This is a genomic window from Flavobacterium collinsii (genome assembly GCF_902804485.1).
Lineage (GTDB): Bacteria > Bacteroidota > Bacteroidia > Flavobacteriales > Flavobacteriaceae > Flavobacterium > Flavobacterium collinsii.
In genome coordinates, this window is the sequence record NZ_CADCST010000054.1 from 1 (window position 1) to 165,291 (window position 165,291).

Here is a 165,291-nt window from a genome sequence, read left to right on the forward strand (position 1 = left end):
AGCCTATGTTGTAATCTCTCTGACTGCGTCGCTCTTTTTTAAATTCTGGATTATTCATAAATAAGTCAATTTTATGTCAACTTATTTCAGGACGAGACATTTAAAAACAAAAAAGCTGCATTCAAAATGCAGCTTTTTATATCTAAACCAGAAATAGAATCTCCTAATTCGTTTTCATTGGAGGTAAATCGAATGCGATTGACTCGTGTTCAAAATTATTACGGTGTCCGCCATCACAAAAAGGCTTATTTGCCGATAATCCACAACGGCAAAGACCCAATGCCGATCTTCCTTGTAGTCCGTAAACAGCTCCTTCAGAATCCATGATTTCGAAATCACCTTCTATTTTTATTGATCCATTTTTATTGATGATCAGTTTTGTCTTGCTCATAACTTGTCTTTGTTTTTTTTCAGCACAAAGGTTGCGAAATATATTTTGAAGATTTTAAACGATACGCTAGTTTAAACTGGTTCTATTTTATGGGTTATTGCACAAAGTTACTCGAAGGTTTTCGCAGAGATTCGCTAAGATTTTTTTTTTTGGATTGGGATAATCTCTCGAAGACGCAAAAACGCAAAGTTTAATTTATAGCTGATGATAAATGGTACTGTTGTCCTTTCGAGGAACGAGAAATCTTCGCAAGAAACTCCACAACAGTGCGCGCTCAACATGTGAGAATTTCTCGTTCCTCGAAATGACATAAAATGAGAAAAAAAAACTTTGCGACTCTGCGTCTTTGCGTAAAATAAAAATCTGCATCTATCAGCTTAAATCTATAAAATCTGCGTGAAATGAATTTATAAAAAAAACTTTGCGCCTCTGCGCCTTTGCGAGATTAAAATTTCACATTCCAACAAACAAAACTTCGCGAATCTCTGCGCTTTTTCTCTGCGAAACTCCGCGCAATAACAAAATCTCAATTCTATTGCTTATTTTTGCACTCAATAAAATTGAGTTATGATACAAAATCCAAAGAGATATACTATCACGGCAGCCTTACCTTACACCAACGGACCTATACATATTGGGCATTTGGCGGGGGTTTATGTGCCTGCAGATATATATTCGAGATATTTACGTTTGCAAGGAAAAGATGTTGCGTTCATTTGCGGAAGCGATGAACATGGTGTTGCAATTTCAATGAAAGCCAAAAAAGAAGGAGTTACGCCACAACAAGTTATTGATAAATACGACGGAGTAATCCGTAAATCATTCGCTGATTTCGGAATTTCGTTTGACAATTATTCCAGAACTTCGGCTAAAATTCACCATGATACGGCTTCGGAATTCTTTAGAACCTTGTATGATAAAGGCGATTTTATTGAAGAAATAACCGAACAATTGTACGATGCCAAAGCCAATCAGTTTTTGGCAGATCGTTTTGTGGTTGGAACCTGCCCGAAATGTGGTAATGAAGAAGCTTACGGAGATCAGTGCGAAAAATGCGGATCGACTTTAAATGCAACCGATTTAATTAACCCAAAATCGACAATTACCGGAGAAACTCCAATTTTAAAATCAACGAAACACTGGTTCTTACCGCTTGACCGATATACCGATTTCTTAACCGAATGGATTTTGGTTGGACATAAAAACGACTGGAAACCGAATGTTTACGGACAAGTAAAATCATGGGTTGACGGTGGACTTGAGCCTCGTGCGGTAACGCGTGACCTTGACTGGGGAATTGATGTTCCGGTTGAAGGTGCGGAAGGAAAAAAACTATACGTTTGGTTTGATGCTCCTATCGGATATATCTCTTCTACTAAAGAATGGGCTGCCCGTGAAGGAAAAGACTGGGAACCTTACTGGAAAGACGAAGACACCAAACTGGTTCATTTTATTGGGAAAGACAATATTGTTTTTCACTGTATCATTTTCCCGGCGATGCTTAAAGCCGAAGGAAGCTATATTTTACCGGACAACGTTCCTGCAAATGAGTTTTTGAATTTGGAAGGAAACAAACTTTCGACTTCTAAAAACTGGGCGGTTTGGTTGCACGAATATTTAGAAGAATTTCCGGAGAAACAAGACGTCTTGCGTTATGCATTAACGTCAAACGCACCAGAAACTAAAGACAATGATTTTACCTGGAAAGATTTCCAGGCAAGAAATAACAATGAACTAGTAGCGATTTTTGGAAACTTCATCAATCGTGTGGTCGTTTTAACCAATAAATATTACGACGGATTTATTCCGAAACCGAATGATTTCAACGAAGTTGATGAAGCGGCTTTAGCAGAATTAAAAGCCTACCCGGCTGTTATTTCAAGTTCGGTAGAGCGTTACAGATTCCGTGAAGCTTTAGGCGAATTGATGAATGTGGCTCGTTTAGGAAATAAATATTTAGCCGACGAAGAGCCTTGGAAAGTAATGAAAGACAATCCGGAGCGTGTAAAAACTCAAATGTATGTAGCGCTTCAAATTGCTGCTGCGTTGAGCATTTTGGCAGAACCATTCTTACCTTTTACTGCTGCAAAATTATCCAGAATCCTGAAAAACGAAGGCAAACTAAAATGGAATGATGTTGCTGAAAATTCAGAATTGATTCCGGAAGGCCACCAAATAGGTGAAGCCGAGTTACTTTTTGCAAAAATAGAAGACGAAGAAATTCAAAAACAAATAGACAAATTGGAAGCTACAAAAACCGCTAACCTTGCCGAAAGCAAGCAACCTGAACCACAAAAAGAACTCATTCAATTCGAAGATTTCGCTAAAATGGATATCCGTGTTGGAACTATTTTGGAAGCAGAAAAAATGCCAAAAGCCAACAAACTTTTGGTACTGAAAGTAGATACAGGAATTGACGTTCGTACAATCGTTTCAGGAATTGCAGAAAGCTTTTCTCCGGAAGAAATCATCGGAAAACGTGTTTCGGTTTTAGCCAACTTAGCGCCAAGAGCACTACGCGGTGTAGAAAGCCAAGGAATGATCCTGATGACTACAAATGCCGAAGGAAAACTGGTTTTCATCAATCCGGATGCTGATGCTCCAAATGGTGAAACGGTAAACTAATTATTTTAATTAGAAAATGTGGCAATTTGATAATGCGATAATTTTCTAAATTTATAAACCCGACAGCTTTTAGAACCTGTCGGGTTTGCTATAAAAAACGGTAAACTAAAATTCCCTGGATACTATTTGTACGTAATTTAATACGTTTTAACAGTTTCAATTGGCTTTTATTTGTAAGTTTGTCTTGCAAAAATACTTCAGAAGTAATTCTGAACTTTATTAAAAGTTAACAATAAGCGAACCCTCGCCATGATGGCCCTATGGAAACTCGGGAAATCTATCCTTCTGGGGTATTTTTGCACATCTAAAGCGGGGGTTTCGTGCGTTTAATATTTTCGATATGCAAAGAGAAAATCAAAAACCAACAGAAAAAGATGTAATGACATCTGTGGCACAATTTCTTTCCTTCCTTTGGATGGAAGGAGAATTTAGAGAACAACCAGAACAATTGTCCGAAATTTTCGAGGCCATTCTGGTAACTGAGACTGGCGACGATCAGGATCTGCGAACAAAAATGATGAACTGCATCAAAACCAGTAAGATGTTAGCGAAAGCGCTTGAACCATTTTCTGACCTGCAAATTAAAGAAGCTTGCAGTAAAATTTTGAATGCTTAACACTCTCTTAAACGCGTGAAATTGGTAATCGATTCACGCGTTTCTTTTTTGATGTATTATTTGAGAAAAAAGTAAGATCTTAGCAAAAAATAACTCCTTGATCATGCTAAAAAAAATACTTTTGACATTCCTGCTTTTAAATAGTTTACCTTCTTTTTCTCAAGATATTGTAAAAGAATTTGATTTAAAATTAGAAGAAAAAAGAGATTTTTTTCAGGTAGTCAATGAAGATAAAAAAGAAGTGATTCTGTTTTTAAATGATAAGGAAAAAACTAACGCTCTAAGATTTGATGAAAAATTCAATATTATAGATTCTTTAACTATTGTAAGACCAGAAAAAAAATACGAGAGCATTATTGGTTATAGTCAAAAGGATAATAATTGTTTTGTTTTCTGGGCATCGAAAGACAGAAAAGAAATTAGTTCACAATATATCAATTTTACAACTGGAAAAACTGAAAATAAGGAAATTGCTTTAGAACTAAAAAAGGAAAAAATAGTTCAAGAACTTACTATCAACAACAAGTTTTACCTTATTACAATAATAAAAAACACAAGTACTTTAAAATTTTATATATCTGACGATAATGGAAATCTAAACGAAAAAACCGTAGACTTGTCGCATTTAGAATTCAAGAACATATTTGATCATCCCGAGAATTTATATACTGTTCTAACGGATGAATCTTCAGAACCTTGCTTTCAAACTATAGCCAATGACAGTCCTCCGTCATTAGCATTAAGCTCTAAAAGATACAAAATTTACACCTATAATCCAGAGGAGATTATCTTCACTATTGATAATACTACACATGCTACACAAGTTTTAAGAATTAATCTTCAGGATTTTACACCAAATCTTATATCTATTAAGCAACAAAAAATAACTAAAGGCGAATATGGTGCAATAACATTTAGATCAAATTCTTTTTTGATTGACAACAAAATTCTTCAAATAAAAACCAATGCTTTTGTTTTGTTTTTTACAATTAGTGATTTAAATGGTAACATTCTTAAAGAATATAAAGTCTTGCATGATCAGGAAATTGATTTTAAAAATTCTGATTTCCTCCAGCAAAAGAACAGCTTTTTTTGGCGAAAGAACGATATTTTTTCCAGCACAAAACCTATTAAAAATTCAGAACAATTTCTTAGAAGAATTAAAGACGCGCCTAGTGTATCGTGCTATAATTTGAATGGAATTTATTATACCGCTATTGGAAGTTCAGAAGATATAACTCAAGGTTCTGTTGGAATATCAATGAATCAAAATTTAATGAGTACGGGCGGAATGGGAATGAATGGAACTACAATGATACCTTTTAATTCAGGAAGAAGTTATACCGTAACGAATTTAATTTCCTATAAAAACAAAGCCGTAGTTTATACGAATTGTATATTTGATTCTACTTTTAATCATCTTGATCGTGAGATGAAAATCTCCGCTTTTGACAAAGCTAGAATTTTCCTAGAAGAGAACGAAGAAATTAAAAAAACGGTATCAATATTTTCTAAAACTCTATACAAAGATTTAATACTTTTTAAGTTCAAAAATAGTTTATATCTAGGAAGTTATAATAAAAACAATAAAAAATACCAGATTTTTAGTTTCTCTGAATAATTATAGACACATATTTGGTCCAATTAAAATCTGAGCTTTCAAATCAACAATTTGAATAGCAAACTAAAATAATATGAAAATCACCAAACCAAGACTAGCCCTGATCTGTGGAATACTTTGTATTTCGATTTTTCCAATATTGGTTAAACTGAAACTGGCGCCGGGACTAATTTCGGCTTTTTACAGAATGTTTTTTGCTGTGATTTTGCTTTTGCCCTATGTAATAATCACCAAAAGTTTTAAACTTCCAAAAACGAAGCCTTTGCTTCTGGCGGTACTTTGCGGTGTTTTATTCTCTTCAGATGTTGCCGTTTGGAATATTGCTATTCAGGATTCGAGTGCTACGCAGGCTTCTTTACTGACCAATTTATCACCGCTTTGGGTTGGAATTGGTTCTTTTTTCTTTCTTAAAATACGACCAGCCACCAATTTCTGGATCGGAACCGTGGTTTCCCTATTCGGAATGATCACTTTGGTAGGCTTTAGCTTTTTTATGGATTTAAATTTTGATCAGGCCTTTTTGTTTGCCGTTTTATCGGGTATTCTTTATTCGATTTATCTTTTGGTAAGCAAAAAAGCACTTTCAGAAATCGATGTTTTATCTTTTATGACTATCAGCTTACTGGCATCGAGTATTTATTTAGGAATTCTATGTTATGCCCTGGATCAGCCTTTTACCGGTTTCTCTGATACGGGTTGGTTTGTATTGGTACTTCAGGCTGTAATTTGCCAATTGTGTGCATGGCTTTCTATCAGTTACGCCACGCAACACATGCGCGCTACAAGGGTTTCGTTAAGTTTATTAAGTCAGGCCGTAATTACTTCGATATTAGCTTGGTTGTTTTTGGAAGAACAAATAACTTTACAAATGGTTTTCGGCGGAATCATTTTACTCTTCGGAATTAGAATTACGTTCTATGATAAGACGATTTCATTAAAAAAACTTTTCTGAGTCATTGGCTCGCGGATGACGCTGATTTTACAGATTTTCGCAGATTATTTATTCATCTGAATCATTAAATTCGTGAATTCGTAATAAAAAGGTTTCACGCAGATTTAGCAGATCCGGCAGATTATTTTAGAAGCTTTGAGATCATTCTAATCTGTGGCAAGAAAATTCGTGAATTCGTGGCTAAAAAATATTCTCGCAGATTTAGCAGATCTGGCAGATTTTTTTTAAATCTTTGAAATCATTCTAATCTGTGGCAATAAAATTCGTGAATTCGTGGCAAAAAAACCTGAAACAAAAAAACCTGAAACAAAAACATTATGTTACATAAAAACAAAATACCCAACTTAAAAGTAATCGCATTTGATGCCGATGACACTTTATTTGTAAACGAACCTTACTTTCAGGAAACAGAACATAAATTCTGTGCTTTGATGGAAGATTACCTTTCTCATCAGGGGATTTCGCAGGAATTGTTCAAAATCGAAATCGAGAATTTATCTTTATACGGTTACGGAATCAAAGGTTATATTTTATCGATGATTGAAGCAGCCATAAACATTTCGAACAAAACCATTCCGATTGAGGTTATCGAAAAAATCATCCAATACGGAAAAGAATTACTCGAAAAACCTATCGAACTGCTGGACGGAGTCGAAGAAACGCTAAAAACGCTGCACGGAAAATACAAATTGGTTGTGGCTACCAAAGGTGATCTGAAAGACCAGCACAGCAAGTTACACCGTTCGGGATTGGGACATTATTTTCATCATATCGAAGTAATGTCAGACAAACAGGAAATTGATTACACAAAATTACTAGGACGTTTAGACATTCAGGCAGATGAATTTCTGATGATCGGAAACTCACTAAAATCGGATGTTTTACCTGTTTTAGGAATTGGCGGTTATGCGGTACACATTCCGTTTCACACTACTTGGGAGCACGAAAAAATCAATCACAAAATAGAGCATGCGCATTTTAGTTCTTTCGAAAAAATCACTGAAATCCTTCAGAACTTACTGTAATGAAAACACTTTTAGACTTAGAAAACTGGAATAGAAAAGAGCATTTTGCACATTTCATTCAAATGGAAGAACCCTTTTTTGGCGCCACCGTCGAAATTGATTGCACCCAAGCCTATGAAACTGCAAAAAGTCTCCAGTCCTCCTTTTTCATTTATTATTTGCACAAGACACTCGCTGCTGTAAATGCAATTGAGAATTTTAAATACCGTATTTCCGGAGATCAGATCTACGTTAACGATCGCATCGATGCCTCGGCCACTATTGGGCGTGAAGACGGCACTTTTGGATTCTCTTTTATAGAATACAATTCTGATTTTAAAGTTTTCCAGAAAACAGCTTTAGAAGAAATCGAACGCATTCAAAACACCACAGGTCTTTTTACAAGATCCTTTGAAAATGATAATTTAATTCACTTCTCGGCTATTCCGTGGTTGAATTTCACTTCACTTTCACATGCCCGTAGTTTCACCTTTCCGGACAGTTGTCCAAAGATTTCTTTCGGAAAAATGATAACTTCCCCAACCGGAAAAAGAACCATCGCAATGTCTGTTCACGTACATCATGCCTTAATGGACGGATTGCACATGGGACAGTTTGTTGATTATTTTCAGGAACTAATGAACCAATAACTCCAAAATAAAGGTTTAAATTTGGAATGATTTTTGTCGATAAAAGCACATGAAAAAACTACTCCTTTTCTTGTTACTAACCTATCAGTCAGCGCTGTTGAGTCAAACCATTTTGGCTTCGTATCCGTTAGATTTAAAAAGGTACGATCAGAACAATAACATCTTGAATGTCGAAAACAAGACAACAAATGATGTATTTGTTTTTGTTACAAACACTCAGAATCTTACCATTTTAAGATACAATAGTGCTTTGTTTCTAAAAGATGAATTTACTTTATCGCGCACCAATCTTGAAAACAGATCCATCATTGGCTATAGTTTCAGTGAAGACGGGAATCCAAGTCTTTATTGGGCTTCCGAAGATTCTTCGGATATTTTGGTTGTTAAGTATTATTTAGAAACCAAAACATATAAGATTTTAAAATTTCAATATCCTTCTTCGAGTGAATACATCGTTGCCAAATTCCAAAGCAATAACCAATTCTATCTGCTTTCCAAAGATGTTTCACAAAATACTTTGACGGCTTACGTTTTTAAAAATGGAATGGTAGAAGAACGCATATTTGACTTCTCTACTTTTACTTTTCAAAATAGAAAAACCCAGCCCTTGTCTTTTAGCCAGATTATTAGAGAAAATCCAATTATAAAAATCGATCCCGACGACTATACTCCTTTAGACAAAGCTTCTAAAAAAAGCAAAATCTATATCGAGAACAATCATTTTATCCTGGCATTTGACCATAATCCAAAAGAAACACAGCTTTTTGATTTGAATTTGGACAATCAGGATGTTATTGAAAAGAAAATTACACAGTCTGAAACTAAGACGCCTAGAAAAATAAGTAATTCTTTCTATTATGAAAAGAAACTTTATCAAATCAATGCCAACGAAGATGAACTATTGCTTGACATTAAGAATTACGATTCGGGAGAACTTATAAAAAACATCCGAATAACAAAAGAAGACACTATTCGTTTTAAAACGTCTCCTTTGTTTGTTCAGCAAGGCGGTGAACGTAAGCCTCGGGAGTTAAAAAACACCAAGAGATTTCTACAGCATTTGTCTGCTTTAGAAATCGGTTTATCCGTTTATGAAAACGGAACAAGCACTTCTATGACTCTGGGAGGAACACCACGCGTTGGCGGCGCTTATTATACCGTGATGAATGATACTTTTACGTGGGACTATCTGCCGGTTGTAAACGACGAAACCGTATTTTTTGAAACTGCTTTAGACCAAAAATCTGAGTTCACTAGTAAAGATCCGGCACCAATGGCACTTGACAATTTGTATTATTATTTAAATACAAATAAAAAAGCAACCTTAGGAAATGTTTTGAAGTTTAGCGACTATTACATTTTAGGCTATTACGATACTGCCTCAAAACAATACACGATGCGTAAATTTACCGATGGATTTCCGGACGATCAGATGCAAAACCCAATCATAGACAAAGCTACTTTCTCGAAACCCTTTTCTTTTGAAAAACCTTAAATTAATTGAGAATTAATCCAAATGTCTGATGTTTTCGGGTTTGCAAAAAAGGGAATGGATTATTTTTTCTAACTTTACATAAAAGACACATATTATGTTATCAAAAAATATTGAAACAGCTTTAAACAAGCAAATCCGCATAGAGGCAGAATCTTCGCAAACCTACCTTTCTATGGCTTGTTGGGCTGAAGTACATGGACTTGAAGGAATTGCTCAATTTATGTACACACAGTCAGACGAAGAGCGCGCACACATGCTAAAATTAATAAAGTATGTAAACGAACGCGGAGGTCACGCGCAGATTACCGATCTAAAAGCGCCTAAAACATCTTATTCTACGTTTAAAGAAATGTTTGAAACTCTTTACAACCATGAGATTTTTGTTTCAGAATCTATCAACGAATTGGTACACATTACTTTTTTAGAAAAAGATTATGCAACACATAATTTCTTACAATGGTACGTATCTGAACAAATCGAAGAGGAAGCTACAGCTAAATCGATCTTGGATAAAATTAACTTAATTGGAGATGACAAAGGCGGACTTTACTTGTTCGACCGTGATATTCAACAATTAACGGTTACAAGCTCGATCGCTATCAACCCAAAATAAAAAAAGTTAAAGTTTATTTAGAATATATAAAAATAACATTTTTCTCTTATATTTGTCTCTGTTTTTATAATACAGAGGAAAATTGAGCAAGAAAGAAAAAGACAAGGACAAAAAAAAGGATAAGAAGAAAAAGAAGAATAAAGCTATCCTTGAGAACATTAAGAAGTTGGAAAACTGTAAATCTTCTTGTTGTGAAAAATACAAAAAAAGCGAAAAGAAACGTTGCTCACGTTGTCCTATGTTTGATTTATTCAAAAAAACTGCTTAACGATTATATACAAACCCACCATTTGGTGGGTTTTTTAATTTTGGGAATATTGCTCTGAAAGAGCTTTAGCAATAGAATGGTGCGCAGCACTATGAGTAACGATAACGAATATCGGTTACGCCCTGAAAGGGCAGAAGCTTATGCACAAAAGTTGGATTTATATCATTTTGAATTATACTTTATAAAAGAGCGGTTGATTCTTTATTGAAACTTATAATGTATAGTTTGCTTTTGCCCTTTCAGGGCAATTCTGCACCTTAACCTAATTCATAGTGCTGCGCAAGATGCTGTTGCTTTTAGGGCTTTCAGCCCTTTTTTTCCCAACTTTTGAGATTGATCCCAAAACAATAGAACACGCATGAAACGAATTCGCATCATCTGTATTACAATGCGGAAGAAAATCTTAACTTTTACTATTGACTCGCACATTCCTTAAATCTTTATGTAACTTTGTTGATATCCGTTTTTACTACTACGGTTAAAACGAATTTCCCTATTTTTAATATAGATCCTCAAAAAAGACGCGGCATTACTTATGGAAAACCAAATTACGATACCCAAATCCAGTCTGGATTTTCTGACTCAGGTTAAAGAAAACAATAACAAACCCTGGTTTGATTTACATAAGCCAAAGTACCTAATCGAATTAAATCATATTGAAACCTTTGCAGGGGTTTTGCTTCAGGAGCTTTCTAAAACAGATGTTCTTGAAACGACTTCAGGCAAAAAAAGTGTGTACCGAATCTATCGCGACATTCGCTTTTCTAAAGACAAAACTCCTTTTAAAACCTTTTGGGGAGGCAGTTACACCAGAGCAACAAAAGAAAGACGTGGTGGTTATTATTATCATCTCGAAAAGGGAAACAGTTTTCTTGCCGGTGGTTTCTGGGGACCAAACGCTGCAGATCTAAAACGCATCAGAGCCGAATTTGATCACGACCCTCAAACCATGCAGAAAATAGTGCAGTCAGAATCTTTTGTCAGCAATTTTGGTACTTTGCAGGGAGAACAGCTCAAAACAGCCCCCAAAGGATATGATATAAACCATGAAGCTATTGACTTACTTCGTTACAAACAGTTTCTCGTTATCAAACGTTTTACCGACGAAGAGGTATTAAGCCCTCATTTTCTTGAACAAGCTCTCGAAACGTTCAAAAACATGAGACCCTTTTTTGATTATATGAGTGAAATCTTAACAACAGATATTAATGGTGCTTCTATTTTATAAAACACAAACCGGACAGGTTTTTAAAACTTGTCCGGTTTAGATTACTCCCGATCAATACTATTTACTTCAACAGTAAAATTTCAGTGACAACCACTTCGGTAATAAACTTTTTTTCTCCGTTTTTATCGTCATAACTTCTGTGAGTTAGTTTGCCTTCAACCGCCACTTCTTTTCCTTTCACTACAAACTTTTCGATAATTTCAGCCGTTTTGCCCCAGGCCGTAACGCGATGCCATTCGGTTTGCTCGACTTTCTCCCCCTTGTCATTTGTGTACTTTTCGTTGGTAGCGATACTCAAATACGCTAGTTTTCTTCCATTTTCTAATGTTTTAATTTCCGGATCATTTCCTACGTGTCCAATTAACTGTACTCTGTTTTTAAGTGCAACAAATCATATAACATACTGTTTTACTACAGTTTAATTAATTAAATAAACACATGGTCGCTAATTAAGTCGCTAAATTAAAAATAATCCAAAAAAAATCGCCAATTGGCGATTTTCCTACAACCAAACCCTATCCAGTTGTATAGGGTTGTAACGCTTTCTATTCGTTACGTTTTGTTTGCCAGCTTTCATGGGTTTAATCAATCCAGCTTTCTCGTATTTTCGGAATGTTGTACTACCTATTTTCAGGTACTCAATAGCCTCAATACGGGTTAATAGATTAGTTACCATTAACAGCGTTGTATTACCGTACTCTATCCTAACAATGCCAGTACCAGCCTTAACCTTGTATGACCCTCCACAAAACCCTTAGGCATGTTAAAGTCATAGCCGTTTAGTATATTGATACAAAGGTACAAATAATAACCAAAATATACAAATTGAAACTATTCAGTTGAGGTATTTAAGAGAGAGTGATTGACCTATCGAAGGAAAGCAGTAGTAGGCTAGTGTTAACCGTGTTTTACACTTGCACCCCCAGGAGTAAATACGGGTACGACCTGTACGTCAAAGGATACTTATTCGTTGCATAAGGTCAATGATTTTGTACCTTTCGTGTGCTATTTGCTCGCTAATTTGGTCGGGTCTTGGTGGTCGCACATCTGCCATGGTTTTACTTATGCTTAATCTATCCACACTACGAGAACTCATAGGAGCATGAAATGTTTTTATTTTGGTATCATCTACCCTTTTTTGATGAGCTAAAGAGTTCTTTACAAATGTTAGCATATTAATCTCATCGTATAGCTTCTTTTTATCGTTATAGTTCTCATCATTTTTAGGATTATCATAAAATGATACTACCTTTTGAGCTTGTCCTTTTGTTATAAATTCTTTACCGTAGTACCCTAACATTTCGTTTAATCCTGTGTTTTGATTCGTGGTCTTTTTGCTTTCTCTTTCTATTATTTTTTTTATTGATTGCAATAGGGTAGAAGTAAGTTTAAACATAACTTGTTCCATAAAAATATTTTTTATTCTGTGTTCATGCACCACATCGTAGGGAGCATGTTATATATTCCATCTGTAAATAGTGGACTCAATTTTTATACGTGTAAGCTATACAAATATAGTGGCTACTAAGCCCCTACTTTTATATGATTCAAAGCCCTCTTGTATAGTCTTTCAACCGTCCCAACTTTGAACTCACACCCTTGTGCAGTCTTGTAACCATCTGCATTTAATTCTTTGGCTATTGCATCGTAAGTGTAGCCTTTTTCATTTCGTAACCTAACCACAATTTTTGTGGCTTTTTGGTTAATCTTTTCAAACTTAATTTTGTTAGCTTCTCTTCCTTTCTGTTGCGCTTCATGTGTGAAATTTTCGGGTTTACCTAGCACCACACCTTTTGTTTTTAAGTAGCCTAAAGCCTTTTTTGTATTAATGCTTACTTTTTCCGCATAGTCCTGATTCATTAACGACATAAATCCTATAGTTAGTTTATTTGCGTTTGGACAATCCAAAGCCAAAAATTCCACATTGCTATCTGCTAAAGCCATTGTAAAACTTGCTGAACGACTCAAACGGTCTAGCCTTGTGATTAGAAGCGTTGCCTTTATTTTTTTACAATGTGCTAATGCTTTTAACAATTCCATTCTTTGATTATTTCTACCGCTCTCTATTTCGCTATAATGAGCTATTATACTATCACTATCGCTAAGCCACTTATAGGCGGATTGTGTTTGTTCATTGATTGATATATTCTGAGTTCCAGTAGAGCATCTAGTGTATAGTACAAATTCCATATCCTTATCGTTTGTTTTGACAAATGTATGAAAAAAAAACAATTTCACACCATGTGAACGTTCGTTTATATGGTGTGAAATTTATTTTATTTTAACTCTTGCCTAATATGACTAACAAATCCGTTTAGCTTACCATCATTTTTCACTAGTATTTTTTTAATTTGTCTTTCGGCATCCTCTCCACCTTTAAAGATTAAATCTATCAATTCTTTTTTAGTTAGTACCATGATTGAATCACGACCCGTTACCGATTCCGACAACCGAATAGCTTTATCTACTCGGTTATTTTTCGGCTCGTAATTCTCTTTAATAATTTCTTTTACTCTGTCGCTATCGGTGTCTAACCCTGTGCGTTGCTTGAAGCCATGCTTCCATGTTGATTGTTCCATTTTAAATGTATTTAGTTGGATAGATTATTGGCTGTCCTTTTTCATTATGCGTTATGTTTTTTCTTTTCCATTCTAACGTCTTATCTCTCATTTCCTGTTCCCATTTTACTCGCTCGGCTGTTTTATTCTTTGCGTCATTTTCAACGTCTTCAATCATGTATTCTAATTCCTGTCTATGGCGTTGTAGTTCGGCATAGTCTGTAATCCATTGTGGCAATTCTTTTTCCATTTTATTTTTTTACTTTAGTGTTTTTATGTTATTTTATATAAGTTCCCGTGTACCCTGATAGCTTTAGTGAGTAAGCTAATCCACCCATTCCAATGTCTTGTAAATAAGGACTTATGGCAACCGTATGAATGTCATGTATTCTATAGTTATCAATTTGCTCTTGCAAAATCTGAGTGATTTCTTGCTTTTGGATAGGGCTATATTTTGCGTTCGTTACTGCGTGTATGTGATAGTTAATATCATAATCTTTTTCACTTGCGTAAGGTTTGTCTTTATGATAGTTTGTATTGGTCTCTATACCGTATATAAAAAACGTTGGGTCGTGTTCTGCGGTGTAGTTAGTTTGGTAATAATCGAAAACATCTCTTACTATGTCTTTAACCTTAATTAAACTCGTTATTTGCCTTGGTGCAATCGTTAGGAACGTGCGTAGCTCTTTTTCTTTTATGAGATTTCTAAGCACTACCTCATCGACTCTTTTAAATCCGTCAAACTCAACAAAGTGCTTAGCGTATTTTCGTTCCGTAATCTCTTTGATTAATGAGGTATCGATGAGCCACTTTTGACCCGTAAATATCATCTTATTTGTTTGCTCGTAAATTGGCTTAAGCCTTGCTAAATTACTTTCTAATTTTCTTTTTGAGATATGATACTTTTGGCTTATCTCATCTAATGTCAACATCATGTTTTTTCATGTTTAGTCTTTATGTTATTATGGTGTATAGCACTTATTTGATATATCAATCTGAATAGCGAGAGACAATCTCGCTTTAAATCACATAAGTGACTGTACATACAATAAATACGAAGATTTTTAAAAAAGGAAAGGCTAAACGTAAAAAAAATTTGCGGAGTGAGACCACTTTAAACAGCAAAGCCCCGAAAAGACTAATAAACTGGGCTTTGTGACATGAAAAAAAATTTACGCTCGACATCCAAATCAAGTAATAATGAAAGAATAATACTACTTTCTATTGGTATAGGTCTATTAGGGTGTCAACGTAGCTTAATAGTAGCTGGGTGCGTGTGCATTTTAACGCATCCGTTACCCTCTTTAATTTCTCCTTTTTCTCCTTAGAGATACGCATGTTTATGACATGATTTTTATCGTTAGTGTGTTTCATTTTAGTATTGTTGTTTTCTCCTAAATTATTATAATAATAAATATAACGTATGTATGAAATAAATCAATACCTTTGTAAAAAATAATTTTAAAACTTCAATTATGGATACGATAGAAAAAACTGAAAAAGTTTTTGCCGTTGCTGTTAAAATTACAAGTGAAGAGAATGCTACTACCATAGCTAGACTTAAAAAGAATAATCTTTATCAAGTACTCAATTCTTTAAACGATGAAGCATTAATAAAGTTAGCCAATGCCATCCAAAAATTACAAGATGGTAGAGTAGAGAATGAGAAAAAAAGTCTCATACAAAAACTAAAAGCTATCGGTGTAAGCGAAGAGGAAATAAAAAAGCTTTATAAATAAAATATAAAAAGGGTATCGTTAATTGATACCCTTTTATATTTTAAATGACTGTCTAACTGATATATCAAAATTTATATAATTCGTTATGCTCAATATGCTTATTTACTGAATTAAAAAAACGTATTGCTCTCATTATATCAGTACTTTTTTTGTAAGCATCCGTTGTGCCAAATTCTTTGCTATCTGGGTGTGTAACTAACTTAGATATTGAGGTATCAACACCCAATTCAAAAAGATTTGTCACGAACCCCTTTCTAGTTGCATGTGAGCTTACAATTTTAGCAACGCTTAAATCTGTTATAACTAAACCGTCTTTATAATAGTGCTTGGAAACTGGAACACCATAAGTAATGCCAGCCTCTACATATAAATCTTTTATTTGCTTATTAATTGTAGCGTTATTAACGCTAAAATTTAATACTCCACCATGACGAACAAGTATTTCTTTTGCTGGTGCAAATAATGGTGTAAAACAACTAGTGTTTGTCTTTGACTGTATAGTATGTACGTAGTCGAATCTTATGTTATTCTTGGCATAGGTTTTTATAGGTTCTCCTATCAATTCAAGTACTGACTGCATTCGCATACCAGTTAATGAACTAAACACAATATAATCCTTTGCTTTTTGCAATCTATCACTTGTCGGTTGGTGTCGATAAATCGTTAGCAAATCACTATTATTAACATCATATTGCCTACTAGATTTTTGCGTTTTAAGTATTAGTCTCTTATTATTTTCGTAAGATAAACTAACACTTATTCCTTCCTTTACAGCATCATAACATACTTGTCTTAGTTCATGTTGGTAGTTGATTATTGTATTTGTAGCTATACCATGTACATTGGTGACTTTTTTCTTTTCTCCCTCTTCCAATTCTACGATAATAGTACCCCTAACAATGGCATCCATTACATCCCAAAAATCCCAATACAATTCCTTTAAATTATTGAACGTTATACTTGTCAGTCGTGCCTTATCATAGTTCCTTACGGCTACAAACAAACTATGCAGGTTCTCGATAGTATTTTCTTTTTTTGCATCGGGCATACCAGTACCAATAATGCTATTATAGTACTCTAATCGCTTAGCTATATAACTAGCCAAAGTTACGTCCTCTACTACCCCATTTTTACGCTCCGTTATAAGTTCCAAACGCTCTTTAAATTGGTTCTTGGTAGGTCTTATTCCAGCATTCCTAAAATGCTTAATAGTGGCATTTATGCTTGCGTCAAAGTCCTCAATAGCCTTAGACAGGTCTCCAGTAAATCGTTTATTCCTTTCGATGGTTGTAGGATTATAGATAAAATTTGTTTTGCCTCGCTTGGTCTGTGGTGTTCCGAAGTGTTCGGGCATTACGTAAGTGTTGAGGCTATACTGGAATTTTGAGTATTTGGTCACTCCGTCTGTCTTTGTAACAAACTTATTGCTCACTTCTGCATAAACTAGCTCCATTAGTTTACGTTGCTCCATTGTTTTCGTACTGGCTTTTAAGAAGTACCTAGTTTTCATCCTTTTTCTGGTTTGGAGCAAATATACGTTTTTAAAATAATAGTCGCTAAAAAGGTCGCTAAAATACGTTACATAACGATACATTTCGGCACTAATTGAAACAAAGTGTTTTATTGGGTGTCTCTGTAATGTCCATGTTTAGTGGAGATTTGTTTATTTTTCAACCATTGACAAATTATACAACTGCACTATGTTTTTCAATGCATTCATGGCGTATAATATTTAAATGTTAGTATAAATGAATTCGTTCATCAAATTCAACAAGGCAAAGATGCGATCAACCTCAGCAATTATCCGGTTAACAACTATTTACTTTCGGTTGTAACTATTTGTAAGCGTTTGTAAGTGGAAATTATTTTGTATATTTGAGAGAAACCTTACGATATGCAGACAAAAATCAATAAAGTCGAATTGCGGAATTTGGAATTCGATGACTATAAGCAGCTAAAAGATTCTATGGTAGAATCATATCCCGAAATGGCAGATTCTTACTGGAAAGAGGACGATATTAAAAGACTACTTTCTATTTTTCCCGAAGGACAGCTCGTTATACTGGCAGATGGAAAAGTCGTAGGATCGGCATTATCGTTAATTGTTGACGAAAAACTAATTGACAAAAGACACAACTACAGACAGGCAACAGGAAACCATACTTTTTCTACCCATAATAAAAATGCTGAGATTCTGTATGGAATTGATGTTTTTATTCACCCCAATTACAGGGGTTTGCGTTTAGGCCGACGTTTGTATGACGCGCGAAAAGAACTTTGCGAGCAGTTAAATCTAAAAGCTATTGTTTTTGCCGGCAGGATTCCAAACTATGCCCAGCATTCTAAAAAGCTCACTCCAAAAAATTATATCGACAAAGTAAAACACAAAGAATTACACGATCCGGTACTTTCTTTTCAGTTAAGCAATGATTTTCACGTACTTCGAATTATGAAAAACTACCTCGAAGGTGACGAAGAATCAAAAGAATTTGCGGTTCTTTTAGAATGGAACAATGTGTATTACGATGAAAGTCCAAAACTAATCAACCTCGAAAAAAGTGTCATTCGTCTGGGACTGATTCAATGGCAAATGCGTCCGCTCAACAATATAGAAGAGTTTTTTGAGCAAGCAGAATTTTTTATTGACGTAGTTTCAGGTTACGGAAGTGATTTTGCACTGTTTCCTGAACTTTTTATAGCGCCTTTGATGGCTGATTACAATCATTTATCCGAAGCCGAAGCCATTCGCGAACTGGCCCGATATTCTGACCCTATCAGAAAGCGTTTTCAGGAATTCGCCATCTCATACAACATCAATATCATTACCGGAAGTATGCCTTATTTAGACAATGGCAATCTGTACAATGTTGGTTTTCTATGCAAGAGAGACGGAACTTCGGAAATCTATACTAAAATCCACGTAACACCAAATGAAGTACAGCATTGGGGAATGAAAGGCGGTTCTCAATTTAAGACCTTTGACACCGATTGCGGGAAAATCGGTATTCTGATTTGCTACGACGTCGAGTTTCCGGAACTTTCAAGAATTATGGCTAACGAAGGAATGAATATTTTATTTGTTCCGTTTTTGACCGATACTCAAAATGCATACACCAGAGTAAAACATTGCTCGCAGGCTCGTGCCATCGAAAACGAATGTTATGTAGCAATTGCCGGTTGTGTGGGTAACCTGCCTAAAGTAAATAATATGGACATTCAATATGCTCAAGCATCTGTTTTTACCCCTTCTGATTTTGCTTTTCCAAGCAACGGAATCAAAGCCGAAGCAACACCAAATACAGAAATGACACTTATTGTTGATGTCGATCTGAACCTGTTAAAACAACTTCACGAACATGGAAGTGTACGCACGTTGAAAGACCGAAGAACAGATTTGTACGAAGTTAAAAAGATAGATTCATGAAAACATGCCTTGAATGCTCTGAAAAAATTGTAGGCAGGGAAGACAAAAAGTTCTGCTCCGATAGCTGTCGAAATGCCTACAACAATAAAATAAACAAAGACAGTACAAATTTCATGCGTAATGTGAACAATAAATTACGGAAAAATTACCGAATTTTGAGCGAACTAAACACTGAAGGCAAATCTAAAGCAACGAGAGATAAAATGATAAACAAAGGTTTTGATTTCGATTTCTTTACCAATATCTTGCAGACCAAAACAGGAAATACCTACTATTTTCTGTATGACCAGGGATATCGCTCTTTGGACAATGATTATTTTATGCTTGTTAAGAAAGAAATATAGTACGTATTTACCATGAAAAAAAACCAGACCTCAATTCTAGCCGTAATTTGCATTCTTGCCATTCTTGGCATTATATACGCCACAATGATGCCGCAGTTAATTTCTAAAGGAGACGAAGCCCTTGCCGAATTTTCGACGGACAGAGCTTTAAATCAAGTTAAGATTATTGCTCAAAAACCGCATTATGTAGGTTCACTCAATCACGAATTGGTGGCCAATTATCTTAAACTTGAACTCAATCGAATTGGATTGGAAACCAGTGTTCAGGAAGGCTTTACGTTAAATGACAAAGGGCTTCTGGTAAAATCAAAAAATATTCTTGCTCGTATAAAAGGCACCAACAATACAAAAGCACTTTTACTGCTCTCCCATTACGACAGCGCGCCGCATTCTTTTTCAAAAGGCGCAAGTGACGACGCTTCCGGTGTTGCTACTATTTTGGAGGGAATCCGTGCTTTTTTATATGCCAAGCAACCCCATAAAAATGATATTATCATTCTTTTTTCTGATGCTGAAGAATTAGGTTTAAACGGCGCGGCACTTTTTGTAAACAGCCATCCATGGGCAAAAGACGTAGGTTTAGTTCTTAATTTTGAAGCCAGAGGGTCGTCTGGGCCGAGTTATATGCTAATGGAAACCAACAAAGGAAATGAAGCCCTTGTAAAAGAATTTTCGAATGCAAAAACTACTTATCCTGTTTCTAATTCGCTAATGTACAGCATCTACAAAATGCTTCCAAACGATACTGATTTGACGGTTTTCAGAGAACAAGGAAACATTCAGGGATTCAACTTTGCTTTTATCGATGGTCATTTCAATTACCACACACAACAAGATGATGTGCAACACCTAAGTAAAACCACCTTGGCACATCAGGGAACTTATCTGATGCCTTTGTTAAAATACTTTTCCAATGCCGATTTAAATGCTACAACTTCAACAGAAGATAATGTTTACTTCAGCGCTCCGTTCTCTTTCATCAGTTATCCTTTTTCATGGGTACTGCCCATGACGATTATTGCGTTGGGATTACTGATTCTTTTCATTTTTATTGGAAAAGCCAAACGTGTCATCACTTTCAGAGAAATATTCAAAGGATTTGTTCCGTTGTTGGGATCTATCGTTATAGCGGGTCTGGTAACCTTTTTGGGATGGAAAATTGTTTTGCAAATCTATCCGCAATATTCTGATCTTCTAAATGGGTTCACGTACAATGGTCATGCCTATATTGGTGCCTTTGTGACGCTAAGTATTGCCATTTCATTTGCCTTTTACCACCATTTCTCGGAAGCTAAAATCACCATGAACCATTTTGTAGCACCGTTGCTACTCTGGATCATTATTAATGCATTTATAGCAAACAGCCTAACCGGAGCAGGTTTTCTGATTATCCCAGTATACTTCGGTATTCTCTTATTCGGAGTTTTTGTTCTTACCCAGCATTATAGTTTGGGACTCAACCTCTTGTTTAGTATTCCGGCATTTGTTATCATAGCACCATTTATTGTGATGTTTCCAATTGGTCTTGGATTAAAAATCCTTTTTGGAAGTGCTATACTTACCGTGTTACTTTTCAGTCTGGTATTACCCATATTTGGTCCGTTTGCTAAAAAAGGAATCTGGACGATGTTCTTCTTTGCTGTTTCAATTGGCTTTTTTGTGTATGCAGGATATCACTCAGATTATGAACCCGGAAAAGCAAAATCAAACAGTTTATTATACGTTTATAATGCCAATACTAATTCGGCCACATGGGCAACTTACGATGTCAATTTAGACGATTGGACCAAGTCTTATTTAGGGCAAACAAATCAAAAAGCCGTTGGTTTAAACACATTACCAATAGCCAGTAAATACAATTCAGGTTTTACCTATAGTGCAATTGCTCCTGTTGTAGCTGTTCCAAATCCAACAATTGCATTCTTAAAAGACAGCGTGGTTGGTAATAACAGATATTTAAAAGTAAAAATCACTCCAAACAGAAAGGTAAATCGTTACGATATTTATGCCAATCCAAAAATGACTTTTTTCAATTTCAAAGCCAATGGTGTTGCAACTTCGGGACAAAAAGGAAATCGTCTGGAGCGTGATGGCATGAAAATATTATGCTACTATGTTGTAGGTAATGAGCCTCTTGTGATGGAATTTTACATCAACAAATCATCCGTTCTTGACATGGACTTGATTGAAAGTTCGTTTGATCTAATGACAAATCCACTGCTTAAGGTAAAACCGAGAAGCGACTGGATGATGCCAACACCTTTCGTCTTAAATGATGCTGTACTTATTCAGCAAAAAATAAAAAGATATACGGCACCGGCAACTGTTCCTGCCCCTGCAACAATAGTGAAAGACAGCACTGCTATAAAAAAGGACAGCTTAAAACCTCTTGCAAAGCCAATCGTTAAACCACAATAAAACTACTTATTATGGCAACAAATATTTCTACAATTCTGCTAAATGCTTCACTAGAAAAAGTCTGGAATACCTTGACTCAGCCTGAACTGGTCAAACAATGGCAATACGGCAGCGATTTAATTACTGATTGGAAAATTGGTAACGAAATCAGATTTAGAAATGAATGGGAAGGGCAGGTTTTTGAGCAATGGGGAACGGTTCTGGAAGTTATTCCGAATCAGAAAATCAAATATTCTTTATTCTTTCCAAGGCCGGAACTAGAAGATAAACCAGAGAATTACTTCATCATGAGCTACATTCTCTCTGAAGAAAATCATAAAATAAAACTCGAAATTGTTCAGGAAGATAATCGTCCCGGAGCGGCTCAGGAAAAACCTCAGGACGAACAAAATCCAATTTTACAAGGATTAAAAACTTTAATCGAATCATAAAAATAATAAAGGCAAACTTTCTGTAAAGTTTGCCTTTATTATTTAACAGGTGTATTCCATTTTCAAACCTTTTTTTATACCGTTTCTTCCCTCAGTAGCATAACCATCAAATTCTACTTCAAAATGGCCGTAAAATGTAAAGACACAAAGAAAAAGATTCCAGGAAATTCTAATTTTAATTCTTTGTCGAGATGAAACTCTGTACCTTAGCGACTTTAAACGAAACATGGAACAAATCAGTATTTTAGGATGTGGCTGGCTGGGATTGCCTCTCGCGGAAAAGCTAATTGAAAAAGGACATTCGGTAAAAGGATCAACGACTTCTGAAAGTAAACTTCCTATTTTAGAAGCATCAGGAATAAAGGCTTTCCTCGTTGCGATTGAAAGTGAGAGTATTTCAAACAGTATAACTAATTTCTTAGCAGAAAGTGAAATTCTGATTATTGATATTCCACCCAAATTAAGAGAGAAAAACCTCAATCTTACGACTTCATCTGGATTAACATTTGTTCGAAAAATTGAAAACTTAATCCCATTTATAGAACAATCAACCGTAAAAAAGGTACTCTTTGTAAGTTCAACTGCAGTTTACGGAAATGACAACGGAACGATCACAGAAGAGACTTTCCCAAATCCGGAAACCGAAAGCGGCAAACAATTACTTCTGGCAGAAGCTTTACTACAGAAAAACCAAAACTTTACAACCACAATACTGCGTTTTGGCGGTTTGATTGGAGAAGATCGTCATCCGGTAAAATTTCTCGCCGGAAAAGAAAATCTTGAGAATCCGGATGCTCCCGTAAATCTAATTCATCAAAACGACTGTATCAAAATCATTGAAGAGATCATAAATCAGTCAAAATGGAAAGAGGTTTTTAATGCTGTTGCGCCTTTTCACCCTACAAGACAAGAATATTACAGTCAGAAAGCGAGAGAGCAAAATCTTGTTGTACCCAAATTCAGTACACAACAATCAAACATTAAAAAAGTAATTTCAGGCAAAAAAATCGAAACTTATTTAAATTATCATTTTGAACTAGACCTTTATTAACCCATAATAAATTACTTGGTTTAAAAACAAAATTCTTATTTTCACTTCGCAAAATAACTTCTTTCATGGTAATACGTTTCAGGTTTATATTCACTTTCAGTATCTTATTACTTTCATTATCTCAATGTTTTAGTCAAACGGATTCTACAACTACCTATCAGCAGGAACAAACCGAAAAAATAAAACAATTCCATGCGGATATTTTAATTAAGGAAAACGGAAATCTCATTGTAACTGAAACAATTAAAGTCTATGCTGCAGGCTTACAAATAGATCATGGCATTTTTAGAGAATTGCCGTTGACAAATAGTTCGTCAAAAGTTCCATTCAATAATTTTTATACGATTTTGAATGTAACCAAAAATGGAAGAATTGAACCATATCACACTAAATCTAATCTACAAAATTTTAAAATTTACATTGGTACTAAAGATTCGTTTCTTCCAAAAGGAGTTTACACTTATCAATTAACTTATGAAGTTGAATCTCAAATTCATTCCTATTCTGATTTTGATGAAGTTTATTGGAATGTCACTGGTAACTATTGGGTTTTCGACATTGATAATGTTACCGCAAGAGTAATTCTGCCAAAAGGGGCAAATGCAATTCAGACACATTGTTACACAGGAATTTTAGGCTCTAAAGCAAATAATTGCAATGCTAAAATTGTTGGAAATTCGGTTTATTTTACTTCTAAAAATTTAAAAGCCGAGGAAGGATTTACTGTTGCAGTGGGGTTCCCAAAAGGAATTGTGCATCAACCATTTTTCTTGGCTCACTTTAAAATGGAAGAATTTTTATCTGTCGAAAAACTAGCTATTGCATTATTAGCAATCTTTGTCTGCTTTGGATTCTACTTTTACTCCTGGAAAAAGTATGGAGAAGATCCTTTACCTGCGAATGAAAATAATGAGTTCGAAGATCTAAAGAAACACTATTCTCCTTCCTCTATAAAATATTTAAAAGAAAGATATACAAATACAAAAACGCTCTTAGTTTCTATTTTTAGCCTCTCTATTAAAGGCGCAATCGAGATCAACGGCAACGGAAAACAAAATTGGGCGGATGGATTTGAATACTTTTTGAAAAAAGGGACAAAAACAAATCATCTGGCTCCCGAAGAAAATGCTGTTTTAGAATCTTTATTTAAAGAAAACAATACTCTTGCCATAAATTCTAAAGTCTATAAAATCTTTAAAGAAGCCCAATCAGAACTTCAAAAATCTCTTGAAATTCGATACAATACTAAAGATTATTTTCGAGCCAATGTAAAACAAATTCTACTTGGTTTCTCTCTTACAATTGCGGTCCTTTTAGGCTATTGTTACATTGCAAAAGGAACAATATTTGGAGAAGCAATATTTGGTTTTATATTTTTAATACTTACGGTATTGTTAATAAAAGTTATTGTCAAATCATTTATAAGAGGTGACTTTGTGATTGCGTTGCCGTGTTTGTTTGTATTGATTTTCCCAATGCTTGCAACTTATACGCTTCTTATTGCAAATACTGCGGATAAAAGTTATTCGGCGTTAAATGCATTGGTATTACTGGTCATCATTTCCGGATTTACAATTTATTTAAATTTAATTAGAGCTTACACCAAATTGGGAATTAAAACCAAATCTCAAATTGAAAAATTCAAGCAGCAGTTACTAAAATATCCTGTAGAACAAAATGCCGATACTATACGTATTTATGAAGAAAATCTTCCCTATGCTTTTGCTTTAGATATTGATAAAGAGTGGAACCTAAAATTTACAGATGCATTAAAAGAATTAAATTACACCAGTAACTGGATAACAACCAGCGATGGATCTTCGGGCTTTTCTTACCGAACATTGGTTCATTTTAGTAAAACTTATACCACCTCATCGTCATCAAGCAGTGGAAGTTCTGGTGGTGGAAGCTCTGGTGGAGGTGGTGGAGGCGGTGGCGGAGGCGGCTGGTAAAACGCACAAAACTTAAATTTACCTCTATATCTTTTATCGTTCAAACCAAAAACTTTACGAACTTTGCGTAAGCCCTTACCCTTTTACGGTTAAAAACTATGGAAACAGCATATATCAACTCACCATTAGGAATCACCAAAATCGTTGGAGATGATGATGGTATTGCTGTAATCTCAGTTTCAGATGTCGGAACAAATGAGGTTTCTCCAACTATTCCCGACGTTTTACAAGCTGCTGTTTTACAGCTTCAGGAGTATTTTGAGGGTAGAAGAACCGATTTCGATTTAAAACTAAATCCTAAAGGAACTGACTTCCAGCAAAAAGTATGGAAATCACTGTTGGAAATTCCATTCGGAAAAACCGTCAGCTACATGGATCAAACCAAGAAACTGGGTGATGTAAAAGCGATTCGTGCTGTTGCATCCGCAAATGGCAAAAATCCGTTGTGGATTGTGGTTCCCTGTCACCGTGTTATTGGCACCAATGGTTCTTTAACAGGTTATGCAGGTGGTTTGTCACGCAAGAAATGGCTACTTGAACATGAAAATCCTAGCACACAGCAAAGTTTGTTTTAATCGCTTTTTGATAAACTTAAATAGACGTTACTTTATTTTGGTACGTCGTATTTAAACAAAAATGGATCACAAAAAAACGACATCACAACTTTTAAAACATAAGCTATTTCTTATTTTTAAAATCATTTATGTATTTTTATAAATCTAAATGTCTAAAAAGCTAAGACGTCACAATAATGATTGAAAAAATAAATCTTAACAATATCCTTTTCCTCGATATCGAAACCGTACCCGAAGAGGAAAATTTTAATTTGCTTGACGCAGAAATGCAATCCCTTTGGGACCATAAGACTCAATACCAACGCAAAGAAGAGTTTACTCCCGAAGAGTTTTATGAACGTGCGGGAATCTGGGCTGAATTTGGCAAGATTGTCTGTATTTCGGTTGGTTATTTTACCATCAAAGGAGATATCAGAAATTTTAGAGTAACTTCTTTCTTTGGAGATGAAAAAAAAATCCTTCGTGATTTCAATAATCTGATCAACAATCATTTCAATAAACCGCAACACCTATTATGCGGACACAATGCTAAAGAATTTGACATTCCGTTTATTGCGCGACGTATGATTATCAACCAGATTGCAATTCCGGATAAACTCAATTTATTTGGAAAAAAACCTTGGGAAATACCACATTTAGATACTTTAGAATTATGGAAATTTGGGGACTATAAGCACTTTACTTCTTTAAAACTACTAACTAAAATCCTGGGAATTCCTTCTCCAAAAGGCGATATCGACGGCAGTCAGGTCGCACATGTTTTTTATATAGAGAAAGACATCGACCGCATTGTAACCTATTGTGAAAAAGACACCATTGCTGTAGCTCAAATTTTCCTGCGTTTGCGTCGGGAAGATCTCTTAATTGATGATGAAATTATTCATGTGTAATTCTGCTTTAAATGACGTATTCAAAAATAGCACAACTCCGACTTATTTCTCAAAAACTTCATAAGACGGTTGACAGCTCACCAAAAGAAATTGTAAAGCACTTAGGCGCAATGCAGGCTCAGGACTATGCGATGGCAAAATGGGCAGTTGGCTCCCGTTGCGATGCTTCAGAAAAAGAAATCGAAGAAGCCGTTAATTCAGCACAAATTATCCGAACTCATATCTTACGACCAACCTGGCACTTTGTTGCTGCCGATGATATTTACTGGATGCTGGACGTTTCCGGACCACAAGTTAAACGTATTGTAGCTTCCTACGTTAAAAAATTGGGCTACGACGTCAAAAAATTGGATCAGATTAATGCCGCTATCGAAAAAATACTGGCAGGAAACAATCATCTTACACGTGAAGAAATCATGCAGGAACTTAATATCACCAAGACTTCCGGCCATGATCATTTATCCGGCCCTATTATGATGTATGCTGAGCTTGATAGTTTAGTCTGTAACGGAAAAATGAAAGGAAAACAACAGACCTATGCCTTACTCGAAGAAAGAGTTCCAAAACCACAAACCAAACTAACAGCAGAAGAAGGTTTGGCGAAACTAGCGCTTCATTACTTTGAAAGCCATGGCCCCGCTACCTTACTTGATTTTTCCTGGTGGTCGGGTTTCTCTCCTACGAGCTGCAAAAAAACCATTAATGCAATTGAATTGCAATTAAACTCCATAACCGTTGACAATCAGATCTATTGGTTTAAAAATGACTTCGCTACTGAAGATAACTTCCGCGAAAGCGTACATTTTTTACCGGCATTTGATGAAATTTTAATTTCGTACAAAACCCGTGAAGCTTCCATTCTACCCGAACATCAGTCGAAAGCTTTTACGAACAATGGCATTTTCAAACCCATAATTATGGAAAACAGTAAAGTTATCGGGACTTGGAAACGTACCATTAAAAAAGAGCACACCAAAATAGAAACCCAGTTTTTTAATGAAACTGAAGATCACAAAAAAGCAGTGTTGTTTGAAGGTATAAAATCTTTTGAAAATTATTTGGGAACCAAAATTCTAATCGAATAATTCCAATTTTCACAAAACCGATTCTGTTTCTATCAAATACTTATCGTTTCCTCTTTAAAATCTTTGCGCGTTTTATGGTTAAATAATTACATTTACAAAAAAATATAATTATGGTATTGAGCAGATTTTGGTTAGCTATTTTTGTGTCTTCAATTTTATTTGTGGTAGTGAGCTTGTTTACTGGAAACAGTTACACTCTCGATTTTATTTTGAACGGACAAAAGGACGATCCAATTCTGGTATCTGAAAAATATCTGGAACAAATTCCGGCTTTTGTAAGAGACAGCATCGATTTAAAAGAAGATAAAACTATGATTGTAAACAAGGACTTAACAAATCCTGATACCACTTATGTTTACAAAAACAAAACCGTAAAAATTTACAGCGGTGTACAAAAATCAGACGGTTTGTTACCAACCTGCAAAAGTACCCTGATCGACATCATCATTCCATTAATTGCCTACCTGGCCTTTTTCTGTGGGTTAATGGAGCTTTTAATTATTTCGGGAGCTTCCGAAAAACTAGCCAGATTCCTAAGTCCGATGTTTACCAAAGTATTCCCTACCGTTCCCAAGAATCATCCTTCGATATCGTACATGACCTTAAACTTTGCCGCTAACTTTCTTGGTTTAGATTCGGCCGCCACTCCATTTGGACTGAAAGCAATGGAGAGTTTACAAGAGCTGAATGTCGAAAAAGACAAAGCAAGTGATGCCCAAATTATGTTTATGTGTCTGCATGCTTCGGGATTAACCCTAATTCCAACCTCAATTATAGGATATCGTGCCGCAGCAAATGCAGCTAATCCGGCAGATGTTATGCTTCCTTGTATCATCACTTCGTTGATCGGAACCATTGCAGCATTCCTAATTGTTGGAATCAGACAAAAAATAAACTTCAAAAGCGCTTCATTAGTACTCGCCTTAATGGCCATTATTGCCGCCATTATAGGACTATTGTTCTACGTGAATCATTTAGATTTAATCGGAAAAAACTATTTCACTTCGAATCTTTCGGGATTGATGCTAGTTGGTATTATTGGTATCACATTGATTTTCTCCTTCATTCATGAGAAAAAATTTACTGCACAAGACACTACAATGTTTGATACTTTCGTCGTTGGCGCAAACAATGGTCTGAAAACCGGAGTTAAAATTTTCCCTTACGTTCTTGGAATGTTGGTTGCCATCTCTCTTTTTAGAAATAGCGGACTGTTTGAAATTATTAGTAACGGAATCGGTTTTATCTTTAGCAGCATTGGAGTAAGTTCTGAAATCATAAATGCATTGCCAGTTGCATTACTTAGACCTTTCAGTTCAGGAGGCTCCAGAGGTTTTTTACTGGATTCGATGAGCACCTTCGGAGCAGATTCACTAACAGGTCGTTTAAGCAGTATTTTCCAATGTAGTGCCGAAACTACATTTTACGTGATTGCCGTTTACTTTGGATCGGTAAACATTAAAAACACCCGATATGCGCTTACGACAATGTTATTGGTTGATTTTATTTGTGTGATTGCCGCGATTTTTGTAGCCAGCTGGTTTTTTTAATATGACCACAATTGCATAATTCATAAAAAAAGAAAATTTTCAATGATTTCAGAAGATTTCATTTCACTCATTATTATGCTCCTTTTAAGTTTTATTTTTCATTACTTTCAAAAGATTTGTGAGCGCGATTATACCAAAGCAAAGGAAGATTTCTATCTTTTGATAAAAGAGAATAAAAAGTATTCTGAATGGGATTACAACTATAAAAAATCCAAAATGGATATCGATAACACGAGAAAATGGGTGTTGTTTTTGTTCAAATTGCTTTCTTTTATGGTCTCAATTCACGGTCTAACAATGCTATTAATTAATTCATAATTTTTCAAAGTTTCTTAGCCATGAAGCCACAATACCTTTTTCTTTTATCGCTTTTAATCGCCTGTCAAAAACCAAAACCCGTTTCTCAGATTCAAACGGACAAAACAAATTCAGAAAAAAAATCTGCTCTCCTTGTTTCTAAAGAAAACTTCTTAAAAACGGATACCCTTTTGGTTTATACCGATGGTGAAACTTCAAAAGATCATTATATACTAGCGCATCTATTAGATCGAAAAATGGATAAAGACAGTACTGTCACGGGAAAATACCAACTTGATTTTTATTCTAATAAAACCAAAACTGCCGATACAAAACTTAGTATTAAAGGAATTGACGAAGGATCAGAATGGAGTGTTATTTACGGACTGGGTCAGGAAAGCATCCAAAATTCTCCTTTTATACAAATTCGTTTTGGATATCCAGCTTGTGGTTATACGCAAAACAACTATTTGTATTACTTAAAAAACAACAGGTTACAATTGGTTCATGAATGGTACAGCATGTCTGACAGTGGCTGGGGCGGATCGGTTGAATTCGTAGATCCTTCTCCAAAAACGGAGCCGGATTCCTTATACTGCAGAACAGTTTTCTTTGAACCCGATGACAATGATGAGAATATGGGAACCGTTAAATACTGCGATTCACTGGTTTTTCGTTTCATTGGAAATCAATGGAAAAAGCAGCGGCTTAGCAAAGAAGGCCAAACCTATCTTGAGAAAAAAATGAGTTTTGATGATTTCCACAATCAAAAGTAAAGGAGTAAAAACAAGCCTTATTCAAATTCTTTCTTAGGTAAATAATTTCTAACTTTGTAAAAAACAAAGCAATGATTGATTTTATATACCAGGACCCTTATCCTATTTTAAAGGATGATACACAATACCGCAAAATCACCTCTGATTTTGTAAAAGTAGAGCAATTTGGACAACGTGAAGTTTTAACCGTTGACCCAAAAGGATTAGAATTATTGGCTGAAGAAGCCCTTACAGATGTTTCGTTCATGTTGCGAACCACACATTTGCAAAAACTAAGAAACATTCTTGACGATCCCGAAGCGACAGATAATGATCGTTTTGTAGCTTACAATTTGTTACAAAATGCATCGGTTGCTGCCGAAGGTCAGTTACCAAGCTGTCAGGATACCGGAACGGCTATCGTAATGGCTAAAAAAGGAGAAAGTATTTTTACAGGTGTTGATGATGCTGAATGGTTAAGCAGAGGGATTTTCAATACTTACCAAAAACGCAACCTGCGTTATTCTCAAATAGTACCGATTTCGATGTTTGAAGAAAAAAATTCAGGTTCGAATCTTCCGGCACAAATTGACATTTATGCTAAAAAAGGAACTTCATATGAGTTTTTATTTATGGCAAAAGGCGGTGGATCTGCTAATAAAACCTATTTATACCAACAAACAAAATCTTTACTGAATGATAAATCCATGGATGCTTTCATTCGCGCAAAAATTAAAGATTTAGGAACATCGGCTTGTCCTCCATATCACCTGGCTTTAGTAATTGGAGGAACTTCTGCGGAAGCGAATCTAAGTGCTGTTAAAAAAGCATCTGCCGGTTATTACGATAATCTGCCTACTTCCGGTAATATGGCCGGTCAGGCATTCCGTGATTTAGAATGGGAACAGCGTGTTCAGAAAATCTGTCAGGAGAGTGCTATTGGTGCTCAGTTTGGTGGAAAATATTTCACACATGATGTTCGTGTAATTCGTTTGCCTCGTCACGCTGCTTCCTGTCCGGTTGGATTGGGGGTTTCTTGTTCAGCAGACAGAAATATTAAAGGAAAAATAACAAAAGACGGAATTTTCGTAGAGCAATTAGAAGTAAACCCGAAACAATTTTTACCGGAAACCGCTCCACACTTAGAAGCGCCTGTTGAAATTGACCTGGATATGCCAATGGCTGATATTTTAGCTAAGTTGACACAATATCCAATTAAAACACGTTTAAAACTAAACGGAACTGTGATTGTAGCACGCGATATTGCACACGCAAAAATCATGGAATTACTGGAAGCCGGTAAACCAATGCCGGAATACTTTAAAAATCATCCGGTTTATTATGCCGGACCTGCAAAAACTCCGGAAGGAATGGCCTCAGGAAGTTTTGGACCAACAACTGCAGGACGTATGGACGTTTATGTAGATGAATTTCAAAAACATGGAGGCAGCATGATTATGTTAGCCAAAGGAAACCGCACCAAACAAGTGACAGATGCCTGTCAAAAATATGGCGGATTCTATTTGGGATCTATTGGTGGTCCTGCCGCTATTTTAGCACAGGATAACATTTTAAAAGTTGAAGTAGTCGATTTTGAAGAATTAGGAATGGAAGCGGTTCGTAAAATCACCGTTAAAGATTTCCCGGCTTTTATTATTACTGATGATAAAGGAAATGACTTTTTTGAAAATCTTTAGACTAAGATTCTAAGGTACTTAGGTTCTAAGTTTTCTTAAGCAATAAAAAAAACCGCCCAAAGGCGGTTTTTTTTATTGCTTAGCATTAGCACCTCTGAACCTTAGAACCTCTTAATCCAAATCTTCACTTTCAAAAGCAATGAAATGTGACAAGTATCCCTTTAAATTAAAAACAGGTCTTGCATTAATTTTACACTTATAGGTACGACCGTCTTTTCTATAATTTTCTATCGTTTTTTCAAAAGGAATTTGCTTTTGGATAGCCTCTTTAATTTCTTCAAGAACAACTTTAGAGGTACCGGGTCCCTGAAACATCTTGGGCGTTTTACCCAAAACTTCTTCTTCCTTGTAACCTGTCATTCTTCTAATTCCGTTTGAAGCAAAAATGATCTTCAGGTCTAAATCGGTAACGACAACAACTTCTTTCTTAATTCGTTCTTCGATTTCCAAATTATTAGTATTCCAGGTAAACTGACTCGAAATTTTATTAACTTTCTTTACATCTGCAAGAATAGCCTTTAATTCTTTCAAATGTTCACAATGAAAATCCCACGCCATAATAGGGACTGAATTACGATGAGAAACTTCTTTTGATTTATTAGTTTTCATTGCGAATGATTCAATATTAATGTACTCTTCCTCTCAAAGGTAGAGAGAAAATTCCTCACAAAATAACAAATTGTATAATTTAATTATTCTTTAATGTAATTAAAAGGAAAATTTAAGCTGGACAACTACAGCCTTCTTTTCTTCGGTATTTAAATTGTTCAGCGAAATACCCAATAATCGAACCGAATCTTTCATTCGTTCCTGATACAAAAGCTCCTCAACTGTCTCTAAAATCAAACTTTTATCCGAAATGAAGTATGGCAGTGTTTTACTTCTGGTTTGTTGCGTAAAATCGCTGTATTTGATTTTAAGCGTTACAGTCTTCCCGGATATATTATATTTTTTTAATCGCTTCTCTAAAGATGTCGCAATCTTTTCGAGTTGTTCCAACATAAAAATTTCGGACGATAAATTAACATCAAAGGTGTGCTCCGCAGCAACCGATTTAGTCACACGATACGCTTTTACCTCACTGTTATGAATTCCCCGAACCACATTGTAATAAAAGGTTCCCGATTTTCCAAAATGTTTCTCCAGAAACTCAACCTCTTTACTTTTAAGATCTGCTCCCGTAAAAATACCCAGTTGATACATTTTCTCGGTCGTCACTTTTCCAACACCATAGAATTTCCGGATAGGCAGTTCTTCCAAAAAACTTAAAACCTCATCGGGATTAACCGTTTTTTGTCCGTTTGGTTTGTTGACATCTGATGCAATCTTAGCGACAAATTTATTCACCGAAATTCCTGCCGAAGCTGTGAGTCCAACCTCATTCAAAATCCGCAGTCTGATTTCCTGTGCAAGCAGACTTGCACTTGGATTACCTTTTTTATTTTGCGTTACATCAAGGTAAGCTTCATCAAGAGAGAGAGGCTCAACCAGATCGGTATAATCATGAAATATTTTATGAATTTTACTTGAAATCTCTTTGTAACGGTCAAAACGAGGACGGACAAAGATAATTTCCGGACAATACTTTTTGGCCAAAACTCCGCTTATCGCACTTCGCACACCAAATTTTCTGGCTTCATAACTTGCCGCCGAAACGACACCTCTATTCTCTGATCCACCAACAGCGACGGGTTTTCCGCGTAAAGCCGGATTATCCATCTGCTCTACCGAAGCATAAAACGCATCCATGTCGATATGAATGATTTTTCGATATGTAGTGGTTTCGGACATGCTACAAATTTAAATAGGAAAGAGACACAAAGAGTCGAAAATAATCATAAAAAAACGCCCGAATAACTTCTAAAGTTCATCTCACTTTTCACTTTTCACATCTCTTCAAGTGATCCTCCGCTATATGACAGTTCTAGCTATCCTCTTTACAAATGATCTCCATTAAAGATTCTTAAGTTAATGGTCTCAAACGAATCATTTTCTTTATTTTTGTGATTCTACATTAAAGAATTAAAATGCGAACATTTGTTATAGGCGACATACACGGCGGTTTACTCGCACTTGAACAGGTGATGAAAAGAGCCCAAGTTACCACACAAGATACTCTTATATTTTTAGGCGATTATGTTGACGGATGGAGCCAATCTCCTCAAGTAATTGAATATTTAATGGACTTAAAGAGCAAACAAAACTGTGTTTGCATTAGAGGAAATCACGACGAACTACTTTTATCCTGGTTTAAAAACAAAACCGAAGATGTTGACGAAACCTTATGGTTCAAACACGGTGGAGAAGCAACTGTTCTGGCCTACGAAAAATTGAGCCCGGAAAAGAAGCAGCTCCACATTGCTTTTCTGGAATCGTTGGAAGATTATTACCTTGACGATCAAAACAGATTGTTTGTTCACGCAGGTTTCACCAATCTAAACGGAGTAAAACATGAGTTTTTTCCAAAATTATTCTATTGGGACAGAACACTTTGGGAAATGGCGCTGTCCTTAGATCCTAATTTAAAAAGCGATCACGCACTTTATCCTAAACGTTTTACGTTGTATAAGGAAATCTATATTGGGCATACTCCGGTTACCCGAATTGGAGAAACCATACCGGTTCAAAAAGCAAACGTCTGGAACGTCGATACCGGTGCTGCTTTTAAAGGTCCACTGACTATTTTGAATGTTGATACCAAAGAATTCTGGCAAAGCGAACCCTTAAACGAATTGTATTCTTCTGAAAAAGGCAGGAATTAATCCCTAAAAAAGCTATTTTTGCACTTTAAAAATAATTAAAATTTATATTTATGAAAAAGGTAATTACACTTTTGTTTTTAGTATCATTTGGATTCACGCAAGCACAACAGGCTTTTAAAGGAAAAGGAGATATTAGAGTAAATGTTGGTGCTAACATACAAGATGGTGGTTCCGGAATTCAGGGTTCAGTAGATTTTGGTCTTGGAGAAAACTTCTCTTTTGGCTTTGTAGCAAATTATTTATTAGGAGTAGATAACTTTAATGGTTTCTATCACAACAATCCAACTCCATATACCGATTTAAAACCGGATTTTAGCGACCGTTTTGATGCTAAAGCCAGAATTAATGCTAATTTGAGCAGTGTTATCGGTGTTGACCAATTGGATATTTACCCAGGTTTAAGTTTAGGACTTCATAACTTTGGTGGTCATGTTGGCGGTCGTTATTTCTTTACTGACGGATTTGGTGTTTTCACCGAAATTGGATTTCCTATCGCAAAATACGGAAGCAATAATGATGTATTTGATCATTTAAACAATCAGGTAACTTTTAGTTTAGGAGCTTCATTCAACTTGCAATAAGCCCTGAATATATTGAGTTCCAGATTTTACAGAAAGCTTACAGCTGATTACTATTTCTTATGAAATTCCCGGACAGCAAAATTTATAAAGTTAAAAACCGCCTAAGTTGGCGGTTTTTTTATTTGATCCTTATTTACTTAGCAGAATATTCCAATTTTCGCCGCTATAGACTTTATACTTTTCTGAGAAATTTCCTTGATTGACCGCCAATGAAAAATTTAAAAGACTATTAAAATAACAAACATCTGCGCCAATTGCAGCTTCCCCAAATGTATTTACTAACCTAAGTTTTCCTTCATATACTTTTTTAGCTCCATTAAAAACCTGAACCTTCACCATGTCTCCTGCTTTCAGATCTAAATTCGAGGCTGTTTTTTTATCGATATTCGTCCATACATTTCCATATTGAATATCTAAAACCGGAATACCTCCTTTGATGATTCCTTTTTCAAAAATTGATTTCTGGTAATCAATTTTAACAACTTCGTTGGGTAATTTAGGCCCTACTTCTTCAAAAGTAATGGTTTTAGAAGCTAAGCGTGCTCCCGTAAAAGCATACACATCACGACCATGAAACGTATAAGATTCGTTTGAATTCTGACGACGGTTTTTTTCCTCATCGATTTCACGAATTTCCTCAATCCCTAATTGTTCTGCAATTAAAGTCAGTGTTCCATTATCCGGAGTCACAAAGTAATGTCCCGACTTTGTCAACAAAACCACAGAATGTCTTGCGGTTCCTACTCCCGGATCACAAACAGATACGAATACGGTTCCTGTGGGATAATATTGTGCGGTTTGCGACAAGCGATAAGCGGCCTCCCAAATATTATATGCCGGAATTTCGTGGGTTAGATCAAATATTTTTAAATCTGTCGAAACTCCCATTGCCACACCTTTCATGGCAGATACGGCTCCGTCTTTCAATCCAAAATCTGATTGAAAAACTAATACATTATTCTGTGAAAAGCTCTTAAAAGCAATCACACACAAAAGAAGCAATACGCGTAATTTCATTTTTATCTTTTTAGATTATTGGATAAACAAACTTACGAAAACCAGTTTAAGCATAACATTCAGAAATTACACTTAGAACATCCATAAAAAAGCCCCGCAAAATTGCGGGGCTCTCAACCTTAAAATTACAATTTTTTATTTCTTAGCGAATTTCTTAACGATTCGTTTATTTCCGTTATTTAATTCGATTATGTAAAGTCCCGTTTTCAAAGTTCTTACATCAATTGGATTCGCAGAAAGCTCCCCAGCGCTAACTTGCTGCCCCAATGTATTTGTAATTCTAAACGTATATCCTGTATTGTCTGTTAGTGAAACATTTAATTCGTCGACAACCGGGTTTGGATACAATGCAAATCTTGAAGTTTCGTTAGTTTCAAGTAATCCGGCAGCAATTTCCTGATTTACAATAGCTCCTGAAGCAGTGATATTGATCGAATAATCTTCTACCTGTCCATAAGAAAACGTTTCACAAGAAGTTGGTATTCCGTTGTATTTCATAGAAACTCTCAGTCTTGTCGTTCCAAGTGTTGCCGTAGCAGGAATTGTAATGGTTCCCGTTGCTGTAGTTCCTGTAGATGTTGCTTTGGTCCAAACTGTTTCACCTGCATCTGCAAAATCACCATCCTGATTGTAATCGATAAAAACAGCATATCCTTCACTGTAAACAGTAGAAGTCCAAGTTGGAGTGATTGTTATGGTATAAGCTGTTCCTCTCGAAGCATTTGTAGAAATAGCAGTATAGTTTTCATATCCTGTTGTTCCTGTTGAAGTGTTATTGATTGTTCCGAATACCACTTTACCAATTCTCTCGTCTGCAGTACTATTCCCCTGGGAAGCACAATACGATACAGTTGCTGCGGTAGTCGTAACATTTACAACATTACTTGCCGCTGAAACATTTCCTGCTGCATCTTTGGCTTTTACACTAAAGCTATATGCAGTAAGTGCTGTTAAACCAGTAACGGTATAACTTGTTGTAGTAGAAGAACCTTTCAGCGTTGCTCCCTGGTAAATATCATATCCTGTAACGGCAACATTATCTGTTGAAGCGGTCCAGGTCAAGTTAGTTGTTGAACCCGTTGTACCGGAAGCCGCAAGACTTGTTGGAGCTGTTGGCGCAACAGTATCTGTAGAGCCTGTATAAGCAGCGCCAATTCCTACTGCATAAAATGCATTAGTTGTAGCGATAACTTCTGCCGAACCAGCACCATACAAATCAATCGCTGATTGTATCCCTGAAGTTCTTGCATTGGCGTAAGTCGAATTTGCGGTCAAATACACACTTTCTAAACGATATGCAATTTTTGCCGCTTTATCAATTGTGATACCTGTTACATTATAGGCGCTTCCAATATCATTTGTCCCTGTTTTACCAACAGACAAAATATAAAACCAGTGATTCAACACCCCTGAATTGGTATGAACACCGCAATAATCATTACTGCTTGTTGGTGTACAATTTGGATTAATCCAATACGTTCCGCCATAAGTGTCCGGCTGACCTTCAGAGTTTGGATCACTCATAGAGCGCAAAGCAAGGTGCCCTGATCTTCTTTCGATATCTTCACCAATTAACCAGATCGATTTTGTTGGCGCAGCTGCATTCTCAATACAAGCTCCCCAAATATCTGAAAACGCTTCATTCATCGCTCCGGATTCTTTTTGATAAGCTAAGTTTGCCGTATACGTACAAACGGCATGTCCTATTTCGTGTCCTGCAACATCAATTGCTGTTAAGATATCAAAATAAGTTCCGCTACCGTCCCCGTAAGTCATTACGCTACCGTTCCAATAGGCATTGTCATAGGCATTGCTGTAATGCACATAGCTTTTTATGATGGCACCCGCGTTATCATAGCTATTTCTGCCGTGAACTGTTGACCAGTAATCATATGTTTTTTCAGCTCCCCAATGTGCATCCAATGCACCATTGTCTTTATTGGTATTGTTAAACTCGGCAGCTGTCCAGTTGTTATCAACGTCTGTAAAATTTACAGCAGCAGTATAACTGGTTCCTTTTTTCATGTTGTAAGTGTTTATTCCTAAACCTCTTGTTGCATCGGCAAGTATATAAGATGCCCCGCTTAAAGTGGTTTGTATCACCTGTGTTCCGCTATAACGTGTCGCTGCATTTGCGGCAACAAAAGCTTTTTTGGCGTTAGCCTCTTCATTTTGACTGATTGCTTTTGCTTTAGCGGCTTTTACTTTACTCCCGTGGCTGTATTCGCCAAGATGTTTTATGGTAGCATTAAAAAACAAGACTTTTCCGGTTTCAGCATCGATGTAAAGATCACCACGGCTTACCGGATTGGTGGCATAAATATCAAATTTATAGGCCAATCTCACTTTATCTGATTTTCGGTTTTCACCCTGATCTTCCATTGCCGGCAATAAAACCAACTCGCCTTTTGGCTTTTCATAGTTCATTGCTGCAGCATCTGCCGGGGTCTCCCATAAATATTGCTTTGCTCCTGTGTAGGCAATCGCTCTATCAAAAGCAGCTTTACTGGATAATTTTGGGGTTGTTTTTACATTTTCAAGAGCATAAAATTCTCCGTTCATCGAAACTAATTTTCCGTCTTTTGAATGTAAGGTGTAGTTGGCAAATTCAACTTTAACACCTTGTTCGTACAACTGGAACTTTTCGTGTGTAAAACCCTCTCTGTCAGACTCTACTCTAACTTTCGAAAAAGACTGATTGTCTTTTAGCCCCAATTGCTCTCTAAAAACAGTATTGTAATCTGTTCCCTTGTACGTAGATTTATCACTAAAAGTGATTAAGCTAGGTTGTCCATTTTCCGATACACTTTTCTGACTTACCCGTTTGTCTGTATTTTGGGCAAATCCCGATACTGAAAATGTAAGAATAACAACGGCTGACGCCATAATTCCTGGTAATTTTTTGTTCATAATAATGTGGTATTTAGTTTGGTTAAATGATTACAAATAAAATATTAAACGTAAGTAAATACTTTATTTTAAGATAAAAGTATTTTATTTAAGTTAAATAATCGATGAAATTTGCCTTTAATCGATCAAATGCAACACTTTTTACCTTAAATTCACTTTTATTTAACAAACTGTGATTATTTCACAAAAAATAGCCGTAAAAAATAATTATTCTATTGATTTGTAATACATTACATAACAAAAGTCAGAAAATACAAGGCTTTGCGCAAAAAACAAACCTCCTGCTCCATTCTTAAATTATTCCTACAAAAAAGGCTAGCCCTTTTAAAAGCTAGCCTTCATGCGATTTTATCTTAATTACAGAATTATCTTATATCCATCTCCGGAATTTCTCCTTCAATGATCAGATCAGCTTCCGTTGATGCAATGATATGTTCGACAGAAACACCTGGCGCTCTTTCTAAGAGCTTAAAACCATTTTTGGTTACTTCCAGAACTGCAAGCTCGGTTACTACTTTTTTAACGCAGCCTACGCCTGTTAAAGGCAAAGTACATTTTTTTAGAATCTTCGACTCCCCCGCTTTGTTTACATGCATCATGGCAACGATGATGTTTTCGGCAGAAGCAACCAGATCCATTGCACCACCCATTCCTTTCACCATTTTTCCGGGAATTTTCCAATTTGCGATATCTCCATTTTCAGAAACCTCCATCGCGCCCAAAATAGTCAAATCTACTTTTTGGCTTCGGATCATTCCAAAACTAAAAGCCGAATCAAAGAAACTGGCTCCTGGAAGTGTTGTAATGGTTTGTTTTCCGGCATTGATGATATCAGCGTCTTCTTCTCCGGCAAAGGGAAATGGCCCCATTCCAAGGACACCGTTTTCACTTTGAAATTCCACTGCAATATCTTCTCTCACATAATTTGCAACAAGAGTTGGAATCCCAATTCCAAGGTTCACAAAATACCTGTCTTTTACTTCTTTTGCAATACGTCTTGCAATATCTTCTTTTGTTAACATATTTTTGAATGTGTCAATTACTAAATTAGTTAATGTGAAAATTAGATAATGTTATTCTTTACGCAATCCAATAATTATCTAATTGTCTCATTATCTCAATTATCTATTTTTTATTTATAAAATAATCCCAGGTTACTTTTGCAATGTCTGCAATAACTTTTTCTGTATTTTCCTGAGATTCTGTAATGTTCGTTAAATAAACCGATAGAACAAAATGCTTCCCATTCGGAAGTTTAACAATCCCTACATCGTTCATTGCAACCCGTAAATTAGCATCGTTGGTCCCGGACATTCCGGTTCTGTGTGCCAACTCCGCATTTTCAGGCAATCCTGCTTTCATCCATGTAAGCCCTCTCGAAGTTTCGACCATGATCTGATACAAATACTTTGTTGTGGCTTCCTTTAGAATTTCACCTTTAAAGAATTTTTCAAGTAATACCGTTGTTCCCCATGGGGTTGTAGTATTCAGATAAAGATTCTCCCAAGTTTTCATTTGCTCCTCATTAACTTTAACAACAAAATCTTTAATCCCCTGCTTGTTTATGAATTTTTGTACTGTCTTTGTTCCACCCAATAAATCAATCAGAATGTCACATCCGTTATTATCGCTATGCGAAACCGTATACCGCAACAATTTATCCAGCGTTAAACTCCTGTTTCCATCGGGAAAATCTTCCCTCATCGGACTCCAGCTATCCGGGTGTAAATCTTCTTTTTTAATGAAAATTTCCTGCGTTAATGACAGCTTCCCTTCATCCACTTTGTTTAAAACAGCCAAAGCAATATGAAATTTAAACACACTCATCATAGGAACCTTTAGGTTTCCATTAATACTCAAAGTGTCTTTATCTTCAATACTTTTGATAGCAATTCCCACTGTAGCATGCTTATCTGCAACAATCTGGCGTAATTTCTCGCGCAACTCAGTTGTCGTCTGTGCAAAAGCCTGAAACGACAAGAAAGAGAACAGAAGGATACAAAAAGCTTTGGTCATTTTTTTGAATGTGTCAATTTGGAAATGTGTCAATTTGGAAATCAGATAATTAGACAATATCAAACTTTGCGTAGTCGAAAGTAATTATCTCATTTTCTAATTATCTCAATTATCTACTTCTAACAGTGCGTTGCTCGATTCTCTTTTCAAATTTTTCTCCCTGAAAGATGCGCTGTACCATAATTCCCGGAATGTGGATCTGGTTTGGATCTAATGTTCCAACCGGAACTAATTCTTCGACTTCGGCAATGGTTATTTTACCCGCTCCTGCCATACATGCATTAAAATTTCTCGCTGTTCCTTTAAAAATCAGATTTCCGGCTTCGTCACCTTTCCAGGCTTTTACAATGGCAAACTCTGCTTTAAAAGCCTGCTCCATGATGTGCATTTTTCCATTAAATTCACGAACTTCTTTACCTTCGGCAACTTCAGTTCCGTAACCTGCCGGTGTAAAGAAAGCTGGGATTCCGGCTTGTGCGGCACGACAGCGCTCGGCTAAAGTTCCCTGTGGCGTCAATTCAACTTCCAATTCTCCTGAAAGCATCTGACGCTCAAACTCAGCGTTTTCTCCCACATAAGAAGAGATCATCTTTTTAACTTGCTTTTTTTGCAAAAGTAATCCCAAACCAAAATCATCAACTCCCGCATTATTAGAAATACAGGTTAAATCTGAAATTGAGGTATTTACCAGGGCTGCAATTGTATTCTCAGGAATTCCGCATAAACCGAAACCGCCAAACATAATGGTCATTCCGCTTTCAATTCCTTTGATAGCATCGTGAACGTTATTTACTTTTTTTGTAATCATAACAAACTGTCTTTATTACTGTATATTTTTGATAAAAATAAGATTTTTAGATTAAATTATAACGATTTCGTAAAAAATAAAATGATTGATTTTACCAACTAAAAACAACCTTCTGTTTCACACAAAAATCTAAGACTATATTATTAATCTCTCTCACCACCGGATGTCTTTGACGTCAATTACATTCTATGAACAGAAAAATCCTTTTGTATTCTTCCTGGTTTAGAAGAACACAAAAGGATTTATTATTTTAAAAAGAACCAAAGTTACAATTCGAATTCGTCTGTATTTTGTTCTGTTTGTGTAGTGTCTTTTACTACTGCAGGTCGACTATAGCAATCTACTTTTATAGAAAGATTGGCCGGACGTTCAAATTCTGATTTGGAAATCTGAAGCCCTTCGTCTGCATAACAAAGTTTCATAAAGTAACCCCATATTGGCAGTGCTGCTGTTGCCCCCTGTCCGTAAGTCAAACTTTTGAAACGTGCCGAACGATCTTCACAACCTACCCAAACTCCGGTTACAAGGTTCGGAACCATTCCCATAAACCAACCATCAGACTGATTTTGAGTTGTTCCTGTTTTACCTGCAATTGGATTTTTGAACATGTATGGATATCCTGTCCAACGGTTATCACCACTTCCACCTCCCTGTGTACGCAAACGTGCACCTGAACCGGTTTCAGTAACTCCCTCCAATAATTTGATTACTGCAAAGGCAATATCTTTATTTAAAACGTCATGTGATTCCGGAATTGGCTCATAGATCACCTCTCCGCTTTTGTTTTCAATACGGCTTAAAAATTGTGGTTTTACATATACTCCCTGATTAGCGAATGTACTATACGCAGCAACCATATCTTCTACTGTAATATCTACAGCACCAAGTGCGATAGATGGCTGAGCAGGGATTTCAGTTTTAACCCCTAACTTATGTGTTAGTTCTACTACAGCTTCAGGGCCTGTTCTGTCAATCAATTTAGCAGATACTGTATTGATCGAATTGGCCAGACCTTGTTTCAAGGTTACCATTCCGCGGTATCTGTTATCAGAGTTTCTCGGTTCCCAGTCAGCGGTAACATTATGACGCCCTTTGTGAATCATAAAAGGTCCGTCAAGAATAGAATCACATGGAGACATATTCAATTGCTCAATAGCCGTTGCATAAACAAAAGGTTTAAAGGTAGATCCTACCTGTCTCGCTCCCTGTCCAACGTGATCGTACTGGAAATATTTATAATTAATTCCACCCACCCATGCTTTAATGTTTCCGGTTTGAGGCTCCATCGCCATTAAACCAGATTGCAGGAAGTGTTTGAAGTAACGAATAGAATCAAGTGGTGTCATCACGGTATCACGTTCTCCTTTCCAGGTAAACACACGCATTTTTGTTTTTACTTTAAATGAAGCAATAATGTCCTCTTCGCTTTTATCCATCTCTTTCATGAGCGCCCAGCGTGTTGAATTTTTCATCGCCTGCATCATGATTCGATCTGTTTCTGCTTGTGTAATGTTTACAAACGGCGCATTTTTATTGGTTTTCATTTCAATAAAAAATTGCTGTTGCAGATTTTTCATGTGTTCAGAAACAGCTTCCTCAGCATGTAGCTGCATTCTTGAATCGATGGTGGTATAAATTTTCAAACCGTCTTTGTAGATATCATAATCCGAACCGTCCGGTTTTTTATTCTCTGCAACCCATTTTTTCATGTAATCACGAAGGTATTCTCTGAAATAAGTAGCAGTTCCTTCACGGTGACTTTCCAATTTAAATTTTAAAGCAATTGGAAGAGCTTGTAATCTCAATTTCTCCGCAGTTGTAATCATTTTTGCTTTTTCCATTTGAGAAAGCACTACGTTACGACGATTTTTCACACCTTCCGGATTACGAACCGGATTGTATAATCCTGAGTTTTTGAACATTCCGACTAAAATAGCAGATTCGTCCATCGTTAAATCTTTTGGATCTTTTGAGAAATAGGTTTGCGCTGCCGAACTTACTCCAACAGAGTAATTTCCGAAGTCATACACATTACAATACATTGCCAAAATTTCATTTTTGGTATATTGTCGTTCCAGACGAATGGCGATAATCCACTCTTTTATTTTTTGTACAATTCTAAACGGAAGAAATTTAGACCCCTCTCCATGAAATAACTGCTTGGCCAGCTGCTGTGTTAATGTACTCGCTCCACCATTAGTTCCTAAACTAAAAACGGCTCTTAAAGTTCCACGTCCGTCAATTCCTGAATGCTCATAAAAACGAGCATCTTCGGTGGCAACCAAAGCTTCTACAAGACTTTTTGGCAAATCTGAGTATTTAAGCTGAGATCTATTGGTTTTGAAATATTTACCAATAACCACTCCGTCAGACGAAATGATTTCGGTAGCTAAATTGGAATCCGGATTTTCCAGATCTTCAAAAGAAGGCATTGAACCAAATAAGCCCCATGAGGCAAATAAAAAGAAGGCAAGAACTCCTAATAAACTATAGGCAAAAATTCTCCAGAACTTCTTTTTGTAGTAATTAATATCTTTAACGCTATTGGATTGATTGTTTTTCTTAGCAGCCATAACTATTTTTCTAATCTTTTTGTTCTATTCTAAAACCAACGTCTGTAATACCTTCTAAAGCCTGAACACCAGGGATTTTACCTGATTCTCTCACGGCCTGTTTGATATGTACTTTGTATTTTCCTTTAAACTTTACGTCTTCTTTGTAAAACAGTTTACTTTCTTTAATATCAGTAAAACCATTTCCTAACAAGGTACCGTCCGGATTTGCCATTTGGTACTCTAAAGTATCTACTTTGGTGAAACCGCTTGGTGTTTCAATAGCCACAATCAGAAACAAATTATTGAACGGATAGTTGTTATTGTCTCTCAAATTTACAAACAAATTGTATTTTTTGGTAGAATCTAAAACCGGCAAATCGAATGTTACAATGCTGTCTTTGTGCCACGCACTTCCAACAGATTTGTATTCATCAAATACTCTTTTTTTATCGCAGGAAAAAAGTAGTATTGCTGCCAAAAGAAGAATCCCGCTACTTTTTATTCTCATTTTTAGTAATAATTATAGGTTTTCTTGGCTCAGCTGGTTTCTTATCATTCGAATTATTGGGTTTGTTCGATTGATTTTGCTTGTTTTGTGGTTTATTCGATTTATTCGGATTACCACCAGCCGGCTTGTTTGTGTTGTTATTTGCTTGATGCGGCTTGTTTGGAGCAGCCACAACTGCATTTTCAGTATTTGGTTTGCGTTTACGACTTGGCTTTTTCTTTCTTTTTGGCTGATCGAAACGGGTTAGACTCTCCTGCCCCATTGCGTTATTAAAGTCTTTTTCAGGTTCTGAAGTCACTTCAATAGCAAAATCTTCCAATGAAGACACTTTGTTTTTTTGTTTGTTCTCGGCAATAATTTCTTTTACCTGATCGATTTTTAAAACATGCCAGTTTGCGAAATTATTGGTGTAAGCAAACCACATTAACCCTTTAAAAATATCTTGTTTCTGGCAAATAGCATCTCCTTTTTCAGTCACTAATTTAGTGTCGTAATCCGGGAAATCTTTCAGCGCATCCATATACGTATCTAACTCATAATTCAAACAACACTTTAATTTCCCGCATTGTCCTGCCAGCTTCTGAGGATTCAGTGAAAGCTGTTGGTAACGTGCCGCTGATGTATTTACACTTCTAAAATCAGTTAGCCAGGTTGAACAACAAAGTTCACGTCCGCAAGAACCAATTCCACCCAAACGAGCAGCTTCCTGACGGAAACCTACTTGTTTCATCTCGACTCTGGTGCTAAATTCTTTAGCAAAATCTTTAATCAGAAGTCTAAAATCGACCCTGTCATTAGCCGTGTAATAAAATGTAGCTTTTGATCCGTCTCCCTGAAACTCAATATCCGAAATTTTCATTTCCAGCTTATGCTGAATCGCCAATTCACGGGCACGAACTTTCATTGGTTCTTCACGGTCACGCGCTACAGACCAGATATCAATATCTTTTTGAGAAGCTTTTCTGTAAATTTTAGGAACTTCATTACTCTCAGGATTTACTCCTTTTTTCTTCATTTGAATTTTTACCAATTCGCCTGTCAAAGTCACAATTCCAATATCATGTCCCGGTGAAGCAACAGTTGCTACTATGTCACCAATACTTAAAGTTAATTTTTCTGAATTTCTAAAAAATTCTTTACGCCCGTTTTTAAAACGAACCTCAACACAATCAAAAATCGCCTCTCCATTGGACGGACTCATGTTTGCGAGCCAGTCAAAAACCGTCAATTTATTGCAGCTATCGGTGCCGCAAGTCCCATTATTTTTACAACCTTTTGGTGCACCACCATCTGAGGTTGAACAACTTGTACATGCCATAATTATATATGTAGTGTCGCAAAAACGCGACTTAAGTTCATAAACGTTTGATCGGTAAAGATAGTATTTTTTTTTAGTTTGCTTTTTAACGATTAAAACTAAAGGGATGTTAAATGAACAAATGTCTCGTTTTTAATAAAAAAGACTTTTTTTAACCCTATAAATTCACCCTATCTAATTCTCTTTCTATTTTTTCAAAAGACATTTCCTTACAATTCTATTCCATAACAACCAAATCGTTCTTTTTCCTACAAAAAAATATTAATACCTTCGTCAAAAATTTATTCGGTAAAAAAGATTAAAAGACAAAAAAACTTCAAAAGTAAAATCATTTAACTTTCAAACTAAAAAAATGTCTAATGATTCAGCTGCTAACAAACATAGAGGTAAAAAAGAATACAGCTCTCATCTATAAATTCCTTCTTACCCTTGACAAGGAAAAGTATTCCCAATGGCATCCAGCGCATAAGGACTTTGAAGTAATTAAAAGAACAGAACAAGAACTGGGAAGTATTCTTTATTTCAAAGAAATTGTTGAAGGAACAACAGTAAAGTATAAATGGCGTATAACAGAAGTAACCGAAAATAAGCTGGTAAAAATGAAAGCCCTCTACTTCTACCCTGTCTATCTTACAATAGCTTTAGAAAACATCTCTGAAAACAAAACTATCGTTCATCACTATTTAGATATTGGTTATCGCGTTAAATTTTTAAGCTTAATTCCTGATTGGGTTGTTGGTCATACTTTATTTTCAACTAAAAAAAGAAAATCACAACAGCAACATGCTATTGAAGAATATACAAATCTGGAAAACTTGTTAGATTGATATCTCTTATGTGTTAAGTGAGAAACACATTTAATCCTAATTTAAAAACCCTATTTTGTGTATTACACAAAATAGGGTTTTACTATAATAAAAAAATAATGGCCTAAGTCTCCTTAACCGTTATAATTTTCACCGGACAAACCTTAGCCGCCAATTCACAACTTTCTGCAATCGTATGATTTGGAGATTTTAAAGTAAAAAATCCTTTTGCATTTACGGAATGAATCAAAACTGATTTTCCGTCTTTCTTTGACATCTGAAAATGGATAGGATCCATCTCAACACAATAATTACAGCCAATGCACTTATCTCTTTGTAAAGTAACAATCACCATTATGCCTCAACGATTTTATATAGTTTATCAGACATTCTGATTCTGAATGGCAATTTAAAAGTACAATCATCCCCTTTTGTTGCTTTTTCGGCTTCAAGATCATTTACAAACATTTCGTCAATAATCATTTCCTGCGCACCCGTACTTGGTCCCGTTACCAGAATTTTATCTCCTATTTTAATATCGTAAGCCTCAATTTTGAATTGCCCTACATTGGCTTTCGGAAAATAGTGTGTCCCTTTTCCAACATAAACCTTCTTTTGTGTTGCTGCAGATCCCGGAATATCGCTCCATTCTCCCAATTCCTGACCCAGATAATACCCTGACCAAAATCCGCGATTGTAAACGGTTTCTAATGTCTGCATCCAAACTGCTATTTTTTCTTTTGAAAAAGTACCATCATAATACGCATCAATAGCTTCGCGATACGTTTTAATCACAGTTGCCACATACTCTGGCGCACGGCCCCGGCCTTCAATTTTTAAAACCTGAATTCCCGAATCGATAACCTGATCTAAGAAATCAATCGTACATAAATCTTTAGGCGACATCATGTATTCGTTATCCAATTCGATTTCAAAACCAGTTTCCTGATCGATAACAGTATATTTTTTTCTGCAGTTTTGTTTGCAGGCCCCACGATTAGCAGACGAGTTATGCGAATGCAAACTCAGATAACATTTACCGGAAACCGCCATGCACAAAGCACCATGGCCGAAAATTTCGATTTCGACCAAATTTCCGTTTGGACCTTTTATCTGCTCCTTCTCAATCTGAGCCGTAATATTCTTTACCTGGCGTAGGCTCAATTCACGGCTTAAAACCATTGTATCTGCGAATAAACTATAAAACTTTATGGTTTCGATGTTGGTTATATTCAACTGTGTCGAAATATGAATTTCCATTCCAATTGATCGGGCCATTGCAATTACAGCCTGATCAGAAGCAATCACCGCAGTAATATTGGCCTCTTTTGCCTTATTCAGTAATGTTTTAACAACTGATAAATCATGATCGTAAATAATTGTATTTAATGTAAGGTAACTTCGAACGTTTTTAGATTCACATCGGTTCGCAATTTCTCTTAAATCTTCAATCGTAAAATTCACCGTTGAACGTGCACGCATATTAAGCTGTTCAACACCAAAATAGACAGAATCACAACCATTATCTAAAGCAGCCTGAAGCGAATCAAAATCTCCGGCAGGAGACATGAGTTCGATTTTATTTGTAATAGTCATTTTTGATTTTATTATTCCAATGATATGTTTTCCGAATCTACTCGTCTAACAATTGGCAAAAATAATGTGGGTATAGATTAGATTTCTATGATTTTTATCATAGTCTATATTTTAAAAATTATTTATAAACCGTTGCGCAATCTTTATCAAAAATAGTCCACGGTTTCAACCGTGGGAAACGTTTTTGATTCAATCTTGTAAAACATATATGCGCTATGGATACTCGCTGCGTTCCTGCGGTTGAAACCGCAGGCTATGTTTTTCTATATGGATGTTTTTCAAATATAACCCGTGGTTTCAACCACGGGAAACGTAGCGATGAACATCTTCAACAACAGCGAAAGACTAAAACTTGTAAAACAGACGATCGTTGTGGATACTCGTTGTGTTCCTCCGGTTGAAACCGCAGGCTATGTTTTCTTTCAATGATTTTTAAATATAGCCCGTGGTTGAAACCACGGGGAACGTATTGATAAGAATCATTGATCCCCCAATCCATGCAATTTTACAAAATCATCGAATTCATCTTGTCCGTTTTTCTTAAGATGATGTTGCTTTTGATTTTTAATATAATTATAAACTGCATCTAACTGGGATTCGCTAACAGAGAAAGCCGCAAAGCCAGTTTGCCACGCAAATTTTTCAAGGATAAATTCTCCTCTATTCATAAAATGAGAAGAACTTCCTTTAATTTGCTTTACAATATCTGAAACAGTTTTTTGTGGATTTTGTAAAAATAAGACATGCACATGATCTGGCATTCCATTGATGATTCTAACTGGACACCCGAGTTCAATCAGCTCTTGCCAAATGAAATCATACAATGTTTTCTGAATAGAAAAATCAAATTAGTTCCTGTCGATTCTTGGTTGCCCAAATTGCATGAACCCATAATTTGGTAAAAGATTGTGACATAATGTAAATTAGCTTAAAATTTCGCTAATTTACAATTTTATACAATTTATCTGACAAACGAATACGGAAAGGTACCTCAAAAGTAACCTTATCACCAATTTTAGCCGTTGAAGTTTCGGCTCCGTCAACGATCAGTTTTTCTAAAACCATTTCCTGATTACCAGTCGTTGGCCCCGAAATTAAAATTTTATCACCGGCATTTAGCTCTTGGTTTTCAATCGTAAACTGTGCCACTTGTGCTTTTACATAATAATGCTCTGCTTTTCCAAGAAGTACTTTTTTTACTTTTACTTTCTGACGAATATCAACAGGTTTTTCTGCTGCAGCCAAAGCCGTATTGGGTAAATCACCTGAATGTTTGAATTTCAAATTTTCCGATTTTCCTTTTCTGAAAACTTTGTTTCCAACTTGTTTTCCGGTTCTCAATCGAACCTGATCTACCAAAGGCATGTGGATAATTTCTAAACATTCTGTAGAACAACAGTTTTCCATTGCCGTTTTACATTCATCACACTGAATAAATAATAAATGACAGCCATCATTCTCGCAATTGGTGTGATTGTCACAAGGCTTTCCGCATTGGTGACATTGCGAAATGATATCTTCTGTAATTCTTTCACCTAAACGATTATCAAATACAAAGTTTTTTCCGATGAATTTGCTTTCCAGGCCTTCTTCCTCAATTTGTTTGGCGTAATTGATGATACCACCTTCTAATTGAAAAACATTTTTGAAACCCTGATGTTTGAAATATGCACTTGCTTTCTCACATCGGATTCCTCCGGTACAATACATGACAAGGTTTTTATCTTCTTTATGATTTTGAAGCTGTTCATTGATGATAGGTAAACTCTCTCTAAAAGTTTCAACATCAGGAGTAATAGCATTTTTAAAGTGCCCTACTTCACTTTCGTAGTGATTTCTAAAATCGACTACAATCGTATTTGGATCCTCTAAAATCTCGTTGAACTCTTTGGCTTTTAAATGAACCCCTATATCGGTTACATCAAAAGTTTCGTCGTTTAGACCATCAGCGACAATTTTATGACGAACTTTAATCGTTAATTTTAAAAAGGAATGATCGTCATGTTCTACAGCTTCATTCAATCGTATGCCTTTCATAAAGTCGTAGACATTCAAAGTTTCTCTAAAAGCCTCCAAATTTTCGGCAGGAATACTCATTTGAGCATTAATACCTTCGTTAGCAACATAGATTCGGCCTAAAGCATCAAGCTTGTTCCAGGCAATAAATAAATCGTCGCGAAATTTTTTGGGATCTTCAATTTTGGCATACGCATAGAAAGACAACGTTAGTCGTTGTTTACCGGCATCATCGATTAAGATAGCTCTTTCTTCTGCGCTCAAAGTGTTATACAGTTGCATGCTATAAACAGTTTTAAGTTAAGAATTATGTGTGATTTTTAAAATCTGCTGCAAAAATAAGATTTATTTTCAGATTAAAAATGCTATTAACATTTCATCTCATTTTTCCTGGTGAAAAAAAAGTCCCAAATTTATAGAAGATTGCAATTTATAATTTATCCTAAAACAGCTTTAAAAGGATATTACAATAAATACATCCGTAATAAAAATGAAAGGCTCTTTTTCTACATTTTTGCTAAAAAAATGTTAACTTAGCTTTGGACTTAATTGGTTTCTAGTTAGTTGAATATTAATACATCTTAATATAAATTAAAAATGAACAAAATTTACCCTTCAGCAATCCTACTCCTTTTCTTTCTTTCAGCCTGTAAAAAAGAAACTCCTCCAGCGCCCAAACCACTTGAAATTTCAGTTCTTACTGTTTTAAATCAGGATGTAAACGTAGAATCTGAATATACGGGACAAACTTACGGTCAGTCCGATATTCAAATAAATCCGCGTGTTGATGGCATTATTATAAGTTTAAATTTTAAAGAAGGGGGCTTTGTTACCAAAGGACAACTGCTGTATACCATAGATCCACTACCCTATAAAGCAAAAAGAGACCAAGCCGAAGGAACACTGGCAGAATCACAGGCACGTTTGGCAAAGACCAAAGCAGACTTAGATATGATCGCCCCCCTAGCCAAGATAAATGCCGTTAGTCAGAGAGAATTAATTTCGGCTAAATCAGCATACAATGCTTCTCAGGCTCAAATTAAAGCATCACAGGCCTCCTTAGAAAATTCGAAAATTGAACTGGGTTATTGCCGAATTGAAGCACCCATTTCAGGTTTAATCGGAATATCAAAAGTAAGAGTTGGTGATTATGTGAGACCTGGCGCGGCGTCTGTTCTGAATACAATCTCTGATTTGGGTGATGTAAGAGTTCGATTTACAATGAGTGAACAGGAATTTCTACGTCTATTCAGAGAATTCAACAAACCCAATTCTCCTTTAAAAGGTTCTGGCGCAACAGTTTCGCTAAAGTTATCTGACGGTTCTGTTTATCCCGAAACCGGTAAAGTCAGCTTTGCCGACAGACAGATTGATCCTTCTACCGGAGCTATAACATTTGAAGCTGCATTCGCAAATCCGGACAAATTGTTACGCCCGGGACAATATGTAAAAATTGCACTACTTACTGACGTTCGTAAAGATGCGATCGTTATTCCGCAACGTGCTGTTATTGAAGTACAGGGTATTTTTCAGGTTTATGTATTAGGAAAAGACAATAAGGTTAATATGCAAATTGTAAAACCCGGTCCAGCTGTAAAAGATGGTTACGTTATTGAAGATGGCTTAAAACCCGGAGACAAAATAGCCATGGGAGGTACTTCATTATTAAAAAATGGAAGTGTTATTACGCCAAAAGTAATTCAATGGCAATTGGGTCAGACTGAAACTGCAGCAACTAAATAACTTTTACACCTTGTATTATGGGAGAATTTTTCGTTCGAAGACCAATCGTTGCTATTGTAATCAGTATTATTATTGTGATACTTGGATTATTGGCATTACAAAAAACGCCTATTTCACAATACCCGGACATCAACCCGCCTGTTGTTAAAATCAATACCAGTTTTACAGGTGCCAATGCGCTAAATGTCGAACAGGCCGTTGCTACGCCCATTGAACAAAAAGTAAATGGTGTAGAAAATATGCTGTACATGAAATCTACCAATACCTCTGACGGTGCTTGTACTATTGAAGTAACTTTTGATGTGGGAACCAATTTGGATAATGCTAACATGCTTACTCAAAACAGGCAAAATCAATCCTCCCCATTTATGCCCCAAAGTGTAAAACAGCAAGGTGTAGTAGTAAAAAAGTCCTTATCATTTCCGATGATGCTATTTACAGTCACGTCAAACAATCCAAAATATGATGCTAAGTTTTTAAACAATTATGCCAGTATCAATATCGTAGATCAATTGGCCCGTATAAAGGGTGTTGGTGAGGTTTCTCTTTTTGGAGGAAGTGACTATTCGATGCGTATTTGGTTAAAGGCCGATGTCATGAGCAAACTGGGTGTTACTGTTGATGATGTAAAAAATGCTTTAAACGCCCAAAACATGATTAGTCCCGGAGGGAAGTTTGGAGCTGAACCCGCACCACCGAGTACCGAATTTACTTATGGTGTTACACTTCAGGATCGTTTAGTAACCGAAAAGCAATTTGGAGAAATCGTTGTGCGAAGTAAAAAAGATGGCGCACAGGTTTTACTAAATGACATTTCCAGAATTGAGTTAGGAACCGAAAATTACAGTTCGTCTGCACGTCGCAACAGTTCTCCAAGTGCCGTAATGGCTGTTTACCAAATGCCCGGTAGTAATGCGCTTGAAGTGGCAAAACTAGCCAAAAATGCTATGAAAGAGCTGTCTCAAAAATTCCCAAAAGACATTGAATATCAGGAATCACTGGATACAACCCTTGCTATTACTGCCGGAGTTGAAGATATTGTCCATACGCTCTTTGAAGCGGTTATTCTGGTTATTCTGGTTGTGTTTATTTTTCTACAAAACTGGCGCGCCACATTAATCCCTTTAATAACCGTTCCGGTTTCATTAATTGGAACAATTGCCGTTTTCCCGTTATTAGGATTTTCAATAAACACACTTTCGCTCTTAGGATTAGTGTTAGCTATTGGTATCGTAGTCGATGATGCCATAGTTGTGGTAGAAGCTGTAATTCATCATATCGAGAAAGGCAAAAGCCCCCGGGAAGCCACGATTCAGGCGATGCGCGAAGTATCCGGTCCTGTAATTGCCATTGCCCTAATCTTGATTGCCGTTTTTGTACCTGTTGCAATGACTCCGGGAATTACAGGTCGTTTTTATCAGCAGTTCGCCATAACTATTGCGGTATCAGTTGCATTCTCTGCCTTTAGTGCGTTATCTTTAAGTCCGGCCTTATGCGCCATGTTGCTAAAACCGACAAAACCAATCGAAGAGCAAACCGGGTGGTTAGCCAAATTTTTCGCGGGATTTAATCGGATTTTCGAAAAGGTTACCGGAAAATACATTAAAGGAGCCACTTTCTTTGCCAAAAAATCAATGCGAATTGTTGTATTACTAGCCGTTATTCTTGCTGCTGTTGTATTATTAGGCAAAAAAATTCCATTAGGATTTATACCTGAAGAAGATCAGGGCTATGTATTAGTCAATATGTCTTTACCGCCTGCCTCTTCCTTACAGCGTACAGATGAAGTATCCCGAAAAGTAGACCGCTTTTTAAAAGAAGAAAAATCCATATTGTCCTATACGACCATAAATGGTTTTAGTATGCTTACCAATTCGTACCAGTCTAATAGTGCATTTGTCTTTATCTCCTTAAAACCTTGGGAAGACAGAGATGAAACCTCTAAACAATTTGTAGACCGTTTAAACAAAAAATTTGCAACTGAAATTACTACAGCTTCTGTATTTGGATTTGGCCCTCCTGCAATTCAAGGTCTGGGTGCCTCTGCAGGTTTTAGTTTAATGTTACAGGACAGAGGCGGAAATACACCACAATATTTGGCAGAGCAAACTCAGGCTTTTATAGCTGCAGCTCAGAAGCGTCCTGAAATAAAACGAATTTACACCACCTTTAATGCGGGGTCTCCACAAATAAAACTCGATATCGATAACGACAAAGCCATGAAACTGGGCGTACCCGTCTCGAAAGTTACAGAGGCATTAGGTGCTTTTCTAGGAGGAAGTTATGTGAATGACTTTAACCGTTTTGGACGTCAATATAAAGTTTTCATACAAGGTGAAGCCGTTAACAGAGTAAAACCCGAAGACTTAAATCTAATTTATATAAAAAACAATGATGGCGACATGCTTCCAATATCCACCTTGGTAACCGCAACAAAAGTTATGGGTCCGGATTTTACCAATCGTTTAAACCTTTTCAGGTCGGCCGAAATTGGGGGAAGCCCCAGCGATGGTTACAGTAGTGCTCAGGCTCTGGAAGCTTTAGAAGAAGTCGCAAAACAAACGCTGCCTGCGGATATGGGTTACGATTACATCAACCTTTCCTATCAGGAAAAACATTCACCAGGTGGAAGTTCCGTGTTTATAATGGCATTGGTGTTTGTGTTTTTAATTCTGGCCGCACAGTACGAAAGTTGGAAATTACCCTTTAGTGTTTTATTGGGTGCGCCGTTCGCTGTTTTTGGAGCCTTTTTGGGACTGCTTCTCGCCAGAATAGGAAGCGATGCTTATGTTAACAACGTTTTTGCCCAAATTGGGTTAGTATTGTTAATTGGATTGGTCGCCAAGAATGCGATTCTTATTGTGGAGTTTGCCAAAGAAGAATATGAAAAAGGAAAACCGCTATATGAATCGGCTATGGTTGCGGCGAAACTTCGTTTCCGACCAATTTTAATGACCGCTTTTGCCTTTATTCTTGGCGTTGTTCCATTACTAACAGCTACAGGTGCCGGTTCTCAGGCTCGTATTGTAATGGGAATGGCTGTGTTTAGCGGTATGTTAATCGCCACCGTTCTGGGTGTATTAATTGTACCCGGCTTATTTGTCATGATTGAAAACATCGGAAAGAAAAAAGAAGATACGGTCGCAGCAGCAGAAAATAATAAGGACTCAAATACTACAGGCCATGATGATTAAGAAATATAAAATAATCGTAGTTATACTTGCACTTTCGCTATTACCTATGGGCTGTATGGTGGGACCGAAGTATACAAAACCTGAACAGCAAAAATCTGATTCTTATCAAAACGAACGAAATTTAGACAGCCTCGCTTCGGTCACTAATTTAAAATGGTTTGACATATTTAATGATGATGTTTTAAAAGGTCTGATTACAAAAGGGCTTCAAAACAATTATGATTTAAAAATTGCGGTCACCAGAATTGATCAGCTTCGAGCAGAATTAGGATACTCTAAAACAAACTTATTGCCTTCCTTTCAATACGGAGCAACCATAAACAGTAATGAGAAAAACCTGACGCCATCGAATGTTGGCGCAAGCATGTCCTGGGAAATTGATTTTTGGGGAAGGTACCGTCATGAAAACAATGCCGTACAAAATGAACTCCTTGCGACCGAAGAAGCACGCAAGGTGGTACTTTCAAATATTGTGAGTAATATTGCTACCGCTTATTTTCAGATGCGCAATTTTGATGATCAATTAGAAATCGCACAGCAAACCCTTTCTACCAGAGAAAAGTACTATGAAATCATCAATCAAAGATTTAAAAGCGGCTATATCTCTGAGGTCGACAAAGTACAAATAGAACAGCAGGTTGCTATTGCCGAAGCTACTATTCCAAACATTAAGAGACAAATAACTGTTCAGGAAAATATCATTTCTCTACTTACCGGCCAGCTTCCTTCACAAATTCCCAGAGGAAAATCTAATACCGAACTGCGAATCGTAAGCGAGATACCGTTGTCGATCCCGTCTTCTTTGCTGGAAAACAGACCAGATGTAAAAGCGGCAGAGTTAAAATACAAAGCTTCAAACGAAAGAATCGGAACAGCTCAAGCCATGCGTTTTCCTTCTCTTAATCTCGCAGCAATTGCAGGATTTGCCAGTGCTGATTTAGGCAACCTATTTTTAGGCAGTTCTTATTCGCAAAATGCCTCTGCAGGCATTGCGGGTCCTATATTTGCTTTTGGGAAAAATAAACGAAGAGTGGAAATATACAGACAACAGGCTGAAGAACTCAAATTTGCCTATCAAAAGACCTATATCTCGGCCGTTACAGAAGTCGAACAATCCATTCAAAACATCAAAACGTATAAAGACGAATGGGAAGCACGCAACAGACAGGTTAAAGCAGCTTTAATAAATTACAAGCTCTCCTACGAAAGATATGACAGCGGTTATGTTTCTTATCTGGAAGTTTTAGATGTCGAAAGTAACTTATTTCAGGCTCAGTTAAGTCTTGCCCAGTTATCTGAAAGACAATTGAGCTCAATGGTACAATTGTACAAAGCCCTTGGCGGGGGATGGAATCTTTAAAGGTTCTGAGTTGCTGAGGTTCTAAGGAACTAAGGTTATAAAACTGTAAAACAACAGAAAGCACTATTTTCATAGTGCTTTTTTATATAACCTTTGTGCCTTTGTACCTCTGTCACTTTGTGCCTAAAACCTTAGAACCTCAGCAACTCAGAACCTTAGTCCCTTTAGGAATTAACAAAACTCCTCAAAGGCATCTTTCAAGTTCTCCGCGATCAATTCAGCTGGACGGCCTTCGATGTGGTGACGCTCTAACATGTGAACCAATTCTCCGTTTTTGAACAAAGCCATAGATGGCGATGATGGAGGGAAAGGAAACATATGTTGTCTAGCAGCATCAACTGCTTCTTTATCAACACCAGCGAAAACTGTGATTAAGTGATCTGGTTTTTTAGCGCCTTCTAAACTCATTTTTGCTCCCGGACGTGCATTTCTTGCAGCACAACCACAAACAGAGTTTACAACAACTAAAGTGGTACCTTCAGCTTTGATAGCATTATCTACAGCGTCAGCACTATGTAAATCTTGAAAACCAGCAGCAGTTAATTCAGCTTGCATTGGTTTTACCATTTCTTCTGGATACATATTTTTTATTTTTAAGTTTTACTTTTGAACTGCAAAGTTACAAAGTTTACTCGCAACTACTTAAATTCAGGTATAAAGTTTTGTTATAGTTCAATTGTTATTTGCTAAACTTTTTTTGGTAGGGATAAGTCTCATAGATCGTATTGTCTTCATTGATCGAAAAACCTTTGGCTGCATCTTCTCTTGCCACACCAACCAAAGCCACGACTTCTTCTCTTGGTTTTCCTTGTTGCAACCAGCAAATGGCTTTATAATATTTTACATCCGAAAATTCAGGATATACTTTGAGCGCTTTATCAAAAATAACAAGTGCTTCGTCCCATTTTTTGAGCTCATATTTGGCAATTCCCTGATAAAAATACGCTGTAGGATGTTCTAATTGTTGTCTGTTTTTATAAATGTCATTTACATAATCGTCAAACAGCTTTTCGGCTTTATCGTATTCATTCAATTGCAAATAACAAAGCCCTATATAAAAACTATAGGTATGATCCATGACATAACTGTTTCCGTAAAGTTTAATGCATTCTTCAAAATCAACAATCGCACTTTTATACGTTTTCGCAAAAATACATTTTATAAAAGCCCGGTACGGAAGCCATTCTTGTTTATTATAACGAACGGCTTTATCCAGAAAAGGCATTCCGACTTCGTATTTCTTGCATTTAAAATACGGCATTGCTTTTTGTTGCCACAGATAAGCTATTGTGCTATCTTTTTTTAGACCTTCGTCGATGCAATTTTGCCATTCTGACATTTGAAAAGTATAATTGTACTTATAGGCACAACTGTCTAAGTATTTGACCTGAATAGCATCCTGAGCTTTATTTTTGGATACTTGTGCAAAAGAGATAATCGAAAAAAAGAAACTGAATGCTAAAATAATGTTTTTCAAAGGTTATTGGTTTAAGTTAAATTTATTTGGAAGAAAAATCACTCTAAATAACGCTTTTATAAATGGCACTTTAGGACACTTTAAAATAACTTTAACATCTTCGATCAAAGTAGTTTCTTCGTCTAAGAATTTAAAGATCAAAGACGGATTTCCTTTTTTGAATAATGACGAAAAAATACTGCTCCCCAATTCATTATGACGATATAGAATATCCAAAAGCAGTAAATCATAAAACCAGAATCTGTTTTTTTTATGAAAGGCACTTAATTTTAGTGACATTGAAGAACTAAGAAAGGACACTAATTCAGATGATTTCTTATCCGAATTTCTAAAAGTATAGCCCGTACTTGCTTTCGTCCAGCCCCCGGCTGTTCCAATATTCAAAACGCGTTTGGTGTTTTTCTTCCAAAACGGATAAGCGGTCATTGGGATACTTCCCTGCTCCTTTTCCAGAATTTCGTATGGATGAACTCCTAACTTCTCCAGATAAATCTGAATTTCATTTTCGTACTCTTCCTTAGAAAGTAAAATTTCAGAAAATAGTGTGTATTCTACCAGGGCTTCGGTTTTTGAAAGGGGCAGAACATACATAAAGCGTGTATTTTGTTTTTGTTCGACTGAGAAATCCATAAAAGTGGCTTGTTGCGGATCGAAGACTTCCTTTTCAGATTTCACAAACCATCCTGTAAAGTGCTGTTGTAAAACAGGATATTTCGTTTGACTTAATGCAAAAGATGAAGTATAAATACTATTGAACAGCTGATTGCAGGTATACCTATTTTCTTCAGTTCCAATAAAAACATGGGTTTCAAGTTCGTTGATATCGGTTACTTTTTCATTTAAAAAAGTAATATTGTAATGTTTCGAGAGTTCTTCAAAAACAAAATTATAAAAGTCTAATCCTCTAATTTGGCTGTATTGATACGGATTCAGGTTCAAATCACGCTTGGAATTTTCATCAGCAAACAAAGCAGAATCCCATTTTTTTAAAACAATCGGATTCCAAATCGTTTCATGATTGGCCCAAAAGCACCAGGTTCGGTCATTTGTCTTTTTTACATCCTGATCCAGTAATAAAACCGATTTGTCTAAAAAATTCCCGGAAAGTGCCATTTTGTAAACGGTCATCAAAGCCGCTAAACCTGTTCCGGTAAAAATGTAATCAAAGTGTTTAATTTGTGAAGAATTCATCTTCAAAAATAAGAAATTTTATTCTTGCAGCTTTTCTAAAATCAGTTTAAAATCGGCAGGATTAAGGGAGTTATTGTACTGCAGAAGTATCTCGTTCTTTTCATCCAAAACACATAAAACCGGATATACAATTTGATTGTTGATGGTTCCGAGCTGCAAAGCTAGCTCATGAACTCCAACATTATTCCCTGTAGGTTTGTATTTAAAAATCTGATTGTTAAAAGTAATCTCTCGCTTTTCTTCGGCATTAAAATCGACGAAGTAAAAATCGGAATTGAGTTTTTCAATGATTTCCTGATTTTTGAAGGTTGTCGATTTCATTCTTTGGCAATACTGACACCAATCGGTATGAATGAAAACAATGATTTTCCGTTTTTGAGTTTGCTGTAAAGCATCTACTTCCTCAAAAGTTCTGCCTTTCAGCTGGCAAAATCCCGTTGAAGTTACTCCGAAGAAGAAAATAAGTAATAATAGCTTTTTCATTGTTTTGTTTCTTGCCACAGATTGTAAAGAATTTCTGTTTTGCCACGAATTTCACAAATTACAGCTAATTTTTTAGACAAAAATTTACGATTCAATTCGTGTTAATTCGTGAAATTCGTGGCAAAAGAAAAAACCCTCATCATGATTTAAATCTATGGCCCATAAATTTACCTAAAATTGTATCGCAATCCTAAAAACCCTCGAATGGTCTGGTTTTGTCCGTAAACATAAGTGGTATCAAAAGTCAAACCGTACGGATTATCAGGTGTAACCAGTACTTTTCCCGCTGAATCGTACTGCACATTTTTATCAAACGGATCATTGGTTCTCGAAATCAAAAACGGATTATTCTGCTTTGGAGTAAAGTTCAATAGGTTTTTTACTCCTCCGTAAAGTTCGAAATTCTTCCAGCCTGTATAGCTAAATTGAATGTTCTGAATGCTGTACCAGGGCGAATTTGGATTTCTAGGATCGTATTCGTTCAATAATGGCAGTTTCATTGGGCTGTAAACATTTCCTGTATAATCCAACAGTAAATTCCAAGGTTCTATTTTATAAGATACACTCCAGGTTCCGGTAAATCTTTCGGTTAAAAAGGGTCTTTGTGAAATTCCGTCTTGAACATTTTTATTGTCTAAGACAGTAGCTCCAAGGATAAACTTTAAACTATTAGTGAAATTAACATCAACATTCGTACTGATTCCCTGACTGATAGCGTAACCATCAATATTGTCATAAATAATTTTATTGGGATCGGTTTCATAATCTGAAATGATTTTATTGCTGAAGCGGGTATAGAAAGCTGTTGTTTCAATTCCGATAAAAATACCGCTGTCAAAGTTTATCTTCTGAATATAATTCAAGTTTACGTTTACCGATTTTTCCGGTTTTAAATTATTCTGAATCACAACATCTCGCGATCCTGTTAGGGCAGCATGATCTTCTGTAAACAAATTGACAACCCTAAATCCTGTTCCGGCATTTAATCGGAAGATCGTATTATCATTTGCCTTAAAACGATACGCAAATCTGGGTGTAAAGATAGAACCGTGAATGGAGTTATAGTCGTATCGTGCTCCCAGTAAAACCTGACTCTTCGACGAAAACGTGATCTCATCCTGAACAAAAATTCCCGGTAGCCAAGTGCTTTCGGCCTCTTTTGTTGCCGGTGTATTGTCGTTGTAATACGAATATCGAGTCGCGATTCCGGCAAGGAAATCATTTCTCCCTAACTTTTTATCCCAGGTCAATTGCAGGAAACCTATTTTTTGATTCGCGATATATGATGTTGTTCCGTAACGACTGTCCTGATAATGCACGTTTCCGGAGAAAGAAAGAATCAGTTTCTCTTCAAAAGGCAATTGATAACTTCCGATTAATTCTCCTCTTTTGGTATAAATACTTTCACCGTAAATTTCGTCACCACCACGGTATTTTTTCTCCCAACGAACGTCTCCACCCCAGCGATCTTCATACATACCTCGTGCTGCGATCGTAAAAAGACGATTATTATTGCGTTGAAAGCTCCATTTATTAAAAACAGAAATCCTTTTAGAAAGTGTCACATCTGTAAAATTATCTTTGTCTTTATCGATAACCTGATCGTAGTTGAAATAATTAACCCCTATAAGTGATGTCGCTTTTTTTCCGGCATTAAACTTCATTCCTAAATCAAGATTGTTTTCAAAATAAGTAGTTGTAAAGTAATCCGCAGAAAAAACCGGAGCATTCGTTGGATTTTTGGTAATAATATTGATTAATCCTCCCACAGCCTCACTTCCGTAAAGAGAAGAAGCAGGCCCTTTTACAATTTCTATTCTTTCAACCAAAGAATTTGGAATTCCTGACAATCCATAAACTGTCGAAAGACTGCTAACTATTGGCATCCCGTCGATTAAAACCAAAGTATATGGTCCTTCCAAACCGTTTATATGGATATCTCCAGTATTACAAACCCCACAATTTAGCTGCGGTCTGACTCCGTTTATATTCTGAAGCGCTTCATAAATACTGGGTGTTGGATTCCTTTTAAAGAAAACCGGCGAATAAACCTCAACGGGAACGGCACTTTCCAGACGTTTTACTGCTTTTAAGGTCCCTGAAACAACCACTTCATTCAATTGATTGTCTGTATCGTCCAATTCAAAATCATAGGATTGAGCAGCGTCCTTCGTAACATCAATCTTCTTTTTTAAAGTCTGAAAACCTACCAGCGAAACCTGAAGTGTATAATTTCCAACCGGAACATTTTCGAAGTTGTAATATCCCAAACTATCCGTAACTGCTCTGTATTTTGTTCCTGCTAAATGTACGTTTGCCAACTGTAACTGATGACCGTCACCGGAGATAATTCCCGAAACAGAGCTGGTTTCCTGAGCAAATGAAAACTGTAAACAAAATAAAAGCAGTATCAAAAATAGTTTTTTCATTGTTATAAAATTAAATTTAGACAAAACTAAAAATTAAATTTGACAAATATTGTTTCTAAAGCAAAAAACTTTCAAAATAGACTATAATTCAATATTTTGCGGGAGTTTTACTGACATCAAAAAAGAGTTAGTCTCTTTCCTCTTTAAAGGAGATTAATCAAATTTTGCTCTTGCAAACGGAGACATACCCTATAATTTAATGTGAGATGAAATGCCTTTTGACAAACTACAGCAACTCCGTCTCTATGTTTTTACTAAAAAATAATTTAGACAAATGATTCGTCAATGAGTTCTTTATTGATTGATGCCCCTGCGAAAGATCCGGAAGAAACAGCCATCGCAACGGATCTTGCCTGAATATGGCAATCGCCACTGGCAAAAACTCCCGGAATTGTAGTTTTTTGAAGTGCATCTACTTTCAGCAGACCTTGTTCGGTCAGTTCGCAGCCTAAAGATCCCGGCAGCGGACAGTGTTGTTCAAAAGGTGATCTGAAATAAATGGCTTTCACTTCAATTTTGGATTGATTTTTAAAAACAATATGTTGAACATATCCGTTTTCTTGCTTTACAACTGCAATTTCATCCTCTACAATTTGAATTTTATGTTCTTGCAAAATCTTAGATTGTTCTAAAGTAAAAGCAGATTTTCCGTTGGTCAATATTCTTAAATCAGTAGTCCAGTTTGAGATGAGTTTAGCATACTCAAAACCCAAATCTCCATTGGCAATAATCGCCGTTTTCTCTTTTTTAACCTCATACCCATGACAATACGGACAATGTAAAATCGAAATCCCCCAACATTCTTCAAAACCATCAATTTTAGGAAGAAGGTCTCTTACTCCCGTAGCGAATAATATCTTTTTAGAAATGAACACATCTCCCGATTGTGTTTCAATTTCAAATCCTTCTCCCGCCTCAACTGTTTTAATTGCCAATCCGTTATAAAAGTGAACGGTATCGTAAAAGTCAACTTGCATTAAAGCTTTCGCTGAAATAACTGCGGGTTTCTCCCCATCATGTGTTATAAAATTATGGGAATTCGGCGTTTGTCGGTTACAAGGCAAACCACTATCGATAACCAAAACCTGTCGTAAGGAACGCCCCAAACTCATTGCTGCTGAAAGCCCGCTATAACTGCCTCCAATAATTATAACCTCATATGTATTGTTGTGTATCATTCTTTTCTATCTTTAAGAAGTTCTTGGTATTGGAAAAAGATCGTTTTTTGGAAAGAAACCATCCTGAAAATCTACAATCTCATCTGCTGTACAAAGACATTTTTTCAGTTCGCTGAGAATTTCAGTCTCTTTCATTTTCTGACCAATAAAAACAAGTTCGTTGAGTCTGTCACCAAAATTAGAAGTCCATCTTTCTTCAATAATATCCTGAAATTCAACAAAATTATTAAAAGTCATTCGTTCGCTTAGCGGCATACTCGCCCACCATACTCCGGCTCCTTCGGCTTTCATCGATCCGCCGGCCTGGCTCCAGTTTATGGCTTGTTCCGGTCGGGAAGCCAGCCACAATAGCCCCTTGCTCCGAATGATGTCCGTAGGAAAATCTGATGTAATAAAATTCCACAATCGATTGGGATGAAAAGGTCGCGGATCTCTAAACACAAACGAATTAATTCCGTACTCCTCTGTTTCGGGTGTATGAATTCCTTCTAACTCCCTAATCCAACCCGCTGAATTTTCAGCCTCTTCATAATTGAATAATGCTGTATTTATAATTTCGTTTGGATTTACTTTCCCTGAAACCGAATTAATTATTTTCGCCACAGGATTAATTTTTTTTATAAAAGCGCTCAGAAACTCTAGTGATTTTTCACTAATAAGATCTGTTTTATTCAGAACAATTACATTCGCAAATTCTACCTGATCTACCAAAAGATTGACTATTGTTCGATTGTCATTTTCAATATTGGACACGTTTTGCTCCTGCAATGTTTTAGCGGAACCGAAATCTTTAAAAAAGTTAAAACTATCCACAACGGTAACCATCGTATCGATAAAACTAAACCTGGACAAATCAATATTCTCCTCTTCATTCACAAACGAGAACGTTTGGGCCACCGGAATGGGTTCGCTAATCCCGGTACTTTCGATAAGTAAATAATCAAACCTGTCTTCTTTTGCGAGTTTTTCGACTTCAAGCATCAAATCTTCCCGCAGAGTACAGCAAATACAACCATTAGTCATTTCGACCAATTTTTCCTCCGTTCTGGATAAGGTGTGTTCGTTCTTTACGAGTTGCGCATCAATATTAATTTCACTCATGTCATTAACAATCACAGCAACTTTCAATCCTTCTTTGTTGTGAAGGATGTGATTCAGGAGTGTCGTTTTTCCTGCGCCAAGAAATCCGCTTAATACGGTTACGGGTAGTTTTTTCATTTTTAAGCGTGTTTATGGTTTTTATAATTCAGCAGATGTCCGATAATCATTCCGATGCCACCTACGAAAATCAGATCCAGATGAATATCCAATATAATTTCACTCAGAATACTAATCCAAATAAGGGACATCGATAAAATCAAAGTTGTAGCTACTAAAAGACTTGATTTTTTAATAATTTTGAGAACTGCAACTAAACCTAAGGAAGCAAAGGTCAAATCGATAAACGGATTGTGACTTAAGCCCAAAGGCAAAATAGTAAGAAGCGGAAATACGAGACAATGAACCAAACAAATGGTAGCACTTGAGATTCCTAATATATCGTAAAAAGGTGTCGTTGTTTTCTTCATTTTCAGTACATTTGCTTAATGCAATTTTGTTGCAAATATATAACTTTATTTCAAATGCAACATTGTTGCATTAATATTTTTTAATGCTTTGAAAATGAAAACAACAAGAAATACAGCAGCAAAAACAGCCGTTCTCGAGATTTTTGACAAATCTAAGACCGCCTTGTCTCATACAGAAATTCACAAACAAATTGATGATTTATGCGATCGCGTGACGATCTACAGAATTTTAGACCGACTGGTAAATGATGATATTATACATAAAATCGTAAATCTGGACGGGACTGTAAAATATGCGAAATGCCATCATCATGCGCAAAGAGTACACATTCATAACCACGCTCATTTCAGCTGTGAAAAATGTTTAGAGGTAACTTGTCTGGAAAATGTAAAACCGAGTTACATTATTCCGCACAATTATAAAGTAAATGATATAAACTTCACCTTGTCAGGATTATGTCCGAATTGTTTGAATTCAAACATTTAAGTTTTAGACTTGTCTAAAAATATTGTTGTGCGAACATCATTTATCCCTATATTTGTTCAAACAACATTTTTACAATGACCAAATCTTTAGAAGAAGTTCACCAATCGGTTGCAACACAGCATAAAAAAACAGGTTTCAGAAAAATATTAGCATTTTTAGGTCCAGCATACCTCGTAAGTGTAGGCTACATGGATCCCGGAAACTGGGCGACAGACATCGCCGGAGGTAGTCAGTTTGGATATTCTTTACTTTGGGTTTTGCTGATGAGTAATTTAATGGCTCTGTTACTTCAGAGCTTAAGCGCAAGACTGGGAATCGTGACACAACGTGATTTGGCCCAGGCATCGCGAGAGACCTATTCTAAATTCATCAATTACATTTTATATTTTTTAGCCGAAATCGCCATTGCGGCCTGTGATCTTGCCGAAGTTCTTGGGATGGCGATCGGAATTAATCTTCTTTTTGACATTCCGTTGATCGAAGGAGTTTTAATCACAGTATTAGACACTTTCTTGTTATTATTCCTAATCAACAAAGGAATCCGAAAAATGGAGGCTTTTATTATTGTACTCGTAGCAATCATAGGATTTTCTTTTATATTCGAAATGATTTTTGCCGAACCAGAGCTGGATAAAGTTATTTATGGCTTAGTACCTTCAATTCCAAGTTCTGCTGCTTTGTATATCGCGATTGGAATTATTGGTGCAACGGTCATGCCCCACAATTTATACTTGCATTCTTCACTGGTACAAACCCGAAAATTCGACAGAACTCCCGCCGGAATTAAACAGGCGCTGAAATACAACTTTATAGATTCGACCATCGCCCTAAACCTTGCCTTTTTTGTAAACGCCGCCATTTTGATTCTGGCAGCCGCCACCTTTTATAAAAACGGAATGTTTGAAGTGGCTGAAATTCAGGATGCGCACAAATTCCTGGAACCCTTACTGGGAACAAAATGGGCTCCTGTTTTATTTGCTGTCGCCTTAATTGCAGCCGGACAAAGTTCCACGATAACCGGAACTTTAGCCGGACAAATTGTAATGGAGGGTTATTTGAATTTACGCATCCAGCCTTGGGTACGCAGAATTATAACACGACTAATTGCTATTGTGCCAGCCGTTGTGGTGATTTTAATTTATGGAGAAAGCGTAACCGGAAAACTATTGATTCTTAGCCAGGTCATTCTAAGTTTGCAACTGGGTTTTGCTATTATTCCGCTAATTCATTTTGTGAGCGATAAAACCAAAATGAAAGGATTTCATATTTCTAAAACTACACAAGTCGCTGCGTGGATTATTGCTTCGATTATCGTAACCTTAAATGCAAAACTGGTGTATGACGAAATCACATCATGGCTAGAAAGTTCAAATCATCCGACGATTCTCTGGCTTACAGTTGTTCCACTTGCCTTTGGATTCCTTGCATTACTGCTTTATATCATATTCAAACCATTTGTCGCCAGAGTAAAATCGAATATCGAAAATCATTCACCACATCATTTAAAACTAGTTTATACACCAAAGGAAAATTACGGCAAGAAAAACATCGCAATCTCAGTCGATTTTTCTAAGGCCGATGAAGCTGCACTCAACAATGCCTTTGAACTGGGCGGAATTGATGCACAATATACCTTAATTCACATTGTTGAAACGGTTGGAGCTTTGATGTACGGAGGTAATGTCGACGATCATGAGACTACTATTGATGAAAAATTATTGTCAGAGTATCAGCAGATGCTCTCCTTAAAAGGTTTCAAAATCAAAACCGAACTTGGTTTCGGAAAACCGAACAGTGTGATTCCGAACATCATCAATGTGGGTAATTTTGATATTCTGGTGATGGGAACCCACGGCCACACCGGCCTAAAAGATATTTTGTTTGGCACAACCGTAGATAAATTGAGACATAAAATTTCTATACCTTTGCTAATTGTTAAATAAAGTGGCTGAGGTTCTAAGCTGCTAAGGTTCTCAGGTTTTCTTTTAGAGTCCTTTAACTTAGCTACTCAGAACCTCAGAACCTTAGAACCTCAAAAAAAATGACTTTTTCAGAAGAAAACTATCTTAAATCCATATACCACCTTACAGCTTCGAACGATACTGAGGTCAGTACGAATGCTATTGCCGAAATGATGGAAACCAAAGCTTCATCAGTCACGGATATGCTTAAAAAATTATCTGAGAAAGATTTGGTGAATTACAAAAAGTATCAAGGAGTTTCATTGACCGAAAACGGGAAACTTGCCGCCAAAATGATTGTTAGGAAACACCGTTTATGGGAAGTGTTTTTAGTCGAAAAACTAAACTTCTCCTGGGATGAAGTTCATGATATTGCCGAACAACTGGAGCACATCAAATCCGAGCAACTCATTAACCGCCTGGATGATTTTCTGGGAAATCCTACCGAAGATCCGCACGGAGATCCTATTCCCGATGCCAATGGACGAATCGTTAAAATCGAAAAACAATTGCTTTCCGAGTTGACAGAATACCAAACCGGAGTTTGTGTAGGCGTAAAAGATACTTCCTCAGAGTTCTTAAAGTACCTGGACAAACAGGGAATTGCTTTGGGATCAAAAATTGAATTCTTGTCGAAAGAATCGTTTGATTTATCTGTTAAAATTAAGGTTGATGGACGGGAATTATCCATTTCGAATAAAATTGCCTCTAATTTGTTTGTAAAGCTGGTTTAAAGGCTTGTTGTATTTGGTTTATAAAGGTTTTTCCAGACCTTAATTAAATAGACCGAGCCTACGGCTCTGAATCTTGTGGGTAATTTATGGTTTGGACGGATTAAAATCCGTCCCTACAAAACTAGGAACGAACCTATGACTCTCTTTAAATTATTACTTCCTGAAAAACAACAAATATTCGCGAAATTATTTTTAATCCATTGATCCATAAACACAAAGACAATGGTTTATCATTAGATAATGAGAAAATTAGATGCTTAATTTTCAATTATCTAATTACCTAATTTTCACATTAATCCGTATCTTGCTATATGGTGAAATTTTAGCTTTTTACTGAAAAATTTACTTTTTAAAATGATCGAATCAACTGTATTTCTTATCGGACTGTGAAACCCATTTTCCTGCAACATCAACATTTTGTCTCAGGAGCAAATTCAACTGACCAACATGATGCTGTACATGCCTCATGTTGTATAAAATCATCTCTATTCGGTTGTAATTCTTATTTGAGGTAATGAATCTTTCTTTTGAGGTTTCTTCGTTTAATCCTTCAATTAAATAGAAAATCTTTTTTCGAGAATACTCCAAATAGTCAAGTAATTCTTCTTTTAAGTAGATTCTGTCAGGTAAAATTCCTTGTGGATCAAACTCTGATAAAGAAAATGGTTCAGGTGGAGAAAAGGTATCGGGTTCTGTAGACGAATAATAATCCATCCAAAAAATCGTATGATAAACGGAATACCAAAAATCTTTCTTGTCCCAAAAAAGCTCAGGACAAACTAAAATAGAACTTTCGAGCATGTCTATTACAGCTCCAAATTGTCTCCATAATATCCCTCTAAGTTCATCCATAACTTACTTTTTAAACAATACCTTTCTCAATCATCTCCAGCATAACCAGCGATGCGTTCTTAAAAGTAGGTTCCTGTTCAATGATGCTTCCTGCATTCTTTTTATTTACTTTAAAAGTAACATCATTAACTGTTGTAAACAGAAGTGCCGTCAGAAATGGCTTTTTGATATAGGTACCTAAAACCAATAAAGCTTCATCCAGAGTATGAATAGTTTCAATTTCTTCTGTTTTGTAACGAGTAGTTAATGAAACAGAGAAGGTATTGTCTTCATTTAAAACTAAACGAAAATAAATATTCTTAATCTCGGTGTCGCCCATTGTTTTGGCCAAAGTCAATTTTGCGAAAGTTCCCGCCTGGATGCTTTCTTTAACTCGTTCACAAAAAAGGGCAAATATTGGTTCGTACATTTTTTAAAGATTCTAAGGTTCTGGGATGCTAAGGTTCTAAGTCTTTTACCGCAAAGTTCGCCAAGATTTACGCAAAGGACACAAGAAAAATTAAAAACTTGGCGAACCTTGCGTAAACCCTCGCGACCTTAGCGGTTATGAAAAAATTTATTTTCCGGTAAATTCAGCTTTACGTTTTTCTAAAAAGGCCGTTGTTCCTTCTTTGAAATCCTGAGTTCCGAAACATTTTCCGAATGATTTGATCTCAGTATCAAAACCATTTTTACCATCAGTATAGTTTGCATTGATAGCTTTTATGGCTTTAGCAATTGCAAATGGTGCATTTTTAATAATTTTTTGAGCAATTCCGGTAGTAAAATCCAAGAGCTCTGCTTGTGGTACTACATGATTCACTAAACCGTATTGTTTGGCCTCTTCTGCAGAAATCATAGCGGCAGTCATAATCATTTCCATCGCACGTCCTTTTCCAACTAACTGTGGCAGGCGCTGTGTTCCTCCATAACCTGGAATCAATCCTAAAGTTACTTCCGGCAATCCCATTTTTGCATTGTCCGAAGCTACTCTAAAATGACATGCCATGGCCAGTTCAAGTCCTCCACCAAGAGCAAAACCGTTAACAGCTGCAATTACAGGTTTTTTCAGATTTTCAATCAAATCAAATAATGTTTCCTGTCCTTCAGCAGCTAATTGTGCTCCTTCTACAATGGTATAATTGGCAAATTCTGAAATATCGGCTCCTGCTACAAATGCTTTCTCGCCACTTCCTGTGATAATGATAACACGAACATCATCATTTTTACCTAACAGTTTCACTGCTTTACTTAAATCACTGATAGTGGCTTTGTTTAATGCATTTAATTTGGTAGGTCTATTGATGGTTACGGTTGCAATTTTTTCTTCGATTGAGATTAAAAGATTTTCGTAGTTCATGATACTTATTTTATGAGTTTGTTATCGGTAAAGAAACCCTAAATGTAGTTCCTTTTCCGTAAGTTGATTCAAAGGTAATTGTTCCTTTGTAATTTTCGATAATGTTTTTGATAATTCCGAGCCCCAACCCCATCCCGCTTGTTTTCGTAGTAAACTTTGGTTCAAAGATTCTACTGATATCCTGTTTCTGAATTCCGATTCCGTTATCTTTTACCGCAATTTCGACATCGTCGTCTATGCGTTTTACTGTAACTACAATCGATTTATGAAATTGGCTTTCCGGGATTGCCTGTGTCGCATTTTTAACAAGATTGGTGATAACCCGTATCAATTGTGTACGATCCATCTTGGAGATAATTTCCTCCTCTTCACTTTCAAAAACGATATAATCTTCATTGAAAATATCTAACGCAAGCTCAACAACCTCAACCACGTTTAAGGTTTCATTTTGTTGTGCCGGCATCGAAGCAAAGTTCGAGAATGCTGAGGCCACCGCTGTCATGGTATCGATTTGCTGAATTAAAGTCTCTGAATAATCATTTAGCTTTTGCTTTACATCTGGTGCAGTGGGGTCAAACTTGCGTTGAAAACTCTGCACCGTTAATCGCATCGGGGTAAGCGGATTTTTAATTTCGTGTGCTACCTGTTTTGCCATTTCACGCCAGGCTTCTTCACGTTCACTTTGGGCTAGTTTTATGGCACTGGTTTCCAGTTTGTCAACCATTCCGTTATAAGCCTTGATCAAAAAGTTAACCTCTTTGCTGTTTGCTTCTAAAACGATCTTTTCGTTTTTCTGGTCCAGATTCGTTTCTTCCAGTTTATCCGAAATTGTTTTTAGTGATTTTGTAATATACGTCGATAAAAAATAAGCCAATCCAAAAGCGACAATCAGCATAAAGGAATACACCTGACTTAAACGAATCAAAAAGGTATTCAGCTCATTGTCGTAATAGCCGTCGTCTTCTAAATATGGGAGATTCAGAATTCCGAGAGGCTTGAACTTTTCATCTTTAATCAAACTGTAAGACGATCTGTTTTTAACGCCATCAATCGTTTTAATATCTACAAAACGTTTTTCGATCGAAGACCGCACTAATTTCAGGATATATTCCGGAATTGGCGGCGCTACTTTATCAACAGCAAAAGACTCCTTTGAGGATTTCAGTAGTTTCCCGTCAAGACTGTAAATATTGATTTCGATTTTATGAATCTGAGCCAGTTCGTGAATTTTATCTTTAAAAATTAAATCCAGGTTGGCCGTTTTTAAAGGATATGTTGTGGTAGAAAGCACATAATTAATATGCTCTTTTACTGCATTTTCTTTACGCTCGAGACGCTCCTGATGGTACTCTTTTGCTTCGTTTTTAAACTGAATAATCGAAATAGAAGCCAATAAAAACGATGCCACAACAATCAATACAATCATCGACAGGAAAATCCTGACACGCAGCGAAAGCATCGACATTTTGAAGTTGTTAAACATATTTAGTTATTAGTGAAGAGTTATTAGTGAATAGTAAAAGTTTAAAAACTAATTACTAATCACTTTTTACTAATTACTTTTTTTCTCTTATTCTTTTATAAAATCTAAATCCCAACATGATCAGAACTGAGAATAAAATGATTCCGATCACGCCAAAAATCCAGTTGATGGCACTTTTTAAAACTACTAAAAAAACTACTGCAAATAGTATGATGGTAGCACCTTCATTCCATAAACGCATGAAGTTATTGGAATATTTCACCTCATCGTTTTGTAATTGTTTAAAAATTTGATGGCATTTTAAATGATACAGATAAAGTAAAAAAACAAAACACAATTTTACGTGCATCCAGGGCATTTTAAGCCAGGCGTTACCCAAATCTGTAAAAAACAGCATCCAAAAAGCAAAAATACTCGCCAAAACTGCTGACGGCCATGTAATAATGTACCACAAACGGTAGGCCATTATTTTGTACTGTGCCTGTAAAATCTCCTTTTCGGGAGACGGTTTTTCACTGGCTTCAATTTGATACACAAACAAACGCACTATATAAAACAAACCTGCAAACCAAGTGATTACAAATATAAGATGTAGTGATTTTAAGTAATTGTAGTACTCCATCATAAAGTCTTTTTTCTTTACTCTTTATTCTATTTTCTATTTTCTATCTTCTATTTCGCCCAATCGTTAATCCAATTTCCAACTGTCTGGCACCACTCGTCGTCGTCATTCAAACAAGGTATTGCCAAAAACTCTTCGCCTCCGTTTGCTTCAAAATCTTCTTTGGCACGCATTGCGATTTCCTCTAAAGTTTCTAAACAATCCGAAACGAAAGCTGGTGTTACAACCGCTAATTTCTTGATTCCTTTTGCCGGCATGTTATCAATTTCAACATCAGTATAAGGTTCTAACCATTTGTCTCCCGCTAAACGCGATTGAAATGTCAAACTGTATTTATCTGCAGGAAGTCCTAATAGTTTTACGACTTGTCTTGTTGTTTCGTAACATTGGTGACGGTAACAGAAATCATGCGCTGGCGAAGGTGTGTTACAACAAGAACCGTCAATTTTACAGTGTGATTTCGTCACATCGGTTTTACGAATATGGCGTTCTGGAATTCCGTGATACGAAAACAATAAATGATCATAATCAAAACCAACTAAATGTTTTTGGATCGAGTCGGCTAAATTTTTGATGTAATCAGGTTTATTGTAAAATGCCGGAACATCTGTAAAAGTGATGTGAGGGAATTTCTTTTTGCGTATTTCTTCTGCCTTTACTAAAATAGTCAAAGTAGAAGCCATTGCATATTGTGGATATAAAGGAAAAAGCATTACATCTGTAACTCCTTTATCACTTAATTCCTGAAGTCCTTTTTCAATCGTCATGCTTCCGTAACGCATTGCTAAAGAAACAGGAACATTTACAAGAGGCTGAACCTTTTTTTGCATTCTTTCTGAAAGAACAACTAATGGAGAACCTTCTTCCCACCAAATTTTTGCGTAAGCATGCGCTGATTCTTCCGGTCTTTTTCTTAAAATAATACCGCGAACCAATAATGCTCTCAATAAATACGGAACGTCGATTACGTATTTATCCATTAAAAATTCGTCTAAATATGGTTTTACATCTTTTGGTTCCGGGCTTTCTGGAGATCCTAAATTTACTAATAATACGCCTTTCATGTTTTTTGCTTTAGGCTTTAAGCTCTAGGCTTTAAGCTTTTAATTTATTTTTAAAAATTTCGTCAAAAGTAACGCTTGCTTCTTTTTAGAAATATGATAATTATTACTTTTTTATTATGCTCTTATTTATAAAACTGATGCTTTAAAACACTATCAGTTTTTATCCTTTTTATATTTGTTGAATAGTTTTTCCAATGATTTATATTCTTCTTCTGTTCCAAAGTTATCTGTCTTAATTTCCTTTTTAGAACTAATCAGATAAAACTGACTACAGGAAAGACAGATTTTAGCTACTCCTGAAATTTCTTCATTCTTTTTAAAAATTAAAATATCCCTATATTCAGGTGCACAAGCATATACGTATTCAAACATCTTTAAATAAGATTTCTCCAAAAAAATATCATTTCTTAAATACTCAACGTCTTTTTGAGATAATTCAAATTTAGAAAACCCATCAGAATTAATTGTTTTAATAAAAACATCACTATTAACTTTCTCAGGATAGTCATCGAAAAAAATCTTATCTTCAATAGTATTGTCAATACCTTTACTATGATTATTATCCATTTCTACTTCTTTACTTTTATTCAATGAATAATATTCAACACTATCAAAATCAAAAAACATTTTTTCTTCTTTTGATTTGCAAGACATAATTAACAAAAGCAATAAAACTATTGAATATCTTTTAACCATTAAACATTTGCATTAATCGACATCAGGTATTTTTTGGGAGTGGTGGCAAATTTTTTCTTAAATGCCGCTATAAAATGACTCCCCGTGCTGTAACCAATTTTTAGTCCTACCTCATTTACGTTATAAGAACCGCTATCGAGCAGTTTACGGGCGAAATCCATTTTATAATCAAACAGAAATCCATAAACCGTATCGCCGTAGATTTGTTTGAAACCCATTTTAAGTTTCTTAAGATTCAAGCCAATTTCGTCCGCCAGTTCCTGCAAACCTGGCGGTTCGGCCATATTTGCGATAATAATTTCCTTTGCTCGTCTTATTTTTAAAACGTTATCTTCATCAATCAAAAACGGACATTGTTCTGCATTTGGATCTTCGGTTCGGTTAAAATACAGACTCAGTAATTCATATCCTTTTCCCTTATAATAAAGGTTTTTTATTGACGGATGAAGGTTGTAATGAAACAGCTGACTCAGAACAATAGCCATAGAGGGACTAATATTTCCTTCGTTGTAGTATTTTTTGTCCTTATTATCAGGACTTAAAAAAGTAATATAATCTGCTTCGGCAGAAAACAACGCGTGAAATTTTTTGATCGATACTATTACTGAAATCACCCACGAATTCGGAGAAAGTTCTAAATTCAATGGTAATTCTTTCTGCGGATTGTACAAAAGCAACGATTTTTCTTCCTTCAATTCTAAGGCATAACTACCCTGATTGAATAAAAATTTAGCATTGCCCTTTATTCCGAAATGAAACTGTATCAGACCACTACCTACTTCGTGCTGCCCCAAAAAGAGCTCTGAACTGTCGTTTTGAAAACGGATCAGCGTAAAGTCATCTTCGATTTTAATAATTTCCTGAGAACTCATAGCGATATTTTTTTGAAACAAAAATTAGAGTAAATGGAGAATGTTATTTAGAATCACTCTAAACAAAACATTTCTAACAACTTGATTTTGCTACAAAAATACTTCTTTTTGCATAAAAACAGTTGTTTAGAAACAAAAAAACATGTAGCGATACAAAAAGTACTTTCAGCGTTACTTTTGTAAACACTATAATGATAATTTTGTTGCACTTTTATGAAAGTGAATTTATGGAAAACAATAACGTACCGAAACACCTTTATTTTTATTCAGTTGGTCTGAGTTATAAAAAAGCTGATGCTGAGGTCAGAGGTCAATTTAGTTTGGATGCAATTGCCAAAACACGTTTGCTGGAACAAGCTAAAAATGAGGGAATAGAAAGTTTAATTGTCACTTCGACCTGCAACAGAACCGAGATCTACGGTTTTGCAGAACATCCTTTTCAATTAATAAAATTAATTTGTGATAATAGTAACGGATCTGTTGATGCTTTTCAAAAAGTAGGATTCGTCTATAAAAATCAGGAAGCAATTAATCATATGTTTCGCGTAGGAACTGGCCTTGACAGTCAGATCTTAGGTGACTTTGAAATTATTTCTCAAATCAAAACCAGTTTTACACATTCCAAATCACTCGGTTTAGCCAATGCTTTTCTGGAAAGACTGGTAAATGCAGTGATTCAGGCGAGTAAAAAAATCAAGAACGAAACAGAAATCAGTTCCGGAGCCACTTCCGTTTCTTTTGCATCGGTACAATACATACTTAAAAATGTAGAAGATATTGGAAACAAAAACATTCTACTTTTCGGAACCGGAAAAATAGGCCGAAATACTTGCGAGAATTTAGTAAAACATACTAAAAACGAGCACATCACCTTAATCAATCGTACCAAAGACAAAGCAGAGAAATTAGCCGGAAAGCTAAATCTGATTGTTAAGGATTATTCTGAATTACATCTTGAACTTCAAAAAGCTGATGTTGTAGTTGTGGCAACCGGTGCTCAGAATCCAACGGTGGACAAAGCCATCCTGAATCTTAAAAAACCTTTATTGATTTTAGATTTATCCATTCCGAAAAACGTTAATGAAAACGTGGAGGAATTAGAAGGTGTGACCTTGATTCATATGGATTATTTGTCGCAATTGACGGATGAAACGCTGGAAAACAGAAAACTTCATATTCCTGCTGCCGAAGCTATTATTGAAGAAGTTAAAGAAGAATTTATAACCTGGACTAAAGGCCGCAAATTCGCCCCTACCATTAATGCTTTGAAAGAAAAACTAAACGCGATTAAAAACTCGGAATTAGATTTTCAAAGCAGAAAAATTGCTGATTTCAATGAAGAACAGGCTGAAATTATCAGTAACCGAATCATTCAGAAAATCACTACTCATTTTGCCAATCACTTAAAAGACGACGATACCATGGTTGATGAAAGCATCGAATGGATCGAAAAAGTCTTCAAAATAAAAGCATCTTAAAAAAGGATTTTACCATTAAGATATTAAGTTAATTAAGCTTTGTGGTTAATTCCGAATCATTAAAATAGTAGAGAATTAAGATTTTGTGCTTTATAAAAGCTCTTCTTAATCAACTTAACATCTTAATGATTAAAAAAGAATAAACAATGTTCTATGACAAAAAAAGAGGTTACACAATTAGCTTATGAAATAACAGGTTTTGCCATAAAAGTGCATAAAGCGTTAGGACCTGGACTTTTAGAAAGCATTTATGAACAATGCCTTAAATATGAATTAGAACAGAATGGATACGATGTTAAACAACAATTAAGTGTTAAAATAGAATATTATAATCTTGAACTGGAATCTGATTTAAGAATAGATCTGCTTGTTAATGATTGTGTAGTTGTTGAACTAAAAGCAATAGAAAATCTATCACCTATTCACGAAGCACAATTATTAACTTATATGAAATTATTACAGAGACCTCAAGGACTATTAATTAATTTCAACACTTTAAATATAACAAAATCAATGAAACCACTTGTAAATGAATATTTTACAAGACTAATAGATTAACAGCTTCATTAACTTAAAAAATCAACATAAAGCTTAATGAACCTTAATATCTTAATGGTTAAAATATAAAAATGGCAGAAAAAACAATCAGAATTGGAACCCGCGATAGCGAATTGGCACTTTGGCAAGCACATACTGTCGAAAAAAAACTAAACGATCTGGGGTATAAAACCGAGATTATAGCTGTAAAATCTACAGGTGATATTATACTTGACAAACCTCTTTACGAACTTGGAATCACGGGAATTTTCACCAAAACTTTAGATGTTGCCATGATTAATGGCGATGTAGATATTGCCGTCCATTCGATGAAAGATGTACCAACTGCATTACCAAAAGGTATTGTTCAGGCGGCAGTTTTAGAAAGAGCCAATGTACTTGATATTCTGGTTCATAAAGGAAATCCTGATTTTGCCAATCCAAGTACAATCGCAACCGGAAGTTTACGTCGTCAGGCACAATGGTTCAACAAATATCCTAATCATACGGTTGTTGATTTACGCGGAAATGTAAATACCCGTATGCAAAAACTGCAGGACAACAACTGGGACGGGGCTGTTTTTGCTGCTGCAGGTTTGGAGCGCATCAATTTAAAACCAGAAAATTTTATCGATTTAGACTGGATGATTCCCGCGCCGGCACAAGGAGCGATGATGGTTGTGGCAATGGAAAACGATAATTATGCTTTAGAAGCGTTATCACAATTAAATGATATTGAAACTGAGATTTGCACCTATATCGAACGTCAGTTTTTAAGAACTTTAGAGGGTGGCTGTACAGCGCCAATCGGAGCTTTAGTTCGTTATAACGAAGACGAAGACACACTTCACTTTCAGGGAGTTTTACTTTCAGTTGACGGAAAACAGAAACTGGAAATCAACAAAACCGTTGAAATTGGAGAGTGGAAAAAATTAGGATTCTTCGCTGCTCAGGAAATCCTTAACAACGGCGGAACGGAATTGATGCAAACTATTAAAGAATCTCTGAAAAAGTAATGAGTAAATCAATTCAAATATTATCTACAAAAAAACTCTCGACTGAACAAAAACAAGCGTTAACAACCGCTAATCTAGAAGTTATTGAAGTTGATTTTATTCAAACCGAGAACAAACCTTTCGAAATAAAAGATCTCAACGATAATTTAATCTTTACGAGTCAGAATGCGGTTCACAGTATTCTATCGCATTCAAAATCAGAAGAACTAAAAAGTAAAAATGTATTTTGTGTCGGATTAAAAACTAAGATCCTTTTGTCTGAAAACGGATTCAATGTAGTCGCTTATACCGGATATGCTGCAGATTTAGCTGAGATCATTACTTTAATTTATCGCAGTGAAAGCTATACTTTTTTCAGTGGAAACCTTCGCAGAGAAACTTTACCAAAAGCCTTAAAAGATGCTGAGATGAAATTCAATGAAATTCAGGTTTATGACACTTCATTGACTCCTCAGAAAATAAAAACTGTTGTTGATGCTATTTTATTCTATAGCCCTTCTGGCGTTGAAAGTTATCTGAAAGAGAATACTATTAAAAAAGAAACCTGCTTTTGCATTGGAGAAACCACTGCTGAAGCTTTACATAAAATTACCAAAAACATCGTTATTGCTGATCAGCCAACCGTTGAAGATGTAATTGAAGATGTTTTACAAGAATATAAATAATCGCTGTACGCTTTAAGCTTTAGGCTGTAAGCAAACACAAAAATAAACACCGCTTAAAGCCTAAAGCTTAAAGCCTAAAGCAAAAAACAATGTTAAAAAACGATCTATTCTTAAAAGCACTAAAAGGAGAAACAGTACAACGTCCACCCGTTTGGATGATGCGTCAAGCCGGAAGATACTTGCCGGAATTTAGAGCTCTACGCGATAAATATGATTTTTTCACCAGATGTGAAACTCCTGAACTGGCTGCCGAAATTACTGTTCAGCCAATCCGCAGAATTGCTCCGGATGCTGCTATTCTTTTCTCCGATATTTTAGTTGTTCCCCGTGCAATGGGTATTCACGTAGAATTAAAGGACAATTTAGGTCCAATTATTCCTGATCCGATTCGCACAATGGAACAGGTCAATCAGGTTATTGTTCCGGATGTAAACGAAACTTTAGGCTATGTCTTTGATGCTGTTAAACTGACTAAAGAAATGCTGAACGACGAAGTACCCTTAATTGGTTTCGCTGGTTCGCCATGGACAATTTTCTGTTATGCCGTTGAAGGAAAAGGCTCTAAAAGTTTTGATACTGCAAAAGGATTCTGCTTTTCAAACCCGATAGCAGCGCATACTTTATTACAAAAAATTACAGATACCACGATTTTATACTTAAAAGAAAAAGTAAAAGCGGGAGTTGATGCTGTTCAAATTTTTGATTCCTGGGGAGGAATGCTTTCTCCTGTTGATTATCAGGAATTCTCCTGGAAATACATCAATCAGATTGTAGATGCTTTGGCAGAAGTTACTCCGGTTATCGTTTTCGGAAAAGGATGCTGGTTTGCTTTAGGCGAAATGGGTAAAAGTAAAGCTTCGGCACTTGGTGTAGACTGGACTTGTACGCCAAGAAACGCACGTTATTTATCTGGTGGAAACATTACTTTACAAGGTAATTTTGATCCTTCAAGATTACTTTCTCCAATTCCAACCATCAAAAAAATGGTTCATGAAATGATAGACGAATTCGGAAAAGACAAATATATCGTAAATTTAGGTCACGGAATTTTACCACATATTCCTGTAGATCACGCTAAGGCGTTTATTGACGCCGTTAAGGAATACGGGAACTAGTTTTCAGTTTGGCAGTCACAGTTTTCAATTAGCCACAAGCAACCTGAAAACTGTGGCTGAAAACTGAGACCAAAAACTTAAAAAAAATGCTCAACAAAGGATTAAGAGACGAAGAAAGCATCAGAATAGAGAATACTCTAAAAACGTTACGCGCCTTAATTTTTGTTCCTAAGTTTTGGAATGCTGAAGATATAAGTCTAATCGACGAACAGCTAAAAAACTTTGGTTTAAGTCTGGAACGGACTATTGAAATCCCCGAAGAAGAATTAATCATTCTGCTACAAAGATGTCATTTAGACTGGAATCAACAGGAGCAATTTGCAGATATTTTAATTAATTTATCTCAAGAAAAGCAGTTTGACTTTTTAGGAAAAACACTTGCCATTTACCAGTATATTCAACAAAAAAGCAACGTTTTTTCATTTGCAATAAATACTAAAATTGCTTCGGCCAAAAAAAGATCATAATGGGTTTTACAGATTGGAAAACAGATACGATCAACAATATTCTTCCCGAAGAGTTTTTTAACCTTATCGATAAGAATAAAAGTCACATTGAAAAAACATTTCCAGTTACGCTCGCAAACTGTTTAGATTTAGAAAAAACGAAAGAATTTATTGTTTTAAATCGAGAGAAAGAAAAAAACAAAGAATGGTTCTATTTTTTCACAAGAGACATCAAAACCAATAATTTGATCGGCTACTTATGTGTAAAAAGCATTGATTATCACATTTCAAAATGTGAATTAGGTTATTTTATTGATGAAGATTATCAGGGAAAAGGCATTACTTCAAAACTAGTTTCGGAAACCTTAGAGTTTTGTTTCAATACTTTAAACATGAATAAAGTATTCATCTGTACCTCAAAAATCAACAAAGCAAGTCAACAAATTGCTTTAAAACATCATTTTAAACAAGAAGGAATATTACGAGAAGAATTCAAAACCAGCGACGGAACGTTAGAAGATGTTGTTTACTTTGGATTACTCAAATCAGAATATAATAGTCATGAAAGATAAATTTTTTGCTTACATACAAAACTTACAAGACCAGATTTGTACTGGTTTAGAAACAGTTGACGGAACTGCAAAATTTCGTGAAGATCTTTGGAAACGTCCTGAAGGTGGCGGCGGAAGAACCCGTGTGATTGAAAATGGTGCCGTTTTCGAAAAAGGTGGTGTCAACATTTCGGCAGTTCACGGAAAATTACCGGAAGCCATGCAGAAAATGTTTAATGTAGGTGAAGCAGATTTCTTTGCCTGCGGCTTAAGTTTAGTCCTTCACCCAAAAAACCCAATGACTCCAACGGTGCATGCCAATTGGCGTTACTTTGAAATGTATGATGAAACAGGGAAAGTAATTGAGCAATGGTTTGGTGGCGGTCAGGATTTAACCCCTTATTATTTGTTTGAAGAAGATGCTCTTCATTTTCATCAAACCTGTAAAACAGCCTGTGACAAACATAATCCGGAGTTTTATCCTAAGTACAAAAAACAATGTGATGGTTATTTCTGGAATGCTCACCGCAACGAAGCCCGTGGTATTGGTGGTTTGTTCTTTGATTATTGCAAAGCAAATGAAACAATGTCTATGGAAGACTGGTACAATTTTGTGACCGAAGTTGGTAATAGTTTCCTTGAAGCTTATGTTCCGATTGCCGAAAGAAGAAAAAATCTGGAATACACCACAGAAAACAGAACCTGGCAGGAAATTCGTCGTGGTCGATATGTAGAATTCAATTTAGTGCACGACAAAGGCACCCTGTTTGGTTTAAAAACCAACGGAAGAATTGAAAGTATTTTAATGAGTTTGCCTCCGCACGTGCAGTGGGTTTACGATCACCATGCCGCAGCAGGAAGTGATGAGGAAAAATTGATTCAGGTATTAGAAAATCCTGTTGATTGGATTTTAGCACAATAGTTCTTTTCTGCGCTCTTTTTTAAATTGTAAATAATTTCGTTCAAAAACAACAAGGTGTTTGTATATTTTTTGTAGATTTAGCCCTTAAACCCATAAGGATGACATTTATAAAAACACATTGCTATGGCAAACACTTATTCTCAATTGTACATCCATATTGTTTTCACTGTTAAGGGCCGACAAAACTTAATTTCCAAAAATTGGAAAGCTGAAATCTATAAATACATCACCGGCATTATCAGCAATAAGGGACAAAAACTGATTACAATTAACGGAATGCCGGATCATATTCACATCTTGATCGGATTAAAACCGGACAAGTCGATATCGGATTTAGTAAGAGATATTAAGGCAAATTCTTCAAAATTCATCAATGAAAAGAAATGGATCAATGGAAAATTTGAATGGCAAAATGGATTTGGAGCCTTTTCGTATAGCCATTCACATTTAACAAACATTATAAAATACATTGAAAATCAGGAGGAGCATCACAAAACAAGAACATTCAAAGAAGAATATATTGGTTTTTTGAAATTGTTTGATGTTGATTTTAAAAATGAATATTTATTTGATGATGTTACAGAAGACTGAATGAAAAATAATATACCGCACCTACGGAGCTATAAACATGTTGCTCCTATGGAGCTCAAAATTCAAAATACAAACCCACATTTCTATAAAGATGTTGCTCCTTACGGAGCTTTCTAAAAATGGCAGAACTAAAATGCTAAAAACACTGTTGTATTTATTGGAAACCTAAAACGAACTGGCACAAACCCACAAACGATTTTTTTAATGACACCTCCCAAAGTCCCAAAGGGCCAATATATTTCTAGATTTTTTGTAGATTTAGTTTTTAAACTCCGGAGGAATGACACATAATTGCATTATTTAACAAATAAGCCTAAAACGAACTGGAACAAACCCATAAACGATTTTTTAAATGATACCTCCCAAAGTCCCAAAGGGACAATATATTTCTAGATTTTTTTGTAGATTTAGTTTTTAAACTCCGGAGGAGTGACACATAATGCATTATTTAATAAATGAATCTAAAACTGATTTATATAGTGTTCTTCGGAAGTCTTTTTGGGTGTTTTGCTCAAAATGACTCCCTGCGCAATCCCTATTTTAAATCTTATGATGATAAAATCACTGCTGGTTTTTACTATTTAGATACTTCAAATAATTTTCAGATTGGTTCTGAATCTGAGGGAGAGAAAAAAACTTTTGAATTGAGTCCTAATCGACGAGAACAACTGGGGGTGAGTTTAAGTTACAAATTTGTAGACATCAGTTTTGGCTTTGCGCCGAAATTTTTTACGGTAAACAAAGACAATTCAGACTCTAAATTGTTCAGCTTCAACACCCGATTTTACTTAAAAAAGTGGATGCAATCTTTCACCTTTATCAATCAAAGAGGGTTTTATATTGGTGACAAAGACTTTCAGACCGCATATCCTCGTATGCGTACCACCAAAATTGGAGGAACAACATCCTATGTTTTTAATGATAATTTCTCCTATAAAACATTGGTCAACCAAAACGAATGGCAAACCAAAAGCTCAGGAAGTTTCATTCCTACTTTTTCATTTTATTACACCAATATCAATCTGAACAATAGCCCAGACTCTTCAGATGGCGAAATTTACGTTTTTTCAGTAGCACCCTCCTACTTTTATAATTTTGTAATAAGTGATCGCGTCTTAATTGGTACGGGAATTGCACTTGGAGCAGGAATTAACAATATTGACAAAGTAACCTCTGCTTTGCTTGAATTAGACTTTAATTTAAAGCTTGCCTACAATAGAGATCGCTTTTTTGGTTTTGCGAGTTTAAACACGGTTAATTTCATTCAGAATGGTGATGCAGAAGCCCGACTCAATGATAACATTTCAACTTTAAAGCTAAGTCTTGGTTATCGATTTGATCCTCCAAAGAAAGTAAAAGAGGTCTACGAAAAAATAAATCAGAAAACTGGGCTTTAATACGTTCCCATATTGTCAGAAAAAAACGTCGGCAAAAGACTCAACATAAGCTGCATCGGCATAATACGAAAGATTAATCTAACACATAGAAACATAAATTTATAGGTTTAAAAAAGAGTACAAAAAAAGAAACATATTTCTTTCGCATAGACGGATATCTGTATTTTAATGGAGTGTAACGTCTTTCTTATTGATTCAAAATCTATGTTTTTATGTGTTAGAATGAGTTACGACCAACGGATTCAACATAAATAATTTATATTAAAAATCATTATTATGGAAAATAGAGAGGCTTTGAATACCACAAAATTGAACCGCATGCAGACCGGAAAAGGATTTATCGCCGCTTTAGATCAAAGTGGTGGAAGTACACCAAAAGCTTTAGCACAATACGGTGTACAAGAAAACAATTACTCCACGGAGGAAGAAATGTACACTCTTGTGCATGACATGAGAACCCGCATTATTAAAAGTCCTGCATTTGACAGCTCGTATATCCTGGGCGCTATTTTATTTGAAAACACGATGGACCGCAAAATCGATGGGCTCTATACTTCCGATTATTTATGGGAAAAGAAAAACATCGTTCCCTTTTTAAAAGTAGACAAAGGCCTCGCCGAGCCTGCCAATGGGGTACAGCTGATGAAACCCATTTCTAACTTAGACGAATTGTTAACACGTGCTGTAGAACGCAATGTTTTCGGAACCAAGATGCGTTCCGTAATCAAAGAAGCCAATGCCATCGGAATTCGCGAAGTCGTTGAACAGCAATTTGCAGTAGGCCTCCAAATATTTAACAAAGGCCTTGTACCCATTATTGAACCTGAAGTAGATATTTACAGTCCTGCCAAAGAAGAATCAGAACAAATTCTAAAAGCAGAAATCATCAAGCAGCTTAATTTACTGGACAAAGAAGTTAAAGTGATGCTGAAACTTTCAATTCCAACCGTAAATGATTTTTACAAAGAATTAATGACCAATCCTCATGTCGTGCGGGTGGTAGCATTGTCCGGTGGTTATGCGCAGGAAGAGGCCAATCAAAAACTGGCAGAAAATCACGGATTGATAGCCAGCTTCTCACGGGCATTGTCTGAGGGATTAACTTTTGGTCAGTCTGATGAAGATTTTAATTTGAAACTCGAAAAATCCATTAAACGAATTTATGAGGCATCGATCCTCTAAAATAAGAATAAAAAATCCCCGAAAAAGATTAAATCTCTTTCGGGGACTTTAGTTTTATAAAAGCAATTTAGATTATTTACTCAACTCTTCAGCTAAATCCAACGTTTGCAAAATGATGTTTTTATCTGATTTTGAAGCGTTTAATTTTAGCTCAAATTTCAACTTGTTATCGATCAGTCTTTTAGGAGACTGTATAGCAACATCACTAAACTGCTCTGACAATCGTTTCAATTTTTCTGAGTCTTTCCCTTTTGCTTTGCCTGAATTTTCATAAGCAAATGATGCTCTTGCAAAATTTAATTTTCCAGAGATGTAATTTTTCTTTAAATCTTTTTTTGCTTCTTTAACAAAAAGTCCTTTTCCATCATTAAAATAATCTAAGGTATTGGCGATCAATACCACATCTTTGTCTTTTTTGATAAAAATAGTACCAAACTCTTCTGTTCCCAGAATTTGATAAAAATCTCCCTTTTGTTCCAGGAATTTTTTACGAAGTCCCAATTGAATTAACTTATCACCAAAAGTTGGATGTGTTGACGTAAACACTATCGAGAATAACGGAACACTCTTCTTCACTTTTTCCTCTGTTATCTTCTCTTCATAATTTTCGTCATATCCAAGCACTTTCTTTGTCACCTCAACTTCATTGACATGGTATAAAAACATGCTTAAATCACCATCAAAAAGCGTTGCAGTAGCCTCTTCATCCACTATAGTCGAAATTAAATCCGTAACAACCGTCAAATCTTCTTTTGCTAAATACTGACTTTGAAATAAATCTGCCACTAACGTTGGAAATTTTTCCAGTGCCGCCTTAGTATTGATATGATAAGACATATATCCTAAAGGTTTTTCATCCGGAAAATAATTAAATATGTTTTTATTGATTTTTCTGTCGGCCATTTTTCCAACAATTGCCGCCATTTGTTCTGAATATTCTACGACTTCCTCAATGCGGGCATTATCATTGTCAAAATAAAAATCCAGATTAATCCCTTTTACCATATTGGCCGCATTATTTTGCATCGGTAAAAACTTATTATAGCTGGTAAACTTAGACAAAGCACTGTATGCCGAATTTAAACTGGTCATCGCTGAGCTGTAATTCAGCCATGAAGAAATATCTGCCGCGACGTTTACCTTCTCTGAAACAGGAGCCGTGAATCCGTTTTCGAACAATGATTTGATAAAAAGACTTTGTTGCTCGGCTTGTAAAAGATTGAAATCGGCCTCTGCTTTTTCATATGCTACATTAGACACCGCCATAACTTCTTCTGTTTCTTTTGCAGCACTAACCGCAGCCTCTTCAGCCGATTGCGCAGGTTCTTCAACCGTTTCCGTCGAAGTTTCCTGATAAGGTTCATCTATTGCAATAGAATCTTGTGTTGTGCTTTCCCAGTCATATGATTTTGGTTTGTACTTTTTAGTCAACTCTACCAATACCAAATAATTATCGTTCCATACGAATGAGGTCTTTTTGTTTTTTGGGGTAAAAACCGCATATTTTCCGTAATCCTGAATGGCGGGAACCTCAACCGAGTCTGTGTTTTTATTTTTAGTATGCTCCTCAATTAAAAACTGTCGCACTGCTTCTTTGCTTTTAATGGGCATGGTCACCTGATAATACGGAATACTATCGGTGAAGTTTCCGTGAACGGTTATTTTCTGATCCAATTTAAAAAGAGCGGTATACTTGCTCAAATCCAAATTGGCTTTGCCTTCTTTGTATCTACGAATCAACGAATGATTTAATACCTCATCAATGTTAACTTTTTTGGACAACTGATCTCCGTTAAACTGCACAAAATAATCGTATGGTTTTGAATTGAGCTGGCCAAAAGTCAAATGCGTGGCAAATAATAGAAATAAAAAATAAAACTGCTTCATAAATCAAGGGGTTAATTGGATTGTATTGTTCATTAATGCCGATTTTTTAAGTACGTTGTACATACTTTGTTTGAGAAAAACGGTCTTTTTGTTCTGTGAAATTTTACTGTTCGGATTCGCTACTGCCTGAACATCTTTATCAAAAGTATAAATTGCTGTTATGCTCGCTGCTTCCAAATCTTCTTTTTTCTTCGGGTCTTTTACAATTTTTTCAGGAACAGGATAAGACGCAGTTCTCTCAAAACTTCTGGCGTTACTGCTAAAATGAATCTGATTGCTTTGATTGTTGATGGTGTTTACAACGGCATTGAGCGCCTTCAAATTGGCATAATTGAGTTTGATAATAAAAACATATTGATCAAAATCAGTTTTGGTCGTTACATTTGTAATACCATCAATTTTTAAGGCTTTAGCTTTAAAATCTTCCAACTTTTTGGTGATTTCCTGTTCGTTTGGGATTTTTACGCCATCAACCTCTTCCATCCACATGGCCGATTTTGTCTTAAACCATGATTTCGAAAAGTCGACCATCAGCGTATATTCTCCGCTTTGGTCGTCGTGGTGTTTGATTCTTTCTGTTATTTCAAAACAGCTTGTCAGCAGTAAACAACAACATAATGCGAGAAATTTCTTCATCAGACAAATTTATAGGTAAATATCTAAAAAAACCAGAGTCCGCGGGTTAATTCTAAAGCCATAGCTTTCAAATATTTTTTAAACTTCAGAAAGGAGGACAAAACGACAAGATCCTGCAAATTTTTATGTTCCCATTACAAAGAAACCGCCGTTTGAGAACCAATGAATCCATTCGTTCTTTAGTTCGTGAAACCAGTTTAAGTCCGCAGGATTTTATGCTTCCGATGTTTGTTACTGAAGGAAAAGATGTAAAAGTTGCTATTCCGTCAATACCGGAAATCTACCGTCATTCCTTAGATAATACCATCAAAGAAGTAAAAGAAGCCTGGGATTTAGGAATCAAAGCGGTAAACATCTATGTAAAAATCAGCGATCATTTAAAAGATAACAAAGGCGTTGAAGTCTTGAACAAAGACGGTTTGATGCAACAAACCATCCGTGCCATTAAAGATGCCGTTCCTGAAATGATTGTAATGCCTGATGTAGCTCTTGATCCTTACTCGATTTACGGTCATGATGGAATTATCGAAAACGGACAACTCTTAATGATCCTAATGTTGATGCCTTAACACGAATGAGTTTAAGCCATGCCGAAGCCGGAGCCGATTTTGTCGCACCAAGTGATATGATGGACGGGCGTGTATTATCGATCAGAAAAGCACTGGAAGAAAACGGACATCACAATGTGGGAATCATGAGTTACAGTGCCAAATATGCTTCAGCGTTTTACGGCCCCTTTCGTGATGCTTTAGATTCGGCTCCCGTAGATTCTCAAAATATCCCGAAAGACAAGAAAACATATCAGATGGATTATGCCAATCGAATTGAAGGAATCCGCGAAGCTTTATTAGATGTTGAAGAAGGTGCTGACATCGTTATGGTAAAACCGGGAATTGCTTATTTGGACATCGTTCGTGAGGTAAAAAATGCCGTTCATGTACCGGTTGCCGTTTACCAAGTATCTGGTGAGTACGCTATGGCAAAGGGTGTGGCAGGAATTTTCTTCTTTATACAGATTTAGATGAAAATATTTAAAACTGTAGCTATGAGCATTATTAAAATTAGTCATTCTCTAATTCATTTCCTTCCATATCAAAAAGTGGTGCTTTATCTTTAAGATCAAAATATAATGAGATTTCTTCTTTGCTTACTTGCCAGTTATCTCCTCTAACTTCCCACATAGATATAAGTGCAAATAATTCATATACATCAGTTGCACTAAAAAGGCGATGCTCTTTTTTTGCTTCAATGAGGTATCTACAATCTGTTCCTTCTTTATTAGTTAAAAAACATTCTACTATTTGAATGTCATAACCTTTTTCTTTAATTGCCCAATAACAGGGAGCTTCCGTATTACCAGCAATTCTAATCGTAAAATTATTCATTGCATTATTTTTTATATAGCTTGCCACTAAGCATTCTAATCTATTTCAAAAACAAAAATACAAGCTTTTTCTTACTTTAACAATGTTTTTCATATTAAACTTTTAGATAATATTAACGGATTCTACAGCACGCTAAACGCCTTATTCTGTTCCTTTTTCTTTAACTTTGTGCCACTTATTAAAAAGTAACACAATCTTCAAAAAAATAAAAAACAATACACTTTAGAAAGTAGGATTCTCCATCAGATTTCGAATAAATCGGTTGCAATCTAAAATCTAAAATCTAAAATCTAAATTTTTATGTTCCCATTACAAAGAAACCGCCGTTTGAGAACCAATGAATCCATTCGTTCTTTAGTTCGTGAAACCAGTTTAAGTCCGCAGGATTTTATGCTTCCGATGTTTGTTACTGAAGGAAAAGATGTAAAAGTTGCTATTCCGTCAATGCCGGGAATCTACCGTCATTCCTTAGACAATACCATCAAAGAAGTAAAAGAAGCCTGGGATTTAGGAATCAAAGCGGTAAACATCTATGTAAAAATCAGCGATCATTTAAAAGATAACAAAGGCGTTGAAGCCTGGAACAAAGACGGTTTAATGCAACAAACCATCCGGGCCATTAAAGATGCCGTTCCTGAAATGATTGTAATGCCTGATGTAGCTCTTGATCCTTACTCGATTTACGGTCATGATGGAATTATCGAAAACGGACAACTTCTTAATGATCCTACTGTTGATGCCTTAACACGAATGAGTTTAAGTCACGCCGAAGCCGGAGCCGATTTTGTTGCGCCAAGTGATATGATGGACGGAAGGGTTTTAGCCATTAGAAAAGCACTGGAAGAAAATGGACATCACAATGTGGGAATCATGAGTTACAGTGCCAAATATGCTTCAGCATTTTACGGACCATTTCGCGATGCTTTAGATTCTGCTCCCGTAGATTCTCAAAATATACCGAAAGACAAGAAAACATACCAGATGGATTACGCCAACCGAATTGAAGGAATTCGTGAGGCCTTATTAGATGTTGAAGAAGGTGCTGACATCGTTATGGTAAAACCGGGAATTGCTTATTTGGACATCGTTCGTGAGGTAAAAAATGCCGTTCATGTACCGGTTGCCGTTTACCAGGTATCTGGTGAGTACGCTATGGTAAAGGCCGCAGCAGAAAGAGGGTGGCTTGATCACGACAAAATCATGCTAGAGCAACTATATTGCATTAAGCGCGCAGGCGCCAGTATTATCTCGACTTACTTTGCCAAAGAAGCAGCAATCTTACTAAACAAATAACATGAAAAAAATACTATTCTTATCAGCCGTTCTAGCGTTCGCATCCTGTAAAAAAGAAACTGTTGAAGCTCCTGTTGAAAATACAACGGAAGCCTATTCCGAAGGAGAAACAGCAAAAGCCAAAACTCCAGCAGAGTTTGGAAAACAAATATTTGAAGGACAGGGAAATTGTTTCTCCTGCCATCAGCCGGACAAAAAGGTAATTGGTCCTAGTATTCAGGAAATAGCCAAAATCTACAAAGACAAAAATGGAGATATTGTTACTTTCTTAAAAGGAAATGCTGATCCTATTGTTGATCCGAGTCAATTTGCCGTTATGAAGACTAATTTTCCGGTAACGCAGGCCATGTCGGATGAGGAGTTAAAAGCCATTGAGACTTATATTTACAGTCATTTAAAGTAAAATTCCTGTTCACTGCTGACATACTGTTGTCACCGTCACATTTTACATTTACAGCTCAACCAAAAACATTTAAAATGGTACAGAAATTCAATGTAATCGGTATTTCGGTAAGAACTACAAACGAAAATGGGCAATCCGGAACAGATATTCCGGAACTTTGGAACCAATTTATCTCTGAAGGAATTCTGAGCAAGATCCCGAATAAGGTTTCGGAAGATATTTTTTGTGTGTATACAGACTACGAAAAAGATCATACTAAACCTTATACCACCATTCTGGGCTGCCGTGTTGAAAACCTCGACACGATTCCAAACGAAATGGTAGGAAAAACAATTGAAACGGCGGTGTATGAGAAATTCATCACCCAAGGAAATCTAAACGATGGAATTGTTTTTAATAAATGGCTGGAAATTTGGGACTCCGGACTGAACCGAAGTTTCACAGCCGACTACGAAGTTTATGGAGACAAAGCTCAAAACCCCCAAGATGCAACAGTAGAAATATTTATTGCGGTTTCATAAAACTTAAAAAAACAAAAACGGCGCTAATTTAGCGCCGTTTTTTATGATTTTAAGATTACCAGATTTTAACTCTTTTATCCGGATCAATATACATCTTGTCTCCTTTTTTAATATCGAAAGCCTGGTAAAAAGCATCAACATTTTGAATTGGAACAACAGCTCTGTACATTCCAGGAGAATGCGGATCAGTTTTAACCTGACTTTTTATAGCCTCGTCTCTTGATTTAGTTCTCCAAACCGTAGACCAGGAAATAAAGAAACGCTGTTCCGGTGTAAATCCATCAATTAAGCCTGGATTACCATTTGCTTTCAAATACAACTGTAAACCATCATAAGCAGCATTTATTCCACCTAAATCTCCAATGTTTTCACCTAAAGTAAATTTACCGTCTACGTGAATTCCTGGTAAAGGCTCTAAAGCGCTGTATTGTGCTGCAAGAGCACCTCCAAGAGCTGTAAATTGTTTTAGGTCATCCGCTGTCCACCAGTCTACAAGATTCCCGTCTGCATTGTAACGTGCACCTGAATCATCAAATCCGTGAGAAATCTCATGTCCGATTACCGCTCCGATTCCACCATAATTCACCGCTTCATCAGCTTGGTAATTGTAGAAAGGCGGCTGTAGGATCGCTGCAGGAAAAACAATCTCGTTGTAAGATGGATTGAAATAGGCATTTACCGTTTGCGGAGACATTCCCCACTCTGTTTTATCAACCGGTTTTCCTAATTTGGCCAGATTTTCAGCATAAGCCCATTTTGATATGTTTCTCATATTATCAAAATAAGTCCCGCCTTCTCCAACATTTTTAAGTTCTAAAGCAGAATAATCTTTCCATTTGTCAGGGTATCCAATTTTAACGGTAAGTTTTTTCAACTTTTCTATTGCCTTTACTTTTGTTTGTTGTGACATCCAAGGCAATGCATTGATTCTGTTTTCATAAGCCAGCATTACATTCGCAATCATTTTCTTTGCTTTGTCTTTTGCTTCAGCAGGGAATAACTTCTCTACATACAATTTTCCTAAGGCTTCGCCCGTTGCAGTGTTAATTACCTGTAAAGCCATTTCTTCACGAGGGCGTTGTTTCAAAGCTCCTGTTAATGTTTTTCCGTAGAAATCGAAATTAGCATTTTCGATGTCTGTACTCAAAGTAGAGGCTGTTCTGTTAAGTATAGACCATTTTAAGTATTCTTTCCAGGCTTCTACTTTCTTTTCAGATAATGTTTTTTCCAAAGCGATCATATAACGCGGCTGCGCTACATTCACGCTATCCAACTTCGCCATTCCAATTCCGGTGAAATATTTCTCCCATTGAATTGAAGGTGTATTCTTTTTTAAGTCGGCAATCGCGGTTGGATTGTACTGTTTTCTACGATCTCTGCGTTCCACACGGTCTAGTCTTGGAGCAGACAATTCAATTTCTAAAGCCAGAATTTGTTTGGCACTTTCTTTTGCTTTTGCAGGAGATTCACCAATAAACTGCAACATTCTCGCAACGTGTATTTCATATTTTTCACGTTTTTCTTTTGAATCTTTGTCATCGGCATTGTAGTAATCTTTATCCGAAAGTCCTAAACCTCCAGGGCCTAAGTTAACCGTGTTTTTATTACTGTTTTTAGCATCCGGGCCCACAAAAACACCAAAGAAACCAACACCACCCTGTGGCTGCATTTCAATAAAGAAATTTTGCAAATCGGTTACATTTTTAATGGCATCGATCTTCTTTAAAATAGGCTGAAGTGGTGTAACCCCTCTTTTATTGCGTCCAACAGTATCTAAAATAGTATTAAACAAAGCAATCGCTTTTCCCTGATCTGTATTGGATTTGTACTTAGGATCTTTTGAAGCTTCTTTTAAGATGGCAAGAGCATCGTTATCCGTCTTTTGACGTAGTTCATTAAAACTTCCCCATGAATTTCTATCACTTGGAATTTCAGTTTTATCTAACCAGGTTCCGTTTACATAACGGAAAAAGTCTTCTTTTGGACTTACTTTAGTATCCATATTAGAAAGATTGATACCCGGTTCTTTTGGTTTTGCACTTTGAGCGTTTACTGCGGTAATGGTAACCATTGCAGAAACAACACAAAACATTGGTTTTCGTAATTGTTTAATCATTTTTCTTTGTAGTTTTTAGTATATACACAAACATATTGTAATTATTCCAAACGTCATGTTAAATTTTTCACATAAATTGACAGATGCAATTCAATCGGGCTACATCCTGTTTTTTAGTCCAAAAGTACTTATAAAATCAGGGGTTCTGCTTCTAAAGAACGGATAGAACAGAAATCAAAAACGGCGCTAAATCAGCGCCGTTTTTTATGGTTTTATATACTACCAGATTTTAACTCTTTTATCAGGATCAACATACATTTTATCACCTTTTTTGATTCCAAAAGCATCATAAAAAGCATCTACGTTCTGAACCGGAACAACCGCTCTGTACATTCCCGGTGAATGCGGATCGGTTTTTACCTGATTTTTGATCGCTTCGTCTCTACTTTTCGTTCTCCAAACAGTTGCCCATGAAATAAAGAAACGCTGTTCTGGAGTAAATCCGTCAATTAAACCCGGATTTCCATGTTTTTTCAAATACAATTGCAAACCATCATAAGCTGCATTAATACCTCCTAAGTCACCAATGTTTTCTCCCAAAGTAAAATTACCATCAACATGAATTCCCGGTAAAGGCTCTAAAGCGCTGTATTGTGCTGCAAGAGCTCCTCCAAGAGCTGTAAATTGTTTTAGATCTTCCGGTGTCCACCAGTCCACTAAATTTCCTTCAGCATTGTATCGTGCTCCCGAATCATCAAAACCGTGTGAGATTTCGTGACCAATTACAGCTCCGATTCCACCATAGTTTACGGCTTCATCAGCTTGATAGTTGTAAAATGGAGGCTGCAAAATAGCTGCCGGGAATACAATTTCGTTGTAAGACGGGTTGTAATACGCATTTACAGTTTGTGGCGACATTCCCCACTCCGTTTTATCAACTGGTTTGTTTAACTTCTCGATTCCTTTTTTGAAATTCCATTTCGAGATATTTATGCTGTTTTGGAGATAACTTCCTCCATCGGCAACACTTTTAATTTCAAGTGCTGAATAATCTTTCCATTTGTCCGGGTAACCCACTTTTATCGTGATTTTATTTAGCTTTTCAATGGCTTTTACCTTAGTAGCCGCAGACATCCATGTTAAGTTATTGATACGGTTTTGGTACGCCAGAATTACGTTATGAATCATATCGACTGCTTTTGCTTTTGCTTCAGCTGGGAATACTTTCTCAACATATAATTTACCAAGTGCTTCACCAATACTGTTGTTCACAACCTGTAGTGCTTTTTCTTCACGTGGTAATTGTTTAATAGCTCCTCTTAAGGTCTTGCTGTAAAAATCAAAATTAGCTGCTTCGATATCGGTTGACAATTGCGAACTAAAGGAGTTTAACAAGTCCCATTTCAGATATTCTTTCCACTGCTCTACTTTATTTTGAGTAAAAACAGTCTGTAAAGCTTTCATGTATTTAGGCTGCATTACCACAATGGTGTCTAGCTTTGCCAACCCAATACTAGTAAGATAGGTCTCCCATTTAATAGCTGGTGTTAACTTTTGAAGTTCAGCAACTGTCATCGGGTTGTACTGCAAACGGCTGTCTCTGCTTTCCACACGATTGAATCTTGGTTTTGACAATTCTGTTTCTAAGGCCAAAATTGCAGCGGCGCTTTGTTTTGCTTTCTCCGGAGATTCACCAATAAACTGCAACATTCTTGTCAAATGCAGCTGGTATTTTGCACGTTTTTCTTTTGAATCTTTATCCTCAGAGATGTAATAATCCTGATCCGGCAATCCTAAACCGCTTGGAACAAGTGTTACCGAGTTTTTAGAGCTGTTTTTTTCATCCGCTCCAATATAAGTTCCAAAAAAAACAATATTGCCTTCCTGTGCAATTTCAGTTAAATACTTTTGAAGATCAGTGATGTTTTTGATTGCATCAATTTTTTTTAAGTAAGGCTGCAATGGTTTTATTCCGGCTTTGTTTCTTCCAACAGTATCTAAAATCGTTGAAAACAAGTTTACGGCTTTACCCTGATCGGTATCTGATTTATACTTTGGATTTTTAGAAGCTTCTTTCAGAATAGACATCGCGTCTTTATCTGTCTTCTTAATCAACTCATTAAAACTTCCCCATGTGGTACGATCACTTGGAATTTCAGTTTTACTAAGCCATGTTCCATTTACATATTGAAAAAAATCCTGACTCGGACTAATTTTGGTATTCATGTATGAAACATTGATACCCGGCTCTTTTGAAGTTGCATTCTGAGCATTTACAGCTGTAAAAGAAACTGCTGTAAGAAAAGCGCAGAACAAAGGTCTGCTAAGTTGTCTTTTCATTTATATTTAAGTTTTGGTGGTTACACAAACGTATTTCTAATATTTTGAATGCTATGTTAAAATTTTTGAAATAATCTCAAAAATTCAAGGATCATAACATTTTAATACATACTATCAAATATTTTCATGTATTTATCCATGGTTTTTATCTTTATATTAGAATACTTTTTCGAATATTTGTTACAACGAATTGAAATAAAAAGTGAGAGCAAAAATTCAGAATGCCGTTTCAGGAAAAATCGAAGCTATCGGATTACCGATTTTAGCTTTATGCTGGGTAAGTTTTTTTTGGGGAACCACCTGGCTAGCGTCCAAAGAAGGCGTGAAACACATGCCCGCTTTACAGTTGGCCACCATCCGTCAATTTCTGGGTGGAATTTTGTACGTAGGCTATTTTTTGTTTAAAAAACAACCCTGGCCAAAAGGCAAACAATGGCGCACAATCATCATTCTGGCGTTTTTAAATTTTGTATGCAGCAACGGCTTAAGCACTTGGGGTGTCAAATACATGAGCAGCGGACTCGGAGCCATCATCAGTGCTTTATTTCCGATCTGGATCATTATCATCAACTTTTTTAATGGTCAGAAAATCGCAAAAATGGCTTTGGTTGGAATTCTGATCAGTTTTGGAGGAGTTTGTATTATTTTCATTGATTATCTCTCTGATTTTTTCAGACCTGATTTTCAATTTGGAATTATCTTAATGACAGCCTCTACGATAACATGGGCTTTTGGAATACTCGAAACAAAGAAAAAAGCGTCCAGTTTTAATCCGTATTTCAGTTTGGGATTGCAGATGCTGATTTCGAGTGTGTTTCTTTTTGGAATCACAGAAGCCACGGGAATCAATATTCCGCTTAGTGAAATCCCCTTGCCTTCTCTGTGGTCTATTGTCTACCTGGTCCTTATTGGCTCTGTTCTAACTTTCATCGCATTTATTTACTCGTTGCAACACCTTCCAACCGAAATCAGCAGTATCTATGTCTACATCAATCCAATTGTTGCCATGATTCTAGGGTCTTTTATTTTTGGAGAAACGCTTACACAAGCTATCGCCATTGGTACCATCGTAACCTTAACGGGACTGTATTTGGTAAACAAGACTATTCGGAAAACCAAAAAATAAAAAATTTGTTTATTGGTGTCAATCTGCTTTAGCCCTTAGAGGGCTTTGGGGTATTATTATCATCATTATCATTCATAGTGCTTTGCGCCATGCTGGTGCTTTTGGGCCTTCAGCCCTATTTCACTCCTTATAACCTGTTAAAAACTAAGCGCTCTTAGGATTTTGAGAAGTGCTTTTCGTATTTTTGCCTCCAAATTGCTTTTATGAAATCTTTTCTATACAAATACCGTAAATTCTTTATTGTTCTTATTCTATTTTCGACCGTTACAATATCTTTATTTTACTCCGCTTTAAAACCGCAAAAAACTTTACCTATTTACAATCCTGCTGATGTAAATCCGGAATTGGTGGATAGCACAGTACAATACAAAAGCAAATACCATACGATTGCTGATTTTTCATTTGTAAATCAAAACGGAGATACTATTACCCAGAAGAATTACGAAGGAAAAATATATGTGGCTGACTTTTTCTTCACGACCTGCGGATCAATTTGCCCAAAAATGACGACCAATCTAGAAGATGTTCAAAAAGCAGTTTTAAACAATCCGAAAGTGATGCTGCTTTCTCATACTGTATTTCCGGAGGTAGACAGCATTCCGGTTTTAAAAGCATACGCCATAAAACACGGTGTGGTAGACAGCAAATGGAATCTGGTTACCGGTGATAAAAAAGAAATTTACACCATGGCCCGAAAATCGTATCTCGCGGTAAAACTTGGACGTCCAGATCAGCTCTACGATATGGTACATACCGAGAATTTTGTTTTGGTGGATCAAAAAAGACGTGTTCGCGGATTTTATGACGGAACAAATAAAGAAGAAATTAAACGTCTTTTAGAAGACATCAATTTTCTGAGTCAGGAGTAAAATCCCTTATTTTTAGAAAGATTTAGCATTTACAAAAGTGTTAAATGCCTTGAAATAAAGAATAATTGCCTATTTTTGCAATCTAAATTCAATCTAAATAAGCTTGCAAAATACTATCCACACTCTGAAAAAAGGCGATAAAGCCATTATCAAAGATTTTGATATCGATCTTATTCCTCTGAAACTACTAGAAATGGGTTGTTTACCGGGCAACTTAGTTGAATTATTGCAAATCGCTCCTTTTGGCGATCCTCTTTATTTAGACATTAATGGTTCGCATGTCGCCATTCGCGTTGAAACTGCTCGTGAAATTGAAGTTGAACTGATCAAAAACGATTTGTAATGAGTATTCAAAATATCAACGTTGCCCTTATTGGGAATCCAAATACAGGAAAAACTTCAGTTTTCAATCAGCTTACCGGATTAAATCAACAGGTCGGGAATTATCCCGGAATTACTGTTGAGAAAAAAATCGGGTTTTGCAAATTACCAAACAACGTCAAGGCCAACATTCTGGATCTTCCGGGAACGTACAGCCTGAATGCCAGTTCTATGGATGAAAGCGTGGTAATTGAGCTCTTGTTAAACAAAAACGACAAATTATATCCGGATGTAGCAGTAGTCGTTACAGATGTTGAAAATCTGAAACGTAATTTACTGATTTACACCCAAATCAAAGATCTTGAAATTCCAACGATTTTGGTCATCAACATGTCAGACCGTATGGAAAGTAAAGGTATTACGCTGGACATCCCTTATTTGGAAGAGAAACTAAAAACTAAAATTGCTTTAGTAAGTTCGCGAAAAGGTTTGGGAATCGAAGAGTTGAAAGAATTAATTGTCTCGTACAAAACGATTCCGCACGAACCCTGCCTGAATGCATCTGTTATTGATCAGGAGTATTTTGAAAAATTGCAGCATGCTTTCCCGAATCAATTGTTGTACAAACTTTGGCTGGTGATCACACAGGATGTAAACTTTTCGAACCTTGATCGAAACGAAATCAGAAATACGTTTACCAAATCACATTCCGAATTAAAACGTTTACAGCAAAAAGAAACGATAAAACGTTATCAATTCATAAACGATGTTTTAAAAGAAGGTTTAAAAGTTGATGCTTCGACGGCCAAAGATATTCGGGCAAAACTGGATCGTATTTTAACGCACAAGGTTTGGGGGTATGTGATTTTCCTGGCTATTTTATTTTTGATCTTCCAATCTATTTTCAGTTGGTCAACGATACCTATGGATTTCATAGATAGCAGTTTTGCTTCTTTAAGCAGCTGGGTCGCGGCGGAATTACCAAGCGGAATTCTAACCGATTTACTTTCACAGGGAATTGTACCCGGAATTGGCGGTGTAATCATTTTTATTCCGCAAATTGCCTTTTTGTTTTTATTCATTTCGATATTAGAAGAAAGCGGTTATATGAGCCGTGTAGTCTTTTTGATGGATAAAATCATGCGAAAGTTTGGTTTATCCGGCAAAAGTGTTGTCCCTTTGATTTCAGGAACGGCCTGTGCTATTCCGGCGATCATGGCCACCCGAAATATTGAAAACTGGAAAGAAAGACTGATCACAATTCTTGTGACTCCGTTCACGACCTGTTCAGCAAGATTACCTGTTTACACTATTATTATTTCACTGGTAATTCCGGATGAACGTCTTTTTGGTATCCTAAACATGCAGGGATTGGCGCTAATGTTGTTGTATTTATTAGGTTTTGTAACAGCAATTCTTTCTTCTTACATCTTAAATAAAATATTAAAAATAAGTGCCAAGACTTATTTCGTGGTAGAAATGCCAAGTTATAAATTGCCGTTATTCAAAAACGTTGCGATTAATGTTGTTGAAAAAACAAAAGCTTTTGTGGTTGGTGCCGGTAAAATCATCCTCGCAATATCTGTGATTTTGTGGTTCTTAGCTTCTTATGGACCAGGGAAAGATTTTAATGAGGCAGAAACTATTGTAAAAGAAAAATTTGCAGCTACTCCTCTAGACGAAACTCAGTTTGAAAATGAAGTGGCGTCTCAAAAACTAGAAAATTCCTACATAGGTTTAATGGGTAGAGCTATAGAACCAGTCATTTCACCTTTAGGTTACGATTGGAAAATTGGAATTGCTCTAATTAGTTCTTTTGCTGCACGTGAAGTTTTCGTGGGAACACTGGCTACCATATACAGTGTTGGAGATACCGATAACGAATCAACCATAAGAAGCAAAATGCAGGAAGAGATCAATCCGGAAACGGGTCATAAGATCTTTAACTTTGCCTCAGGTATATCCTTATTGCTCTTTTATGCTTTTGCTATGCAATGTGCCAGTACGCTGGCGATCACCAAAAAAGAAACTAATTCCTGGAAATGGCCCGCTATGCAGCTTGTCCTGATGAGCGGTCTTGCCTATTTTGTTGCATTAATAACGTATCAACTTTTAAAATAAACGATCATGGTACAGGAAATTATAGCTTTTATCATATTATTCATTGCCGTTGGTTACCTCATCAAAAAGTTCTTTTGGAAATCTAAAAAGAAAAAAGACTGTGGTGATGGGAATTGCGGCTGTTCATGAGTGAATTGTTTCGCAAAGCTTCACCAAATAAACACAAAGCTTCACAGAGATTAAAAATCCTTTGTGAAGCTTTGTGTTTTCTTAGTGTGTCTCGGCGGAAAAAAATCTCTACTTCTCCCCGTCCCATTCTGCATAAAACTGTGCCAGAAATGTTTCCATGAAACGATGTCTATCTGCTGCAATTTGTTTACCCGTTTCGGTATTCATTTTATCTTTTAAAAGTAAAAGCTTTTCATAAAAATGATTTATCGTTGGTGCGTTATTCTTTTTGTACTCCTCTTTGGTCATATTGGTAATCGGAGCAATTTCAGGATCGTGAAGCGTTCTGTTCTTAAATCCGCCATAATTAAATGCTCTTGCTACTCCAATCGCTCCAATTGCATCTAAACGGTCCGCATCCTGAACGATATCTAATTCTACAGAAGAAAACTTCTTTTCGAAATTTCCGCCCTTATAAGAGATGTTTTCGATGATGTTCACCACATGCTGAATCGTGTCTTCTGCAACTTCTTGAGATTCTAAAAATAAACGTGCAGTTTTGGGTCCGATAGTTTCATCACCATTGTGAAATTTACTATCCGCAATATCGTGAAGCAAAGCCCCCAGTTGCACTACTGTAAGATCACAATCCATTCCTTTTGCAATTAAAAGTGCATTTTTATAAACGCGTTCGATATGAAACCAATCGTGTCCACCCTCGGCGTCGTTTAATTTCTCTTTTACAAAAGCGATGGTTTTGTTTATTAGTTCAGAATTCTTCATGGTATTTTTATAGTTTGCGGTAAAGGACAGTCCGATAAAACAGCTTTAAACTGGTGTTTTATACTTTAAATAAAAAATGTTGATTGTCAAAGTTTTGCAACCTCAACAATCAACAATATGTTTTTAGATGTTCTGCTTAAAGTTTCATAAATCTAAACTTCAAAATCAGAAAGCTACAATCTTGCTGGTTCAACCCATTTAAAGATGTGTGATTCTTGTGGAATAACCAATCTTTCAGAGATCCTCGCCATACGAGCCGGTAATTTCATTAAGTAATCACGTGCTTTTTCAGCTTCATCTGTCAAATTCGAAATTTTATCGATTTCCCATTTGTCAATTAACTTCTGCATAATATCTACGTAATCGTTTGCCGTATATACTCCGATACGTTGTGCCGAATCAGAAAACTGTTCGAAAGCACTGCTTATTTTCTGACCTGATTCTCTTAAGAAATGCGCCGGCATTACGATTTTTTGTTTCATCATATATTGAAACGCCAACATCATTTCGCTCGGATCCACTGCAAAAATACGGGTAACAAACTCACTATACGCATGGTGGTGACGCATTTCGTCACCTGCAATCATTTTGCACATTTTAGACAACTTGTTGTCACCAAATTTCTTCGCCATTTGTGCCACTCTGTTGTGTGAAACATAAGTCGCTAACTCCTGAAAACTGGTGTATACGAAGTTTTTGTACGGATCAGATCCGGTTCCAATATCAAAACCGTCGTTGATTAAATGCTGTGTTGTCATTTCGATTTCACGCATGTTTACACGACCAGACAAATACAAATATTTATTCAAAAGGTCTCCGTGGCGGTTTTCTTCTCCGGTCCATTGTCTGATCCATTTCGACCAGCCATTTCCACCGTTCTCTACCTGATTGATTCCTTCTACATCCATTAACCATGATTCGTATGTTGGCAAAGCTTCTTCAGTGATGGTATCTCCCACTAAAGTTACCCAGAAATCATATGGTAATTCTTTAGCAATTTCACGCAACTCTTTTACCTCCTCAAAGAAGTTCTCTCCTTCAGAATTAGGCAAAAAGTCTGACGGCTGCCAAATTTTTTCCACTGGAATTAAATACTGTTCAACGAAGCTATCCACGTTTTTTTCCAAAAACTGCATTACTTCTAATCTAATGTTTTTTATAGACATTACTTATTTAAGATTGGGATTTAAGTTTTCGTTTGTACTAAAACAAAAATCTATTTATACTCATTTACTCCTTCTACCACTGCTTTTTCTGTCAAAGCCATTAAATCGGCAAAATCATAATCTTTTACAGACATTGCTTTATGCGCTGTAAATGTTAAATGATTTCCTAATCCGACCGGAAACATTCCAAAACGAACCATTTTCCAAGAATTATTGATACTTACCGGTACTACATAAGCAGACGGCGCATATTTACATAAGATTTTTAAACCACTTTGTGCAAATTCTTTGGGTTTTCCTGTTTTACTTCTTGTTCCTTCAGGAAAAATTACAGCAGCTCTGGTATTTTTTTCGATATATTCAGACAAGCCTTTGATTACCGGAATCGCTTGTTTAGGGTCTTTTCGGTCGATTAAGACAGATCCTCCATGGCGCAAATTAAATGACACACTCGGGATTCCGCTTCCTAACTCCTTCTTACTTACAAATTTACAATGAAATCGTCTAAAGTACCAAATCATTGTCACGATATCATACATACTTTGGTGATTGGCCACAAAAATTATTGGAACCCCCTTTGGTATATCATCTACTCCGCTAACAGTATACCTTGTTCCCACCAGATTCGTGCATCTTAACAGGAAAAAATTCAGATAATCTACACTTTTTTTATGCGCCTGATACCCAAAAACATTCAGGCAAAACCATTGTATCGGGTGAAACACCGCCAAACAAAAACCAAAACACAAGTAATAAATTACGGAAATGGGATACGAAATTATCTTCTGCATGCTTGAAAAATTAATGCCCAAAAGTAATAAATAAATTTTTAGCGGTATAAAAATTGAAAACAATAACCGTTTTTCTGGTTTAATTGTACCTTTGCCCTAAAATTTGCAAATTTTTTCTGAATTAAATGAACTTCACTTACCCTAAAAATGAACGCTTAAAGAGCAAAACGACAATAGGTTTACTGTTTTCTGAAGGAAAATCAGTTTCCAAATATCCATTGCGTTTGGTTTATCGTCCGGCGGAAGAAAATTCAGAAGAAAAAATCAAAATAGGGGTTTCGGTTTCTAAGAAATATTTCAAAAAGGCCGTTGACCGCAATTACTTCAAACGCGTTTTAAGAGAAACATATCGTTTAAACAAACATTTACTTTTGGATAACATTCAAGAGCCCTACTCCCTGATGTTTTTTTATCAGACCAAAGACAGACTGTCTTATGCAGAAATTAATACCAAAACCATTCAGCTGTTTGAGAAATTCCTTCAGCAGGTAAATAAAACCCCTGATTCTGAAAATAAAACAGAATTGTAATTCCTTTACGACAACTTTATTTATCAAATTATACGAAAAATTATAAAAAAATTGTAGTTTTAACTTTAATTTGAAAAATTATGCGGTATATTTTCTTTTTATTCTTGCTCTTTATAGGCTTTTCAAGTTGCAGTAAAAATGAGGAACCTTCTGCTAATATGATGATTAGCGCAGTCAAGCTTACTCCAAAAAATGAATCCGCTGCAGCGTCAGATGCACAGTATGATCCCGCTGCCCCGGATGCGCCACAGATTTCACAAAAAATTATCAAACAGGCTTCACTTCGATTTGAAACCAATGATTTAGAAGATACTTTCAAACAAATCCAAACTGCGATTGTTGCCAATAAAGCCTCCATTCAGAATGATTCTGAAGGCAAAGAATATGACAACATTTACAGAACCTTAACCATTCGCGTTCCCAGTGCAAACTTTGATTCTTTTATAAATGCGGTTTCTAAAGGTGTTTCGTACTTTGAACAAAAAGAGATTTCTGCAGAAAATGTTACCGAACAATACATTGACTTAACTTCAAGATTAAACACAAAACGCAAACTTGAAGCTCGCTACTTAGAGATTTTACAAAAAGCCACTAAGATTAGTGAAATATTGGAAATTGAAAAACAAATTTCCGCTATCCGTGAAGAAATTGAAGCCAAAGAAGGTCAGCTAAAATATCTTGAAAGCCGCGTTTCAGAAAGTACCGTAACAATATCATTTTACAAAACCATAGCTCAAAAACAAGGCGTTAAGATTTCTTACGGGTCTAAAATATGGGCTGCTATTCAATCCGGTTTTTTCAGTCTGTCCGATTTTTTAATTTCAATTATTAGCGTCTGGCCATTTATTATAGTATTTTGCGTACTTGTCTACTTTATTAGAAAAAGATTTAAAAGAAAAAAAATATAATCATGTATCCTTATTTCAAGAAGAAATTTATCATACCTGCCGTTGCTGCAGGGTTTTTATTTATCGGAACCAGTTTTAAAGATGACTTTTTTGAAATTGCCAAACAAATTGAAATCTTTACCACTTTGTTCAAAGCGGTAAACACCAATTATGTCGACGAAACCAACCCGGGTGACCTGATGGATAAGGCCATTAAAAGCATGCTCGCAAGTCTGGATCCTTATACCGTTTATTTTAACGAACAGGATGTTGTTAATTTCAAAATCAACAATACAGGCGAATATACCGGAATAGGAGCTTTGATTTCAAGAAAAAAAGACCGCTTAATTGTACGTGAACCCTATAAAAACTATCCTGCCGACAAAGCCGGACTGAAAGCCGGAGACGAGATTATTCAGATTGGTGATGTTATGATTGCTGATTTTAAGGATGATGCCTCACAATTACTGAAAGGAACTAAAAATACTAAAATTACCATTAAATACCTCCGTCAGGGAAAAACCTTCACAACCGAATTGGTTCTGGATGAAGTCGATATTAAATCGGTTCCGTTTTTCGGAAAGATTGATGCCAAAACCGGATACATTGTTTTGGCACACTTTAGCCGAAAAGCTTCCAACGAAGTAAAAGATGCCCTTGAGAAACTTAAAGCAGACGGTGCAACTCAAATTGTACTTGATTTAAGAGGAAATCCGGGTGGTTTACTCAACGAAGCCATTGATATCTGTAATTTGTTTGTTCCGAAGAATGAAGTTATTGTGACTACAAAATCACGTATCGAAAAACACAACAACACTTATAAAACGACTAAAGAACCTGTTGATACTGAAATTCCTTTAGCCATCTTGGTAAATGGACGAAGCGCCTCAGCCTCAGAAATTGTTTCAGGAGCTTTACAGGATTTAGACCGTGCCGTGATTCTGGGAAGCCGCAGTTTCGGAAAAGGTTTGGTGCAGCGCTCTGTTGACTTAACTTACGGAACTCAGTTGAAAGTGACAATCTCACGTTATTACACGCCTTCCGGACGTTGTATTCAGGCTTTGGATTATGCGCATAAGGACAAAAATGGTGTGGCTCAAAAAACCGATGCTAAAAATTTCAATGCTTTTAAAACCCGAAAAGGAAGAACAGTTTATGATGGTGGTGGTGTTTTACCGGATATAGAACTGGATGAAACCAAAATGAGTCCGATCACAACTGCTTTGCTAAAAAATGACGGAATCTTTGATTATGCTACCACGTACTATTACAAGAATCCAAATTTAGGAGATAAAACACCTATCCTTACTGATACTGATTACAGTAGTTTCAAGCAGTTTCTAAAAACCAACAAAATTAGTTTTGACACGGAATCGGAAGTGGCGTTGAAAAATATGATGGCTGCGGCCAAAAATGAAAAAATAGACGAAACTATTGCTACGGAATACCAACAATTACAGGCAGCTCTTGAAAAAAGCGAAAGCACACTACTGGATAAAAATCAAAAGGAGATCAGAAACCTGATACAGGAAGAATTGATTAAAAGATATCAATATCAGGAAGGTTTGTATCAATATTACATTAAAAACAATTCAGAAATTAAAAAAGCTGTGAATGTATTAAATAACCAGACTGAGTATAAAACGATTTTAAAAATGTAAAAAAATGAAGCTTTACAGAGCCCTATTTCTGTTTCTTATTTACAATTTATCGGCACAGCAAAAACCTATTGAAACTATCTATTTCGAATTTGACAAGTTCGATCTTACACCAAAACAAACCGAAGTTGTAAACCGTTTTATTAAAAGTATCGACACTTCTAAAGTAGAGTCGGTACAAATATATGGTTATTGTGATGATCGCGGAAATGACGAATACAATTTTCGTTTATCTAACAATCGGGCAAGCACCATTCAGAACTTATTGGTTAAAGCCGGATTCAACCAAGGTAAAATTGTTATTTTGGAAGGGAAAGGACGTGTTGTTGTCCGGCCCGACACTATAGAAAACCTTCACGAAACCCGTACCCGAAACCGAAGGGTCGATTTGATAGCCGTTAAGAAAAATAGTTTTGGAAAAGGAATCTACAACTCGTTCCCTAACAAACTCAAAATTGGTGACAAGATCTTCTTAGACAATATTTTATTTGATATTGGAAGTTCAAAACTTACTTCAAACTCTAAAAAGGAATTAGATAAAGTTGCCGCAATCTTAGAAAAACAAAATGGTCTAAAATTCGAAATCAGAGGTCATGTTTGCTGCACCCCTGATATCTACTCCGACGGAATTGACAGAGCCACCAATGAAAGAAGACTTTCCTGGAACCGTGCCAAAACTGTTTTTTACTACCTCAGCTCCAAAAAGATCTCAAAAAACCGAATGACTTATCAGGGTTGCGGGAATAAATACCCGCTGGGAAAAGGTGATAATCTGGATCGTCGTGTTGAATTTTTGATTACGAAAATTTAAACAACTATTTAATCCTACTGTACCTTTTCTCCTTTGCTTCTCTGAGCCTTTGCTTCTTTGTACCTCAACAAAACGCTTTAGTCACGCGTCATCTCTATGTGCTCAATATCATCTTCCAGATACATTTCGCTGGTTTGAACGAATCCGTGGCTTTCGTAGAATTTTTTTAAATACAATTGAGCTCCAATGGTTATTGCTTCTTTATTGAAATTCAATTTTATAGCAGCAATCGCTTCACGCATTAGGTCATGTCCCCATTTCCTATCTCTGTAATTGACATCTACGACCACACGTCCGATCGAAGCATTATCAAAACTGATTCCAGCGTCGAATAAACGTACATACGCTACTGTTTTGCCATCGTATTCCCCAATCAGGTGTAATGCTTTCTTGTCTTTACCGTCAAGGTCTAAATAAACGCAGTTTTGCTCGACTACAAAGATCTCACTTCTTAATTTGAGTAAATCGTATAGCTCGTTTACATTTAACGCCTCAAAAGGCTTTATTTTCCATTTTAGCTCCATTTGCTCTTTGTTTATTGTTTTGGCTTATTGTTTACGGTTCTAACTTACGCTAAAAACAAAATTATACCAAATATTCTTAAATATAAATCCCGATTACAAACTGCAACCGGGATTTATACTTTATGATGGAATGCCAATCTTATTTTTTCTTCATAATGATTTCCATACTCTTAAACTCTTCACCATTTTTTACATCAAACATTTCCATCTTACGCGTTTTAGCATCTACAATGGTATAAATTTCTCTGTAGGGTGTCTTTTTACCGTTTACGGGATTAACCATGTCACCTTTTAGCTCCATACTTTTAGTGCTTTCATCGTACTTACCCATTGCCACCAGCATACCGGTTCCCATATTATCGATAAAAGTAGTGGTGTATTCTTTACTGGCATTGTTATAAGCTAATGTACTTTTACCCTCAAAAGCCTGCCCCATCATGGTTCCCTGATAGTTCGATTCCTGATAACGTCCTCCAAGAATCATTTTAACGTTTGCTGTTGAAGTAGCTTTTTCAGGTTTCCCGTTTGGTTCTGACCAGAAAGTCATGTCACAATTCCAGGTTCCAACCTCATCCGCCATTAATTTATGAGGAGCCCCCGGGGTTGCATACTCTTGCCAGGCTTTCATTTGTGCTACCGAATCAACCGGTTGTTCTGCTATTGGTTCTTCCTTTTTAATACTATCAGAAGAGCCTACTGTTTCAGTTGCTGTCTTTGCCTCTTTTTTACAGGAAGCAAAACACATGACTAGTAATAATACTGCAATTAAATTTTTCATAATGATCTGTTTTAATGTTAGTTGTAAAACAAAATTAAGAAAAATTAGTTTGTCACCTCATTACTAAAAACTTAACAGGATTTCCATAAAAAGCTGCAAATTGATAATTTTGGTATTGGGCTTTTGCCCTTTCAGGGCGTAAACAAAATTTTACCCGCTTCATCGTGCGTTGCACCATGCTTCTGCTTTTGGGCTTTCAGCCCTTTATATTACCTCTTATCAATTTTAACCGATTTTATAATTGCTTCCAAATCCAGCATTAGATCACGTTCTTCATTGGAAGGCGAATAACAAAATCCTTCGATTACCAGAATTCGGTTATACATTTCGTCAACAATTGCATAGTTGATAAAAGGTCCGGCCATAAAATCGTTCTTAAGTTCCCAGGTTCCTTTAGTTTCAAATGCTTTTTTTCCATCTAAGGAAATCGTTGAAAAATAAGGCGCGTATGCCTCACCCGTTATCATACGTGTGTTGGGTTCTCTGCCTTTGATGTAACTCCCAACGGAATCACGCATCCGAATAATATTGTCGATTACATTCGCACTTTTTTCAAAACTGTGAATGGGGATCTGATAAATAAGCAAACTGGTGTTGCCACTTATAATATCTTTTTTTAACCAGATAAAATTCTTTTTATGCAGCATGTATTCATATCCGGTAGGAATTTGCAGATCGATATGAAACTTATTTTTTATAACAGCTGGATTCAACAACGATTTACTGTTATCTTCCTGAATTTTTTTGATTTCGGCATCCCGGATTATTTTGATGATTTGCCCCGAATTGAGTTCGATACTGCAAATAATATCATCAACCGATTTTCCGTAAATTCTGAAAGTGTTATGGGGTAGTGATCTGCTGTGTGTTACTTCGAACTTATCAGCAGTTGTTTTTTTAACTACAATTATGCTTCGGCTATCGGTAACAAAACCTTCCAGTAAACGAGCCGGATACTGATTAATAGTAAATAGGGGTTCTTCTTGTGTAAGCCCTAAAACTGGTGAAGCAAATTTATTTCTGATGCTATCTCCAACTTCGCCATACCATAACTGATCGTCTATGATGACAGAAATTGTATTCGTTTTTCCGGATATAGGTTCCTCCTGCTTCTCATTTTTAAAACATGAAATGAAGAGCAACGGAAGTAGTAGTAATAAAAAATGGGTTTTATTCATTCTCTTAAGTTATGAAATAAAACCCAAATTTATATAAGATTTTTTATTATCCGTTTATTTTAAGCTTCATTCCTGGTTTAATATCTCCGTCTTTAATGTTATTCCACTTTTTAATATCGGAAATGGTTACTCCCGGATATTTTTTAGAAATACTATACAACGAATCTCCTTTTTTAACATAATAGTCTTCACCAAGAACTTTTGACGTCGCTTTTTTCTTGAACGAATCAATTGAATTGTTTGATGCTATAGCAGTTGTTACCGCATTTTCGTCAACAATTTCAGGAACAGTTTTAGAAACAACCAAAGTTTTTCCTAAACCAATATTATTTGAAGTCAGACTATTTAGTTCTTTCAACTCCGCAATAGTCGTACCGAATTTCTTTGCAATGCTCCCTAAATTATCTCCGGCAGCTACCACATACTCTTGTGACTGTGTATTATTTTTCTCTTTATCATCAGCAGCTGCAATAGCTTCCTCTGTTTTTTTATCTATCGCCAATGTTGCTTTAGCCTCTTTTGGATTTTTAACAGAAGCCTCTATATCAGATTTAATTTTTAAGCTTCTTCCGAAGGCAACTGAATTTGATTTCAGATTATTCCACTTCTTCAGATCCACAATACTCACATTATATTTGTCTGCAATTGCTCCCAGATTATCACCTTTCCGGACTTTATAAAACTGAATTTCTTTGGAAGAATCTTCTTTTGCTTTTGCGTTATATTTTGTTCTTGGTGCTGTCTTCATTGCCAATTGTACAGGCATAGTTTTATTCTGTGCCTGATAGGCTACATAGGCATAAATCTTGTCTTCGTTTGAAACAAAAGTTGCTACTTTATCTTTTGGCAAGCGCAGAAAATGCTGCTCTCCCTGATAATAAGGCACTACATTTAATTTATAAGAAGGATTTAAGAGCTGTAACTGAGATTGTGGCATGTCTAACAAATCGGCTATTTGTTTGAATGACATCTGACTCTTAATCTGAACGGTATCTGTTTCAAAATTTTTAACAACGGCTCTTTGTGGATTTATTCCGTGTTCTTTATGGTATTCGAAAAGGTACATGGTTGCTAAAAAAGCAGGAACATAACCCTGAGTTTCTTTTGGAAGGTGGCTTCGAATGTCCCAATATTTTGTTTTTCCGCCGGAACGACGAATGGCCTTGGTCACATTTCCGGGTCCTGAGTTATAAGAGGCCAGAACCAATTCCCAGTCACCAAAGATGTTGAACATTTTGCTCATGTATTCTGATGCTGCAGCAGTTGCTCTAAGCGGATCACTGCGTTCATCAATATAAGAGTCTATTTTAAGGGCGTATTGTTTACCGGTTCCGTACATGAACTGCCAAATTCCCGTGGCGCCCATTTTAGAAACTGCTTTAGGGTTTAAAGCAGATTCTACAACGGCTAAATATTTAATTTCTAAAGGAACGTTTTGCTTCGCAAAAGCATCTTCAAAAATTGGAAAGTAATATTCGGATAAAGACATTAATCGGGAAAACGATTTTTTTCGATTCTTAAGAAATGACTTTATTATGTTTTCTAATCCCTGATTGTATTCAATATTAAAAGGTGATTTCCCATTCATTGCCTGCAGCCGCTGTTTTAGCAAATCTGTTGGCAGTTCCTCATCAACTGTCACGTCTGTATTAATGGTTTGAATGTCTTTTGTCAGATCATCGTAAATATCCAGACTTACTAATTCGTTCATCCAAAGACTGTCAACTCTTGCTGCCAGTTCATTTTTTTTGAAAGTATTTTTAACAGAATCTAAATACGATATCTTTACAACCGGCTTAATTTCAGCATCTGCTTTTGCAACATCCTGCGCAAACATGGATATCGAAAAAAAGGCGGAAACCACTATTGCTATTTTTTTTACAATCATATAACATTATTTTAAAATTCTATAATTCAATTCATTACAGAAACCTTAGTTTTACAAACTTAAACAGTTTAATGAAGAAAAATATGTAAAAAAATGTTAATTGTGATTTTTTAGTCCAAAATCGCGGCGATTCCAGGTAAAATTTTACCTTCTAACATTTCAAGCATAGCTCCACCTCCGGTAGAAACATAACTCATTTTATCTTCAAAACCGAACTGTTTTACTGCTGCAACAGAATCTCCACCTCCCACTAATGAGAAGGCACCGTTTTCTGTAGCTTCGGCAATATAATCACCTAAAGCGATCGTTCCTTTAGCAAAAGATTCCATTTCGAAAACTCCTAATGGACCATTCCATAAGATTGTTTTAGACTCCAGAATTACTTTTTTAAAGTTTTCTAAAGATTTAGGACCTGCATCAAGACCTTGCCATCCATCAGGAATTGCGTTTACATCGACTACCTGAGTGTTTGCTGTATTAGAGAAATCATCTGCAGCAATTACATCAACCGGGATGTGAATCTGAACTCCTTTTTCTTTGGCCAGTCTCAAGATTTCAAGCGCTAACTCTTGCTTGTCATCTTCGCAAATAGATTCTCCAATTTTACCACCCAGTGCTTTAACGAATGTAAATGTCATTCCTCCACCAATGATCATGTGATCTACTTTGTCTAAGATGTTTTCGATAACGGTAATTTTTGAAGATACTTTTGAACCTCCAAGAACTGCTGTTACCGGTTTTTCACTATTTTTAAGTACTTTATTTAAACTTTCTATTTCTTTTGCCAACAATGTTCCAAAACATTTTTCAGTTGGAAAAAACTGTGCAATAATCGTTGTTGAAGCATGCGCTCTGTGTGCTGTACCGAACGCATCATTTACATAGATGTCTCCCAATGAAGCCAGTTCTTTTGCAAAAGCTACATCTCCAGCTTCTTCTTCAGCATGAAAACGTAAATTCTCAAGTAATAAAACTTCTCCCTGCTGTAAGTTAGCCGCAGCTGACTTTGCTGCTTCTCCAACACAATTTTCAGCAAATTTCACCTGAACTCCCAATATTTCAGAAGCTGTTTTTAAAATGTGTTTTAACGAATATTTTTCTTCTGCTCCTTTTGGTCTGCCTAAATGCGACATTAAAATTACGCTTCCGCCCTGTGCCAAAATAGCGTCAATAGTTGGTTTTGCAGCTTCAATACGTGTAGCGTCAGTTACATTAAAATTTTCATCCAATGGCACATTAAAGTCCACACGGATAATTGCTTTTTTATTTTTAAAGTCGAAATCGTTTAAAGTTTTCATTTGATAATTTTTTAATTTATTCTGATAGAAAACAAATATAGAACTTTTAGTGTTGCAACAAATTTGAAAAATGTAAAATTAAACCCGCTACAACAGCGAAAACGATATAATTTATGAAAAAAAACAAATTAACTTTTAAAGCCGCTAAAAATGCTTCCTTAATCGTGAACCGGACTTTGTGTACAAGGACAGTTACTGATTGATTGTAGGAAATCGAAACCAATTGTTATGGAGTGTGTTCCTGTGTTATAATTACCCAAATCGTTGAACATTACCTGATACGAATATCCAAAGTAGAATTTAGATTTCATAAAACCTACCATTGGCCCAACTGATAATGGTTTTGGGAACTGATCGTTTAAGAAACGATAAGAAACCCCGATCCAATAATAGTCCTCATAACGATTATAACGTCTGTACTTGAAGTTGAAATCGGTTGTAGAACGATTATCACTTGCGAAGTACTGGTAGTAAACCGATGGTTCGTATTCGATACGACTGTTTTCTCCGTCTTTAAAAATAAAACCGGAATAGATCTGATAATTGGAAAGTAGCGAAGGCTCAACTCCACGGTATTTATCAGTATTTTTCTTTAAAACGTTATTGGCATTAAAACTTACATAGAACATTTTATTACGATACAAGGCACTCACATCGAAGTTACTGTTTGAAGTATATCGATTGTCGGTTACAGCCGGATCTAAAATAGGATGTTCGATAGTGTTATTGAATTCATCAATATCAATGCGAAAGCTATTAAAGTTATACGAAAGTCCGAAAGACAGATATTGCTTCGAATAATAATCCAGGATAAGGTGATGTGCAAAGGAAATTTTGGCTCCCGTCTGACGTGTATATCCATTTTTATCATTGTAGACATTGATCCCGACTCCTGAACGATCCAAGACCCTAAAATCGGCATAAAGCGACTGGTTGTCCGGTGCATCTTTTATCCCTACCCATTGCGTAAGTCCGTTGGCTCTAATTCTAAGGTTGTCTCCAATACCGGCAAAAGCAGGTGAAATAACAAATGGATTATCTGCTAAATACTGTGTGAAAACTGGTAGGTTTAACTCTTGGCTGTAACTTGTTGTTACAGCCATGAGTACTAAAGATAAAATAAACTTTTTCATTGTAATAATTTTTTTAGATAACATCATTAGGGGCTCTTATTTTGTTATCTGTATAAAGTGAAATGTCCTACAAACTCACGTGCATCTTTCTCGTCATTCAATTTAAGAACATACCAGTAATCTCCTGAAGGTAATTCGGCACCATTGTATCTACCGTCCCATTTTTGACCATAGTGGTACTTGGCAATTACACGACCGTATCTGTCAAAGATTGAGAATACAAGGTTGTTGTAAATGTTTGTACAACCAGGACCCCAAGTGTCATAAACACCATCTCCGTTTGGAGTGAAGTAATTGTCAAGACAAACATCAACATAAATTGCATGTACTGTTATTGTTGCCGTACATCCGTTTTGGTCTCTTACTATTACTTCATAATCTCCTGTTTTGTAGATTTTGTATTTGTTAGAAGAAGTAAACGGTTCTCCGTTGAAACTGTACTCGTAAGCAGGTGCTCCACCGGCAGCAGTTACCGAAATGATGTTCATTTCTGGTTTTCCTTCAGACTCTCCAAGCGTTAACTTGTCGTAAGCTCTGATTTCAAAACTTGTCGTTGGCACTTTACATCCATTCGTGTGTCTAGCTACAATGTAGTGCTTTCCAGGAGCGATATTGGTAAAGATATTTGCCGCCTGCCAAGGACCTACATCGCTATCAAGAGAATAATCTACTTGCGTAAGATCTGTATTACTAGCATCAACCGTAACGGTTACCATATTCGTTTGTGCGTTGTTCACACAATCGTAATTGGTTTCGGCTATTGGGTCAAGAATTACTGCTTTATCCATGATTACTTCAAGTGTACTGATACAAGTAGCATCTTTAATATATACAGTATGTCTACCACCTTTAAGAGCTACGAAATCATGCTGTGTACCAACAACCGGAATATAAGTTCCATTTTCGTTATCAAGGCTTACACTATACGGTGGTTTACCACCAAAAATTTCTATACTAAACGCTCCATCTATGTCACCATCGCAAATTTCCTGCAAAATTGGTCCTACAATTTTGGCACCTAAAAGAGGTGGTTCTTTAATTTCAAGATTTAAAAGCTGGAAACATGAATTTTCATCCTGAACTAAAACCTGATAAACTCCCGGAGTTAGTCGGTCAAATTCAAATTTATCATCAAACATTCCTAAGTTTGGCGAAATAGCATACTTAATTACTCCCGTTCCTCCGGTTGCTGCAATCGAGATCTTACCATCATTAGAAGCAAAACATGTCGCATCGATTACGGTTGGAATAACGGATAATGGTTGCGCCGGTTCATTGATATTGATTGAAGCAGAATCATACTGACAATCTCCACTATCAACACGTACAACATAAACTCCTTTAGGAAGCAAATCAAAATAACCTGTTGGCTGAGCCGGTCTTACCACAACCCCGTTACCATCAAACAAGGTATACACATAATTAGTCAAACCTCCAATTGCTTCTGCGTCGATAGCCGCTGTTGCACTTCCTTTACAGTAAACAACTGCATTGGTTAAATCTAATTTCAAGATCAATGGCGTTAAGGCATCTATCGTAACATTGTTAGAAATTGAACTTACACATCCTTTAGAGTCTCTCACAAAATATTGGTGATCTCCAACTCCTACAGCAAATGTTGCAGGTAAAGAGCCTAATACAGTTGTAAAATTCTTATCAGAACTATATTCATATGGACCGCTTCCACCTATTGCACTTAATTTAAGTGTAGCAGCTGTTTTACAAGTTATTCCAGTTGCTAATTCCAACGTTGGAATAATTTCTAATGGTTCACCGATGATAACTTCCGCGGTAGTTCCATTACAGTTCAATTGATCTACAATCGTCACAGAATACTTCCCTGCTCCTAATCCTGTAAAGATTGGACTATCCTGAGATGCACTGGAAATAACCGGATTCACTGATAATAGATTTAAGATATATGCATAGTTACTTCCCTGACCTCCTGTTGGAGCTGATACAGTAATTACACCAGTTTTATCTCCATAACACAACAATGTACTTGTAGTAGCTGTTGCTGTTGCTGCTATTGGCGTTGGATTATTCAATGTTACAGTAGTTGTAGCTACACACCCTTTACTGTCCTTAACATTTAAAATGTAAGTCCCAGCCGATAGGTTAGAAAATTCCGACTGATCAGAATATCCTGTGCTAACACCTACTAATTCATATTGGTAACCACCCGGCCATCCGCCATCTGCAGATATGACAATCTTACCGTCATTCCCTGGTATACAAGAAATTGGAGCATGAATTTCAGATATTTTTAATTCTGTTATTGGTTGTTGAATTGAAAAACTAGTTACAACCTCACAGAATGGTGTTTTTGAAAGAACCGCTTTAACATTATATAAACCTGCTTTCAAACCATTAATTGTTGCTTTACCAGTAGCATCACTTGTGCCATCCTTAACTAATGTTCCTGCAACATCTTTAATCTCGTATTTAAATTCTCCAGCATCATTTGTTGGAACCAATAAATTATCGGTTAAAATTAAATCAACACTACCTTCTAATACTCCGTAACATTTAATATTAGTCACATTTTCAGCTGTTAAACGGAATGTATTTGGATCGTTCACAAAATGATCTTTCTTGATAACACATCCTGTTGCTGTATTCTTAACAGAAATCAAATAATGCCCGATTGGTAAATTAGTGAATACACCATTTGTATTTGTTTCACTAAATACGGTTCGGCCCACACCATCAAGCTTGTACTCTAATGGTATTGTAAATGTCACTCCATTGAAATCTTTAACCTTAACTGCAATAGCTTCATTCGTCGCACAAGTTATTGGTGTAATTACAACATCAATTTTGTCCATGCTAGTGAATGGTAGTATCTCAACTTCAGTAGAAGCTCCCATACAACCCTTATTATCAAAAACATTTACTACATATTTTCCTCCTAAGAAATCGCTTTCTGTATATATGTTAGAAGTTCCATCGTAAACTATTTCATTAGCATTACTAGTTTTAACAAACTGGAATCTCGTATAATTTTTAGAACCACCTGTTATTTTAGTTTTATCTACAGTGATTGTTGCATAGATTGTTTTATTATCTGTTGCACAACCATAGTTACTAACAATTGGAGTATCGACAATAATTACAGCCGGTTGACCAACAGTTACGATCATAGGAACCTCACATCCTTTTCCGGAAGTTACAGTAACTGTATAAGTATCTGCCGGAAGATTCGTGAATACGTTACCTACTAAAACCATTCCAACAGGAGATGGGTTAATTTTGTAAGTATAAACTGGGTTATTGTTTACCGTTGTAGTTGGAGTGGCCATGTTTACAGTAACCGTTCCATTACTTTCTCCATTACAAATTACATTGGTTGGTTCTAAGCTAAAAATAATACTCTTATTTGGAATCTCAAATTTAACTTCTACCTCTTTTGTACAACCTGTTCCTGTATCTCTAACAGTAAATGTGTAATTACCCGGAACTAATCCATTAAATATTGGATTAGGATCAAAATTGATTCCATCTTTACTGTACTCGTAACTTGGTGCTACAGTACCTCCGTAAGCTCGTAAGGTTACTTCACCTTGATTTCCTTCACAAATAGGAGTTTCTATAATATCATATTCTAATCTTAATGGTTCCAAAATAGTAACTGTTTGATTCGCCGTACATTTATTTTCATCACGAACATAAACAATATGAGCACCAGAAGATTTCACCACTAAAACCTTATTTCTCCCCCAGCTATTTCCATCTAAGCTATATTCAAGATTTGCATTAAATCCATTAGCAGTTACCGTAATATCATAAGTACCTGTTGTACTTGGACAGTGATTAGGTATTGCCGACACAATAACCGGTGAGGCATCTACAAGAATATTAATATCTTTAAACGTTTCACAACCATGCGAATCTTTAGCCCACACTCTCCATGTGAAGGCTTTGTCTAATTCAGCAGTATCTTCAGTACCATACACTACTGGATCGCCTGCTTTAACAAATGCATACGTATATCCAGCTGTACCTTTAGAAGCAGTAGCTTTTATTTTCGCCAAATCGGTACAATTTGCATTTTTAAGAGTTATATAATCTACTTCTAATCTTTCAGGCTCTGGAACATTTACTGTAATGCTAGCAATACAATCTGTTACATTATCTTTTACATCAATTTTATACGGACCAGCCACTAAATTCGTCAATACAAAAGTATCTGTTCCTACTGGTGTTATAACACCCAATCCTGAAACGCCTGTAATTGTTTGCGTAAATCCTGTGTTGAATCCAGAAACGGTAAAAGTTACTTTTCCGTTAGCATCTCCTTTACAGGCAACTTCTGCATCAACATTTCCGTTTACAGCAATATTTACAAGATCTTTTACTCTGTATACATCCTGATATCTACAGCCATTTTCATCCTTAACCTTAAAAGTATATTCTCCTGGAAGTAATCCCGGGAAACTTGCTGCTACTGCAGAACCTGTGACCGCTATTGGCCCAAACAATGTTGGAGAAGTTGCTGTATTAGTCGCCACGATTCTAAATTCTAAAGCTCCTACTCCATTAGTTGCTTTTACTTGAACCGTACTCACATCTTCACCTGCTTTACAAGTTACCAATGTAGCATTAAAATCTAATTTACTTGGTTTATTTAATGGATTTACTGTAATTGATTTAGGCACTGTTGTACAACCATTTGCATCTTTAACAGCATACCAGATTGTTTGTGCAGATTTAGTGTAATCAATTGTGATCTTATCCGATGTGTCGAACGTTACACCATTATCAAAACTATATAGGTAGCCCAATGTACTTGGCGTAATTGGTGTACCGCCACTTCCTTCCACTGTAATTACAGTATAAGTATTACATGCTGTATTTAATGGGAAAGAAGCCGAGGCCATTAATGGCGTTGGTTCAGTAATTACAATTGCAGGTGTAACTCCAGACGTACAGCCATAACTGTCTGTAACCACCACATTATAAGTACCAGCTCGTAATCCTGTATATAAACCTGTAGCATCTCCCGAATTATTTGCATTTGCACCGCTTAGCGCAAAAGTATAAGGGCGAACACCTCCGGAAGGAGCAACTGTAATAGTTCCTGTATTATCTCCATTACATTTTACATCCACCTTAGTTATTGTAAACGCAGGATCTACAGGACCATCTACTATTATAACATCGCTTGTAACAGAACAAGAATTACTATCGGTAACTCTGAATACGTATCTTCCTATTACGCTAGTTGTATACGGCGAAGTAATACTATTAAACCCTGCGTTATTGATATTTACTTCGTAAGTGTATGCTGGATTTCCATCAGCAGCTGTCAAAGTAAACTGAGCAGCTGTGGTCGCAGGCATCGGAACACAAGTAATTTCTTTATCTTGTACTACCTTGAAAGTTAAAGGTTTGTATACTATTGTTGAAGTTGTACTCGTTGCAATACAACCATTTACGTCTTTAACATACACAGTATAAGACTGTGAAGCCGTTGTAGGAGCCGGTACTGTAAATGTATACGTAGTTCCGCTGCTTTCAAAGTAATTAATTCCATCTATACTAAAACTTAATGGTGCAACACCTGTACCTGTAGCAGTAAACGTGTAGTTTTCATTAGCTATACATTGATTACTAGCTAAAGTTGGAGTTGTAACAGTTGGCGTATCATCTTTAGTAATCGTAATTGTGGTCATCGCAGTACAATTATTTGCGTCTTTGATGTGAACATCTACTAACCATGTCATTCCTAATCCAACTACTACACCATTTGTTAAAGTTGTAGTATCAATAGAGGTTGCAGTAGAATAAGTTCCTGCACCAGCACCGCTTTGTACAATTGAATAGGTATAATTTGGTGTTCCTCCTACAGCTGTCATAGTAAGCTGAGAAACTGGTTGGTTACAATGTACATTACTTGCTACAGCAGTTAGTGATAAAGCTAAAGCTGGCTCAGTAATATCAACTGATTTCGTTACACTACAATGTGTAGTATTGTCTCTAAAAGTTACTTCATAGTGTCCTTTTGCAAGATCTGATAAAGTAAGAACATCACCCACTTTAGTATCTGTAAAAGTTAAGCCTGTTGGAGTTGTTACAATTGAATAAGTAAATGCTCCTGAAGCAAAGAAATCACTTGCTGTAAAAGTTGCACTACCCGTTTTTTCTGTAATACAACCTACGTTAGCCACAACCTTTTCTTGCATTTGTAAAGTTGGCAATGCTAAAATAGTAACAAGTTCTTCGTCTGTACAATTATTGCTATCTGTAATTCTAAATACATAGTCACCCGCTTTCAATCCAGTGTATGTACCACTGGTATCACCGGTAGTATTCATTGTCGTACCAGAAACCATGGTATAAGTTACAGTACCAATACCATTGCTATGATTTATCGTTACATCACTTTCCAGTGCAGGACAAGTCATTTGTGTTTTATTAAATCCTCTAATAACTGGCGGATCTAATGCATCAATTATTTCAGGTCGCATTACGGAAATACAACCGTTAGCATCTTTTACAATTATATTATAAGTGCCACTAATTTTTGTGGTAAAAACACTACTTACAGAGTAGTTAGCTCCGTTATCAAAACTATATTCATAACCTCCTGCACCACCGGTTGCAGTAACAGTTATCTTGGCCTCATTTGGAGTGTTTCCTAAACCACATAACATCTGATCTACTACGACTGAAACAAAAGATACTGGTGTCGGATCAGTTACAGTAGCATTTATTGTTTGAATACAACCTTTACTATCTTTAATATAGTAGGTAACCGTTCCCTCTGCTGCGGTTTGCACAAATTTATTAATCGTTTCAGTTGGTAAAGTTGGTGCAGCACCTTTTTGATAGGTATAAATTCCGGTTCCACCAGTTGCGTTTATTTCAACGCTTCCATTAGCACCAATACATAATGGGTTGATTTCTAATTTTGCAGGAACAATGTTTACCAAAGCATCAATTTTAATAGTTGCTGTAGCAGTACAAGCTCCGTCATTTACCTCAAAAGTATAATTACCAGCATCTAGACCAGTAAATATACCAGTTGTCGCACCCGTAATATTAATCGTAGTACCTGCTGTAATGGTATATGTATAATTTGTATTATCTCCACCTTGGGCTTCAACTGTAACTGTTGCATTTGGTGCAGGAGGGTTACAATCTAATTCTTTCGTAAGCGTTGGAGAAAGAGTTAATATATCTCTTACAACATAAGAAGCAGTAGCAGTACAGCCATTACCATCTCTTACACCGATAGTATAAGTTTTAGCAGCGGTAATGGTAGCTATTGAAGAAGGTAAGTCTACACCATCTAATGTATAAATAGGAGTACCAACTGTTGTAGTAAAATACCTACTTAAGTCTACCGTAAAAATAACTCCTGTAAAGCAAGGAACTGCAGGTCCTGCAACTGCCACTGGAGGCAAATCTTTTCCGATTGATACATCAACTTTTGAAGTACAACCGTTTTTATCTTTTACCCAAATATCCCAGTCGGTACCTGATTCAAAATTAATAATCAAAGGATTAGCAGAAGAATAACCTCCTGTTGGTTCTAGCGCTCCATCGGCAACAAAAGTATATTCATAAGGTTTCGTTCCCCCTGTTGCTTTAACCACTACACGAGCATCTGCATTACAATTATCATTGGTTTGACTAATGACACTCACTGCTACTGGCTGCAATGGCTTTCCTATTTCAAATGTTGTTGCATTTGAACATTCTGTGCCATCCAATTCTAAAGCTTGTAAAGTATAGGAACCACTTGGTAAATTTATAAAAGTATCTGTTATTGAAGTGGTTGATGTTACCACATAATCTCTAAATACTCTTGGTGAAAGTCGTAAATTAGTTAATTGATCTAATACCTCTACACGTAAGTTGTCAACCGAAGGATCATAATTAGAAACCGTAAACTTTATAGAACCATTTGCAACGCTTGGTGTTACATTACAAGAAACATCAGTAGAAACAATACTAGTAAATTGTATTAATGACAATGGAGCTATTGGTACTTCAACAATAGAGAAACATCCATTACTGTCTTCAACCTGAAAGAAATAAGTTTGACCAAATTTTAAACCAGTAAACTGATAAGTTGTAGCTGGAGTAGCAGCAGAAACCGTAGATGCATCTCCATAAATCGAATACTTATAGTTTGGAGCACTCGGTAAAGTAGTATCTAAAAATAAATTTACTGTTGCACCAGCCTTACATGTACCACTTATAACTGGAGGTGCAAATTTAAGGTAAGGATGAGTTGAAATTCTTAATTTACCACTTTTAGCTTCACAACCTTTACTATCTACGATTAATACATGATAATCACCAAACACTAGATTATTTGGAAACACATATGTTCTAGAAGAAGTTGGTGTGCTGGTATGGATAGCAGTATTTGTTTTATCATCAAATAAAGTAAAGATAAAAGGCCCCACACCATCATTTATTCCAGTAATTTCTATACTTCCTGGTATGTCACCATAACATTTTATATCGTTAACTGTAAATGAAGGATCTATCTTATTAGGCTGTCCTATGGTTATTGTTCCCACATCGCGACATCCTCTGGCGTCCTCAACAATATAAGAATGTGGACCTACTGCTAAACCTCCAAAAACATTTGAAAAATCTAATGTACTTCCATCTAAACTATATTTATAAGGTGCTTTTCCTCCTGAGCCTGTAAAAGTCACTGTACCATCGCTATTACCATGACAATTCGCAAGCGTAGTTACTGGGTTTGCGACAATAGTACCTGTAGCCGTTACAGGTAATGCATTTGTTTTTACTGGACAACCTTTACTATCGGTAACTTCAAAACTATAATTTCCCGGTGAAGTAAACGTCTCTGTAAAACTAGTTGTAGCAATACCTGTTACAGGAGCTCCAACAGCTAATGATCCATTATATATTTGGTAACTGTACGGAGCCGTTCCATTTGTAATATTTACCGTAATTTCAGCTGCAGTAGGTACAGAACAAGTAAGATCTTTACCTGGAATGGCGCTTGCAAATATTTGTTTGTCTACTACATAATCTTTAAAATTGGTACAACCATTAGCATCTTTAACACCTAATTTATAAGTACCTGATGCTGTAACGTTATATGTTGTTCCAGGTAATGTTGAACCATTTACCGTAAATTCCAATGGTGCTTTACCAGTTCCAGAAAGTGTAATTGTGAAAGGTGCTGCAAAGCATTGCTGTGCAGGTAAATTTACAACTGCATCTGGATCTTTAGCAATAGGAATTGATAATGATTTCTCGCAACCATTAGCATCTTTTACCCAAGCATACCAAGTTGTAATTGCTGGATCTAAATCTGCAGTATTTGCATTGAAAACATAATCTCCTGCCGCTGGATTTCCGGTAGTACTCCTGAAAGCATAGCTATAAGGTAATTTTCCTCCTCCAGCAGTAACGATAACTTTTGATAAAGCCTGCCCGCAATTGGCATTTTTATTTGATGTTAACGTTAAAGTTACAGGCGAAAGCTCAGTTATAGTAAAGTTTACATCTTTAAAACATGCCGTTAAATCATCTGTAACCTTTAAGGTATACAAACCTTGGGTTAAATTTGTTATATCTACAGTGCTTCCTGTTTTGGTAACTGTCCCCGTACCGGCAGTCAATACTGCGGTGTAAGTACCTGTGTATGCAGAAACAGTGATTTTTGCAGAACCAGTACTTCCTCCATTACAGGCTACATTTACCTGCGATAGTAATGAAGCTGTAATACTAACTTTTGGTTTCACAGTATAAGAATCTGTATCGCTACAGCCATTAGCATCTGTAACTTTGAAAACATAGACACCATCGGCTAATCCAGTGAATTTTCCGTCTGTTGCACCAGTTGCATTATTAGTTGGGCCAGAAACAATTGTATAAGTCAAAGTACCAACACCATTGCTTACCGTTATGTCAACATTACTTTTATCTTCTCCCGGTTTACAAGTAATAAGACTAGCAGTGAATCCAGTAATTTTTGGGCCGTTTAATGCTGCAAAAGTTTGTGATGTTAATGATTGTGTACAGTGATTACTGTCTCTCATTTCCACAGTTACTGTACCAGCAATACTGGTACTATAAGTTGCTGTAGCAGAAAAAGCTCCACCATTAAAACTATATTCGTATCCTGTACCAGTACCACCAGTTGGTAAAGTTACAGTAATGGTTGCTTGCTTTGTTGTATTGTCTGAATTACATGCTAACGGTGTCATGTTTACCGTTGCATTTAATGCTATCGGATCATTCAATGTAATTTGAGCTGAGGCAGTACATCCTTTTGCATCAGTCAAAAGAACATCATAAACTCCCGCATTTAAATTAGCAGTTGATGCTGTAGTTGAAACTGTTACCGATCCTTTTTTAATTGAATAACTAAACGGCGCCAATCCTATTGGATCTGTAATATTAATCACTCCGTTACCTACTCCAATACAAGTTGGTTGTTTTTCATTATGTAAAAATGAAGGTGTAGTTTTTGCCGTAACCGTTATCTTATTTGATAATGCCTGACAATTTGCATTATCAGTAACTCTAAATTGATAATCTCCGGCATTTGCAGTACTAAATGGCGATGTTACTGTAGTCCAAGGCCCTGCAGCATTAAATTGTACTTCGTATTTAGAATAAATATTTGATCCTCCATTAGCTGTAAAAGAAATTTCTGCATTATTGGTACAAGTTAAATCTTTTACTCTTGTGGCCAAAATAGTCAATTCTGGATTAACTACGTATGTTGCTGTTGCAGTACATCCATTAGCATCTTTTGCGACAATAGTATAAGTTCCGCTTGAAGTAATATTATAATTTGTTGGATTACTAACTGACAATCCGTTTACTGTATATGTATGAGTACCTGTTCCAAGATTAAAGAATGTACTAAGATTTATTGCAGTTGTTGAAGGTGCTTTGAAACAGAATGTCGCTGGAGCCGGAGATTTCACTGTTGGCGAAGTCTCCCTAGTAATATCTAGATTAAATGGTCCCGCGGTACAATCATTTTGATCCATTACATATACATCCCAAAATAAATTAGATTGCGTTGCTCCTGTATTGATAGTTGTATTCGTAGTAGAAAAAGCACTTGCAGCTGGTATACCAGCTCCTCTAAGGACATAAGCATATTTATAATTTGGTACACCACCGGTAACACTGACCACAATATTCGAAACAGAATTACCACAGTTTACATTAGATCCTGTAGCTGCAGTAATTGAAATTGCCGTTGCCGGATTAATTGTAACAGATGCTTCATTAGAAAGACATTTTGTTGTCTTATCTCTAACCTGTAATTTGTAAGTACCTGCTCCTAAGCCAGTAACCGTAACTTCATCATTTAATTGCGTAACTGTACCAGAAGCTGGTGTTAATGTATACGTAAAATTACCTGCTGAGCTTGCTCCTGTTACAGTAAATGTTGCTGTACCATTTGTTAGACCAACACATTTAACATCGGTCTTTTTCCCTGAAACAGCAATAGTCGCTGCAGCATCAATAGTAATTGATCCTGAATCTTTACACCCGTTTGCATCTGTTATCTGGAAAGTATAACTTCCTGCAACTAGTCCAGAAAAAATCCCTGTAGAATTAGTAGTTCCTGTACCTGCGCCAGCAGTAATTAAATAAGTAAATGGAGCGATTCCACCTACTTTTGGAGTTACCGTCACACTAGTAGTAGTTTTACCAACCTCGCATGTAATCGCAATCGGAGTACTGATGTTAACCCCTACTGGCGGATTATATGCTGGAATATCGATTGTTTTAGTATCGATACAATCATTAGCATCCTTTACAGAATAAGTAATAGTTTGTACTGTGGTTTTGTTCGTTACTAATAATGTATTTACTCCATTAAAAGTAGTACTACCATTAAAACTATAAGTAAAACCTCCTACTCCACCCGCACCAGAAGTTGTGATTAATGTAGTAGCACTACAAGTTGTATTTGTAGGTATAGAAGCAGACGCTACAACTGCAGGTGGATCTGTTAATGTAACATTGATACTTTTCGTACATTTATTACTGTCTTTTACATAAAAAGTGTAATTACCCGCACTTAATCCCTTAATAATGGATATACCATTATACATAATATTATCTCTACTGTAGGTAAATCCTCCAGAACCTCCTGATGGAAGTAATTCTACACTACCTGTTGAACCACCATTACATTTCGGATTAACATTATTTGACCTTAAAGTTATAGCATCTAAAGGGTCGATAATTGCTTCACTGGTTGTGATACAATTATTAGCATCTTTAATTTGAAATTTATAGTAACCTGAAGTTACAATGCTATAGGTAAATGATGTTCCATTTGCAACCGGTTGTACTAAAGTTCCAGTAGTAGCACCTGAAATAATACTTACTGTGTAAGGTGCTGTTCCTCCCTGAATTGATCCAGAAATTATTGCTCTATTATTTGGTGCAGGATCACAATCAAGTCCTGTTGTAACAGTTGTGCTTGTTAACAACTGTGCTTTTATGGTTATAGTAATTTCGTCTGTGTCACAATCAAAACTATCTTTAACTTTAAATTTATAAGTCCCTTCGTTAGCAGCTTTATAAGTAAAATTAGGCCCATCAAACGTTGGGCTTGGTAAACTTGGAGTACCCCCATTATAGGTAACTGTATAACTATAAGGACCAACTCCTCCTGTTACTTTTACCGTTATATCTGTGCCTGTATTTTTGTCGAAACACTTACTTACCGGTTCAAAATCTGCGGTTGGTCGAACTGCCGCAACAACATTTACTGATGCTAAAACATTCGTTTCGCATTTATTAGCATCTTTAGCTATAACTTTATAGTTTCCTACCGGAATATCAAGAAATTCTCCTGAAGTTTGAAAAGCTCTTACAACTGTTGTTCCATTTGCAGCTCTTAATTCATATTTATAATCCGGAGTTCCATCCGTTGCCTCAGCAGTTATAGTTGCCCCTATCTTACAAGTAGCCGGTTTAGATACCTTTGCAGATACTTTTAATACTTCAGGTGTATTTATATCCTGAGATAAAGGCCAAGTACAACTAGTTGCGATATTTTCATAACGTACTCTTATTTGATAATTCTTACTTAACAATTTGTCAATGGTAACACTACCAGTTGATGCTGCAGGAACGGGTACAACTGTTACCCAGGTAGCACCATCTATAGAATACTGAAATCCTTTTTTTGGATCAAAATTTCGGGCTGTTATCGTAAGTTCACCATTTTTATCTCCAAAACACTTCACATCTACAACCTTTGTGATTTCTGCAGAGAAAGCTTTAGAAGAGTCAATAGTAATATCTTCATCTCTAACAGTTCCACAGGCTTTAGGAATCTGGCGAACCCAAATATCATCCATTACCAAATCATTACCTCCATAATCCGTACTTCCTGAACGAATCTTGAAAGTCAGTTTAGTATTGTTTCCAGGATTCAATGATATAGATTTTTGGATCCATTTATTTCGGTTCACATCGTAAGCATCTTCAGCTATTTTACCTGTATTATCACTTGCAACAACATTTCCTGCAGGATCCACAAGTTCAAATATCACAATTGGAGCAGCTCCAGTTCTACTTCTTCTCAATAAATTGGCAACATACAAATCAATCATTACCGGCTGATTCGGGATAACGTCTACAATGTCTTTACTATATAAAACCCCATAATCTCCTGCAGCTTTACCGATGTTGATCAGCAAGTATCTACCTAACGGATCTGGTGTAGCATTCCCTGCAGTTGTATGGTCTTTAAAATGAAACCAGGCTCCTGTATTATTCGCATTAGGGTCATCATCTCTCCAGAAGAAGTTAGTAACTGAATACTGGTTATCTTCAACTGAACGTGTCGGTGTTCCGTTTAACGAACAGGTATAAGGGGCAAATTCCCTTTGGTCATTAAAACAATAAGTACCTGCAATACCTGGTGTAGTTGTAGTTCCTCCGCTACCAAAATTTTCAATCAATAAGTTACTATAAGTTGAAACGTTTAATACCGTATACTCTACAGTTATCGTATGTTTTCCACCTCCAACATTTGGAAATACATTTGGTGGAGTATTGTTATTTAAAAATCCGTCTATATAATATTTATAACTGTATTTCGTATCCGGCACTCCTCCGTTTACCTCAACAGTACTCGTCGCCGATCCATCGCAATTAAATACCGGGTCTAAAACTTTAATAGAAGGCGGAGCTGGTTTCTGATCTAATGTAATGCCAGGCATATCAAAAACACAGCCCGCAGCATCCTTTATTTTAAAAGTATAAGGCCCTCCCGGATTAATATACGCTTCATTCGAATCCTGCCAAATACCATCTTTAAAACTATATTTATATGGAAATGGTCCTGCGAACGGAATCCCTCCTTGCGGGTTCACAATACGAGCTAAACCTTGAAGTTCGTTTGGAGCAATACCACAGCCTGACAATGCTGCAATACCTGCCGAAGCTGATAAAGGAGTAGCAGCACCAACATTGGTCATAATTGCAGGATCCTGACAATAAGCTCCTCCACTACCACTTACACCAGACTTTTTATATTGTACAACTACATAATAAATTCCTTGTGAAAGATTTGGAAATACATTTGTTGTTACAAAACTGGTTCCATTATTTATACTATATTTAATATCGGTATAACCATTGGGAGCAGTTACATTTATCGTTATACTTCCAAGTTTGCCTGTACAATTTCCGTCTTCTTTTGTAACATTGTAAATCGGTTTATCTACTGCACCTATAGTAATTGCTTTATCAGCAGTACAACCGTTACCGTCTTCGAGACGAACGATATAGTTCCCTGATTTTGCAACTGTAATTTTATTGTCAACATTAGCAACAGGAGTAAATGCTCCCCCATCAATACTTATGGAATAACGGTAGGGAGTTTTTCCTCCACTTGCGGCTCCTGTAATTTCACCAAGACTACAAGCAGATAGAGATCTTGTTACTGTTGAATTATTATTCAATAATTTTGGTGGAGCAACAATAATTATATTATTTTTTGTATCCTTCATACAAGCTGTTCCTACAATAGACGTTTCAAGTGTATATGTTCCTGGAGTCAAACCACTAAAAGTATAATTTGGAACAGTCGTCGCAGGAATCGTTATGTTAGTAGGGCCAGTAAGTTTATAAACATATTGCAAATTAACATCGCTTGCCACCACACGAATACTTCCTAATGCATCAAATTCACCACCGCATTTTGGTGAGTTAATTTGAGTGGAAACCGAAAAATTTGTTGAATTTATTACGATATTCGGTATTTTAAAATCACAAGAACCTGCAACCCCAGCCAATCTTATAAAAACATTATAACTACCCGCTGCTGTTACATTAAAAACATTACTGCTCTGCCATGATGATGGTGGAGAGGAGGTTGTTGTTAAACCATATTCATAACCACTCCCAAAACCATTAACAGTAATTTTTCCATTAATAGTACAACTTGTTCCATATTTAATAATATCATTCTTAGCTATAGCACCCGGATCTAATGTATTTTGATATACATTAAAGTAAAAAGTATATGGCGTTCCAGTGTTGTCTACAATTTTAACTCTAAACTGGCCGGCAGTGCTTGCGACATAATCAGGTGTATTCCCAACTTCAGTCCAACAAGAAGCTGCAGCTGTTTCATTGGCACAATTCGTATTTGAAACATTCAAACAAGATCCTCCCGGATTAAACTTTTCCCAAATAATTGATTGTGCATCTGTTATCCCTGTCTCGATTTTTCGGGTTTCGTTAATACCACAAAGAAATAACTTTGGTAACTGCTTACCATCATTCGGACAAATAGAAACAGTTCCCAGATAAGGTGCCTGAGCATACTTAATCGCAGGATTTACAGGAGGTGCCGCTAATTTATTAGCATTATTATCTGTATTAGTCCTTAAATCTATAGGGATACCAATCTGATCATTTGTTTTTAAGAATATATTCTCATTAAAGTTCTTAGTAAACTTAGAGTTATACGCGATTAAATTTTGCGAGTAGGAGGCAAAATTAAATAACATAGCTAAAACAAAAATCAGCGTTCTTAAAATAGTAGGTTTTTTCATAATCATTTTTTTGTTACTTACATCTTATTCTCTAAGGGGCGTTAGAAAATAAAACAATTCGTATTCTATAACATTTATTACTTTGTCCTTCTTTTTTGCTTAAGAAGGACAAATTTTACTCTTCTTCTGTATTAATTCTCGACTTTCACGATTGCCATTTTCCCGTTGTATGGCTTAGTTCCTTTTGTCTCTAATGCTTTTGTAGCTTCTGACAAACCTTCAAATTTCTCATAATAGATGTAATACTTACTTGTAGTTACATTGTAAAAGAAATTAACATCTGTACGTCCGGCTGCAACTGCTTTAGCCAGGAACTGATCGCGTTTTTCGACACTGCTATGAACAGCAATAATTAAATAATATCCACCATCAGCATTTTTAATATTTTTGATAATCTGCATATTTGACTGGTCTTCACCAAAATCAAAATCGCTTGCTGTCAAAGGTGTACTGCTTAATTTTGTTGTTTCCTTAATACGTTTAAGAGCGGCAACGTCCTGCGCATATCGACCCTGATCATTCTCATAAGCCGCACGCTTAATTCTACGTTTTTTCTCGATTTCAGTCTCGGCTTTAATACGTTCCAAATTAGAAAGTAATGTAGCACTATCCTGTTCCATTTTTAATTGCGCTGCTTTTAACTCATTTATCTTTTCAAGATAAGCTTTGTTTAAAGCATCATTTTTATTCGGGAATTTTTTAAGCCTTTCATTGTATAAATTAGTCAACTTGGCAATTTCATCTTTCTGTGCTTTATTCACTTCAGCAAGTTGAGATTTTAAAGCTTCTAGTTGGCTGTTTTCAGCCGCCACACTTTTAAAAGGTTTTGGCTCTTTATAAATTCCTTTTTCACTTAAATCATTCTCTTCTCTTAAGTCATTTAAGTCTCTTTGTTTACTTGCTACTGTAGAGTTAAACTGAGATAATAAATCCTTTTGTATTTTACTCGCACTTTCAATAGACTGAGATAAATTGTCGATTGCTTTTGCGGTATCATCTTTTGTAGCTGAAGCTGCTTTTGCTAATGCATCTGCATCGGCTTTCGCTTTGGCATCGGCAACTAATTTTGCTTCAAGTGCTTCTTCTGCTAATCTTAGCTGTCTTGTTTCTTCCTCCGCTTTTAATTTCTCCGTAGCTTCCGCATCCGCTTTAGCTCTTTGATCTGCCAGTAACTTAGCTTGTGCAGCTTCCATATCCGCTTTTGCTTTGGCATCAGCAGCTTGTTTTGCCACTAAAGCTTCTGCATCGGCTTTTGCTTTTGCATCGGCAGCTAATTTTGCTTGAAGTGCTATAGCATCTGCTTTCGCTTTGGCATCAGCAGCTAGTTTTGCTTGTAACGCTTCTGCATCAGCTTTGGCTTTAGCATCGGCGGCTAATTTTGCCTGAAGAGCTTCTGCTTCGGCTTTAGCTTTGGCATCTGCGGCTTGTTTTGCTTGTAGGGCTTCTGCATCAGCTTTGGCATTAGCATCAGCAGCTAACTTAGCCTGAAGTGCCTGAGCGTCGGCTTTTGCTTTAGCGTCAGCAGCTAATTTTGCTTGTAAAGCTTCTGCATCAGCTTTAGCTTTAGCATCGGCAGCTTGTTTTGCCTGAAGTGCTTCTGCGTCGGCTTTGGCTTTCGCGTCAGCAGCTAACTTTGCCTGTAGCGCTAGAGCATCTGCTTTCGCTTTCGCGTCTGCAGCTTGTTTAGCCTGAAGTGCTTCTGCGTCAGCTTTAGCTTTAGCATCGGCAGCTTGTTTAGCCAAACGTGCCTCTTCAGCTTCTTGCAATTGTTTCGCTTCTGCGTCAGCTTTTGCTTTGGCAGTTGCTTCAGCATCAGCTTTTACTCTTGCATCAGCAATTAATTTTGCTTGTAAAGCTTCCATATCGGCTTTCGCTTTAGCATCAGCAACTAATTTTGCTTGTAAGGCTTCTGCATCAGCTTTGGCTTTGGCATCAGCAGCTAGTTTTGCTTGTAAGGCTTCTGCATCGGCTTTCGCTTTAGCATCAGCAGCTAATTTTGCTTTTAAGGCTTCTTCATCAGCTTTTGCTTTAGCATCAGCAGCTAATTTTGCTTGTAATGCTTCTGCATCAGCTTTTGCTTTTGCATCAGCAGCTAATTTTGCTTGTAAGGCTTCTGCATCAGCTTTTGCTTTTGCATCAGCAGCTAATTTTGCTTGTAAGGCTTCCGCATCAGCTTTAGCTTTGGCATCGGCAGCTAGTTTTGCTTGTAAGGCTTCTGCATCGGCTTTTGCTTTAGCATCGGCAGCTAGTTTTGCTTGTAAGGCTTCTGCATCAGCTTTAGCTTTGGCATCGGCAGCAATTCTAGCTTGTCTAGCCTCCTGATCCGCTTTTGCTTTTGCATCAGCAGCTAGTTTCTCTTTTAAAGCAGCTTCTTCGGCAGCTTTTGCTTTGGCATCAGCGGCCAGTTTCGCTTTATTAGCAGCATCTATACTTGCTTTTGTTTTGGCGGCAGCGGCAGCGGCAGCTTTTGCTTCTGCAGCCAGTCTTGCCTGAAGTGCATCTGAATCTGCCTTAGCTTTAGCATCTGCAGCTAAAATAGATTGTAGATCTGCAGCTTCTGCTTTCGCTTTGGCATCGGCTTTACGTTTCGCTTCTGCAGCATCCGCTTTCGCTTTCGCATCAGCAGCTAATTTCAGTTGTAAAGCTTCTGCATCAGCTTTGGCTTTATCAGCAGCTAATTTAGCTTTCGCAGCGGCTTCAGCGTCGGCTTTAACTTTATCAGCGGCCAATTGCGCCTGTGTTTTTTGTGGTGCCGGTTTATTGGTAGCAGCCGTTTTTGCTTTTGCAGCAGCTTCTGCATCGGCTTTCGCTTTAGCATCAGCAGCTAATTTCAATTTCATCGCTTCGGCGTCGGCTTTTGCTTTATCAGCAGCCAATTGCGCCTGTGTTTTTTGTGGTGCCGGTTTATTTGCAGCATCTGTTTTTGCTTTTGCAGCAGCTGCAGCATCTGCTTTCGCTTTAGTATCCGCAGCTAATCTGATTCTCAATGCTTCGGCATCAGCTTTTGCTTTATCAGCAGCCAATTGTGCCTGTGTTTTTTGTGGCTCAGGTTTATTAGCAACAGCTGTTTTTGCTTTTGCAGCGGCAGCGGCATCTGCTTTCGCTTTCGCGTCGGCAGCTAACTTAATTTTCAATGCTTCGGCATCAGCTTTAGCTTTGGTATCTGCCAGCAATCTTGCTTTTGCAGCGGCTTCGGCATCGGCTTTTACTTTCTCTGCGGCGGCAAGTCTCACTTTCAGTGCCTCAGCATCTGCTTTCGCTTTAGCTTCGGCAGCTAATTGTGCTTTTGCGGCTCCGTCTACTCTGGTTACAGGAGCAGTTGTTGGCTTAGCCATTACAGGTTTTGGTTTAGCGGGTTCTATTAGAGCTCCCTCTTCGTCATCACCATAGTAATAGTTTTTATTTTTAAATTTATAGGCTATAGTAAATTCATGAGAACCACCCATATTGGTGAAATTTCCCATTCCTTTTTCATAATTGTATTCAAATGCAATACTAGAAGAAATATTAAATCCAAGACCCGCAGAAATACCGTATAAAGTATTGTATCCGGCTTGTGCCCAAACTCCTTTTGGAATTGCGATCATAGCAAGTCCTGAGATTACTGTTTTGTCTTTTTTAACCTCCGTTTTTAAAATTCCTGAGAATTTACTTCTGTCAAAAAAACCATAACTATCAATATAACCGGTATACATTGCATGCAATTCGATTGCTCTTTCCGGATCCTCTTTTACGATTCCGGATCCAAAATTGTAAAGAATCAAATTGTTTACAGATACCCCAAAATCAAGAAAAGCAGTTCCGTAATTTACTCCGGGATTAATAGTCAATAAAGTATTCGAAGGATAATTTCCTCCTGAGATAGTCGAATCATCAGTAATAATTTTACCAGTGTTTAAACTGCTTTGGTAAACACCAACGTTCATACCAAAAGTTAAATTACTGTCCTGTTCTAAAACGATGTTATGCGCAAAGTTTCCGATTCCTCCAAAAACAGTCATTACACCATAATTTTGTTGAAAAAGGCCAAAAGCAAAGGCTTCATTTTCTCTAAAACGACCTGAGTAATTGGCTAAATAGGTGTTTGGCGCATTTTCAAACTGCACCCATTGTCTTTTATTATAAAAACTGGCATAAGCATTTGTTTCACGAACAAAGCTAAAAGCAGGGTTAATTAAGTATCTGTTAAACTTTAAAGAATTTCTGATGGGTAACGAAAACGAAACAACTCCACCCTCAGAAGTAGCCTGAGAATAGAGTGTATTTGAAAAACCGTAAAATAAAGTTATGAATAGTAAAATTTTCTTCATATTATCTTATTACAGTTATTGATCCTTTTTTTTCACCTGTGTCGGATTGAATGACATAGTAATATACTGGATTAACATTTTTAAAATCTTTTATAAAAGAGTTGACTTGCGGGTCATAATTACTTCCTAAACCATCAAACATAATTTCGCCATTAGAGCTTAATATCATTATTTTGGTCTGGGCTGTTTTATATACCTCAGGAATATTCCAATACGGATTCTGCAGACTAACGACATTAGGAATTACTGTAGCCGGCGCTGTGGGGCCGATAACTTTAAAAGCCAATTCTTTGGTAGAAACACATCCCGAAACCTGAGAAACTACTACTTTATAGTTTCCTTTAGCAATAACTATATAAGAGCTCGAAGTAGCATCTTTAATTTCTGCGTCGTTTAAATACCATTTATAAATTGGACTAGTCGCATCTGTTGTAACAGTTGCAGTTACACTTTCTCCTTCTTCCAATTTAAACTGATCTGCAACATCTATACTTGCATTAAAACCACTAGCTTGAAGATTGATACTTCCCGTTGCATTACATCCTCCAAAATCTACCTGAACGGTATAAACTCCGGAATCTTTTGCATTTACTGTACGGGTATCACCACCAAAAGCAGCACCATCTTTTTTCCATACATAGTGATTTCCTTTAGAAGCAGTTAAAACCGTACCTTCTGTAGTTGCGCAAAATGGATTTCCTAAGCTCGAAGTAATCACAACTCCACTACCTGATGCAGAACTTGTAACTGCTACCAAATTTGAACTAATATTAGGCTCTGTACATGCTCCATATTCGACCAAAGCATAATACTCTCCAGGAGAACTAACAACTAATGTTGTACCACTTTGCCCCGAAATAACAACACCATCTTTAAACCATCTGTATTTTAAAACTGGATAATTTAAAGGAGATGATCCTATAACAGCTGGTGTATCGTTGTCTATAGAAAGAGTTAAATTACTTCCTGCGCATATTGTAGCATTGGTAGCTTTACTGTTAATAGAAAACGTTGACTCATAAACTTTGTAATAAGCTGGAAAAGATGTAACCCCCAAAGAATTTTTAAATCTTGGGCTAACAGCACCTGTCGAACTTTTAATTCTTAATCCGTAAGTATCGGATCCTACCAGAGCGACCGGAACAGCAAATTTTATAGTTTGTTGTGTCGGAGAAACGTCAACAGGACTTCCCAACAAAGTTGTTGCAATTGGAGAATTTGAACTATCTAAAAGTTCCACTGCAAATGTAGTTCCCACAGGAAAATTTACATAACTGAATGTCGCATAAAATTCATTAAATGACTTACCTGCACATAGTTTTTCAAGACCATCAAGAGGCTGTGGAACTATTGTCTGCGCATGGATATTCGGTTTACAAAAGAATAAAATGCTAAATAATAGAAAAAGATTGGTAAAATTTGGGGTAATTTTTCGAATCATATAGTGCGTGTTCTTGCTAAATCTATGTCTTCAAAAAATAGGATATCAATAAATGTTTCAGAAAAATCGTACTTATAGTTCTCGATAATATCTTTCGCAAGAATTGAAAAAGAACCAGTTAAAAATCGATTTTCTTTATTACACTCTGAATTCTGATCTTTCACAACAGTTGCCATAGAAAGGCTATCCTTGGGGATGGATAGCCCTGCTAATAACTGATTAGAATTATCTAATTTGCCAGTACTTAATTGTCCGGCATTTTTTATACTTTGATTCTCACACCCTATCATTTTAGTCGTAGCATCAATAGAAATTGTAGGTCTTTCTATTGTATTTTGAGCATATAGACTAAGCAAAATAGGGGAAACCAAAAATATTATATATATAAAATATTTTTTTCTAGATGGAGCCATTATGTTTTGATCTTTATTTGTCCGGTATTAAGACGAATACATAAATTGTGTCTGGGGACTTTATTAATAAAATTTACGCTGAAATAAAAATCGAAATCTATTTTATCTGTTGCTGCTAGACGCTGTAATTTTTCCTAATTGTAATCTGAAATCTGGTTTCTTAGCATTGAAAATATCAATGAAAGTCTCTCTGTTGTTACTTTGAGAATACACATTGAAAAATACGCTATTTCCATACCAGCTCTCTAGATCTTCATTGTTAGAATTGTACTCTGTAAAGATATTTCCGTTACATAGGTTGAAGTACATTTCTTCAAATTTAATTTTCTTAAGATTAGCATCATTAATTTCTGTTTTACTATCTAATAAAACAGCAGGATTAAATCCGGATATTACACTACGCTTCATTTCAAGTGAAGCATTTTCAGCCACATACACAGCTTCTTTTACTAAACCAGACTGAATATCAGCTTTAATATTTTCACTGTCATTAAGCATTGTAATGTTAGTTGCAACAACTAAAGTTTGTTTTTTAGTAAAATCGGTCTCACTTTTCTTTTCGAATGATTTTACTTCCATGCAACGAGATCCGTCTTTATTACTTGATAAATAAGAAGATCTTACTGCTAATGAGTTGTATAAACGACATTGAGCACCTTGAGTAAACTTGTAATCGTCGTTGATTGATTTGTAAGAAACAAACTTAGTAGCGTTTACATCACCTCCAAAAAAGGCAAATGAGTCACCACCAGAGTAGCTTACCATAATGTTTTCAAGTATTGTTTTAGATCCAACACCTGCAACTGTTAAACCGTTGAAAGTATCTACTCCTTTTACTTTTTTACCTGCAAATTCGATTCTAACAAATCTCAAAATTCCTGAATTTGCAGCGGCATTATCACCACCATAAGTTGTCAAAGTAGGATCAAGATCTAAATTGTAAGAACTAACATTTCCAAATTTATTGATTGGAGCATCACCAAGAATTACAATTCCACCCCAGTCTCCAGCTTTTTTCTGGCTGCGGTTTGAAGTAAATACAATTGGGTCAGTTTCTAGACCATCGGCAACAAGTTGAGCACCTTTTGTAACTACCAGTGTTCCTTTTGTCTCAAAATCACCAATAATTAAAGTTCCTGGTTCGATTGTTAGAACAGCATTGTTAGTAACATAAACATTGCCTTGTAGTACATAAATATTCCTCTTCAGCAATTTAGTATTAACAGAAATATTTCCTGCTAAAATTTGGTTTGCTTCTCCATACTCTACTTTGTTAGGCTTAAATTCGGTCCAGTTGTTCAACCAATTGTTGTAGCCCATAATTCCTTTCTCTTGTTGAGCACTCATACTGGTAACTGTCAAAAGAACGCAAATCATTTGAGTAATTTTTTTCATGATAAGGGGGTATTAGGGTTAATAATAAATTTGGGTATGCGTAAATGAAAAAACTCATCTCGAGTTTTCTGATTATAGTCAGAACCTTTCGAGAGAGTTGTTTTTTTATCTCTTTTTTTTAAATGTTGACATAAATTGAACTCATCTACGTAAACACTCTCAAAAAAGTTTTAAAAAATAATATTTTATTACATATCGTTCAATTCGTTGAACTCGTGTAAAGATTTCAATGTGCTTTCGTAGAATAAAATCGCTGCCACTAAGTTTCCTTTATCAGAATACGGCATCATTTTTCTTTGAAATTCTACTGTTGTATCTAAAAATGTTGTAGTACCTATGGCCTGACCATCTAATACTTTTTTGTGTTCGTTGTCATCCGGAATACCTAAGTCTGCCATTGTAACTCCCGGTTTTGTAACCAAAGCAATGTAAGGAAGAGTTTTTACTAAAACTTTAATACGCTCGATGTATAGTTCCAAAAGTTCTCCTTTCTGCATACCACTCAATTCTTTTTGATCATGGTATTTGCGAATAATCGCAGTTGTACTTATTATACTTCTCGGAGCATTTTTAGCTTGGGCCGAAATGGCACCAGTTGTCATAAAAAAAAGTGTACTTAATAAAATAATTTTCCCTTTCATAGCTTCTTAGTTTATAATTGGTTGTTCATAAAAACAAAAATATAGAAATTAACTTAAACTGCAACTTTATTGATTTCTTTTTTCAAAAAAAAAGCTTAAAAAAAGCTTAAAAACCAGCCTTATGTCGAGAAAATGTGCGTTTTAACGGAGTTTTTGTTAAAATTAACCCAATCACATCAGGTAAGATATTAGCTATAAAAAACAAAGGTACCGCATAATTAATAATCAAAAAAAGCTTTCGTTTATCGTTTATCGCGAAAAACTATTAACAAAAAACCCTTAATATCTCCACATATTGACCTGTTTATTAACAAAAGTTAATCAACAAACCGCAAAAAACAGAGCTGAAATCTTCATGAAAGTCAAAAATGCAACTGGATTAATAAACTTTTGAGCTAAAATTTTTGACTATATCATTTTCTTCTATCTTTGCTTCATGCAATTTTCTCAAATTTTAGGTCAAGACTACATCAAAAGTCACTTGATAAAAAGTGCAGCTTCCGGACGAATTCCGCACGCGCAATTATTCATTGGGCCGGAAGGAAGTGGTACATTATCAACGGCAATTGCTTATGCACAATATATTTTATGCAACAATACGGGAGACGAAAACTCGAATGGAAATGATTCCTGTAATTTAAAGTTTCAAAACATCTCTCATCCTGATCTGCATTTTATTTATCCAACAGTAACCACCGAGGATGTAAAAACAAAACCCAAAAGTTTAGATTTTATTCAGGACTGGCGTACTTTTATTCAGGAGATGCCTTATGGAGGCTTATTTGACTGGTATAAAATACTGGGTGTTCAAAACAAACAAGGTGAAATTCGTGTTGAAGATGCACAGGAAGTTTTAAAATCACTTTCGCTAAAATCATACGAAGGCGGTTACAAAATTATGATTATCTGGATGGCCGATAAAATGAACATCGCTGCCTCTAACAAACTTCTGAAACTACTGGAAGAACCTTCGGATAAAACCATTTTTATCCTCATTTCAGAAAACGAGGAAGATATCATTCAAACCATACGTTCTCGTTGTCAGGTAATTCATTTTAATGGACTTCCCGAAAAAGTAATTGCGGAAGCTTTAGTTACTAAAGAAAATATCGACGAAAAATTAGCCTTTAAAATTGCGCATCAGGCACAGGGAAATTTCAGCAAAGCCTTACATCTTTTAAAAGAAGACGATTCCGAATACCCTTTCGAACAATGGTTTGTCAATTGGGTACGCGCCGCATTTAGAGCAAAGGGAAATGCAGCAGCCATTCAGGATTTGATATCCTGGAGCGAAGAAATTGCAGCTCTTGGGCGTGAAAGCCAGAAAAAATTCATCCAGTTTTGTATCGAAATGTTTCGTCAGGCCCTATTGCTCAATTATCAGGCTCCTACTCTCGTTTACATTGAACCGAAAGTAGATAAATTCAAACTCGAAAATTTTGCGCCTTTTGTAAACGGAAACAATATTCACGAAATTTTCAAAGAACTTTCAGATGCGATGTATCACATTGAAAGAAACGGAAATGCGAAAATAATTCTAACCGATTTATCTATAAAACTGACTCGTTTAATTCATAAAAAATAATTTTCAAATGAATAATGTTGCCTCCATTTTGTTATTAGCCTTTTTAGCCTTAACATTCTTACAATCAGGATACGAAAAAATATTTTACTGGAAAGACAATGTAGAGTGGCTTAAAGGTCATTTTGCGAAAACAATACTAAAAAATCAGGTACCACTCGCCCTGCTCCATCTCTTAATTTTAGAATTAATTTCAGGAGTTTTGTGCGTTGTCGGAGCCATACAATTACTCACCAACAGCGGTCGTGAATTTGGTTTGTATGGCGCGATATTCTCATGTATCAGTTTATTAATGATGCTTTTCGGTCAACGATTAGCTAAGGATTACGATGGTGCAAGAACCATTGTTATATATTTTATTCCAGCTGTAATAGCTGTTTACTGGTTGAATTAATCAGCCTTAATTTTAAAAAGTAAGCCACAACTTTCACAAATTTAAAAGGTTAATTAACTGTTTTTAATTTCTTAAACCTTAATAATCTGTGAAATCTACGGCAAAAAAATTATCAAAAAATGAATCCAAAACACCCATCAGAGTCCCTAACAATCTTAACCGATTTAGTTTTACCAAGTGAAACAAATCCATTAAACAACCTTTTTGGTGGCGAATTATTAGCCCGAATGGATCGCGCGGCAAGTATTGCAGCTCGCAGACATTCTCGCCGAATTGTAGTTACAGCCTCTGTAAATCACGTTGCTTTCAACCGAGCCATTTCGTTAGGTAGTGTTGTAACTGTAGAAGCAAAAGTTTCAAGATCTTTCAAAAGTTCGATGGAAGTTTTTATCGATGTCTGGGTAGAAGATCGTGAATCCGGAAGCAGAACAAAAGCGAATGAAGCCATTTATACATTTGTAGCCGTTGACGACACCGGAAGACCGGTTGAAGTTCCGCCAATTGTACCGGAAAGTGAACTTGAAATACAACGTTATGATGCTGCTCTGCGTCGTAAACAACTGAGTTTAGTACTTGCCGGAAAAATGAAACCTACCGATGCTACAGAATTAAAGGCTTTATTTTTATAGTCGAAATTTGTGACAATTTGGAACAATTTGAGAGAATCAAACTTCAAAAAAAAGAACTAATTTTACAAAATTACAAGCCTGATACAAATCTAAATCAGTAAGTTATCATTTCTGGTTTGTTTTTGAGAATAAATTATAAAAATTTACATGAAAGAAAAAGAAAAAAAAGAGATGAGTTCAGAGAAAGATGCCAAATTAAAAGCGCTACAACTTACGCTTGACAAACTAGATAAAACTTACGGAAAAGGAACCGTAATGAAAATGGGCGATAAAGCCATTGTAGAAGTAGAAACCATTTCTTCAGGTTCTCTTGGTGTAGATTTAGCCCTTGGAGTTAATGGTTACCCTAGAGGAAGAATAATAGAAATTTACGGTCCGGAATCGTCTGGAAAGACCACTTTAACGTTACACGCTATTGCCGAAGCTCAAAAAGCTGGTGGAATTGCTGCTTTTATCGATGCTGAGCACGCTTTTGATAGAAATTATGCGGAAAAATTAGGCGTAGATATCGAAAACCTGATTATTTCACAACCGGATAATGGAGAACAGGCTCTGGAAATTGCCGAAAACCTAATTCGCTCCGGAGCAATTGATATTGTTGTAATTGACTCTGTTGCTGCCTTAACACCAAAAAGTGAAATCGAAGGTGAAATGGGAGATTCTAAAATGGGTCTTCACGCACGTTTGATGTCTCAGGCGCTAAGAAAATTAACAGGAACGATCAGTAAAACAAACTGTACAGTTTTCTTCATCAACCAGTTGAGAGAGAAAATTGGTGTTATGTTTGGAAATCCTGAAACGACAACGGGTGGTAATGCCTTGAAATTCTATGCATCTGTGCGTATCGATATTCGTCGTTCTTCTCAAATTAAAGACGGTGAGAATGTTATCGGAAACAGGACCAAAGTTAAAATCGTAAAAAATAAAGTGGCACCACCATTTAAAACTGCCGAATTCGACATTATGTACGGTGAAGGAGTTTCTAAAACTGGTGAAATTCTTGATCTGGCGGTTGAATTTGAAATCGTTAAAAAAGCAGGATCATGGTTTAGCTACGGAGACACTAAATTAGGACAAGGTCGTGATGCTGTAAAAGCCCTAATTAAAGACAATCCGGAATTAGCAGACGAACTGGAACTTAAAATTAAAGCACATATCAAAGATTTAGCTGACGCTTAAATTTTATAAAAACACTTACAGTCAATACTTTATATATAAACCGATAGCTTTAAAAAAAGCTGTCGGTTTTTTTATTTAAAAAATAACCATTTATTGACGCAACCATTCTGAAATCGGGCCATCTTAGTAAAAGACATAAGATTTGATTAATATTTAGCCATAAGTATTAACTCAAAGGTTTTTCTACAAATTTGGTTGGTTTGTTCAATAAAAATCCGTTAGTTTTTTGGTTCTAACGGGTTTTTATTCTTTTTTCATTTTTTTTTTGACTTCCAACGCAACCTTTTTCATTTTTTTCCCTCTATACTAGTATGACATTAACCGGAGTTCTAGTCAAACTCTTTAGTATCAACCATAAATATTTTTAACCATGAAAGAAAGAATAGAAGTGTTGTACAACAAAAACCGTAGAAAAACCAAATTGAAGTTTAAGAAAGTATTGCGTTTTATTTCAGAAAAAATAATTCATAGATAATCATTTTTGAATATTAAATGGGGAAATTTTAATTCAAAAGAAAACCCGACAACTTTAAAAGTTGTCGGGTTTTATCCTTAAAATGGTTTATGATTCTTTGTTCTTAAACTTCAATAAACCTTTATAAATTATCTGTCTTACCTGATCTCGAAGTTCTTTTCTATGATCCGTTGTTAATCCTTTAGTTGCTACAAAAGGAAGCACCTTTACACGCATTCTCCCTGGACTTCCACTTAAAAAAGTATAGGAAAATCGTTCCTTGTTATCAGCAAAAACAATCGGAACAATAGGAATCTGGTGGTCTATCGCCAGACGAAAAGCGCCGTCTTTGAACTCATCCAGTAAAATAGATTCGTCATCAGGAACTCCGCCTTCAGGAAAAATACAAATACTAAGTCCTTGATTAAGCCTGTTTTGTGCTCTTTTGAAAACTTCGTTTTTACTTTTTGAAGAATTTCGATCCACCAAAATACAAGTCCTTTTATAGAAAAATCCAAATAGTGGAATCTTCGAAAGTTCTTTTTTTCCAACAAAAACAAACGGATTTCGAACAACAGCCAGCATCAGCATAATATCGGTCATTGAAGTATGATTTGCGACAATCATATAGCTTTTATTTTTAATAAGCTTTTCTTCGCGCTCGACTTTATAATAAAAACCCATCCCAAAAAGGATAAATTTAGCCCAAATGCGGGCCATTTTAAAGAAATAGGGGTAACCCTTCTCCGATACTATAGAAATTAGCAAAAACGGCAACATAATCAATATCGGAATGGCCATTAAAATGTAAAACCATATACGCCATAAAACCCAAAAAAAAACTTTTAATCCTTTCATGGTTTCAAATGTAAGAAAACAGAAATGAATATAGATTTTTCGGTCATTAGATTTTTAAAATGTTCTCTTTTATCCGAAATAAAACTTAAAATCAAGGAGATCTTGAATAAACTTTAAGGAGATTGCGAAAAACTTTACGAACTTTGCGGTTAAAGAAAATAAACTTACAATCTTTGCGATTAGAAGATTTAGAAAAAAAATAGAATGGCAAAAATACTTACTGGTGTTCAGAGTACTGGAACGCCACACTTAGGCAATTTATTGGGAGCAATTATTCCGGCAATCGAATTATCAAATAATCCGGTAAACGAATCTTTTTTGTTTATTGCTGATTTACATTCCATTACACAAATTAAAGATGGCAAAACGCTAAGAGAAAACACATACAGCACTGCAGCGGCATGGCTAGCCTGTGGTTTAAATCCTGATAAAGTAACATTCTACAGACAATCTGATGTGGTACAAACAACTGAATTAACATGGTATTTAAGTTGCTTTTTTCCGTTTCAACGTTTGACTTTGGCACATTCTTTCAAAGATAAAGCAGATCGTTTAGACGATGTTAATGCTGGGCTTTTTACCTATCCAATGTTAATGGCTGCTGATATTTTACTGTATGATGCAGAATTTGTTCCGGTTGGAAAAGATCAATTGCAGCATTTAGAAATCACCCGTGATGTAGCTTCCCGTTTCAACCATCAAATGGGTGAAACATTTGTAATTCCAGAGGCTAAAATCCAGGAAGACGGCAAACTGATTCCGGGAACAAACGGTGGAAAAATGAGTAAATCAGCTAACAATCTGATCAATATTTTCCTTGACGATAAAACAATTCGCAAGCAGGTAATGAGTATTGAAACGGATAGTACACCACTTGAAGAGCCTAAAAACCCCGACACTTGTAATGCTTTTGCAATTTATTCCTTACTGGGAACTGAAGCGCAAATCGCCGAAATGAGAGCCAACTATTTAGCAGGAAACTATGGATATGGTCACGCCAAACAAGCTTTGTTTGAACTGATTATAGAAAAATTCAAAACCGAAAGAGAAAAATATACTTACTACATGAACAACCTTGAAGAAGTAGATGCTTTACTCAAAAAAGGAGCATCAAAAGCTTCCGTTATTGCTGATGGTGTTCTCGCAAAAGTTCGCGAAGTACTTGGATTTGGTAAATAATAAAATATTTGAGCCCGCTAAGTTTCCAGAACCTATCGGGCTTAAATTTTAAACTAAATCGCCTCAAACAATTTCCCAGGAAGAGGTCTGATCACACCTTTAAGCTCCATATTCAACAGTAAACCTGAGATTTTATAAATAGGAAAATCACATTGCAGTGCAATAATATCCAGTAATTCTTTCCCATTTTTTAAAAGAAAATCATAGATCTTTTGTTCCTCAGCTTCCAGCTCAACAAACAACTGTTTCTGCACAGGTTTCACTTTATTATCAATATTCCAATTCAAAATATAAATTAAATCGGCAGCACTCGTTAAAACGTTTGCTTTTTGGGTTTTAATAAGATCATTACAACCTTGGCTGTATTTGTCTGTAACGCGCCCTGGAACGGCAAAAACATCGCGATTGTAATCATTTGCCAGATTCGCCGTAATAAGCGAACCTCCCCTATCAGCAGATTCAATAACAATTGTAGCTTCAGTCATTCCAGCTACAATACGGTTTCTGCGAACGAAATTTTCTTTATCAGGATTTGATGTGCTCCAGAATTCCGTCATGAAACCTCCGTTTTCTTCTATTTGAGCAATATACTTTTTATGCGATTTTGGATAAATCTGATTCAGTCCGTGTGCCAGAACTCCTATTGTTTGCAGGTTAAAATCTATTGCCCGTTGATGTGCGACAATATCAACACCATACGCAAAACCACTAACGATTACGGGATCTAAAGGCGCCAATTCTTCTATTAACTTTCGGCAGAACTCTGTTCCGTACGAAGTAATCTGACGGGTACCTACTATGCTAATTATTTTTTTGCTTTTTAAATTTATATTTCCACTAGAAAAAATCAAAACAGGAGAATCAATACAATGTTTTAAACGCTCCGGATAACTATCATCTTTAAAAAAAGACATCTTTACCCCATTAGATTTCATAAATTCCATTTCCTCATTCGCTTTTTCAAAAACAGATTTATCTTTAAAATTTTTCAAAAGAACTGATCCAATACCATCAATAGCAGTCAATTGATTCGCTTTACTTTTAAAAACAGCCTCTGCACTACCATAGTGATTAAGCAACTTTTTTGCCATTATATCTCCGACACCTTCTACTTTTAACAGGGCTAATACATAAAATAAATCTTGATCTGACATAAATTAAATAAGGTTTAAAGGCTACGATAAAAATCTTTTAAAAAACAAATCTTAAAATAAATTCAAGAACGGCAAAGATATAAATTAGAAGTAAATTCCTTCAAATATTACACATTAAAAGAAATTGAGAACCAATTGGTAAAACTTCAAAAAAACTTAACTATCTGAAAAATAATTAACTATAAAATTATCTCAATTGTTAATAAAAATTGTGAATAAAATTTTGATAACTATATTCGTTGCATAACTTTGTTACTATGAAAATCGAAAATTACATAGCACAGTTACTGTATCGTTATCAGTGTGTAACGGTTCCAGGGTTTGGAGCATTTTTAACAGAAATTCAATCGGCGCAGCTGAATGAAAGCACAAATTCATTCTTTCCACCGACAAAAATGATCTCTTTCAACAGTCATTTAAAAAATAATGACGGATTGTTGGCCAATCATATCGCACAGGCTGAAAAAACTTCATATGGTTTTGCCGTAAGCGCAATTGCTTTTGAAGTAGTGAGCTGGAAAAAAACCTTAGAAGAAAACGGTGTTGTAACACTTAAAAACATAGGCGAAATTAGTTTTAATGCTGATCAAAAAATGGTATTCACACCAAACGATCAAACCAATTTCCTAACGAGTTCTTTCGGACTAAGTCCGTTTGTTTCTCCGCTAGTGAAAAAAGAAAATTTTGAACGAAAAATTGAGGAAATTTCAGAAAAAGACTCTATTTCTCTTTACGAAAATGAAGAAGAAAGAACTTCTAATCCTCTTTTAAAATATGCTGCAATATTGGTATTAGGCCTTGGAATTACTGGTAGCATTGGATATCCTTTATACCAAAATCAAATCGCTGCCCAAACACTTGTCGTTGAAAGCTCAGTTCAGAAAAAAGTCGAGAATAAAATACAAGAGGCAACTTTCTTTATTCAAAGCCCACTACCTGCCGTAACACTTTCTGTAGATTCTGCAAAAGTAGAAACGGTTGCCGAAAAAGCAATGCCATATCACATTATGGCTGGCGCGTATAGAAGCGAAAAAAATGCAAGAAAAGCTTATAATCAATTAATAAAAGACGGTTACGAAGCCAGAATGCTAGGCGAAAACAAACATGGCTTATTTCCTGTTTTATACGGCAGTTATGCTACTATGGCCGAAGCCGAAAAGGCACAAAAAGAAATTCAAAAAGGAGAAAATCCGGATGCCTGGATTCTCGTTCAACCACTATAAAACTTAAAAAATCCTATTCTTTTCTGAATAGGATTTTTTTTTATTTGGCTATTATTTTCGCGTCCTGTGAAAGAACTATTTTCTTACCCCTATAAACAGTCAGTTTCGCCGGAGGCGAATTTTTTTCGCCCAAAACGATAATCGCACACTCATAAACATTACCATCTTTCCTGAACTCATATTGATGATTCCCACCGATACCTTCTACGACTAAAACTCCACCATTAATCACTAAATCAGGCTTTTCAGTCATTTCCTTCTGAATCGACCATGAAGCATAACGATAGTTGTTATTTCCTAAATTATCAATTCTGATTTTAAATTTAGAAGTTTCCAGAATACAAATCGGAGTTTGAAAAAAAGCAATACTCGGATCCAGATTTTTCTTTTGCGTAGCAATCAATGATTTCCTTAGATCCAGCTCAAATTTCGATTGATAATTTACTGCAATCAGCTTCCCTTCAGTATCCAGCCAAATTTTGCCCTGATTGAACATTAGTCCTCTCAAACCCATATCTGACCAGCTTTTTACGGGATCAGACTTCACAATTTCATTTTTTAAAACCGCGTCGAATATCTCGGAATAACGCTTTAAAAAACCCGTTTTATCCTTGACATCTGCAATAGGATATTCACGCTTTAAAGGATAAACTACCCCATCAGCAAGTGCATCTTTGTTATCGCTTTTTATGTTTTCAATGAACTTTTTAACAAGTTTTTGATAATCAATGTTCGAATCCTGAGCAGAAACAAAACTGCTGCAAAAAATTAATATTATTAAAAATACATTTCTTCTTTTCATCTTAAATAATTTTAATAAATTAATAATCCGATAATTACAATCAAATATAAATAATTTATAACAGCTGTACTTAAATTTAAATTGGGCTATAAAACAAAAAATCCTATTCTCTCGAATAGGATTTTGTTTAACGTGGAACAATTTTAGCGTCCTGATTAAGAATTTCTCTTCCGTTTTGATAAATGGTTAAAGAAGCTGGTGCTGAATCTTTTGTACCCAAAACAGTAATATAACACTGGTAAAGAAAATTACCTTTTTTGAAATCGTAATGATTATTTCCGCCGGTTCCGTCATGAAACCATTTTCCGTTGGTAATAATTAAATCCGGTTTTTCGCTCATTGATTGTTTTATCGACCATGAAGCATATCTGTAACTATCATTTCCTAAGTCATCAATTCGAACTCTGAATTTAGATGTTTCTATGATAATTTGTGGCTCTTTAAACTTAGTAATTGACGGGTGAAGTTTACTTTTTTCAGAAGCTATTAATTTACTTTTGATATCGTTTTCAACTTTTGACTGATAAATAATCGAAAAAACTTTACCATCAGTATCCATCCACAAAGTTCCCTGATTTAGCATTATGCCTCGCCAACCCACTTCTGACCAGTCTTTTGCAGGATTCGATTGTGAAATTTCAGTTTTCAGTTTAGTATCAAAAATTTCATCATATCTTTTTACAAATTCTGTTTTATTCTTGACAGACGGAATTGGATTCTCTCTTTTTAAAGGATATTTAATAGCCTCTGCAACAGCCTCTTTCCTATCATTTTTTACATTATCAATAAATTTTTTGACAAACTTTTGATATTCAGGTTTCAAATGCTGCCCCGATATATTTTGAACCGTAATGCTTATGAATAGCATGTATAGCAACTTTTTCATGATTTCTATTTTACATAATGTTTTTATACTTGATTACTAAATTTCATTAGAATCTCCAGAATCAAATTCCAAATTCTGAAACTCTAAGTTACAAAATCAGAAATCAATTTATACTGGCCTTAAACATTTTAAGTTCATCCCACGTAAATTCATCGCCATATTTTTCTTTTAACGGACTTAGGGATTCTTCCTGATAAAACTCAAAAGCTTCACGTAAAGCCAGGATTTTATCATACGGTAAAACATCTGAGATCTCGACTTTTTTAGCCTGAATTAATTTAACCAAATGCATCTCTACAGTTTGCACTGTAAGTTTACGAATTCGGGCAATATCCTGAATAGAATTTTTCTCCAGCCACAAATCATGCGTTTCTTCAATGGTTGTTTTCTTTTCGGCCTTTGGTGTACTTTTTTCTAATTTGCGTGCCGTATAGCGCACTGTAGGTTCTTCAGATTTAAAAATATCAGTGTTCGACATATTAAATTCCTCTCGGATCTTTACAACCTTGTCTGATTTGTAGTTTTTAATCGCTGTAGACGACAATTTCTCTTTACAGATGGTTTCACCTGCAACGACAATTTCTATGAGCAATTTGGCCTTCATTAAGCGCAAAACTGCTTTCGTTTGCAAATCATCCAGAAAAGCGAGCTCTTCGTAGAACTCTTTTACTTTTTTAAACTTCTGAATTTCGGCCATTTTATTCAAAAGATCCGTAACCAGTTTGTCCATTGGTTTAAAAAAATAATCATAAGCTGCCAATACCCTTTCCTGTACAAAAAAGAGATCGACAGTTTCTTTATTGAAAATTTTATTAAGCTGATGCACGAATTTTTGTGCAGGATCTGCCAGCGAATCTATTATTTCTAAACGTTTATGTGCCCAGGCAGAATGTTTTGATTTTTCAGAAGCAACTGCATTTTCGTTATAACTAAAACGGTGATTGCGCCATTCTTGCGCCAAATCAGCCCAATTAAAACTGCTAATCAAATAGTTATGAATAAAATTTTTCGTTTCAAAATGCAAAGAATGTTTTAAAACTTCTTCTGTTGCTTTATTTAAAGCATAGTCCATCACATCCTGGTCGTTCGAAATACCATTCATTTGCAGCGGAGACAGCAAAATAAGCCCGTTTAAGGACGTTAAACGCGATAATGCTACATATGCTTGTCCAGGCAAAAAAACTTGCGATACATCGAGCGCAGCTTTCTCAAAAGTTAATCCCTGACTTTTATGCACGGTAATTGCCCAAGCCAGTTTTAACGGATAATGCGCAAATGTACCCAAAACCTCTTCTTCGACTTCTTTGGTAAGATCGTTTACTTTGTAACGAATGTTTTTCCACTCGTATTTTTCAACTTCAATGGTTTTATCTTCTTCCGGAAAATGAATAAAAATTTCTTCGGCCGAAAGTGACTTTACAACGCCCATTTTTCCATTGAAATAACGCTTTTCAAAAGATAAATCATTTTTGACAAACATAACCTGAGCGCCTACTTTAAGTTTTAAATTTTCTTCAACCGGAAAAATTTTCTCCGGAAAATCACCCACAATAAACGGCTGATAAGCGAATTCATTTCCAGCTAAATCGCCAATTGCCTGCTCGTTAATCGAATCGGCTTTGGCATTATGCGTAGTAAGTGTAATATATCCGGGATTATTTTTTAAGTCAAAATCAGGTCTCACATATTCATTTAAAACCTGAATATCCTGAGGCGTAATCTGATTGTTTCGAAGATTATTCAAAACCGAAATAAAAGTATCATCTGACTGACGATAAATCTTTGATAATTCAATATATAAGGGCGGATACTGCTGAATTACATGCGAATGAAAAAAGAATTTTCCTTTGTAATAATTGCGCAAAGTTCGCCATTCTTCATCTCTGATTACCGGAGGAAGCTGCAACAAATCGCCAATAAAAAGCACCTGAACACCTCCAAAAGCACGGGTATTTTTACGCACAGTCTGCATCATAAAATCAATTGCATCCAACAGATCAGCACGTAACATACTGACTTCATCAATAATCAAAAGCTCCATATTCCTGATTACGTTACGCTTCACATTATTCATTTTAAAGTGTCGGCGTAAAGTTTCTTTATTCTCAAATTTCACTGTTTCAGTAAACTGCGAAGCCTCTTCATAGGATGGAATAAAGGCTGAAAATGGCAACTGAAACATCGAGTGAATCGTAACACCGCCAGCATTTAAAGCTGCAATTCCCGTAGGAGCAACAACTACAGTGTTTTTATGGGTTGTAGCAATGATTTCGCGTAAAAGCGTAGTTTTTCCTGTTCCTGCTTTACCAGTGAGGAAAATCGATTTTTGCGTTTGATTGATAAATTGTAAGGTGTAAGCAGCTGCTTCTGTAACGTTTTGCATTGGGCGTGTATTGAAAAACTAAAAGTATCGCATTTTTATAAAAGAAAAAACCTAAATCTTGACAGATTTAGGTTTTTAAATTTAGTTAGTTAGTTTGGTATTATTTTTTAGCAGCTTCTACTTCTTTTACTGCCGGTTTTTCTTCTGATTTTGGGCTTGATTTATACTTATCATTCAAAGCTTTTATGATATCTTTTGTAATATCATATTTTTCTTCAGCGTATAAAATTGAAGCAGCATCACCAGTTCCGTAGATATAAGAGTAACCGTTTTTCTTACCGTAATCTTTGATGAATTTTTTAACTCCACTTACTAGAGAATCCATTTCAACACCACTTTCCTGTTGCAATTGTTGAGACAAAGCCTGTTGAGCATAACCCAATTGTTGTTCTCTTTTTTGTAACTCAGCACCTCTTTGTTGGGCCCAGGCCTGACCGTTAGCCTGTGCTTGACTTTGAAAATTAGCAGCGTCTTGTTTAAAACGTGTAATCTCAGCTTGTAGTTGTCTTCCTTTTTCTTCTGCTTGAGCTTTGTACTTTGCTTCAAGGTCTTTTGCTTCAGTGTACTCTTTCATTAAAACTGAAGTATCTACGTAAGCTGTTTTTACTTCCTTAACTTCTGCAGTTTTGCTACACGAAACGGCGAAAATTGAAAGTGCGATAATTACTAATGCTTTTTTCATTTTTTGAATTTCTATTTTTTTAATGTATTGGAGACAAAAATATAAAAAAATAAATAGCATCAACATAAAGTTTAAAAAATGCTATAATTTTATGATATTAGTTTTATTTATAGAGAGGAATTTTACCATAAAACATCGCTATTGAAAGCGGCTTTCACAGCTTTTATTTAAGCTGTTTTCTAAAAAAAGACAACACAAACCTTCCTCTTCCATTAGAAAATGCCTTAGACGCACTTATTTTCCGTTTTAAGCTAATTATAGGGGCTAAATCTGCAGAAAACAGCGATTTTGACTGCTGCTCGAAATTTGATCACAAATCAGCAAAAAAAATGAAGTTAAAAAAACTCATTTTTCAATTTTTGTATTCTTCGAACAAAACTTAAAGTAAAATTTGATTGGAAGTATTTTCTCAAATGCAAAAAAGAAATGGCTCCAAAAAAGAAAAACTTTTATTCTTTTTAAGTCATTGCATTCAAAATTTAAAAAAGCAAAATTTCAGAGCAAAATTTGAAAAAATGTGTCGTTTTTTATGACATTAGTTTTACTTATGGAGTCCCATTTTACTATAAAATATCACTATTAAAAGTGGCTTTCATAGCTTATATTTAAGACGTTTTCTAAAAAAAGACAACACAATACCTCTTTTTACTCTAAAAAACGCCTTAAATGCGCTTATTTTACGTTTTAATTGTTTTTCAAGACATAAATGTGCGATGAATACTCTTTTGTATTGCCCGCTTTTAAATTTGATCTTAATCCCACTAAAAAGGCACTGATATAATTCATTTTTCCGGTTTTGTATTTTTCGGATAACAAACTCACATAAAAAGAATCAAATTTCATAGGAAGTACTTTTTCCAATTTCATATCTACTTTTTCAAAAAGAGACTGAATCGCTTTTTTAGAAAAATGCCAGAAGTGAATTGGCACATCATAAGCTGCCCAAAATTCATTATAATATTTTGCATCATACGATTTGAAATTTGGAACCGCAACAATTAAAGTTCCAGTTGGTTTTAACAAACGCTTCAATTCCTGTATTTGCAATTCTAAATTTGGCACATGTTCTAAAACATGCCACATGGTAATTACATCAAAAGAATTATTTTCAAGAGCATCAATTCCATTTACAAAAGAAATTCCTTTTTCTATCGCGATATTTTTTGCTCTATCACTTGGTTCTACTCCAACAGTTTCCCAACCGTCATTTTTTGCTGTTAATAAAAAATCTCCCGTTCCCGCACCAATATCTAAAATTCTTCCTTTTTGAGATTGTTCTTCATTGATTAAATTCAGCTTATTTTTTAAAGCTATATTTTTCACAAAATGATATGCTTTTTCAAACAAGGACCTTTTATTGTCGGTATGAGAAATATAATCTTCACTTTCGTAATATCTTCCAAGATTTTCTAAATCGGGTTGTGGAGAAGTAATCAGCATATCTAAAGTTTCATCGTAATACAGATCAAAAATTTCTTTAGATACAGAATGGTCTTTTACAGTAAGAAAATGTTTTTTATTTAAAACGTTCATTTTTAATTATAGGTTTTTAATAGAATTTGGCAACATACTTTTTTCATTACACAACAGCTGTTAATGCAACAAGTTTTAATTTATAACTTTTAAATGCACATCAATGCATCACGCTAAGTTTTTTAGATTTTTTTCAATGACATCAAGGTTTAGCAAAATAGTTTCACGTGGAACAAATTTCTTTTGTTTTTATAATTTACTTTTTCTTATACTTTAATAACACACTTTTCTACAATCGAAAAAATGTGAAATATTAAACTTGAAACTTCAAACTTGAAACTTCAAACTTGAAACTTCAAACTTGAAACAAAAAAACCTGAAACTTCCAACAAAGAAAACCTGAAACAAATAAAGACGCACTAACTGTGCGCCTCTAATTTTCTATCTTCCCATGTAAATCAATAATACCGAAATATCACTAGGAGAAACTCCGCTTATTCTCGAAGCCTGCGAAATTGTAACAGGACGAATCTTGCTTAACTTTTGCTTCGCTTCTATTGACATTGATTTTATTTTTTCATAATCAAAATTCTCAGGAATTTTCACTTCTTCCAAACGAGTAAGCTTATCAGCATTATTTCTTTCCTTTTCGATATAACCGGAATATTTAACCTGTATCTCTGCTTGCTCTAAAATTTCCTGATCCAAATCATTCTCTTCTATATACGCTTTCACTTTTTCAAATTTCAGCATATCTTCCAAATCAATTTGCGGACGAGAGAAAACTTTAAACATTTTATCACCTTGTGAAATTGGAGCTGTTTCCTTAGCTTCTAAAATGGGATTTGTTTCAGCAACCGAAACGCTCGTTTCTCTAAAGAAAGCAACCATCTTTTCAGATTCGTTTAATTTCTTCTCCATTCGGCGCAAACGCTTTTCAGAAGCAAGACCAATTTCATGAGACATTGGTGTTAATCTAAAATCGGCATTATCCTGACGTAACAAAGTTCTATACTCTGCTCTTGATGTAAACATACGATAAGGTTCTTCCGTTCCTTTCGTAATCAAGTCGTCAATCAAAACTCCAATATAAGCTTCATCGCGTTTCAAAATCAACGGCGCTTTTTCATGTACTTTCAAATGCGCATTTATACCAGCCATCAAACCTTGAGAAGCCGCTTCTTCATATCCTGTTGTTCCGTTAATTTGTCCGGCAAAATATAAACCTTCAACCAACTTTGTTTCCAAAGTATGTTTCAATTGTGTTGGCGGAAAATAATCATATTCGATTGCATAACCCGGACGGAAGAATTTCACGTTTTCAAAACCGGCTACAGAACGCAATGCTTTAAATTGAATATCCTCCGGAAGTGAAGTCGAAAATCCGTTCACATAAACTTCGCAGGTATTCCATCCCTCCGGCTCCACAAATAATTGGTGACGCTCCTTATCTGCAAAACGATTAATCTTATCTTCTATCGAAGGGCAATATCTTGGACCAAGACTTTTGATCCTTCCGTTAAACATTGGTGAACGATCAAAACCTTCTCTCAAAATATCATGAACATCCAATGAAGTATACGTCATGTAACAAGACCGCTGATGCGTTAACGGAGTTGTCAAATCAGAATAAGAAAACTTATCCGGCTTTGCATCTCCTTTCTCTTCGTTCATTTTAGAATAATCCAACGAACGTCCATCAACTCGTGGTGGCGTTCCTGTTTTCATTCTTCCTGCTTCAAATCCTGCCTGAACCAAATCTTCAGTAATTCCTGTTGCAGCACTTTCACCCGCTCTACCTCCACCAAACTGTTTTTCTCCAATATGAATCAAACCGTTTAAAAAAGTTCCGTTTGTCAACACAACCGATTTAGATCGGATCTCAACTCCCAGCGAAGTTTTGATTCCTTTTATCTTTCCATTCTCAATAATCAAACCTTTCACCATCTCCTGGTAGAAATCCAAATTTGGAGTTCCCTCCAACATCATTCTCCATTCTTCTGCAAAACGCATTCGATCACTCTGAACTCTTGGAGACCACATTGCTGGTCCCTTCGACTTATTCAACATCTTAAATTGAATAGCCGTTCGGTCAGAAACAATTCCTGAGTATCCACCCAACGCATCAATTTCACGCACAATCTGTCCTTTTGCAATTCCACCCATAGCCGGATTACAAGACATCTGTGCAATGTTCTGCAAACTCATGGTCACCAATAAAGTTTTGGATCCCAAATTTGCTGCCGCTGCCGCGGCCTCAGAACCTGCATGACCGGCACCGACTACAATAACATCGTATTCTTCTAAAAACATTTCTTTTTACTATTCTCTGGAAACCGTTTAAGGCGGTCCTCAGAATTAATTTTTACATTCTTTTGTTCCACGTGGAACGCGGATTTTGCTTCAGGTTTCAAAATTCAAGTTTTTAATCTCAAACTAGAAACACCTATTTAAAACCTAACACTTTACTTTTTCAAACCTTTGCGCTTTTCAAGCCTATTGTTTCACGTGAAACAATTAAAGATCTCCAAACTCAGTATTCTTTCTGTTCCACGTGAAACATTTACAAACTCTCCGTAACACGAAAATCTACTTCACCTTTCACATGTTCCACGTGAAACACTTTAAGTTACTTTCTCTTTTTTCTATTTTGTTTCACGTGGAACACATAAAACAAAATCAAGAAAAAGAATTTAAGCTACTGTTCCACGTGAAACATAGCGATTTTTTCATCTTCTTTAGATCGCATTAACTCGGCTTCAGCATCACTTTTATCTTTATATCCACAGTAATGTAATATACCGTGCGCTAAAACTCTTTTCAATTCTTCAGCAAAAGAAACATTAAAATCTTTAGCATTATCTTCTACTCTTTCAACAGAAACAAAAATATCTCCGTTAAGTTCGTTGCCAACAGTGTAATCAAAGCTGATAATATCTGTTAGTGTGTCGTGATCCAGATATTCTACATTTATCTTATGAAGATACTCATCATCACAAAAAATATAATTTATCTCTCCTTCGTTTTTGTTTTCAGAAACGATAACAGCACTTATCCAATCAGAAAAAGCTTGTTCGTTGTCTAAAGTAAATTCGGTTTCGTAATTAAAATTGATCATTTTGTATTAAAATATTCTTGAACTTTTTGATTAAAATTCGAGCGCAAAGGTAGTGATTGTCTGTTTAATATCTCCACACTGTTTAAATATTCCAGTAACGAACTCGGCAATGCGTTTGTTCTATTAGGAAATTCAGTCTTATTGGTTTCAGATTGACGCTTCGTATCTTGGCCTTGTTGTTGAACTGCGTTGTTTAATTTTAGTAATTCCTGCTGAATATTAAGGATACGTTGCAAGTTCTCATTCTTAAAACCTTTATTCAAAATTTGTTTTTCAGAAGCTTTCATCTGATCGATTACAGATTTACCTTGAGAATCTAGTCCTTTTTTTACAAGTTCTTTTTGCAAGGCCTCACGTAATTTTACTTGTTCTTTGTAAATTTCCATGATTGCCTCAGCATCTCCTTCTCCATCATTGTCCTTCATCTCCCCATTACTTTGACTTCCATTTTTATTTCCCTGACCAGTTTTACCATCACCGTTTTTACCTTTACCATCCTTACCATTACTTTCTTTACCTTCACCATTTTTTCCTTCGCCCGGTTTATCTCCTGATTTATTCCCAGGTTTATCTCCTGGTTTACTACCCGACTGCATTCCTTCTTTCATTTTATCACCTAACCCTTTTTGCTTTTGAATAATATCCGGCAATTGCATCCCTTGTCCATCCCCAGGTTTTGGTTTTCCCGATCCCGGTTTTGACATAGACATCTGCATGTTGTTTAATAAATCACTTAAAAAATCGGCAAGTTTATTAGCAGAAGAAACTGCATACTGCTGATGAGATACTCCTTTTGGAACCTGAACATCGCTCAAACTTTCAATCGCTTTATCAATATTGTACTGCACATTACCAATTTCCTTTGTTACATCTTCTGCCACTTTAGGGTTACGAAGTGATAAAGCAAACAAACTATCATCAACATATCGAAACTGCTGTTTCAGGTTTTGTTGAATTTTAATATTCTTTGTGTAAGCCGAAGACCCCAGTTTCATAGTTCTAAACTGTTTCATCACATCTTCCTGAGATAAAGAATACGCTAAAAGGTTATCCAGAATTTGACGTAACATGGCAACATCTTCTTCCATTTGCTCCTGCTCTCCACCTTCCATACCAGCATCCATTTGTTCGGCCATGCTTTTCATCTTCTTAGCAGCACTCTTCTGTTTTGGTTTGGCCGAAGACGAATTCTTTTTACCCAATTCTTCAGAAGCTTTTTGCAAATCATTCTTTACATCTTTTTCTTTCGAAGCATCAGATGGAATATCTAATGGAGCTTTTAACGTTTTATTTTCTTCTTTCAGATCCTTTAAATCTTCCTGGATTTTATCAAAATCTTTATTGATGTCTTCCTGCTTATCCTGTGTATTCTCTTTGTCTTTATTTGAAAGTTGTTCTTGTTTTTCTGCAAGCTTGTTTAATTTTTCAGCAACCTGTTCTGCTTTCTTAGACACATAAAAACGTTTGGTTAATTCTACCAATTGCTCCAAATTACGAGATTGATTCTTACTAATCTGTTTGAATTTTTCCATCTTATCAAACAAATCTTCGCTGTTCAATTTATCATTTAAGCTCTTCAATTCATCCATTAACTTCTGATTTTTTTCCAAATCCTTTTCTGCATTGTCGAGTCTCTTTTGTAAATCATCAGCCGTTTTGTCTTTTTTATCAGACTGAAACTTATCTAAATTCTTATTCATTTTCTCTGTAAACTGCTTCATCAATTCATCCTGTTGTTTCTGACGTTTGATAAAATCATTTACTTTCTGCTGATCTTTAAACTCTAAATTGTCTTTCTCTTTTCCTGCCTTCTGAATCTTATCTATTTCAGAAAATTGCTTGGTTTGATTTTTTAAAGATTTCTCTAAACTATTAATATTCGCATTCTGTTGTTGCAATTCCAAATCATGAATTTCATCCGTAGTCGAAACACGATCAGAGAACACAGAAGATCTTGTACTCTTGAATCCATGAGGCGTATCGTTATCAAAAACTTCAAAATAGTATTCGTAAGCTACTCCCTCCTGCACCGCCAGATTACTTGGAAAATTAAAAACAAACTGATCAAATACTCCAGACTTCACCGGTATTGTTCCACGCTTGGCAGTGTTTGGTTTGTTTCGTTCGTAATAAACAACCTGCAATTTAGACAAGCCGTAATCGTCTCCTAACCTTCCTAAAACATAGTTTTTATCTAACTTTAAACTATCCGGAGCAGGTGCAACATTGATTGTTGGATGCTGATCCTTGATAACTGACAGCTGATAATCTAATTTTTCGTAGTTTTTAACCTTATTATTCGATGTAAGAATTTGATATTCTGTATTTTGACTGATGTTTTTAGTCAATTTAAACTCATTTTCATCCTTATTAAACTTAAAAACTGAGTTATCGTCCCTCCAAACAATCTCCTGAGTTGATTGTGTTTTCATTTTCCAGGTCACCAAAGTTCCTTCAGGCAAAATAGCATTCCCCGTTCCCAGAATAGTTTCTGATTTTCTTTTTAAATAGGATGGAAAATTAAGAACCATTTCGAAGTTGGCAATTGAAGGAACTGTTATAACTTTTAACTCATACTCCTCCGATGAAACAGAATTTCCTTCAAAAGAAAACGAAACATTCTCTACCGGTTTTTCAATTTTGAATTCAAACTTTCCTGGTTGAGCTGATTCCATAAAATAACTTTCATTACCAATATGAATCATCACATTCTCCGGAACCACCTTTCCAACAGATTCAATTTTGACAACGAAATCTTTGTTCTGCTCTGTTTGTAAATTATGATTCAGCACCACAAATTTAAAAGGTGCCAGTGGTAAAAAGGTAGCATTAAAATGTACGACTCTATTTAAACTTTGAGAAATAACATTGCTGTTTCCTGAAATATAAAACACAGCAAAAAGCAAGACCGGAACAATTGCTAATGGCAAATACTTTTTATTGGTCTTAAAATTGATTGCATTCCCAAAAGGAATTGGTTGTAGAGAATTGGCTTTTTGCTCTATGGAAGCCATCATCAATTCTGAACTTTCGGACGAACTTTCGGAAGCTGACAATTGCAGAAAATTAGTTAGTTTATCACTTACTTCTGTAAAATGATTTCCAATAATAGCCGAAGCTTGGTTGTAGTCTATTCCTTTTTGAAGTTTAAATAACTTAAAAACCGGAAATAAAATAAATCGAAACAAAAGAAAAACTTCTACTCCTATAAATAACCAAAACAATACGGTTCTTCCAAATGGTTTTAACCATAGGAAATACTCGATGAAAAGTGTAAAAAGAAAATACAACAATCCGAAACCAATAAAAAGAAGTCCTCCTTTTATCAATTCGTTTGTATAATACTTTTTTATAAATGCTTCTAGCTTTTGGTATATAGCAGATGTTGTTTTCAATGTGAATCTGTTTTATTTATAACCTATAAAAGTACTAATTTTAATGATATAATGATCAATTCGATAATTAGTCAATTGTATTACAAATAAGTCATTATCACAATTAAAGTCATTTTCTAATTATCTAATTAGAGTCGTATCTTTGCATCAAAATTTAAACAAATGTCAAAGCAAGTTCGTGTGCGTTTTGCACCAAGTCCAACAGGACCACTACATATTGGCGGAGTTCGTACTGCCCTATTCAATTATTTATTTGCAAAAAAAAATAATGGTGTTTTTTATTTAAGAATTGAAGATACTGATCAAACTCGTTTTGTTCCCGGTGCAGAAGCTTATATTATGGAAGCACTGGAATGGTTAGGAATTGCTCCTGAAGAAACTGTTGGAAAAAATGAAAAATTTGGTCCGTACAGACAAAGTGATCGTAAAGAATTATACCAAACTTACGCCAGTCAACTGATCAATTCCGGATGGGCGTATTATACTTTTGATACTTCGGAAGCTTTAGATACTTTGAGAAAAGAACAAGAAGCCGAAGGAAAAACATTTATTTACAATCATACTATTCGTGAAAAACTAGATACTTCATTAGTAATTTCTGCTGAAGAAGTTGCTAAAAGAATCGCTAATGGCGAACATTATGTAATTCGTTTTAAAACTCCGGTTGATGAAACTTTACATTTGAAAGATATCATACGTGGTGATGTAAAATTTGAAACCAGTTTACTTGATGATAAAGTCTTGTTTAAAAGTGACGGAATGCCAACATACCACCTAGCCAATATTGTTGATGATCATTTGATGGAAACATCACATGTAATTCGTGGTGAAGAATGGTTGCCATCAATGCCTCTTCACGTTTTATTATACAGAGCTTTTGGTTGGGATGCTCCGGAATTTGCACATTTACCTTTGATTTTAAAACCAGTTGGAAACGGAAAATTATCAAAAAGGGATGGTGATAAATTAGGATTTCCTGTCTTCCCGTTAGAATGGAAAACAGAAGAAGGCATTTCTTCCGGTTACAGAGAAAAAGGATTTTTCCCCGAAGCGGTTGTAAACTTCCTTGCTCTATTAGGTTGGAATGATGGAACTGACAAAGAATTATTTTCATTAGAAGAATTGGTAGAAGCTTTTGACCTGAATAGAGTTCATAAATCTGGAGCTAAATTTGATCCTGAGAAAAACAAATGGTTCAATCATCAGTATCTAATCAAACAAAATGATGCAGATTTAGCGAAAGACTTCTCTCCTATTCTAACTGAAAAAGGTATTGATATTTCTAAATTTGATCTGACAAGAATTGTTTCCTCTATTAAAGAACGTGCACATTTCGTATCAGAATTTTGGGATTTAACGGATTTCTTTTTCCAGGCTCCTACATCATATGATGAAAAAGCAAGCAAAAACTGGAAGGAAGAAACTCCAACTTTGATGCAGGAATTAATTTCGGTTCTTAAAAATATCGAAGATTTTACTTCTGCCAATATTGAAACTATCGTAAAAGATTGGTTAACGAAAAATGAAATTGGAATGGGTAAAGTAATGCAACCTTTCCGCTTGAGTTTGGTCGGAGCCCTTAAAGGTCCTCACCTATTTGACATTGTTGAAATCATTGGAAAAGAAGAAACTATTTCGAGAATTCAGAAAGCAATTTCAACTTTATAAGCAGAGTTCCATTTAATTATAGAAACGCTAAGTAACATCAAACAAATGTTCTTAGCGTTTTTTTAATGTTTTAAAATTTTAAATTGGAAGAATATTCGTAATTTACAACATCAAAAACTAAATAAGTATCACCATGAACACAGCATTTATTATTATTCTAGTCCTGGCATTCTTCATACTAATGTCTTCCTTTTTTACTGTGAAACAACAATCTTCGGTAATTATAGAAAGATTCGGTAAATTTTTGAGTGTTAGAAATTCAGGTTTGCAATTAAAAATTCCGTTGGTCGATCGATTGGCCGGACGTGTTAATCTTAAGATTCAACAGTTGGATGTTATTATTGAAACCAAAACTAAAGACAACGTTTTTATCAAAATGAAAGTTTCGGTTCAGTTTAAAGTTATTCAGGAAAAAGTATATGATGCTTTTTATAAACTTGAATATCCACATGATCAGATTACTGCTTATGTATTTGATGTAGTTCGTGCCGAAGTTCCCAAACTAAAACTTGATGATGTTTTTGAAAGAAAAGATGATATTGCAATTGCGGTAAAAAGAGAACTAAATGAAGCAATGACTACTTACGGTTATGATATTATCAACACTTTGGTAACAGATATTGATCCGGACATTCAGGTAAAAAATGCCATGAACAGAATTAACGCCGCTGACAGAGAAAAAACTGCTGCTGAATTTGAAGCTGAAAGCTCCAGAATTAGAATTGTTGCTAAAGCAAAAGCTGAAGCTGAAAGTAAACGTTTACAAGGGCAAGGTATTGCAGATCAACGCCGTGAAATTGCAAGAGGTCTTGTAGAAAGTGTTGAAGTTTTGAACAATGTTGGAATTAATTCTCAAGAAGCTTCTGCCCTAATTGTAGTCACACAACATTATGATACACTCCAAGCGATTGGTGCCGATGCTAATTCAAACTTAATTCTATTACCAAATTCTCCGCAAGCCGGAAGTGATATGCTAAACAATATGGTTGCTTCTTTTACGGCATCCAATCAGGTTGGTGAAATGATGAAGAAAAACAATAAAAAAATTGTAAAACCAAAACCAATCGAACCACAGCAATCAGGTTATGAAGATGACATTCAACCAGAAGTAAAATAATTATTCAAAAAGAAAGAGGCTCATTTGCCTCTTTTTTTCTTTATAAACCAGTTGATAATAAACGGTAAAATAGATTGTAAAATTTGCGGATAAGAACTAAAAAAGTATTCTTTATAAGAAGAAAAAACTCCGTTTACAATACTTTGCGGTGTTATAGACTCTTTTGTTTTTTGGAAACTTAAAACTAATTTTTGATAATTAATCTCCTTCTCCAGCTTCAGAATTTCTAAATCTCTTTCGATCTCCGCATATGATGAATATTTTTTCGTCTCCATAATTAATCATTAAAAAATATTTCTGAAAATTTTTCCAAAATTGGTCCTTCAACAAACTTATCTTTTACAAAGAAAAGCAATATTGTGGCCACAAGATAGATCCCTCCTACCGTTAGAAATCCTAATGTATAACTCCCAAACAGGTAACTAAAAGCGAAAGCTGCTGCTACAGATCCAAAAAGTAATACCATTCCAACACATAGTAAAATCAAAGTAAACTTAAAAATTAAGGTAGTTGACTTCATGGCAACCTTAAAACCCCAAAGTTTATAGTAGGCCAAATGACTATCGAGATAAATTTTAGCCTGATCCTGAATATTTTCAGTATTTTCTTTTAATTCTTCAAAAGCCATAATTATAATTTGATTAAAAAAAGAAGCACAAAACTCATGATTTAAAAATTGTAGTTCAATTATTCTAAAGAGTAAAATAATCTACACAATCAATAAAATCATACTAAGCTTTGTGCTTCTTGGATTATTATTTCTGAAGTTTAGCGTTTTGTGCTTTTAAATCAGCCAGTTTAGTTTCTAAAAAACTAATTACTTCTTCTGTTTTATAACTCATATTTGAAAGTAATTCACCATAAGTTCCATCTAAATTTTCTTTTGCATGTGTAAATTTTTCACGCAAAACCTCAGAACTTGCTGAAAGCGAATCTTTCAAATTATGTGTTGCATCATCTAAACCTTCCTTAAGTTTAGCACGAGTTTTAGATCCTTTGTCGGGAGCAAATAAAATTCCAATCGCTGCACCAGCGGCCGCAGCACCTAAAATTGCTGCTACAGTATTTAAGTTCTTTGACATAATATTTCGTTTAAATGATTAATAAAGGTACTCTTTTTTTAAATTATAAAATACTGACTTGAGGTTATTTAATAAAAGTTAACACTAAATTTAATACGCATAAGCTACAGCTTCATACTTTCCATCTGCTTTTTCAACAATGCTCATAAACGGATATCCGTTTGAAGCCAACTTTGATTTGACTCTCATTGCAGTTTGATTTTTATTAGCGATTGGCGATTCTCCTTTTGTCTTTGTTGAGACACCACTAAAATTAGCTACCTGTTTCAAACCAACTGTCTTTTCCTGAGGTAAAACAGTAACCAATTTATAATCTGATTTAGAATCGACCACCACTTTATCAGATACTTTTTTTGATTCTTTTGTTTGCTTATTGGTTAACTGTGAAACAGCATACTTGCTAATTTTATGTTCTTCAGAACTTCCGTTCAATGAATAATAAATTAGATCATTCTCCTGTTTGATAAAATTAACATCCAGTTGTTCCCCATTGTGTTTTGTAATTTGATGGGTCTGCCCTATTGCAATATTTGCAAATAAAAACGATAGTGTAATAATGATATTTTTCATAAGTAGATAAACTTTAAATTCTTAAATTTTTGAAGTCAAAAAATGAAGATCAAAATTTGAAATTATCAGTAAAAATAATTCTATGTTATTTACCATTATGAAATCACTTTGAAAAAATACTGATACATTGATGTATTATCAAAATCAAGTCACAATAAAAATTAGAATATAAAACAACTGATACGAATTCGTGTTTAGAATTAAAACTAAAATAAAAAATTATTCATTTTTAAACTTTAGCCCAACTCAATTTCGATTCCCAACTATGATTTCAAATTATCGAAAAAAACTTCTCCTATTTGACGTTTGCATAAAAATACGAACTTTATAAACAATTGCGTGTTAATAACCCGTTAAACTGAGAAAAATAAGGTCAAAAATTAAAATAAAGACCCAAAATCAACGATTATTCAATAAATGAGTTAGTAGATAGAAGAAATAAAAAAACGTCTTAGAACTAAATTATGAAAGCTGTTTTTAATACAAACAATCTATAAATTTTAAAAATATAATAGTTTTTATAAATAATAAATTAAATAATAAAAAAATACAATTTCAATAATTAAAATTGATTCTTAAATTTATAGGTTCATATCTCTCAAAAATCTGCAATTGGATCAAAATTTAGGTCAGAATATACAAAACGGATGTATCTGCCAATTTTATAAACAAACTGTTGTTAATAAGGTCAAAAATACGCTGAAATAAAGGCTAAAGTTAAAATAAAGACTAATTTTTAACTATTTTTCAAAAGATGATTAATGAGTCGAAAGAATTAAATTTTTCGCTTAAATCTAATTTATGGAGGTCATTTTTTAATTAAAACATCTATTATTTTTTACAAAACCATAGATTATACAAATAATAAATAAAATACTTATTTTTAAAAATAACAATAATTAAAACTAATTATAAATTCAGCTGAATTCATTTTCACTGAAAATCTCAAATTGGATTCAAATTTTGGC

General features: G+C 35.8%; 135 protein-coding genes and 3 pseudogenes. 65 read left to right on the top strand and 73 right to left on the bottom strand.

The window, feature by feature from the left end; all coding sequences use genetic code 11:
• Positions 1–163: 163 nt before the first annotated feature.
• The gene (locus FLA105534_RS02170) at positions 164–391 is read right to left on the bottom strand and encodes a CDGSH iron-sulfur domain-containing protein (RefSeq protein WP_089353750.1); all 228 of its coding nucleotides are present in this window, start codon (positions 389–391) and stop codon (positions 164–166) included.
• Positions 392–958: 567 nt separating this feature from the next.
• Here FLA105534_RS02170 and metG point away from each other — a divergent pair.
• The 10 genes from metG (at position 959) to FLA105534_RS02220 (ending at position 11,463) form a co-directional block, all read left to right on the top strand.
• Complete coding sequence (metG, locus tag FLA105534_RS02175) at positions 959–3,016, top strand: methionine--tRNA ligase (protein WP_173964411.1); 2,058 nt, start codon at positions 959–961, stop codon at positions 3,014–3,016.
• 340 nt (positions 3,017–3,356) lie between these two features.
• Positions 3,357–3,632: a hypothetical protein gene (locus tag FLA105534_RS02180; protein ID WP_173964412.1), complete on the top strand. Its 276-nt coding sequence runs from the start codon at positions 3,357–3,359 to the stop codon at positions 3,630–3,632.
• Between the two features lie 103 nt (positions 3,633–3,735).
• Positions 3,736–5,253 (top strand): hypothetical protein, encoded by a 1,518-nt coding sequence (locus tag FLA105534_RS02185; RefSeq protein ID WP_173964413.1) that lies wholly within the window; start codon positions 3,736–3,738, stop codon positions 5,251–5,253.
• 73 nt (positions 5,254–5,326) lie between these two features.
• Positions 5,327–6,205, top strand: coding sequence for a DMT family transporter (locus FLA105534_RS02190; RefSeq protein ID WP_173964414.1), 879 nt, complete (start codon positions 5,327–5,329; stop codon positions 6,203–6,205).
• Between the two features lie 317 nt (positions 6,206–6,522).
• Entirely contained in the window at positions 6,523–7,230 is a 708-nt protein-coding gene (locus FLA105534_RS02195; protein WP_173964415.1) for an HAD family hydrolase, read from the top strand.
• The gene (locus tag FLA105534_RS02200) at positions 7,230–7,859 is read left to right on the top strand and encodes a chloramphenicol acetyltransferase (protein ID WP_173964416.1); all 630 of its coding nucleotides are present in this window, start codon (positions 7,230–7,232) and stop codon (positions 7,857–7,859) included. Before FLA105534_RS02195 ends, FLA105534_RS02200 begins: the two co-directional genes overlap by 1 nt.
• A 49-nt stretch (positions 7,860–7,908) precedes the next feature.
• Positions 7,909–9,354 carry a hypothetical protein gene (locus FLA105534_RS02205; protein WP_173964417.1) on the top strand — a complete coding sequence of 482 codons (1,446 nt, stop codon included), beginning with the start codon at positions 7,909–7,911 and terminating at the stop codon, positions 9,352–9,354.
• A 94-nt stretch (positions 9,355–9,448) separates the two neighbouring features.
• Positions 9,449–9,967, top strand: coding sequence for a ferritin (locus tag FLA105534_RS02210; protein WP_173964418.1), 519 nt, complete (start codon positions 9,449–9,451; stop codon positions 9,965–9,967).
• Between the two features lie 82 nt (positions 9,968–10,049).
• Entirely contained in the window at positions 10,050–10,235 is a 186-nt protein-coding gene (locus tag FLA105534_RS02215) for a hypothetical protein (RefSeq protein WP_026984196.1), read from the top strand.
• Positions 10,236–10,770: 535 nt separating this feature from the next.
• Positions 10,771–11,463 carry a DUF2461 domain-containing protein gene (locus FLA105534_RS02220; protein ID WP_173964419.1) on the top strand — a complete coding sequence of 231 codons (693 nt, stop codon included), beginning with the start codon at positions 10,771–10,773 and terminating at the stop codon, positions 11,461–11,463.
• A gap of 61 nt (positions 11,464–11,524) precedes the next feature.
• On the opposite strand, the pseudogene FLA105534_RS02225 reads toward FLA105534_RS02220, so the two are convergent.
• The 7 genes and pseudogenes from FLA105534_RS02225 to FLA105534_RS02255 all read right to left on the bottom strand — a co-directional run.
• Positions 11,525–11,848 (bottom strand): annotated as a pseudogene (locus tag FLA105534_RS02225) (single-stranded DNA-binding protein); the annotation flags it as partial.
• A gap of 117 nt (positions 11,849–11,965) precedes the next feature.
• Positions 11,966–12,139 carry a hypothetical protein gene (locus FLA105534_RS02230; protein ID WP_173964420.1) on the bottom strand — a complete coding sequence of 58 codons (174 nt, stop codon included), beginning with the start codon at positions 12,137–12,139 and terminating at the stop codon, positions 11,966–11,968.
• A 276-nt stretch (positions 12,140–12,415) separates the two neighbouring features.
• A complete protein-coding gene (locus FLA105534_RS02235; protein WP_173964421.1) occupies positions 12,416–12,871 on the bottom strand; it encodes a hypothetical protein in 456 nt (151 codons plus the stop codon).
• Between the two features lie 116 nt (positions 12,872–12,987).
• Positions 12,988–13,653, bottom strand: a complete 666-nt coding sequence (locus FLA105534_RS02240) for a recombinase family protein (protein WP_173964422.1) — start codon at positions 13,651–13,653, stop codon at positions 12,988–12,990.
• A gap of 86 nt (positions 13,654–13,739) precedes the next feature.
• Positions 13,740–14,042, bottom strand: a complete 303-nt coding sequence (locus tag FLA105534_RS02245) for a hypothetical protein (RefSeq protein WP_173964423.1) — start codon at positions 14,040–14,042, stop codon at positions 13,740–13,742.
• Position 14,043: 1 nt separating this feature from the next.
• The gene (locus FLA105534_RS02250; RefSeq protein WP_173964424.1) at positions 14,044–14,271 is read right to left on the bottom strand and encodes a hypothetical protein; all 228 of its coding nucleotides are present in this window, start codon (positions 14,269–14,271) and stop codon (positions 14,044–14,046) included.
• Positions 14,272–14,299: 28 nt separating this feature from the next.
• A complete protein-coding gene (locus tag FLA105534_RS02255) occupies positions 14,300–14,956 on the bottom strand; it encodes a hypothetical protein (protein ID WP_173964425.1) in 657 nt (218 codons plus the stop codon).
• Positions 14,957–15,496: 540 nt separating this feature from the next.
• Here FLA105534_RS02255 and FLA105534_RS02260 point away from each other — a divergent pair.
• Positions 15,497–15,760, top strand: a complete 264-nt coding sequence (locus FLA105534_RS02260; RefSeq protein ID WP_173964426.1) for a hypothetical protein — start codon at positions 15,497–15,499, stop codon at positions 15,758–15,760.
• A 64-nt stretch (positions 15,761–15,824) separates the two neighbouring features.
• Here FLA105534_RS02260 and FLA105534_RS02265 read toward each other — a convergent pair whose 3' ends face one another.
• Positions 15,825–17,270 carry a site-specific integrase gene (locus FLA105534_RS02265; protein WP_173964427.1) on the bottom strand — a complete coding sequence of 482 codons (1,446 nt, stop codon included), beginning with the start codon at positions 17,268–17,270 and terminating at the stop codon, positions 15,825–15,827.
• A 384-nt stretch (positions 17,271–17,654) separates the two neighbouring features.
• Between FLA105534_RS02265 and FLA105534_RS02270 the strand changes: the two genes are divergently transcribed.
• The 13 genes from FLA105534_RS02270 to FLA105534_RS02330 all read left to right on the top strand — a co-directional run bounded on the left by FLA105534_RS02270 (position 17,655) and on the right by FLA105534_RS02330 (position 32,229).
• Entirely contained in the window at positions 17,655–19,184 is a 1,530-nt protein-coding gene (locus tag FLA105534_RS02270) for a bifunctional GNAT family N-acetyltransferase/carbon-nitrogen hydrolase family protein (protein ID WP_173964428.1), read from the top strand.
• Positions 19,181–19,528, top strand: a complete 348-nt coding sequence (locus FLA105534_RS02275) for a hypothetical protein (protein WP_173964429.1) — start codon at positions 19,181–19,183, stop codon at positions 19,526–19,528. The genes FLA105534_RS02270 and FLA105534_RS02275 overlap by 4 nt, the downstream gene beginning before the upstream one ends.
• A gap of 12 nt (positions 19,529–19,540) precedes the next feature.
• Positions 19,541–21,946, top strand: a complete 2,406-nt coding sequence (locus tag FLA105534_RS02280) for a M28 family peptidase (RefSeq protein ID WP_173964430.1) — start codon at positions 19,541–19,543, stop codon at positions 21,944–21,946.
• An 11-nt stretch (positions 21,947–21,957) separates the two neighbouring features.
• On the top strand, positions 21,958–22,377 hold the full coding sequence (locus tag FLA105534_RS02285) for an SRPBCC family protein (RefSeq protein WP_173964431.1): 420 nt from the start codon (positions 21,958–21,960) through the stop codon (positions 22,375–22,377).
• A gap of 226 nt (positions 22,378–22,603) precedes the next feature.
• Positions 22,604–23,428, top strand: a complete 825-nt coding sequence (locus tag FLA105534_RS02290; RefSeq protein WP_173964432.1) for an NAD(P)H-binding protein — start codon at positions 22,604–22,606, stop codon at positions 23,426–23,428.
• A gap of 65 nt (positions 23,429–23,493) precedes the next feature.
• Complete coding sequence (locus tag FLA105534_RS02295) at positions 23,494–25,380, top strand: DUF2207 domain-containing protein (protein ID WP_173964433.1); 1,887 nt, start codon at positions 23,494–23,496, stop codon at positions 25,378–25,380.
• Positions 25,381–25,478: 98 nt separating this feature from the next.
• Positions 25,479–25,955, top strand: coding sequence for a methylated-DNA--[protein]-cysteine S-methyltransferase (locus tag FLA105534_RS02300; protein WP_173964434.1), 477 nt, complete (start codon positions 25,479–25,481; stop codon positions 25,953–25,955).
• A 176-nt stretch (positions 25,956–26,131) separates the two neighbouring features.
• A complete protein-coding gene (locus tag FLA105534_RS02305; protein ID WP_173964435.1) occupies positions 26,132–26,845 on the top strand; it encodes a 3'-5' exonuclease in 714 nt (237 codons plus the stop codon).
• 11 nt (positions 26,846–26,856) lie between these two features.
• The gene (locus FLA105534_RS02310; protein WP_173964436.1) at positions 26,857–27,930 is read left to right on the top strand and encodes a winged helix DNA-binding domain-containing protein; all 1,074 of its coding nucleotides are present in this window, start codon (positions 26,857–26,859) and stop codon (positions 27,928–27,930) included.
• A gap of 110 nt (positions 27,931–28,040) precedes the next feature.
• Positions 28,041–29,480: a nucleoside recognition domain-containing protein gene (locus tag FLA105534_RS02315; protein ID WP_173964437.1), complete on the top strand. Its 1,440-nt coding sequence runs from the start codon at positions 28,041–28,043 to the stop codon at positions 29,478–29,480.
• A 42-nt stretch (positions 29,481–29,522) separates the two neighbouring features.
• Positions 29,523–29,798 carry a hypothetical protein gene (locus FLA105534_RS02320; RefSeq protein ID WP_173964438.1) on the top strand — a complete coding sequence of 92 codons (276 nt, stop codon included), beginning with the start codon at positions 29,523–29,525 and terminating at the stop codon, positions 29,796–29,798.
• Positions 29,799–29,818: 20 nt separating this feature from the next.
• Positions 29,819–30,553: a hypothetical protein gene (locus tag FLA105534_RS02325; RefSeq protein ID WP_173964439.1), complete on the top strand. Its 735-nt coding sequence runs from the start codon at positions 29,819–29,821 to the stop codon at positions 30,551–30,553.
• A gap of 71 nt (positions 30,554–30,624) precedes the next feature.
• Entirely contained in the window at positions 30,625–32,229 is a 1,605-nt protein-coding gene (locus tag FLA105534_RS02330; RefSeq protein WP_173964440.1) for a fumarate hydratase, read from the top strand.
• A gap of 111 nt (positions 32,230–32,340) precedes the next feature.
• Here FLA105534_RS02330 and FLA105534_RS02335 read toward each other — a convergent pair whose 3' ends face one another.
• On the bottom strand, positions 32,341–32,838 hold the full coding sequence (locus FLA105534_RS02335; RefSeq protein ID WP_173964441.1) for a PAS domain-containing protein: 498 nt from the start codon (positions 32,836–32,838) through the stop codon (positions 32,341–32,343).
• 99 nt (positions 32,839–32,937) lie between these two features.
• Positions 32,938–34,020: a DNA polymerase IV gene (gene dinB, locus FLA105534_RS02340; RefSeq protein WP_173964442.1), complete on the bottom strand. Its 1,083-nt coding sequence runs from the start codon at positions 34,018–34,020 to the stop codon at positions 32,938–32,940.
• A gap of 236 nt (positions 34,021–34,256) precedes the next feature.
• Between dinB and FLA105534_RS02345 the strand changes: the two genes are divergently transcribed.
• Positions 34,257–34,991 (top strand): metallophosphoesterase family protein, encoded by a 735-nt coding sequence (locus FLA105534_RS02345; RefSeq protein ID WP_173964443.1) that lies wholly within the window; start codon positions 34,257–34,259, stop codon positions 34,989–34,991.
• A 50-nt stretch (positions 34,992–35,041) separates the two neighbouring features.
• Entirely contained in the window at positions 35,042–35,572 is a 531-nt protein-coding gene (locus tag FLA105534_RS02350) for a DUF6646 family protein (RefSeq protein WP_173964444.1), read from the top strand.
• Positions 35,573–35,701: 129 nt separating this feature from the next.
• Here FLA105534_RS02350 and FLA105534_RS02355 read toward each other — a convergent pair whose 3' ends face one another.
• The 8 genes from FLA105534_RS02355 to FLA105534_RS02390 form a co-directional block, all read right to left on the bottom strand.
• Positions 35,702–36,589 carry an SAM hydrolase/SAM-dependent halogenase family protein gene (locus tag FLA105534_RS02355; RefSeq protein WP_173964445.1) on the bottom strand — a complete coding sequence of 296 codons (888 nt, stop codon included), beginning with the start codon at positions 36,587–36,589 and terminating at the stop codon, positions 35,702–35,704.
• 135 nt (positions 36,590–36,724) lie between these two features.
• Positions 36,725–39,499 (bottom strand): M4 family metallopeptidase, encoded by a 2,775-nt coding sequence (locus FLA105534_RS02360; protein ID WP_173964446.1) that lies wholly within the window; start codon positions 39,497–39,499, stop codon positions 36,725–36,727.
• Positions 39,500–39,864: 365 nt separating this feature from the next.
• Positions 39,865–40,521, bottom strand: coding sequence for a CoA transferase subunit B (locus FLA105534_RS02365; RefSeq protein ID WP_173964447.1), 657 nt, complete (start codon positions 40,519–40,521; stop codon positions 39,865–39,867).
• A 103-nt stretch (positions 40,522–40,624) separates the two neighbouring features.
• Positions 40,625–41,515, bottom strand: a complete 891-nt coding sequence (gene bla, locus FLA105534_RS02370) for a class A beta-lactamase, subclass A2 (RefSeq protein WP_173964448.1) — start codon at positions 41,513–41,515, stop codon at positions 40,625–40,627.
• Positions 41,516–41,624: 109 nt separating this feature from the next.
• A complete protein-coding gene (locus tag FLA105534_RS02375) occupies positions 41,625–42,323 on the bottom strand; it encodes a CoA transferase subunit A (protein ID WP_173964449.1) in 699 nt (232 codons plus the stop codon).
• Between the two features lie 266 nt (positions 42,324–42,589).
• The gene (locus FLA105534_RS02380; RefSeq protein ID WP_173964450.1) at positions 42,590–44,896 is read right to left on the bottom strand and encodes a penicillin-binding protein 1A; all 2,307 of its coding nucleotides are present in this window, start codon (positions 44,894–44,896) and stop codon (positions 42,590–42,592) included.
• A 10-nt stretch (positions 44,897–44,906) separates the two neighbouring features.
• Entirely contained in the window at positions 44,907–45,386 is a 480-nt protein-coding gene (locus FLA105534_RS02385) for a gliding motility lipoprotein GldH (protein WP_173964451.1), read from the bottom strand.
• Positions 45,370–46,704: a PSP1 domain-containing protein gene (locus FLA105534_RS02390; protein WP_173964452.1), complete on the bottom strand. Its 1,335-nt coding sequence runs from the start codon at positions 46,702–46,704 to the stop codon at positions 45,370–45,372. Before FLA105534_RS02390 ends, FLA105534_RS02385 begins: the two co-directional genes overlap by 17 nt.
• Before the next feature lie 359 nt (positions 46,705–47,063).
• Between FLA105534_RS02390 and FLA105534_RS02395 the strand changes: the two genes are divergently transcribed.
• Positions 47,064–47,531, top strand: coding sequence for a hypothetical protein (locus FLA105534_RS02395; protein WP_173964453.1), 468 nt, complete (start codon positions 47,064–47,066; stop codon positions 47,529–47,531).
• Positions 47,532–47,634: 103 nt separating this feature from the next.
• On the opposite strand, the gene FLA105534_RS02400 is transcribed toward FLA105534_RS02395, so the two are convergent.
• The 4 genes and pseudogenes from FLA105534_RS02400 to trhO form a co-directional block, all read right to left on the bottom strand.
• On the bottom strand, positions 47,635–47,865 hold the full coding sequence (locus tag FLA105534_RS02400; protein ID WP_173964454.1) for a ferredoxin: 231 nt from the start codon (positions 47,863–47,865) through the stop codon (positions 47,635–47,637).
• A complete protein-coding gene (locus tag FLA105534_RS02405; RefSeq protein ID WP_173964455.1) occupies positions 47,865–49,106 on the bottom strand; it encodes a peptidase U32 family protein in 1,242 nt (413 codons plus the stop codon). The genes FLA105534_RS02400 and FLA105534_RS02405 overlap by 1 nt, the downstream gene beginning before the upstream one ends.
• 479 nt (positions 49,107–49,585) lie before the next feature.
• A pseudogene (gene tnpA, locus FLA105534_RS02410) lies at positions 49,586–50,021 on the bottom strand (IS200/IS605 family transposase).
• A gap of 24 nt (positions 50,022–50,045) precedes the next feature.
• Positions 50,046–51,404 carry an oxygen-dependent tRNA uridine(34) hydroxylase TrhO gene (gene trhO, locus FLA105534_RS02415; protein ID WP_173964456.1) on the bottom strand — a complete coding sequence of 453 codons (1,359 nt, stop codon included), beginning with the start codon at positions 51,402–51,404 and terminating at the stop codon, positions 50,046–50,048.
• 315 nt (positions 51,405–51,719) lie between these two features.
• Here trhO and FLA105534_RS02420 point away from each other — a divergent pair, with 315 nt between their 5' ends.
• Genes FLA105534_RS02420 through FLA105534_RS02430 form a run of 3 tightly spaced genes read left to right on the top strand, consistent with a single transcriptional unit; the run spans position 51,720 to position 57,419 of the window.
• Positions 51,720–52,865, top strand: coding sequence for an efflux RND transporter periplasmic adaptor subunit (locus FLA105534_RS02420; RefSeq protein WP_173964457.1), 1,146 nt, complete (start codon positions 51,720–51,722; stop codon positions 52,863–52,865).
• A gap of 17 nt (positions 52,866–52,882) precedes the next feature.
• Complete coding sequence (locus tag FLA105534_RS02425; protein WP_173964458.1) at positions 52,883–56,059, top strand: efflux RND transporter permease subunit; 3,177 nt, start codon at positions 52,883–52,885, stop codon at positions 56,057–56,059.
• Entirely contained in the window at positions 56,049–57,419 is a 1,371-nt protein-coding gene (locus FLA105534_RS02430; RefSeq protein ID WP_246253158.1) for an efflux transporter outer membrane subunit, read from the top strand. The genes FLA105534_RS02425 and FLA105534_RS02430 overlap by 11 nt, the downstream gene beginning before the upstream one ends.
• 171 nt (positions 57,420–57,590) lie before the next feature.
• Here the strand turns inward: FLA105534_RS02430 and FLA105534_RS02435 are convergent, their stop codons facing one another.
• The 8 genes from FLA105534_RS02435 to FLA105534_RS02470 form a co-directional block, all read right to left on the bottom strand.
• Complete coding sequence (locus FLA105534_RS02435; RefSeq protein WP_173964459.1) at positions 57,591–58,001, bottom strand: BrxA/BrxB family bacilliredoxin; 411 nt, start codon at positions 57,999–58,001, stop codon at positions 57,591–57,593.
• A gap of 97 nt (positions 58,002–58,098) precedes the next feature.
• Positions 58,099–58,896 (bottom strand): tetratricopeptide repeat protein, encoded by a 798-nt coding sequence (locus FLA105534_RS02440; protein ID WP_173964460.1) that lies wholly within the window; start codon positions 58,894–58,896, stop codon positions 58,099–58,101.
• A gap of 3 nt (positions 58,897–58,899) precedes the next feature.
• Positions 58,900–60,087 carry a lycopene cyclase family protein gene (locus FLA105534_RS02445; RefSeq protein ID WP_173964539.1) on the bottom strand — a complete coding sequence of 396 codons (1,188 nt, stop codon included), beginning with the start codon at positions 60,085–60,087 and terminating at the stop codon, positions 58,900–58,902.
• An 18-nt stretch (positions 60,088–60,105) separates the two neighbouring features.
• A complete protein-coding gene (locus FLA105534_RS02450) occupies positions 60,106–60,570 on the bottom strand; it encodes a thioredoxin family protein (protein WP_173964461.1) in 465 nt (154 codons plus the stop codon).
• 167 nt (positions 60,571–60,737) lie between these two features.
• A complete protein-coding gene (locus FLA105534_RS02455) occupies positions 60,738–62,999 on the bottom strand; it encodes a TonB-dependent receptor (RefSeq protein WP_173964462.1) in 2,262 nt (753 codons plus the stop codon).
• A 266-nt stretch (positions 63,000–63,265) separates the two neighbouring features.
• Positions 63,266–64,177: an NAD(P)/FAD-dependent oxidoreductase gene (locus FLA105534_RS02460; RefSeq protein WP_173964463.1), complete on the bottom strand. Its 912-nt coding sequence runs from the start codon at positions 64,175–64,177 to the stop codon at positions 63,266–63,268.
• A gap of 12 nt (positions 64,178–64,189) precedes the next feature.
• Positions 64,190–65,395: a GTP-binding protein gene (locus FLA105534_RS02465; RefSeq protein ID WP_173964464.1), complete on the bottom strand. Its 1,206-nt coding sequence runs from the start codon at positions 65,393–65,395 to the stop codon at positions 64,190–64,192.
• A 2-nt stretch (positions 65,396–65,397) separates the two neighbouring features.
• A complete protein-coding gene (locus FLA105534_RS02470) occupies positions 65,398–65,745 on the bottom strand; it encodes a MerC family mercury resistance protein (protein WP_173964465.1) in 348 nt (115 codons plus the stop codon).
• Between the two features lie 94 nt (positions 65,746–65,839).
• On the opposite strand from FLA105534_RS02470, the gene FLA105534_RS02475 reads away from it, so the two are divergent.
• The 3 genes from FLA105534_RS02475 to FLA105534_RS02485 all read left to right on the top strand — a co-directional run bounded on the left by FLA105534_RS02475 (position 65,840) and on the right by FLA105534_RS02485 (position 68,927).
• Complete coding sequence (locus tag FLA105534_RS02475; RefSeq protein ID WP_173964466.1) at positions 65,840–66,232, top strand: Fur family transcriptional regulator; 393 nt, start codon at positions 65,840–65,842, stop codon at positions 66,230–66,232.
• A gap of 74 nt (positions 66,233–66,306) precedes the next feature.
• Positions 66,307–68,175 carry an Nramp family divalent metal transporter gene (locus tag FLA105534_RS02480; RefSeq protein ID WP_173964467.1) on the top strand — a complete coding sequence of 623 codons (1,869 nt, stop codon included), beginning with the start codon at positions 66,307–66,309 and terminating at the stop codon, positions 68,173–68,175.
• A 98-nt stretch (positions 68,176–68,273) separates the two neighbouring features.
• On the top strand, positions 68,274–68,927 hold the full coding sequence (locus FLA105534_RS02485) for a metal-dependent transcriptional regulator (protein ID WP_173964468.1): 654 nt from the start codon (positions 68,274–68,276) through the stop codon (positions 68,925–68,927).
• A gap of 363 nt (positions 68,928–69,290) precedes the next feature.
• Here FLA105534_RS02485 and FLA105534_RS02490 read toward each other — a convergent pair whose 3' ends face one another.
• From FLA105534_RS02490 to FLA105534_RS02525, 8 genes are all read right to left on the bottom strand, one after another.
• Entirely contained in the window at positions 69,291–69,779 is a 489-nt protein-coding gene (locus tag FLA105534_RS02490; protein WP_173964469.1) for a DinB family protein, read from the bottom strand.
• 10 nt (positions 69,780–69,789) lie between these two features.
• Positions 69,790–70,188, bottom strand: coding sequence for a hypothetical protein (locus tag FLA105534_RS02495; protein WP_173964470.1), 399 nt, complete (start codon positions 70,186–70,188; stop codon positions 69,790–69,792).
• 147 nt (positions 70,189–70,335) lie between these two features.
• Positions 70,336–71,118: an enoyl-CoA hydratase/isomerase family protein gene (locus tag FLA105534_RS02500; protein WP_173964471.1), complete on the bottom strand. Its 783-nt coding sequence runs from the start codon at positions 71,116–71,118 to the stop codon at positions 70,336–70,338.
• Between the two features lie 10 nt (positions 71,119–71,128).
• On the bottom strand, positions 71,129–72,544 hold the full coding sequence (locus FLA105534_RS02505) for an ATP-binding protein (protein ID WP_017495829.1): 1,416 nt from the start codon (positions 72,542–72,544) through the stop codon (positions 71,129–71,131).
• Between the two features lie 130 nt (positions 72,545–72,674).
• A complete protein-coding gene (locus FLA105534_RS02510) occupies positions 72,675–73,223 on the bottom strand; it encodes a CopD family protein (RefSeq protein ID WP_173964540.1) in 549 nt (182 codons plus the stop codon).
• 50 nt (positions 73,224–73,273) lie between these two features.
• A complete protein-coding gene (gene hemH, locus FLA105534_RS02515) occupies positions 73,274–74,287 on the bottom strand; it encodes a ferrochelatase (RefSeq protein WP_173964472.1) in 1,014 nt (337 codons plus the stop codon).
• Between the two features lie 153 nt (positions 74,288–74,440).
• Positions 74,441–74,914 (bottom strand): hypothetical protein, encoded by a 474-nt coding sequence (locus FLA105534_RS02520; protein WP_217427680.1) that lies wholly within the window; start codon positions 74,912–74,914, stop codon positions 74,441–74,443.
• Positions 74,915–74,982: 68 nt separating this feature from the next.
• Positions 74,983–75,855 (bottom strand): AraC family transcriptional regulator, encoded by an 873-nt coding sequence (locus FLA105534_RS02525; protein WP_173964474.1) that lies wholly within the window; start codon positions 75,853–75,855, stop codon positions 74,983–74,985.
• Positions 75,856–76,082: 227 nt separating this feature from the next.
• On the opposite strand from FLA105534_RS02525, the gene hemA reads away from it, so the two are divergent.
• The 11 genes from hemA to FLA105534_RS02580 all read left to right on the top strand — a co-directional run bounded on the left by hemA (position 76,083) and on the right by FLA105534_RS02580 (position 85,755).
• The gene (gene hemA, locus FLA105534_RS02530; protein WP_173964475.1) at positions 76,083–77,333 is read left to right on the top strand and encodes a glutamyl-tRNA reductase; all 1,251 of its coding nucleotides are present in this window, start codon (positions 76,083–76,085) and stop codon (positions 77,331–77,333) included.
• Positions 77,334–77,486: 153 nt separating this feature from the next.
• Entirely contained in the window at positions 77,487–77,891 is a 405-nt protein-coding gene (locus FLA105534_RS02535) for a GxxExxY protein (RefSeq protein ID WP_173964476.1), read from the top strand.
• A gap of 71 nt (positions 77,892–77,962) precedes the next feature.
• The gene (hemC, locus tag FLA105534_RS02540) at positions 77,963–78,886 is read left to right on the top strand and encodes a hydroxymethylbilane synthase (protein ID WP_173964477.1); all 924 of its coding nucleotides are present in this window, start codon (positions 77,963–77,965) and stop codon (positions 78,884–78,886) included.
• Complete coding sequence (locus tag FLA105534_RS02545) at positions 78,886–79,551, top strand: uroporphyrinogen-III synthase (RefSeq protein ID WP_173964478.1); 666 nt, start codon at positions 78,886–78,888, stop codon at positions 79,549–79,551. Before hemC ends, FLA105534_RS02545 begins: the two co-directional genes overlap by 1 nt.
• Positions 79,552–79,640: 89 nt before the next feature.
• Complete coding sequence (gene hemE / locus FLA105534_RS02550; RefSeq protein WP_173964479.1) at positions 79,641–80,666, top strand: uroporphyrinogen decarboxylase; 1,026 nt, start codon at positions 79,641–79,643, stop codon at positions 80,664–80,666.
• Positions 80,667–80,752: 86 nt separating this feature from the next.
• The gene (locus tag FLA105534_RS02555; protein WP_173964480.1) at positions 80,753–81,133 is read left to right on the top strand and encodes a hypothetical protein; all 381 of its coding nucleotides are present in this window, start codon (positions 80,753–80,755) and stop codon (positions 81,131–81,133) included.
• Entirely contained in the window at positions 81,133–81,684 is a 552-nt protein-coding gene (locus FLA105534_RS02560; RefSeq protein ID WP_173964481.1) for a GNAT family N-acetyltransferase, read from the top strand. Before FLA105534_RS02555 ends, FLA105534_RS02560 begins: the two co-directional genes overlap by 1 nt.
• Positions 81,674–82,585, top strand: a complete 912-nt coding sequence (gene hemF, locus FLA105534_RS02565; RefSeq protein WP_173964482.1) for an oxygen-dependent coproporphyrinogen oxidase — start codon at positions 81,674–81,676, stop codon at positions 82,583–82,585. The genes FLA105534_RS02560 and hemF overlap by 11 nt, the downstream gene beginning before the upstream one ends.
• A gap of 123 nt (positions 82,586–82,708) precedes the next feature.
• A complete protein-coding gene (tnpA, locus tag FLA105534_RS02570) occupies positions 82,709–83,176 on the top strand; it encodes an IS200/IS605 family transposase (protein WP_173964483.1) in 468 nt (155 codons plus the stop codon).
• 455 nt (positions 83,177–83,631) lie between these two features.
• A complete protein-coding gene (locus FLA105534_RS02575) occupies positions 83,632–84,573 on the top strand; it encodes a DUF4421 family protein (RefSeq protein WP_173964484.1) in 942 nt (313 codons plus the stop codon).
• A gap of 294 nt (positions 84,574–84,867) precedes the next feature.
• On the top strand, positions 84,868–85,755 hold the full coding sequence (locus FLA105534_RS02580) for a fructose bisphosphate aldolase (protein ID WP_173964541.1): 888 nt from the start codon (positions 84,868–84,870) through the stop codon (positions 85,753–85,755).
• Positions 85,756–85,827: 72 nt separating this feature from the next.
• On the opposite strand, the gene FLA105534_RS02585 is transcribed toward FLA105534_RS02580, so the two are convergent.
• Both FLA105534_RS02585 and FLA105534_RS02590 read right to left on the bottom strand, forming a co-directional pair.
• Complete coding sequence (locus FLA105534_RS02585; protein WP_173964485.1) at positions 85,828–87,642, bottom strand: hypothetical protein; 1,815 nt, start codon at positions 87,640–87,642, stop codon at positions 85,828–85,830.
• Positions 87,643–87,645: 3 nt separating this feature from the next.
• On the bottom strand, positions 87,646–88,278 hold the full coding sequence (locus FLA105534_RS02590) for a hypothetical protein (RefSeq protein WP_173964486.1): 633 nt from the start codon (positions 88,276–88,278) through the stop codon (positions 87,646–87,648).
• A gap of 125 nt (positions 88,279–88,403) precedes the next feature.
• Here FLA105534_RS02590 and hemB (FLA105534_RS02595) point away from each other — a divergent pair.
• Positions 88,404–89,272, top strand: a pseudogene (gene hemB / locus FLA105534_RS02595) (porphobilinogen synthase); the annotation flags it as partial.
• A 67-nt stretch (positions 89,273–89,339) separates the two neighbouring features.
• On the opposite strand, the gene FLA105534_RS02600 reads toward hemB (FLA105534_RS02595), so the two are convergent.
• Complete coding sequence (locus FLA105534_RS02600; protein ID WP_173964487.1) at positions 89,340–89,663, bottom strand: hypothetical protein; 324 nt, start codon at positions 89,661–89,663, stop codon at positions 89,340–89,342.
• 300 nt (positions 89,664–89,963) lie between these two features.
• Between FLA105534_RS02600 and hemB (FLA105534_RS02605) the strand changes: the two genes are divergently transcribed.
• The 3 genes from hemB (FLA105534_RS02605) to FLA105534_RS02615 all read left to right on the top strand — a co-directional run bounded on the left by hemB (FLA105534_RS02605) (position 89,964) and on the right by FLA105534_RS02615 (position 91,880).
• A complete protein-coding gene (hemB, locus tag FLA105534_RS02605; RefSeq protein WP_173964488.1) occupies positions 89,964–90,956 on the top strand; it encodes a porphobilinogen synthase in 993 nt (330 codons plus the stop codon).
• Between the two features lies 1 nt (position 90,957).
• Complete coding sequence (locus FLA105534_RS02610; RefSeq protein WP_173964489.1) at positions 90,958–91,359, top strand: c-type cytochrome; 402 nt, start codon at positions 90,958–90,960, stop codon at positions 91,357–91,359.
• A 74-nt stretch (positions 91,360–91,433) separates the two neighbouring features.
• Complete coding sequence (locus tag FLA105534_RS02615) at positions 91,434–91,880, top strand: GyrI-like domain-containing protein (protein ID WP_173964490.1); 447 nt, start codon at positions 91,434–91,436, stop codon at positions 91,878–91,880.
• A gap of 55 nt (positions 91,881–91,935) precedes the next feature.
• Here FLA105534_RS02615 and FLA105534_RS02620 read toward each other — a convergent pair whose 3' ends face one another.
• Together FLA105534_RS02620 and FLA105534_RS02625 are read right to left on the bottom strand one after the other, a co-directional pair.
• Positions 91,936–93,996 (bottom strand): M13 family metallopeptidase, encoded by a 2,061-nt coding sequence (locus tag FLA105534_RS02620; protein WP_173964491.1) that lies wholly within the window; start codon positions 93,994–93,996, stop codon positions 91,936–91,938.
• A 219-nt stretch (positions 93,997–94,215) separates the two neighbouring features.
• Positions 94,216–96,276 carry a M13 family metallopeptidase gene (locus tag FLA105534_RS02625; protein WP_173964492.1) on the bottom strand — a complete coding sequence of 687 codons (2,061 nt, stop codon included), beginning with the start codon at positions 96,274–96,276 and terminating at the stop codon, positions 94,216–94,218.
• Positions 96,277–96,478: 202 nt separating this feature from the next.
• Between FLA105534_RS02625 and FLA105534_RS02630 the strand changes: the two genes are divergently transcribed.
• The 5 genes from FLA105534_RS02630 to FLA105534_RS02650 all read left to right on the top strand — a co-directional run bounded on the left by FLA105534_RS02630 (position 96,479) and on the right by FLA105534_RS02650 (position 100,842).
• Positions 96,479–97,402 (top strand): DMT family transporter, encoded by a 924-nt coding sequence (locus tag FLA105534_RS02630; protein WP_173964493.1) that lies wholly within the window; start codon positions 96,479–96,481, stop codon positions 97,400–97,402.
• A gap of 203 nt (positions 97,403–97,605) precedes the next feature.
• On the top strand, positions 97,606–98,271 hold the full coding sequence (locus tag FLA105534_RS02635; protein WP_173964494.1) for an SCO family protein: 666 nt from the start codon (positions 97,606–97,608) through the stop codon (positions 98,269–98,271).
• A 103-nt stretch (positions 98,272–98,374) separates the two neighbouring features.
• Positions 98,375–98,614 carry a FeoA family protein gene (locus FLA105534_RS02640; RefSeq protein WP_173964495.1) on the top strand — a complete coding sequence of 80 codons (240 nt, stop codon included), beginning with the start codon at positions 98,375–98,377 and terminating at the stop codon, positions 98,612–98,614.
• Positions 98,614–100,713 carry a ferrous iron transport protein B gene (gene feoB / locus FLA105534_RS02645; RefSeq protein WP_173964496.1) on the top strand — a complete coding sequence of 700 codons (2,100 nt, stop codon included), beginning with the start codon at positions 98,614–98,616 and terminating at the stop codon, positions 100,711–100,713. The genes FLA105534_RS02640 and feoB overlap by 1 nt, the downstream gene beginning before the upstream one ends.
• Positions 100,714–100,719: 6 nt before the next feature.
• Positions 100,720–100,842 carry a FeoB-associated Cys-rich membrane protein gene (locus tag FLA105534_RS02650; RefSeq protein ID WP_255664253.1) on the top strand — a complete coding sequence of 41 codons (123 nt, stop codon included), beginning with the start codon at positions 100,720–100,722 and terminating at the stop codon, positions 100,840–100,842.
• Positions 100,843–100,950: 108 nt separating this feature from the next.
• Here FLA105534_RS02650 and FLA105534_RS02655 read toward each other — a convergent pair whose 3' ends face one another.
• The 3 genes from FLA105534_RS02655 to FLA105534_RS02665 all read right to left on the bottom strand — a co-directional run bounded on the left by FLA105534_RS02655 (position 100,951) and on the right by FLA105534_RS02665 (position 103,561).
• The gene (locus FLA105534_RS02655; RefSeq protein WP_173964497.1) at positions 100,951–101,604 is read right to left on the bottom strand and encodes an HD domain-containing protein; all 654 of its coding nucleotides are present in this window, start codon (positions 101,602–101,604) and stop codon (positions 100,951–100,953) included.
• Positions 101,605–101,777: 173 nt separating this feature from the next.
• Positions 101,778–102,770, bottom strand: a complete 993-nt coding sequence (locus FLA105534_RS02660) for an acyl-ACP desaturase (protein ID WP_173964498.1) — start codon at positions 102,768–102,770, stop codon at positions 101,778–101,780.
• 50 nt (positions 102,771–102,820) lie between these two features.
• The gene (locus FLA105534_RS02665; protein ID WP_173964499.1) at positions 102,821–103,561 is read right to left on the bottom strand and encodes a lysophospholipid acyltransferase family protein; all 741 of its coding nucleotides are present in this window, start codon (positions 103,559–103,561) and stop codon (positions 102,821–102,823) included.
• Between the two features lie 125 nt (positions 103,562–103,686).
• On the opposite strand from FLA105534_RS02665, the gene rnpA reads away from it, so the two are divergent.
• From rnpA to FLA105534_RS02685, 4 genes are all read left to right on the top strand, one after another.
• Positions 103,687–104,091 carry a ribonuclease P protein component gene (gene rnpA / locus FLA105534_RS02670; RefSeq protein ID WP_173964500.1) on the top strand — a complete coding sequence of 135 codons (405 nt, stop codon included), beginning with the start codon at positions 103,687–103,689 and terminating at the stop codon, positions 104,089–104,091.
• An 80-nt stretch (positions 104,092–104,171) separates the two neighbouring features.
• Positions 104,172–104,999 carry a DUF4349 domain-containing protein gene (locus FLA105534_RS02675; protein ID WP_173964501.1) on the top strand — a complete coding sequence of 276 codons (828 nt, stop codon included), beginning with the start codon at positions 104,172–104,174 and terminating at the stop codon, positions 104,997–104,999.
• Positions 105,000–105,001: 2 nt separating this feature from the next.
• Positions 105,002–106,639 (top strand): S41 family peptidase, encoded by a 1,638-nt coding sequence (locus FLA105534_RS02680; protein WP_173964502.1) that lies wholly within the window; start codon positions 105,002–105,004, stop codon positions 106,637–106,639.
• A gap of 4 nt (positions 106,640–106,643) precedes the next feature.
• Positions 106,644–107,447 (top strand): OmpA family protein, encoded by an 804-nt coding sequence (locus tag FLA105534_RS02685; protein ID WP_173964503.1) that lies wholly within the window; start codon positions 106,644–106,646, stop codon positions 107,445–107,447.
• Between the two features lie 77 nt (positions 107,448–107,524).
• Here FLA105534_RS02685 and FLA105534_RS02690 read toward each other — a convergent pair whose 3' ends face one another.
• The 12 genes from FLA105534_RS02690 to FLA105534_RS02745 form a co-directional block, all read right to left on the bottom strand.
• Positions 107,525–107,971, bottom strand: a complete 447-nt coding sequence (locus tag FLA105534_RS02690; RefSeq protein ID WP_173964504.1) for a GNAT family N-acetyltransferase — start codon at positions 107,969–107,971, stop codon at positions 107,525–107,527.
• 139 nt (positions 107,972–108,110) lie between these two features.
• Entirely contained in the window at positions 108,111–108,749 is a 639-nt protein-coding gene (locus tag FLA105534_RS02695; protein ID WP_173964505.1) for a DUF1579 domain-containing protein, read from the bottom strand.
• A gap of 209 nt (positions 108,750–108,958) precedes the next feature.
• Complete coding sequence (locus FLA105534_RS02700; protein ID WP_173964506.1) at positions 108,959–109,927, bottom strand: DUF4837 family protein; 969 nt, start codon at positions 109,925–109,927, stop codon at positions 108,959–108,961.
• Between the two features lie 46 nt (positions 109,928–109,973).
• Positions 109,974–111,815 (bottom strand): lytic transglycosylase, encoded by a 1,842-nt coding sequence (locus FLA105534_RS02705; RefSeq protein ID WP_173964507.1) that lies wholly within the window; start codon positions 111,813–111,815, stop codon positions 109,974–109,976.
• A 110-nt stretch (positions 111,816–111,925) separates the two neighbouring features.
• Entirely contained in the window at positions 111,926–113,113 is a 1,188-nt protein-coding gene (locus FLA105534_RS02710) for a phosphoglycerate kinase (protein WP_173964508.1), read from the bottom strand.
• 158 nt (positions 113,114–113,271) lie between these two features.
• Positions 113,272–114,246, bottom strand: coding sequence for a PorP/SprF family type IX secretion system membrane protein (locus FLA105534_RS02715; RefSeq protein WP_173964509.1), 975 nt, complete (start codon positions 114,244–114,246; stop codon positions 113,272–113,274).
• 44 nt (positions 114,247–114,290) lie between these two features.
• A complete protein-coding gene (locus FLA105534_RS02720) occupies positions 114,291–130,295 on the bottom strand; it encodes a T9SS type B sorting domain-containing protein (protein WP_173964510.1) in 16,005 nt (5,334 codons plus the stop codon).
• A gap of 131 nt (positions 130,296–130,426) precedes the next feature.
• The gene (locus FLA105534_RS02725) at positions 130,427–134,605 is read right to left on the bottom strand and encodes a PorP/SprF family type IX secretion system membrane protein (protein WP_173964511.1); all 4,179 of its coding nucleotides are present in this window, start codon (positions 134,603–134,605) and stop codon (positions 130,427–130,429) included.
• 1 nt (position 134,606) lies between these two features.
• Positions 134,607–136,046, bottom strand: a complete 1,440-nt coding sequence (sprC, locus tag FLA105534_RS02730) for a gliding motility protein SprC (RefSeq protein ID WP_173964512.1) — start codon at positions 136,044–136,046, stop codon at positions 134,607–134,609.
• The gene (locus FLA105534_RS02735; RefSeq protein WP_173964513.1) at positions 136,043–136,459 is read right to left on the bottom strand and encodes a hypothetical protein; all 417 of its coding nucleotides are present in this window, start codon (positions 136,457–136,459) and stop codon (positions 136,043–136,045) included. Before FLA105534_RS02735 ends, sprC begins: the two co-directional genes overlap by 4 nt.
• A 102-nt stretch (positions 136,460–136,561) precedes the next feature.
• Positions 136,562–137,854 carry a hypothetical protein gene (locus FLA105534_RS02740; RefSeq protein ID WP_173964514.1) on the bottom strand — a complete coding sequence of 431 codons (1,293 nt, stop codon included), beginning with the start codon at positions 137,852–137,854 and terminating at the stop codon, positions 136,562–136,564.
• 188 nt (positions 137,855–138,042) lie between these two features.
• Positions 138,043–138,495, bottom strand: coding sequence for a hypothetical protein (locus FLA105534_RS02745; RefSeq protein ID WP_173964515.1), 453 nt, complete (start codon positions 138,493–138,495; stop codon positions 138,043–138,045).
• Between the two features lie 436 nt (positions 138,496–138,931).
• Here FLA105534_RS02745 and FLA105534_RS02750 point away from each other — a divergent pair, with 436 nt between their 5' ends.
• From FLA105534_RS02750 to recA, 4 genes are all read left to right on the top strand, one after another.
• Complete coding sequence (locus tag FLA105534_RS02750; protein ID WP_173964516.1) at positions 138,932–140,080, top strand: DNA polymerase III subunit; 1,149 nt, start codon at positions 138,932–138,934, stop codon at positions 140,078–140,080.
• 7 nt (positions 140,081–140,087) lie between these two features.
• On the top strand, positions 140,088–140,471 hold the full coding sequence (locus tag FLA105534_RS02755) for a DoxX family protein (protein WP_173964517.1): 384 nt from the start codon (positions 140,088–140,090) through the stop codon (positions 140,469–140,471).
• Positions 140,472–140,590: 119 nt separating this feature from the next.
• Positions 140,591–141,100, top strand: coding sequence for an acyl-CoA thioesterase (locus tag FLA105534_RS02760; protein ID WP_173964518.1), 510 nt, complete (start codon positions 140,591–140,593; stop codon positions 141,098–141,100).
• A 171-nt stretch (positions 141,101–141,271) separates the two neighbouring features.
• Positions 141,272–142,279 (top strand): recombinase RecA, encoded by a 1,008-nt coding sequence (gene recA / locus FLA105534_RS02765; RefSeq protein WP_173964543.1) that lies wholly within the window; start codon positions 141,272–141,274, stop codon positions 142,277–142,279.
• Between the two features lie 562 nt (positions 142,280–142,841).
• Here the strand turns inward: recA and FLA105534_RS02770 are convergent.
• Positions 142,842–143,591: a lysophospholipid acyltransferase family protein gene (locus FLA105534_RS02770; protein WP_173964519.1), complete on the bottom strand. Its 750-nt coding sequence runs from the start codon at positions 143,589–143,591 to the stop codon at positions 142,842–142,844.
• A gap of 204 nt (positions 143,592–143,795) precedes the next feature.
• Between FLA105534_RS02770 and trpS the strand changes: the two genes are divergently transcribed.
• Complete coding sequence (gene trpS, locus FLA105534_RS02775; RefSeq protein WP_173964520.1) at positions 143,796–144,770, top strand: tryptophan--tRNA ligase; 975 nt, start codon at positions 143,796–143,798, stop codon at positions 144,768–144,770.
• 53 nt (positions 144,771–144,823) lie between these two features.
• Here trpS and dprA read toward each other — a convergent pair whose 3' ends face one another.
• Positions 144,824–145,924, bottom strand: coding sequence for a DNA-processing protein DprA (gene dprA / locus FLA105534_RS02780; protein ID WP_173964521.1), 1,101 nt, complete (start codon positions 145,922–145,924; stop codon positions 144,824–144,826).
• A 257-nt stretch (positions 145,925–146,181) separates the two neighbouring features.
• On the opposite strand from dprA, the gene FLA105534_RS02785 reads away from it, so the two are divergent.
• Entirely contained in the window at positions 146,182–147,147 is a 966-nt protein-coding gene (locus tag FLA105534_RS02785) for an HU domain-containing protein (protein ID WP_173964522.1), read from the top strand.
• A 40-nt stretch (positions 147,148–147,187) separates the two neighbouring features.
• Here FLA105534_RS02785 and FLA105534_RS02790 read toward each other — a convergent pair whose 3' ends face one another.
• The 8 genes from FLA105534_RS02790 to FLA105534_RS02825 form a co-directional block, all read right to left on the bottom strand.
• The gene (locus FLA105534_RS02790) at positions 147,188–147,949 is read right to left on the bottom strand and encodes a hypothetical protein (RefSeq protein WP_173964523.1); all 762 of its coding nucleotides are present in this window, start codon (positions 147,947–147,949) and stop codon (positions 147,188–147,190) included.
• A 127-nt stretch (positions 147,950–148,076) separates the two neighbouring features.
• Complete coding sequence (locus FLA105534_RS02795) at positions 148,077–148,835, bottom strand: hypothetical protein (RefSeq protein ID WP_173964524.1); 759 nt, start codon at positions 148,833–148,835, stop codon at positions 148,077–148,079.
• A 103-nt stretch (positions 148,836–148,938) separates the two neighbouring features.
• Positions 148,939–151,218, bottom strand: a complete 2,280-nt coding sequence (locus FLA105534_RS02800) for a helix-turn-helix domain-containing protein (protein ID WP_173964525.1) — start codon at positions 151,216–151,218, stop codon at positions 148,939–148,941.
• A 100-nt stretch (positions 151,219–151,318) separates the two neighbouring features.
• Positions 151,319–151,900 carry an OmpH family outer membrane protein gene (locus tag FLA105534_RS02805; protein ID WP_173964526.1) on the bottom strand — a complete coding sequence of 194 codons (582 nt, stop codon included), beginning with the start codon at positions 151,898–151,900 and terminating at the stop codon, positions 151,319–151,321.
• Between the two features lie 684 nt (positions 151,901–152,584).
• Positions 152,585–153,433: a class I SAM-dependent methyltransferase gene (locus tag FLA105534_RS02810; protein ID WP_173964527.1), complete on the bottom strand. Its 849-nt coding sequence runs from the start codon at positions 153,431–153,433 to the stop codon at positions 152,585–152,587.
• Between the two features lie 381 nt (positions 153,434–153,814).
• The gene (gene mnmG, locus FLA105534_RS02815; RefSeq protein ID WP_173964528.1) at positions 153,815–155,686 is read right to left on the bottom strand and encodes a tRNA uridine-5-carboxymethylaminomethyl(34) synthesis enzyme MnmG; all 1,872 of its coding nucleotides are present in this window, start codon (positions 155,684–155,686) and stop codon (positions 153,815–153,817) included.
• 385 nt (positions 155,687–156,071) lie between these two features.
• Positions 156,072–156,491: an rRNA maturation RNase YbeY gene (gene ybeY, locus FLA105534_RS02820; protein WP_173964529.1), complete on the bottom strand. Its 420-nt coding sequence runs from the start codon at positions 156,489–156,491 to the stop codon at positions 156,072–156,074.
• Complete coding sequence (locus FLA105534_RS02825) at positions 156,488–159,886, bottom strand: coiled-coil domain-containing protein (protein ID WP_173964530.1); 3,399 nt, start codon at positions 159,884–159,886, stop codon at positions 156,488–156,490. The genes ybeY and FLA105534_RS02825 overlap by 4 nt, the downstream gene beginning before the upstream one ends.
• Before the next feature lie 162 nt (positions 159,887–160,048).
• Between FLA105534_RS02825 and gltX the strand changes: the two genes are divergently transcribed.
• Together gltX and FLA105534_RS02835 are read left to right on the top strand one after the other, a co-directional pair.
• Positions 160,049–161,554, top strand: a complete 1,506-nt coding sequence (gene gltX, locus FLA105534_RS02830) for a glutamate--tRNA ligase (RefSeq protein ID WP_173964531.1) — start codon at positions 160,049–160,051, stop codon at positions 161,552–161,554.
• 133 nt (positions 161,555–161,687) lie between these two features.
• Positions 161,688–162,671, top strand: a complete 984-nt coding sequence (locus tag FLA105534_RS02835; protein WP_173964532.1) for an SPFH domain-containing protein — start codon at positions 161,688–161,690, stop codon at positions 162,669–162,671.
• Positions 162,672–162,691: 20 nt separating this feature from the next.
• On the opposite strand, the gene FLA105534_RS02840 is transcribed toward FLA105534_RS02835, so the two are convergent.
• From FLA105534_RS02840 to FLA105534_RS02855, 4 genes are all read right to left on the bottom strand, one after another.
• A complete protein-coding gene (locus FLA105534_RS02840) occupies positions 162,692–162,946 on the bottom strand; it encodes a DUF6327 family protein (protein ID WP_173964533.1) in 255 nt (84 codons plus the stop codon).
• A gap of 2 nt (positions 162,947–162,948) precedes the next feature.
• On the bottom strand, positions 162,949–163,299 hold the full coding sequence (locus FLA105534_RS02845) for a competence protein (RefSeq protein ID WP_173964534.1): 351 nt from the start codon (positions 163,297–163,299) through the stop codon (positions 162,949–162,951).
• 127 nt (positions 163,300–163,426) lie between these two features.
• Complete coding sequence (locus FLA105534_RS02850) at positions 163,427–163,753, bottom strand: YtxH domain-containing protein (protein WP_173964535.1); 327 nt, start codon at positions 163,751–163,753, stop codon at positions 163,427–163,429.
• A gap of 90 nt (positions 163,754–163,843) precedes the next feature.
• Complete coding sequence (locus FLA105534_RS02855; protein ID WP_173964536.1) at positions 163,844–164,323, bottom strand: hypothetical protein; 480 nt, start codon at positions 164,321–164,323, stop codon at positions 163,844–163,846.
• Between the last annotated feature and the right edge of the window lie 968 nt (positions 164,324–165,291).

Excerpts from the sequence above, each read along its gene's own strand:
- FLA105534_RS02360 (WP_173964446.1), bottom strand. The coding sequence starts at position 39,499 with ATGAACAAAAAATTACCAGGAATTATGGCGTCAGCCGTTGTTATTCTT.
- FLA105534_RS02680 (WP_173964502.1), top strand. The coding sequence starts at position 105,002 with ATGTATCCTTATTTCAAGAAGAAATTTATCATACCTGCCGTTGCTGCA.
- FLA105534_RS02770 (WP_173964519.1), bottom strand. The coding sequence starts at position 143,591 with ATGAAAGGATTAAAAGTTTTTTTTTGGGTTTTATGGCGTATATGGTTT.
- FLA105534_RS02665 (WP_173964499.1), bottom strand. The coding sequence starts at position 103,561 with ATGCAGAAGATAATTTCGTATCCCATTTCCGTAATTTATTACTTGTGT.
- FLA105534_RS02350 (WP_173964444.1), top strand. The coding sequence starts at position 35,042 with ATGAAAAAGGTAATTACACTTTTGTTTTTAGTATCATTTGGATTCACG.
- hemC (WP_173964477.1), top strand. The coding sequence starts at position 77,963 with ATGGCAGAAAAAACAATCAGAATTGGAACCCGCGATAGCGAATTGGCA.
- FLA105534_RS02555 (WP_173964480.1), top strand. The coding sequence starts at position 80,753 with ATGCTCAACAAAGGATTAAGAGACGAAGAAAGCATCAGAATAGAGAAT.
- FLA105534_RS02190 (WP_173964414.1), top strand. The coding sequence starts at position 5,327 with ATGAAAATCACCAAACCAAGACTAGCCCTGATCTGTGGAATACTTTGT.
- hemA (WP_173964475.1), top strand. The coding sequence starts at position 76,083 with ATGGAAAACAATAACGTACCGAAACACCTTTATTTTTATTCAGTTGGT.
- FLA105534_RS02285 (WP_173964431.1), top strand. The coding sequence starts at position 21,958 with ATGGCAACAAATATTTCTACAATTCTGCTAAATGCTTCACTAGAAAAA.
- FLA105534_RS02270 (WP_173964428.1), top strand. The coding sequence starts at position 17,655 with ATGCAGACAAAAATCAATAAAGTCGAATTGCGGAATTTGGAATTCGAT.
- FLA105534_RS02305 (WP_173964435.1), top strand. The coding sequence starts at position 26,132 with ATGATTGAAAAAATAAATCTTAACAATATCCTTTTCCTCGATATCGAA.
- FLA105534_RS02720 (WP_173964510.1), bottom strand. The coding sequence starts at position 130,295 with ATGAAAAAACCTACTATTTTAAGAACGCTGATTTTTGTTTTAGCTATG.
- FLA105534_RS02260 (WP_173964426.1), top strand. The coding sequence starts at position 15,497 with ATGGATACGATAGAAAAAACTGAAAAAGTTTTTGCCGTTGCTGTTAAA.
- FLA105534_RS02240 (WP_173964422.1), bottom strand. The coding sequence starts at position 13,653 with ATGGAATTTGTACTATACACTAGATGCTCTACTGGAACTCAGAATATA.
- FLA105534_RS02380 (WP_173964450.1), bottom strand. The coding sequence starts at position 44,896 with ATGGCTGCTAAGAAAAACAATCAATCCAATAGCGTTAAAGATATTAAT.
- FLA105534_RS02785 (WP_173964522.1), top strand. The coding sequence starts at position 146,182 with ATGAAAATCGAAAATTACATAGCACAGTTACTGTATCGTTATCAGTGT.
- FLA105534_RS02255 (WP_173964425.1), bottom strand. The coding sequence starts at position 14,956 with ATGATGTTGACATTAGATGAGATAAGCCAAAAGTATCATATCTCAAAA.
- bla (WP_173964448.1), bottom strand. The coding sequence starts at position 41,515 with ATGACCAAAGCTTTTTGTATCCTTCTGTTCTCTTTCTTGTCGTTTCAG.
- FLA105534_RS02445 (WP_173964539.1), bottom strand. The coding sequence starts at position 60,087 with ATGAATTCTTCACAAATTAAACACTTTGATTACATTTTTACCGGAACA.
- FLA105534_RS02660 (WP_173964498.1), bottom strand. The coding sequence starts at position 102,770 with ATGTCTATAAAAAACATTAGATTAGAAGTAATGCAGTTTTTGGAAAAA.
- FLA105534_RS02695 (WP_173964505.1), bottom strand. The coding sequence starts at position 108,749 with ATGAAAAATTTAATTGCAGTATTATTACTAGTCATGTGTTTTGCTTCC.
- sprC (WP_173964512.1), bottom strand. The coding sequence starts at position 136,046 with ATGATTCGAAAAATTACCCCAAATTTTACCAATCTTTTTCTATTATTT.
- FLA105534_RS02585 (WP_173964485.1), bottom strand. The coding sequence starts at position 87,642 with ATGAAGCAGTTTTATTTTTTATTTCTATTATTTGCCACGCATTTGACT.
- FLA105534_RS02235 (WP_173964421.1), bottom strand. The coding sequence starts at position 12,871 with ATGGAACAAGTTATGTTTAAACTTACTTCTACCCTATTGCAATCAATA.
- FLA105534_RS02620 (WP_173964491.1), bottom strand. The coding sequence starts at position 93,996 with ATGATTAAACAATTACGAAAACCAATGTTTTGTGTTGTTTCTGCAATG.
- gltX (WP_173964531.1), top strand. The coding sequence starts at position 160,049 with ATGTCAAAGCAAGTTCGTGTGCGTTTTGCACCAAGTCCAACAGGACCA.
- FLA105534_RS02495 (WP_173964470.1), bottom strand. The coding sequence starts at position 70,188 with ATGTACGAACCAATATTTGCCCTTTTTTGTGAACGAGTTAAAGAAAGC.
- FLA105534_RS02685 (WP_173964503.1), top strand. The coding sequence starts at position 106,644 with ATGAAGCTTTACAGAGCCCTATTTCTGTTTCTTATTTACAATTTATCG.
- FLA105534_RS02525 (WP_173964474.1), bottom strand. The coding sequence starts at position 75,855 with ATGAGTTCTCAGGAAATTATTAAAATCGAAGATGACTTTACGCTGATC.
- FLA105534_RS02705 (WP_173964507.1), bottom strand. The coding sequence starts at position 111,815 with ATGATTGTAAAAAAAATAGCAATAGTGGTTTCCGCCTTTTTTTCGATA.
- FLA105534_RS02375 (WP_173964449.1), bottom strand. The coding sequence starts at position 42,323 with ATGATTACAAAAAAAGTAAATAACGTTCACGATGCTATCAAAGGAATT.
- FLA105534_RS02355 (WP_173964445.1), bottom strand. The coding sequence starts at position 36,589 with ATGAAATTACGCGTATTGCTTCTTTTGTGTGTGATTGCTTTTAAGAGC.
- FLA105534_RS02205 (WP_173964417.1), top strand. The coding sequence starts at position 7,909 with ATGAAAAAACTACTCCTTTTCTTGTTACTAACCTATCAGTCAGCGCTG.
- FLA105534_RS02715 (WP_173964509.1), bottom strand. The coding sequence starts at position 114,246 with ATGAAAAAGTTTATTTTATCTTTAGTACTCATGGCTGTAACAACAAGT.
- FLA105534_RS02790 (WP_173964523.1), bottom strand. The coding sequence starts at position 147,949 with ATGAAAAGAAGAAATGTATTTTTAATAATATTAATTTTTTGCAGCAGT.
- FLA105534_RS02330 (WP_173964440.1), top strand. The coding sequence starts at position 30,625 with ATGATTGATTTTATATACCAGGACCCTTATCCTATTTTAAAGGATGAT.
- FLA105534_RS02310 (WP_173964436.1), top strand. The coding sequence starts at position 26,857 with ATGACGTATTCAAAAATAGCACAACTCCGACTTATTTCTCAAAAACTT.
- feoB (WP_173964496.1), top strand. The coding sequence starts at position 98,614 with ATGAGTATTCAAAATATCAACGTTGCCCTTATTGGGAATCCAAATACA.
- FLA105534_RS02795 (WP_173964524.1), bottom strand. The coding sequence starts at position 148,835 with ATGAAAAAGTTGCTATACATGCTATTCATAAGCATTACGGTTCAAAAT.
- ybeY (WP_173964529.1), bottom strand. The coding sequence starts at position 156,491 with ATGATCAATTTTAATTACGAAACCGAATTTACTTTAGACAACGAACAA.
- FLA105534_RS02405 (WP_173964455.1), bottom strand. The coding sequence starts at position 49,106 with ATGACTATTACAAATAAAATCGAACTCATGTCTCCTGCCGGAGATTTT.
- FLA105534_RS02425 (WP_173964458.1), top strand. The coding sequence starts at position 52,883 with ATGGGAGAATTTTTCGTTCGAAGACCAATCGTTGCTATTGTAATCAGT.
- FLA105534_RS02710 (WP_173964508.1), bottom strand. The coding sequence starts at position 113,113 with ATGAAAACTTTAAACGATTTCGACTTTAAAAATAAAAAAGCAATTATC.
- hemH (WP_173964472.1), bottom strand. The coding sequence starts at position 74,287 with ATGAAAGGCGTATTATTAGTAAATTTAGGATCTCCAGAAAGCCCGGAA.
- FLA105534_RS02345 (WP_173964443.1), top strand. The coding sequence starts at position 34,257 with ATGCGAACATTTGTTATAGGCGACATACACGGCGGTTTACTCGCACTT.
- FLA105534_RS02535 (WP_173964476.1), top strand. The coding sequence starts at position 77,487 with ATGACAAAAAAAGAGGTTACACAATTAGCTTATGAAATAACAGGTTTT.
- FLA105534_RS02245 (WP_173964423.1), bottom strand. The coding sequence starts at position 14,042 with ATGGAACAATCAACATGGAAGCATGGCTTCAAGCAACGCACAGGGTTA.
- hemB (WP_173964488.1), top strand. The coding sequence starts at position 89,964 with ATGTTCCCATTACAAAGAAACCGCCGTTTGAGAACCAATGAATCCATT.
- FLA105534_RS02290 (WP_173964432.1), top strand. The coding sequence starts at position 22,604 with ATGGAACAAATCAGTATTTTAGGATGTGGCTGGCTGGGATTGCCTCTC.
- FLA105534_RS02265 (WP_173964427.1), bottom strand. The coding sequence starts at position 17,270 with ATGAAAACTAGGTACTTCTTAAAAGCCAGTACGAAAACAATGGAGCAA.
- tnpA (WP_173964483.1), top strand. The coding sequence starts at position 82,709 with ATGGCAAACACTTATTCTCAATTGTACATCCATATTGTTTTCACTGTT.
- FLA105534_RS02840 (WP_173964533.1), bottom strand. The coding sequence starts at position 162,946 with ATGGAGACGAAAAAATATTCATCATATGCGGAGATCGAAAGAGATTTA.
- FLA105534_RS02195 (WP_173964415.1), top strand. The coding sequence starts at position 6,523 with ATGTTACATAAAAACAAAATACCCAACTTAAAAGTAATCGCATTTGAT.
- FLA105534_RS02855 (WP_173964536.1), bottom strand. The coding sequence starts at position 164,323 with ATGAAAAATATCATTATTACACTATCGTTTTTATTTGCAAATATTGCA.
- hemE (WP_173964479.1), top strand. The coding sequence starts at position 79,641 with ATGTTAAAAAACGATCTATTCTTAAAAGCACTAAAAGGAGAAACAGTA.
- metG (WP_173964411.1), top strand. The coding sequence starts at position 959 with ATGATACAAAATCCAAAGAGATATACTATCACGGCAGCCTTACCTTAC.
- FLA105534_RS02845 (WP_173964534.1), bottom strand. The coding sequence starts at position 163,299 with ATGGCTTTTGAAGAATTAAAAGAAAATACTGAAAATATTCAGGATCAG.
- FLA105534_RS02600 (WP_173964487.1), bottom strand. The coding sequence starts at position 89,663 with ATGAATAATTTTACGATTAGAATTGCTGGTAATACGGAAGCTCCCTGT.
- FLA105534_RS02230 (WP_173964420.1), bottom strand. The coding sequence starts at position 12,139 with ATGGTAACTAATCTATTAACCCGTATTGAGGCTATTGAGTACCTGAAA.
- FLA105534_RS02170 (WP_089353750.1), bottom strand. The coding sequence starts at position 391 with ATGAGCAAGACAAAACTGATCATCAATAAAAATGGATCAATAAAAATA.
- FLA105534_RS02810 (WP_173964527.1), bottom strand. The coding sequence starts at position 153,433 with ATGAACGTTTTAAATAAAAAACATTTTCTTACTGTAAAAGACCATTCT.
- FLA105534_RS02220 (WP_173964419.1), top strand. The coding sequence starts at position 10,771 with ATGGAAAACCAAATTACGATACCCAAATCCAGTCTGGATTTTCTGACT.
- FLA105534_RS02545 (WP_173964478.1), top strand. The coding sequence starts at position 78,886 with ATGAGTAAATCAATTCAAATATTATCTACAAAAAAACTCTCGACTGAA.
- FLA105534_RS02485 (WP_173964468.1), top strand. The coding sequence starts at position 68,274 with ATGACTTTTTCAGAAGAAAACTATCTTAAATCCATATACCACCTTACA.
- FLA105534_RS02635 (WP_173964494.1), top strand. The coding sequence starts at position 97,606 with ATGAAATCTTTTCTATACAAATACCGTAAATTCTTTATTGTTCTTATT.
- FLA105534_RS02520 (WP_217427680.1), bottom strand. The coding sequence starts at position 74,914 with ATGTTTTTTGATTTTGATAGTGTTGAATATTATTCATTGAATAAAAGT.
- FLA105534_RS02465 (WP_173964464.1), bottom strand. The coding sequence starts at position 65,395 with ATGAAAAAACTACCCGTAACCGTATTAAGCGGATTTCTTGGCGCAGGA.
- FLA105534_RS02700 (WP_173964506.1), bottom strand. The coding sequence starts at position 109,927 with ATGAATAAAACCCATTTTTTATTACTACTACTTCCGTTGCTCTTCATT.
- FLA105534_RS02490 (WP_173964469.1), bottom strand. The coding sequence starts at position 69,779 with ATGGATGAACTTAGAGGGATATTATGGAGACAATTTGGAGCTGTAATA.
- FLA105534_RS02200 (WP_173964416.1), top strand. The coding sequence starts at position 7,230 with ATGAAAACACTTTTAGACTTAGAAAACTGGAATAGAAAAGAGCATTTT.
- FLA105534_RS02315 (WP_173964437.1), top strand. The coding sequence starts at position 28,041 with ATGGTATTGAGCAGATTTTGGTTAGCTATTTTTGTGTCTTCAATTTTA.
- FLA105534_RS02755 (WP_173964517.1), top strand. The coding sequence starts at position 140,088 with ATGAATAATGTTGCCTCCATTTTGTTATTAGCCTTTTTAGCCTTAACA.
- FLA105534_RS02275 (WP_173964429.1), top strand. The coding sequence starts at position 19,181 with ATGAAAACATGCCTTGAATGCTCTGAAAAAATTGTAGGCAGGGAAGAC.
- FLA105534_RS02760 (WP_173964518.1), top strand. The coding sequence starts at position 140,591 with ATGAATCCAAAACACCCATCAGAGTCCCTAACAATCTTAACCGATTTA.
- FLA105534_RS02300 (WP_173964434.1), top strand. The coding sequence starts at position 25,479 with ATGGAAACAGCATATATCAACTCACCATTAGGAATCACCAAAATCGTT.
- trpS (WP_173964520.1), top strand. The coding sequence starts at position 143,796 with ATGGCAAAAATACTTACTGGTGTTCAGAGTACTGGAACGCCACACTTA.
- FLA105534_RS02395 (WP_173964453.1), top strand. The coding sequence starts at position 47,064 with ATGATTCAGCTGCTAACAAACATAGAGGTAAAAAAGAATACAGCTCTC.
- FLA105534_RS02735 (WP_173964513.1), bottom strand. The coding sequence starts at position 136,459 with ATGGCTCCATCTAGAAAAAAATATTTTATATATATAATATTTTTGGTT.
- FLA105534_RS02430 (WP_246253158.1), top strand. The coding sequence starts at position 56,049 with ATGATGATTAAGAAATATAAAATAATCGTAGTTATACTTGCACTTTCG.
- FLA105534_RS02250 (WP_173964424.1), bottom strand. The coding sequence starts at position 14,271 with ATGGAAAAAGAATTGCCACAATGGATTACAGACTATGCCGAACTACAA.
- FLA105534_RS02325 (WP_173964439.1), top strand. The coding sequence starts at position 29,819 with ATGAAGCCACAATACCTTTTTCTTTTATCGCTTTTAATCGCCTGTCAA.
- FLA105534_RS02575 (WP_173964484.1), top strand. The coding sequence starts at position 83,632 with ATGAATCTAAAACTGATTTATATAGTGTTCTTCGGAAGTCTTTTTGGG.
- FLA105534_RS02475 (WP_173964466.1), top strand. The coding sequence starts at position 65,840 with ATGAAAACAACAAGAAATACAGCAGCAAAAACAGCCGTTCTCGAGATT.
- FLA105534_RS02675 (WP_173964501.1), top strand. The coding sequence starts at position 104,172 with ATGCGGTATATTTTCTTTTTATTCTTGCTCTTTATAGGCTTTTCAAGT.
- FLA105534_RS02455 (WP_173964462.1), bottom strand. The coding sequence starts at position 62,999 with ATGAAAAAACTATTTTTGATACTGCTTTTATTTTGTTTACAGTTTTCA.
- FLA105534_RS02450 (WP_173964461.1), bottom strand. The coding sequence starts at position 60,570 with ATGAAAAAGCTATTATTACTTATTTTCTTCTTCGGAGTAACTTCAACG.
- FLA105534_RS02625 (WP_173964492.1), bottom strand. The coding sequence starts at position 96,276 with ATGAAAAGACAACTTAGCAGACCTTTGTTCTGCGCTTTTCTTACAGCA.
- trhO (WP_173964456.1), bottom strand. The coding sequence starts at position 51,404 with ATGCAACTGTATAACACTTTGAGCGCAGAAGAAAGAGCTATCTTAATC.
- FLA105534_RS02365 (WP_173964447.1), bottom strand. The coding sequence starts at position 40,521 with ATGTTAACAAAAGAAGATATTGCAAGACGTATTGCAAAAGAAGTAAAA.
- FLA105534_RS02650 (WP_255664253.1), top strand. The coding sequence starts at position 100,720 with ATGGTACAGGAAATTATAGCTTTTATCATATTATTCATTGCCGTTGGT.
- recA (WP_173964543.1), top strand. The coding sequence starts at position 141,272 with ATGAGTTCAGAGAAAGATGCCAAATTAAAAGCGCTACAACTTACGCTT.
- FLA105534_RS02750 (WP_173964516.1), top strand. The coding sequence starts at position 138,932 with ATGCAATTTTCTCAAATTTTAGGTCAAGACTACATCAAAAGTCACTTG.
- dprA (WP_173964521.1), bottom strand. The coding sequence starts at position 145,924 with ATGTCAGATCAAGATTTATTTTATGTATTAGCCCTGTTAAAAGTAGAA.
- FLA105534_RS02185 (WP_173964413.1), top strand. The coding sequence starts at position 3,736 with ATGCTAAAAAAAATACTTTTGACATTCCTGCTTTTAAATAGTTTACCT.
- FLA105534_RS02510 (WP_173964540.1), bottom strand. The coding sequence starts at position 73,223 with ATGGAGTACTACAATTACTTAAAATCACTACATCTTATATTTGTAATC.
- FLA105534_RS02805 (WP_173964526.1), bottom strand. The coding sequence starts at position 151,900 with ATGAAAAAAGCATTAGTAATTATCGCACTTTCAATTTTCGCCGTTTCG.
- FLA105534_RS02295 (WP_173964433.1), top strand. The coding sequence starts at position 23,494 with ATGGTAATACGTTTCAGGTTTATATTCACTTTCAGTATCTTATTACTT.
- FLA105534_RS02610 (WP_173964489.1), top strand. The coding sequence starts at position 90,958 with ATGAAAAAAATACTATTCTTATCAGCCGTTCTAGCGTTCGCATCCTGT.
- FLA105534_RS02385 (WP_173964451.1), bottom strand. The coding sequence starts at position 45,386 with ATGAGAATAAAAAGTAGCGGGATTCTTCTTTTGGCAGCAATACTACTT.
- FLA105534_RS02500 (WP_173964471.1), bottom strand. The coding sequence starts at position 71,118 with ATGAACTACGAAAATCTTTTAATCTCAATCGAAGAAAAAATTGCAACC.
- FLA105534_RS02835 (WP_173964532.1), top strand. The coding sequence starts at position 161,688 with ATGAACACAGCATTTATTATTATTCTAGTCCTGGCATTCTTCATACTA.
- FLA105534_RS02460 (WP_173964463.1), bottom strand. The coding sequence starts at position 64,177 with ATGATACACAACAATACATATGAGGTTATAATTATTGGAGGCAGTTAT.
- FLA105534_RS02435 (WP_173964459.1), bottom strand. The coding sequence starts at position 58,001 with ATGTATCCAGAAGAAATGGTAAAACCAATGCAAGCTGAATTAACTGCT.
- FLA105534_RS02725 (WP_173964511.1), bottom strand. The coding sequence starts at position 134,605 with ATGAAGAAAATTTTACTATTCATAACTTTATTTTACGGTTTTTCAAAT.
- FLA105534_RS02615 (WP_173964490.1), top strand. The coding sequence starts at position 91,434 with ATGGTACAGAAATTCAATGTAATCGGTATTTCGGTAAGAACTACAAAC.
- FLA105534_RS02560 (WP_173964481.1), top strand. The coding sequence starts at position 81,133 with ATGGGTTTTACAGATTGGAAAACAGATACGATCAACAATATTCTTCCC.
- dinB (WP_173964442.1), bottom strand. The coding sequence starts at position 34,020 with ATGTCCGAAACCACTACATATCGAAAAATCATTCATATCGACATGGAT.
- FLA105534_RS02505 (WP_017495829.1), bottom strand. The coding sequence starts at position 72,544 with ATGATTGTATTGATTGTTGTGGCATCGTTTTTATTGGCTTCTATTTCG.
- FLA105534_RS02740 (WP_173964514.1), bottom strand. The coding sequence starts at position 137,854 with ATGAAAAAAATTACTCAAATGATTTGCGTTCTTTTGACAGTTACCAGT.
- FLA105534_RS02655 (WP_173964497.1), bottom strand. The coding sequence starts at position 101,604 with ATGAAGAATTCTGAACTAATAAACAAAACCATCGCTTTTGTAAAAGAG.
- rnpA (WP_173964500.1), top strand. The coding sequence starts at position 103,687 with ATGAACTTCACTTACCCTAAAAATGAACGCTTAAAGAGCAAAACGACA.
- FLA105534_RS02480 (WP_173964467.1), top strand. The coding sequence starts at position 66,307 with ATGACCAAATCTTTAGAAGAAGTTCACCAATCGGTTGCAACACAGCAT.
- FLA105534_RS02420 (WP_173964457.1), top strand. The coding sequence starts at position 51,720 with ATGAACAAAATTTACCCTTCAGCAATCCTACTCCTTTTCTTTCTTTCA.
- FLA105534_RS02390 (WP_173964452.1), bottom strand. The coding sequence starts at position 46,704 with ATGGCATGTACAAGTTGTTCAACCTCAGATGGTGGTGCACCAAAAGGT.
- FLA105534_RS02470 (WP_173964465.1), bottom strand. The coding sequence starts at position 65,745 with ATGAAGAAAACAACGACACCTTTTTACGATATATTAGGAATCTCAAGT.
- FLA105534_RS02335 (WP_173964441.1), bottom strand. The coding sequence starts at position 32,838 with ATGAAAACTAATAAATCAAAAGAAGTTTCTCATCGTAATTCAGTCCCT.
- FLA105534_RS02280 (WP_173964430.1), top strand. The coding sequence starts at position 19,541 with ATGAAAAAAAACCAGACCTCAATTCTAGCCGTAATTTGCATTCTTGCC.
- FLA105534_RS02400 (WP_173964454.1), bottom strand. The coding sequence starts at position 47,865 with ATGGTGATTGTTACTTTACAAAGAGATAAGTGCATTGGCTGTAATTAT.
- FLA105534_RS02210 (WP_173964418.1), top strand. The coding sequence starts at position 9,449 with ATGTTATCAAAAAATATTGAAACAGCTTTAAACAAGCAAATCCGCATA.
- FLA105534_RS02745 (WP_173964515.1), bottom strand. The coding sequence starts at position 138,495 with ATGAAAGGGAAAATTATTTTATTAAGTACACTTTTTTTTATGACAACT.
- hemF (WP_173964482.1), top strand. The coding sequence starts at position 81,674 with ATGAAAGATAAATTTTTTGCTTACATACAAAACTTACAAGACCAGATT.
- FLA105534_RS02690 (WP_173964504.1), bottom strand. The coding sequence starts at position 107,971 with ATGGAGCTAAAATGGAAAATAAAGCCTTTTGAGGCGTTAAATGTAAAC.
- FLA105534_RS02180 (WP_173964412.1), top strand. The coding sequence starts at position 3,357 with ATGCAAAGAGAAAATCAAAAACCAACAGAAAAAGATGTAATGACATCT.
- FLA105534_RS02320 (WP_173964438.1), top strand. The coding sequence starts at position 29,523 with ATGATTTCAGAAGATTTCATTTCACTCATTATTATGCTCCTTTTAAGT.
- FLA105534_RS02590 (WP_173964486.1), bottom strand. The coding sequence starts at position 88,278 with ATGAAGAAATTTCTCGCATTATGTTGTTGTTTACTGCTGACAAGCTGT.
- FLA105534_RS02850 (WP_173964535.1), bottom strand. The coding sequence starts at position 163,753 with ATGTCAAAGAACTTAAATACTGTAGCAGCAATTTTAGGTGCTGCGGCC.
- FLA105534_RS02800 (WP_173964525.1), bottom strand. The coding sequence starts at position 151,218 with ATGCAAAACGTTACAGAAGCAGCTGCTTACACCTTACAATTTATCAAT.
- mnmG (WP_173964528.1), bottom strand. The coding sequence starts at position 155,686 with ATGTTTTTAGAAGAATACGATGTTATTGTAGTCGGTGCCGGTCATGCA.